Raw genomic sequence first — 229,944 nt, 5'->3', positions numbered from 1 at the left:
GCGGGAGGCGAGGTTGAGGACGTCGGGCGGGATGTCCTCGACCCGTGACCGGTCCCAGGGAAGCTCGAAGCCCGAACCGCCGAGCACCCCGTCGAGCACTCCCGCGGTGAACCCCCACACCAGCAGGCCGCGCACCCGGAACGCCGGTCCCAGGTGACCGCTCGGGTGGCGCAGGATGATCCGGTTGGCCGGGTCGACGAGCTCGCGGATCGGGACCCGCTCCACCGAGTCGACCTCGTCGGGCGAGGCCGCGTGCACCACGCAGGGCGTGTGCCACCAGCCGAGCACCGGGGTCACCCGGTTGTCGCTGTAGCTCAAATACAGCTCGGGCATGGTCCCGAGCACCCGGACGCCCGCCGGGTCGAGACCGGTCTCCTCGCCCGCCTCCCGCAGCGCGGCGCCGATCGGGCCGTCGTCCTCGGGGTCCACCCCGCCGCCGGGGAACGCGGGCTGCCCCGCGTGCGTGCGCCCGCGCGAGCTCCGCTGGATGAGCAGCACGTCAGGGCCGAGCGGCCCCTCGCCGAAGAGCAGGAGCACCGCGGCCCGCCGCCCCCCGGACGCCGGAGGGCGCATCATCGGGGACACCGGTGTCCTCGCGGCCCGCGCCGCCAGCGTTTCCAACCACCCAGGGACCTCTTCCACGGGCACACCTCCGGTTCTCTGCAACACGGTGTCCCGCCCCGCGCTTCCCGGTGTCCGCGGATCCGCGGGACGCGAAACCGCCGGCCGGACGGCCACCTGCGACGATCAGGGGAAAATCACGAGAAGGGGCCCGGCCGCACCAGCTTGGCGGCCTGGACCGGATCGACGGGGCCGATGCCGTACGAGGGGCAGAGCGCGGCGAGCGGGCAGACGCCGCAGGCCGGTTTGCGGGCGTGGCAGACACGGCGGCCGTGCCAGATCAGGCGGTGGGACATCATCGTCCAGTCGCGCTTCGGGATGATCTTGGCGACGACCTGCTCGATCTTCACCGGATCGGTCTCCGAGGTCCAGCGGAAGCGGTGGGTGAGCCGCTGGAAGTGGGTGTCGACGGTGATGCCGGGCACTCCAAAAGCGTTTCCAAGTACGACGTTGGCCGTCTTGCGGCCGACTCCCGGCAGGGCGACCAGGTCCTTGAGCTTCCCGGGCACCTCACCGCCGTGGCGCTCGCACAGGGCCTGGGCCATGCCGATGATGCTGTTGGTCTTGGCGCGGAAGAACCCGGTGGGCCGGATGATCCCCTCCATCTCGGCCCGGTCGGCACCGGCATAGTCTCCCGCTGTGGGATATTTTGCAAAAAGGGTAGGAGTGACCGTATTGACCCTTTTGTCAGTACATTGGGCGGAGAGGATCGTCGCGACCAGCAGTTCGAGAGGATCGCGGAAGTCAAGCTCACAGTGGGCGTCAGGGTAGGTTTCCACCAGAATCCGGTCCATTCGACGAGCTCGACGAACCAGGGCAAGCTGGGATTCACCATCGGGGCTGACGTTGCTGAGCACTCCGACAGCCTACGCTCAAGGCCCCCCGGAGAGCGGCACGGTGGGATGGGTCACAATGGCTGCGTGAGCCGTGAAACAGGAGGCACTGTGAACTCCGACGACGTGCTGGGCAAGGCCCCTCTGTTCGCCGCGCTCGACCGTGAGAGCGCCGCCGCGCTGCGCACGAGCATCTCCGAGGTGGAACTGTCCAAGGGACAGACCCTCTTCAGCGAGAACGAGACCGGAGACCGCCTCTACGTGGTGCTCGAAGGCAAGATCAAACTCTCCCGGACCTCGCCAGACGGCCGGGAGAACCTGCTCAGCGTGCTCGGTCCGAGCGAGATGTTCGGCGAACTGTCCCTGTTCGACCCCCGTCCCCGTACGGCGTCGGCCACCGCGCTGACCGACGTCCTGCTGGCCGGGCTCGGACACGACGACCTGCGGCCCTGGCTGACCGGCCGGCCCGAGGTCGCCCTCCATCTGCTGCGGGCCCTGGCCCAGCGCCTGCGCCGTACGAACGACGTGCTGGCCGACCTGGTCTTCACCGACGTTCCCGGCCGGGTGGCCAAGGCCCTGCTCGACCTGGCCGAGCGCTTCGGCCAGCGGATCGACGACGGCGTACGGGTCCACCACGACCTCACCCAGGAGGAGCTGGCCCAGCTGGTCGGCGCCTCGCGGGAGACCGTGAACAAGGCGCTGGCCGACTTCGCCCAGCGGGGCTGGCTGCGCATCGAGGCCAAGGCCGTGGTCATCATGGACCTGGAGCGGCTGCACAACCGCTCGCGCTGACCCGCCCTCCCGGGAGAACCCGGAAAACCCGGGGCGACGAACCGGCCGGGAAAGGACCGTTCCGACGGCGGTCCCTCCGGCCCGGAGGGGGACCTACCCGTCGAGATAGGCGAGCTGCGCGCGGACCGACATCTCCGCGGCGGGCCAGAGCGACCTGTCCACGTCCGCGTAGACGAGTTCGACGATCTCCCTGGGCGTCGCCGCCCCCTGCCGCCGGGCCTCCCGGATCTGGTCGAGCCTGCGCCGCCGGTGCGCGACGTAGCCGTCGAGGGCGCCGATCGGGTCGGGCAGCACCGGGCCGTGGCCGGGCAGCAGCGCCTCGGCCCCGACCCTCTCGGCCCTCGCCCGGAGCAGGTCGAGGGAGCGTAGATAGTCGGCCAGGTCGCCGTCCGGGGCGATCATGGTGGTACCGCGGCCGAGCACCGTGTCGCCGGTGAGGATCGCCCTGTCCCTCGGCAGCCAGAAGCAGAGCGAGTCGAACGAGTGGCCGGGCGTGCCCACGACGTGCAGTTCCAGGTCCCCCACCGTGAGCACGTCGCCGTCGCCGAGCCCCTCCTCGCCCAGCCGGTGCGCGGGATCCAGGGCCCTGACGGGCGCGCCCACCAGTCCGGCGAACTTCGCGGCGCCGCCGCTGTGGTCGTGGTGGCCGTGGGTGAGCAGGATCGCGACGACCCGGCGTCCCTTCAGGTGCCCGGCGACCCGCGCGAGGTGCTCGTCGTCGTCCGGTCCCGGATCGACGACCAGCACCTCCTCCCCGAGATCACCGAGATCACCGGGCTCCCCGAGTTCCCCGGGCTCCCTGAGGTTTCCAAGCTCACCGGACTCCCTGGGACCGATCACCCACGTGTTGGTGCCCTCCAGGGTCATCTCGGAGGGGTTCGGGGCGAGGAGGTTGAGCGCGTGGTCCGTACCGGCCCCGTCCGGTCCCTCCAGCGGGATCCGCAGCCCGCTCACCGCGCGCCGAACCGGTAGTCGTCGTCGAGCACGATGCGCATCTCCCCGTCCACCTCGGCGATCTTCGGCATGAAGGTCACGACCTCACGCTCGGCCGCGAGCGCCTCGGACACCTTCTCGTAGGCGCTCAGCTCGGTGAGCGTGCGGTGCGTCGGGGGCATCAGGAAGATCTGGCCCGTACCGCCCTGGGCGAGCGCGTCGGCGGGCCGGACCCAGACGACCTGGTCGGCCTCGCCGCCGACGTCGCGGGTGAGCTGGCCGGCCGGGAGCGCCGCGACGAAGAACCGGGTGTCGAAACGCCTGGTCTCGACCTCGGGGGTGATCCAGTGCGCCCAGGGGCGGAGCAGGTCGGAGCGGAGGACCAGGCCGCGCCTGCCGAGGAAGTCGGCGAAGGAGAGGGTCTTGCCGATCAGGGCGAGCCGGTCGGCCTCCCAGTCGTCGCCGGTGGTGTCGGACACGACGGAGTCCGCGGACGGACCGGCGAGCAACACCCCGGACTCCTCGAACGTCTCCCGTACGGCGGCGCACACCAGGCCCCTGGCGGTCTGCTCGTCCGCGCGGAAGACCTCGCCCCAGGCCGCGGGCGGCGGACCCGCCCAGTCGATCAACTGGTCGGTGTCGCGCGGGTCGACCGACCCACCGGGAAAGACGTAGGCCCCCGCGGCGAAGGCCATGCTCGCCTTGCGCCGCAGCAGGTAGACCTCCAGCCCGCCGGCCTCCTCACGGAGGACGACCACGGTGGCGGCGTCCCGGGCCGGGACGGGGGCGACCCGCCCGGCCAGGATGTCGCGTGCGCGCTCGCCCAGTTCACCGGGAAGCGGGATACCGCCCATTGAGACCCTCCGCCAGAACATCACTCGGTTGCAGGTCCATCATGTGGCACGGCACCGTCCCGGACAATCACGGGTCCGCACCGGCGCCCCGGGGCACGACGCGCCCGTACGCCCCCGGCGAACCCCGGGTCCCCGTCACCCCCGGCCCCCACAGCGCCCGTACGACGCCCGTACGGCCCTGTCGAGCCCCCACGACGCCCGTGCGGCCCCGCGGACCTCAGCCACCGCCGGCGGGCCTCACCGGCCGCCAAGGGCTCTCGACCGGCCACGGAGGCCCTCATGCTCCCGGTGGCCCGGGAGCCGTCAGGGCCTCGCGGATCCCGACCCGCCGGGGCACCCCGGACGGCCCCGGACGGCCCCGGAGGGCGTCAACGGACCTCAGCGGACCTCGGCGATCACCTCGACCTCGACCGGCGCGTCCAGCGGGAGGACGGCGACACCGACCGCGCTGCGGGCGTGCCTGCCCGCTTCGCCGAGCACGGCGGCGAGCAGGTCGCTGGCGCCGTTGACGACCTGCGGCTGGCCGGTGAAGCCCGGAGCGCTGGCCACGAAGCCGACCACCTTGACGACGCGGACGATGTTCGACAACCCTCCGGCCGCCGACGCGACGGCGGCGAGGGCGTTGAGCGCGCACACCCTCGCGAGCTCGTAGGCGTCCTCGACGTCCACCTCGGCGCCGACCTTCCCGGTGGCCACCAGCTTGCCGTCCACGATCGGGAGCTGCCCCGAGGTGTAGACGTGATCGCCGGAACGCACCGCCGGGACGTACGCCGCCAGCGGCGGCACCACCTCCGGCAGGGTCAGGCCGAGCTCCGCCAGCCTCTCCTCGGCCGTCACCGCCTCGGCCGTCACTGCCTCGGCCGCTTCAGGTAGGCGACCAGCTGCTCGGGGTTGGGACCCGGCACGACCTGGACGAGCTCCCAGCCGTCCTGGCCCCAGTTGTCAAGAATCTGCTTCGTCGCGTGGACCAGCAGCGGCACCGTCGAGTACTCCCATTTCGTCATGCGGGACACATTAGCGAGACCGTCCCCGGCAGGCGGCCACCTCGAACCGCCGGACACCGGGCTCGGCCCCGGAAGGTCGCCGATCGTCCCGGGAACCTATCCGGAACGGCCGGGAAGCGGCCGGGAAAGCCGGTTCCGGAAAGACCTCGAAGGGACAACCGGCGGGCCCCGGAGGCGAGCCCGCGACCGAACGGGTGATCAAGCAGATGATCGGAGCGGTTCGCTGTGAGAATCTGCATATTTACTTTCCGGTTCCGATCGATTAGTGACACGACCGCGTATGTTCTCCCGATCCGCGCATCGGCTCCCCGGCGAGGCCGGTCCTCGCGCGTGCGGATCACGCGGCCCCGCTGAACAGGGCGACCGGCGGCGACGGCACCCGGGGAGGCCGTCCTGGCCGCCCTCCGGACCGGTGCCCGTGACCGGGCGCGACCGCTCCCGGCCGCCGGGGGCCGTACCGGTGCGCGCTCTCCGGGGGAAGCCGCCGAGGAGTTGTCAAGTAGCCGTTGGGTAGCCTTCGAAGGGTGAGAGCTCGCGACACCGATTGGGACGGCGTACGCCTTCACGTCGTCACAGGCAAGGGCGGCACCGGCAAGACCACGGTGGCCGCCGCACTCGCGCTCGCCCTCGCGGCGGGTGGCGGGAAGGTCCTGCTGGTCGAGGTCGAGGGCCGCCAGGGGATCTCCCGTGTCTTCGACCTGCCACCGCTGCCATACGAGGAGCGCAAGATCGCCGTCGCGCCCGACGGCGGGGACGTCTACGCGCTGGCCGTCGACGCCGAGGAGGCCATGCTCGAGTACCTGGAGATGTTCTACGGCATGCGCAGGGCGGGCCGGGCGCTCACCAAGATCGGCATCATCGACTTCGCCACCACCATCGCCCCCGGCTTCCGTGACGTCCTGGTCACCGGCAAGACGAGCGAGGCCGTCCGGCGCAAGGGCAGGGACGGCAGGAGGACCTACGACGCGGTCGTGCTGGACGCGCCGCCGACCGGCAGGATCGCGCGCTTCCTCAACGTCACCAACGAGGTCGCGGGGCTGGCCAGGGTGGGCCCTATCAAGAACCACGCCGACCTGGTGAACGGCGTCGTCTCCTCGCCCGAGACCGCGGTGCACTTCGTCACGCTTTTGGAGGAGATGCCGGTCCAGGAGACCCTGGACGGCCTGCGCGAGCTCCGCGCGGCCGGGCTCCCCCCCGGCGGGATCTTCGTCAACATGATCCGCGAGTCGCTGCTCCCCGCCTCCGTCCTGGACGCCGCCGCCGAGGACAGGCTCGACCCGACCGAGCTGGTGCTCGGCCTCAAGGCCGCGGGACTCACCGACGGCGGCCCCGGCGGGGTCGCGGTGGCCGAGGCCCTGACCGAGGAGATCGCCGAGCACGCCCGCCGCACCGAGCTGGAACGGCACGAGAGGCGGTCGCTCGACAAGGCCGCCCGCCCCCGCTACGACCTGCCGTTGCTGGCCGACGGGGTGGACCTGTCGGGGCTGTACGAGCTGGCGGAAGCGATCCGCACCCAGGGAGCAGCGTGAAGAAACCCCCGTTCCTCGACCTCGACGCGATCATCGACGACCCGAACACCCGGATCGTCGTCTGCTGCGGTTCCGGCGGCGTCGGGAAGACCACCACCGCCGCGGCGCTGGGGCTGCGCGCGGCCGAACGCGGCCGTTCCGCCGTGGTGCTCACGGTCGACCCCGCGCGGCGGCTCGCGCAGTCGATGGGGCTCACCGAACTCGACAACACCCCCAGACCCGTCGTGGGCGTCGAGGGGGAGGGCCGGCTGCACGCCATGATGCTCGACATGAAGCGGACCTTCGACGAGATCATCGAGGCGCACGCCGACCCCGAGCGGGCCCGCCAGATCCTGACGAACCCCTTCTACCAGTCCCTGTCGTCCAGCTTCTCCGGCACGCAGGAGTACATGGCGATGGAGAAGCTCGGCCAGCTCAGGCGGTCGGACGAATGGGATCTGATCATCGTCGACACCCCGCCGTCCCGCTCCGCGCTCGACTTCCTCGACGCTCCCGAGCGGCTCGGCCGCTTCCTCGACGGCAAGCTCATCCGGGTGCTCATGCTTCCCGCCAAGGCCGGGGGACGCAGCGCGTTCAAGCTGTTCAACGCGGGTTTCGGCATCGTCGCCGGGGCGCTGACCAAGCTGCTGGGCGCGCAGGTGCTCAAGGACCTGCAGACGTTCGTGTCCGCGCTGGACGCCGTCTTCGGCGGCTTCAGGGCGCGGGCGGACCAGACCTACCGGCTCCTGCAGGCCCCGGGGACGGCGTTCGTCGTCGTGGCCTCGCCCGAGCGCGACGCGATGCGCGAGGCGTCCTACTTCGTGGAGAGGCTGGCCGAGGAGCGCATGCCCCTGGCGGGTCTCGTGGTCAACCGGGTGCACCGCTCGCCCGCGTCCATGCTGTCCGGCGCGCGGAGCACCGCCGCCGCGGAGGACCTGGAGTCACGCGGCGAGCACGAGCTCACCTCCGCCGTGCTGAGGTTGCACGCCGGACGGATGCAGCTGGCCGCCCGCGAGCGGCGCGAGGAGGAGCACTTCATCTCCGCGCATCCCACGGTGCCCGTGGCGCGGGTTCCGGCCATGTCGCAGGACGTGCACGACCTGGAGGGGCTGCGCGAGGTGGGCGCCCTCCTGGCCGCCCGCTGAACGGGACCCGCCAGACGACGCCGAGGCCGGAGGTCGACGACCTTCCGGCCACCCGCCGAACGCCGGAGGAGGCCGTGCGGCGGGCTGACCCGGGACCGGACCCGGGTGGCGCCTCCGGGCCCTGCCGCCGGGTGTAGACGCCCTGTCGCCGGACGCAGACGCCCTGCCGCCGGACGCGGACGGAGAACGCGCGCGACGGCACGCGTCCTCCGGTCCGTGACAAACATGTTCCGGCGTGTTCCGGCCCATGACATGCGTGTACGGCTGGCGCTCGGCGCCAGCCGTACGGGATGGGCGCGAACTCAGCCGGCGATCAGCTCATTAGTCCGCTCGTATTCCTCTTTGGCCAACTCCAGCAGGTCCCGCCAGGAGTCGACATCCGGTCGCCGGCGCAGCAGCGCTCGGCGTTCGCGCTCGGTCATCCCGCCCCACACCCCGAACTCGATGCGGTTGTCCAGCGCATCGGCGAGGCACTCGGTCCGGACCGGGCATCCTCGGCAGATCAGCTTCGCTCGGTTCTGGGCAGCACCCTGAACGAACAAAGCGTCAGGATCCGCACCCTTACAGGCCGCACGGGAGGTCCAATCCGTGATCCACATTCGACCCCACTCCCCTTTAGGTGGTCAGTCGTGACTTGGGCCGACGGGCGCGGGCGTCGGGCCTCGGTATTCAATTGCTGCAGAAAGAGAACGTACGCAACCAGACGTTCGGGCCGACAGACCCCGCCGGGACCAAATTCTCACATGGTCATCCACGGCCATCTGGCCGGGAATGACTAGTCACCTGCCTGAGATACCGGGACAAACCCAAGCTAAGATGGCGTTCCGTTACCGTTTGCGTCATCCGTCCGACGTACCCTGGGTTCTGTGCAAGCTCAAGGCAAAGACCAGAGGTCTGTGATCGGCGCTGCCGGTAATGTGCTGAAGTTGCTCGGCGCGGCCGCCATCACGGGTGTGCTCGTCGCCGCCGTGGCGCTCCCGGCGGTGGGCGGGGCGGGGATGACGGTGAACGCCGCGGCCGATGAGCTGCGCCTTCTCCCCGAGGAGCTCAAGGAACCCCCCCTCGCCGAGAAGACCACCCTGCTCGACGCCGACGGCAAGCAGTTCGCCCAGTTCTACTTCGAGAACCGCGAGTCGGTGAAGCTGGACGAGGTCGCCGACGTCATGAAGACGGCGATCGTGGCGATCGAGGACTACCGGTACTACGAGCACGGCGCGATCGACCTTGAGGGCACCTTCCGCGCGGCCGTGAAGAACGTCTCGGGCGGCGGGGTCGTCCAGGGCGGCTCCTCCATCACGCAGCAGTACGTCAAGCTCGTGCTGGTCAACGCCGCGGAGACCAAGGAGGAGCAGGCGGCCGCGATCGCTCCCACGCTCTCCAGGAAGCTCAACGAGCTGCGCTACGCCCTGGCCATCGAGGAGAAGTACACCAAGTCGGAGATCCTCGAGCGCTACCTGAACATCTCCTACTACGGCGCGGGCGCCTACGGCATCCAGGCCGCCTCCCGGCGCTTCTTCAACAAGCCGGCCTCGAAGCTGACCCTGTGGGAGGCGGCCACCCTCGCCGGGGCCGTGCAGAACCCGAGCGTGACCGACCCGAGCGCGGGCAAGGCCTCCCGCGACCGGCTGCTGGTGCGGCGCAACACCGTGCTGAACCGGATGGCCGAGCTCGGCAAGATCACTCCGCAGGAGGCCGAGGAGGCCAAGAAGAAGAAACTCGGCTTCAAGAACATCGAGGCCCCCGGCGGCTGCGAGGAGAGCGCCTACCCGTACTTCTGCCTCTACGTGCGGCAGGAGATCGCGACCAACGAGGACTTCGGCAAGACCCGCAAGCAGCGCGAGAGGCTGCTGCAGCGGGGCGGCCTGGTCATCAAGACGACGCTCGACACGAAGGCCCAGAAGGCCTCGGAGAAGGCGATCAAGGAGTACGTCAAGACCAGCGACAAGCCGGTCGCCTCGCAGGCGATGGTCGTCCCCGGCACCGGCGCCGTGAAGGCGATGGCCGCCAGCCGCAACTTCGGCAGGAACAAGAAGAAGAACGAGATCAGCTACAACCTCGTCGGCGACAAGGCCCACGGCGGCGGGGCGGGCTTCCAGGCGGGCTCCACGTTCAAGCCCTTCACCCTGCTGACCGCCCTGGACCAGGGCATGAAGCTGAACGACGGCTTCGGCACCGGTTCCGGCTACCGGGCCCCCGGCAAGGGCTCGTTCCGCGACTGCAAGGGCAACGGGGTCGGGGAGCCCAGCCACGAGGTGAAGAACTCCAGCGAGGGCGGCGGCGGCTTCAAGACCCTGACCACCGGCACCCTGGGCTCGGTGAACACCTTCTTCATGCGCCTGGAGCAGGAGGTCGGCCTCTGCGAGACGGTCAAGATGGCCAAGAGCCTGGGCATCAAGCGCGCCGACGGCAGGGCGCTGAAGGAGTTCGAGACCTTCACCCTCGGCATCAACGAGATGGACCCGGTGACGGTCTCCGCCGCCTACGCCACGATCGCCGCCCGCGGCACCTACTGCAGCCCGATGGTGATCACCGAGAGCACCGACCGCGACGGCAAGAAGACCTCCTACAAGCCCAAGTGCAAGCAGGTCCTGGACGAGGAGGTCGCCGACGCGGCCAGCCACATCATGTCCGGGGTCTTCACCAAGGGCACGATGACCGAGGTCGGCGGCATCGGCCGTCCGGCGGCGGGCAAGACCGGCACCACCGACGCCTACACCGCCGCCTGGTTCGCCGGGTTCACCCCCGACCTCGCCTCCGCGGTGAGCCTCGGCGACCCGCGCGGCGCCTTCAAGTACGACCTGACCGGCGTGACCATCGGCGGGCGCTACTACAGCTACGTGTACGGCGCCTCGATCTCCGGGCGGATCTGGAAGGACTCCATGCTCGGCGCGCTCAAGGGCGTCGAGGCGACCCCCTTCACCCCGGTGAACATGGAGCGCTTCGGCGGCTGCACCGGCGGCCGGTGCGCGCCCAAGCCCCCGCCGAAGCGCGACAACGGCGACGGCCCCGGTGACGACCGGGGCGACCGCGGTGACGACGGCGACGGCCCGTTCGGCCCGCCGGACGGCGGCGGCAACCGGGAGATCAACGACGGTTTCGTGTTCGGCCCGAACGGCGGCGCCCCGATCACCCCGACCGCCCCGGCCGCCCCGTAGCGGCACCGGAGCCTCGGGGTTCCAGAGACGCCGGAGCCCTCCTCGCCGGACCTTCGCAGGTCCGGCGAGGAGGGCTCTCGCCGTATCGATCTCGCCTTGTCAGGAAGACGCCAGGCGCGCCCGTACGGCCTGCGCGACGCGACCACCCTCGGCGCGTCCGGCGACCTTCGGGTTCACGAGCTTCATGACCTGGCCCATCGCCTGCGGGCCGGTGGCGCCGCTCTCTGCGACGGCCTCCTCCACGAGCCCGGCGAGCTCCTCGTCGGACAGCTGCGCGGGCAGGTACGCCTCCAGCACGGCCTGCTCGTCGACCTCCGCCTGGGCCTGCTCCGCCCGGCCGGCACCGCTGAACGCCTCGGCAGCCTCGCGACGCTTCTTGGCCTCCTTGGCCAGCACCTTGACGACCTCGTCGTCGCTCAGCTCGCGTGCCGTCTTCCCCGAGACCTCCTCGACGTTCACGGCCGCGAGGGCCATGCGAATCGTGCGGGTGCGGATCTCGTCCCTGCTCTTCATGGAGGCCGTGAGATCGGCCTTCAGCTTGTCCTTCAATGCGCTCATGCCGTCCATCTTGCCGCCTCACCAGCCCCGCTGTATCCCGAGTTTCCGTTCGAGGGCCCGATCTCGGGCATGATGAGAGGGTGAGGAAAGCAGCCGCGGTGCCCCTGTCCCTGTTCGGAGCCGGCCTGGCCGGCCTCGCGTACGCCTCGGTCGTCGAGCGCAACGCGTTCCGGCTGCGCCGCTTCGACGTGCCCGTGCTGGAGCCCGGGCAGCGGCCCGTGCGCATCCTCCACCTGTCCGACCTGCACCTCACCCCGGGCAGGCGCAGGCTGATCGACTGGGTGCGCTCGCTGGGAGCCCTCAACCCCGACCTGGTGGTCAACACCGGCGACTCCATCTCGCACCCCGACGCGATCACGCCCCTCATGCACGCCCTGGAGCCCCTGCTCTCCCGACCGGGCCTGTTCGTCTACGGTTCCAACGACATGTACGAACCGCGGCCGAAGAACCCGGCCCGTTACCTCTGGCGCACCTCCAAGGCCGACTACGGCCAGAAGATCCCCTCCCTCCCCTGGGAGGAGCTGGGCACCGCCATGGCCGCCGAGGGCTGGCTGGACATGAACAACACCACCGCCCGCCTCAAGGTCGGCGACCTCGACGTGGCCGTGGGCGGTATCCACGACTCCCACATCAACCTCGACCGCTACGACCTGATCGCCGGTCCCGCCCCGGCGGCGGCCGACCTGCGGCTGGGCGTGATGCACTCGCCGGAGCCCCGCAACCTGACCCGCTTCGCCGCCGACGGCTACCAGCTGCTGCTCGCCGGACACACCCACGGCGGCCAGCTCTGCGTCCCCTTCTACGGCGCCCTGGTGACCAACTGCGGCATCGACCGGGCCCGCGTCAAGGGCATGAGCCGCCACGACTCCGCCTACCTCCATGTCTCCGCCGGCCTCGGCACCAGCCCCTACGCCCCGGTCCGCTTCGCCTGCTATCCCGAGGCCAGCCTCCTGACCCTGATGCCCCGCCGCCGTGGCGACGCAAGCACCCACGAAGTCCGCTAGACTTTTCCAAGCACGAGCAAGACCGGGCGTGTGAACGGGGTGTGGCGCAGCTTGGTAGCGCGCTTCGTTCGGGACGAAGAGGCCGCAGGTTCAAATCCTGTCACCCCGACGTTGATTGTCCCGAGTTCAAAGGCCTGGCCGCTGGAGACAGCGGCCAGGCCTTTGATCATTCAACGGTCATTCGACCGTGCGCCTGAAGCTCTTCGAGGGGCACTGACGGGTTCGAGGAGTCTTCCCCGGCACTCTCCGACCGACTGTCGGTAGTACCCGGCCCAGAGGACAGTTCGTCGTAAACCACAGGTCCCGGCGAGCAGACCTCTCGACCGACAATCAATCACCCGTGACGCCCCCCTGACTCGTGGTCAGACCCGATTCCCAGGCAGGCACCCGTCCCGCGCGAGTCACCGCGCGGTGTCGGAAGAATCCGCGGGGACCGAACCGTGTCACCTTGCGGATACTTTCCAAAGTACATCAAGAGAGTTTCTGTAGATCAAACAACACATAACGGGCATTTAGCGAATAGGCCGAAAAGTTGCCTCGCCCGTTGTGATAAAAATATCCCCTGCTTTCGGGAGGGGACTCCGCGCCCGAACGGCGGTATTTCCTGCATTCGGCGGCGTAGGACAAAATGACACCTCAGCAGTCTCAACGGGAAACTCACGGCTGGCCCACAGGTACACTTCTCGCCCGACTGGCGGAAGAGGACCGACGCGGACTTCTGGGGCTCGGCGTACACAGGTCGTACCCGGCCGGCCACATGCTGATCCGCCAGGGCGATGACGCCGGAGCCGTTCACCTACTGCTCGACGCCCTGGTGACGGTCACCGCGCGGGTGGAGAACGGCAGCGAGACCCTTGTGGCCATCCGGGTGAGTGGTGACGTGGTGGGCGAGATGGCGGTGATCGACGGCAGCACCAGATTCGCCTCGGTCTCCACCTGCCGCCGGTCGTTGATCAGCCAGGTGGCCGGCCCCGTCTTCATGGAACACCTCCACCGGCACCCGACCGTCGCGGTGATGCTCAACCGGATTCTCAGCGAGCGACTGCGCCAGGCCAACCGGCGACGGCTCGACTTCGCCGGATACGACGTGGATGTGCGGCTCGCCCGCGCTTTCCTCGAACTGGCCCACCTGCACGGCCGCGAACAGGCGGAGGGAGTCGACGTCGGCGTGCGGTTGTCCCAGGCGGAGTTCGGGGCTCTGATCGGCGCCAAGGAGGGTTCCGTACAGCGGGCCCTGCGCCGGCTGGCGGCCCTGAAACTCGTCCAGCCGGGGCATCGCCGAATATTGATCTTGAATCGCGAAGCTCTGATGAACTTCGCAGACCTCCACACACATCCGTAAAAACAGACTTTCGTTCACATTTCCCCTAACCCAACTTTTGACGGCTTTCATGGCGCCGACCAGTGGCAGGGTTTCCCGACAACTCCCAACATCAGCTCTGGAGGTACGGATGCGCAGTTCCGCCATGGCGAAAACACAGCCGATGTTCTCAGTCGACGTGGAGAATTACAGCGGGCGCAACGCGGCCGAACAGTACGAGGCGCAGCGCGGGTTCGACCGGGTGCTGGGCGCTGCCGCCCGCAGGACGAGACTCGACCGTGACGAATGGATCACCCAGTGGTCGGGAGACGGCGGGTTCGCCGTCTTGCCGGGAGACACCCCCATCGGCGTGCTGGCCGAGACGTTCGTCCAGGAGATCGACGTGGCCCTCGGTGCCCGTAACGGCCGGCCGCGTCCGGCGCCCTGGACCCGCCTGCGGCTCAGACTCGCACTGCACGAGGGGCCGGTCAGGACGGACGGCGCCACCGGCGTTCCCGGCCCGCACGCCGTACAGGTCAACCGGCTGGTCGACGCGGACGCGGTACGGGTGGCGCTGTCCAGTTGCCCGGGCGCGAACCTCGCCGTGATCGTCTCCGAGCGCGTCTTCAACGACTACCTGACCGATGGTTACGGCCGGCTCAGCCCGGCCGAGTTCCGGCAGGTGCGCGTCAAGGCCAAGAAGGAGACCTACCTTGCTTATCTCTACGTCCCCGGCTGCGACCTCTATGACATCCCCGCGCTCAACGATTTCGACCCAAAACCGCACGAAGAGGCCGTACCTACGCCGAGGAGCCACCCCGTACAACCCGTCGTGCACGGCTCGGCGCACACCATCACCGACTCCGTCGTCAACGAGACCCACAAGGGTGACATCAACATCGGCGACATCAACCTGGGAAGGCGATGGGGCTCCACATGAGCGAGACCGACGCCGGGCCGGACCATGCCTCCGAGGCCGAGGCCGAGGCATCCGCACCCCAGCCGGAACCGCCCGTGGCAGCCGGGCAGCAGCAGCCCCCGGAGCTGTCCGCGCTGGCCAAGGGCCGAGAGGAGAAGGCTCCCGAGGTCTCCCTGGAGGAGGAGGAGCCTGACGACGATCGGCCGCTCGGCGAGCGGCTGGCCGATGAGAACAGAGAGCGCCGGCTGCGCGATGAGAACCTCGACGGCCTGTACGCCACCAGGACGGTGCATGGCTCGGCGCACCGCATCATGGACAGCACCCTCTTCGAGACCCATCACGGCGACATCAACATCGGGCTGCGCGACTCCGGACCGATCGTCAGGACCTACCCGGTCGGTGACGAGGACGCCCGCCGGATCCGAGACACCTTCGTCGACGGCGACGCCCGCAAGCGCCTCGTCGAGCAGCTCCACAGCGAGCGAGTCGTCGTCCTGGCAGGGCACGCGGACAGTGGGAGGGAGTACACCGCGCAGGCCGCACTGCTCTGGTGGGCCTATGGCTCGCCCCAGGAGGAGAGTCGCCGCACCGCCCTGCTGATGGTGAGCGGCGACCCTGCCTACGTGAAGGCCGACAGCCTGCGAAGGCGGACCGGTTACGTGCTGGACGCCACGCGAGCCGCCTGGGCCAGGCAGAACCCTCAGGAGGTCCTCCGGCATCTCGACCATCTCGCGGATGTGCTGTCCGGCTGCTTCGTCGTCCTGACCGGCCCGGACGGGCTGTTCGGGCAGCCTTCCGTTCGCCACGACCCCCCAGAGCCCGTCGAGGTGTTCGAGCGCTGGCTGAAGTACGAGCTGACCAGGCTCGACCATGGCGGTCTGTTTGAGACCGCTTACCAGATGGACGGCCTCGCGGACTTCGCCGCCGAGAAACGACCTCCTGGCGAGAGCGCCAGGCTGGCCAGGGAATCGGCCGCCGTCCTCTGCGGGGGAGGCCGCCTCGACGACGTCATGGCCGGTCAGCCCGGTGAGCTCAAGAAAGCGGCTCGCGAGCGGCTGGGCAGTGATCATCCACTGCACCTGCGTTGTTTCCTGATCAGCGCCGCCGTGCTCAACGAGCTTCCCGTCATCACCGTCTCGCGGGCGGCCTCGCTGCTCGTGGAGCTGGTCGGGGACGAGCCCTCAGCACAGGAACAGCCTGACGCGCCCACGTGGCAGTGGTTGCCCGACTGGCTGGATCACGCCTGGGCCGACTGCGACGAAGCCGACGACACGAGCGGGATCCGCCGGGTCCGCCTGCGAAGACCGCACCTGGCGGCCGCCGTCCTGGAAGTCGTCTGGCAGGAGGGGCAGAGTATTCGCGACCCCGTGCTCGCGTGGCTGAGGGAGCTGTCCAGGCACCCCGGGCGTGACGTGCGGATCAAGGTGGCCCACGCGATCGGCCGACTGGCCACCTACGACTTCGACGTGATCGACACGGAGTTTCTCCGCCCGTGGAGCGGCGGATCCTCTCGGCAGAGCGAGCAGTGGCTGGCCGCCTGGGCATTCGAGGCGGTGGCCCACGCCGAGAAGGCCTCGGGCCGCGTGCTCGATCGCCTGCGCGGTTGGTCCGAGGGCACGGCCAAGCAGCGCACGGTGGTGGCGCGGGCATACGGCTCCCGCATCGGCGTCGACTGGATAGAGGAGGCCCTCGCGGCCTTCCAGCGGATCTCGCTGCGCTCCTCACCGAAACAGAGATACATCCAGGACGCGGTGGCTCGCTCACTCACCGAGGTGTACGGCCGGGAGACCGCGCCGGCGATCCTCGGCGAGCTCTCCAGGTGGATCGAGAAGGAGCACCCCGGGCTCCGCCGTACCGCCGCCCTGACTTTGACCCGGCTCGCCTCCGAGGTAGGAGGTCAGCGCAGCAGGCTCCAGTTGGACGAACTCGACGACGAGCTGTGGCAGGAGACCGAGCGGCAATTGGTGGAGCTGTGGCTGAACGCGCTCAGCTGCGGGCTGACCCCTCGCAACCTGCAGAACATCGTCGGTGGCCCGCCGGTCCACGAGGCGTGGACCGCGCTCGCCGCCTGGGTCGGTGACTGGGAGAAAGCCCCCGAGCGCCGCAGGTCCGTCATCGAGAAGGTCTTCGCCGCCGGTCGGGGCGACCTGCGAGGGCCGCTTCAGCTTCATCTGCACCACTGGTTCCGCAGAAAGACGATCAGCGCCGAGCTCAGCCGGCACCTCTACCACCTGATGAAAGGCGGCGTCGCCCGATGAATTTTTTCCGCAGGATCTGGAATCGGATTCGCCCCCGTCCCGCGACCTCCGCGGCTCCTCACGTGTGCGCCGAAGAGGAGCCGTACAACCCGATCATGCTCACCCGCCGCTTCATGCAACCGCCACCCCGCCCGTGCGATCATCCGGCCGGTGAGGGCCTGCATGTCAGGGACGAGGCGCTGGTCATCGAGACACCGGCCCGGGGCGACGCCCTGACCTTCACGGTCACGGTGTGGTGTTCGTGGTGCGCCCAGCCGAAGGCCGGTCGTCCGGCCGGGGAGCTGTGGGCGGAGATCGACGCCAAGCGGATGGAGGTGCACAGGCGCGTGCACGACGTGGTGCGGGCCACAGCACGCGGGTTCGACGCCCACCTGCCCCAGGAGACCGAGGAGGCGATCGAGGAGGCCTTGGCCGCCGCGTTCCTCACTCCGATCCACAACTGCGACGACGTGGTCATCAAGTGCTCGGCCCGGGCCTGGGTCGCGCTCAGCCCGCAGGTGCTGGAGTTCGAGCGCGGGATCAGCCAGCAGTTGCTGGAGAGTCATGCCAGGCTCGAACTCACCCGCGCGCACGTGGAGCGGCTGGGCAAGGAACGCGACCTCTGGCTCGGCTTCCTGGAGGAGAGCGGGAAGAACTGGCGGAGTCGCTTCGCCGTACAGCTCGCCGAGCACCCCGTGAACGTGGCCAGTGTCATGAACATCATGGAGAACGAGCGCCGTGAGGAAGCCGACCGCTTCCTCACGCTGGTCCAGAGCGTGGTGAGCGCCCAGCAGGCGGTCAACGTCTTCGATCTCGTGGCCGACAGCGAGAGTGCCCTCAGGCTGGCACTGGAGCAGCTCGGCGTGCGTCTTCCTGAGCCCTCGGCCGACCTGCCGTGGGAGCGTGTATGAGGAGCGTGGTCCGGGCATCCGGTCTGGTCTGCGTCCTGCTGGCCTCAGGATGCTCGTTCCTGAACACGGGCGCGACCGCGGGCACGCCGCAGCCGGGTGCCGCCTGCACGGCGCTCAGCAGGCTCGCGCGTGACAGGACGCCGACCGTGCAGGAGTTGGTCGTCGTGATCGACCGCAGCGCGTCCACACAGGACGCGGAGTCGGGTGGCGTCCCCGACTGGTACACCGCGATCTTCGGTGGCCGGGGGGTGGCACAGGCCGACGGCTCCATCAGCTTCGGCGCCGAGGAGAAGGCCCTGATCCCGTCGCTGCCGACCCCCGCCGTTGTCAAGGTCGGCGCCTTCGACGGCGGCAGGCGCGTGGACTGGCAGGGCGCGCCCGTCTACCTCCCCAGGATGAGCGGTGGCGAGTCCAACCGCAGGGAGTTCGCGGGGAACGCCGGCGCCTGCTTCAGGCACCTCGTCGGGGAGGCCGCCCGCTCCCCCGCGGGCAAGAAGGGGAGCAACGTCATGACCGCGTTCCAGGTCGGGCAGCGTGGCTCCGGCACGGCACGGCGGACCCTGGTCGTGGCGACCGACGGGCTGGCCACGACCGGTTGCGCGGACCTGCGCACCACCGCGATGCGCGACTCCGCGCACGCGGATCGCATCATCAGATCGTGCGCGGCGCAGCAGGCCGTACCGGACCTGAAGGGCTGGGAGGTGCGGCTGCCCTGGGTGGGAAGTGTGGGAGCCGGGCACCCCGAACCGCAGGAGCCGCACCTGGAGTGGCTGCGCCGGCTGTGGACGGGCCTCTGCGAGAAGGCGACGGGGACGGCGGACAGGTGCGTCGTCGACTCCGGCATACCGCCCTCCTCCGACGAGGCAGAACCTGCGGAGGAGGGCGCCGAAGACCTCACGATCACGTTCCCCAGCGTCGAACGGCGTCCCAACCCTGTCCAGGTGGAGAGGCTCCCTGGTGACCTGCTGTTCGCAACGGACTCCGACCAGGTCTCGCCCGAGGGTTTGGAAGCGCTGGCGGCCTTCGCCGAGAAGGTGACCCCCAAGGCGCCGGAGTGGCTGGAGGTCATCGGCCACACCGATGACCAGGGGGACGCCGCGTACAACGTGGACCTGTCCACCAGGCGTGCCGAATCGGTGCGCCAGGTGCTCGAGGAGGCGGGCATGACCGGCATCCGCGTCAAGGGGCTGGGCGAGAGCCTGCCGGAACCGGGATGCCGAGGGACGACCGCGAAAGACCGGCAGTGCAACCGCAGGGTGGAGATCAAGTACAAGGTGCGTGGATGAGATGACCATCGGACAGCCCCCCGACGACGAGGTGCTCAACGGCAGGATGGTGCAGGCCACCGAGACAGAGGCCCGTCCTGTCCACCTGTGCCATCACGGCTGCGACTGCTGGCAGCGCAACTTCGACAGGTACGTGGAGACCACGCCGACCCGCACGTCCGATCAATTGGACAACGTCGAATCATACGCGCTGCTTGAGGCCAAGAACCGAGCCGCGCGCCTGGTACGCCAGCACGCCGAGGCGATGGATCTGGGCCGGCGCCGACTGATCGAGACGCATCAGAACGCGCTGGCCGCCCTGGCCGGGTTCAGGGCGGCCGCCGAGGGAGGTGAGGTCGGCTCAGCCGTACAGGACCTGCGGCGGCTACGCGACGAGCGTGCCAGAACCCGAACCCCGCGACGGCCGCTGTGGCTGCGGATCATCGTGTGGCCCACGATCGTCGCGGTCGGCGCCTTCGACACCTGGTACTTCCGCAACATCTTCCAGAAGTTCGTCGGCAACACCGACATCTCAGGGCTGGAGGAACTCCTCACGCTGTTCCCGGGCCTGACCCTGACGATCGGCATCGTGATCGCGGGGACGATGCTCGGCGGTCCGGCGCACCGCGCCGCCCGCCTGCACACCGAGCGCCAAGCCGGCCGCCGGGGAATCAAGCGACTGCTCGCCGGCATCGGCCCCTGGTCGCTCCGACTACTACTGCCCGGCATGCTCCTGCTCGTCGCCGCGAGCTGGGCGGTACACCGAGCGCGGGAGGCGAACCTCACAACCGCACAAGCCGCGGACGACGTGGCCCAGCTTCCGCTACCGGTCGACTTCGTGACAATTCTGATCGTCACGCTCACCTTGTGCGCGCTCGCCATGAAGATCGCGGCATATGACCCGTACGCGAGCGAGGAGTTCGATGCTCGTCGACGCGGCCGCACCACGCGACTGCTCGCGGCCTGGCATCTGCGCAGGACCAGTGCCCGTGTCACGAAACACACTCTGGCCTGGAGCGACCTGTGCGCGCTCCGCGACGATCTCGTGAGCAGGATCTCCGAGCGGTACGGCGACGCCTACCAGTTCATGATGTACGCACGCGGTTTCCATGAGAAGGCGGGCAGCCTCCCACCGGTCTTCTCCGCCGGGGAACGCGGTCCGTCCCTGCGGGAGCGTATCCAACCCGAACTCACCGGAGTCGTGGGACCCGAACCGGAGTTCGGTGCCCTGCGCCAGGTGGAGGAGGCTATCGAGCGCTATCAGCCGTATCCACTGCAGGAGGAGATCACCAGACTGCGTGAGCACCTGATCGCTCAGCGGTCGGCCATCCCACAGCCTCCTGCCACGGACACCGGCGATGAGTGACCGAAACCGCGCGAACGTCTACGCCCAGCGGATCCTCGGCGAGATCAGGGAGGAGGTGAACCGGGCGGACACCAAGGCGTCGATCTTCCTGGGCACCACGGGCATCGCCGTCGGCGCCGTGCTCGGCGGTCTGTTCGCGGGTTCGTGGAAACCGTTCGATCTCGGTTCGGGCGAGTGGCTGTGGTGGTCGGGGACAGCTTCGATCGGTGCTTCCATCTGCCTGTTCCTGGCAGCCGTATATCCGCGCGGGAGAACGGGCCCTCCCGCCAAGATGATCGCCTTCTACGGCGACGTGCTCGCCCAGGAGTCGACGTCCGCCCTTGTCACCGTGCTCGAACGTTCCTCGCGTGCGGAACTGGAGCTCTTGGCTGACCAGATTCACCTGATGAGCAGGGTTGTCCACATGAAGTACCGCCTGATACGAGCAGGCATCTGGCTGCTCGCCGGCTCCGCCGTGGCCTGGCTGGCCGCGGCACTCATCGGCTAGCCACGGTGTCCCCACCGGGGACGCGACGCTCTCGTTCCGGGCACGGCGGGTAGCGCCTCCGTGCCCTTCGGAACCTGTCTTCCTTCCCGCTCGCCCCGGTGTCGACGGTGGTCGGCGAGAGCGACGGCGGGAGCGAACGTACCGGAATGCCTTCTGATCCGCTCGGCCTTGAACTGCCCCGGTTTGTATACATCAGGTTTTGCGGCTATGCGGCGGCACAACCACCTTCGCGAATGTTCTTGAGCGCATGTCGATGCTCGCATCCGGCAGGACTGAGCCGGCCATCGGCTCAGTCCTGCCGACTGGAAACCGCGGATCCGTGCTCGGTGGCCGTCCTGCGCACTGACCGGTGAGCCTCAGGGATCACCGAAGCGTGTCACCCGTGACCACCTCTGGGACCTTCGGGGTCTTCGGGGTCTTCGGGGTCTTCGGGCTCTTCGGGGGCGGCGTGTCGCAGCCAGGCGTAGTCGATCGGCTGGGAGACGTTCCACTCCGCGGCCAGGTGGGCCTCGACCGGCAGGAAACCGGCTCCCCGGTAGCACCGCAGGGCCCGGTCGTTGTCCGGGTGCACACGCATGAAGACGTTCGCGTAGCCCGCGTCCCGGGCCAGCGCGGCCAGCCCTCGTACCAGCTCCCGCCCGATCCCCCTGCCCCGGGCGCCGGGGGCCACGATGATCCGGGCGAGCTCGATCTCCCCCTCCTCGGGATCGACCCACAGCTCCCCGTAGCCGAGCGGGTCACCGTCCGCGAGGAGCATGTGGGAGCGTACGTCCTCTCCTCGCTGCCAGCCGGCGACGACCTCCGGAGGCAGGGGGAACTCGTGCCGTCCGCACCACATCGCGACCTCCCGCGACGAGGCGGGCCAGCTCGCGACCGTGGCCGCGTGTGCCGTGTCGAAGGGCAGCAGGTCCATCTTCGGTCCGTTCATTCCAGCATGATCTACCCGAGACGCCGCCGGGCGCTCCCTCAGCGGTGCCGGGCGCCCTCGTGGTCCGCGTGGCCGGCGGGCTCCAGCTGCAGCGTGGAGTGCTCGACGTCGAAGTGACCGGCCAGGCATTCGTGCAGCCGGTCCAGCACCGGGCCGAAGGAGCCGTCCACCAGGACGCCGTCCGCCATCACGACGTGGGCGGACATGACCGGAAGCCCCGAGGTGATCGTCCAGGCGTGCAGGTCGTGGACGTCGATGACGCCCGGTGTCTCCAGCAGGTGCCTGCGGACCTCCTCCAGGTCGACGCCCCGGGGCACCGCTTCGAGCAGGATGTCCACGGCCTCGCGCAGCAGGCTCCAGCTGCGCGGCACGATCAGCAGGGCGATGACGACGGAGACGATCGGGTCCACCCTGGTCCAGCCGGTGAGCGCGATGACGACCGCGGCGACGATCACCGCGACCGAGGCCAGCAGGTCACCGAGGACCTCCAGGTAGGCGCCTCGCATGTTGAGGCTCTCCGTCTGGCCGGGGCGCAGCAGCCACAGCCCGACCGCGTTGGCGGCCAGGCCGACCGTGGCCGCCACGAGCATCACCGTCCCGCCGACCGGCTCGGGGTCGGCGAAGCGCCGGACGGCCTCGTACAGGATGTAGAGGCTCAGGGCGAGGAGGACGACCGCGTTGATCGCGGCGGCGAGGATCTCCGCCCGCTGGTAGCCGAAGGTCCGCCGGGCGCTGGCCGGTTTGCCGGCCATCCAGACGGCGAACAGCGCCAGCGCGATGCCCGCGGCGTCGGTGGCCATGTGCCCGGCGTCGGCGAGCAGCGCCAGGCTGCCCGACAGCGCCGCGCCGATGACCTCGACGACGAGCACGCCGAGGGTCAGCAGCAGCACGACGACCAGGCGCCCGCGGTGCGCCGCGGTCGCCGTCGGCTTCGCATGCCCGTGACCGTGTCCGTGCCCCATTACGCTCCATCCCCGTGGGTACAACCCTCAGCGTTTATACAGCAGGCACTGTATATACAGCAAGTGATGTATTGTGATAACCATGCTCACCGCCGCGACACGCCTGGACGCGATGGCCCGTCTCGGAAGGGCGCTGGCCGACCCCAACCGCTGCCGGATGCTCATCGCCCTCCTCCAGGGACCCACCTACCCCGCACGACTGGCCGACGAGCTCGGACTGACGCGCCAGAACGTGTCCAACCACCTGTCATGCCTGCGCGGCTGCGGCCTGGTGGTCGCGGTGCCCGAGGGGCGCCAGACCCGGTACGAGCTGTCCGACCAGCGCCTCGCCCACGCCATCGAGGACCTGCTCCACGTCGTGCTCGCCGTCGACCCCGACCACCAGGACGCGCACGAGGCGGATCCGGCGGGATAGCTCCATACCGGTATCACCCGATCCCCCGGCCTCATAACCGCCTGTCCGGCGCTTTTCAACGGCTGCGGACCTCCGCGGTGACGGCGACGCCCGTCGCGGCGCGCTCAGGAACGGACGAGCCTGGCGATGGCCTCGGACGCCTCCCTGACCTTCTCCTCGGCCTCGGCGCCCCCCTTGGCCGTGGCCTCGGCCACGCAGTGCGCCAGGTGCTCCTCCAGGAGGGACAGCGCGAAGGACTGCAGGGCCCGGTTGGCCGCCGACACCTGGGTGAGGATGTCGATGCAGTATTTGTCCTCCTCGACCATCCGCTGCAGCCCTCGCGCCTGCCCTTCGATCCGGCGCAGCCTCCGCAGATGGTCCTGCTTGCTGGCGGCGTATCCGTGCATCTCTCCCCCTCCGCTCGGCCTCCCCCGTTGAAGAATACCCCCCGTCAGTATTCGAGGCGGCCTCGCGGACCGGGCCTCCGCTACACGCCGCCGACCACCTCGGCGGGCGGCGACGCGAGCTCCCAGCCGCGCAGCAGGGCCCGGGTGACGACCGTGACCGCGCAGCGCTGCGCGGCGTACGTGAGGGCCATGGTGTGGTGTTCCCGCGAGAAGTCGGCGACGGCGTCGGCGACGAGGAACGGCTGGAGGTCCTGCATGAAGGCGTCGCAGACGGTCATGAGACAGCCGATGTGCGCGTAGACACCGCAGACGATGAGCTGGTCGCGTCCCATGGCCTCCATCCGGGCGCGCAGGTCGGTCCTGCAGAAGGCGCTGTAGCGCCACTTGGTGAGCAGGATGTCGTGCTCGGCGGGAAGAAGGCTCGTGACGATCTCGCTCTCCCGGAGACCGGGGATCCCCGGGCCCCAGAAGTCCTGGAGGAGGCCGCGCTCGCGCTCGCTCTGACCTCCGGGCTGCGCCGAGTAGACGACGGGGACCCCCAGGGCGGCGCAGGCGTCGCGCAGGAGGCCGATGTTGGCGATGAGCCCGTTCAGCGGCGAGACCCCGGCGGCGAAGGGGGCGAGGAAGTAGTTCTGCATGTCGTGGATCAGCAGGACCGCGCGACGCGGATCGGGGCGCCAGCTCACCCGGTTCTCGGGAAGATCGTCCTCCCCCGGCAGCGGGTAGGAGGCGATCTGGGGGAGGGCCACGGGCACTGTCTCCTTTCCTGTGATGTCCTGTGACGACGGGTCTTTCCCGCGGTGTCAAAGCCTTCCCGCGGCGGGCCGTTCCCCGCAGTGGCGCGGTCCTCGCGGTGGCGCGGTCCTCGCGGTGGCGCTTCGTCCCGCGCGCCGGTGGGTCAGCGGTCCTGGTCCAGGCCGACGGCACGGAGCATGGTCTGGAACTTGGCGGTGGTCTCGGCGAGCTCGGTCTCCGGCACCGATCCCGCGACGATCCCCGCGCCCGCGAACAGCCTCAGGGTCTGGTCGGCGACCTCGGCGCAGCGGATGGTCACGACCCACTCGCCGTCGCCCGTCGCGTCGCCCCACCCGACCAGGCCCGCGTACAGGCCGCGATCGAACGGCTCGATCTCCTGGATGGCCTCGCGCGCGGCGCTCGCGGGCGTACCGCAGACGGCGGGGGTGGGGTGCAGCACCGTGGCCAGTTCCAGTGACGTGACCGCCGGGTCGTCCAGCACGCCGGTGATCCGGGTCGACAGGTGCCACATCGAGGCGGTGGACAGCGGCGAGGGGCCGGCGGGGACCGACAGCCTGCGGCAGTACGGGCGCAGCGCCTCCACGATGCTCTCGATCACCAGGGCGTGCTCGCGAAGGTCCTTGTCGGAGCCGAGCAGGGCGCGGGCCCGTTCGCGGTCGACGACGGGGTCAGGGTGGCGGGGCGCGGACCCGGCGAGCGGGTTCGTCGTGATCCGGCGGCCCGAGCGGGAGACGAGCAGCTCGGGACTGGCCCCCAGGAGGGTGCGGGCGGTGTCGCCGCTCGACGGCAGGTCGACCGCGTAGCCGTAAGCCTGCGGGTCGCGCCGTATGAGGTTGCGCAGGACGCGGCCGACGTCGACGGGGGCGCCCAGGGTGATGTCCATGGTGCGGGCGAGCACGATCTTCTTGAGCTCCCCGGCGGTCAGCTTGGCCAGCGCCTTCTCCACGCCGCGTACGTAGTCGCCGGGATCGGAGACCGGGCCGAAGCCGGTGAACGTCCCGCCGATCCGCTCGGGGGCGGCGGAGGGACCGGTCGGCGGGCTCGTCCAGCAGACGGCGGCGGGCACCAGCAGGCGCGCGGGACGGTCGTCGCGGAAGGGGATCGCGCCCACCACGACGGGGTTGGGGTGGTCGGAGTCCCGCGCGTCGCGCAGGGCGGAGGCGACGCGCCCCTGCAGGCTCGTCGTCCCGGACTCGGGAATCTCCTGGAGCACCCCCCTGGCGAGCAGGGTCCGGGTCGGCGAGGTGAAGAAGAAGGTACCGGGCTCGTAGTCGCCCAGGAGGTCGGGCATTCGAGACATGGTGAGGACGTCGTTCGACGACATGGCGAAGAGGTCTCCTGTCGAGAGGGATCCAGGGACGGTGGGAGGGTGCGAGCACTACGACCGGAGCGTGGCGCCCCCGTCGACGTACAGGTCCTGCATGGTGATGTGCCTGGCACGGTCGGAGGCCAGGAAGAGGACGGCGTCGGCGATGTCGGCCGGGTCGGCCAGCCTGCCGAGGGGGATGCCCACCCGGAACGTGGCCAGGGACCCGTCGACGGCCGTCCGGGCGTCGTGGTCGCCGGTCCACAGGGCACGCTGCATGGGGGTGTCGGTGGAGCCGGGCGACACCACGTTGCAACGGATGCCGTACGGTGCCAGCTCCAGGCCGAGGCACTTGGTGAACTGCGCGGCGGCGGCCTTGGAGGCGGCGTAGGCCGACATGTTCGTCCGGGGAACGCCCGCGGCGTTGGAGCCCACGGTGACGATCGCCCCGGATCTGCGGGGGATCATCCGGCGGGCGACCGCGCGGGACAGGTGGAAGACCCCGCCGGTGTTGACGGCGAAGGTGCGGGCCCAGTCGTCGTCGCTGATGGAGACGGCCGGTCCCGAGCAGAGCACCCCGGCGACGTTGACGAGCAGCCCGATCGGGCCGAGGCCGGCCTCGACCCGTGCGACCACGTCGTCGACGGCGGCGCTGTCGGTGACCTGGCAGGGGTAGGCGACCGCGCCGTCGAGCCCGGCGGCGACGCGCTCGACCCGCTCGGCGTTCACGTCGAGCGCGGCGACGCGCGTGCCCGTCGCGGCCAGGGCTCGCGCCACCGCCTCACCGATGCCCTGTGCCGCACCGGTGACCATGGCCACCGCGCCTTCCGTCACCATGTCCTCGCCCTCGTCGTTCTCGCAGCCTTCAGCCTGTGCCGGTAGGCAGGCTAGCCCCATCACTTTGGGTTGCGCAGCAAAAACTTATAGTTACTTTTCACAGATCAGGAGGACATCACGGGTGTTATCGGGAAGACTCCGGCCCTCAGGACGCGGGGATCGGGGACGGGCCGGGCGGCCGGAAGGGTCCCGGTGCGACGCTTCCGGGGACGGAGCCGCCCCTCGGGCCCCTCCCCGGCTGAATGTGTAAATTTGCACGTTTACGTTCAATCAACATGACGTCAACCGCCATGTCTTAACATCGTCCCTCGTGACAAGTCAGGATATTTCAGAGCAACAGAGGTATGTTCCCCCGGTGGCTCCCGCCGAACCTCTCGTAAGGGAAGAACCTCCCGCGGAGGAGAACACCGGCGTCCTGGCGGTGATCGAGCGCATCGGCTCGATCATCGTCCCGATCGGTGTCGCGCTCTACGCCGTCCTCTACATCGGCGTCGAGCAGATGTACGGGATCTTCAACATCAGCCCGCAGCAGGCGGGCATCGACCAGTCCGTCCTGCTCGGCCGGTTGATGGGCACGCTGGTCCTGCTCCTGCTGATCGTCCTGCCGCTTCTCGGCCTCGTCGTCGGGCTCGGCTGGGTGCTCGACAAGGTGACCCGCGGCACGGTCGGCAGGGCCACGACGGCCGTACGGCAACGTCCCTGGATCGCCGCCCTGGTCGCCGCGCTGTGGTGCGGCGCGACCTACTGGGGCGTGCTGAACCTCTTCGGCGATCTCGACATCGCCATCATGGTCATCGTGGCGGTGGGGCTGGGCGTGCTGACGTTCCTGGTGCCGTTCCGGCTGCTGCGCCGCAAGCCCGTCGGCCGCGCCGGCATGAAGGTGCTCATCGGCGCCCTCACGGGCATCGGCCTGGGATTCCTGCTGATCCTGCAGATGATGCTGGGAGCGGTCAAGGTCCAGGAGACGGGAGAGGCCAACATGCTCCTCCCGTTCGTCGGGTTCCAGGACCAGTGGACCGTCATCAGGAACGCCGAGGACGACAAGCCCCTTTACGAGGGCAGGTGGATGATGCTGCTCGGCGAGAGCGAGGGCACGTACGTCTTCTACGACTGCGACAAGCTGGAGACCTTCCGGCGCCCGATCGAGACCACGAACATCGGCAACATCCAGCTCCAGCCCAACCGGGAGCCGGGCTTCAAGTGCGGCACGCTCGCCGAGCAGGACGCGCAGGCCGAGGCGGGCGAGGGCGGTGCGGGCGAGGGCGGCGAGAGCGAGGGCGGCGAGAGCGAGGGCGGCGAGAGCGGCGCGGGCGAGGGCGGAACCACCCAGTAGGCGTGTCGGAGCGTCCCCTTCGACCCTCCCCTTTCCGATCTTCCTCTTTTCGACCCTCCCTTTTTCGATCCGCCCCCTTCCGACCGTCCCCGTGACACCCGCCGGCGGCGGGACCCGATGTTCCGGGTCCCGCCGCCGGGGACGGCACGGGGGGTCGGTGCGGAGTTCGGCGTCCCCCGCACCGGTGCCGTCGGAACGAGACGCCGGTCCCCACGCCACCGTCGGGGCGGGACACGAATCCGGCACCCCGGCGTCAGGACGGGGGGCGAATCCGGCGTACCGCTGTCAGGACGGGGGGCGAATCCGGCGATCCGGCGTCAGGACGGGGTGCCGTCCGCGCCGCACTTGATGACCGGGCGGATGCAGTCACGCACGCGACGCTCCATCTCGGCCACCGGCCAGGCGTTGAAGAAGTCGCCGTGCATCGTGTATCCGGGACCCGACGCCAGCCGGAAGTTGGCCGGGTTCCCGCTCACCGGGTAGCGCAGCACCTGGCGCAGCTTCGGCACCGGCACCGGGTGCGAGGCCGGGCAGGCCTGGCCGACCGGGTAGGCCATGTGACTCTTGTGGTCGGCGGAGTCCAGGTCCCTGCCGTTCCAGCACTGCGGGAAGTCCAGGTAGGACTCCATCATGGTCCCCGCCGGGCAGTTCACGAAGTCCTTGGACGGCGGAACGTGACCGGCGTGCAGGCACGACCAGCGAGCGTTGCTGGTCGGGTCGTTGGGGGTGGTCGCCTTGGCGTTGCCCGCGACGATCCGCAGGCCCAGCGGGAGCGGCTGGGTCCGGGCGACGATGTCGGCGCGCACGCCCTCGCCCAGGTAGTAGAACGTGGTGATGGTCGGCTCCACCGGGGTGTTGCCGTTGTAGAGGGTCGGCACCCAGTACGACGACAGGTCGGTGCGCGGGTTGCAGTTGGTGGGGGAGCTCTGCAGGGACGCCAGCGTCGTGTTGGCGTTGGTGGTGGTGCTGCCGAAGAAGCTGTGCATGTGCGACGCGCCGGGCATGTTCGGGAAGATGATCGGGTCGTCGGGCAGCCGGTGACTGAACGGGCAGTCCGCGAGGAACTCCGCCACCCGCACGACGGCCGCGGACGAGCCTTCCGCCTGGACCTTCGAGGTCGCGTTTGCCTGGGTGGTGTGGATGACGAGGGATGTGCCCAGGAGCGCCATTATGGCGGTCACCAGGGTCAGCGGGCGTAACCGGCGTCGTAGCCGGGCTGGGGCGAGTGCCGGGTGCATGGATGGACTCCTTTTTGGGGGGACTCCGGCCGTAGGGGCTCCGGTTCTGGGGGGTTCCGGTTCTGGGGGTTCCGGTTCTGAAGGGCTCCGGTTCTGGCGGGTTCTGGTTTTTGGAGGCTCCGGCTTCAAGGGCCCTGGTTTTGGAGGGCCCTGGTTTTGGAGGGCTCCGGTTTCTGGAGGGCTCCGGTTTCTGGAGGGCTCCGGCACGGCTCGGGTGAGCCGTGCCGGAGCGGAGGGGGGTTCTCGCGGGAGGGGTTACTTGTAGACGCGTACGTAGTCGACGAGCATCTGCTTGGGGAAGCCGGTGCTGGCGTCCGGCGGGCCGGGCCAGTCGCCGCCCACCGCGAGGTTGAGGATGATGTAGAACGGGTGGTCGAAGACCCACGGCCCCCGCGTCGCCTCGACCTGCGCCTTGCTGAGGGTCAGGACCGTCCGGCCGTCCAGGGTGTAGACGATGCCCTTGCTGTCCCAGGTGGCGGCCCAGACGTGGAAGTCGTCGGAGAGGTCCGCGCCGTTGGGCAGCGTGTAGGGGGCGCCGATGCCGCCGCCGCCGTTGTAGGCGGGGGCGTGGATGGTCGAGTAGGAGGTCTTGACGTCCTTGCCGAGCACCTCGAGGATGTCGATCTCCCCGTTGTACGGCCAGGGCCTGCCGGTGAGGAAGTCGGCGCCCATCATCCAGAACGCCGGCCACAGGCCGTTGCCCTTCGGGACCTTGACGCGGGCCTCGACCTTGCCGTACGTGAAGGTGAACTTGCCGCCGGTGTTGATGCGGCCGGAGGTGTACTGGCAGGGGCCGCCGGGGCAGGACGATCCGGCGGTGGTCTCCTGCCGCGCCGTGATGACGAGGTTGCCGTTGCCGTCCATCGCGGTGTTCTCGGGCTTGTAGTACTCAAGCTCGTTGTTCGGGCCGGTTCCCGGGTCCTGGGTCCACTTGGCCGAGTCGGGCCTGGTGCCCGCGCCGCCGTTGAACTCGTCGCTCCAGACGAGCGTCGTCGGCGGGTTGGCCGGGTCCGGCGGGAGCGGCGGCGGGGTGATCGGGGCGCCGCCGGTGCCCCAGACCTGGAACTCCCACAGCGAGTAGCCGTACGGGGTGGCGCGCTGGGTGCCGTACATGCGCACGTAGCGGCCGGTGCCGTTGACGGTCAGCGTCTGCTTGAACCCGGTGCCGGTGGTCGTGGAGTAGATCGGCGTCCAGGTGGTGTTGTTGTCCGAGACCTGGATCTGGAACGCCCTGGCGTAGGCCGGGTCCCACTGCAGGACGACCTGCTTGACCTGCGCGGTCGCGCCGAGGTCGACGGAGATCCAGCCCGGGTCGACCCAGCCGGTGGTGGAGCTGGTCGCCCAGCGGGAGGCGGGGTCGCGGTCGAACGCCCGTGCGGGGGTGCACTCCCAGCAGTTGCCGTCGCTCTGGGAGGTGGAGGCCGCGCCCGGCCTGCCGTAGGACAGCAACTTGAGCGTGCCCGGGTCGGGGTCGGGGCCGGGGTCGGTGCCGCCGATGGTCCCGTAGACCTGGAACTCCCACAGCGAGTAGCCATATTGGGTGGCGCGCTGGGTGCCGTAGACGCGCACGTAGCGGCCGGTGCCGTTGACGGCCAGCGTCTGGTTGCCGCCGGTGCCGGTGGTCGTGGAGTGGATCGGCGTCCAGGTGGTGCCGTTGGGCGAGGTCTGGATCTGGAAGGCCCTGCCGTAGGCGGCCTCCCAGTTCAGGGTCACCTGCGTGATGGTCGCGCTGGCGCCGAGGTCGACCTGGATCCACTGCGGGTCGCCGAACGCGCTGGACCAGCGGGTACCCGCGTTGCCGTCGACGGCCGCGGACGCCGGGAAGGCCACGCTGCTCTCCGAGGACGAGGCGGTCGCCGTCTTGCCCTGGGAGAGCAGGGTGTCGGCGGCTTCCGCGGGCATGATCGCGAGACAGGACGTGACGAGGGTGACGGCCGCGGCTATCAGCAGGGCCACACGGCGGCCGGGACTTCGGGACGAGGGCATCGCGTCTCCTCGGGGATGGGGGGTGCGTACCGGTAACGAGTCGGGGAGCGCTCTCTCACCCAGAGATTGCTCTCGCCCGACAGGGGCTGTCAAGTGTCCGTTTAACCAGGATGAAACGGGCTACACATGATCCGGCAATCAACCGGATACCTCGGGGAGCGCTCCCGGATAATGGCTTGCATCGTTACAAAAGGCTGTGAACTGGGACTAAGAAGATCCTTCTCGGGGAGCGCTTTCCCAGATTTCCTCCGTCGACCGCCGGGAGGGGAAATTTGGTCGCGTTCAGGACATTGACAGAAATCCCCCTTCCGGTCACCCTTTGTGAGGGAGCGCTCTCTTCATGATCATCGACTAAGCTTTGGGAAGGGTGGGACCGCACGTTCAGGCACCACCGGTCAGCGGGCGGTACGAACTGCGGGAGAACCACATGAGACGACCCACCCTGGAGGCTGTCGCCACCCGGGCCGGCGTGTCCAAGTCGACGGTCTCCAGGGTGGTGAACGGCGAGCCGACGGTCGCCTCCGACATCCGCGACCTCGTCATGCGGGCGGTGAACGACCTGGGCTACGTCCCCAACCCCGCGGCGCGCAGCCTCGTGACCCGGCGCACCGACTCCATCGCGGTGATCGTCTCCGACCCGTCGTCCGGACTCGTCTCCGACGACCCGATGTTCTCCACCGTCGTGCGCGCGGCCAGCCGTGAGTTCGAGGCCGCCGGCAAGCAGGTCGTGCTCATGCTCGCCGGCTCCGACGACGCCCGCGTGCGGGCCCGGCAGTTCGTGGCCGCCCGTCACGTGGACGGGGTCATGCTCGTGTCGATGCACGGCGCCGACCCCCTGCCCGCGGCACTGGCCGCCACGGGCGTTCCCCTCGTCTCCCACGGCAGGCCCGCATTCCGGCTGGACGTGCCGTGGGTCGACAACGACAACACCGGCGGGGCCGCCCAGGCGGTGCGGCACCTGCTGGAGCGGGGACGGCGCCGGATCGCCACGATCTCCGGCCCCCTGGACATGTCCGCCGCCCAGGACAGGATCGGCGCCTACCGCGAGGTCCTGAGCGAGACCGGACGGCGCTCGATCGTAGCCATCGGCGACTTCACCCGGATCTCCGGGGCCGAGGCCATGGCACAGCTGCTCGGGGACGACCCCGCCCTGGACGCGGTGTTCGCCGCCAACGACCTGATGGCGATCGGCGCCATGCGGGCGCTGCGCCGGGCGGGCCGGCGGGTGCCCGACGACGTGGCGGTGGTGGGATACGACGACATCGAGGCGGCCCTCTACACCGATCCCCCGCTCACCACGGTGCGCAGCCCCATGGGCGAGCAGGCCGCCGCCTCGGCCCGCCTGCTGCTCGGCCTGCTGAGAGGCGAGCCCGCGTCCCCGGTGATCCTCCCGACCCAGCTCGTGGTGCGGGAGTCCAGCTAGCCGGGAGTACAGCCGGAGCGCACGGTGGCCGATCGGCTCGGCTCCGACGGTGCAAGAGCACCGGAAGGCCTCGGATGACGCACCGCGAAAGAGGAGCGAAAACCACACGGCCCACATGTTGGCAGCTATTCGAGCAATCAGGTAAAAGCTCCGACGGACACCAAACAGCCCTTATCGCGAATGCATGAATCCGAAGGGCGGCCATCAACAGCGAACATGTGGCGAGAAAATCAAATAATTTGGACATATTCCCTCTAATTGATGAATCCGTTTAACCCTCGTTAACGAGGATTGCGCTTTGCTGTGTCGATCATCGGGTAACTCCTGCTTGCCGCCACCATCGCGGTTCAAGCAATCCAACTCCCTTGAATCACAAAAGACATGGAATACGATGACTTCTAGCGGCAGAAGACGGACTCAAATTATCAATACCGGCAAACATGCTCGAAACCGGCCCGTCGCCACGACGATCGGCGCCATTCTGGCGTTTTCCTGCCAGACTCCGGCTGACGCCGTCACCGGCATCACGGGAATTCCTTTCCTCAAAACGAGGGCCACCGGCGCCGAGACCGCGCCTGTTCGCGAGGCGACCGGAAGGTGCGACCGTTCACGTATCCATGCCACGGGAGCCGCCGGGCGGAAGAAATGCAAGTGCGGGAGAAAGCGCTGCTGCTGCCGTGAGGTCGGGATGGCCGTGACGGTGAGGACGGGCTACCGGGAATCGGGCTGCGCGGCCCCGCCGGCCCGGCAGGCCCTGCCGGTCCCACGGGAGCCACGGGCCTCGCCGGCGCCGACGGTGCGACAGGACCTATCGGACCAATAGGACCCGCTGGACCAGCAGGCGCAGACGGCGCGACAGGACCAGCAGGACCGGCAGGACCCGCCGGGCCCATCGGCCTGACCGGACCCGCAGGACCCGCAGGCGCGGACGGTGAGATAGGACCCATCGGCCTGACCGGAGCCACCGGACCCGCCGGAGCAGACGGCGCGACAGGACCAGCAGGGCCCGTAGGCCCCGTAGGACCCGCAGGCGCGGACGGCGCGGACGGCGCAACGGGACCCGCCGGACCCGCCGGACCTATCGGCTTGACCGGGGCCACCGGACCCGCGGGACCAAGCACCCTGGTCACCAGGCAAGTCGCCGCGGGGACGCCGACTCCCGTCCCCGCTGACACGACGGTGACCGTTCTCGGCGGCATATGCCCGGCGGGTACGCTCGTCGTCGCCGGAGAATGGAGCGGCAGCGCGCTGGGGGTCGACGTGACGGCCTCCGAGTCGGTGGTCGACAACCGATGGAGTGTCACATTCACCAACGGCGGCGCGCTCGAGCCCACCGTGACGGTCTCCAGCTCGTGTGTCGGACCCGCGTGAGAACGGTGTTCTCGACGTGGTGCTTGGTCCAGCCCTGCGTACGAGAGCTCCCCAAGGCAACGTGAGCGGGTCGGTGGTTCGCGTTGCCGGAGCGGTCGAGGCATGCCCCGGAGGGGTTTCGTACGATCGCACGGTTCGTTCACCCCAGACTCACCGAAAGACCGTTCAGGCGGCCGTCGACCCGGCCGACCACGACAGCGTGAAAAGCAGTGGCGAGCGTCGGATCCATAGCGAAAAGTCGCCGGCGAAAACCGCACATAACTTATCACGGGCCATGGTCGGCGAATCACGCCAAAGTTCTCGCAGTGCCCGAGAAGCCTAAATTGCGACTATTTTCATAGGGCAGCAGATTCCTGTAACGCACAGTTTCGAGTTCAACGGCCCGGACACATCCCCGCCGTTGACGAATCCCTTTAAACCTCGTTAACGGGGGTTGCGCTTTGCCGTGTCGATCATCGGGTAACTCCTGCTTGCCGCCACCGTCGCGGTTCAAGCAATCCGATTCCCTGGAATCACAAAAGACATGGAATGCGATGACTTCTAGCGGTAGAAGACGGGCTCAAATTATTAATTCCGGCAAACGTGCTCAAAACTGGTCCGTAGCAACAACAGCAATCGGTGCCGTCCTGGCGCTTTCCTGCCAGCCGGCGGCCAACGCCGTAACCGACACCACAGGCGTCATTTCCCTCGACGCGCGAGACACCGGCGGTGGAACCGTTCCGGTTCGGAGGGTGACCGGCCCGCTGGACGACGCGCGTATGTCCCTGATGAGACCTCTCAGGCGGGGAGACTGCAAGTGCCAGGGGAAACACTGCGCGTGTGATCGTAACCGTCCCGGCAAGCACAACCGTGCCGGCGGAAAGAGCAGGGAGAGCCGCGAAAGCGGAAGGAAAACGTCGCCTCTCGGACTGTCGCCGGAGTCAGCGGACCCGGCGAACGCGGCCAACCCGGCCAACCCGGTGGACCCGGCCAACGCGGCAAGCGCGGCCAACCCGGCCAACCCGGTGGACCCGGCCAACGCGGCAAGCGCGGCCAACCCGGCCGGGACGAGCCTTCCGGACGGCCCACTCGAGCTGATGGGACCGGCGGGCCCCGAAGGACCGGCAGGCCCGGTGGGCGCCATGGGAGTGGCGGGTCCGGCCGGACCGACGGGAGCGACGGGGGCGAAGGGTGACACCGGTGCCCCCGGCGCACCGGGGGCACCGGGTCCCGCGGGCGCGCCGGGCCCCATGGGCGCCACAGGCGCCACGGGCCCGGCCGGGCCGATCGGACCGGCCGGGCCGATCGGACCGGCGGGAGCCGACGGGCTCACAGGACCGATCGGGCCGGCCGGGCCGGCGGGACCAGCCGGGCCCGAAGGACCGGCAGGCCCGATCGGACCGGAGGGGCCGGCGGGACCAGCCGGTCCCGCGGGAGCCACCGGTGCCCCCGGCCCCGCGGGCGCGGACGGCGCGGCGGGACCGACCGGTCCCGCGGGCGAACCGGGCGCCACCGGACCGGTGGGACCGACCGGCGCCACGGGAGCCGCGGGCGCGCCTGGCGCGCCCGGTCCGGCGGGACCCGTAGGACCCGCGGGCCCTCCGGCGCCGACATCGGCCGTGTCCGTGGCGTACTTGCTTCTCGAACCGATCACCGCGTCGATTCGGGGCGACGGGACGGCACGGATCCGCGACCCGCGAACGAGTCCACGCTGGCACGACCTTTCGACGGTCCCCGGCCATCCCATCGATGCGGTGGACGTTGCGGCGACGGTCCTTCAGGACGGTGCGCTTCCGTATCTTCACCTCACGGTTCAGAACTCGGCCGGTCAGGTCTCCTGGACGAAGTGCCTCCTTGGCCGCCCGGTTCCGGTAACGGGGGGCTTCTACGCTCCGGGAACGCCTCTCGGGCCTCCCGCGTACCCCGCCAACTGCGACAAATTCACCAGCGAGACACCGCCGGTCTAAATTCCCGCGGAGCTTGACGGACAGCAGGAAATGCCGTGCTCGGCGCCAGCCGGGCACGGCAGGAGGACCGGTCCGGAGAACGTCAACGGATCACGCGGATCACACAACCATCGGACCGTGGTGGTGCGCGTCAGTTCCGGACGAGGACCAGCCGCGAGGGGTCTTCTCCGGCCAGCGTGACACGGAGCCTGCGCCTGGCGGTGATCGCCCGGTACGAGGCGGCGCACGCGTTCGCGCCCAGCGCGACGACGACGAGCAGGCCGAGGCGGAGCAGGTCGGGCCTGCCGAAGCTGAGCTCCCCGGCACCGTTGACCAGGAAGCCGGTGCTGAAGAACCACGCCATGACGGCCGTGGCCAGCGCGACCCCGGCGCGGACCTCGCGGGCGGCGTGGGCGCACACGGCGATCGCCATGATCAGCACGCGGCCGGTGGCCTCCGCCGGGGCGAGGAGCAGCGACGCGGCCGCGACCGCGGCGACGACGGTCACGAACCCTCCGGCGAGCGAGAATCCCACCGGTTCGGCGCCGAACACCGCCACCACCTCTTTCACAAAACTGACATATGTTGCGGAGCAGACATTTGCCGGAGGCAGATCTCCGCCCCTCCATGAAACCCCGGGAAACACCCGCGGGCCAATGTCGATATGTTTTCTTCACCCTTTCCCTACGCTCATTTGCGCCCTTCCTCACCCGCCGCCGGACTTCTACAGGCCCATATCCCGGCGCAGCAGGTCCTGTTCCATCTCCCTGCGGACGAGCAGCCTCGCCCGGCCGTCGCGCACGGCGACGACTGGGGGCCGGCCCATGAGGTTGTAGGTCGAGGCCATCGAGTGGTGGTACGCCCCGGTGGCCGCCAGCGCGATGAGGTCGCCCGGACGCAGGTCGGCGGGGAGCGGGACGTCCTCCGCGATCGTGTCGCCCGTCTCGCAGTGGTGCCCGACGACCGTGAACGGGCGCGGCCCCTCGCGGGAGACGCGCCCGGCGAGCCGTACGGTGTAGCGCGCCCCGTACAGGGCGGGGCGGGGGTTGTCGCTCATCCCGCCGTCGACGGCGACGAACGTCCGCGAGCCTCCGCGCTTGATCGCGACGACACGGTAGAGCGTGGTCCCGGCGGCGCCGGCGATCGCCCGGCCCGGTTCCACGATGAGCCGGGGCACCGGCAGGCCGACCCCGGCGGCCCGTTCCGTGATCGCGGTGACGACCGCGTCCGCGAAGCGCTCCGGGCTGAGCCCCTCCACACCCGGCAGGTAGGCGATGCCGTGCCCGCCGCCCAGGTCGAGCTCGGGCAGGGTCACGCCGTGGGTGTCGCGGATCCGGGCCATCTCGCCGACCAGGATCCGGGCCGCCCGCTCGTACGGCTCGACGTCGTCGATCTGCGAGCCCAGGTGGCAGTGCAGCCCGGCCAGTTCCAGCCGGGGCTGGTGCAGGACCCTGGCCACGGCGTCACCCGCGGCGCCGCTCACGATGGACAGGCCGAACTTCTGGTCCTCGCCCGCGGTACGGATCTTGGGGTGGGCGCCCGCCTCGATGTCGGGCGTCACCCGGACCAGCACCTTCTGGCGCCGGTCGATCGGGACGAGCGCGGCGAGCCTGTTGATCTCGCCGATGTTGTCCACCACGATCCTGCCGACGCCCTCGTCCACCGCCCTGCGCAGCTCGGCCGGGGTCTTCGCGTTGCCGTGCATGATGATCCGCCTCGCGGGGAACCCGACGGACCTGGCGACCGCCAGCTCGCCTCCCGAGCAGACGTCGAGGCTCATCCCCTCGGCCCGCATCCAGTCGGCCATCGCGCGGCAGAGGAACGCCTTGGCCGCGTACGCGATCTCGGCGTCCGGGAGCGCGGCCCGGTAGGCGCGGCAGCGCAGCCGCACGTCCGTCTCGTCGATCACGTAGCTGGGGGTGCCGAACCGGTGGGCGATCTCGGTGAGGGACACCCCGCCGATCGTGACCTCTCCCGTGGCCGTGACGCGCGTGGTCGCCGACCACGGGGGACCGGCGACCTCGCCGGGTGCGTTCGTCGCCCGGTCGGGGAGACCGGTGACGGGAGCCGGGACCTCGGGAGCCGGGACCCCGGGAGCCCGGCGGACGGGTAGCGGCAACGGGGTTCCACTCGCGTGCGAGACGCCCATGCTTCCTCCTGCTTTCGCGGCCCGGCCGGACGGCCGGACACAGGGGACGCTAGGTCGGCGAGGGGCGAATCCGACGATTCCGGACAAAACCCTTACGCGCTTCCGCCCTACCCTGACACCTCCTTGACGGCCGGACGCGAAGCGTGACGACGCTTGTGCGGAGCGTCCCCCGGCGCGGAGAACCGGCCGGAGGGACGCCCGGGGCGCCGGGGGTGCCTGTCCGGGCACCGGCTGCCCGGGGGGTGACCCTGCCGGGGGCGCCTATCGGGGTGCCGGCGAGGTGTGCCTAGCGGGCACTCTCCAGAAGCTTCTCGGTGGCGACGAGGCGCACGCAGGTGGCGAGGCCGGAGATGGCCGTCTCCAGTTCTTCGAGCTCGGGGTAGGAGGGGGCGATGCGGATGGTGCTGTCGCGGGGATCCGTCGCGTACGGGTGGGTGGCGCCCGCGGGGGTGAGGGCGATGCCCGCCTCTCCGGCCCGCTTCACCACCTCGCGCGCGCAGCCCTCCAGCACGTCGAGGCTGACGAAGTAGCCACCCGCGGGACTGGACCAGGTCGCCAGGCCGCTGCCGCCCAGCTCCTTCGTGAGGATCGTCTCGACCGCGTCGAACTTCGGCCGCAGCAGCTCCCGGTGGCGGCGCATGTGCTCGGCCAGGCCGTTCTCGTCCCGGAGGAACTCCACGTGGCGGAGATGATTGATCTTGTCGGGGCCGATGGTGCGCTTGGCGGTGTGCCCGAGCAGCCAGGCCACGTTGGCCGGGGACGACCCGAAGAAGGAGACGCCGGAACCGGCGAAGGTGATCTTCGAGGTGGAACCGAAGACGAAGACGCGGTCGGGGTGGCCGTTCTCGGCACTCAGCGCCAGGATGTCGGCGATCTCCTCGGGCGTGTCGGTCAGGTGGTGCACGGCGTAGGCGTTGTCCCAGAAGATCCGGAAGTCGGGGGCGGCGGCCGGCATCGCGGCGAGGCGCCGCACCGTCTCGTCACCGTAGGAGACACCGCCGGGGTTGCTGTACTTCGGCACGCACCAGATGCCCTTGACCTGGGGGTCGTCGAGCACGAGACGCTCCACGACGTCCATGTCCGGTCCCTCGGCGTTCATCGGCACGGGGATCAGCTCGATGCCGAACCGCTCGCACAGGGCGAAGTGGCGGTCGTACCCGGGCACCGGGCACAGGAACGCGATCCGCGGCTCGTCGGCCCAGCGGCGCTCGGCGCCGGGCAGCGTGCCGAGCAGGGCGTGGACGATCGTGTCGTGCATCAGCGAGAGGCTGGAGTTGTCGGCGGCGACGAGCTGCGCGGCGGGCACCTGCAGCGGGCCGCTGAAGATCTCCCTGAGCTCGGCCAGCCCCTGGAGCCCGCCGTAGTTGCGGCAGTCGGTGCCGTCCGCGGCGGTGTGCCCGCCGGGCAGGTCCAGCAGCGCCTCGGAGAGGTCGAGCTGCCGCGCCGACGGCTTGCCCCGCGTCAGGTCGAGGGACAGGCCGCGCCGGACGAGCGCGTCGTAGTCACGCCGGGCGTCGTCCCGGCGGGCGGTCAGCTCGTCGATGGTCAGGGCCGGAGAGGTCACGGGAGTTCCTTCGCCTGCTGGTGATCGGCTCCGGAGGCGGTCGGCGACCGGCTGGGAAGACGGTTGTGGAACGGCTCCGAAGGTGGCCTGGTCAATTTCGAAGAATAGAAGACCGCTCCGCCCGACCGGAAGCCGGACCGCCCGCGCCGCGCCGCCCTCGCCGATTCACCGCCCCGTCACGCACGCCACACCCGCCCGCGCCGCACCACCCGGACGACTCACCGCCCGATCACGCACGTCACACCCGACCCCGCCGCGCCACCCCCGACGACTCACCGCCCGATCACAGACGCCCCACCCGCCCGCGCCACACCACTCCCGACGATTCGCCGCCCGACCGCGCGCGTATCGCGACCGGCTCACCCTACGATCACCGTATGGCGGAGGTCATGGTGCGTGACGGAACCTGGACGTTCGACGGCGAGATCCTGCGGATCGTGCCCGGTCGCGACCGGAGCGTGAAGAAACTGCGGCAGCTGCTGGGCGAGGTGCGGGTGCCGCTGGAGGCGGTGGCGGGCATCTTCTACGAGCCCGCGAAGAAGGGCGGCAGGCTGCGGCTGCGCCTGCGCGAGGGCGCCGACCCGTTCAACCAGGCGGCGCTCGGGCGGATCGCCGACGCCGCCGGCCCCTACCAGCTGGTCGTGGACGCCGACCGCACCGGCGCCGCCGAGTACTTCGTCGACGAGGTGCGCAACGCGCTGGTGATCGAGCAGGTGCCGGACGGCCCCTCGAAGCGCTACCTCATGCCGGGCCCCGCCCTGCCCGTGGTGGTCCCCGCGGGCGACGGCACCGCGACGTTCGACGGCGAGTCGGTCCGCCTCGAATGGAACTGGGCCACCGAGGATGCCAAGAGGTCGGCCGGTCCCCAGCGGCTCGCGCTGAAGGACCTGGCCGGCGTGGAGTGGTTCCCGACGTCGGGCCTGGACAACGGCTATCTCCGCTTCCAGGTGAAAGGCGTGACGTCGCACAATCTCGCCCCCAAGCACGACCCGGCCTGCCTGGTCCTGTGGGGCTTCGACAAGGAGACCCGCACGACGGCGCTGCTCGTCGCCGCGATCCTCGCCAGGCTGCCGCACCCCTCGGACGCCCGCCTGCCCCCCGCCGAACCCCCGGCGATCGAGGCCGTCGCGACCCCTCCGGCACCCGCCGGCGACGACCCGGACTCGCTCCTGCGCCGCCTGCGCGAGCTCGGTGACCTGCACAGGGACGGCATCCTCACCGACGAGGAGTTCACCACCGCCAAGCAGGCCCTGCTCCGCCGCTTCTGAGCGACACCCGGCCCTGAGCGACACCCGGCCCCGCCCCTGAGCGACACCCGGCCCCGCTTCTGAGCGACACCCGCTCCTGAACGATCTCGCGACGGTCCCGGCCCTCGTACAGTCCGCCGGGCGCGCGAGGGTCACCGGCACTGGGCGAGCATGACCCTCTTGTCGGCACGGGTGACCGGCAGGTCGTACTTCAGGGCCACCTGGGCGAAGCGGACGACATAGGCACAGCGGACCTTGCGTACGGGAGGGAGCCAGGACGCCGGTCCCGAGCCGCCCTTGGCCTCGTTGGCGTCGCCGTACACCGGGAGGAGGTTGAGCGGGTCGTTGGCGATGCGCTTCCGCTTGGACAGCGGCCAGCGGGAGGCTCCCATCCGCCACTCGTAGGACAGCGGGACCACGTGGTCGACCTGGACCTCGTCGGAGCGCTTCTTGGTCCAGCGGACGACCCGGCCGGTGTAGGGGTCGCGCAGCCTCATGGACACGACCACGCAGTCGGACCCGCGGCGGTAGCGCACGTCCTCGCCGTCGCGGGCCAGCAGGTCGTCGCGGGTACCGCAGCCGTTGCGCGCGTACGGCACCCCCTTGGCGGTGTCGGCCCAGTTCTCGCCGAACCTGGCCCGGGTGTAGCCGGCCTTGGAGCCCATCGGCCTGACCCGGAGCTTCCCGATCAGCCTGACGGCGGTGCCCCGGTCCCCGGCCGACCTGACGGGCGCCAGGCCGGGGCCCACGCCGTCGGGGTTGTCCAGCGGCGCGACCCGGGCCGGCGCGGCCCTCGCCCGCGTGTCGTCGTGCGTCGACAGTGAGAAGAGCACCGCGGCGCCGAGCATCACGGTGACCACCCCCCGCGTGCTCACCCATGCCTCCAGAAGGTCTACAGGCTCGTGATTGACCGATTCCCGGTAGTCCCGTGGTTGACACGGGGGTGTCCGCTGGTTGAGACCGTACCGGGAGGGGTGAAGGCCGGTCAGGGCTGGAAGCGGTAGCCCATGCCCGGTTCGGTGAGCAGGTGGACCGGGTGGGCGGGGTCGCGCTCCAGTTTCTTGCGCATCTGGGCCATGTACTGGCGGAGGTAGTTGGTCTCCTTGCCGTAGGCGGCGCCCCAGACGTCGTTCAGCAGGCGGCGCTGGGTGATCAGCTTGCCGGGGTTGCGGACCAGGATCTCCAGCAGACGCCACTCGGTGGGGGTCAGCCGCACGCCGCCGGAGACGGTCTTGCCCGCCAGGTCCACCTCGTGCTCGCCGATCACGAACCGGGCCGGTTCCTCCTCGGTGACCGAGGCGCGGCGCGACACCGCGCGGATCCTGGCGAGCAGCTCGTCGACGCCGAACGGCTTGATGACGTAGTCGTCCGCGCCCGCGTCCAGGGCCTCCACCTTGTCGCGGCCCTCGACCCTGCCGGACAGCACGATGATCGGGACGGTGGTCCAGCCGCGCAGCCCGTGGATGACGTCCACCCCGTCCATGTCGGGCAGGCCGAGGTCGAGCACGACCAGGTCGGGATGCCGGTCGGCGGCCTGGCGCAGGGCGGCGGCGCCGTCGGGGGCCACGGCCACCTCGTACCCCCGGGCGGCCAGGTTGATCCGCAGCGCCCGCAGGAGCTGGGGTTCGTCGTCGACGACGAGGATGCGCGTCACGGGTCCTCCACGGGTGCGAGCGCGGCCCGGTGCCGCGGGAAGACGGGCAGGGTCAGGACCATGGTGAGGCCCCCGCCCGGTGTGTCGTCCGGTACGAGGGTGCCGCCCATGGCCTCGGCCAGCCCCCGGGAGAGCGCGAGGCCGAGGCCGACGCCGGTGGCGTTGTCGCGGTCGCCGAGCCGCTGGAAGGGCATGAAGACCCGGTCGCGCGACTCCTCGGGGATACCCGGCCCCCGGTCGACGACCCTGATCTCCACCTGACCGTCGTCGCCGCCTTCCTCGCCGTCCACGCTCGCGCCGACCAGCACGGCGACGCCCGCCGGGCTGTAGCGGACGGCGTTGGAGACGAGGTTGACCAGTACGCGTTCGAGCAGCGCCGGGTCGGCGGCGATCTCGGGGAGGTCCTCGGGCAGGCGGTTCAGCACCCGGTCGTGCGGCGGGCCCAGCTCGTCGACGACCCGGGGGACGATCTCCTCCAGCGCCGTCGGCTGGAGCGTCAGCCCGAGCACCCCCGCCTGCAGACGGCTCATGTCGAGCAGGTTGGCGACCAGCCTGTCCAGCTTGACCAGGGACTCGTCGGCCGTGGCGAGCAGTTCCTCCCTGTCCCGCGGCGACCAGTCGACGTCGGTGGCGCGCAGGCCCTCCACGGCGGCCCTGGCCGAGGCGAGCGGGGTGCGCAGGTCGTGGCTGACCGCGGCGAGCAGCGCGGTGCGCATCCTGTCGGCCTCGGCGAGCGGGCGCAACCGCCCCGCCTGCTCGGCGAGACGCTGGTGGCGCAGCGCCACCGCCGCCTCGGCGGCGAACGCCTCCAGCACCCTGCGGCCGGACGTGCCGGGCAGCCACCCGCGTACGGCCAGTACCAGGTCGTCGTCGACGACCACGTCGGTGTCGGCGACGCCGGGACGGGTGGACGGCTCCCCGCCCCCGGTCGCCACGATCCGCCAGCCGTCGGAGCCCTCGGAGCCGTCAGAACCGTCGGAGCCCTCGGAGCCGCCGGAGCCCTCAGAGCCCTCGGAGCCGCCGGAGCCCTCAGAGCCCTCGAAGCCGTCGGAGCCGTCGGAGCCGCTTGCGGCATCCGGACCGGGGGAACCGGGCCGCCCGTCGGGACGGCGTTCCAGGAGGGTGACGGAGGCCAGCCCGAAGATCTCCCTGAGCCGGGAGAGCAGGGACGGCAGCGCCGCCTCGCCCCGGAGCACGTATCCGGCGAGGGTCGCCAGCACCTCGGCCTCCGTGCCCGCGAGGGCGGCCTCCCTGGCCCGGCGGGCCGCCAGGTCGACGACCGCGCTCACCATGATCGCGACCAGCACGTAGACGACCAGGGCGAGCAGGTTCTCCGGCCGCGTCACGGCCAGCGAGTGGAACGGCGGCGTGAAATACCAGTTGAGGAGGGCGAACCCGGCCACCGCGGCGGTGATCGCGGGCCACATGCCCCCGGCCAGCGCGACGCAGACCACCATCAGCAGGAACAGCAGTATCACGCTCGGCAGCGTCGCGTGGTCGAACCCCAGGAGGGCGGCGGTGAGCAGGGGGAGTCCCAGCAGCGCCGTCCCCCAGCCCGCGAGCCTGCGGGAGCGGGTGAGCGCGGCGCGCGACGGGCCACGGCCGCCGGACTTTCCCATCTCCTCGTGGGTGATCATGTGAACGTCGACGGTCCCCGAGGACGCGGCCGTGGTCACGCCGACCCCGCGGGAGAGGGTCCGCGCGAGCCGTCCGCGCCGGGAGACCCCCAGCACCAGCTGCGTGGCGTTCACCCGCCGGGAGAAGTCGAGCAACGCCCGCGGCACGTCGTCGCCCACCACCTGGTGGTAGCCGCCCCCCAGGCTCTCCACCAGCGCGCGCTGCCGGGCCAGGCGCGCCGGATCGGCGTTCGCCGGCCCGTCGGCCCTCGTCACGTGCACCGCCAGCAGGTCCGCCCGCGGGGACCGGGCCGCGATCCGCGCCGCCCGGCGCACCAGGGTCTCCCCCTCCGGGCCCCCCGCCAGCGCCACCACCACCCGCTCCCGGGTCTCCCACACCCCGGCGGCGCGGCGCTCGGCGCGGTAGTGGCCGAGCCGGTCGCCGACCTCGCCCGCCATCCACAGCAGCGCCAGCTCGCGCAGGGCCGTCAGGTTGCCCGGCCGGAAGTACTTCGACAGCGCCGCGTCCGCCCTCTCCGGCGTGTACACGTCACCGCGCGCCACCCGGTCGCGCAACGCCTCCGGGGCCATGTCGACCAGCTCCACCTGCCCGGCCCGCCGTATCACCTCGTCGGGGACCGTCTCGCGCCGGACCACCCCGGTGATCTCCTCGACCGCGTCGCGGAGCGACTCCAGGTGCTGGACGTCGACGGTGGAGACCACGTCGATCCCGGCCTCCAGGATCTCCTCCACGTCCTGCCAGCGCCTGGCGTTGCGCGAGCCCGGCACGTTGGCGTGGGCGAGCTCGTCGATCAGCACGACCTCCGGCCGCCTGGCGACGACGGCGTCCACGTCCAGCTCGCCGAACACGGCCCCGCGGTGCTCCAGCGCCGTCCGGGGGACGACCTCCATCCCCTCCAGCAGCCTCTCGACGCGCTCCCGCCCGTGCGTCTCCACCAGCCCGACGACCACGTCGGTGCCGCACTCCGCGCGCCGGTGCCCCTCGGCCAGCATCGCGAAGGTCTTGCCCACGCCGGGGGCCGCCCCCAGATAGACGCGCAGCCGTCCGCGTGCCATGCAGCTCGTCCCTCACCGATCGCCGATCCCTGCCGGACGCCGGGCCGGGCCCGGCCGTTCTCCCCTGAGCCCAGGCTACGGCGGGCGGCCTCCCGGCCGGCCGGGTGGTCCGGTGAGCGGCACGGGACGCCTCGGGACCGGCCCCGTAAGCGGTGTGGGGGGTGGGCCGGGTCAGAGCCAGTTGCGCTTGTTGAACGCCCGGTAGAGCAGGACGGTGCCCACGACGATCAGGATCGTGGACGTCCAGAACCCGATCGACTGGTCGAACCCGGGATAGGGCACGTTCTGCCCGTAGAAACCGGTGATCATCGTGGGCACCGCGATGATGGCCGCCCAGCTGGTGATCTTCTTCATGATGTCGTTGAGCCGGAACCCCTGCTGGTTCATGTGGGCCTCGCGGACGTTGCTCACCAGGTCCTGAAGGGACTCGCTCCACTCCGCGGTGCGCATGGTGTGGTCGTGGATGTCCTGGTAGTACGGGACCAGCTTGGGGTCCATGACGTCATCCCTGCGCAGCAGGCTGCCCACGACCTCGCGCGTCGGCACCGCCAGCCGCCGGAAGCGCACCAGCTTCTTGTGCATCTCGAAGGTCCGCCGCTGGATGTGCGGCATGTCCCCGGGGTTGTCCTGGAAGAGGTCGTCCTCCAGCTCCTCGACCCGGTCGTCCACCCCCTGCAGCACGTCGAAGTAGCCGTCCACGATGTAGTCGAGCAGCCCGTGCAGCAGGTACGGCACCCCGAACCTGACCATGGCGGAGTTGGCGTCCCAGCGCCTGATCACCTCGTCGATGTCGAACTCGGGATTCTCCCGCACGGTGACCAGGGCGTTCTTGGTCGCGAAGATCGAGACCTCGATGAAGTCGATCCCCTTGTCCTTGTCCGCCAGGTTCGTCGCGTAGACGGTGATGAACAGGTGGCTGTCGTAGGTGTCGAGCTTGGGGCGCTGGTGGCTGTGCAGCGCGTCCTCGACGGCCAGGGGGTGCAGCCCCAGCTCCTCGCTGATCTTCGCCAGGTCCGCCTGCGTGGGCGAACAGAGGTCGAACCAGACGACGGCGGACTCGTCCCCCACGTACTCGGAGATGTCGTCGATGGGAAAGCCCTCGGCCTCCAGGACGCCGTTGCGATACAGGCGGGTGCGGTCCATGGGCGTCAACCCTAGACCCGCCGCGAAGGGCCCGGAATCTCCGGGAGATCCACGTTTCCGGTCCCGTGACGCTCCCTGCCGACACCACCGCGCCGACCGGGTCCTACGCCGCCGTGGAGGGGACCGGCTCCCCGGAACCGGCGGGTGCGGCGAGGAGACCGAGGATGTGCCGTACGGCGGTGCGGCCCGCGCGGTTGGCGCCGACGGTGCTGGCGGAGGGACCGTAGCCGACCAGGTGGACACGCGGGTCGAGGACGGCCCGGGTGTCCTCGACCCGGATGCCGCCGCCGGGCTCGCGCAGGCGCAGCGGGGCCAGGTGGCCGATGACGGGCCGGAAACCGGTCGCCCAGAGGATCACGTCCGCCCCGGCCAGCCGGGCGGGTCCGTCCGGCCCGGCGTCCCAGGCCACGCCCTCGGGGGTGATCCTGTCGAACATCGGCAGCCGGTCGAGGACACCCGTCGCCATGGCCGCCTCCACCCGGGGGGTCACCGGATAGCCGGTCACCCCGATCACGCTGCCCGGCGCGAGCCCCGCCCGGACGCGCGCGTCGACCCTGGCGACGGCCTCGCGGCCGAGGTTCTCGTCGAACGGCCCCGTTCTGAAGGCGGGAGGTCGCCGGGTGACCCAGGTGGTCGTGGCGACCTCCGCGATCTCCATCAGGAGCTGGATCGCCGAGGCCCCGGCGCCGACCACCACCACGCGCAGGCCCGCGAACTCCTCGCGGCCCACGTAGTCGGCGGTGTGGAGCTGGCGCCCCCGGAACGTCTCCTGGCCCGGGTAGCGCGGCCAGAACGGGCGGTCCCAGGTGCCGGTGGCGTTGACCAGCGCGCGGGCCGACCAGTCGCCGTCCCCGGTCTCCACCAGCAGCCGCCCTCCCACGCCCTCCCGTACGGCCCGCACCTCGACCGGGCGGCGTACCGGCAGATCGAAGGCCCGCTCGTAGGCGGCGAAGTACTCGGAGACGACCTCGGCCGAGGGCCGGGTCGTGTCGGCGACGCCCAGCGGCAGCCCCGGCAGGTCGTGCACGTGGTGGGTGGCGCCGAGGGTGAGGGAGGGCCAGCGGAACTGCCACGCGCCGCCGGGCCGGGGGGAGCGGTCGAGCACGGTGAAGTCCAGCCCGGCCCGGCGCAGGAAGTAGGCGCTGGAGAGCCCCGCCTGCCCCGCGCCGATGACGACGACGTCGATGTTCGTGGGGTCCCGCGACGGCTCGTTCTTCACATTCCCCGGCAACCATGGGAATCCGATGAATAATCCCGCGCGCCCAGGGCAGCAGTGGCAGTCACAGCAGCCAAAGCCTGAGGTGGTAGCCACATGATAGTGCTGGGACTTCTCTTGATCGTACTCGCGGGTGCGACCGTGATCGCGGTTTCCTGGGATGAGACCGCGGCATCGACCACCACCGCTTCGTTCACCGTGTTCGACCGCCTGTTCCAGTTCACCCAGCTGGAACTCTTCTTCGCGGGCGTGGCCACCGGAGCGGTCCTCCTGCTCGGCCTGGGGATGATGTTCTCCGGTATGCGGCGCTCGGCCGCGAAGCGTCGCAGCCTTCGCGCTTCGCGGACGGAGGCGCGTGACCGCGTCACCCGTCTGGAGGAGGAGAAGCGGGAGCTGGAGCGCAAGCTCGAAGCGACTCCCGCCACTCCCGCGCCCGCAACGGCCACGACCCCCGTGGTCGACCGTGACCGCGACGGCGTCGACGACCGCGTCGAGGACACCGCGCCCCACCCCCGGGTCGAGGTGCCCCGTCAGTCCTCCACCGACCAGCTGGTGGCCGGTCGCCACGGCCGCTCTGACCACCGCTAGTCACTCACGTAGTCACGTTCTCTCGCAGCCGGTGCGCCCCTCGGGTCGCACCGGCTGAGACGTGTCCGGGCCTTTCCCCTCCGGATCCGGTACGGCCCTGTCCGCCGAGTCCGCCGGGGATTTCCCGCGGTGGTGCAGGAGGGTCATGAGCCCGCCCGCGACGAGCCCCCAGAAGGCGGCGCCCACGCCCAGGAGCGTCAGTCCCGACGCGGTGACCACGAAGGTGACGGCCGCGGCCTCCCTCGCCCCGGGGTCGGCGACGGCGGAGGCGATGGCCGAGACGAGGGCGCCGAGCAGGGCGAGACCGGCGACGGCCTCGACGAGCAGCGGCGGGGAGAGCAGCACGAGCGCGGTGGCCAGCCCCGAGCCGATCCCCAGGACGATCATCGTGACGCCCGAGGAGACCGAGGCGATCCACCGGCGGGCCGGGTCGGGGTCGGCGTCGGGCCCGGCGGACAGCGCGGCGCTGATCGCCGCCAGGTTCACCGCGTGGCCGCCCAGCGGAGCACCCAGCGTGCTCGCCAGGCCGGTGGAGACGAGGATCCCGCGCAGCGGGGGACGGTAGCCGTATCCGGCCAGGACCGCCATGCCCGGCACGTTCTGCGAGGCCATGGTGACCAGGAACAGCGGGAGCGCGACGCTGACCATCGCCTGCGCGCTCCAGGCCGGGACGGTCACCTCCAGCACCGGCCGCACGTCCACCGCGCCCAGCCCGGGACCGGTCAGCGCGATGGCCGCGACCGCGACGAGGAGGGCCACCGGGATCGCCCACTTGCGGGCGAACCTGCTCAGCAGCGCCCAGGTGAGCACGACGGGACCCGCCGTCAGCGGCATCTCGGCGAGCGCTCTGACCGGCGCGACGCACAGGTCGAGCAGGACCCCGGCGAGCATGGCACCGGCGATCGACGTGGGGATGGCCGCGATCCACCGGCCCAGGGCGGGGAAGAGCCCCGCGGCGGTGAGGAGGAGTCCCGAGACGGCGAACGCCCCGACCGCGACGGGAAACCCGCCCTCCACGGCGCCGGTCGCGACCAGCAGCGCGGCTCCCGGGGTGGACCAGGCGCCGACGATCGGGACGCGCTGCCGCAGGCCCAGCCAGACGGCCACCGCGCCGCTGGCCACGCTGAGGACGAGCAGCCCCGACGCCGCCTGCCGCTGGTCGGCGCCCACCGCCCGCAGCCCCGCCAGGACCACGGCGAAGGAGCTGGCGAAACCGACCACCGCGGCCACCACTCCGGCCAGCACGGGTTGCAGCAGACGTGTCATTTCCGTTCCTCACGCGTTGACGGCGACGTCGGCGCGTCGCGACGAGGACGCCCCGCCCCGGTGACCTCTCCTCGTTCCCTCGCCTCTCGGCCCGATCACCGGCGCGTCCTCGGGGGGGAGCACCGGCCGTTCCGTAAACGGAACGGCTCTCGTGCTGCACGATAGCCCCATGGACTCCGGAGCACAAAGCCCCAGGCCCGCCGGGAAGACCGGCACACCCGGCAGACCGGCCGCGGACGACGGGACGCTCGACGGACCGGCCGCGGACACCGGCACATCCGACAGACCGGCCGCGGACATCAGCGCATCCGACGGGCCGACCGCCAGCACCGGCACACCCGGCAGGCCAGCCACGGACGGCGCGGACGGTGGCGCGCTCGGCATCGGGCGGCGGATTCGCGGGTTGCGCGAGGAGCGCGGCATCTCCCTGTCCGCCCTCGCCCGCGCCGCCGGAGTCGGCAAGGCCACGCTCTCCGGCCTGGAGAACGGCACCCGCAACCCCACCCTGGAGACCCTCTGGGCTATCACCGCCGAACTCGGCGTCCCCCTGGCGATGGCCGTCGGCACCCCGCCGCCGGTGGACGCGGACGGGAGCGGGCGGACCGAGGGGGTGCCCGTCGTCCACGGGACGGCCGTCGAGGGGACCCTGCTCCAGGTCTTCGAGGACGAGAAGGTGACGTACGAGCTCTACCGGCTGGTGATCCGGGCGGGGACGACGCAGGTCTCGCCCGCCCACCACGAGGGGGTCACCGAGCACGTGACCGTCTTCGCCGGAACGCTCAGCGCCGGACCGGCCGGGGCTCCCCTGCGGGCCGGTCCCGGCGAGCACGTCTCCTGGCGGTCGGACGTCCCGCACGCGTACACCGTCCTCGGTGACCAGGACGTCCACGCCAGCCTGCTCATCCGCTACCCGCGTCGCTGATCCCGGCGCCCTCCGCCGACCCGAACGCATTCCTAAAACACGTAAAAAGTAATATTTGCCCCATGACACCACGGTCCATGGCAATTTTCTTCTGGGCCACGGGTGTGGTTGCGTATGTCATCGCCGTCTTCCACCGGCAGTCGCTGGGGGTGGCGGGCATCGAGGCGGCGGCGAGGCTCGACGTCGGCTCGGCGGGGCTCTCGGTCCTGGCCATGTGCCAGCTGCTGGTCTACGCGGGCATGCAGGTACCCGTCGGGATATTGGTCGACCGGCTCGGCTCCAAGCGCATGCTGGTCCTGGGCGCGGTGGTGATGGCCTGCGGCGAGCTCGTCTTCGCCCTGGCCGGGGGACTGCTGCCGGGGATCGCCGGGCGGGCGCTGATCGGGTGCGGGGACGCGATGACGTTCATCAGCGTGATCAGGCTGGTCGGCCTCTCCTTCCCCGCCCGTCGCAACCCGCTGATGGTTCAGCTCACCGGCCTGCTCGGCCAGCTCGGCGCGATCGCCTCCGCGGTGCCCCTCATCTACTCCCTGCACACCTACGGCTGGACGCCGACCTTCCTGGGCGGCGCCGTCCTGGGCCTGGTCTCCGCGTTCCTTCTGGTCACGGTGCTGCGTGACCCCCGCCCCGAGCGTACGGGGGAGCCACCGAGCCTGAAGGCCGCCTGGGCGGAGCCGGGCACCCGGCTGGGCATGTGGACCCACGCGGCCACCCAGTGCTCGGCCGCGGCGTTCCTGCTGCTGTGGGGGTACCCGTTCCTGGTCCAGGGCCAGGGGCTGGCCCCCGCGACGGCGGGAGTGCTGCTGACCACGCTGACCCTGTGCGGCATGGTGTGCGGGCCGCTGCTCGGCTATCTCGCCGGGCGGTTCCCCTTCCACCGCTCCCGGATGGTGCTCATCGTGATCGGCACCACCGCCGGGGCGTGGACCGCCGTGCTGCTCTGGCCGGGACGGGCACCGCTCTGGCTGCTGGTGGCGCTCGTGGTGGTGCTCGCGGCGAACGGCCCCGGGTCGATGATCGGCTTCGACTACGCCAGGACCTTCAACCCGGCCACCCGGATCGGCGCGGCCACCGGCATCGTGAACGGCGGCGGCTTCGTCGCGTCCGTGGCGGTGATCGCCCTGATCGGCGTCACCCTCGACCTCCTGGGCGACACCGGCCTGGACGCCTTCCGGTGGGCGTTCGCCACCCAGTACCCGATCTGGGCGCTGGGCGCCGTCCAGGTCGTCCGCTACCGGGGCAAGGCACGACGGCGCCTGCTCCCGGCCGCCCGGACGAGCTCCTGACGCCCCCTCCTGCGCGAACGCCCCCTCCTGTACGGACGCCTCCGGCTCGGACGCCCCCTGGCAAGACCCCGGCTCGGGCGAGCCCGCCGAAGGGCCCCGGCCCGGACAAGCCCCACGAAGAGCCCCGGTTCAGGGGAATCTTCGTGAAGGGCCCCGGTCCAGCGGGGGCCCGTCACGCACTCCGGCTCAGGCGATCTTCGTGAAGGGCTCCGCGAAGTGGGCGGTGGCGATCATCCCGCCCGCCGCCCTGACCCGGTCGAGCAGGTCCACGCGCGTGGCGGCGGCCAGCTCGGGATCGGCGTCGTAGAGGTAGGGCACCCGCGGATCCTCCAGCTGCACCGGATGCAGCACCACGTCGCCGGTGAGCACCAGGTCGCCGACCTGGACGACCTGGTGACCCGGGGTGTGGCCCGGGGTGAGCAGCACCCGGACGCCGGGCAGCACCTCCGTTCCGCCGTCCACCGCCTGCACCCGCTCGCCCAGCGGCCGGACGACGTGGTCGAGGACCGCCTCGTCCGCCGCGTCGATCTCGGCGCGCTGCAGGACGTGCCGGGCGTTGGCGAAGACCGGCGCCCCCGCGACCACCGCACCGCTCGCGTGGTCGCTGTGCAGGTGCGTGATGACCACCGCGTCCACCTCCTCGGGGGCCGTCCCCACCCTGGCCAGCTCCGCGCCCAGGGCGCCGGGCACCGGGGCCCAGCTCGCCGCGGGCGAGTCGCGGGGGCCGATGCCGGTGTCGACGAGCACCGTGCGCCCCGCCGCGTCGCGCAGCAGGTAGCAGTGGAAGTGCAGGATCCACTCGTCCGACTCGCCGTGGCGGCCGCCGGGGAACATCTGCGGCATCGGGCGCCGGATCGCGTCGCCCATCGGCCCCACCGCGTCACACAGCGGGAACACCTCGACCCCTGCGACCGTTATGGGTTGATGTAGCATCCGCTCTCCTTTTCGGGATGGGGCGACGGTGCTACCGTGATACCGGGCGTGACGCACCGCTGGCTAGGCCGCGTGCGATGGATCCGCCCCCGTTTCTCGCTTTTCTCTCGGCACCGCTCCCGCCTCAGGCGTGCGGTCCTCTTCTCCCGTTTCTCCCGTGAAAGGTCATCCATGACCGCCGAACCCGTTTTCAAGGAACCCACCATCGAGAAAGTCACCGCCAAGAAGGTGCCGCGCCCTCGCGGAGGCGACGCGAGCACCACCCCCGGGAAAGCTCCCCGGCGGACCGGCACGGCCACCGCCGGACGCTCCCCCGCACGCTCCTCCGGGCACTCCTCCGAGCGCGACACCTCCGCCGGACGCTCCCCCGCACGCTCCTCAGAGCGCGATACCCCCGCCGGACGCTCTCCCGGACACGACGCCCCCGCCGAGACCGTGACCGGCCTGCTCGACGTCCGCGACCGGACCGGATACCTCAGGACCGGCGGCTACCTGCCGTCACCGCGCGACGTCCGCGTGCCCCACTCCCAGCTCTCCGAGTACGGCCTGCGCCCCGGTGACCACGTCGTGGCCACCGCGCGTGCCCCGTACGAGCGCCTGGAGGGGGTGGAGAGCGTGAACGGCGCCACCTCCTGGAGGCACCGGCCCGACTTCGCGGACATGACCCCGATCCACCCGCGCGACCGGCTCCGGCTGGAGACCGGGTCGCTGACCGGCAGGGTCGTCGACCTGTTCACGCCGGTCGGCAAGGGGCAGCGCGGGCTGATCGTCGCCCCGCCCAAGGCGGGCAAGACGATGGTCCTGCAGGACCTGGCCGCCGCGGTCACCGCCAACCACCCGGACTGCCACCTCATGGTCGTGCTCGTCGGCGAGCGCCCCGAGGAGGTCACCGAGATGCGCGAGTCCGTCCACGGCGAGGTCGCCGCGTCCACGTTCGACCGTCCCGACCGCGACCACACCGCCGTCGCCGAACTCGCCGTCGAGCGCGCCAAGCGCCTGGCCGAGGCCGGGCACGACGTCGTCCTCCTGCTCGACTCCCTCACCCGGCTCGCCCGCGCGTACAACAACCTCGCCCCCGGCGGCGGGCGCACCCTCGCCGGTGGCATCGACGCCGCGGCCCTGCTCCCCCCGCGCCGCTTCTTCGGCGCCGCCCGCAACCTGCGCGACGGCGGCTCGCTCACCATCCTCGCCACCGCGCTGGTCGAGACCGGCTCGCGGATGGACGACAGCCTCTTCGAGGAGTTCAAGGGCACCGGCAACATGGAGCTGCGCCTCAGCCGCGCCCTCGCCGACAAGCGCCTCTACCCCGCCGTCGACCTCGACGCCTCAAGCACCCGCCGCGAGGAGATCCTCCTCGACCCCCGGGAGCGGCAGCTCACCTGGCGGCTGCGCCGCACGCTGGGCGGCCTGGAGCGGCAGCAGGCCCTGGAACTCCTCACCGGCAGGCTGAGCGAGACCCCCTCCAACGCGGCCTTCCTCCAGCAGATCCAGCAGACCACCTGACTCCCCCGTTGAGCCTGACTTCCCCGTTCAGCCTGACTCCCCCGGCTCAGCGCGACATCCCGGCCCCGGCGGGGCGCGAGATGATGGGGGGATGCTGGACGATGTCGTCGAACACCTCGCCTGCCCGGTCTGCCGGGGCTCCCTCGAACTCGGGGAGCGGGTCCTGCGGTGCGCCCTGGGGCACGGCTTCGACGTGGCCAGGCAGGGATACGTCAGCCTGCTGACCGGCTCCCGGGTGCCGGGAACGGCCGACAGCGCGGCCATGGTGGCGGCCAGGGACGCTTTCCTCGCCGCCGGGCACTACGCCCCGCTGGCCGAGGCGGTCGCCGGCGCCTGCCGTACCGGCGCGAAGGTGGTCGCGGACGCCGGTGCCGGTACGGGCCACTATCTCGCGCGGGCGCTCGACGGGCTGCCGGGGGCCGCCGGGGTGGCGCTGGACGTCTCCAAGCACGCGATCAGGCGCGCCGCGCGGGCCCATCCCCGGCTGGGAGCGGTGGTGGCCGACGTGTGGAGACCGCTCCCGCTGGGGGACGGCACGATCGATGTGCTCCTCAATGTGTTCGCCCCTAGAAATGGGGCAGAGTTCGCACGAGTGCTCAAGGGGGACGGTGAGCTCGTAGTGGTCACACCGACCTCACGGCACCTCGCGCCACTGGTGGAGCGGCTGGGGCTCCTGTCGGTGGACGACTCGAAGGAGCGGCGTGTGGCGGAGAGCCTGAACGAGTACTTCGTCGAGACCGGCCGGAACACCCTCGCGTTCGAGATGTCCCTGGGGCATGATGCGGTCGAGGCGGTCGTGGGAATGGGACCCAGCGCCTGGCATACAGATACGGAAGTTATGCGAAGAAGGATCGCCGAACTCCCAGAAAAGTGCCTCGTGGAGGCTTCTTTCCGTATGTCTATCTTTAAGCACCACCTCTGAGCAAGCTGTGTGCTTGACAGCCCCCTTCGGGGCGCCTGTTACTGATGTGACTTTTAGTCCGAAATTCCCCGACATTACTCAAGCAATTAGCCGGTGAAGACGACATACTGGACCGCAATCCGGCGAGCCCGCGCCTGGACGCGTGAAGCTGACGCCTTGACGGAGGGAAGCGCACTATGAAGGCGGAGGAGCGCTGGCAGGCCAGGTTCCGTGCGCCGCGCGCGACGTTACCCGTGTGGGGGAGCCAGGCCCCCAGCCGGTCCGTCTACCGCAGCAACGCCTCGGGGGCGTGGGAGGTCTACGCCTGGGACCGCGCGGGTGGCTCCACCCGCCAGGTGACCTCGCGTCCCAAGGGCACCTCGCACGGCGCGATCGACCCCACCGGGCAGTGGATCTGGTGGTTCGACGACACCGACGGCGACGAGTGGGGCCGGTGGATGCGCCAGCCCTTCTACGGTGGCCCCGACCAGCCCGTCGACCTCGACCCCGGCTTCCCCGCCGGGCTCGGGCTCTCCGCGACGGGCGACGCGGTCATCGGCATGGCCAGGCCGGGCCAGGGCTTCACCGTCCATCTCGTACGGCCGGGCGAGCCCGCGCGGACGATCTACGAGCACACCGAGGCGGCGGCCGTCTCCGCGGTCTCCCTGGACGGCTCGCTGATCGCGATCAGCCACAGCGAGCGCGGCGACGCCCGCCACCCCGGCCTGCGGGTGCTCCGGCGCAACGGCGACGTCGTCGGCGACCTGCACGACGAGCCCGGCAAGGGGGTCGTCGGCCTGCGCTTCGCGCCGGTGTCGGGGGACCGTCGCCTGCTCACCCTGCACGAGCGCAGGGGCCGCCGCGAGCCCCTCGTCTGGGACCCCGAGACCGGCGACCAGCGGGAGATCTGGCTGCGCGACCCGGGTGAGATCACCGCCGACTGGTACGGCGACGGCCGCTCGCTGCTCGTCGTGCGGGCCAACCGGGGGCGCACCTACCTGAGCCGCTACGACCTTCCCGGCGGCGGCCTCTTCCCCATCGAGACCCAGCACGGCGTGATCGACTCCGCCGCGCCCCGCCCCGACGGCTCCGTCGAGTACTCCTGGTCCAGCGGGGCCCACCCGCCGCTGATCCGGTCGACCAGCGGCCACGTGGTGATGAACCACGGCGGCCCCACCTCGCCCCCGTCGGTCCCGGTCGAGGACGTCGACGTGGAGGGGCCCGGCGGCCGCATCCACGCCCTGGTCTCCCGCCCCGAGCGCGGCTCCGGCCCCTTCCCCACGGTCTTCCTGCTGCACGGCGGGCCCACCGCCCAGGACGACGACTCCTTCGTGCCGCAGGTGGCCGCCTGGGTGGACCTCGGCTTCGCGGTCGTGCGGGTCAACTACCGGGGCTCCACTGGGTACGGCTCGGCCTGGCGCAACGCCCTGCACGGCGACGTCGGGCACATCGAGCTGGCCGACGTGGCCGCCGTCAGGGACACCATGGTCGACCGCGGCGTCAGCGACCCCGACCGGCTGGTGCTGTCCGGCGCCTCCTGGGGCGGCTACCTCACGCTGCTCGGCCTGGGCACCCAGCCCAAGGTGTGGGCGGCGGGCATCGCCACGGTGCCGATCGCCGACCACACCGCCGCCTACGCCGAGGAGACGGAGGCGCTGCGCTCCTATCACCGCGCGCTGCTCGGCGGCTCACCCGAGGAGCAGCCCGAGCGGTACGCGAACAGCTCGCCCATCACCTACGTCGACCAGGTCGAGGCCCCGCTGCTGATCCTCGCCGGGGAGAACGACCCGCGCTGCCCGATCGGGCAGATCGAGACGTACGTGGCCAGGCTCGCCGAGCGCGACCACGATCACCGGGTGTACCGCTACGACGCGGGCCACGGCTCCCTGGTCGTCTCCGAGCGGATCGCGCAGATGTCGGCCCAGCTGGACTTCGCCAGGAAGCACGTGAAGACCGACCTCTGACCCCGTGCCGCGACGGGCGCCCCCGGAAACCCACGCGCGGCCCCGGAAGCCCACGGGCGGCCCCGAGTCCCGGAAGCTCGCGAGCGGCCAAACGGGCGGCCCCGAAAGCCCACGGGCGGACAGACGGGCGGCCCCGAAAGCTCGCGCGCGACCGTGAAAGCCCGCGGGCGGGCAAAAAGGTCAGGCCCGTCAGCGGGCTCGCAGGACCACGATCGCCATGTCGTCGGCGCTCGGCTCGGGCGCGAAGTCCTGGACCGCGCGGCGGATCCGCTCGGCGACCGCCCGCGCCGACAGCCCCGCGCACTCGGCCAGCAGCTTGGCCAGCCCCCCGTCGTCGTCGAGCAGCCGCCCGTCCCTGCGGCGCTCGGTGACCCCGTCGGTCACCGCGAGGAGCACGTCGCCGGGGTCGAGGTGGACGAGCTCCGCCTTGAAGGTCGCCTCGGGGAAGACGCCCAGCAGCGACTGGGAGGTCACCACGGTCTCCACGACGCCGCTGGGCTTCAGCCGCAGCGCCTCGGGGTGCCCCGCGGAGACCATCGCCACGTCCAGGCCGCTCGGCACGGGCTTGATCTCCCCGTGCAGCAGCGTCAGGAACCGGGCGCGCTCGCCCTCGTCGAGGATGGCCTGGTTGAGGCGGTCGAGGACGGCCGCCACCCCGTACCCCTCCCGGGCGAGCAGGCGCAGGGTGTGGCGGGCCAGGCCGGTGACCGCGGCGGCCTCGGGGCCGGTCCCGCAGACGTCGCCCACCGCGAACCGCCAGGAGCCGTCGCCGGCGGCGAAGAGATCGTAGAAGTCGCCGCCGACCTCGTTGGTCTCCCCTGCGGGCTCGTAGACCACCGCGGGGTCCAGGCCGGGGATCTCGCCCGGCTCGTCGGGAGGGAGCAGGCTGCGCTGCAGGGCCCGGTTGGCCGCCGCCTGGGTGGCGTACAGCAGGGCGTTGTCCAGGGCGAGCGCGGCGCGGCGGCCGATGTCCTCGGCGTACTGGAAGACGTCCTCGGCGAACCGGTCGGGCCGCCCCAGGCACATCGCGCCCAGCGTGCGGCCGCGGGCGAGGAGCGGGATGATCAGCACCTGCGAGTCACCGAGCTGCATGGAGCCGCCGGTCTGCGGGATCTGGACCTCGGCGAGCTCCTCCCTGAGCTCGTCGATGCGGCGCTCGTCGGTGTGCCAGAGGTAGGCTGGGCGTTGCGGGCCGCCGCCGTTGCTCCACGTGTAGACGGCGCACCAGGTGGCCAGCCGCGGCACCACGATCTGCGAGACGATCGCGGGCACCATGTCGGGATCGAGGGTGCCCGCCAGCAGATCGCTGGCGTCGGCGAGAAAACCCATCCAAATAGGCCCGCGGCTGGGTTCCTCGGCGGTCCACTCCGAGGACGGCCGCCCGGAGGAGCCGGGCAGCCGGATCCTGGCCCAGTGCGTGCGCTGCTGACCGGCGAAGGTGACACCCCATTCCTCCACTGGTACGGACGGGGCGCCGGGGCTCCCGTCGGGGGCCTGCTTGTGGCGCACCTCGATCTGCAGCCCGTCGCCCAGATGGCTCCAGACGATCTCGAAGGGGGCGTCGGTCACCTGCGACGACAGGTCTGCCGCCAGTCGCTCGGCGACCGCCAGGACGGACGCGGCGGCCCAGGCGGTCATCACCTCGATGGTGAACCGTCTGGCGGCGGGAACGGCCGTCTGTCCTGGGGCGAAGGTCGCCGCCAGGACGGCACGTGGAGCACTGGTCACTGTTCCGTGACTACCACACTTCCCGTTGACATGGGGTGAATCGAAGGTGGGACTACACATTGCGCACCGTGACAGACTGGGGTGACTCACGGCTGCGCCCCCGGGAGTCAAGGAGGTCATATGACCACGGTCAACACCGTGCCCGACGTCGAGGAGCGACGTTACAGCGAATCCGATCTGCGACCGATCCTGCAAACGCTGATCACCTGGCGCGACGGTGACTTCCGCCGCCGGGTGCCGCACGCCCCACCCGGAATCCTCAGCGAGATCCGCCTGCTGCTCAACGAGGTGGCCGACCGCCGCGAGCACCTCGCCAACGAGCTGCACCGCGTGCGCCGCGAGGTGGTGAAGGAGGGCCGCTTCGGCGAGCGCCTCACCCCCGGTCCCGGAGTGGGTTCGTGGGCCGAGAGCGTCGATTCGGTCAACACGCTGATCGACGCGCTGGTGGGCCCGGTGAGCGGGGCCGCGGACGTGATCGACGCGGTGGCCAAGGGCGATCTGTCCCGCCGGATCGACCTCGACCGCGGTGCCAGGGGCGAGGTGCGCCGCCTCGGCAAGGCGATCAACGGCATGGTCGACCAGCTGTCGCTGTTCACGTCCGAGGTGACGCGGGTGGCCAGGGAGGTCGGCACCGAGGGCCGCCTGGGCGGCCGGGCGAACGTGCGCGGCATGTCGGGAAGCTGGCGCGACCTCACCGAGGCCGTCAACACCATGTCCAGCCGCGTCTCCGCGCAGGTCCGCGACATCGCCGCGGTGACCACCGGGGTCGCGCGGGGCGACCTGAGCCGCAAGGTCACCGTCGACGCGGTCGGCGAGATGTTCGAGCTGAAGAACACCGTCAACACCATGGTCGACCAGCTGCTGGCGTTCGCCGAGGAGGTCACCCGCGTCGCCCGCGAGGTCGGCACCGAGGGGCAGCTCGGCGGCCAGGCGCAGGTGCGCGGCGTCTCGGGGGTCTGGAAGGACCTCACCGACAACGTCAACGTGATGGCGGGCAACCTGACCACCCAGGTCCGCGCCATCGCGGCCGTCTCCACGGCGGTGGCGCAGGGCGACCTGTCCAAGAAGATCACCGCGGACGCCCAGGGTGAGATCCTGCAGCTCAAGGACACCCTGAACACCATGGTCGACCAGCTGTCGATGTTCGCCGACGAGGTCACCCGCGTCGCCCGCGAGGTCGGCACCGAGGGCCAGCTCGGCGGCCAGGCCCGCGTACGCGGCGTCTCCGGGGTCTGGAAGGACCTCACCGACAACGTCAACTCCATGGCCAACAACCTGACCTACCAGGTCCGCAACATCGCCGAGGTCACCACCGCCGTCGCCAACGGGGACCTGACCCGCAAGATCGACGTGGACGCGCAGGGGGAGATCCTCGCCCTCAAGACCACGATCAACACCATGGTCGACCAGCTGTCCTCCTTCGCCTCCGAGGTGAGCCGCGTGGCCCGCGAGGTCGGCTCCGAGGGGCAGCTCGGCGGCCAGGCGCAGGTGCCCGGCGTCTCCGGCACCTGGAAGGACCTCACCGACAACGTCAACGTGATGGCGAACAACCTGACCACCCAGGTCCGCCAGATCGCCGCGGTGTCCACCGCCGTCGCCCAGGGCAACCTGTCCAAGAAGATCACCGCGGACGCCCAGGGTGAGATCCTCCAGCTCAAGGACACCCTGAACACCATGGTCGACCAGCTGTCGATGTTCGCCGACGAGGTCACCCGCGTCGCCCGCGAGGTCGGCACCGAGGGCCAGCTCGGCGGCCAGGCCCGCGTACGCGGCGTCTCCGGGGTCTGGAAGGACCTCACCGACAACGTCAACTCCATGGCCAACAACCTGACCTACCAGGTCCGCAACATCGCCGAGGTCACCACCGCCGTCGCCTCCGGCAACCTGACCCGCAAGATCGACGTCAACGCCCAGGGCGAGATCCTCGCCCTCAAGACCACGATCAACACCATGGTCGACCAGCTGTCCTCCTTCGGCGCGGAGGTCACCCGCGTCGCCCGCGAGGTCGGCTCCGAGGGCAAGCTCGGCGGCCAGGCCCGCGTCGAGGGCGCCGAGGGCATCTGGAAGCGCCTCACCGAGAACGTCAACGAGCTCGCCGCCCGCCTCACCACCCAGGTGCGCGCCATCGCCGAGGTCACCACCGCCGTGGCCACCGGCGACCTGACCCGTTCCATCACCGTCGACGCCGAGGGCGAGATCGGCGAGCTGAAGGACAACATCAACATGATGGTGGCGGTGCTGCGCGACACCACCACCGCCAACCAGGAACAGGACTGGCTGAAGTCCAACCTGGCCAGGATCTCCCGCCTCATGCAGGGCCACCGCGACCTGATGGAGGTCGCCAAGCTCATCATGAGCGAGCTGACCCCGCTGGTGTCGGCCCACTACGGCGCCTTCTACCTCGCCGAACCCACCGGCGACCGCGACCTGCACCTCATCGCCGGATACGGCGCCCGCCCCGGCAACGGCCCCCGGCAGCGGTTCGCGACCGGGGAGGGCATCGTCGGCCAGGCCGCGATGGAGGGCAGGGGGATCATCCTCGGCAACGTGCCCGCCCGCTACCTGACCGTCGACACCGGCCTGAGCACCTCCACGCCCGCGCAGATCGTCGTGCTGCCGGTCCTGTTCGAGACGCAGGTGCTCGGCGTGCTGGAGCTGGCCTCGTTCAGCGAGTTCAGCGAGATCCACCACGACTTCCTGAACCAGCTCGTCGAGACCATCGGCGTCACGATGAACACGATCATCGCCAACTCCAGGACCGAGGACCTGCTGACCGAGTCGCAGCGCCTCACCACCGAGCTTCAGGAGCGCTCCGACGAGCTCCAGCGCCAGCAGGAGGAGCTGCGCCGCTCCAACGCCGAGCTGGAGGACAAGGCCGCGCTGCTGGCCAAGCAGAACCGGGCCATCGAGATCCAGAACTTCCAGATCGAGCAGGCCCGCCGCACGCTGGAGGAGCGCGCCGAGCAGCTCGCGGTCTCCTCGCGCTACAAGTCCGAGTTCCTCGCCAACATGTCCCACGAGCTGCGCACCCCGCTCAACAGCCTCCTCGTGCTCGCCAAGCTGCTCACCGAGAACGCCGAGGGCAACCTCACCCCCCAGCAGGTGGAGTTCGCCAGGACCATCCACGGCGCGGGCTCGGCCCTGCTGCAGCTGATCAACGACATCCTCGACCTGTCGAAGGTCGAGGCGGGCCGGATGGACATCCACCCCCAGCAGATCTCGCTGCCCAAGCTCGTCGACTACTTCGAGGCCACCTTCGCGCCGCTGGCCCAGGACAAGGGCCTGTCGTTCACCGTCGAGGTCGATCCCTCGATCCCGCAGGAGCTGCGCACCGACGAGCAGCGCCTCCAGCAGGTGCTGCGCAACCTGCTCTCCAACGCGATCAAGTTCACCCCCAAGGGGGAGGTGCGGCTGCGGGTGATCCACGCCAGGCGCGCCGTCTCCTTCGTGGACGACACCCTGCGCGGCGCCGACGGCATCCTCGCCTTCGAGGTGGTCGACACCGGCATCGGGATCGCCTCCGACAAGCTGGAGGTCATCTTCGAGGCGTTCCGCCAGGCCGACGGGACCACCAGCCGCAAGTACGGCGGGACGGGCCTGGGCCTGTCCATCTGCCGCGAGATCGCCCGCCTGCTCGGCGGCGAGATCCACGTGATCAGCGAGGTCGGCGAGGGCAGCACCTTCACCCTCTACCTGCCCCCGTCGTACGGCGGCCCGCTGGCCGCGCGCGACGGCGGCGCCAGCGCCCCCAGCTCCTCCCCCCGCGAACCGGCGCTCGTCGGCGCGCTGGAGGGGCCGGACGACCTGCCGGAGCTGACGTTCAACGACGACATGCCGCTGCCGCAGTTCCCGCAGGGCGAGGGCAAGCCGTGGAAGGGCGACGACCCGCTGACCGGGGCGAAGATCCTGATCGTCGACGACGACATCCGCAACGTCTTCGCGCTGACCAGCGTGCTGGAGCGGTACGGCTCCACGGTGATCTACGCGGAGAACGGCCGCGAGGGCATCGAGCAGCTCGAACGCAACGAGGACGTCGCCCTCGTCCTGATGGACATCATGATGCCGGAGATGGACGGCTGGGCCACTACCTCCGCGATCCGCCGGATGCCCCAGTTCGCGGACCTGCCGATCATCGCGCTAACCGCTAAGGTCATGCGAGGCGACCGGGAGAAAAGCATCGCATCCGGCGCCTCCGACTACGTGCCCAAGCCCGTGGACGTCGACCGCCTCCTGGAGAGGTTGCGCGGCTGGCTGACGCGGGGCAAGCCGGCCGGCGACTCCAACGAAGGCGTGTGATCGATGCCGGACAGAGCCAAGATCCTCCTGGTCGACGACCGGGAGGAGAACCTGATCGCGCTCGAGGCCATTCTCAGCTCGCTCGACCTGATACCCGTCCGGGCGAAGTCGGGGGAGGAGGCGCTGAAGGCGCTGCTCGGCACGGAGTTCGCGCTGATCCTGCTCGACGTCCGGATGCCGGGCATGGACGGCTTCGAGACGGCGGCCCACATCAAGCGCCGCGAGCGCACCCGCAACATCCCGATCATCTTCCTCACCGTGGTCGACAGCGCCCCCGACTACGCCTTCCGCAGCTACGCCGCGGGGGCCGTCGACTACCTCACCAAGCCCTTCGACCCGTGGGTGCTCCGGGCCAAGGTCGCGGTGTTCGTGGAGCTCTACAACATGAACCGCAGGCTCGCCGAGCAGGCCACCATGCTCCGCGAGCGCCTCGGCGCGGAGCTGCCGCCCGGTGAGGCCGCCGACCAGGCCGCCGTGCTGCCCGAGCTGTCCAGGCGCCTGACCGCCGTCGAGGAGGAGCTGGGCCGGGTCTCCGAGCTGGCCCGCAAGAGCGGCGACCTCAGCCTCGCGGGGCCGATCGCCGACCTGTCCAACCGCCTCGGCCACCTGCGCGCGGGCTTCGACGCCCTCACCTGACGAACGCTCCCACGGCTTCCCGGGCAGCGGCCCTCGCCTGACGGGCCCCACGGCCCGGCGACGATGCCCGTACGGCTTGCCGGACGCTCTCACATGACGGATCCCACGGCCCGGCGACGTGCCCGGACGCCTCTCCCATGGCGGAACCCCACGGGCCGGTCACGGTGCCGTACGGCGGCGTCCCGGACGCTTCTAGCGGCGGGCGCGCTCCAGGGCGTCCCAGAAGCCGCGGCGCAGGGCGTGGCGGACCTCGTCGTGCAGGAGGAAGTCGATCGGCAGGGAGGAGCCCTGGAGCAGGCGCGCCTCCAGGTCCGAGGGCATCCGGGGCTTGCGGGCGAGGACCGCCTCCAGCCACAGGGCGGGCGCGTCCTTGGCCACGGACTCGCCGAAGTCGTGGCCCTCCTTGTGGGCGGCCTGAACCGCGTCGGAGAGGGTCGTCGCGGTGCCGGTGCTCTGCGGGGGGACCGGGGCCGCCTGGGGGCCGGTGTAGGCGCCCGTCTGCGGGGGCTGGTAGGTCGGCATGCTGCCGGTGTTGGCGCCCAGGGAGTACTGGGGCGCGGTCGGCAGCGGGCCGGTCTGGGTGGTGCCGGTGGACGCGTGCGAGGGCGTGGGGGCGGGCGGGGCGGGCGGGGCGGGCGGAGGCGGGGCCGGCGGCGCGGCGGGAGTGACCGGGGTGATCGGCGACTCCTGGGTGTAGCTCGGGTAGGTCGAGAGCGGCGCGGACTGGGCGTGGGCCGCGCGGGAGGTCTGGATCGCGGGGATGGGGCTGGTGGCCGGGGCGCCGTTGCTCCCGCCGGAGCCGCGGGAGGTGACGGGCTGGCCGTTGGCGGAACCGCGCTGGTGGCCGTTGGTCACCAGGGCGGGCACGTCGCCGCTGAGCATGCTGACGTGGGGGCGCAGCTGACCGGCGCCGATCTCGATCAGGTCGTCGCACTCCTGGCGCAGCGTGCGGGAGACGGCCCAGCTGCCGTCGGCGCTGATGTGGACCACGGTGACCCGGATGCCGAGGTCCTGGGCGTCGCAGACGACCTGCGCCAGGTCCTCGTCACCGCTGACCACGACCGCGTCGCAGACCGCGCCGTTGCGGGCCAGCGTCATCAGGTCGCGGTGGACCTGGGCGTCGACGCCCTCGCGGCGGCCGGGGCGGATGCGCGACAGGCGGAGCTTGAGGCCGGGAATGTCGGCCAGCGTGTCGTGCTCGGGGGTGCGGCGGCCCTCCACGGTCGCCTCGTACCAGTAGCAGCGCAGCAGCGGCAGGCCGGTGCGCTCTCTCGACAGCTTGTTCAGCAGCTGGAGCAATCCCGGGTAGTCCCAGGAGACGGACTCGCGGTGGCGGGTACCGTGCACCGCCATCGCGCCGTCGGCCAGCAGGTAGCCGGCGTCCACGAACAGCGCGCAACGATCCACACGACACCGCCCTTCCTACGTAGCCCGATCCTTCGGTTCAGACAAGCCTGAAAGAACCCCTAAGAGACCGGACAGACGGCCCTTCCTCAGGGTAATCAAGCAGCTGACCATCCGAGGGTGAATCCCGACGATTCCACCCGCGCTCGACCATACGCTGGATCGTTCACGCAGACCGTACCAGTTTGTCCCGTTCGTAAACCCCCTCGGCGAACTGTCACTCGCCCGGGTTTCCCGCCGCGCCGCCACAGGCGTCCCCGCACCCCGCATGACGCCTCCACCGCACAACGGCCCCGGGCGAACGGTGCGCCCCTCCACCACCGGGAACGCCCTCGGGAGCGCGCCCGGGACATCCCTTCCGCCTCCGCGACACTCACCGCCACCACGGGGCCCGTACGTGCCGCGCACACCGTCACAGCGTCACGCACGCCGTCACGGAGGCCGCGCACACCGTCACAGCGTCACGCACGCCGTCACGGAGGCCGCGCACACCGTCACAGCGTCACGCACGCCGTCACGGAGGCCGCGCACGCCACCGCACGAGAGCCGAGCGGGCCGAGCGGGCCGGGCACGCCGTCACGGGGCGGTCCGCACGCTCACCGCCGCCGCGCCGAACAGCAGGACGTCCTGGCGCGTGCTGAGCTCCAGCACCGGGTCGCGGCCGAGGGGCGCCCGGAAGCGGTCGACGTCCGTGCCGAAGGTCGTGCCGGTGCCCCGCGCCCCGGCGGCGGACCCGTCGAAGGGATTGCGCGGGTCCCGCTCCCCGCCCGCGGGCCGCAGGGGCCGGCCGTCGAGCCGCACCCGGTCGCCCATGACGCCCGCGTCGCCCTCCCAGGTCACCAGGGCGAGCCTCGCGGACACGTCGGAGGCGGTCAGCCCCCCGAGCGGTATCCGCGCCGAGCCGTGCCCCCCGTCCAGCACCGTCGCGGTGTCGACGACGACGGCCTGGCTGTACGGCCTGCGCGGGTCGGCCACGATGACCACCAGGCCCCACCCGGCATGGCGCGCCACACCGGACCGCACCGAGGCGTCGGCCACCCAGTACGTCCCGCGGACCGTGCCCACCAGGCGCGTCACGTCGGCGAACGCCTGGTAGCCGCGCCCGGCGGGCAGCTCACGCTCCACCACCTGCGAGGCCCTGACCTGCCGGTACCGTTCCTCGCCCGGCACCCTGAGCTTGATACGCCCGCTGGGGGGCGCGCTCGCCGACCAGTAGAGGCCCGCCCAGACCACCTTGCTCGCCGCGGGCAGGGCGAGCCGGGCCGCGCTCGAACTGCTCGTCGAGGGGTCCTCGTCGCGGTCGAGGGGACGCATCTCCCAGCTGTTGTTGTCGCGCCTGCCGCCCCGCCGCGAGTGGGCGGCCTCGCACGCGGGCTCCCAGGGCGCGCAGTTCATCAGGGTGTTGCCGATCGCGGAGACGGCCACCCGGCCGTCGGTGGCGAACCGGGCCGGGGCGCCCGTCACCCGTACCCCGCTGCGCGATCTGGCGGCCACCCGCGTCCCCGCGGTGGAGACCGTGACCGAGGGGACCGCCCCGTAGGGCGCGTCACCCGACACCAGGACCCTCAGGAAGACCGCCGTGGCCCGGCCCGCCGGCAGCGGGCCGCGGACGCACCGGGCACCCCGGCTCCTGGCCCGGCAGGACCAGCCGTCGACCGTGCCGACCGGCGTGACGACGCCTACGGCGTTCCCCCTGCGGGGCCCGGAGGGCAGCGTCACACCTCGCGGCAGGCCGACCTCGGCGACGACGTCGTCGCTCTGCCCCTGGCCCGCGTTGCGCAGGCGCACCGCGACGATCCCGGCCTCGGACCTGACCAGCGCGCCGAGCGCGTCGATCCTGGCCACCAGGCGGGGGGCGGGCCCTGCCCCCGCCGTCCCCGCCGTCCCGGTCGTCCCCGCCGTCCCGGTCGTCCCCGCCGTCCCGGTCGTCCCCGGCACGGCCCCCGCGGGGGTGCCGCTCCCGCCTCCCGTCCCTCCTACGCCGGGCTCGCCACCGGATGCCACGCCGGGGGCCGTCCCGGCGGGGCTGGTCTCTCCGGATCCGGGGGCCCTCCCGGTCTGGGCGGGCTCGCGGCCGGACCCCGGCGGCCGTCCCGAGGGTGACGGTACGGGCGAAACGGAGGTGTCAGGCCCGCCCGAGGACCGTCTCGGGGCGGGGGAGCCGGGCACGGGGGCCACGACGATCGGCTCGGAGGCCGTAGTGGGCCCTGGAACGGGTCCATCGGCCGACACCAGCACCAGGGCCGCGGCCACCGCGACCGCGGTGGCCGTCGCGCCGGTCGCGACGGCGCGCCGCACGGATCGGGGAGCCCGGTGCCAGCGTCCGGACAGCCCGCCCCCCGGTGTGGCACCCATCCTGGCGAGCGCCGTCAGGTAGGCGGGGAACGCGGGACCGGCGACGAGCGGGCCGATCACGGAGCGGACGCCCCGGCCGATGCCGGTCAGCTCCGCGAGCACCGCGCGGCAGCCGGAGCAGCCGTCCAGATGCCCGTCGATGATCCTGCCCTGCTCCTTCGGCAGGCCGCCGCGCGTGTAGGGGCCCAGCCTGGTCAGCACGGGCCGGCACTCGGGGGCGGACGTCTCGGCCAGGTGGATGCGCAGGCATGCCTGGCGCGTCCCCTCCCTGGCCCGGTGGGCGAGCGCGGCCGCGCCGTTGACCGTCAGGCCCAGCAGGAGCCCGACGTCCTCGGCCCTGAGCCCCTCGACCTCGGCGTGCCACAGGACGAACTGCCAGCGCTCGGGCAGGGAGAGGAACGCCCTGGCCACCGGCGAGCGGTCCAGGCCCTCCAGCGACGGGTCGACGAGGAACGCGCGTGAACCCGGAGACGACTCTCCGTCCACCCTCTCGTCGACCTCCCCCACCACCCGCTCGCCGTTCCCCCCGTCCTCCCCGCTCTCCCCGTCTTCCCCGCTCTCCTCGCCCGCGCTCCTGTCGCCGTCCTCGTCCGCGCTCCCGCCGGCCTTCCCCTTCGTCTCTTCCGGCTCCTCCGGCCCCTCCGCCTTCTCGCCGGTTTCCGGTACGGCGGAGGCCGGGCCGCCCCCCGTACCGGAACGGGGGTCGGCGGTGCGGCGGAGGACGGTGAGCAGGTAGGGGCGGAACGCCTGTTCCGGGCCGTTTCCCTGGGCGATCACGTGGTGGACCCTGGCGAACGCCCTTTCCACGACGCCCTCGACCTCGGTCCCGCCCGGCAGGAGCAGGCGGGCGAGGGCATGCGCCGCGGGGGCGTGTCGCTGATGGAGCACCCGGTAGGCGGCCACGTCGCCGTTCCTGGTGGCGGCCAGCAGTTCAGCGTCGCCTTGAGATGTTTTCACACTCATTGTGACCTCGTCATTACCCGGAGTTGCCTGCCGGATAATCCCGCAGTACGCGCCGCGAGTAAACCCGGATCGCACTTTTGCCACCTCCGGCCCGAAAACCGCGTTACGGCGATCCCGTTTCCGGGCGGGCCCGATCGGACGGGTTCCGGTATCGCCCTAACCTTGTGCCATGAGCGATCGCGAGAGCCTGCTGGCGGAGATCAAGGGCAAGGCCGTGGTGCACGGCAGGGTCGTGCTGTCCTCGGGCCTGGAGGCCGACTTCTACGTGGACATGCGCAGGGTGACCCTCGACGGGCAGGCGGCGCCGCTGGTGGGACGGGTCATGCTGGACATCACCGAGGACCTCGACTACGAGGCGGTCGGCGGCCTGACGCTGGGCGCCGACCCGGTGGCGACCGCCATGATGCACGCCTCGGCCGCGCGGGGCGGGAGGCTCGACACGTTCGTGGTCCGCAAGGCGCAGAAGACCCACGGCATGCAGCGCCGGATCGAGGGACCGGACGTGTCGGGGCGGCGGGTGCTGGTGGTCGAGGACACCTCCACCACCGGCGGATCCCCGCTGACCGCGGTGGAGGCGCTGCGCGAGGCGGGCGCCGAGGTCGTGGCGGTCGCCACGATCGTGGATCGGGGGGCCGCCCCGGCGATCACCGGAGCCGGGCTGCCCTACCTGACCGCCTACACCCTGGCCGACCTCGGCCTGGCCTAGAGCCGCGCACACCGGTCCCGGCCCGCTCCGAAGCCGTGTACGCCACCCCCGCCCGCTCGGAGCCGCGTACGCCGGTCCCGGCCCGCTCCAGAGCCGCGTACGCCGCCCCCGCCCGGCCCGGAGCCGCGTACGGGAGCCGGGGGCTTTCCTCGAGGGATCCGGAGCAGGCGGGCGGGGCGGGGTCAGTCGCGGGTGACCGTGAACTCCTGGCGTTCCCCCGCCTTGCCCGGGGAGCGGACGGCCCCGTTCACCTGGACGCGGACGGCGGCGGAGTCGGCCAGGACGACGTCGACCTTGGCGTCGAAGGACTGGAACCGCTCGCCGCGCTCCAGCTCCCGGTCGAGGAGCACGTCGCCCCCGGTGACCTTCAGGAAGACCGTGGGGCAGTGCTCCCGCAGGCACTCGACGAGAACCGTCGGGACGCGCTCGGGGGTGGCGGAGGGGGGCGGGGAGGCGGCGGCGGTCGGCGTGCCGGCCGAGGGGGCGGGCGAGGCGGCCGTCTGCGCGTCCGAGCCCAGGCTGCCGAACAGCGAGAGGGCTCCGAACACGATCAGGGCGACGAGCGCCAGCACCGCCAGTCCGACGAGGACCAGGCGCGCGATACCCATGGGGTCAGACCTGTGGCGTCCCACACTGTGGAGATTAGCGGTTCGTGAGGAGATTTCACGACCGACCCGGCGGATCGGCCGGAAGGATCCGCGATCTGGAAGATCGTCCGCCCCCGCCCAGGTCGTGCGCCCCGGGCTCTCCGTCCGGGGCACGGGCGGGGAACGGCCGGGGGAAGGGCCGGGGAACGGCCGGGGGAAGGGCCGGGGAACGGCCGGAGGAGCCGGGAAACGACCGCGGGCGGGGCGAGGACACGGCTCGGGGACACATCGGCGCGGGCCGGGCGGTACCGGAGCCGTCCGTCCGGGGAACGGCCGGGAAACGGCCGGGGATAGGTTGGAGACACAGCCGGGGACACGTCGAAGACGCATCGGAGACGCTGCCGGGGACACATCGGTGCGGATCGAAGTGGTACCGGAGCTATCCGGCCGGGCATGAACCCGGAATACTGGCCCACGGGCTATGCCTCATAGCCACGCGCCAGCTGTTCACAGCCGTCTCCAGGGAGATGACACGATGCCTATCGCTACTCCAGAGGTCTACGCCGAGATGCTCGACCGGGCCAAGGCAGGAGGTTTCGCCTACCCGGCCATCAACGTGACCTCTTCACAGACCCTCAACGCGGCGCTCAGGGGGTTCGCCGAGGCGGAGAGCGACGGCATCGTCCAGGTGTCGACCGGCGGCGCCGATTTCCTCTCGGGCACCACGGTCAAGAACATGGTGACCGGCTCGGTGGCCCTGGCGGAGTACGCCCGCGTCGTCGCGGCCAACTACCCCGTGACGATCGCCCTGCACACCGACCACTGTCCCAAGGACAAGCTGGACGGTTTCGTGCGCCCGCTGCTCGACATCTCCCTTGAGCGGGTGGCCAGGGGCGAGGACCCCCTCTTCCAGTCGCACATGTGGGACGGCTCCGCCGTGCCGCTGGACGAGAACCTGGAGATCGCCAGGGAGCTCATCGAGAAGACGGCCCGCGCGCGGATCGTCCTCGAGGTGGAGATCGGCGTGGTCGGCGGCGAGGAGGACGGCGTCGTCGGCGAGATCAACGAGAAGCTCTACACCACCACCGAGGACGCCCTCGCGACCGCCGAGGCCCTCGGCCTGGGCGAGCGGGGCCGCTACATGCTCGCCGCGACCTTCGGCAACGTGCACGGCGTCTACAAGCCGGGCCACGTCAAGCTCCGCCCGAGCGTGCTCAAGGAGATCCAGGACGCGGTCAGCGCCAAGTACGGCACGGAGAAGCCGTTCGACCTGGTCTTCCACGGCGGCTCCGGCTCGCTGCTGGAGGAGATCCACGAGGCCATCTCCTACGGCGTGGTGAAGATGAACATCGACACCGACACGCAGTACGCCTTCACCCGCCCGATCGTCGAGCACATGTTCAAGAACTACGACGGCGTGCTCAAGGTCGACGGCGACGTCGGCAACAAGAAGGTGTACGACCCCCGCTCGTACGGCAAGGCCGCCGAGACCTCGATGGCCGCGCGCATCGTCGAGGCCGCCCAGCACCTGAAGTCCGCGGGCACCAAGATCTCCTGAGGCCGCGAAAAGGCCGTTGAACGGTCGTTGAACGACCGCTCGACGACCACTCGACGACCGCGGGAAGGTCGTGAGAAGGCCGCGGGAAAGGCCACGGAAAGCTCCCGGAAAGGGACGCGGCGAAGATCACGAGATCGGCTTCCGGAAAGACTCCGGGGGCCGATCTTGGCCTGACGCGGGTACACCGGGTAGGACTGTCGTTATGGAATCGCACCAGAACCTCCTCGCCGGCCCGCCGCCCACCCTGCTCCCGGACCTGCCAGAGGCCCGCGAGGCGCTGGAATCCGGCGCCCAGGCATCCGACGTAGCCGCGCGTTTCCCCGCCTATCCCGCCGCCTGGGCCGTGCTCGCGGACGAGTACTTCGCGGCGGGACACGCCGTGACGTCGTACGCCTTCGCCCGCACCGGCTACCACCGCGGCCTGGACCAGCTCCGCAGGGCGGGCTGGAAGGGGCACGGCCCGATTCCCTGGGAGCACCTTCCCAACCAGGGGTTCCTGCGCTGCCTGCACGCGCTGGCCCGCGCCGCCCAGAGCATCGGGGAGAAGGAGGAGGCCGAGCGGTGCTTCCAGTTCCTGAAGGACTCCAGCGCCGAGGCGTCCGAGGAGCTGACCAGCCGCTGACCGATCGGGGCCGGCAGGCGACCGGCCGATGATCAGCCGATGACCAGCCGATGACCACGCGTCGTCACGCGGCCGGTCCCGCCCCCGCCCCGTCTCCCGGCCCGTTTCTCGATCCGTCCACCGATCCGTCTCCCCGTCCGTCTCCCCGCCGGACTCCCGATCCGCTCCCCTGATCCGCCTCACCGAGCCGCCGATCAGCTCCCGGATCTGCCTCCGATCCGCCCCCGGGATCTCTCACCGGACCCTCTTTCCCAAGGTGGGAGATCCCCATTTCGGACGCCGTCGGGTATTCTCTCCACGCAAGAGCCCCTGTCGCGATTGCGCCAGGGGTTTTCGTTTTTGTGGTGGGAGACTCACGATGCCGGCTGTCGTTCTCGTTGGTGCCCAGTGGGGCGATGAGGGCAAGGGTAAGGCGACCGACCTGCTTGGAGACCAGGTCGACTACGTCGTCAGATACCAGGGAGGCAACAACGCGGGCCACACGGTCGTCATCGGCGACCAGAAGTACGCGCTGCACCTGCTGCCCACGGGAGTGCTCTCCCCGAACGTCGTCCCCGTGATCGGCAACGGCGTCGTCATCGACCCGGGCGTGCTGCTGAGCGAGATCGACGGGCTGGAGGCGCGCGGGGTCTCCTCCGAGCGCCTGCTGATCTCCGCCAACGCGCACCTGATCATGCCCCACCACAAGGCCCTCGACAAGGTCACCGAGCGCTACCTCGGCAAGGCCAAGATCGGCACGACCGGGCGCGGCATCGGCCCCGCGTACGGCGACAAGATCTACCGGATGGGCGTGCGGGTCCAGGACCTGCTGGACCCGGGCATCCTGCAGAAGAAGATCGAGGTCGCGCTGGGCGAGAAGAACCAGATCCTCACCAAGATCTACAACCGCCGGGCGATCGACGCGGGCAAGGTCCTGGACGAGTATCTCGGCTACGCCGAGCGCCTCACGCCGCACATCGCCGACACCTCGCTCGTCCTCAACAGGGCGCTGGACGAGAACAAGGTCGTGCTGCTCGAAGGCGGGCAGGGCAACCTGCTCGACATCGACCACGGTACCTACCCCTTCGTCACCTCCTCATCCCCGACGAGCGGCGGCGCCTGTTCGGGTTCCGGCATCCCGCCGACCCGGCTCACCGGCGTGATCGGCATCCTGAAGGCGTACACCACCCGCGTCGGCTCCGGCCCGTTCCCGACCGAGCTCGACGACGAGATGGGCGAGTGGCTGCGCACCACCGGCGGCGAGTACGGGGTGACCACCGGGCGCAACCGCCGCTGCGGCTGGTTCGACGCGGTGATCGCCCGCTACGCCAGCCGGATCAACGGCATCACCGACTACTTCCTCACCAAGCTGGACGTGCTGTCCGGCCTGGACACGATCCCCGTCTGCGTCGCCTACGAGGTCGACGGCGTCCGCCACGACGAGATCCCGATGACCCAGACCGACTTCCACCACGCCAGGCCGGTGTACGAGGAGTTCCCGGGCTGGAAGGAGGACATCACCGGCGCCAGGAGCTTCGAGGACCTGCCCGCCAACGCGCAGGCTTACGTGAAGGCCCTGGAGGAGATGAGCGGCGCCAGGATCTCGGCCGTCGGGGTCGGCCCCGGCCGTACCGAGACGCTCCAGATCCACTCGATGCTCTAGTTTTCGGGTTTCTCCCGGTACGGCCGCGCCCGGCGTCGCCGAGGCGCGAGCCGTACCGGACGATCGGCGCGCGAGGTGGATAAGGTCCCTGTGTGCATGCCGAGATTCACGGTCACCGCGGCGCCCGCGGGCTCCGTCCCGAGAACACCCTGCCCGGCTTCGCCCACGCCCTCGAACTGGGCGTCGACGCGCTGGAGCTCGACGTCGCGCTCACGGCCGACCGGCGGCTGGTGCTCACCCACGACCTCACCGTGTCGGCGGTGACCAGCGCCGACGTCCGTCCCGCCTTCCGCGACGACCCCGCCTTCCCGTACGTGGGCCGGCCCGTCGGCGCGCTCACGCTGGCGCAGCTGCGCACGCTGGAGTGCGGGGTACGGGTGCCGCGCCACGCCGAGGACCGCTTCGCCCCGACCCAGGTGCCGGTGCCCCACACCCGGATGCCGACCCTGGGCTCCGTGCTGGGGCTGATGGACGCGTACGGCGCCGACGGGGTGCGGGTGCACGTGGAGCTGAAGTCCGACCCGACCCGGCCCGACCTGAGCGCCGACCCCGCCGAGTTCACCGAGATGGTGGTCGCCGAGCTCGACCGGCACCGCAGGCTGGAGCGGGCGGCGATCCTCAGCTTCGACTGGCGCGTCCTGCGGATCGCCCGCTCGCTCACCCCCGCGACCCCGCGCTACGCCCTGATCGAGCGCGCCACCATGGACGGCGTCTGGCTCGACGGCCTCCGCCTGGAGGACTTCGACGGCGACGTCCCGGCCGCCGCGGCCGAGGCCGGGGGCACCACGCTCTCCCCCGAGCACGTGATGGTCGACCGGGAGTTCGCCCGGCTGGCCGAGAAGGCCGACCTGCCGATGGCGGTGTGGACCGTCAACGACCCGGGACGGGCCGCGGAGCTGCTCGACCTCGGGGCGGCCGCGATCGTCACCGACTATCCCGACCGGATGATCGGCCTGTGGACGGAGCGGGGCATGCGCGTCCCCCGGCCGGTCACCCCCGCGCGCCCCCTCAGTGCGTGAGAGCCCGGCTCACATCCAGCCGTTGCGGCGGAAGCCCCGGTAGAGCAGCGTGCAGGCGACGACCATCACGCCGAGCACCAGGGGATAGCCGAAGACGGAGTCGAGCTCGGGCATGTGCTCGAAGTTCATCCCGTAGATGCCGGCGATCATCGTGGGGACGGCCATGATGGCGACCCACGAGGAGATCTTCCGCATGTCCTCGTTGGCGAGCGCGTTGGAGCGGGCGAGCGCCGCCTGCAGTATGGAGTTGCAGAGCTCGTTGGACGACTCGACCTGCTCGCAGACGCGGGCCAGGTGGTCGACGACGTCGCGGAAGTACTCGCGCATCTCGGAGGGGATCATCCGGCGCTGGGCCAGCGTGGACATCGGCGACTGGAGCGGCATGACGGACCGCTTCATCTCGATCATCTCGCGCTTGAGGTTGTAGATCCGGCCGATGTCACGGGCGCTGACGTCGGCGAAGACCATGGCCTCGACGTCCTCCAGCTCGGCCTGCATGCGGTCGGCCACGCTGAGGTACCTGTCGACGACGTGGTCGGCGATCGCGTGCAGCACGCCGGTGGGGCCCCGGTTGAGGAGCTTGGGCTTGTCCTCCAGGCGGGCGCGCACCTCGGCGAGGGGGCAGTGGCTGCCGTGGCGCACGGTCACCACGAAGTCGGGGCCGACGAACACCATGAGCTCGCCGGTGCCGATGATCTCGCTGGTGGCGGTCAGCACGTCGTGGTCGATGTAGGCGACGGTCTTCAGGACCACGAAGATCGAGTCGCCGTAGCGCTCGACCTTGGGCCGCTGGTGAGCCTTGACGGCGTCCTCGACGGCGAGCGGGTGCAGGGCGAAGACCTCCGCCAGCCACTCGACCTCGGGGGCGTCGGGCTCGTGCAGGCCGACCCAGACGAAGGCGTTGCTCCCGCCGGAACCCTTGCCGGAACCGGCTCCTCCGTCGGAGGCCGCCTCGGCGGCCGCGTTGTGGGCGCGGACGATCTCCAGGGCGTCGGGGATGCCCAGGGCGTCGATCTTCTTGCCGCCGACGTAGGCGGCGTACTCGACGAGCGAGTCGCTCGGCGGGACGCAGACCCCGGTCATCCGCTCACGGAGCGAGACGGCGGGCGTGTGCGCGGCACGGATCGCACGGGTGTGCTTGATGCGGGGAAAAAGAAGCGAGGAGCGCATGGCGAGCCTTTCCCGCCCGGCCTGGCGGGATCCGCACGCGATGCGATGTCACCCCCGGTGAAGGAGGTGATGCGTGCGGCGCCGGTCGGGCACCGAGATGGGGTGGTCGAGGGTGCGCACAGCAGGAGTGCGCGAGCACGTACTGCTGGGATCGCCAGAGGACATCCCGAACCACCTCCAATCAGCAAGAGACACGCAAAGCCACTCAAAAGTTAACACTATTGGGGAACTTCTCTCAGCTTACTCCCAGGGTCAACTGTTGATCATGCAGAACCAGACAAAATTCACACGTCCTTTACGGCGTCCACCCCCTGCCCACACGCGTCCGAGGTTTTCCACAGCCTGTGGACAACCTCCGTGGACCGCCGGAGGGGGAACGAAGGCCAGGTCGAGCATGGCGGACGCGGGCCCGGAAGGCCGTCCGGCACCGCGCCCCGGGGGCGGGGCCGCGGGCGCGGACCCGAGGGGGACGCCGGGAGGACGATAGGCTCTGACGAGTGCGCGTTCTTGTGATTGGATCCGGCGGGCGTGAGCATGCCCTGTGCCGGTCGCTGGCGGCGGACCCCCAGGTCACCGAGGTTCACTGTGCTCCCGGAAACGCGGGGGTCGCGCAGGTCGCGACCCTGCACCCGGTGACGCCGACCGACCCGGCCTCGGTCACCGGGCTGGCCGAGGAGCTCGGGGCGGACCTGGTCGTGATCGGCCCCGAGGCGCCCCTGGTCGCCGGGGTCGCCGACGCCGTCAGGGAGGCCGGGATCCCCTGCTTCGGGCCCTCGCGCGAGGCGGCGCTGATCGAGGGGTCCAAGGCCTTCGCCAAGGAGGTCATGGTCGCGGCGGGCGTCCCCACCGCGCGGTCGCGCACCTGCGTCACGCCCGAGGAGGCCGCCGCCGCGCTCGACGAGTTCGGCACGCCGTACGTGGTCAAGGACGACGGCCTGGCCGCCGGCAAGGGCGTGGTGGTCACCGGCGACCGCGACGAGGCGCTCCGGCACGCCGCCGCCTGCGGGCGGGTCGTGATCGAGGAGTTCCTCGACGGCCCCGAGGTGTCGCTGTTCGCACTCTGCGACGGCTCCACCGCCGTGCCGCTCCAGCCCGCCCAGGACCACAAGCGCGCCTACGACGACGACCAAGGCCCCAACACCGGCGGCATGGGCGCCTACACCCCGCTGCCCTGGGCCCCGGACGACCTCGCCGACCAGGTGATGGCCGAGACCGTGATGCCGACCGTGAACGAGCTGGCCGGGCGCGGCACCCCGTACTCGGGGGTCCTGTACGTCGGGCTCGCCCTCACGTCCAAGGGCCCGAAGGTGATCGAGTTCAACGCCAGGTTCGGCGACCCGGAGACCCAGGTCGTGCTGGACCGGCTGGAGACGCCACTCGCGGGCCTGCTGCTCGCCTGCGCGAACGGGACGCTCGACCGGTTCGGGCCGCTCTCCTACCGCGACGGCGCCGCGGTGACCGTGGTGATCGCCGCGGAGAACTACCCGGCCGAGCCGGTGAAGGGCGACGTGATCGAAGGGCTGGCCGACCCGGTCGAGGACGCCTACGTGCTGCACTCGGGCACCGCCCTCGACGGCGACCGGATCGTCTCCAGCGGGGGCCGGGTGCTCAGCGTGGTCGGCACCGGGCCCGACGTCCCCGCCGCCCGCGCCGCGGCCTACGAGGCCGTGGGGCACATCCGGATGCGCGGCTCGCACCACCGCACCGACATCGCGGGCCGCGGCGCCTGACCCCCGGCTCCCCGGAACCGCCCACGGCCTCGGGAACGCCCAGGGCCGCGGGGCCGCTCACAGCCGCGGGGCCGCTCACGACCAAGGGGACGCTCACGACCTCGGGGACGGCGCGCCGATTTCCCTGAAACGCGCCGATCTCCCTCGAACGCACCGATTTCCGGCAAGCTCCCGAACCCCCGTTTTCCGGGGAGGCGTAGCGCCTGATCGGCATGGAGCGGTAAGCCTGGGGCAGTCGGCAGTGCCAGCCCCAGGCCCCCCGGAGGAACGATGTCGCTCGACCCCGCGATGCCCCCCGAGCGGATCGGCGACACCGGCGTGCTGCGCTGGCCCGGCACCTGGCGGGTGTACGTGGCCACCCGGAGCGAGGAGATCAGGGCCGACGCCGAGCGGGCCCTCACGATGCGCGACGAGGCGGGCCAGCTGGTCTCGGTGGGCGAGGGCATCGGCACGCACCTGGCCCGCGCCGAGACGTACGCCCGCAGCAGGCACGGCGTGCGGCGCTGGCTGACCGGCCAGGCCATCGAGGGCGCCTGGTCCAACGTCAACAGCGCGACCGTGATGCTGTACGGCGTGCTGCCGACGGCCGAGCTGTGCGGGCGGGGCCCCGAGGTGGCCGCGATCGGCCGGGCGTACCTGCCCGGCGACGACCCCCGGCTGGTCCATCTCCAGGCCAGGCTCGCGGCGGGGGACCTGGCGGAGAACGACAGGCCGCTGATGCAGTCGGTGCTGCGGGCCGCGTACACCGCGCAGGCGATGGAGACCGGGCGGGTCCGCAGCTTCCGCAACCTGCTGCTCGGCGGGGTGGTCATGCTGACCCTGATCGTGCTCGGCGTGGTGGTCATCGGCGCGATCTGGCCGAACGTCATCCCGATGTGCGGCAACCAGTCGGTGATCCGCACCCAGGGGTTGATGCCCGCCCAGATCTGTCCGACGGGCGGCCTGCAGCCCGGCCACGGCGACGTCCCGCTCGTGGCCCTGATCGGCATGCTGGGCGCGGCGCTGGCCACCGCGGCCTCGCTGTCGACCCGCTCGGAGCTGTCCACCCGCTACTCGCTGGCGGTCGTCCAGAACCTCCTAAAGGCGCCCGCGGGGGTGGCCACCTCGGTGCTCGGGCTGCTGATCCTCAACTCGGGCTTCGTGCCCGGCTTCGCGGGGCTGGGTTCGCAGCCCGCGATCCTGGTCTGGGCGATGGCGTTCGGGTACGGCCAGCAGATCGTCACCCGCTTCGTGGACCAGCGGGCCGACAACCTCCTGTCGGCCGCCTCACCGCTCACCACCGCGGGCGGCACGAAGGGCAGGTAGCGCCCGTCCTCCCGAGGGCGGCGCCCCCGAGTTCCGCGTCCGGCGGGCCATGAGACGATCTTCTGCGTGACCCGGCCGCGGGCGCCGTGAGGGACATGGCCGAGGGGCGTGGGGACACCGGGGAGCACGGGCGGACGCGTGATCGTCGCCCGGCGCCGCGAGGGCCGATGATTACCGGCCGTTCGCGGGGTAGTTCCCCCCTGAAGTGGCCGTTTCAGGGGCATCAAACGACTACTGTTGGCCGGATAAACCTCGGCTGCCGCCCCGCGCCACATGAATCACCCGAACCACTTCAAGGAGCAAGACGCATGGTCCGTTACCGCGTGCGCGGTGGCAACCCACTTCGTGGAACCGCCTTCATCCAGGGTGCCAAGAACGCCGTGCTTCCCATGATCGGCGCGGCGCTGCTGGCGTCCAGAGGCCGGACGGTCCTGCGCAACGTCCCCATCATCGAGGACGTCCGCCGCGCGGTCGAGCTGGCCGAGACGGTCGGTGCCACGGTCGAGCTCCACGAGGCGGAACGCACCCTGGTGATCGACGCCTCGACGCTCAGCAGCCCGGTCCTGCCCGCCGAGATCGCCCGCCGCTTCCGCGGCTCGGTGCTGTTCGTGCCCGCCCTGCTGCACCGCCTCGGCGAGGCGATCATCGAGGGCGTGGGCGGCTGCAACCTGGGCAGCCGCAACCTCGACTTCCACTACCTGGGCTACAAGCGCCTGGGCGCGCTCGTCGACGAGGGCGACTCGGTCATCCACGTCAAGTCGGCGGGCCTCACCGGCGCCACGCTGTACCTCGACACCCCCTCGCACACCGGCACCGAGAACCTGATCATGGCCGCCGCCCTCGGGCGCGGCACCACCGTGATCGAGAACGCGGCGCTGGAGCCCGAGGTCCTCGACGTGATCGACATGCTGACCCGGATGGGCGCGAAGATCAGCGGCGGCGGCACGGGGTTCATCACCGTCGAGGGCGTGGAGGAGCTCCAGGCCGTCGAGCACACCGTGATGCCCGACCGCCTCGACGCCGGCGTGTTCGCGATGGCCGCCGCCGTCACCGGCGGCGAGGTGAACCTGGTCGGCGCCGACCTGGACCACCTCGGCGTGGTCCGCTACAAGCTGGAGCAGATGGGGGTGGAGTTCGCCGACCACGGCGCGGTGCTCCACGTGCGCCGCGACCGCCCGCTGCGCCCGATCAACGTGATCACCGACACCTATCCCGGTTTCGCCACGGACCTGCAGTCGCCCATCATGACGGTCGCCTGTCTCGCCGACGGCGCCAGTTACATTCATGAACGTATCTTCGACGGGCGTTTCGCTCTGGCCTCAGAGCTGAACAAGATGGGCGCCGATATTGAAGTGAAAGAGAACAGCGCAGTCGTTCGCGGCGCCACTCCCCTCACCGGAACGCGAGTGACCGCACACGATCTGCGTTCGGGAATCGCGCTCGTGCTCGCGGGCCTGGCGGCCGAGGGGGAGACCGTGATCGAATCGGGATATCTCATCGACCGCGGGCACTCTTATCTGGCCGAGCGTATGCAGTCCCTGGGGGCCGATGTGCGGCGAGAGATTTCAGCGTCATAATCAGCAGGTTTGAGACGCTCAAAAACCGCTCTGACCTGTGTAAACGGTGCCAGTCATGGCTTTAACCCGGAAGTGGCTTCCGGAATTGGCCGCAAATCGGGCGTGACATTACGGCCCTCGCGAGCGATCGTTCCAAAAGAGAGCCGAAAACAAACGGACGGCATGATGGGACGAACATTGGTCGAGCGGGCCGAAGAAGCGCCACGAGTGTCACGCCCGGGTGCCATGACACCGGACCTCACTATCGGTGTGGTGGGCCCCCATGACCTCGTCGAACGGGTGATGTTGATGGGGCATGCGGCTGCCCCGTTACCCTGCCGCCTGGTGGCGGCGGCATACCGTGACGAGCAGGAGGCAGCCGACAAGGTCACCCGGCTGGGAGCCGGGGTGGACGCATGTCTGTTCGCCAGCCCGGTCCCCTACGACCTGGCCAGGCGATCGGGGGTGCTGACGATGCCCGCGACGTATGTCCAGCTCGGCGGCGCCGCGCTGATCGCCGCGCTGGCGAGGGCCGCGCTGGACGAGCGGATCGACCCGCGCAGGGTCAGCATCGACGTCCTGGGCAGGGCAGAGGTCGAGGAGGCGTACAACGATCTGAGTCTCCCCTCGGGGGATGTGCAGAGCCGCGACGAGCCGGGCGCCACCGGTACGATCGCGGCCTTCCACGAACGCCTCGCCCGCCAGGGCAGCACGAGCGGGGCGCTCACCTGTCTGCCCGCGGTCGCCGACCGCCTCCAGACCGCGGGGGTGCCCGTGGTGAGGATCCGCCCCACCTCCGCCGCGGTGCGCACGGCGCTGCACACGGCGGCCCTGCTGGGCGCGCACCACAGGCTGGAGGAGTCGCAGCTCACCGTGGTCCTGGTGGAGGTGCCCACGCTGCGCGAGCCGGTCCGCCGGGCCGCGCCGCGCTACTGGCGCGACGAGCTCCGGCTGTCGCTGCACCGGCTGCTGGTGCAGGAGGCCAACCGGATCAACGCGTCGGTCACCGCGGTCGACGACCACAGCTACATGGTCACCGCGACCCGCGGCTCGGTGGCCGCGGCCACCGAGGGCTTCCGGGTGCTGCCGTTCGCCGCGCGGGTGCGCGACGAGCTGGGCCTGGCGGTCGAGGTGGGCGTCGGCATGGGCCGCACCACCCACGACGCCGAGTCGCACGCCAGGGCCGCCCTGGCGCGCACCCAGGCGGGCAAGCAGGCCCAGGGCTTCGCGGTCGACAGGGAGGGCAGGGCGCTGATCCCGGCGCCCAGGATGCCCCCTCAGGGCGCCGGACCGCTCAAGCCGAAGGGCGTGGAGGTCCTGGCCCGCCTGGCGGCCAAGCTGGAGGGTGGAGACACGGTGGTCGACGCGGAGGGCGCGGGCAAGATGCTCGGCGTCACCCCGCGCACGGCACGGCGGTTGCTGCGCACGCTGGTAGACGAGGGACTCGCGTGGCCGCTCCCGCCGAACCGGACGCCGCAGCCGGGACGCCCCCGGCAGCTGTACCGCCTGATCGTGGAGAAGCTCGGCACCCGCTGAGCCCCGCGCCACGGTCCTCACCGACCTGGAGGCTTCCGCCGCACCCGGACGGCGGAACCTCCCAGGTCACGGCGCGCCCGTTCCTGCGGGACGTGGCCGTCGGCTCGCGAGGTGTTCGTCTCGTGCTGCCTGTCGCGCACTGCCTGTCGCGCCCTGTTCATCTCGCGCTGTCTTTCGCGCACCGTTCGTCGTGTGACGTCCCTCTCACTCCGTTCGTCGCGTAGTGTGCGTGTTGCGATTTTTGTCGCATGTTGTCCGTCTCAGGCGGCCCGCTCGGCGCTGTTCACCACGGCCCGCCGGCCCCGGCGTGTTCACCGCGGCTTGTTCATTCCGGCCTGTTTATTTTGGTCTGTTCACAGGTCCTGTTCACCGGGTTTGTTCATTCCGGCCCGGCCATTACGCCCCTCCCGTCCCGGCACGGCGAGGACCCCCGGGCCACGGTTCCCCGGAGCCCGCCCCGCCGGGTCGAGCCGGATCCGATGTCGCGCGAACCCCTCCCCACAGCCCGCCGCGCCGGGTCTCAGGGTCCGAAACCCGCGAGCGGATTGTCGGCTTCAACCGCTATTGTCATGAGCTATGGGTCAAGACAGTACTGACAGCCGCACGTCGCTCCTCGTCTGGGGAGCGCTGGCGATCGTGTACGTGGTGTGGGGTTCCACGTACCTGGCGATCATGATCACGATCGAGACGATCCCGCCGCTGCTCAGCGGAGCTGTCCGCTTCGTCACGGCCGCGCTCGTCCTGGGCGGCGCGGTGTACCTGCTGAAGGGCCGGGACGCCTTCCGGATGACCTGGAAGCAGGCGGGCGGGGCGGCCCTGGTCGGCCTGCTGCTGCTGAACGGCGGCAACGGCATGGTCGCCGTGGCCGAGCAGCACATCTCCAGCGGGCTGGCGGCGCTGCTGGTGGCCTCCACACCGCTCTGGCTGGTCATCTTCAGGGTGATGTTCAGGGACCGGCCGCGGGCGCTGACACTCGTCGGGGTGCTCATCGGGTTCGGCGGCGTGGCGGTGCTGTCGCTGGGCGGCGGGAGCAACGCCGCCGACGGCACCGGAGTGGTGATCATCCTGCTGGCGTCGCTGTCGTGGGCGGCCGGCTCGTTCCTGGCGTCCCGCATCCCGATGCCCGCGAACCCCTTCTCCGCGAGCGCCGTCGAGATGGCGGCGGGCGGCCTCGGGCTCGCCCTGACCGCCGCCGCGATGGGCGAGCGCCTCGACGTCGCCACCGTCTCCGCGCGGTCGTGGACCGCGCTGGCCTACCTGATCCTGATCGGCTCGCTGGTCGCCTTCACCGCGTACGTGTGGCTGCTGGGCAACGCGCCGATCTCGCTGATCTCCACCTACGCCTACGTCAACCCGGTCGTGGCGGTCGTGCTGGGCGCCCTCGTGCTGAGCGAGCCGGTCACCGGCTCGATGATCGCGGCCGGCGTGGTGATCGTCATCGGCGTGGCCCTGGTCGTCTCCACCGAACGGCGCAGGAAGCCGGAGCCCGTACCGGAGACGAAGGCGGAACCCGCGGCCGTGTAGCGCGCGGTCCTGCGGTACGGCTAGCGGCCGTACAGCGCGCGGTCGTGTGAGCCCGCGACCGTATGGGCTCACACGGTCGCGGGCACCCGGTGGCGCGAAGGCGGGTCAGGCGCTCCAGAAGGCCGACGCGGCGGCCAGGAAGGTGTCGTTGGCCTCGGGGTCGCCGATGGAGACGCGGGCCCCCTCCCCGGCGAAGGGCCGCACCGCGACGCCCTCGGCCGCGCACGACGCGGCGAAGTCGAGCGTGCGCTCCCCCAGCCGCAGCCAGACGAAGTTGGCCTCGGTCACCGGCACCTCCCAGCCCTGGGCGATCAGCGCCTCGCGGACCCGGTCGCGCTCCTTGACCACGGCGTCGACCCGCTCCATCAGCTCGTCCTCGGCGGCCAGCGAGGCGATCGCGGCGGCCTGGGCGAGGTGGTTGACCGCGAACGGCACGGTCGTCTTGCGGACGGCGGACGCCACCGGCTCGTCGGCGACCAGGTAGCCCACCCGGAGCCCGGCCAGGCCGTACGCCTTGGAGAAGGTGCGCAGCACGGCCACGTTCGGCCGGTCGCGGTAGACGGTGAGCCCGTCGGTGACCCCGGCGTCCCTGACGTACTCGCGGTAGGCCTCGTCGAGCACGACGAGCACGCTCTCGGGCACCCGGTCGAGGAAGGCCTCCAGCTCGGCCGCGTGGACGACCGTGCCGGTGGGGTTGTTCGGGTTGCAGACGAAGATCATGCGGGTGTGCGGGGTGATCGCGTCGGCCATCGCCTCCAGGTGGTGCGTCTCCCCCAGCAGCGGGACCCGCACCGAGGTCGCCCCGGCCAGGTCGGCCAGGAGGGGGTACGCCTCGAAGGACCGCCAGGCGTAGATCACCTCGGCGCCCGGTTCGCTCACGGTCTCGAAGAGCTGCTGGGCCACCGTCACCGACCCCGCGCCGAGCGCGACGTGCTCGGCCGGGACGCCGTACCTCTCGGCGATCGCCCCGGTCAGCTCGGTGGCCGCCGGGTCGGGATAGCGGTGCATCCGGGTCGCCGCCCTGGCGACCGCCTCGACCACCGAGGGCAGCGGCTCGTAGGGGGATTCGTTCGAGGAGAGCTTGTAGGACCGGCCGTCGGCGGACACCACGGCCTTGCCCGCCCGGTAGGCGGGCACCGTGTCCAGGATCGCGCGGAAACGAGGCATGGCCTTACTTTATGAGCAGCGGGCGGATGGGGCATCCTGTAACACTGGAGGTGAGAGGCATGCCCGACCGGAAGGACGACATGAGCATCGCACCGCTGGCCGACGTTGAGCCCATTCCCGACTGGGCAATTCCTCCCATAGAGGGCTTCACCGCCGATGACCTCGACCGGCTTCCGGGGATCCCCCCTCACACGGAACTCATCGATGGCACTCTCGTGTTCGTGAGCCCCCAGACCCGTTTTCACGCTCTCGTGCTGTTCCTCCTGCACAAAGAGCTTGATCGGACGATACCTGCCCATCTCCGGGTGGAGCAGGAGATGACGGTGAAGCTGGGGCGACGTCAACGACCGGAGCCCGACCTGGTGATCCTCCACGCGCACGCGCCCACCGAGATGACACGGACCTTCTACGAGGCGGCGGACGTGTTGCTCGCCGTCGAGGTCGTCTCCGAGGAGTCCGAAGAGCGCGATCGCAACCGCAAGCCCCAGATGTACGCCGAGGCCGGCATCCCCCACTTCTGGCGGGTCGAGAACATCGAGGGCCGCCCCAGCGTCCACGTCCACGAACTGAACCCGGTGACGAGGGCGTACGCGCTCACCGGCGTCCATCAGAATCGGCTGAAGCTCAGTCTTCCCTACGACATCGACATCGATCTGACGGATATCACCGACCCTCGCGGTCGATAGCCGAGGCGGGTGACCGCGCCGGTGGAAGTCCTGGCCGGCGACCCGCCGGTACTCCTTGAACGCGACGCGACCGGGCCCCCGCTACTCCTTCAGGGAGCGGAGCATCGGGGGGTGCAGCGCCACGGCGGGGCCGCGACGGTAGAGCTTGGCGGGGCGGCCTCCGTCGCGGGTGGTGGTGCCGCCGGTGGGGACCAGGAAGCCCTCGGCCTTGGTGACCTTGCGGTGGAAGTTGCGCGGGTCGAGGGGGCGGCCCCAGACGATCTCGTAGACCCGGCGCAGCTCGGCGACGGTGAACTCCGGCGGGCAGAAGGCCGCGCCCAGCGGGGTGTACTCCAGCTTGGCGCGGGCCCGCTCGATCCCGTCGACCATGATGCGCCGGTGGTCAAAAGCCATCTCGCGCAGCAGCGCGGAGACCGGCTGCCAGCTCATGTGCGCCTCGGTGGAGGTCGGCAGGTGCGGGGCGAGGCCGAGATAGGCCACGCTCAGCACGCGCTGGCGCGGGTCGCGGTCGGGGTAGCCGTAGGTCTGGAGCTGCTCCAGGTGCACCGGGGCGCCCGGCAGGCCCGCCCGTTCGGCGAGCACCCGGGCCGCCGCGGCGGGCAGGTCCTCGTCGAGCTGGATGAAACCGCCTGACAGGGCCCAGCGTCCCTCGTACGGCGGGTTGTCGCGCCGCCAGACGAGCGCGCTCAGCACCTGGCGGCGCACCGTGAGGACGACAAGGTCCACGCTGACGGGAATGCGCGGCACCATGGCAGGCACGTTACACCGGTCAGACCCGCACGCGGACGTGCAGCGGCTCGGTGGCGGCACGCCCGTCGGCCGCCGCGACCGAGACCTGGACCCAGGTGTCGTCCGGCACCTTGGACCAGTCGAACGGGATCCAGGCCGTGCTCATCCGCACCGGCAGGTCGGGGGGCGGCGTGGTCAGGTTCACCCCGGCCACGTCGACGACGTGGGGTTCCTCCTGGCCCTTCCAGGTGAGGGTGACCTTGGAGCCCATCGGGATGTTGTAGCCGCGGATCTCCACGCCGTCCTGGATGTCGCGCTGCATGCGGACCGCGTCGGCCGCGATGGGCCGGTCGTGGTCGCGGGCGATCTCCTCGGCCAGTGACGGGGAGCCGCAGGTGTAGAAGTCGCTCCACATGTAGGAGACGATCTTGGAGACGTAGCGCCCGACCTGCGCCACGGCCGTGTCGAGCCGCTCCTTGTCGGTGCGTCCCCGGTCGGAACCCGCCGCGCACCGCTCCTCGCCGGACGGCTCGAAGGCCTCGACGTTGGCCCAGAGCTGCACGTTGAAGCCCTGCTCGACCATCCTGGTCCTGGCCAGGGACATCTCGCGGTAGTAGTCGCGGGTCGAGCCGTGGTACGCGTCGCCGTTGGTCTTCTCGTCGACGGCCGGGCGCAGCCGCTCGTCGACCTCGTCCTCGCGCTGGTCGGGCCAGAACAGGCCGACCTTGCCCGTACCCCGGCTGTCCTGCGGGGCGATGATGCCGACGCCGGTCCTGGCGAGGGCCTCGAAGCCCCTGGCGACCTGCTTGGGGGTGGCGCTGAACGGCCGCTCCTTGCGGGCGTCGAGGTAGGGGCTGACGAGGACGGGCCTGCCGGGCATCTCCTGCTCGACGATCTCGTGCTGCGAGGCGTAGACCCGGAGCGTCGGGTGGTCGTCGTCGGAGTCGCCGATGTACTTCATCTCGCGCATCTGCAGCTCGAACGGCTGGTAGAAGCCGCCCAGCGACTCGCGGTCCTGGAAGCGCGCCCCGTAGTCCTGCATGATCCGCCGGGTGAGCGTGGTGAGCGTGTCGGTGCCCTGCTTGGCGGCCCGGGTCTTCTGCGCCGGGTCGCGGGGGGCGAGCGGCAGCGCGGGATAGACCTTCACCCCGAACCGGTCGCCGAGGTCGAGCAGCTCGGTGAGGCTGTCCTCGTGCGCGGCCGCGACCAGGATGACGTGGTAGCCGCGCCCCTTGGCCCGGATGTTCGAGCAGCTCGCGTCGTCGGTGCCGTCGTCGGTGGCGACGATCCGGTAGAAGACGGTCTTCTCCGTGACGATCTTCCGCTCGAACTCGGGGCAGCGGAACAGGCCGGGGCCGAACGCCTCGTCGGTGCGGTAGACGAACGTCCAGCTCACCCGGTTGCCGGGGTTGGCGGCCTTCAGGTCGTTCTCCGCCGCCAGCGCGCACGGCACCCCGTCCTCCTCGCACGGCTCGTAGCGGGCGTCGACGTTCCCGTCGCCGTCGAGGATCCGGCCGTCGTCGTCGACGTTGCGCGCCTGCAGGCCCCAGCCGATCCGGATCACCGTGTCGCCGCCCACCTCGTGGATGGCGCCGAACTGCCGGCGCCAGGTGCAGTGGTCGGCGGTCGGGACGAGCCAGTAGCCGGTGACGGCGTACGGCCAGCGCATCGTCGTGTCGAACGTTCCACACGGGTCGGTGAACTCGGCCACCTCCGGCACCGGGACAGAGGGGGAGGCGTCGGAGGGCGAGGGAGAGGGGGAGGCCGGGAGCGACGAGCTGCCCGCCGTCGGGGAGCCGTTCCCGGAGGGCGTGGTCACCACGAACGCCGCCACCCCTGCGAGGATCGCCACGCCCAGGAAAGCGATGAGCCAGCGCACGTTCAGGACACTACCGTTCTTGTGATCAGGCAGACATAAGGAGCCGGGCGAGCACCATGAGCCCCTCCGTACCGGAGATCAGCTCTTGACGCCCGCCCACGCCTCCAGCTGCGAGACGAAACGGCGGGCCGAATTGGGCCAGTGGTGGTTCGCACGAGCCGCCGCATACCCTCGGGCGCCCCGGCCATACCGCTCCCTGGCGTCGTCTCTCAGGAAGAGCACCGCCTGGGCCACGGCCTTGGGATCCTGCCAGGGCACGACGATTCCGCTGTCGTAGCGCTCGACCAGCTCCACCGCGCGGGGCGAGGGCGTGGTGATCACCGGGATGCCGTGCGCCATGTACTCCACGATCTTCGTGGGCATGGAGTGCCGGTAGTTGGGCTCGTCGTGCAGCAGGGAGAGCCCCGCCAGCGCGCCGTCGAGCCGCTTGAGCGCCTCGTCGTTCGGCATGAAGTCGCGCCACTCCAGCACGCCCTCCGCGACCGCCTCGTTCAGCGCCGGCCGCGACTGCGGGTCGGCGTAGCCGATCAGCTCGACCGCCACCCGGTACGGCTGGAGCAGCCGGCCCACCTCGATGGCCTCGCGCACCCCGCGCGCCCCCGACAGCCAGCCGAGGTAGACGACGCGATCGTCACCCGGCGGGGTCACCTCGTCGGGCACCCAGGTCTCGTTGGGCACCACCAGGTGGGCCTGGCGGAACCTTCCGGCGTAGGCGGTCTCGGCGAGCAGCAGGTGCAGGTGCCGCTCGGCCGTGCCTTCGAGCAGGCGGGCCAGGAACCGCACCGGCGGACGCAGGAACGCGGGCAGCCAGGGCTTCAGCGACAGCGTCGCCGGGGTGTCCTCGTGGACGTCCCAGACCACCGGGGGCCGCTTGCGCATGCCCACGACCGCGAGCAGCAGCTCCGGGTCGTGGATGACCACGAGGTCGACCTGCCCGCGCATGCGCTTGAACACCTTGCGCGCGGCGCGCACGGCGGCGAACCGCTTGCGCTCCGCGGCGCGGGGGAGGTCGACGCCGTTCACCCAGGAGCGGGCCATCACGCCCCGCGCCGTGTACGGGGCCGCATACGTGACCTCATGACCGGCGTCCACGAGCGCGCGGATCTGCCGGTGCAGGATCCGGGCGTCCTCGGGGTGATGCACCACCGTCATGACGAGCACGTGCACTGCGCGCAGCCCTCCGTCGCTAGAGCCGCTCGACGCGTTCACCCTCGGCGAGCACGCCTCGGGTGTCGAGCACGAGCTTGCCTTGGTCCTCGACAATCGACAGGTCGAAGGCGGCGTGCTGCTGCAGCAGCAGCGTCACGTCGGCCTCGGCCACCGCCTTGGCGAGGTCTTCCTCACGCGGCACGTCGACGTCGTCGACGCGCCATTCCTTGACGTACGGGTCGGCGAAGACGAGCTCCGCACCCAGTTCCAGCAGCGCCCGCGCGACCGGCAGGGCCGGGGTCTCGCGCTCGTCGGCGATGTCGGGCTTGTACGTGACACCGAGCAGCAGCACCCTGGCGCCGTTGACGGCCTTGCGCTGCCGGTTGAGCAGGCGCTGCACGCGGGCGACCACGTACGACGGCATCCGCTCGTTGATCTCCTGGGCCAGCTCGACGAAGCGGAACGGGTAGCCCAGCTTGCGAACCGTGTAGGAGAGGTAGGACGGGTCGACGGGGATGCAGTGCCCGCCGACGCCCGGCCCGGGAAGGAACTTCTGGAACCCGAACGGCTTGGTGGCCGCGGCCTCGATCGACTCCCAGAGGTCGACACCGAGCTCGTCGCAGAAGATCGCCATCTCGTTGACGAGGGCGATGTTGACGTGGCGGTAGGTGTTCTCCAGGAGCTTGGCCATCTCGGCCTCGCGGGTGCCGCTGACTGGCACGACCTGCTCGATGAACTGCGAGTAGAACCCGACGGCGCGGTCCTTGCAGGCCGGGGTGTAGCCGCCGACGACCTTCGGGGTGTTGCGCAGGCCGTACTTGGGGTTGCCCGGGTCGATGCGCTCGGGCGAGAAGGCGAGGTGGAAGTCGGTGCCCGCGGTGAGGCCCGAGCCCTTCTCCAGGATGGGCCTGGCGACCTCGTCGGTGGTGCCGGGCCAGGTGGTGGACTCCAGGACCACCAGCGAGCCCGCGCGCAGGTTGCGGGCGACGGTGCCGGTGGCACCCTCGACCGCCGACAGGTCGGGGCGGTGGTCGTCGTCCAGCGGGGTCGGCACGCAGATGACGATGGTCCGGCTGTCGGCCAGGACGGACTCGTCCAGCGTGGCGGTGAAGCCCCCCGCCAGCATGTGCTCTAGGTCGGCGTCGGTCAGGTCGTCGATGTAGGACGAGCCCGCGTTGAGGGCCTCGACCTTCGCGGAGTCGACCTCGAAGCCGACAACCCGCAGACCAGCGGCCGTGGCCTCCTTGGCCAGGGGCATGCCGACGTAGCCCAGACCGATGATGGCCAGGTCGTAGGCAGTCACTGGATGACCTTGGAACGCCGGAAACAACACTTCATGGTCGCAAAGGCTATCTCAAGTCCGAACGAGCTACGCCTAATGCGATTGAACGCATCGCAAACGGCTGGGATCTCCGTTACCAACACGAGACCATCAACCAGCAATCGATCGGTAAATATCACGGTAAGTCTCCGCGATGCGGCTCCACGTACGCTTCGCCGCCACCTCGGCCCGTCCCGCCTCACCCATCTCGGCCCTTCGCCCCGGATCGTCACGCAGCCCGGCGATCGCCTTGGCCAGTGCCTCGGGGTCTCCGGCGGGCACCAGGAGCCCGGCTCCCTCGGAGCCCACGAGCTCGGAGAGGGCGGGCAGGTCGCTCAGCACGACCGGCTTGCCCAGAGCCATCGCCTCGACGGGTTTCAATGGTGTAACGAGTCGGCATACGCGCAGGTCCTCGCGGGGGCAGACGAAGATGTCGATCGCCGCCTGCGCCTGCAGCGCCTCGTCGGGACCGACCCGTCCCGGCAGGATCGCGACGTCGCCCAGGCCCAGCTCCTCGACCTGTTCCAGCAGCGCCGCCCGCTCCACGCCGTCGCCGACGAGCAGCACCCTGACCGGGGCGCCCTCGTCCCGCAGCAGCGCGGCTGCGTTGATCATGGTGGCGAAGCCCTCGTAGGCCACGATGCTCGACACCGAGCCCATCACGATCTCGCCGGGCTCGATGCCGTACGCGGCGCGGAAGGCCGCGCCGTCGTACTCGGCGGTGAGCAGCGAGTCGTCCACCGCGTTCGGCGCGAGATAGATCTTCTCCCTCGGCACCCCGCGTTCGACGATCTCGGTGGCCATGGTCTCCGCGAGGGTGACCACGGCGTCGGCGGAGCGCATGATGAACGCCTCGCGGTCGCGCTGGAGCACGTGCCGCTGGCTGCCGATGCGCTTGGGGTCTCGGGAGGCCCAGGTCTCCTCCAGGAAGCCCCGCACCTCGTAGACCATCGGCGTGCCGGTGCGCTCGCGCACCGCGAGCGCCACCGAGCCGTTGCGATGGTCGGTCGCGGCGTGCAGCACCTGCGGGCGCAGCGTCCTGACCAGCTCGGTCACCTCTCCGGCGCCGCGGATCATCCGCCCCTGGCTCTCGAACGGCACCTCGCCGCTCGGGATCAGCCGGTGGTACGGGATGCCGTCGATCTCCTCGTACGGCGTCGCGTCGGCGTGCCCCTGCATCATCGGCCAGCCCCAGCTGGTCACGACGTGCGGGTCGAGCCCGGCGGCCTTCTGCGAGGTGACGATGCGGTGCGTGCGGACGGTGTACCCGGCCTGCGTGTACGGCAGCGCGTTGGTCACGCAGTGCAGCACCCGGCCGGGGAACCGCTCGCCCACGATCACCTTGGCCTTGGGCGGGATCGGGTTCGGCTGGATCGCGGCCAGCTCACCGGCGTAGTAGGCGTGCCGGCGCTTGATGAAGGGATAGCGCGTGTGGCCCTGCAGCACCGCGGCGGCCTCGCTCATCCGGCCGGAGTCGAAGTGCTCCTTCGCCTCGCTCCACGGGCCCTTCACCAGGCGCATGCCGAGCTTGCGTACGACGATCTTGGCGCGGCGCGCGACGGGCCAGGCGAACCGGCCCACGACGGGACGGACGCTCGGCGGGAGCGTCTCGGCCGCCGCCTGCGCCACGCGCACCGGGTCGGACTTCACCTTGGTCACGACGACGCGGGAGACGATGACCGGGTGCTGGACGAAGCCCTTGATGAGCCCGCGCAGTCCGGCTCGGGCCGACTTCGCGGCCACCGGGGTCGTCGCGGGGCCCGGGCTGTCGGGGGACGTGCCGGGGGACGTGCCGGGGGAGGTCGGCGCCGGCAGTGACGCGGGGACCTTCTCCTCGTCCTCGTCCGAGGGCCTCGCCGGGACCGTGGGCATGTCGGAGACCGGGGCCTCGTCCTTGGGCGTGTCCTGGTCGTTGACCGTGTCCGGGTTCTTGGGCGCGTCCGGAGTCGTGTCCGCGTCCGGAGTCGTGTCCGCGTCCGGAGTCGTGTCCGCGACCGGGGGTGTCTCCGCGCTCGGCGGGGGCGGTGGCTCCGTGGGCGTGTCCACGGCGGGATCCGCCACGACCGGGGTCGTCTCCTCCTGGACAGAAGGTGTCTCCGGCGTCGGAGGTGTCTCGGACCGTTCCGGACCCGGGGTCGTCACCGGCTCCGCGACTGCGGGGGCCTCACCGGCCGGAGGCGTCGCCGAAGCGGAGGTCTCGACGGCGGAGGTCTCGACAAGCGGGGGCGTCACCGAAACCGGTGCCGAGGATGTCGCCGGACCCGGGGGCTTCGCCGGAACCTTCGCTGGAACCGAGGGGGAGTCTGGCCTGTTGGCATCGGATACCACGCCGTGACCGTACCATAGGCAACGTTTGCCCCACTGCCGCATGAAAGGCGAGGTCAATGAGGGACTTTGCCCGTCCGGGCGCTGCTCAGGGCCCCGATAATCCCCTCGTCCTGCACGTGCTCGGCGCGCGCCCCAACTTCGTGAAGGCCGCGCCCGTGGTGCGCGCCCTCACCGAACTCGGGGTGCGACAGGGCATCGTCCACACCGGTCAGCACTACGACGCGCTCATGTCGGACGTCTTCTTCGCCGACCTCGGTCTCCCCGAGCCGATCGCCAACCTCGGCGTCGGTTCCGGCTCGCACGCCCGCCAGACGGCGGCCCTGCTCGTCGGCCTGGAGGACGTGGTGCTCGAACACCGTCCCACCCTGGTCGTCGTGTACGGCGACGTGAACTCGACGCTGGCCGCGATCCTGGTCTGCGCCAAGCTCCACGTGCCGACCGCGCACGTGGAGGCGGGCCTGCGTTCCTTCGACCGGGAGATGCCCGAGGAGGTGAACCGGATCGTCACCGACGGCCTGTCCGACATCCTCTTCGCCACCTCGCCGGACGCGCTCTCCCACCTGGCCGCCGAGGGCGTCGACCCGGCCCGGGTGCACCTCGTCGGCAACCCGATGATCGACAGTCTGTTCTCCGCGCTCGACCACCTCGACCCGGCCCCGGTGCGCTCCCGGCTCGGCCTGCCCGAGCGGTACGCGGTGGCCACCCTGCACCGTCCCGGCAACGTCGACGACCCGGCCTCCGCCAAGGAGCTGGTCGACGCCGTGCTGTCGGTGAGCGAGCGCCTCCCGGTCGTGGTGCCGCTGCACCCGCGCGGCCGGACCCGCCTGGCGGAGGCCGGACTGGTGAACGGCGAGAACCTTCTCATCGTCGACCCGCTGGGCTACGTGGAGTTCCTGTCCCTGGTGCGCGGCGCGACGCTGGTCGTCACCGACTCCGGCGGCGTGCAGGAGGAGACGACCATGCTGGGCGTCCCCTGCCTCACGGTGCGGCCCAACACCGAGCGGCCGATCACCATCACGCACGGGACCAACCGGCTCGTCACCCCCGCGCAGCTGGCCGCCGCCGCCGACCGGGCGCTGGCGGACGGCGCGGCGACTCCGTCGGGCGAGCTGCCCCCGCTCTGGGACGGCAAGGCCGGTCCCCGGATCGCCAGGGTGATCGAGAACTGGCTGCACGGCGGCAACCTCTCACCGGCGGGGCAATCGGTATCGCCCAAATCCCTTTAAAACGACTATTTCGGTACGGCTATGGTCGTACGCTGGCACGACCCCTGACAAAGGCGATTCCCCATGAGCGATGAGACCCCAGAAGAGCCGAAGTTCCAGCGTCTCGGGCCGATCAACTGGCTGCCCGAGGAGCGCAAGGTCGTCGAGCGTCTCGAGGAGCGCGTCCAGGATCTGGAGCGGCGGCTCGCCATCGCCGAGGCGCGTGCGGACTACGCGCAGTGGAAGCTGGAGTCGACCAAGGTGCAGCGCCCCTACCGGGTGGCCGAGGCACTGACGTCGGCCAAGGGGCCGGGGGTCACCGCGCTGCCGGGCAAACTGCGCTCGGCGATGCAGGCCCGCAAGGGGCCGAAGCCGCCGCGTCCGGTGGCCGAGGTGGTCGAGGAGCTCAAGCACCAGGGGCCCGTGGTCGACGTGCCGCAGGTCAAGTGGCCGGCCGGTCCGATCGTGCGCCCGGACATGAAGGTCGCGGTCATCCTGGACGACTTCTCCCGGATGGCGTTCAAGTACGAGTGGGACCAGATCGAGTTCGGGCTCCGCGACTGGCCGGAGATCTTCGCCGAGCGCCGTCCCGAGATGCTGTTCGCGGAGTCGGCCTGGCACGGCAACCAGGGGCGCTGGCGCTACCAGATGACCGGCACGAACGCCCCCAAGCCGGAGCTGCGCGCCCTGATCGACTGGTGCCGCGCCGAGGGGATCCCCACGGTCTTCTGGAACAAGGAGGACCCGCCGAACTTCGACTTCTTCATCGACACGGCCAAGCTGTTCGACTACGTCTTCACCTGCGACGGCGACATGGTCCCCCGCTACCGCGAGGTGCTGGGCCACGACCGGGTCGACGTCCTGCAGTTCGCCGCGCAGCCCCGGGTGCACAACCCCATCCAGGAGAAGCGCGGGCGCGTGAACGACGTCGTCTTCGCGGGCATGTACTTCCGGGACAAGCACCCCGAGCGCCGCGAGCAGATGGAAACCGTCATCGCCCCGATCCGCGAGCTCGGGCTGCACATCTTCGCCCGCAACGGCACCGTGGACCCCAAGTACGCCTGGCCGAAGGAGTACGTCCCGCACATCGTGGGCGAGCTCCCGTACGACCAGATGCTGGCCGCGTACAAGATGTACAAGGTCTTCCTCAACGTGAACTCGGTGCTCGACTCGCCGACCATGTGCGCGCGCCGCGTCTTCGAGCTGTCGGCCTGCTCGACGTCGGTGGTCTCCGGCTGGTCCCGTGCCATCGAGGAGACCTTCGGGTCGCTGATCCCGATCGCCCGCGACGAGCTGGAGTCGTACAACCAGGTCCTGCACCTGATCAACAGCCCCGAGCTGCGCGCCCGCCAGGGGCACCTGGCCATGCGCGAGGTCTTCGACAAGCACCTGTTCTCGCACCGCGTGGACCAGATCCTGGGACTCCTCGGCAAGCCGACGCAGCAGCGGACCCGGTCGATCTCGGTGGTCCTGCCCACCAACCGCGCCTCCCAGATCGAGCACGCGATCTCCTCGGTGGCCCGGCAGATCCACCGGCCGGTGCAGCTCGTCATGGTCCTGCACGGCCTCGACATCGACCCCGTCGTCGTCGCCGACAAGGCCCGGATGGCCGGGATCACCGACGTGGTGGTCCTGCCCGCCGACGCGTCGCTGTCGCTGGGCGCCTGTCTCAACATGGGTATCGCCGCCGCCGAGGGCGAGCTGATCGCCAAGATGGACGACGACAACCTGTACGGCGAGCACTACCTGTCGGACCTGGCCCGCGCCTTCGACTACTCCGACGCCGAGCTGGTGGGCAAGGGCGCGCACTACGCCTACTTCGAGGGCAGCAACACCACCATGCTGCGCCTGCCCGGCCTTGAGCACCGGTACGCCTTCCTCGTGCAGGGCGGCACCTTCCTCGGCAAGGCCGACATGTTCCGCCACTACGGCTTCGAGGACATCACGCGCGGCGAGGACACCCACCTGGTCCGGCGCCTCAAGGAAGACCGCGTCAAGATCTACTCCGCCGACCGCTTCAACTTCGTCTACTGGCGCAGCGGCGACAAGTCCATGCACACCTGGCAGGCCGACGACATCAAGCTCACCCGCAACGCCCAGTTCTCCTTCGCGGGGCATCCCGAAGCGCACGTCATGATCTGACGTTGATGGGGCGGTTCCCGAAGGTTTTTGGTGGAGCGGTTCCCGCAGGTTTTCCCGAGGCATGGACACGGCGGCTGCTCTGCCAGGCGCGTGTCGGTTTTCGTCACCTTCCCGGCAGATCAGGCGGGTTCGCGCTCCGGTGGGTGGGTGCTCCGGGCGGCCGTCGTTGGTGACCGTCCTGTGTGTCAGGCCTCCGGCCTGGCGGGCGCGCTGGTTACGGATTTTTATAAGCCGCCCGGAACACCCACCCACCTCCGCGCACGGCTCGTCCCGCCGTACGCCATGCGGACCGTAGCTGCTTTGCGACGGACCGCCCATCGGACTCTGTGACGCTGAAGCAATCCGTACGGCGACGTTCATGGCCTGGCGCCGTAGCTGAAGCGCCCGTGCGGGAAGGAGCGCAGGGACGCTCGCCGTAACTCGCTCGCCGTACGGGGCCATGGGGTTCTCCGAGGAGTGCGCCTGCCGTCCGGGAGCGTCCGCTCTTGCAAATCAGGTCCCCCATACCGCCCGCTGTCGTATCGTAACGGCGAGTGATCGGACGATTACCGATGTCCTGATGCTCGCTCGCCTCCGGCGAGTCCCTTGCCGACGAGTTCACGGCCCGCCCGCCTCCACGACAGGAGATCCGTTCTCTCATGGCGACCACCGGCGCCTCGGTCCGCGGTCCGGTCCGGGCCGGCGAGCGCGCGCTCGCGCCCGATCTCGCCCGCGGCTTCATGCTGTTGCTCATCGCCGTGGCGAACACCCCCTGGTACCTGTGGGGCCGGGAACTCCGGGCCACCACGATCCACCCGCCCGGGGGCTCGGCGCTGGACCGGATCACCCAGGTGGTCGCCATCGTCGGGGTGGACTTCCGGGTCTATCCGATGTTCGCGTTCCTGTTCGGCTACGGGATGGTGCAGCTTCTGTCGCGCCAGCGGGCCGCCGGGCACACGGAGCCTGCCGTACGGGCACTGCTGCGCCGCCGCAGCCTGTGGCTGCTCCTGTTCGGATTCGCGCACGCGGCGTTGCTCTGGCAGGGGGACATCCTCGGCGCGTACGGACTGGCGGGGCTCCTCCTGTCTGGGTTGTTCCTGCGTCGGAAGGAGCGCACGCTGCTCGTCTGGGCCGCGATCGGTATGGGCGTCCTCGCGCTGGCTACCCTGCTCAGCGTCGTGGCGGCCTGCTTCGCCACGAACGCGTCTCCCGGAATCCTCGGTTACCTGCCTTTCGGGGCGGCGAGCAGCGCCGAGAGCGGTCCGTTCGCCGCTGCGCTGGGGCGCCTGGCCTTCTGGCCGATGGTCGTGGTCGGCCAGGGCCTGCTGGGGCTCGTGCTGCCCGTCGCGATCGTCCTCGGTTTCTGGGCGGCCCGGCGGCGGATCCTGGAACAGCCGGGCGAGCACCTGCCGTTGCTGCGCCGCGTCGCCGTCACAGGCATCGCCGTCGGCTGGCTGGGCGGGCTGCCGCACGCGGCGGCGGTCATGGGGGTGCTGAGGATCCCCGAGGAGTCGATGTTCGTCTTCGAGGTGTCCCAGACGGCCACCGGCCTGCCCGCCGGGCTGGGCTACGCGGCGGTGTTCGGACTGGCCGGGCACCGGCTCGGACGCCGGCGACGGCCCGGCCCGGTGGCCACGGCGGTGGCCGCGACGGGCAGGCGATCGCTGTCGGCCTACCTCGCCCAGTCGCTGCTCTGCGCCCCGGTGCTGGCCGCATGGGGTCTCGGGGCCGGAGCCCACCTGCACAGCGCCTCCGTGGCCGGCTACGCGATCGGCGTCTGGCTGATCACCGTGGCCGCGGCCTACGCCCTGGAGCGTCGCGGCAGCCGGGGGCCCGCCGAGGCGCTCCTGCGCCGCCTGACATACCGGACCCATCCCGGAGGAAAACCGGTAGCGGGCTAGGGAACCGATCCCGCCACGTGGAACCAGACGGCGGTGCCCGCCTCGGTGTCGTGGTGGACACCCCATCGGGCCGACATCGCTTCCACCAGGAGCAGGCCGCGCCCGCCGTCGCTGTCGAGCCCGGCCGCGCGGACGAACGGCAGACTGGTCGCCGAACCGTCGTCGATCACCTCGGCGTGCACCATGCCACCGCCCAGGCCCAGGCAGACGGTCACCGATCCCGTGGGGGTGTGTCCGGAGTCAGAGTGGACGACGGAGTTGGTCACGACCTCGCTGAGCAGCAGCACCACGTCGTCGAGGGCGGTGGCGGCGACTCTCCCGTTCAGAAGGTGCCGTGCCCAGATGCGTACGGTCGCGACCGAGCAGGGAGTTGCCGAGAACTCGGCATGGCCCAGCGGGTGCAGCACGGCCCAGCGCTCCGAGGCCGTCCGCTGCCGCTCGTACCGGCAGATGGTTTGGTGGTACGCGTTGACCGGCTCGAACGTTGTTGAACCACCGTCACGCATGGGTTGGACCTCCATCCGATCGAAGACCCGTCCCGGTGTCGTGGACGAGCCCGTCTTGTGAGATGCGCAGGAGGGGTTTGGCGCGCGCCGCCGTACGGCCGCTGATCATGTCGGCTCGTCGGGGTGAACCAGCTCTTCTGGGGGAAATAGTCTTGGGACTATAGTCAGCCCACGTCGATCCTCTGTCAATTATCCCAAGACAATTTCTGATGGAAGGAAGAGTCGTGTGATGGCCGTGCACTCGCGTTACCTTGATCTCGCCGCCCAGATCCGGACACGGATCGAGGACGGCGAGTGGGAGCCCGGAGCCAAGCTCCCGCGTCTGGACGACTTCGCGTCGCAGTACGGCGCGAACCGGGACACGATCGGCCGTGCGATCGGAGTGCTGGAATCGGAGGGCTTCGTCTGGGCGGTGCAGGGGCGAGGGATCATCGTCCGGCACGGCATGATGCGGCTGCGCAGACCTCGCGGGAACCTGGTGAAACGGAACGTCGCCACCGACGGTCCCGGCTACTCCTTCCCGTCGGCCTCCGCCCAGGAAGTCTGGAAGCACCACATCCCGCCGACCGCGTCCGTCGAGCCCCTGACCGACCCGCGAATCGCGAAACTGCTGGGCGTTCTGGCCGGTAGTCCGGTGATGCGCCGGTTCCGGGTCACCGGTCCCGAGTCGGAACCACCGTTCCAGATCAACATCTCGTGGATCCATCCGCGTGGTGTCACCGACGCGCCCGAGGTCGACGCCCAGGCTCCCGGTCCGGGTGACTGGCTGTATCAGCTGGAGAGGGCCGGTCACTGGCCCATCAGCTGGATGGAGATCCACAGGGCACGGATGCCGACCAAGGACGAGGCCGGTCTGCTGGAGATCCCCACCAGCCTGCCCGTACTGGAGATCGTGCGCGTAGGCACCTCGGGAGGCGATGGCCGGCCCATCGAGGTGACCGAGTACGTCGTCGCCAGTGACCGCGTCGAGACCGTGCACGTCCTGCACCGCGACGAATCCGCGAAAGCCCCGTGGTCCGACGACGCCGAGACGGGCGGGTGAAGAAATGTCCTTCACCGTTGAAGCCGCCGCCCGCACTCACATCGGGCTCGTGCGCCGGCGTAACGAGGACGCCGTCTACTCGGGCCGTTACCTGTTCGCCGTCGCCGACGGTCTCGGCGGTCACACCTCCGGCGACGTCGCCAGCGCCACCGTCATCGAAACCTTACGACCTGACGATCGACAGGTCGATCCTGCGGACCTGCCCGCTGTACTGGGGCAGGCGGTCTACGCGGCCAACCATGCCTTGCGTCGCAGGATCGAAACCGAATCCGAACGGGCGGGCATGGGCACCACGCTGGTGGCGATGCTGTGGTCGGGGACGACGGCCGTCCTGGCGAACGTGGGCGACTCCCGCGCCTACCTGCTGCGCGCGTCGGAGATCGTTCAAATCACCGAGGACCACACCTACGGGAACCTGGTGGCCGACGCCGACAGCGTGCCTAACCTGTCCGGGCGCATCTCCCGTTTCCTCGACGGCCGGGCCGACGGCCGCTCCCCCGACCTCACCACCCGGGAACTCCGTCCCGGCGACCGGCTGCTGCTGTGCTCGGACGGGCTGAGCTCGGCCGTTCCCGGTGACCTCATCCGAGACACCCTGCGCTCGTCGGATGATCCGGAGGAAGTGGCCGACCGCCTCATCACACTGGCCATCGACCACGGCGGCCCCGACAACATCACCGCGATCGTCATCGACGTGCGAAACACTCTCTGACCGTTCAGATGCTCTCGCCATACGTACCAAGGATCAAGGAGAGCGAACCGTGAAGCGGTACATCCTCACGGGCACTCCCGGTGCCGGGAAGACGTCGATTCTGCGGGTTCTGGAAACTCATGGGTACGGCGTCGTCGACAAGGCGGCGACCGCGGTCATCGCGCTGGGGCAGGCGCGGGGAGAGGCCGAGCCGTGGTCGCGGCCGTCCTTCATCGAGGACATCGTCGCCCTGCAGCGACAGCGGCAGACACGGGCATCCGGCGTCGCCGCGAACATCCAGGTCTACGACCGCTCGCCGATCTGCACCCACGCACTCAGCACCTATCTGGGACGCCCGATCCCCGCGTCGCTGTCCGCCGAGATCGACCGGATCACGCGCGAGCGGATTTACGAGCGCCAGGTGTTCTTCGTCCGCAACCTCGGGTTCTGCGAGCCCACCGCCGCCCGGCGGATAAGTTTCGAGGATTCGCTGGAGTTCGAGCGCGTGCACGAGGAGAGCTATCGCGCGTTCGGCTACGAGCTCGTCGACGTCCCGGCCGGGAGCCTGGCCGATCGGGTGGCCATGATCAGGGAATCGATCTCGCGACTCACCGCGTGAAATCCGTGCGCGTCCTTCCTGTCAGCTGACGATCGTATGCCGCTCCTTCCCTGTTCACCGGCTTCAGAACGTGTTCTGACTTACGATGGCACGGTGAGCACCAGCAACGCCGACGCCGTCACCTTCTCGGACCTGTCGAGAAACCCCCGGGCCGTCGCCGAACGCGCCGCGCGCCTCGGTCGAGTACGCGTCACCCACCGCGATGCCCCGGACTTCTACCTGACCGCCGCCGACCGTGAGGATCAGCGCGGGGAGACGCTGGCCACGGCATCTCGCCTGTTCCTCGCCCTCATCAAACACGATCCGACCGCCCGCGCGCTGGTCATCGCCATGCCCGAGGTCTTCCCCTGGGTCCGCCACCTCACCTCCTCCGAACTGCGTGCCTTCACCCTCGAACTGGTGGAGGCGCTCTCCGATGCCGCGGAACTGGATGTCGATGTCACCGCCCAGGAGGTCATCGCAGGCTGGCGGGCGACCGCCCGGATCAAGGCCGATCCCGCCCGCTACTCCCAGGCCCGTAAAGCCACACGCGGCGACTTCGGGCCGGTGGAGGTTTCGGCGTGAGTCCGAAGCGTGGTGACCGGGTCACGGTCCCGCCTCCGGATGACGAATGGGATATCCGGTTCGGTACCAGTGACGCGGTCAAGGGGTGGGAGGAGTTGTGCCGTCACGCCCTGGGCAACACACGCCGTTGTTTCGAGGCGCTCCGCGCAGATCCACGCTCACGGACGGATCATGAGCGTCAACATCACTTACGCGGCGACCTCGCGACTCATCGTCACAATGGTCAGGATCTGGAGCAGTGGGAGTTCGAGGTCACCAGCGGCGGACGCGTCCGCTACGTCATCGATGACGCTACTCACACTGTCTGGGTCGTCTATGCCTCACCTCGTCACCCGAAAGACACCGACGCTTGAGCCTGACGGCGACGCTCGTCCAGGATCTACGCCAGGTCGGCCGTCCCGGAGCGGGCCGGCAGCGCTTGCGGGACCGGGAGCTTTTCGGCGAACGATCAGCCGGGCTTCAGGGCAGGAAGTCGTGGGTCAGCCTTCCGACGTGTAGGAGAGCGGTCGTCTATGACGTCGAGGGTGAGGAGGGCGAGGTTGGCGGCGAGGGCGGCGGCGATGATCGCGGTCGCCGCGCCGGAGAGGCCGTCGGCGGCGGAGAATCCCAGCCAGGCTCCGGCGAGTGCAGTGGCCGGTGCGGCGACCAGGGCCCGGCGCCGGTGCCGGGAGGTCCGGTCGCGGCGGGTCCAGGCGCAGTAGGCGCCGTAACCGATGGCGGCACCGATAGGCGGTACGGCGACGAGCGGGTCACCGAGGTAGGTCGCCGGCCACAGGATCGACACGCTCAGCACGCCCAGGGACCAGCCGCCGAGGCCGAGGGGAACCGGGGTCAGGACGCGCAGCCAGACGCCGGTTCCGGGCCCGAAGCCACCGTGGCGGCGTACCCGGCGGGTCATCCCGGCGAGCAGGGCTACGGCGGCCAGCGCGAGGCCGGTCAGGACGCCCGCGAGGATCTTGGCGATGTTCGGCATGCTGAGGGCGCCGACCTCGAAGTCGACCTTGTGGGTGGTGTATCCGGAGGTGTCGACCCGGCCGTGGTCGAAGAAGGCGGTCAGCAGCCGCCGGTTGGCCTCGGGCCGGTAGCGCCAGAAGTCGGTGGTGTGCCCGAGTTCGGCCAGGATCACCTGGTGGCCGTTGGACAGTGCGGGCAGCAGTTTCCCGGTGGCGAGTTCGGCGGGTGTGGTGAAGTCGACGGTGCCGCTGATCAGGAGCGTCTCGACGTCGGTCGGGCGCGCCCGCTGGTACTGGCGGGTGTCGGGGCCGGACGGCCACGCCCTGGTGAGGCCACCGCCGGCCCACAGCAGATCCGCGCCGGCGTTGCCGAGGATCGAGCCCGGGTCGCCCCCTGCGGCGTAGTAGTGGTCGACCGGCGCGGCGTCGATCATGGTGGTCGCGGCGGACTCCCCCCAGACGAAGGACGTCGGGATGGTCAGGTCGGCGAGAAGGGAGATGGCCCAGAGCCCGCTGGGATCGCCGTCGGCGGCGGCCAGCCAGGCGTCGAGCATCGCGGGCGCGTTGAGCGGTGCGGCGAAGCGTGTGGAGTTGACCAGTCCCATCAGCGTCGCGGCGCGGACGTTGCCGCTTTTGACGGCCAGGGGTCCCCACCGGCCGGGCAGGTGGGCCGCGGTCGCCCTCATGGAGGCGGCGAGGTCTTCGGTGCGTGCGGCGCACGCGTGGTCCTGGGCGCACAGCCGGGCGTATCGGGCGAGTTGCTCGTCGGTGACGGCGGGGTCCCAGAGGAAGTGGCCGGGCGGGTTCACGCCGGTCATCACCGACCGGTGGATGGACTTCGGGTGGCGCCAGGCGTAGATCATGGCGGTGCGGGTTCCGACGCTCTGGCTGATCAGGTTGATCCGCCGGTAGCCCAGGGCGTTGCGGACGGCCTCCAGGTCCTCGACGCGCTGGGGCAGCGAGTAGCCGTCGAGGTCGGTGCCGTCCTCGGTCAGGCGTCCGGCACAGTCGGCGTAGGCCCGGGAGGTACGGCGCGTCGTGTCGGGTCCGGCCAGGTCGGCGGAGTACCGCATCGCCGTGGTCACCTCGGGACAGTCGAGGACGACGGAACCGTCGACGCCGCGGTAGCCGACCAGGACGATGTCGTGCCGCGCGGAGAGGCGGCCGGCCTCCTTGAAGGTCATGTTCGTCTGGCCGGGCCCGCCCCCGAGACGGAAGATCGGCTCGGCCGGGTCGGGGCCGGTGGCCCGGACGCGCTTCACGGGCAGCGTGATCGGCCGGGAGCCGGGAACGTCGTGGTTCTCGGGGACGGTCAGGGTGCCGCAGTCCGCCGGGAGGGCGCCGGTCTCGGTCTCGTACGTGCAGGGGGTCAGGGTCAGTGCGCCGACCTTGGCCGCGGGAGGCGCCGCCGGTGCCGTCGTGTCCCGTACGCCCAGGTAGCCGAGAGCGAGAGCGGTGAGGATCATGGCCGCCAGGGCGATGATCCTGGCGGGGGTCAATCCCGAGGTGTCCATGCCGACCTCTCCTGTTGTCAGGAGCGAGTCTGGCGCGAACGGGCCGGCGGTTCGCTGACGCCTGCCGGTGTATCGGAGGTGAGGCCGGCCCTACCCCACATATACGCCGTCTACCGGGCCGGGGCGGCCTCGGCTGTCGTGGCGGCGAGGGTGAGGGCGCCTATGAGGGCGGCGCGGGGGCCGAGGGTGGAGGAGCGGATCTGGACGCGGTCGCTGATCGCGGGCTGGGCGAAGCGGCGCAGGGATTCGCGGACTCCCTCCAGGAGGGGTTCCCCCGCGGTCGCGAGCTCGCCGCCGATGATGATCATCGCGGGGTCCAGGGCGTTGCACAGGTCGGACAGGACCCGTCCCAGCTGGCGTCCCGCGTCGGTGACGATGCGGGCCACGACCGGGTTGTGGACCAGGGCGTCCAGGAACAGGTCGTCGGGCCGTTCGGAGGGCGGCAGGCCCGCCGCGATGAGCTGTCTCCACACCTCGGCGATCGACACCACCGATTCGAGGCAGCCGCGCTGCCCGCAGCGGCACTGCGTCCCGCCCTCCTGGACCAGCGTGTGGCCGATCTCCCCCGACGCCCCGTACGCCCCGGCGTATCGTCTGCCCGCGAGGATCAGGCCGGCCCCGATGCCGTGGGAGGCCTTGACGTAGACCAGATCGGAGACGTTCCGCCCGGCCCCGTGCGTGTGCTCGGCCAGCGCGGCGAGCTCCGCGTCGTTCGCGATCACCACCTCGCCGCCGAGCCGGGCGACCAGCTCCTGCCGGGGGCGGATCCCGGCCCAGCCGGCGAGGATCGTGGCCGACTGGATCTTGCCGGTCGCCTGGTTGATCGGTCCCGGGATCCCCGCCACGGTCCGCCGTACCGAACCGGCCGGGACCCTCGCCCGGTCCAGCAGGTCGATGACCAGGACCGCCGCCCGGTCGAGCGCGTTGCTCGCCGAGGCGTCCACGTCGAGGGTCACCCTCCCCTCGGCGACGATCTCCTGCGCGGTCGAGGCGAGTGCCACCGAGACGTGCCTGTGCCCGAAGTCGATTCCGACGAGGTATCCCGGAAGGCGGCGCGGCGACAGCCGTGACGACGGCCTGCCGCGCCCCGCGTGGTCGGCGGCCTCGTGCTCCTGCACCATTTCGTTGGCCAGCAGATCCCGGACGATCCCCGCCACCGTGCTCGGCGCGAGGCCGGTCCGGCGGCTCAGCTCCTGGCGGGTCGCGGGGAAGGACTGGTTCAGCGCGTCGAGGATCGCGCGCCTGCTGCGCTCGATCCGCTGGTTCGATGTGGTGGGCACCGGCCGAGCGTACCCAATTCGGCTGTTTAACGCACTAATTAAATCGTATTAAGGGTGTTGACCAGAGTCTTTTATGGCCTCTACCGTCACGGAACATGTCACGGAGTCTTTTCCGTCACATCACCACCCCGTTAGAAGAGGCGTGCATGGAACGTAACAAGGCCGCGCGGAGAAGAAGATGGGCAGGACTGCTCTCGATGACGGCGGCCGTCGTGGTCTCCGGAGGGATCACGGCGGTGCCGGCGCTGGCCGAGGAACCCACGCCCGCCTCCAGTGCCCTCGCCGAGGTCGCAGGGGAGGGCGCCCAGGTCGTCGAGTCGCCGGACCGTGACCTGCGGGTCACGGTCGACGTCGTCGACGGGCGTCTCACCTACGGCGTGACGAAGCGCGGCAAGGTGCTCGTCGGCGCGTCCGGGCTCGGCGTGGACCTCGCGGGACGCCCCAGCCTCACGCAGGGCATGACCGTCGAGTCCGTCGAACGGCGCACGATCGACGAGACGTGGAAGCCGGTCTGGGGGACGTCGAGCAAGGTCAGGAACCACGCGAGCGAGCTCACCGTCCACGCGGTCCAGGCGGGTACGGGGTTCAAGCTCGACCTGATCTTCCGGGTCTTCGACGACGGGGTCGGCTTCCGCTACCACTTCCCCGCCCAGCCCGGCCTGGACGCCTACACCGTGACCGCCGAGCAGACGGAGTTCGCCCTCGACCCGGCCGCGCGGAGCTGGTCGATCCCCGCGGGCAGGACCTGGGCCGCCGACGAGCAGCACTACCGCGACCTGCCCCTGTCGGGCGTCGCCACCGCCCAGACCCCCATCACCGCCTCCCCCGCCGCCGACTCCTACGTGGTGGTGCACGAGGCCGACCTGACCGACTACCCCAGCATGACGCTGAAGGCGGTCCCGGGACGGCCCGGCCGGTTCTCCAGTGACCTGATCGCCCTCCCCGACGGCACCAGGGCGAAGCTGAACGGCGCCTTCTCCACGCCCTGGCGCACCCTCACCGTGGGCGAGCGCCCCGGCGACCTGGGCGAGTCGCACCTGATCGAGAACCTCAACGACCCGTGCGCGATCTGCGACGACACGTCCTGGATCAAGCCCGCGACGTACGTGGGCGTCTGGTGGGAGCTGCAGCGCAGGCACACCACCTGGAACTCCGGGCCCAAGCACGGCGCGACCACCGCGCGGGTCAAGCGGTACATCGACCTGGCCAAGGAGGCGGGCGCGAAGTTCGTGCTCGCCGAGGGCTGGAACACCAACTCCGGCGGCAGCTGGGCGAACCAGGACTTCCTCACCCCGCAGGCCGACTTCGACCTCCCCGAGGTCCTCCGCTACGCCGCCGACAACGGCGTCGGGTACATCGCGCACAACGAGACCCGGGGCGACATCGACTACTACGACCAGCACCTGGAGGAGATCTTCTCCAGGTACGAAGAGCTCGGCATCCACGCGATCAAGACCGGCTACGCCACGAAGTTCCTGCTCGGCGGCGTCAACCGCAGCCACTACGACCAGGAGGCCGTCCGCCACTACCAGCGGGTGATCGACGCGGCGGCCCGGCACCGCATCACGGTCAACGCCCACGAGGCGATCAAGCCCACCGGCCTGGCGCGCACCTACCCGAACATGATGTCGGGCGAGGGCATCGCGGGCATGGAGCAGCAGAACTACATGGGCTCCAACGGCAACCCGCCCGCGCAGGCCACGATCCTCCCCTTCACCCGGTTCATGGGAGGGCCCGCCGACTACACGCCCGGCGTCCTGAACGTCACGTGGGACCCGGCCAAGCTCAACACCCGCGTCCAGACCACCTCGGCCGCGCAGCTCGCGCTGTACCCGACGTTCTTCAGCCCGCTGCAGATGCTCGCCGACACCCCCGAGAACTACGCGGCCCACCCCGGCTTCGCCTACCTCAAGGACATGCCCGCCACCTGGGACGAGACCCGCGTCCTGGACAGCGTCATCGGCGACCACACCACGACCGCCCGGCGCAACGGGGACACCTGGTACCTCGGCGCGATCACCGACGAGAACGACCGGACCCTCCAGGTGCCGCTCTCGTTCCTCCCCAACGGCACCTTCGTGGCGGAGACCTACGCCGACGCCCAGGAGACCACCTGGAAGGGCGACCCGCTCCCCGTCGAGATCCGCAAGACGCTGGTGAAATCGTCCACCCGGCTGTCGATGTCGCTGGTCGCCGCCGGTGGCCAGGCGGTCAGGATCAGGCCCGCGACCGCGGACGACCTCCGCGACCTCTCCTGGTACGCCACGCCCCGCGCCGGTCACGGCACCCCCGAGGCCGTGCTGGACCCGGCCACCCAGCGGCTCACCGTGAAGGCCCAGGTCACCAACTCCGGCAGCACCGTGGCGGGGTTCCAGACCCGGGTGTTCCTCGACGGCCGCGCCGTCGGTGACGCCCGGCTCGTCCGCGTCGCGGGCGGCGGGTCCCGGACCGTCGAGTGGACGCTGCCCGCCTCCGAGGTGCCCGACCAGGACTTCCGGGTCGCGGTCGGCGCGCCCACCGGCGAGCGCGGTGAGGCGGTGCGCGTGACGCAGACGCGTTCGCTGATCGACCTCGTCCGGGAGCTGCGGAAGTCCGGTGAGGTGACCTCGTCCGCGATGGCGCTCCTCCAGCCCGCGATCACCAGGTCCGAGGCCCTGCTCCGCCAGGGCGACCCGACCGGCCGCCTCCTGGCCCTCCAGGAAGTACGCCTCGCCCTCTACGGTCTCCCCCTCACCGAGGTGACCGCGCGGGCCCGTACCGCCGTCGACGACCTGCTCACCACGCGGCTCGGCACACCGGAGGCGCTCTTCTCCCTCGCCCTGAAGGTACGGCTGGCGACGGACACGGGCGCCCTCGACCCGGCGCTGTCCGGCAGGCTCGTCCCCGAGGTCAGCGCCGCGATCACCGCGGCGGTCGCCGGCGACCAGGCGGGGATGCGGGAGGCCCTCACCCGGTTCGCCACCCTGGTCGACGCCGGGCCGATCGCCCCGGACCTCGCGGCCGACCTGCTGTCGGTCAGCGGGCATCTCGCCACCGGCCCCCGCAGGCTCGAAGCGGAGTCCGCGCAGCTCGTCAGCGGCGCGTGCCTGCGCACCGAGCACGCCGGCTACACCGGCACCGGCTTCGTGGCCTGCCTGAAGACCAAGGACAGCGGCGTCCGCTTCAACGCCCCGGTCACCGCCGACGGCCTCTACACCGTCCGCCTGCGCTACGCCAACGCCATGGGCGCCGTCCAGACCATGACCCTCTCCAGCGGGACGCAGTCCCTCCAGCTCCGGCTGCCCACCCTGCCGACCTGGGCCACCTGGTCCGAGCAGCAGGTCGACCTCCGCATCACCAAGGCCACCCCGCTCACCTTCGTGTACGGCCCCAACGACAACGGCAACGTCAACCTCGACTCCATCACCCTCGACCCCAACCCCGGCGTCATCCGCCGGTAACCGGGATCACCGTCCCCGCCCGATCGGCCGATCGGGCGGGGACGGGCGTGGGCGGCACCAGGACCGTCACGCGCCTGTGAGGCGACGACCACACGTCGCCCTCCGGCCACCGGAAGGCCCCGGAGGCTCAGCCGGTCGTCCGGTAGGTGCAGACGTTCACGCCCGTGGCGCTGGTGACCGTGGAGACCAGCTCCAGCGTGCGCAGGCCGCCGTCGTCGGGGAAGATCGACTTTCCGCCGCCGAGGATCACCGGCATGACCATGAGCCGGAGCTCGTCGGCCAGGCCCTCGCCCAGGAGGGTGCGCGCGAGGGTGGGGCTCCCCATGACCACCAGGTCGCCGCCCTCGGTCTCGCGCAGTTTCCGGATGTGGGCGACGGCCTCGTCACCGGGGACGCGGGTGGTGTTGTTCCACGTCAGCTCGTCGTCGCCCAGCGTCCGGGACACGACGTACTTCGGGATGGCGTTCATCCGGTCGGCGAACGGGTCACCGGCCCGCCCGGGCCACGCCGAGGCCATGGTCTGCCAGGTGCGGCGCCCGAACAGCAGCGCCTCCGCCCCGGCCAGCGCGTTGTCGAAGGCGCCGCCGACCACCTCCGGGTCGAAGAACGGCGCCGACCAGCCGCCGTGGGCGAAGCCGCCGTCGGTGTCCTCCTGAGGTCCGCCCGGCGCCTGGACGACGCCGTCGAGGCTCATGAACTCGGTGATCAAAACGCGCATGGGAATCGCTCCTCGGTGCTCTGGGGGTGTGGGGTACCGGTCAGGGGCGGGGCAGCCGGTCAGCCGAAGTGCTCGGCCGTCCAGGCCTGCCACGCGGCCTGCTCGTCGCGGCCCGCGAAGTTCTGGTGGCCGAGCACGAGGGCGTCGCCGCGGCCGGTGCCGGAGTGGATGAACCGGTACAGGCCCTCGTCCGTCCGTACGCCCAGGTTGACGGGCAGGTTCGCGTAGTAGACGACCCCGGCGGAGCCGTCGGGGAGCCGGACGCCGTCGCCCTCGACGACGTCCGGGGTGACGCCCAGCGACTCCGTGACGATCTTCCAGACGGCGTCCGGGCCACCCGCTCCCGGCCGGAAGACCGAGGTGACCGACAGGGTGCGCGTACGGCCGGCGAAGTGGGCGAGATACTCCCGGAGGGTCTCCAGGTAGATGGGCCAGCCGGCCCTCATCGCCTCGAACTCGGTCTCCCAGTCGTCGCCGAGCATGCCGTGCTGCACGAGCCGCAGCACGGTCGTGCCGCCGTCGCGCCCCTCGACGAGAAACTCCATCGCCATGAACCGGCCGTCGGGGGCCTCCGCGCTCCGGGTCGCGAGGCGGGTGCCGGGCTCGTAGGCGGTGATCGTGGCCTGCTGGGTGTGGCCCATCATCGTGAGGTGGGCCGGACCTCCGGCGGACGTGCCGAGCTCGGTGCGCCCCATGAACCAGGAGTCGACTCCGGGCCCGGTCGCGATCGCGTCCCAGACCTGCTCGGGAGTGGCGTCGAGCTCGATCTCCTGGTTCAGCTCGAACGGGTGTGTCATCGGACTTCCTTCGTGTTCGGGGGGACGGTCGTACTCGGGGGGACGGTCGCGCTTGGAGAGACGTCCGCGCTCGGGGAGACGGCCGCGCTCGGCGGAACGGCCGCACTCGGGGGGACAGCCGCACTCGGGGAGACGGTCGTGCTCGGGTGGAGGGCGACGACGATCCGGTGGTCGCGGCCGTTCCGGGCCGATTCGTCGTGGTACTTGGACACCAGGGCCGTGACCGCTCCGGCGAGTTCCTGGGCGAACGCGGCCCGGTCGGCGGCCGAGGCGAAGCGCACCTCGCCGTCGATCGCGAAGGTCGCGACGCGCTTGCGCGCCCTGGCCGCGCCGGTGATGATCGCCCCGACGTCACGGACCAGCCGGGCCGCGACGGCCAGCAGCCAGCTCGCCGACAGCTGGTCGGGGGAGCGGGCCGGGTCGGGCTCGACCGACGCCAGCGCGGTCGGGGAGATCACGTAGGAGGCCGCGGTCGCGCGCATGATGCGCTCGTTGACGTTGCCCTTGCGCCGCTCCTCGATCATCTCGACGAGCCCGTGCGCCTCAAGCGTCTTCAGGTGGTAGTTGACCTTCTGCCGGGGCAGGCCGACCTTGGCGGCCAGCATGGTCGCGGAGCCGGGCTCGCTCAGCGCGGCCAGCAGCCGGGCCCGGATGGGGTCCAGCGAGGCCTCGGCGGCGGCCGGATTCTCGATCACGGCGATGTCCTGCATGACCACAGGCTATGACCGACAATTTTTATTGTCAAGGCAGTCTTATTTGCCGGTGGAGAGAGTCGAGCGCTCCGCCCCGCTCCTGCGAGCCGGGCGCCCCCGCCGGACACGGCAACGGCCCCGCCCCGGAAGGATCCGGGGCGGGGCCGTCGCAGGTGCCCGGGGTGGTGGTCTCCGGTTTCTCGGGGATCTCTCCCGTGGAAAACGGCCACCCAGGGTCACGGGCTAGCGGACGCCTCGCCTGCCGTACAGGCTCACCGCCAGGATGACGCCGACTGCGGCCAGGGCGATCTGGATGATCAGCTCGATCCAGTCGATACCGGACGTAGCGGAGACCCCCAGGGCTCCGGCGATCACGGTGCCGATGAGTGCGGCGACGATACCGATCACGATGGTCAGCCAGATCGGGATGCCCTGCTTGCCGGGCACGACGAGCCGACCCAGGGCACCGATGATGGCGCCGATAACGATGGCGGTAATGATGCCGGTGACTGTCATGTTCCACGCTCCCTGTCTGCTCAGCTGCCAGGCGTATGCCCTGGGAAAAAGGAACAACACATAACGGGGTGCCCCGAATTAGTGGCCGCGGGTCACGAGTCCGTCGCGCGGAGGTCTGAAGCCGGTCCTGACCCGCGAGCCCCCGCGGGGGAAACCCGGCCTCACCTGCCCCGGGAGTCCTGCCGTCCCCCACGGCCTCTCGCGGCTCGCGTTCTCCCCTCAAGGGCGAAATCAGATGAGATCTGTGAGTCAGGGGGCGGGGGCGACGGGTTTCCCGGGGGGTGTGGACCCTCTTTCCGGGACTGCGGTCCCACCGGTTCCGTCGCTTCCGCTCGGGGTGGCCTTGGCGGGAGCCGGGGCCGGGGCGTCCGGGGCGGTCGCGGGGGTGACGGTGTTCAGGAGGGAGCGGGCGAGCCCGAGACCGGCGCCGCCGAGGGTGAGGGCCTTGGCGAGCATCTCCTCGACGCCCTGGGCGCCGTTGAGGACGACCATGTGGTCGACGTTGCCGAGGGCCTTCGCGCCCGCCTCGACGATCTGCGGCCACTTCTCGGCGAGCTGCTGGGCGATGACCGCCTCCTGGTTCTCGGAGAGGGCCTCGGCGCGGGCCCGGATCGCGTCGGCCACGGCCAGGCCCTTCGCCCTGGCGGCGTCGGCCTCCGCGAGCCCCTGCGCCTTGGAGGCGTCGGCGGCGGCCAGGCCGCGGGCCCTGGCGGACTCCGCCTCGCCGAAGCCGGTGACCTTCGTCGCCTCGGCGGTGGCGATACCGCGCAGCCGCACGGACTCCGCCTCCGCCGCCGCGGCCTGCTTGACCTGCGACGCCTGCGCGGCGGCGCGCAGCTCGGTCTCGCGCGCCTCGGCCTCGGCCTGGGCGATGCGGGCGTCGCGCTCGGCCCGGGAGACCGTCACGGTCTCGTACGCCCTGGCGTCCGCGGGCTTGCGGATCTGGGCCTGGAGCCGCTGCTCGGCCAGCGCGGCCTCGAGCTCGGCCGCGCGGGTCTCCTGGACGACGACCTCCTGCCGGGCGGACGCCTCGGAGAGCGGTCCCGCCTGGCGGGACCTGGCCTGGGCCTGGTCGATCTCGGCCTGGTAGAGGGCCTGCTTGATCTGCGCGTCACGCCGCGCCGCGGCCTTGTTGGCGGCGGCGATCTGCTCGGCCTGGGTGGCCTCCTGGTCGCGCTGGGCCTCGGCGATGCGGGCCGCGGCGGCGACGCCGGCGGCGTGCGGCTTGCCGAGGTTGGTGATGTAGCCGGTCCCGTCCTCGATCTCCTGGATCTGCAGGGAGTCGACGATCAGGCCGAGCCTGATCATCTCGTCGGCGGCTGAGGCGCGGGTCTCCCCGGTCAGCCGCTCGCGGTTGAGGATGAGGTCCTCGACGGTGAGGTTGCCGATGATGGAGCGCAGGTGACCGGTGAACAGCTCGTGGATGGCGCCGTTCATCGAGTCCTGCTGGTCGAGGAAGCGGCGGGCGGAGTTGGCGATCGAGTGCAGGTCGTCGCCGACCTTGTAGATCACGACGCCTCGTACGACCACCGGGATGCCCTGCTGGGTGACACAGGAGACCTGGAGGTTGGCGGCGCGGCTGTCCAGGCGCAGGCGGCGCGCGGTCTGGAAACCGGGGAGCACGGAGGTGCCCTTGCCGGTGACGATCCTGAACCCGAGGCTGTCGGCGTCCGTGGAGCTGCCCCGGGCGCCGAGACCGGAGATGATCAGCGCCTCGTTGGGCTCCGCCACCCGCCAGACGGTCTTGAACAGCAAGGTCAGGATGAGAAGGGCGACAAGGGTCACGCCCCCTATGACGAGGTACTCCATGGGTGTCTCGGCCTCCGCGGTGTGGGGGAGAGCAGGGGAGAGTAAGGGAGGGTCGGGGTGAAGGGAGGGCGGGAGTCAGGGGAGCGCGCGGGCGACGTAGATCGTGCGCGGGGGGAAGAACTCGACGACCACGACGATCGAGGCCGGGGCGATCTCCTCGTCCGGGACCGTCGGGTAGGCGTAGAACGCCTCGACGCCCCCGCGGACCGCCACCATCACCTCCCCGACCAGGCCGGGGCCGATCCTTCCGGTGACTCTTCCCTGCTTGCCGATCACGCGATACCCCCGCGACATCCACCAAAAGGGATAAAGCGAATTCGGACCCCGCCCCCGGCACGCCGCGCCTCACCGTCCGGCGACATGGAGGCGCCGGATCCATCGCCAATCCCCTGGGTTCACTTTATACGGATAACGAGCCGAGCGACCATAACGTTCCGGATTATCCGCTAATCCGGATGACACACCTTCCCTGCCCGGCGGAATCACCGGACCATGGCGACAGAAGGGCGCGGAGCAGCGGAAACGGGACGAGACCTGCTCATGGGTGTCAGGGTGGCACACCGGGCCGCTCGCGGCGCCGACGGATTTTCCCGGATCGGATAAGCCCAGGTGGCACCGAAGTCGCATCACCACCCCTCCCCCTTTAATTCCCAGCCACCACGACATGCCTCTCATGTAGGAGATGTCACGACAGCACGTTAATGGCCGGGGTAAAAACTTCCCGAAAACGCAGCGCGGCGGCCCCGGCGATCCATTCACATCGTGAGGATCACCCCATGACCGATCCTCACGAGATCAATCCCCGTAAGGCCCTGGAACTCGGCATGGACCGGCCCATCTCCCGCCGGGACTTCTTCGACGGGGCGATCGCGGCCACCGGGATCGCGGCGGCGTGCTCGCTGCTCGGGGCCGGCGGCTGGGACGACACCCCGCCCGCGCCCCCGGAGAGCCTGAGTCTCTCGCCCGACCTGTCCCGTCCGCCGTCCCTCACGGGGTTGCGCGGCGACACGGCGGAGGCGCTGAGCGTGCCCCACGCCCTGCGCGACCAGCGGTTCTGGCCGTACGCGGGCACGCCGGAGCCCACCGGCGAGCACTACGACCTGGTCGTGGTCGGCGCGGGGATCAGCGGCCTCAGCGCGGCCCACCGATGGCTGGAGCACGACCCCTCCGCGCGGATCCTGATCCTCGACAACCACGACGACATCGGCGGGCACGCCGTGCGCAACGAGTTCCGTCCGGCGGCCAGGAAGGGGCCGCTGGTCGCGTACGGCGGCTCGCGGTCGATGGAGTGCCCGTCGGCATGGACCCCGGAGGGCAGGGACCTGCTCGCCAAGCTGGGCGTCCGCCCCGAGAGCCTGGGAGAGCCCGCCGGGCCGGGCCTGTACGCGAGCCTGGGGATGCACGACGGCGTCTTCTGCGACCGGGAGACCTTCGCCGAGGAGCGGCTCGTCGTGCTCGCACCCGGCAAGGGCGCGGCGCGGTGGATCGCCGAACTGCCCGTCGCGGAGCAGGCCAGGAGGGACCTGCTCATGCTGTACGGCGGCCCGCCCGACTGGTTCCCCGGCCTGTCCGCCGAGGAGAAACAGGCGCGGCTGGCCCGGCTGACCTACTCGGGGTTCCTCAGGGACGTCTGCGGGGTCCACCCGGACGTGCTGGCGTTCGTGCGGACCATGCCGAGCGACGAGTGGGCCTACGGCTCCGACGCGTTCGGCGCGATCGACGCCTGGGCCACCGCCGACGAGTACCGGTACGCGGGGTTCCAGGGGCTCGGGCTCGACAGGTCCAGGCCGTCCAGGTACAACTCCCCGACCGTCATCAAGGAGTGGGGCGCGGGCGAGCCGCGCGCCCGCCGCTTTCCCGAGGGCAACCAGGCGATCGTCCGGATGATGACCGCCCGGATGGTCCCCGGCTTCGCCACGGCCACCGGCGTGGAGGACGTCACCACCGCGGGCTTCGACTACGACGCGCTCGACCGGCCGGGCAACCGGGTCCGCGTACGCCTGTCCAGCCCGGTGGTCTCGGCCGCCAACGACGGCCTGCCCGGCGCGGACCCCAGGACGGCCACCGGCGCCACGGTCGGGTACTTCGACGGCGAGCGGGTGAAGACCGTGGCGGCGGGCAGCGTGATCATGGCCTGCTGGAACGCGATGATCCCCTACCTCGTCGGCGACCTCCCGCCCGCGCAGCAGGCGGCCCTGCGGCGGTCGGTCAAGGTGCCCCTGCTGTACGCGACGGTCCAGCTCCGCGACTGGCGGGCCTGGCGGGAGCTGGGCGTCAGGCGCGCCCGGTTCACCGGCGCCCGCTGGTGCGTGGCCGAGCTCGACGACCCGGTCGACCTCGGCGGCTACCGGTGCCCGAGGACGCCCGAGGAGCCGATCGCCGTGCACATGGTCAGCACCCCCGTCACCCCCGGCATGTCACCCGCGCACGGCTCGGTCGCCGGGCGGTACGCCCTGATCGGGACGCCGTACGAGCACCTGGAGTACAGCATCCGCGACCAGCTCACCCGGCTGCTCGGCCCGGGGGGCTTCGACGCGGCCCGCGACATCGAGGCGATCACGGTCAACCGGTGGGGACACGGCCACGCGCCCGAGTACGCCACCCCGTGGGACCTCGACTTCTATCCCGACGGGCTCTTCCCGGCGGCCGTCGCCCGCAGGCCGCACGGCCGGATCGCGATCGCCAACTCCGACTCCGTCCCCGCCGCCCGCGCCGACGCGGCCGTCACCGCCGCCTATCGCGCGGTCGCGGAGCTCCGGGTCCGGCCGCCACGCCCCTCCGGCGCGCCGATCCCGATCTGATCCGACGCCCTGGCGGCGGTCCGGCGGACCGCTCCCGCTCCCCGGGACTCCGGGTTCCCCGGCTTCCGCGCCGCTGACGGGCCGGACGGTCCGGGGCTATCGGCCCGGTTTCCTCAGCTTCGTGAAGGCCCAGTTCATGCGGGGCTCGACCGCCCAGCGGGTGACGCGCCGCACCGGCGGCGTGCACAGCAGGGCGGCGAGGCCGACCCCGAAGAGCGCCACGGCCGCCACCCCCGGCACGGTCTGGGCCCAGTCGCCGTAGAAGCGTTCGGCGACCTTCACCACCAGGCCGTGGAGGAGGTAGGCGTACATGGTCGCCATGCCGAGCCCGGAGTACCAGGTGCGTCTGGAGGGGGTGACCGCCAGGAACGCGGCGACGAGCAGCGCCCCGGCGGCCAGCATGCCCAGGCGGATCAGGCTGCCGGTGAGGTCGTCCACCCCGATCACGTCGTTGGCGTGCCGCCAGCGGATCCACTCGGTCTTCACGGAGGTGTGCACGGCGAGCGCCAGGGCCGCGCCGGCGACCAGGACGACCGCGCCCGCGACCCGGACCCACCGCCTCCTGAGCCACTCGAAGTGCTCGGGCCGCAGCATGAGCCCGAGCACGTAGAACGGGAGCAGGCCGAGGGTGCGGTTCATCGACAGCTCGTCGGGGAGCCTGCTCATCCCCGACAGCAGCGACAGCCCGACCGCGACCACCAGCGGCCACCGCAGCTGCTGCCAGACCGGCGTGGACAGCCTCCACAGGAACAGCGACATCAGGAACCAGGTCAGGTAGTACGGGTCGAGGAGGCTGATGTCGAGCTTGCCGTACAGCAGGAGGCGGGGCAGCGAGTAGATCAGCTCGAAGATCACGTACGGGACGGCGAGGGTGCTGATGAGCTTGCGCGCCTTGCCCGACCCGAAGGTGAAGTTCCGCGACAGGTAGCCGCTGAGCACGATGAACAGCGGCATGTGGAACGTGTACACGAAGAAGTAGGCGGCGTGCGCGACCGGGACGTCCCGCAGGTTCTCGATCAGGTGGCCGGACACGACCAGGGTGATCGCCAGGAACTTGGCGTTGTCGAAGAACGGGTCCCTGCCCGCGACGGGCGGGAGGGCGGCCCGCTGCGGGGTTGTGACGCTCACAGGCCGGGACGGTAACCGGAGCCCCCCAACGCCCGGCGAACGGCCGGTGACACGCGGGGAAATCCCGGCTGCGAACCGCCTTGAAAGCCTCGAACCGCCACGAGCACTCGCGGATCATCGTGAGTCTCCATGAGACTTCGTGCCATCGCGAGTCGCCGTGAACCCCTGCGAATCACCCCGACCGCCGTGAGCCATCACCGGCCATGGCGAAGCGTGACGAAGCGAAGCGTGGTCCCCGGGCACCCACGGACACCTGCGCGTATCCGTGGGCGCACGAGCGCGGACGCCGACCGCTACCGCGCCGCGCGGGCGGTCGCTACCGCGCCGCGTGGACTGTCACGCGACGACGGCCGCTACCGCGTCGCGCGGGCGGTCACGCGACGGCGGCGGCGCTGGCGTCCCAGAGGGCGCGGGCCAGCGCGGGGTCGGACATGCCCTTGGGAACGGCCGCGGGGGCGCTCTTCGCGAAGTAGCGGCCCGGGTGGGCGGCGCCGTCCGGGTGGGTGGCCAGGTGGACCATGGTGCTCGCGCCCTCCTCGACGCTCTGGCCCATGCCGGGGACGTTCTTCACCATCCACATCATGAGCGTCGCCGGGGCGAACTCGGTCTTGATCACACCGGGGTGGAAGCAGGTCGCGGTCACCTCGGTGTCCTTGAGGCGCCGGGCCAGCTCGACCGTGAACAGGGCGCCCGCCTGCTTGGTGTCCCCGTACTGGAGCCAGCCGTTCCAGCGCCGCCGCTCGCGGTCGAGGTCGGACGGGTCGAGGCGCCCGGTCTTGCCCGCGCGGGAGGTGGTGGTGATCACCCGCCCCGTCACCCGTTCGAGCAGCAGGTTCGTCAGCAGGAAGGGGGCCAGGTGGTTGACCTGCATCATCGTCTCGTGGCCGTCGGGCGTGAGCGTGCGCTCGGTCGTCATGACGCCCGCGTTGTTGACGAGGACGTCGATCCGCTCGTAGCGGGACAGCAGTTCCGCCGCCAGCCTTCGCACGTCGTCCAAAAGGGTGTAATCGCAGGTAAACGTATCGGGAAGTGTCCCGGAGACCGCCCGAACCCTTTCCGCCACGCCTGCCGTCTTGTCGGGATTACGGCCGACCAGAACTACCCTCTGCCCGCGTCTCGCGAGCTCCACCGCGGCCGCTTCACCAATTCCGGCACTAGCCCCGGTAATCACACTAATCATCAGATCCTCCACTGCGCAAAAACCTTATTCGGTGCTAGTCTCCTGTGCGATCTTCGGAGGCGTATCCATCCCTTTACCGGCACGAGCCTCCACACGCTCAGGGGTTGGGACGAGTGGACATGAGCTCTAGAAACCGCTCGATTCGGTTCAAGATTTTCTTGCTGTTGCTCCTGCCGCTGCTGTCACTGAGCGCGCTGTGGGGCTTCGTGCTCAACCTGACCGTCGGTGACGGTATCGCGCTGCTGAGGTCGGGCGCCCTCTACCAGACGGTGGGCGTCACCTCCACGGAGCTGGGTCTGCAACTCCAGGCCGAGCGGACGCAGTCGTCCGTGGCGATCAGCTCGCGGGTCCTCACCAGCGGGATGGGCGAGCAGCGGGCCCGTACCGACCGCGCGGTCGAGGGGTTCAGGCAGGCGGCCGTCGGCAACGATTCCGGCAGCCCGGAACTGCGCAACTCGCTGGACGAATTGCTCCGCCGGCTCGACAAGCTCCCGAGCGTCCGCTCGGGCGTCGACAGCGGGCAGCACTCGCGGCTGGACGTGCTGTCGAACTACAACCAGATCCTCGACGCGGTCTTCCTCGTGTACGACCAGATGGTCGTGGTGCCGGACCTGTCGATCTTCCAGCAGGCCGCGGCCATGCAGGGGATGGGCAACGCCCACGAGATGATCGCCAGGGAGAACGCGCTGATCAGCGGGGCGCTGATCGACTACCGGCTCTCCGAGGAGGAGCGCAAGGCCTTCGGCGAGTACGTCGCCACCCGGCGCTTCCTGCACACCCGGGGCGCGGCCTCGCTGGACGCCGAGCTGGGCGCGCAGTACCGCGCGACCTTCGCCTCCGCCGCCTTCGAGAAGTTCACCGACCTGGAGAAGGCCATCGCCGGGTCGAGCCGCGGCCGGCTGAGCCCCGCGGCCAGCACGTGGAAGGCGACCACGGACGGGATCTCGACCTGGCTCGACCAGGTCAACCTCGCCGCCTCCAAGAAGCTGGCCGAGCGGGTGGAGGGGGTCGCCGCCGGCATCATGATCCGGATCCTGATCGCCGGCGGCGTCGGCCTGATCGCGGTGGTCGCTTCGATCATCATCTCGGTCCGCTTCGGCCGCCGCCTCGCCACCGAGCTGGCCGGGCTCCGCTCGGCCGCCCTGGACCTGGCGGACGTGCGGCTGCCCCGCGTCGTGGACCGCCTGCGGCGCGGCGAGGACGTCGACGTGCGGGCCGAGGCCCCGCCGATCGAGGCGGGCGGCTCGACCGAGGTGCACGACGTGGCCCACGCGTTCGGCTCGGTGCAGCGCACCGCAGTGGAGGCCGCCGTCGGCCAGGCCAACCTGCGGCGCGGTGTCAGCCAGGTCTTCGTGAACCTGGCCCGGCGCAAGCAGAGCCTGCTCCACCGCCAGCTCACCCTGCTCGACAGCATGCAGCGCCGGGCGACCGACCCCGACAGCCTTGAGGACCTGTTCCGGCTGGACCACCTGACCACCCGCATGCGGCGGCACGCCGAGGGCCTGATCATCCTGTCCGGCGCGGCGCCCGGCCGGTCGTGGCGCAAGCCGGTGCCGGTGATCGACGTGCTGCGGGCCGCGATCGCCGAGGTCGAGGACTACACCCGGGTCAACGTGGCGCCGGTGCCCGACGTCTCGCTCGACGGGGCCGCGGTCGCCGACATCACCCACCTGGTGGCCGAGCTGATCGAGAACGCCACGATCTTCTCGCCGCCGCAGACCGTGGTGACCGTGCGCGGCGACGTGGTGGCCAACGGGTTCGCCGTCGAGGTCGAGGACCGCGGCCTGGGCCTGAGCGCCGCGGAGTACGAGGCGATCAACGAGCGGCTGGCCAGCCCGCCGGAGTTCGACCTCGCCGACAGCGACCGGCTCGGCCTGTTCGTGGTGGGCCAGCTCGCCTCCCGGCACGGCGTCCAGGTCATCCTGCGCGGGTCGCCGTTCGGCGGCACCACGGCCATCGTCCTCATCCCCCGCTCGGTGATCGCCCAGCAGGACTCGCCGCTCGCCCTCACCGCCGAGCGGACGTCCCTCACCCCGGAACGGACGTTCTTCACCGCCGAGCGCGTCCCCGAGCGCCAGAAGGAACTGTTCGAGGCCGCCCCGCCGGACGTGCCCGCCCCTCCGGCCAACGGCAACGGGCTCCCGCGCAGGACGAGGCAGGCTCCCCCGAACCAGCCGGGCCAGCCGAACCACCTCGGCCAGGCGGTCCAGCAGAACCAGCCGGGCCAGCCCGCCGCCCCGTCGCTCAGCGTGGTGACCGACCTGCCCTCCCGTACGCCGTCCCCGGACCAGGCGGGGCAGGCGGGACGGCCGCCCGCGGGCTGGGAGACGGGCTGGGACGCGCCGGCGCGCGAGGCCCCTCCCGGCACACACTCACCGGCATCGCCTCGGGAACCGTCCCAGGCGCCCCGTGAGACCCACGAGACGCCTCGCGACCCCCACCCCCTGGACAAGGGCGGCAACGGCGGTCCGACGCGTCAGGCGGCCGTACAGCCCCCCGCGGGGCCGGGCGGCCTGCCCCGCAGGGTCCGGCAGGCGAACCTGGCGCCTCAGCTCCGCCAGGAGTCCGAGCCGGCCGAGCCGGAGCCGAGGACGGAACCTGGCGAGGAGCGTTCGCCGGACGAGGTCCGCGCGCTGTTCTCCGCCTTCCAGGCGGGGGCGCGACGCGGGCGCGAGGAGCAGGAAAATGACTTCGCGCACCATACGACAGGCGACAAGGGGGAGAAATGACCGGGAAATTGACCAACACCGGCGAGCTGAACTGGCTCCTCGACGACCTGATCACTCGGGTGAGCGCGGTGCGCCAAGCGGTGATCCTTTCCACCGACGGGCTGGCCGTCGGGTTCTCGAAGGGGCTGCTGCGCGAGGACGCCGAACATCTGTCCGCGGTCGCCGCCGGGTTCCAGAGCCTGGCGCGCGGCGCGGGACGCCACTTCGGCGGGGGCGAGGTGCGCCAGACCATCGTGGAGATGGAGTCGGCGTTCCTGTTCGTCACCGCCGCGGGGCAGGGAACCTGCCTGGCGGTGCTGAGCAGTTCCGACGCCGACGTCGGCCACATCGCGTACGAGATGGCGATGCTGGTCAAGCGGGTCGGCCAGCACATCTCCACCAATCCACGCCAGGGTCTCTCGTGAGCGAGGGAACGGGGGGCCGCGTCGTCGACGGACCGTTGAATCCCCGAACCCGGTGCTGGAGGTCGTCCGGATGACACACTGGATGGACGAGGAGGCCGGGCCGGTCGTCCGCCCGTACGCGCTCATCGGGGGGCGCACCCGCTCCTCCGGTGACAAGCTGGACCTGGTCGCGATGGTCACCTCGACTCGCGGCGCTCCTTCCGGGGGATTCGTCCCAGGCCCCGAGCAGGAACGCATCCTCGCCATGGTCACCACTCCGACCTCGGTCGCCGACGTCGCCTCGGACCTGAACCTGCCGCTCGGCGTGGTCAGGGTCCTTCTCGGCGACCTGCAGGACCACAAGCTCATCTCGATCGGGCGCGCCTCCGCGAGCGAGCGCATTCTCAAGGAAGTGATCAATGGACTTCGGGCCCTCTGACGAACCCGTCGCCCTCAAGATTCTCATCGCGGGTGGCTTCGGGGTGGGCAAGACCACGCTGGTGGGCGCCATCAGCGAGATCCGGCCGCTCCGTACCGAGGAGGTCCTCTCCGACCGCGGTATCGGCATCGACGACGTCGACGGCGTCGAGGGCAAGACCACCACCACGGTCGCGATGGACTTCGGCCGCATCACGATCAGGGAGGGTCTGGTCGTCTACCTGTTCGGCACGCCGGGCCAGGAGCGCTTCTGGTTCATGTGGGACGAGCTGTCCTACGGCGCGCTGGGTGCCGTGGTGCTCGCCGACACCCGGCGGCTGACCGACTGCTTCCCCTCGATCGACTACTTCGAGCAGCGCGGCACGCCGTTCATCGTGGCCGTGAACTGCTTCGACGGTGCCGACCGGCACGAGGCGGAGGAGGTACGCGTCGCCCTGGACCTCGACATGGACGTGCCGGTGCTCCTCTGCGACGTGCGACGCCGCGTCTCCGCGAAGACGGTGCTCGTGACGCTCGTGGAGCACTCCCTGAGGGTGCTGACGGCCAGCCAGAGCTGAGGGGCGGGCCGGGGTGCTCCCCCGGCCCCCGCCGGAGGTCGTACGACGGCCGGTGCGCTACGGCCGGGGTGCGGCGTGCGGGCCGGGCCGGAGGGCCTACCCCGCCACCGGGGTCACCGGGGGCGTCACAGCGCCCGCAGGCCGCTGATCAGCTCCTTCAGGAGGCTCTCCGGGGGCATGGACGCGGCGGGAAGCGGCGACCGCACCAGGATCAGGCCCTGGTCCAGCAGGTCGCCCAGGAGAACTTTGATCACGCCGATCGGCAGGCCCGCGTCCGAGGCGATCTCCACGATCGGGCGGGCCCGCCTGACCAGGTTGAGCAGCCGCCGGTGCTCGGAGCCCAGGTTCACCCCGGGACCGCTCGGCGCGCCGGTCGCCACCACCATCGCGAGCAGGTCGAACGAGGACGACGACGCCCGGGTGCGTCCGCCGGTCATCGCGTAGGGACGGACGACGGGCCCGGCCTCCTCGTCGACCCACTCGACGTCGTCATTCATTGGCCGGCCACCCTGGGGCTGGTCGCCAGGTGCTGGCCGACGCGGGTGACCAGGCGGGCCATCTCGTAGGCGATCAGGCCCACGTCGGCGGCGCCGGTGGTCATGACCGACAGGCAGCTTCCCTGGCCCGCGGAGGTGACGAAGAGGAACGCGGAGTCCATCTCCACCATCGTCTGGCGTACGGCACCGCCGCCGAACTGCAGGCTGGTGCCCTTGGCGAGACTCTGGAAGCCGGAGGCGACCGCGGACAGGTGCTCGGCGTCCTCCTTGGTCAGCCCTCGGGACGAGGCCATCATCAGCCCGTCGTTGGACAGGATCAGCGCGTGCGAGACGTCCGCCACACTCGTGACGAAGTCGTCCAGAAGCCAATACAGCTCACCCGGCACGTGGTTAAACCCCTTCCCCTCTGATGATCTCGCTGACCGCCGGCCCCCGCCGGCGCGATGGACTCGTTCCCGCGGACCCGCTCCCACGGTCGTCCCCGGGCCGCGAACCCGGTCCCGGGACCGGGGATCCGCTCCGGCGCGCACGGTGGCCGCTCATCGCTTGGCACCGCCGTCCTCGTCGTCGGCGCGGCCGCGCTGCCACCCGGACTGCAGGGCGCTCATCAGCGCCCTCGCCTCCTCGGGAGAGCGGCCCTCGACCTCGGGCGAGCGGGACTCCCGGGCCGGGCGCGGCGACATGTCCGCCTGGTGCGACGGCGGCGTGCCCGCCTGTCGCGACGGCGGTACGTTCCCCTGGCGCGACGGCGGTATGTTCGCCTGTCGCACCCGGCGGGGCAGGCCGTCCCCGCCGCGCCTCTGTGGCTTCCAGAGGTCCGCGGGGACGGGGACCTCACCGGAGGAGTCACCGGGCCGGTCCATCCGCTCCACGACGGTCTCGGCGCGCTGTGCCGTCGACTCCGGGCGCACGCTGATGACGGTGAGCACCGGCGGCTCCAGCGGCCCGTCGACGGGCTCCGGGTCACCGAGCAGCTGCTCGGGGATGAGGACGACCACCCCGGTGCCGCCGTACGGCGAGGCGCGCAGCACCACCTCGACCCCGTACCTGGCGGCCAGCAGCCCGACCACGGCGAAGCCGAGCCGGTCGGTCTCGGCCGGGTCGAGCTCCGGCGGGCTGGCCAGGCGCTCGTTGATCGCGGCCCGCTTGTCGTCGGTCAGCCCGAGTCCCCTGTCCTCGATCTCGACCGCGAAGCCCCGCCCGACGAGCTCGCCCCGGACCGAGACCTGGCTGCCCGGCGGGGAGAAGACGGTGGCGTTCTCCAGGATCTCGGCGAACAGGTGCATCATGTCGGCGACGGCGTTGCCGACCAGGGTGGTGCCGCCCGTCGGGTAGATCCGCACCCGGGCGTAGTCCTCGACCTGGGCGGCGGCCCCGCGCAGCACGTCCTCCATCGGCACCGACGAGCGCCACTTGCGGCCCGCCGCCCCGCCGGACAGGATCACCAGGCCCTCGGCGTGGCGGCGCATGCGGGTGGTGAGGTGGTCGAGCTTGAAGAGGTTCTCCAGCGTCTCGGGATCCTCCGCCTGCTTCTGCATGGCGTCGAGCATCTTGAGCTGGCGCTGCAGCAGCGACTGGCTCCGGCGGGCGAGGTTGCGGAAGGACTGGGAGACGCCCTCGCGCAGCCTGGCCTGTTCCACGGCGGCGTCCACGGCGCTGCGCTGGACGCTGTTGAAGGCGTCGGCGACGTCGTGGATCTCGGCCGTGCTGCCCGTCGGCGTGAGCGCGGGCGCCTCGGCCGCCACGTCGACCCTGTCGCCGCGGCGCAGCTTCTCCATGACCTTCGGGAGCCGCGCCTGCGCGAGGTCGGCGGCGGCCCGCCGCACGGCGGCGAGCTCCTTGGTGATCCCGCTGCCGACCCGGAACGAGACCAGAAGCGACGCGACGACCGCGACGAGGCCGAGCACGCCGATGACTCCGGCGCGGACGAAGACGCTGACGGCCGCGGGCGTGGCCTGCTCGACGAGCGCGGGGGTGACCGCCGTCAGGGACCGCTGGTAGGCGGCGTCCAGCGCGTCGCCTGAGGCGCGCCAGTCGGTGGACCGCACCTCGGCGCCGGTCAGCAGGTGGTTCTCAAGGGTGATGAAGCGGGCGTACGTCGAGGAGGCGATCAAGTCGGAGAAGGGGGCCCGCAGCTCGGGCTCCAGCTCCGGGAGCGCCTGTTCCATGAGGAAGATCCGGTTGGCGGAGAGCTGGGTGAACAGCCGCATCTCGCTCGGCGTCATCGGGCTCCTGAGCGCCAGCGAGCCCGCGGCGAGTGCCCGCTGGCGGCTGAGCAGGTCCATCGCCTGATTGATCATCGTGACGCCGCGCGACTGGCGGTAGAGCGGGAGGTCGTTGTTGAGGCTCAGCGTGTTGAAGAGCCGCCGCAGCGCGTCCGGCAGCCGGGCGAACTCCACGGAGAGCCCCACCGGGCCGATCCGCCCGGAGTCGACCCTGGCGCGGATCGCGTCGAGCGCGCCCACCTGCCGCATCAGCTCGTCGTGGCGCGTCCTCATCTCCTCGGACATCGCCGCCTGCGCCGAGCCCTCGGTCGTCTGCTGGCGCAGCCGGACACGGGCCTGGTCGGTGACCGAGCGCTGCCCCGCGAGGGTGTCGCGGTCCGCGGCCGAGCGGGTGGCCAGGAACTCCGCCGACAGGATGTGCTCACGCTGGACCGCGGTGCCCAGCTCTCCGGCGGGCTTGCCGATGGTGTCGTACAGCGTGCCGACGGAGAGCAGACTCACCGAGTCGCCGACCGTCACGACCGTCGCGAAGCCCCACAGTGCCACCAGCGAGGCGAGCGGGATGACCAGCAGCACCGAGACCTTGAACCGGATGGACCTGCTCGATGCCATGTCACCTCAACGGTTCGCTCACAGATCGCCGGGGGAGGCCCGGAGGATCTTTAGATCGCCGACGAGAATAGCACTGGCGGCTCCTGCTATTTGTAGCCCATTCGTGACATGTCGTGAAAGAGTTTTCAGAAGTGAGTACGTCAGCCCAGAGCGGCGCGTGATGCGGGAGCGGCGCTCCGGGTCCAGGTCAGTCGCGCGAGCCGGACGGCCAGCACGCCAACCAGGGCGACCTCGGTGCCGAGCAGGGTCCACTCGGCGAGACCGACGAGCACCCCGTCCCCGGGGAGCGTCACGTAGGTGAGCGCCAGCAGGCCGAACCCCCCGGCCAGCGTCAGCCACTCCAGCGGCCTGGCCACCGGCCGCCACCGCTCGTCCTCGCCGAACCGCGCCGCCGCCAGGCCGCCCGCCGCCGGCACCGCGGCCAGCACGGCGATCGACACGTAGCGGTACGCCTGGGAGATCAGGTCCGTCCCCGTGCCGGGAAGGGCCGCCGGCACCACCGCGAGCACGATGAGCCCGGCGCCCCAGGCCAGCAGCAGCCGCTCGGCCAGGACGCCCACCGGCGCCCCCACGGCCCGCAGCCCCGCGGTCACCGCGAAGGCCGTGACCCCCAGCGCCGCCATCGCGAACCCGGTGGCCCCGGTGCGGTCCAGCGCGGCGTACTCGCTGACCGTCAGGTCGAGCGGGTTCGCGTAGGGAACCGGGTCGGCCTGTCCGGCGGCCACCGCCACGGCGGCCGCGACGAGCCCGGCGCATGCGATCAGGGGGTAGAGCCTCTTCGACGCGAGCATGCGCTAAGACTGTCCGCCGGAGGACGTTTCAGACATCCGGCGGCACCCCTGATCCAACCCTGAGCGATCCCTGAGACACCCCGCCCGGCGGCGGCCCCTTCGCCCGGAACGAGGGCGGGGACCACGCGCGGGGCACACGCCGGGTGAGGCCGCGCGCCGGACGGGCGCGCGGCCGTGTACCTGCGGCTCAGCGGAGGCCGCGGACCTCTGCGTAGCGGGCCCTGACCTCCGGTGCGGGCTCGGCCTCGTAGTGCTCGGCCCTGCCCGCCTCCCACTCCGGGGGCTCGTCGCCGCCGAGCAGCCAGGCGGCCTGCCTGGCCGCCCCGTCGGCGACGTACTCCCCGGGCTCGGGGACGACCACGGGCCGTCCGAAGACCGCGGGGGCGATCCGCCGTACGGCCTCCGACCTGGCGCCTCCGCCGATGAGCAGCACCCTGGCCGGGTCGAGCCCGAGGGCGTCGAAGGCGTCGGCGAGATGGCAGAGCATGCCCTCCACCGCCGCCCTGGCGAGGTGCGCCGGGGTGGAGGTGGCCAGCGTCAGCCCGTGCAGCGAGCCCGTGGCGGTGGGCAGGTTCGGGGTGCGCTCGCCCTCCAGGTAGGGGACGTGGACGAGCCCCCCGGCCCCCGAGGGCGCCTCCAGGGCCAGCCTGCCGAGCTCGTCGAGCCCGACCCCCAGCATCCGCGCGGCGGCGTCGAGCACCCTGGCCGCGTTGAGCGTGGCCACCAGCGGGAGGAACCGTCCCGTGGCGTCCGCGAACCCGGCCACGGAACCGGACGGGTCCGCGCTCGGGCCCGCGGCGACCGCGAAGGCCGTCCCCGACGTGCCGATCGAGACCACCACGTCCCCGGGCAGGGCGCCGACCCCGAGGGCCGCCGCCATGTTGTCGCCCGTCCCCGGCGCGAGCCGCACGCCCGCGCCGGAGACGCCGGCTGCGGACCGCACCTCGCCCGCGGGGTCGCGGGGACCCAGCACCTCGGGGAGGCCGGGTACGGCGCCGAAGGCCCTCTGGAGGAGGTCGGTCCGGTAGGCCCCGGCTGCGGGCGACCAGTAGCCGGTGCCCGACGCGTCACCCCTGTCGGTGACGAACTCCCCGCCCAGCCGCCAGGTGAGCCAGTCGTGCGGCAGGCAGACCCTCTCCGTGCGACGGGCGGACTCGGGCTCGTGCTCGGCGAGCCAGCGGAGCTTGGTCACCGTGAACGACGCGACCGGCACGCTGCCGACCGCCTCGGCCCAGACCTCGGGACCGCCCAGCTCCCCCACCAGGTCGGCGGCGGCTCCGGCGGAACGGGTGTCGTTCCACAGCAGCGCCTTCCTGACGACGTCGCCGGATTCGTCCAGGCAGACCATGCCGTGCTGCTGCGCGCCGACGCTCATCGCCTCGACGCCGTCCAGCCCGCCCGCCTGCGCGATCGCCTCCTGGAGCGCGTCCCACCAGGCCCCGGGGTCGACCTCGGTGCCCTCGGGGTGGCTCGCGCGCCCCTGGCGGACCAGGGCGCCCGTGCGGGCGTCCCTGATCACCACCTTGCAGCTCTGGGTCGACGAGTCGACCCCGGCCACCAGCGTCATCCGCGGACTCCGAGGAGGTAGTCCATGGCGAGCTGGTTGAGGCGCGTGAAGTGGAAGCCGCGCGCGGCCACCGCGTCGAGGTCGAACTCGTCGCGGTTCAGGTCGGCGATCGTCTCGCCGGGGGCGAGCGTGGGCTCGGAGAGCTCGGCGACCTTGCTCGCGGCGAGCGCCTCGGCGACCTCGGGGTCCGCGCGGAACGCCGCGACCTTCTCCTTCAGGATCAGGTACGTGCGCATGTTGGCCGCGGCCGAGACCCAGACGTCCTCGGAGTCCTCGGTGCGCAGCGGCTTGTAGTCGAAGTGCCTGGGGCCGTCGTAGCCGCCGTTCTCCAGCAGGTCGACCAGGAAGAAGGCGTTCTTCACGTCGCCGTGACCGAAGATCAGGTCCTGGTCGTAGCGGGGGCCGTGCTGGCCGTTCAGGTCGATGTGGAAGAGCTTGCCGTGCCAGAGCGCCTGCGCGATGCCGTGCGCGAAGTTGAGCCCGGCCATCTCCTCGTGGCCCACCTCGGGGTTGAGGCCGACGCGCTCGGAGTGCTCCAGCTCGTTGATGAACGCGAGCGCGTGGCCGATGGTCGGCAGGAGGATGTCGCCCCGCGGCTCGTTCGGCTTGGGCTCGATGGCGAACCTGATGTCGTAGCCCTGCTCGATCACGTACGAGGTGAGCAGGTTCATGCTCTCCTTGTAGCGGCTGAGCGCGGCCCTGATGTCCTTGGCGGCCCCGGACTCCGCCCCCTCGCGCCCGCCCCAGCAGACGTAGGTGGTCGCGCCGAGCTCGGCGGCGAGGTCCACGTTCTGGATGACCTTGCGCAGCGCGTAGCGGCGTACGTCGCGGTCGTTGCTGGTGAAGCCGCCGTCCTTGAAGACGGGGTGGGTGAACAGGTTCGTGGTGGCCATCGGGACCTTGAGCCCGGTCTCGGCCAGCGCCTTCTTGAAGTTCGCGATGGCCTTGTCACGGTCGGGCTCGACGGCGAGCAGGTCGTCGTCGTGGAAGGTGACGCCGTACGCGCCGAGCTCGGCGAGCCTGTGCACGCTCTCCGCCGGGTCCAGCGGGGCCCGGGAGGCGTCCCCGAAGGGGTCACGGGCCTGCCAGCCGACGGTCCACAGCCCGAAAGTGAAGCGGTCTTCGGGCTTGGGGGTGTAGGCGCTCATCTGCGTTCCTCCGATTTAATCCACTTTATGGACTTAATATGGATCGAGGTGGTGGGATCGTCAAGAGGTGGATGCTCCATGACACAGGCTGTACGCCACAATTCGATGCGCGCCCGCAACCTCGGCGTGGTCCTCGGCGAGGTCCGCAGGAGCGGCCCGGTCACCCGGGCGGCGCTGGCCGAGATCACCGGACTGACCAAGACGACGGTGTCGAAGATGGTCGGCGACCTGATCGAGGCGGGCATGGTCACCGAGTCGGGCGCGCTCAGGGACGGCGAGCGGGGGCGGCCCGGCACGGCCGTCTCGCTCAGCGGGCGGCGGGTCGCCGCGCTCGGCCTGGAGATCAACGTCGACTACCTGTCCGCCTGCGTGGTCGACCTCACTCTCGCGGTGCGGCTCAGATATGCACAGGCTGTGGACAACCGTACGTCCTCACCTGTGGAAACCCTGTCCCACCTGGAACAACTCGCCCACAGGGCTGTGGACGAAGCGCGCGCGGAGGGCCTGTCCATCGCCGGATCGACCCTCGCGGTGCCCGGCCCCGTGGACGGCGGGCTGGTCCACGCGGCCCCCAACCTCGGCTGGCACGACGTCCGCGTCTCCGACCTGCTGGACTTCCCCGTCGAGGTGGACAACGAGGCCAACCTCGCGGCCCTGGGCGAGCTGTGGTTCGGCTCGGTGCCCGGCGACTTCCTGCACGTGTCGGGGGAGATCGGCATCGGCGCGGGCCTGGTGGTCGGCGGCACCCTGTTCCGCGGCGCCCGCGGCCTCGCCGGGGAACTCGGGCACGTGGTCGTCTCCCCCGACGGCCCGGCCTGCCGCTGCGGCGGCCGGGGCTGCCTGGAGCAGTACGCCGGGCAGGACGCGCTGCTGAGGGCCGCCGGGCTGGCCGGGGTCCCCGACGGGGTGGCCGCGCTGCTGGCGCGCCTGCACGCGGGCGAGCGGGACTCCCTGGAGGCCTGCGAGCGCGCCGGCCAGGCGCTCGGCGTCGCCCTCACCTCGGCGGTGCACCTGATGGACCCGGGGACCATCGTGCTGGGCGGGGTGTTCGCCCCGCTGTTCCCGTGGATCCGGGGCCCGGCGCACGAGACGATGACCTCCCGGCTGGGCGTGATGCGCCGCGCCGTCCCCGAGCTCACCGTCTCGCGGCTCGGCGGCGACGCCGCGACCCTGGGCGCCGCCGGGCAGGTCATCCACCGGGTCATCGCCGACCCCTGGAGCCACCTGTCCACGGCACGGACCTGACCGCGATGGCCGAACGGCCGAGGGGCGTCGCGCCGATATCGCCATTATGGACGATCTTCTCCGCGGCCCGCGTTCCTACGCTTCCAACTGACCTGGAGGACGACGTACGGAGCAGAGATGACCGCAGTACTCGCCGGTGTGATGATCGCCGTGGTGATCGGTTCGGGGGGCGCGCAGCCGGTGGTGGCCGATGGTCCCGGAACCTCGTTGCGGGCCGGGGTGGACGCCGTTCACCGGGCCGGCGCGGTCGGGGTGCTCGCCGAGACACGGGACGGGCGCGGCCGGGCGGCGGCCCGGAACGGGGTCGCCGAGCTGGGGAGCCGGACGCCCGTGCCGTGGGGCGGCTACTTCCGCATCGGCAGCACCACCAAGACCTTCACCGCGGTGGTCCTGCTGCAACTGGTCGGCGAGGGCAGGCTCAAGCTGACCGACACGGTGGAACGATGGCTGCCCGGCGTGGTCGGCGGCAACGGGAACGACGGCCGCGCGATCACCGTCAAGAACCTGCTGCGCCACACGAGCGGCCTGAACGACTGGAACGGCGAGGTGCCCATCGCCAAGGACCCCACGCCGCAGAGGTATCTCGCGGAACGCTTCCGTCTCTACCGGCCGGAGCAGCAGGTGGAGCTCGCGATGCGCAAGCCACCCATGTGGACGCCTGACCCCGGCGCCCCCGCCGGGGAGAGGCGCTGGGCCTACTCCAACACCAACTACACGCTGGCGGGCATGATCGTCGAGAAGGTGACGGGCAACCCCCTGGAGCACGAGGTGCACGAGCGGATCGTCGCGCCCCTGGGACTGCGGCACACCACGACCGGCGCCACGGCCTATGTGCCGCGTCCCCACGCCCGCGCCTACCTGCAGTTCCCCGGCCGCACCGACCTGACCGACACCACGGTCATGGCCGACGGCGGCTCCGGGGACGGGGGCATGATCAGCACGACGGGTGACGTGACGACGTTCTTCCGCGCCCTGCTCTCCGGGCGGCTGCTGCGTCCGTCGGAGCTGGCCGAGATGAAGGACACCGTCCCGGCCGAGGACTACGACGGGACACCCGGCACGCGGTACGGGCTCGGGCTGGCCTGGCGCCCGGTCCCGGGCTGCGCGGACGGCGTCTGGAGCCACCACGGCAACTCTCCCGGCATGGGCTCGCGCAACGGCGTGACCGGCGACGGCCGTAAGGCGATCGCGATGTTCGTCTCCACGCAGCGGGCCGACGAACGACAGCTCCGGCAGGACACGGCCGCTCGCGAGCTGATCGACGGCACGCTGTGCGGCGCGGGCTCCTGACCCGCGGCTCGCCGTGACACCTTATGAACGACGGAACGCCGTCGCGGTACCGGCCCGCGATGTCACGAGGGGTTCGGGCCGGGGAGGATGGCGGCGCAGATCTCGGCCAGCTGGCGGAGCTGGTCGGGGGTCAGGCGGTCGAACAGCGTCTGGCGTACGGCCTCGACATGTCCCGGGGCGGCGGCGGCGAGGACCGCGAAGCCCCGGTCGGTGAGGATCGCCCAGCTCACCCGCCTGTCCTCGGCACACGGCTCGCGCCGCACCCAGCCGCGCTCCTCCAGCCGCTTCACCGCGTGCGAAAGGCGGCTCTGCGAGGAGTTGACCTCCGCCGCCAGCTCGCTCATCCGCATCGTGCGCCCGGGGGCCTCGGAGAGCTTCACCAGCACGGCGTAATAGGCGTGCGGCATGCCGGAGTCCCGTTGCAGCTGCCGGTCCAGCTCCTCCTGGACGCGCTGCGAGGCGGCCAGGAACGCGCGCCAGGTGCGCTGCTCGTCGTCGTCCAGCCATCGCGTCACGCACCCACCCTACTTGAACTCTCAACAAAGCGGGGGTAATCTACTTGAGAGTTCAAGCTTTTGGGAGGAACCATGCCGGTCCAGCGGCTCAACCACGCGGTTCTCTTCGTACGCGACGTGAAGCGCAGCGTCGCCTTCTACGAGGAGGCACTCGGCTTCAGGGTGGTCATGGGCATGCCGGGCGCCGTGTTCCTCCAGGCCTCGGGGTCCAGCAACGACCACGACCTGGGCCTCTTCGAGGTCGGCGCGCAGGTGGGCCCGTCGGGGGCCGGGCGCTCGACCGTCGGCCTCTACCACCTGGCCTGGGAGGTCGACACCCTCCAGGAACTGGAGCGGCTCGCCCTCAAGCTCGGTGATCTCAACGCCCTCGTCGGCGCCTCCGACCACTCCACCACCAAGGCCCTGTACGCCAAGGACCCCGACGGGCTGGAGTTCGAGGTCTCCTGGCTGGTCCCCGCCGACCTCCTCACCGAGGAGGTGCTGAGCGGGCGCTCCAGCATCAAGCCCCTCGACATCGCCAAGGAGAAGGCGCGGTACGGCGCCGAGACCCGCGGCGGCCTGGGGGTCTCGATCCCTGTCTGACCCTTCCGGGCGTCCGGTCCGTCCGGTTGCCTCGCGGCCCGGTACTCCGTGGCGGGCGGTGGGCCGCCGGGACCGGAGCGGGGAGGAGGGAGTGAGGAATTGCTCGGCTTTTCATCAGCGTTCGTCAGTCCTTGATGTCCTTCTTCTGTCTGGCAGGGTGAACGGCGCGTCAGACATCGAGTCGACCAGCGGGCCACAGCAGGGCGGGGCAGACCTTGAAGGGCTGCGGGGACCTTCCACATTGTTTGGACAGGGTGTCCACGGTGCGCCGTGCGATACGGAGGCGGGCGTATGCCTTTTGCTGGTCGACTAGTCATTGATCATGATTGTCGCGGTACGTTAACGCTCAACGACGTATCGTGAGGGGGGAGGGCTGATGCGGGTCCACCAGGCCTACCGTTACGCCTTGGACCCCACCCCCGAGCAGGCGCGCATGCTCGCCTCACACTGCGGCGCGGCGCGGTTCGCCTTCAACTGGGCCCTCGCCCGCGTCAAAGCTGCGATGGACCAGCGTGCGGCCGAACAGTCCTACGGCATCGCCGACGAGGTGCTGACCGAGGTGCCGTGGTCGCTGTACTCCCTGCGACGCACCTGGAACGCCGCCAAGGACACCATCGCCCCGTGGTGGGCGGACAACTCCAAGGAGGCCTACAACACCGGCCTGGACGGGGTGGCGCGGGCGTTGAAGAACTGGGTCGCCTCCCGCAACGGCACCCGGGCGGGAAAGAAGATCGGGTTCCCCCGGTTTACGTCCAAGCACCGCGCCGCCCCCTCGTGCCGGTTCACCACCGGCACGATCCGGGTGGAGGCCGATCGCCGTCATGTGACGCTGCCCCGGCTGGGCACCCTCCGCACCCACGAATCCACCCGCAAACTCGCCCGCCACCTTCAGCGCCGGACCGGGCGCATCCTGGCGGCCACCGTCCGCTGTGAGAGGGGTCGCTGGTTCGTGGCGTTCACCTGCGAGATCGACCGCACCGACCGTACCCCGACGAAGCCGGACGCCGTCGTCGGCGTCGATCTCGGCGTGAAGAACCTCGCGGTGCTGTCCACCGGTGAGGTGATCGCCAACCCCAGACATCACCGCTCGGCGCTCAAGCGGCTACGCAGGTTGAACAGGCAGCTCGCCCGCCGCGTCGGCCCGCGCACCCCAGGCGGCGCCAGAGGTGAGGCTTCCGCCCGGTGGGCCAAGGCCAAAGCGGGGCTCGGCAAGGCACATGCGCGGGTCGCCAACCAGCGGCGTGATGGCCTGCACCGGCTGACCACCCGGTTGGCGGCCACCTATGGCACGGTGGTGATCGAGGACCTGAACGTCTCCGGGATGCTCGCCAACCGCACGCTTGCCCGCGCGGTCGCCGACGCCGGGATGGCCGAGGTGCGACGGCAGCTGTCCTACAAGACCGAGTGGGGCGGCGGGCGGCTCGTGGTCGCCGACCGCTGGTATCCCTCCAGCAAGACGTGTTCGGGATGTGGCGCGGTGAAAGCCAAACTCGCCCTGTCCGAGCGTGAATACGCCTGCGCCGGGTGTGGTCTGGTCCTGGATCGGGATCTCAACGCCGCACGCAATCTGGCCGCGCTCGCGGCCGGCGTCGCCCAGAGTCGCGGGGAGACGGTAAACGCCCGTGGAGGAGCGGTTAGTCCTGTCGTTCGCGCCAGGCTCGCCCCGGTGAAACGGGAACTCCCGTCAGGGAGAACGCTGCCCCGGCAACGCGGCAGCTCGCTGGTGCGCACAGAGAAACACTGAAAACCAGCGAACGGTGATCCGGCGAAGGGCTCCCCAGCCCTTCGCCGGATCACGATTCCCCCGATGTGCCCGCGCAGCTCGGCGATACTCCCCTTTTCGCGGTTTTTTACCTATCCGTAAATCGCCTCGCGTCGCGCCGGGACCTGCCGAACCTGTATCAGCACCTGCCGGACCGGCGTCAGAGCCTGCCGAACCAGTCGCGTACCGCGTCGATCCCGCCGGCCCCGAGGGCGACCATCAGCGCGCACCGCGCCTTCGAGGGCGCCAGGCCGCGCGCCCCGATCGCCCCGACGCGCGCGGCGAGCCCCGCGCCGAAGCGCACCTCCTCGGGCGGGACCGTGTGCGTACGGCACCTGGACGCGACGACCACCGGGATCCCCCACTCCGTCAGCTCGGCGATCGTGGTGAAGAGCTCGACCGGCACGTTGCCCAGGCCGGTCCCCTCCAGCACGATGCCCTGGGCCCCGGCGTCCACGGCGGCGGTGAGCAGCGCGGGGACGATCCCCGGATAGGTCTTGATCAGGGCGACGTCCGACGCCGGGTCCCCCACGAACGCGGGCGGCCGGGGCGGCGGGGCGAACAGCGTCGTGACCCGGGCACCGGTCACCCGGCCCAGCACGGGGAAGGGGGCCGACGAGAACGCCGCGACGCTCGTGGCGTCGACCTTGGCGACCCAGCGGGCCGCGTGGATCTCGTCGTTGACGCACACGACGGCCCCGGCACCGCGCAGCGCGCCGTCGGCGGCGGCCGTGATGGAGGAGACGAGGTTGCGCGGGCCGTCCGGGGACGGCTCGTCCAGCGGGCGGACGGCGCCGGTCAGCACGATGGCGCCACGCTCCGCCGCCCGGCCCGCGAGCAGGTCCACGAGGTAGGCGGTCTCCTCCAGCGTGTCGGTGCCGTGGGTGATCACGACGCCGTCGAACCCGCGGTCCAGGACGGCCGAGCGCGCCCTGCGGGCCAGTTCGAGCATGGTCGAGGGCGACATGTCCCAGCCGGGCTCCGCCATCACGTCCTCGGCCACCACGTCCGCGGTGACCGCGCCGGGCGGGAGTGCCCGCAGGAGCTCGGCGCCGGACAGGACACCGGGACGGCCGGGGGCGTACAGGTGGGCGATGGTGTCACCGGTCGCCAGCAGCAGCACACGCTTCAAGGAGACGATCCCTCCGATGGGCCGCGTTCAGGTCGCCTCCATTTATAACCCATGACTACCCCCATTGGGGTTATCTCTAAAGGATCGCGCGGGAGGTGGGGTTTGCCCTACCTTTTTCCGGGATACCTCGCCCCTGTGTCCGGACCGCCGTGATCCCTACGGTGGATTCCATGACCGGCACCGAGATGACCACCCCCTGGGAGAGGATCAGCGCCCACTGGTCCGCGAGGGCCTGGCTCCGCACCGCGCACCTGGTGACGGGCGTGCCGATCGCCCTGCTGGGCACGGCGGTGATCGGGGCACTGGTGACGGCGTCGGTGCTGCTGGTGTGGACCGTGGTGGTCCCCGTGGTCGCGCTGCTGTTGTTCTTCTGGGTCGTCCGGCTGCTCACCCTGGTGCAGCGGTCCCGGTTCGCGGCCTTCCTCGACGTCGACATCCCCCCGGTCCCGCGCCGCCCGCTGAGCATGAACCCGTTCAGGCGGCTGCTCCAGGAGGCCAGGACGCGGAGCACCTGGCGCCGGATCGGCTACCACCTGCTGGCCCCGCTGATCAGCGGCTTCGGTGCCGCCTCCGCGGTCGGGGCGTGGGCGGGCGGGCTGGTCACCGCCGGGCTCGCCGTGCGCCACTGGGCGGCGGAGGAGACCTGGCCGAGCCTGGCGTTCGTCCTCGTCTCGGGGGCCCTGCTCGTCGCGGGGCCGTGGGTGGCCCGCGGGTTCGCGGTGCTGGACGTGATCGCCGCCGAGGCCCTGCTCGGCCCCAGCCTGAGCGACCAGCTGGCCCAGCGGGTGGAGACGCTGCGGGAGAGCCGTACCGGGGTGGTCGACGCCGCGGACGCCGAGCGCCGCCGCATCGAGCGGGATCTGCACGACGGCACCCAGCAGCGGCTGGTGTCGCTGGCGATGAACCTGGGCATGGCCCGCGCCACCCTCACCGACCTGCCGGAACCCGCCCGCGAGGTGATCGTGCAGGCGCACGAGGAGGCCAAGCAGGCCCTGAAGGAGCTGCGCGACCTCGTCCGGGGGCTGCACCCGGCCGTGCTCAACGACCAGGGCCTGGACGCGGCGCTGTCCGGGCTGGCCGCGCGGGCCCCGTTCCCCGTACGGCTGAACGTCGACATCCCCGAGCGGGTGTCCCCCACGGTCGAGGCGGTGGCGTTCTTCGTCGTCTCCGAGGCGCTGACCAACATCACCAAGCACGCGGGGGCGTCCGGCGCCGAGGTCACCGTCGACCGCCTCGGCGACCGTCTCCACCTGGCCGTCAGCGACGACGGCCACGGCGGCGCGGACCCGGAGCGGGGGACCGGCCTGCGCGGCCTGTCCCGCCGGGTCGGCTCCGTGGACGGCATCCTGTACGTCGACAGCCCGCTCGGCGGGCCGACGACGATCAGAGTGGAGCTACCGTGCGCGTAGTGCTCGCAGAGGACTCCGTACTGCTGAGGGAAGGGCTCGTCCGCCTGCTCGGCTCGGCGGGCATCGAGGTGGTGGCCGCCGTGTCCGACGCGGAGGGGCTGCTGCGCGCCGTGGACGAGCACGTCCCCGACCTCGTCGTCACCGACGTGCGGATGCCCCCCTCGCACACCGACGAGGGCCTGCGCGCGGCGCTCGTCCTGCGCCGCCAGCGGCCGACGCTCGCGATCCTGGTGCTCTCCCAGTACGTCGAGGAGCGCTACGCCACCCAGCTGCTGTCCACCGCCACCAGCGGGATCGGCTACCTGCTCAAGGACCGGGTGGCCGACGTCGAGGAGTTCCTCGACGCGCTGCGCAGGATCGCCGCCGGGGGCACCGCGCTGGATCCCGAGGTGGTCGCCCAGCTGCTGCTGCGCAGGCACAGCGACCCGCTGGACCGGCTGACCCGCAGGGAGCACGAGGTGCTGTCACTGATCGCGGAGGGCCGGTCCAACACCGGGATCGCCGAGGCCCTGGTGGTGTCCGAGAGCGCGGTCGGCAAGCACATCAACAACATCTTCACCAAGCTCGACCTCTCCGGCGCCGACAAGGACCACCGCCGGGTGCTCGCCGTCCTGCGATTCCTGAAGGTTTGAGAGAACATGCCGACACGAAACAACGCCCGGACCGTCTGGCTGATCGCCGGCGGGACCCTCACCGCGCTCACCGTGGCCTTCACCGCCCTGGGGGCGTGGGCCGAGATCACGAGGGTCCGCCCGAGCGCCGAGACCACGCTGCAGTCCCGGGCGCTCACCTCCTCGAAGATCGTCGTGGAGACCGCGAGCAACGTCAACGTCTCGGTCGTGCCGGGCGTGGCGAAGCGGCTGGACCTGGAGCGGACGCTCCTGTGGTTCCAGGACCGGCCCGTGGTCACCGAGGAGTGGGACGGGCGGACGCTCAGGCTCGGCGTCAGCTGTCCCGACGGCCCCGTCTGCCAGGCCGACTACGTCCTGAGCGTGCCCGCGGCCACCGACGTCGAGGCGACGTCCCACCGCTTCGGAACCGTTTCGGTGAGCGGGATCCAGGGCGACCTGCGCCTCTCCACCGCCGTGGGCGACGTGATCGTGGACGGCACGGGGGGCGCGCTGCGGGTCCGGGCGCAGACGGGCAACGTGATCGGCGCCGGCCTCAGGTCCGCCGAGGCCGACGTCGAGACCGGCACGGGAGACGTCGACCTGGGGTTCGCGGTCCCGCCGGACGACGTCAGCGCCGTGGTAAGGGCGGCCGGGAACGTGGAGGTCAGGGTGCCGGACGGGCCGGAGTACGAGGAGGGCTACAACGTGCGGACCAGCACCGGGAACGCGACCGTCGAGGTGCGGCGCGACCCGTCCGCCCCGCGGCGGATCACCACCCTGACCGGTACGGGCCGGCTGAGCGTCCTCCCCTCCTGACCCGCGCCCTCCCCTCCCGCGAGCCCATCGCACACACAGGTTTGACCAGTTCAAGACCAATGCCGGGGCCTCCGTACCCGCCCGGGGGACTTGAATCGAATCATGACTCCCGCCGACGACCCGCAGAGCCGGGCGGTCATCGACATCGCGGCGCGGCTCTTCGCGGCGTTCGGTCACGACGGCACGTCACTGCAGGGGATAGCGGAGGCTGCCGGGCAGGACCTGGCATGGGTGCAACGGCGGTTCGGCGACAAGCACGATCTCTACCTCATCGTCATCGACCACGCGGGGCGGGCGGAACGGGCCGTCGTGGAGGACGCGCTCAGCGCGCTCCCCGCCGCCGGCCCCGAGGAGTTCGCCGCGGTCATGTACGAGCTCTCCGAGCGCTACCTGGATTTCTGCCTCGACAACCCGCAGATCCCCGCCCTGTGGATGCACCGCTGGCTCGGCGACGCCGCCGACTTCCCCGACCTGGAGCAGGCCTACTCGGTCTCCCTCATCAACGACATCCGTGACGCGATGCGCACCGCCGCCAGGGCCGGGCTGATCGACGACCAGGTGGACCTGGGCCTGATGCTGCGCACGCTGATCTGGAGCGTGTACGGGTTCCTGCACGGCCAGACGATCGCCGAGGCGCACTCCGTCTCCACCGACCCCCGGGCGCGGCAGCGCCTCCTGGCCCACCACCGCCAGCTGCTCGACCGCATGCTGAGACTCCCCGGGGCCTGAGAGGGGCCTTCATCCGGCTCATGGACCCGTGTGCCCGCTCAGGCGTCCCCCGGCACCAGCCCCGCCTCGTAGGCGATGATCGCGGCCTGGACGCGGTTGTTCAGGCCGAGCCGGAGCAGGATGGCGCTGACGTGAGCCTTGACGGTGCCCTGCGAGAGGAACAGCTCGCGGCCGATGTCCTGGTTGGACATTCCCCGGCCGACGAGGGCCAGCACCTCGCGCTCCCGCGCGGTCAGCGACCTCACGTGCTCGCGTGCCACCCCCGCCCGGGACAGCCTGCCGCCGCTCAGCCGCTCGATGACCTTCCGCGCGATCCTCGGCGACAGGTACGCCGCGCCGTCGGCGACCGCGCGCACCCCGGTGATCAGCTCGCGGGGGTCCGAGGCTTTCAGCAGGAAGCTGCGGACCCCCTCGTCAAGGGCCCTGGAGACGTACTCGTCCTCGTCGAACGTGGTCAGCATGACGACCGCGACCTCCGGCGTGGCGGCACGCAGCTCGGCCGCGGCGGACAGGCCGTCGAGGCGGGGCATCCGGATGTCCAGCAGCGCGATGTCCGGCCGGTGCGCGCGCACCAGCTCGACCGCCTCGCGCCCGTCGGCGGCCTCGGCGACCACCTCGACCTCCTCGTCGGTGGCGAGGATCGCCCGCACCCCCGCTCGGATCATGGCCTCGTCGTCGGCCAGCACTATCCGGATCATCGGTCTCCCTCGTCTCCTCTCCCGCCGGTCGGGGCCCCTTCCCCCTCGAAGGCCGGGCCGGACGGGAACCGCGCCGTCACGACGGACCCGCCGTCCCGGGGACCGGCCCGCAGGGTGCCCCCGAGCAACCGCACCCGCTCGCGCAGGCCCGCGATCCCGCTCCCCCCGCTCGCCCCGCTCACCGGCACCGGCCCGGCGGGGGCGGAAGCGGGGGCGGGGGCGGGGGCGGCGGAGTTCGACACGGTGACGGTGACCGCGTCGCGGGCCCGTTCGACGCGTACGCGCACGTCAGCGCCCGGGGCGTGGCGGGCGGCGTTGGTCAGCGACTCGCGCACCACCCGGTGCGCGGCCCTGTCCACCAGCGGCGGCAGGGGCGCCCCCTCGCCGGCGTGGTCGAGGACGACCGTCATCCCGGCGCCACGCGCGCGGTCCACCAGCGCCTCGACGGACTCGTCCGGCGGCTCGGTGGAAACGGCGCCGGTCTCGCGCAGCACCCCGAGGGTGTGCCGGAGGCGGTCGGTCGCGGTGACCGCGGAGGCCCGCAGTCGCGCCGCCGCCTCCCGGTTCCGCGGGGTCATGTCGGCGGCCAGCTCCAGGGCTCCGGCGCGCAGCGCGATCAGTGCCAGCTCGTGGCCGAGCGAGTCGTGCATGTCCTCGGCGATACGGGCGCGCTCGCGAAGGGTGACGCGCTCGGCGACGAACTCCCGCTCCCGCCCGAGCCGGGCGACCCGCTCCCGGCCCGCCTCCAGCAGGTCGGCCTGCTGCCGCTGGAAACAGCCCGCCAGCCACGGCAGCACCACGAAGAGGCCGAGGACCGCCAACGCGCCGACAGCGGTCGCGACGTCCGGCACGGCGTAGAGGGACCCGGCCGTCGCGAGAACGACCAGGAGCAGCCGGCCGCGCCGTACGGGCAGGTGGCGGCCGTGCAGGTAGGCCACGACGGCCAGTATCACGAAGAGAAGCTGCCGCCACATCGGGATGCTGTCGAGGTGCAACCCGCTGATCAGGGCGGATCCCGCGATCACCGCCAGCGCCACGCCGTTTCTCATCGGGCCGATTCTCATCGGGTCGACACTACCGACCGCAGCCTCACCAGCCGCATCGCGGCGGTGACGGCCCCCGCCGCGGCCACGACCGCGAAGGTGATCGTCATCGGTGCGGCGAAGTAGGTGAGCTGCTCCCAGGTGACCGTCCGGCCGTTCATCAGAAAGGAGATCAGCCACGGGTACGCGGCGAACAGCGCGGCCGGCAGCAGCAACGGCGCCGTCCGTAACCCCGTCCGCAGCACCGTCCGCAGACCGGTCCGCCAGGCCGGGCTCCCCGCTCTCCGGCTCCCCCAGCGGCGGGACTCCGGCACGCCGGGCACCCGCTGGGACCGAACCCGTGCGCGATGAGCCACCCGGCTCGCCCAACGGCGGGACTCCGGCACGCCGGGCACCCGCTGGGACCGAACCCGTGCGCGATGAGCCACCCGGCTCGCCCAGCGGCGGGACCGCAGCACGCCGAGCGCGCCCAGGCCCGCCGCCGCCAGCGCGATCACCCCCAGGGCCAGCTCGAACTCCTGCCGACCGCCGCCCGGCACGTCGGGCGTGCCACCCCGGCTCATCGCGAGGAGGCCGAGGAGCACGTCGTAGGTGTCGTCGTGGAGAGCGGCGCTGTTGGTCATGACCGCGAAGCCGTACCCCGTGTCCGGGGCGATCGCCTCCACCGCGGTGTAGGTGAACAGGTTGCCCGAGTGCACGAGCAGCCTGGTGCCGTCCACGCTCTCCTCGCCCCAGCCCATGCCGTAGCCGCGCGCCGCGGACGGCGTGTGCATGGTCCTCAGGCTCTCCGGCGTCACCAGTTGCTTCCCGTGGCCGGTCTGGCCGATCAGCCATCTGCCCATGTCGGCCGCGTTCGTGACGACGCCGCCGCCACCGCCGTCGCGGAAGCCGGGCAGCTCGGGGCGCGCCACCCAGGCGCCGTACAGCGAGTTGAATCCCTCGGACGGCCTGACGACGCGGTCTCCGACGGCGCTGCCCGTCATGCCGAGCGGGCCGAAGACACGCCGCCGCATGTAGTCGCCGAAGCTCCGTCCGCTGACGACCTCGACCAGCCTGGCGGCCACGTCGTAGTTGACGTTGCAGTACTCCCAGCGCGTACCGGGATCGGCGGCCAGCGTGCCGGTGCCCAGCGCGGACACGTAGCCGGCGAGCGACGTGGCCTCCTGCGTCGCGCCGATGTCCACGGTGGTGTCGGACAGGCCGGAGGTCTGGTTGAGCAGGTGCCGCACGGTGATCCCGGCCGCGCGCCGATCGGCCATGCGGAACTCCGGCAGCCGCCCGGCTACCGGCTCGTCCAGCGAGATCCCGCCGTCGTCGACCAGCGTCATGACGGCCATGGCGGTGAACGACTTGCTGACCGAGGCGACACGCATCGGGGTCCTCTCGGTGACCGGTTCGCCGTCCGGCCCGTGCCCGTACCCACCGGCGTGCACGATCTCGCCCCTTTGGGTGACGACGACGGACATCCCCGGCAGTCCGGTGGACTCCATGGTCCGTTCGAGGTAGGCCCCGACGGCGGCCGGGGTGAGCCCGGTGGCGGGTGGCGCGGCCCGCGCGGCGGGAGCCGTGACGAGGACCGGGACGAGGACCAGGACGAGGACCGAGACCAGGCCGGCCGCCACCGCCGTCAGGCGGATGAGCTCGTGTTTCATGGGAAGAACCTAGGAACCCCGCGTCCGGGAAAGATCCGACGACCGGCCACCGCCACCCCCGACCAAAGTCTGATCTCCGGCCGGCGGCAGGCGCCGGACGTCCCGCCGGCGACCCGCGTGGTCGCCTCTCCCGCCCCGGCCGGCCCCGTCCACGGTGGCGGCGCGGGCGACCGGCCCCCGGCCCTCGGCCTCGCTGTCGGTGGCGTCCGTTACCGTGTCGCCGATCGCGTACGCGAGTGAGATGGGAGCGCGCCCACACCGGTCGGGAAATCCCTCGACGGCGGGCCGCTACCGTCTCATGATGTCGGTGGAGGACACTTCCACCGGCCGGGACGACGGCGACCCCGCCATCGTCCGCGCTTTCGGACAGTGGCGAGAACCAACGGGGGTTTTCGATGATGACCGCAACGACCGTCTCGGCCCGGGGCGAGACCCTGGCCTTTCCCGAGGGCTTCGTCTGGGGGGCCGCCACCGCCGCCTACCAGATCGAGGGCGCCGCGCGGGCCGGGGGGCGAGGCACGTCGATCTGGGACACGTTCTCCCACACGCCGGGCAGGACCATCGACGGTCACACCGGCGACGTGGCCTGCGACCACTACCACCGCTACGCCGACGACGTCCGCATGATGGCGGACCTGGGCCTCGGGGCCTACCGGTTCTCGGTGGCGTGGCCCAGGATCCAGCCGTCGGGCTCGGGGCCCGCCGTCGCCGCCGGGCTCGACTTCTACGACCGGCTGGTGGACGAGCTGCTGGCGGCCGACATCGCGCCCTACGTGACGCTCTACCACTGGGACCTCCCCCAGGCGCTGGAGGACCTGGGCGGGTGGACCAACCGCGACACCGCCCACCGCTTCGCCGACTTCGCGCGCATCATGTACGACCGTCTCGGCGACCGCGTCGGGACGTGGATGACCATCAACGAGCCGTGGGTGGCCGCGGTGCTGGGGTACGGCATCGGCGTCCACGCGCCGGGCCGCGCCTCGGCGGCGGAGGCCTTCCGCGCCTCCCACCACCTCCTGCTCGCCCACGGCCTGGGCGCCCGGGTGCTGCGCGACGCGGGGGCCCGCGAGATCGCCCTCAACCTGAACCTCACGCCGGTGATGACGCCCGGCCAGGTGAGCGACCCCGACCTCGTCCCGTCCGCCGAGGACGCCGAGGCGGTGAACCTGATCGACAGCCTCATCAACCGGCAGTTCCTCGACCCCGTCCTTCGCGGCGAGCACCCCGAGGCGGTGCTCGCCATCATGGAGCGCATGGGCGGGGTCGGCCACATCCACGACGGCGACCTGGAGACGATCAACCAGCCCATCGACCTGCTCGGGATCAACTACTACACCCCCTGCGTCGTACGGTCCGAGCCCGGCGAGCCGGCCAACGCCGCCTACCCCGGCAGCGAGAACATCCGGTTCAGCGGCACCCACGCCCCGACGACGGCGATGGGCTGGGCGATCGTGCCGACCGGGCTCTCCCAGCTGCTCACGCGGCTCTCGTGCGACTACCCCGAGGTCGGCCTGCTCGTCACCGAGAACGGCGCCGCGTTCGACGACGTGGTGACGGGCGACCGCGTGCACGACACCGACAGGACCGCCTTCTTCGAGGGCCACCTGAGGGCCGCGCACGCCGCGATCGAGGCCGGTGCCGACCTGCGCGGCTTCCTGGTCTGGTCGTTGCTGGACAACTTCGAGTGGGCCGAGGGCTACCACAAGCGCTTCGGGATCGTGCACGTCGACTTCGAGACGCAGCGGCGGCTGCCCAAGGACAGCGCGCTGTGGTACCGCGAGGTGATCCGGCACAACGGGCTGCACCGCGAGCGCGTCAAGCGCCCCACCCTGGAGGCGGTCGCCGCCCGCGCGGGCGTGTCGAGGTCGACCGTCTCCCGCGTGATCAACGGTGAGGGCACGGTCAGCGACGAGTTCCGCGCGATCGTCATGCACGCCGTCAACGAGCTGGGCTACGTCCCCAACTCGGCGGCCCGCAGCCTGGTGACCCGGCGCACCGACTCGATCGCGCTGGTCGTCTCCGGCTCCCCCGCCGGGACCCGCTCCGACGACCCGCTGTTCGCGGCGACCGTCCGCTCGGCCACCCGGGAGCTGGAGGAGTCGGGCAAGCGCGTCACCCTCATGATCGCCGACTCGTCGGCCGGACGGCTCCGGGTGGAGCAGTACGCCGCCTCCGGGCACGTCGACGGGGTGGTGCTCGTGTCGGCGCAGGGCACCGACCCGCTGCCCGCCGCGCTGGCCCGTACGGGCATCCCCGTCGTGTCGCTGGGCAGGCCCTCGGTGGCGACGCACGCGGCGTACGCCGACGTCGACAACGTGGGCGGCGCCGCCTCGGCGGTCGGGCACCTGCTCGCCAGGGGACGGCGGCGGATCGCCGCGATCGCCGGGCCCCCGGACGCGGTCGCCGCGCAGGAACGGCTGAGGGGCTACCGCGAGGCCCTGCGCGACACCGGGCACCGGTCGATCATCGCCGTCGGCGACCTCACCCTCGCCTCGGGCGCCGAGGCGATGCGCCAGCTCCTGCGCGACGACCCGGCCCTCGACGCGGTCTTCGCGACCGGTGACCTGATGGCGATCGGCGCCCTGCGGGTGCTGGGCGAGGCGGGGCTGCGGGTGCCGAAGGACGTCGCGATCGTGGGATTCGACGACATCGAGGCCTCCTCGTACGCCGTGCCCGCGCTCACCACCGTGCGCACGCCCCGGGAGGACCAGGCGCGGGTCGCGGTCCGCCTGCTCCTCCGCCAGATCGACGGCGGGCCCGTGTCGTCGACGATCCTGCCCACCGAGCTGGTCATCCGGGAGTCCACCTGACGGGTGGCGGGGTGGCGGGGTGCCGAGGCGACCGGTCGCCCGGGTGACGGGGCGCCCGGGTGACCAGGTGACCAGGTGACCAGGTGACCAGGTGACCAGGTGACCAGGTGACCAGGTGACCAGGTGACCAGGTGACAGGGTGTCGGTGAGACCCGCCGGGCGCGCGGTGACCCGCGGGCCGGAGCGACTGCTCCGGCCCGAACTCCAGGCCCCGGTTCACGCGCCCGTCAGCCGCGCCCATCAGCCGCGCGCCCGTCAGTCACGCGCCCGTCAGCCGCGCGCCCATCAGTCGCGCGTCCGTCAGTCGCGCGCCTTCTTTCCTTCCGCGGTGACCGCGTACCACTCCCCGTCGAAGGCGTCGACGTCATGCCCCTGGATGTCTCCGGCCGCGGTGTCCTTGGCGAAGTAGTAGAGGGGATGGTCGTTGTAGGTGACCTGCGTCGTGCCGTCGTCCCGCTCGATGGTGTCGAGCAGGTCCGCCTTGACCCCCTGGCCCGCCTCGGGCCTCCCGTCCGTGACGTACGGCGGCCATGCCCGCGCGCAGGCGCCGGAACACGACGACCTCCCGTTCCTGTCCTCGTCGAAGAGGTAGAGCGTGCGGCCTCCCTCTCCGACCAGAACCCTTCCGATCCTCGTCTCGCCCAGCTCGACCACGGCCCTGGTCGCCGGCGAGGACGAGTCGGTGGTTTCCGGTGAGGTGGGGGTTGCCGGCGAGGTGGGTGACGCCTTGACCTGGTCCGCGACCATCGGCTCGGTCGTGCTCCCGTCGTCGGCGCCGCCGCATCCGGCTGCGAGCACGCCGAGCGCGAGCACACCGGCATGAAGCAACTTCCTCATCTCCGACCCTCCAGGTAAGCAGTGCCATTACTGCTGGACAGCAGACACGCTGCGGCACCGGCCGGGGGGCACGACACGGATCGCTTGGACATGCCTTTGCCCGTCCTTGCGAGACCCGTCTCACCCCCGGACCACCGGGGCGGGGGACCCCGGTCAGGGACAGGGGACAGGAGGGGGGAGCGGGGCGGTCAGCCGGAGGCCCGGAGGGTGGCGCGGGAGCGGTGGCGGTGCGCCTTCTGGCGGCACGCCGTGCCGCAGAACCGCGCGGGACGGCCGGTGCGCGCGACGCGGATCGGGCCGCCGCACACCTCGCACCGCGAGGACTCCGCGCCGGAACGGTCCTCCTCACGCGCCGACGTCGGCGCCGCGCCCCGGGTTCCGTCACGTGGCGGCACCGGAGCCCGAGTTTCGTTACGCGGTGGCGCTGCGGGCCCGGTTTCGTTACGCGGGGACGCGGTGCGCGCGGTTTCGTTACGCGGAGGCGTGGTGGGCGGGGTTTCGTTACGCAGGGGCGCGGTGGGCCCGGTTTCGTCGCGCGGGGGCGTCACGGACGGCGCTTCGTGGCCGGTCCGCGACGAGGGGACGGCCCCTGTCGCGGTGACCGGCGGAGCGACCGAGGCGGCCACCGGCGGAGCGGCAGAAGCGGCGACCGATACGGCCACCGGCGCGCTGACCGGCGGGGCGGCCGATACGGCCACCGGCGCGGCAGCAGAAGCGGTGACCGGCGGGGCGGCCGAGGCGGCCACCGGCGCGGCAGCAGAAGCGGTGACCGGCGGGGCGGCCGAGGCGGCGACCGTACGGGCGTCGTAGTCGGCGCGGGCGGCGGCGATCTCGTTCTGGTGCCGTTCCGTCCAGCTGACGAGCGACTGGATGGTGTCGTGCAGGGTCACGCCGAGGGGCGTGAGCTCGTAGTCGACCCTGGGCGGCACGACGGGGTGCACAGTGCGGCGCACCAGGCCGTCCCGTTCCAGGTGGCGCAGGGTGACGGTCAGCATGCGCTGGCTGACGCCGTCGATCTCGCGGCTCAGCTCGGTGAAACGGAGGGTGCGGCTGTCGAGGAGCGCGATGACGAGCAGGGACCACTTGTCCGCGACCCGGTCGAGGATCTGGCGGACCTCGCAGTCTTCCCGGGTGTCCCACTGGTGGGCGTCCACGTAGGCGTCGCCGGTATCCCAGCAGCGACTCGGTGACTTCGAAGTGCCTTCTTCCATGGTCATCGATGGTGTCCCATGATGCGACTACTTACAAGAGGGAACCCTCCACGTTCCCGCCCCTCCCCGAGGAGTCGTCTCGTGTCCACACCACTGTCCCCGCCCCTGGACCGCATGGGCGGGCGCGCCTGGGGCATGCTGCTCGTGCTGTGCGGCGCGATCTTCCTGGAGGGGATCGACGTGGCGATGCTGAACGTGGCCCTGCCGTCGATCCGCGCCGACCTGGGCCTGACCACCGGTTCGCTGAGCTGGGTGATGAGCTCGTACGTGCTCGGCTACGGCGGTTTCATGCTGCTGGGCGGGCGGGCCGCCGACCTGCTCGGGCGGCGGCGGATGTTCCTGGCGTGGCTCGGCGTGTTCATCGTCTTCTCGGGCCTGGGCGGGTTCGCGACCGAGGGGTGGGTCCTCATCGTCGCCCGTTTCGTGACGGGGGTGGCCTCCGCGTTCATGGCGCCCGCCGGGCTGTCCATCATCACGACGAACTTCGCCGAGGGCCCGCGGCGCAACCGGGCGCTCCTGGTCTACGCGGGTACGGCGGCGGCCGGTTTCTCGCTCGGCCTCGTCGTCGGCGGCCTGCTCGCCGAGATCAGCTGGCGGTGGGTGTTCTTCGCCCCGGTGATCATGGCCTCCGTGGTCCTCGTCGCCGCGCTCCTCCTCATCCCGGCCGGCGATCGCCCGGACCGGCACACGCGGGGCTTCGACCTGGCCGGGGCGGTCACCGTGACCGGGGCGATGATGGTGCTGGTGTTCGCGGTCGTCAGGCTGGAGGACCCCGCCGGGGGCTGGGTCTGGACGGCCGGAGCGCTCGCCGCCGGGATCGCGCTGCTCGCCGCCTTCGTGGCGATCGAGCGGCGGTCGGCGTCGCCGCTGGTGCGCCTGGGCGTCCTCCGCTCCGGCCCGCTGGTGCGCGCCAACCTGGGCGCGCTGCTGTTCGGGGGCTCCTTCTTCGGGTTCCAGTTCCTCGTCGTGCTCTACCTGCAGGAGCTGCGCGGCTGGTCGTCGTTGCAGGCGGCCCTGGCTCTGCTGGTGGTCAGCATCGACGCCATCCTGGCGCCGACCCTCACCCCGCGCCTGGTGAACCGCTTCGGCAACGTCCGGGTGATCTTCGGCGGGCTCTGCCTGGCCGCCGTGGCCTACGCCCTGTTCCTGCCGGTCGGCCTCGACTGGACGTACGCGGCGATGTTCCCGACCATGGTCGTTCTCGGTCTCGGCTTCGCCCTGGCGTACGGGCCGCTCACCATCGCCGCGACCGACGGCGTGGCCGAGGAGGAGCAGGGGCTCGCCGGTGGGCTGCTGTACACCTCGTTCCAGTTCGGCTCGGCGCTCGGCCTGTCGGCGGTGACCGCCGTGAACGTCGCCGCCACCGGGTCCGGCGGATCGCTCCTCACCCAGCTCGACGGCTTCCGCGCGGCCCTGGTCATCCCGCTCGCGATGGCCGTCGCCGCGGCGGCCGTCGTCGCGTCCGGCCTGCGCGGGCGCGGCGGGGCCGGTACGGAGTCCCGCCACGAGGCCCCGGTGCCCGCCGAGTCCCGTTAGCGGCCGCTTCCGGCTTGGTCATGCCCTCGGAGCCGGGGACGGTCGGACCCGTGCCCCTCCCGGACATCGCTGTCCGGGAGGTCGGGCGGGTCGGTGTTCCTTGAAAAACGGGACTAGAAGGCGTCGCCCCAGCGGCCGCAGTCGTCGAACTTGTCCGTGCCCTCGCAGACGCGGATCTTGAAGTCGTCGAAGCCGTTGCTCTTCTTGAAGCCGCCGAAGTGGTCGATGTCGCCGTGGCCGCGGGTCTTGAAGACCTTGGTGTGGAAGCCGAAGCGGTCGTGCCACTTGAACCACACGTAGCTGGGGGAGCGGTCACGGTCACGGTCGAACAGGTCGCCGTAGAACCAGTAGCGGCCGTTGTCCTTGGTCCAGTAGCCCTTGAAGTAGGAGCGGTGGCCGAAGTCCTCGCCGCGGCCGAAGCCGGAGTAGTAGGGGCCGAAGAAGTGCTTGCCGGAGGTCTGGGCCTGCTGCGTGGCGGCCGTGGCTGCGGTGCCCGCGGTGGTGGAGGCGGAGGCGGCGGGGGCCGCGGCCACACCGGCCAGCAGGGAGGCGGCCAGGGCGGCTCCGGCGAGAAGGGCGCGAGTGGTGCTCATCGTCATGCTCCTGTGCGGTGATGGAGGGTCTTGCCGTTCGGACATCACGAACACTAGAAACCGACAAGACTTCCTTCTGCGCAGGAATGCACACTCACCCCCCAACGTGCACTATTACCGATTTGCACCCATGGGCGGGACGGCTCGCCGTACGGCCGCGAGAGGCGCCCGAGCAGGCCGTCTCACGTCCCCGCTGCGAGGTCCACGCGCCAGTCGTTGCACCGTATGGCGTTTCCCGGCGGGTACTCGAAGTCGCACTCGGCGACGAACTCGAACCCGGCCTTCCGGCAGACCGCGTTCGACGCGGGATGGTCGACGGAGGGGTACGCGTGGACGTACCGGTGCCTGCCCTCTGCCCTGGCCTCGGCGAGGACGGCCAGGGCCGCCGCGACCGCCACACCCCGGCCCTGGAACTCCGGCAGGACGCTCCAGCCGGTCTCGTACACGGTCTCGTCCCCCCAGGCGCGCTCCCAGTATCCGATGCTGCCGGCCCGCTGGAGCCCCGGGAGCAGGACGACGCCGAACATTCGACCGGTCTCCTTCCCGGCGAGGTCGACGTATCTCCTGTGCCGGTCGAGAAGTTTCTCCTCGGTCTCCGGGCCTCCCAGGTGCTCGGTCATCTCCGGGGCGTTGATGCGACGCAGCAGGTCGAAATCGGTCTCCGCCCACGGGTCGAGCCGCACCAGCGGCGCGTTCGCCTGATCCGGCATCTCTCTCACTCCGCCTCACTCCACCTTCGTCCGCTCGCGTTCGGAAGCACGCGGATTCTGCCAGGAGGCACCGACAAACCGGTCCCGGCGGGCGGTGGGCTCCCGGTTCCGGACCGTTCATCAAGTTCCCCCTGGAACCAATGAACGGCTCATTCCAGGGCAAAGGGCTGTGACGCCGTGCCCGGCCTGGCCGATCGTTGACAACGACCGGGTGGTTGGCCACGGTGAACTACCGCGATCGGGCCGTGGACGGGAGGGACGAGGGCTTGGGCGACGTCGAGCGAGAAGACCCGGCATCCACCCCCAGGCAGGTCAGGACCCTCTTCCTGAGGACCGGCCGCCTCCTGTCCCACGCGCGTACGCTGCTCGCCGACGACGAGCGGGCGCGCGCCGAGGTCCGGCGGGCGCTGTCCTCGATACGCACGCGCCTGGCCCGCGAGGAGCTGGGGTCGATCCCTCTGACGCGCCTGAAGGACGTCACCGTGGGACGGCTGCGGCTCAAGGCCCTCGAACAGGCCGGCCACCAGACGGTCCTCGACATCCTGGACACCACCCCGTACGCCCTCCAGCTGCTCCCCGGCGTCGGGGTGTGGAACGCGAAGCAGGCGCACGCCGCCGCCGGGCAGATCGCCAGGGCGGTGGAGGAGACGGTGGCGCTGCGGATCGACGTCGACCGGCAGGACGACGAGACCACGGCCCTGCTGGTCGCGCTGCACCGGCTGGTGAACGCCGGTCCCGACCTGCCGCGCGCGAGCGGCGCCGCGCGGAGGATCGAAAAAAGGCTGGCCTCGCTCCTGCCCGCCGCGCAACCGGCGCGCGGGTGGCTGCGGATGCTGCTCGCGGGCCAGAGAGGCCGCCGCCGCGCGCAGGAGGCCGTCGCGCGGATCGAGGACGTGATCGCGGAGGCGAACGCGTCCGACACGGCGCTGCTCTTCAGCCAGGCCTCCGTGGACCTGCTGCGCCCGCCGGTGTCCGGCATCGAGGCATGGGTCGACTTCGAGCTCCGCGCGTCCGAGTACTACAACCTGCTCGCCGAGATCGCGGCCACCGAACCCGACCGCGTCGCCTCCGAGGGCTTCCTGCCCGACGACATCTCCGCGCGGGTCAAGGCCCAGGACCTCGACGACACCCACCGCAGGGTCTCCCTGCGCGGCTACCAGTCGTTCGGCGCCCGCTTCGCCCTCGCCCAGCGCCGGGTGATCCTGGGGGACGAGATGGGCCTGGGCAAGACCATCGAGGCCGTCGCCGCCCTCGCGCACCTCTGGGCGCGGGGCGAGCGGTACTTCCTGGTGGCCTGCCCGGCCAGCGTCCTGATCAACTGGGTACGCGAGATCGAGTCCCGCAGCACGCTGCCGGCCTACTCCCTGCGCGGCGGCGACCGGGACGCGGCCCTGGCGGAGTGGTTCCGCACCGGAGGCGTCGCCGTGACCACCATCGACACCCTGCACCGGCTGGAGATCCCCGGCGACGTCACGCTCGGGATGTTCGTGGTCGACGAGGCGCACTACGTCAAGAACCCGGCCGCCCGGCGTTCCCGGGCCGTCGCCCGCTGGTGCGCCCGTACCGACCGGGTGCTCTTCATGACCGGGACCCCGATGGAGAACCGCGTCGAGGAGTTCCGCAACCTGATCGGCTACCTCAGGCCCGACCTGCTCCCCGGCATCCGGAACGGTGACATGGCGGCGCTGGCGACGGGGGACGCGAAGGGGCGGTCCTTCCGCAGGGCCGTCGCGCCGGTCTACCTGCGCCGCAACCAGGAGGACGTGCTCACCGAGCTGCCCGACCTCGTCCAGGTGGACGAGTGGGAGGAGTTCAGCCCGGCGGACCTCACCGCCTACCGGAAGGCCGTGGCCGACGGGAACTTCATGGCGATGCGCCGCGCCGCCTACGCCGTGCCGGAGACGTCGGCCAAGCTCCAGAGGCTGCTGGAACTCGTCGACGAGGCGGCGGACAACGGCCTCAAGGTCGTGGTCTTCTCCTACTTCCGCGACGTCATGGCCGCCGTCCACGAGGCTCTCGGCGGCTCCGGGTCACTGGGGTCCCCCGGCCCCCTCGGTGACCCCGGCGGCCGGGTCCACGGGCCGATCTCGGGCGACCTCGGCACCGCCCAGCGCCAGCGGGTCATCGACGAGTTCACGGCCGCCCCCGGCCACGCGGTGCTGCTCAGCCAGATCCAGGCCGGCGGCGTCGGCGTCAACCTGCAGGCCGCCTCCGTGGTGATCATCTGCGAGCCCCAGGTCAAGCCGACCATGGAGAGCCAGGCCGTGGCCCGCGCCCACCGCATGGGACAGGTCCGCAAGGTCCAGGTGCACCGCATCCTGACGGCCGACAGCGTCGACCAGCGCATGCTGGACATCCTCCGCGGCAAGTCCGGGCTCTTCGACACCTACGCCCGCCGCAGCGACCTCGCCGAGTCCACCCCCGACGCGATCGACATCTCCGACCAGACCCTGGCCCGCCAGGTCGTCGAGGAGGAACAGCGACGCCTCGCGACGTCACGGTAGACACAGGCGTAGTCGTCGCGTGCGTCCGAGGAGGGTTACGGCCCTGCTGGATACAGGAATGCGAACGAACGTTCCTCCCGTACGGAATACGAATCGTGCGGAGCGAAATGAGAATCGTGCGCTCCCGAACGATTCGCTGCCCCGAACGTTCGCGATCGCGGCGCGGCGAATCCCGCTCCCCGACCCCGTTCAGGACGTCGCCCCCACCCGGGACGCCGAACCGTCTCGGACGCCGAACCGTCTCGGACGCCGAACCGTCTCGGACGCCGACGACGGCCGGCGGACCGGCACCGAACCGTCTCAGGAGCTGATGAAGGCGAGCAGGTCGGCGTCGAACTCGTCCCGGTAGGCGCCGACCAGGCCGTGCGGCCTGCCCGGATAGACCTTCAGGGTGGCGTCCTCCACCAGTTCGGCCGACTTCGGGCCCGCGGCGACGATGGGCACGATCTGGTCGGCGTCGCCGTGCGCGATGAGGGTCGGGACGTCGAAGCGCCGGAGGTCCTCGGTGAAGTCGGTCTCGGAGAATGCCTTGACGCAGTCGTACGCCCCCTTGAGGCCCACCTGCATGCTCCACAGCCAGAAGGCGTTCCTCGCCCCCTCCGACACCTCCGCGCCTGGCCGGTTGAAACCGTAGAAGGGCATGCTGAGGTCCTTGTAGAACTGCGAGCGGTCACCCTTGACCCCCGCGCGGATCTCGTCGAACACCCCGATCGGCAGGCCCTCGGGATTGGCGTCGGTCCTCAGCATGAGCGGCGGGACCGCGCCCAGCAGGACGGCCTTGGCGACGCGGGAGGTGCCGTGCCGGCCGATGTAGCGGGTCACCTCGCCACCGCCGGTGGAGTGGCCGACCAGGATCACCTCGCGCAGGTCGAGGGCTTCGATCAATTGGGCCAGGTCGTCGGCGTAGGTGTCCATGTCGTTGCCGTTCCAGGGCTGGCCGGAACGCCCGTGCCCCCGGCGGTCATGCGCGACGGCCCGGAAACCGTTGTCCGCGACCAGTTTCATCTGGTCGTCCCAGACGTCGGCGTTGAGCGGCCAGCCGTGGCTGAAGACGACCGGCTGCCCGCCGCCCCAGTCCTTGTAGAAGATCTCGGTACTGTCAGCGGTGGTGACGAAGGCCATGGTCGGTTCCTCAAGGTGGGTGCTGGCTGGACACACCTCGAAGTTAGGTCAGCGAGTGGTGTCCGCCACCGATCGGACGACCACGCCACGCGAACTTCGTACCGCATTGACGAAACCATGAATCCACGAGGGAGTTCGGCGAGGCCCGGGGCCCGAGGGCCGGGAAGGTCGTCGGGGTCGGTCGAGCGGGCCGGCCACAGGGCCGCCTACGTCGAGCGGTACGCCGCCCCCTGACCCGGGCGGCCGGGCGAGTCCTAATGCCCGTGCGGCGCGGACTCCCCCACCGAAGACGCCGGAGACGCCGGAGACGCCGGAGACGCTGCCAGCCGCCTGCCGAGACGTTGCGCGGGGGCCTCGATCAGGCGGTGGGTCAGATAGCAGAGCGGCACCAGGGCGAGGAAGAACATCGGGAGGTTCGGGCTGATCCGCAGCAGGAGCGGGTGCAGCAGATAGAGGGAGAAGCTGATCACTCCCAGGTGGGCGAGCCAGCGGGGGAACGACCTGCGCCGCAGCGCGAACCCGGCGGCGAAGAAACCCGCGGCCAGCAGGATCGCGGGCGCCCAGCCGGGATCGTCCTTGGCGAGGGCCCCGCAGGCCAGGACCGTCAGCACGGTGGCGACGGCGGTACGCCACCGGATGGTCCCCTGCTCGGCGCGGTACACGGCCGTACCGGCGAACATCACGGCCAGGATGATCAACCCCTGCCACGCGCCGATCCGGCTGCCCAGGATCACCAGGGTCAGCCCGAGGAGACCGCCCGCCACGGCGGCGGCCGTACGCGACCGGCCTCCCGCCCACGCCGACACCACGACGACCGCGACCACCGCGACCCCGAGAAGCACCGCGACCAGGTCGGCGCGGCCACCGATGACCGGCTTCGTCAGCAGCAAACCCAGGAGCACGGCCGACAGCGCCAGGACGATCGCGGTCGCGGCCGACCGGTGCGCCCGTCCCGTGGCGAACAGCCCGACCGCCAGCAGGTAGAACGCCATCTCGTACGAGAGCGTCCACATCACGTCGATGACGGCGGGAACGCCGAGCAGCTCCTGCAGCATCGTCACGTTCCCGAGGACGACCAGGGGCAGGGGCCGCGTGCTCAGGCCCGGGTGGAGGGCGTACGCCCCCGCGTACGCGAGCAGGAGTGCCAGGCCGATCGCGGCGAGCAGCAGAGGGAGGAGGCGGAAGACGCGGCCGATCCAGAAGGCCCGCAGGTCACCGCGCCGTTCCAGGGAGGCGGGGATGATGTAGCCGCTGACCAGGAAGAACACGAAGACGCCCCAGGTGCCGACGTCGATCCGGCGATCCACCTCGGCCCAGACGTCCGGGACGAAGGTCCAGCCGGAGTGGTGCAGCGCGACGGCCAGCGCGGCGGGCCCCCGCAGGGCGTCCAACCAGGCCAGCCGTGAGGGGGTCGGGGCCATTCGCCCGACTCTAGGCGATGGTCATCTTTTCCCGGACATCACCCGGTCCGCGATGTCACCGGAAGACCCACCGGGTCGGCGAGGGACTCAGCGAACCGGATCGGAAGGGTTGGCCCGCGCGACGAAGAGCGGGTCGGCCGGTGTGAAGGGGAATCGGGGGAGGTCGCGTTCGGACATGCCGAAGCTCGCGGCGAGAACCTCGCGGGAGAACGCCGACGCGCTGACCCGGTAGCCGATGTCGGCGGGCATGGGCTGGTCGAAGAAGATGAGGAAGTGGATGGCGTCCTCGCCGAGGACCTCGATGTGGTGCGGGAAGGCGCGCGGCACGAAGTAGACGTCGCCGGGGCCGAGCAGATACTCGTCGAGGGCGCCGTCGGGGTCCAGGACACGCATGCGGGCGTGCCCCTTCGAGACTGTCGCGCAGCGAGAAGTGCTGGGGCCGTTCGTCGCGAAGCGCGAGAACGAACTCGGCGCGGTCGTCACCGATGTTCTCGATGTGGTAGATCGCCCCTGACTCGACGTGGTACATCTGCCCCGCGGTGACGACGAACGAGGAGAAGGCGTCGGCGTTCCCCAGGATCGACACCAGCACCGTGCCGGAGAGGCAGTAGCCGAGCTGGTTGGCGTTGACGTTCCACTGCGGCTCGCGGATCGCGCCGGGTTCGAGGACCACGTGCTTGATCGAGAGCCCGCTGAGGATCGGCAGCGCGCCCGCGTCGACCAGGGTGACCGACCCGAGCTCGCTCTCGAACGCCGGTGACGCGTTCGCCAGGGATGTGACGTGAGGTGAGCTGCCGGTCATGACGTCCCCTTCGTTGCCCCGCGTCGCCCTTCGCTACCCTCCGCCGCCGCGACCCGCGTGGTCGCGACCGAACTCCGGCGTGGGCCGCACGGATCGCGTCCACCCCGATGGTGTACGCCTGTTTCCGCAGGTTAAGCAGCAGGTGCCCACTGTGTCGGGTCCTGTCGCGGCGTGTCGCCGTATGACTTTCGGCCGTGTGGCACCGACGACCGCCACACCACCGTGGATCGCTAGTGCGGTGACCGCCCAGGGTCACCGGGCTCGATGCCGGGCACGCCATGCGGCGACGTACCGCGAGACGTCTCCGCCGGGACCGCCCGCCGGTAGCGGTCGGCGAGCACCCGGAGCGCCGCGACGAGTTCGGGCGGCTCGGTGACCTCGAAGTCGGCGTCGAGCATGCCGAGATACCCGGCCAGCATCTGCGGCGTGTCCGAGCCGACCTCGGCCACGCAGGCGTCGTCGCCCAGGGGTTCCACCGGAACGCCGGGCAGCCGGTCGCGCACGTGCTCGGCCGGTGCGTACACCGTCACCCGCGCCCGGCACCGCCAGGGCGCGGTGGCCAGGCCGGCGGTGACGTGGCCGACGAGGTCACCTCCGGGGTCCTCGCGCGGGGTGAAGCGCGGGCCGTTCGGTGTCCGCAACCGCATCCGGTCCACCCGGAACGTGCGCCAGTCGGACCTCGCGACGTCCCACCCGACCAGGTACCAGCGGCCCCGGCTGTGCGCGAGCCGGTGCGGCTCGACCTCGCGGCGGCCGGCCGTCCCGTCGTGGCCGGTGTAGTCGAACCGGAGCCGCTCGTGGTCGCGGGAGGCCGCCGCGATCGCGGTGAGCGTGGCGGCGTCCACGCTGGGACCGGCGTGCGGGAGCGGGACGAGGTACGCGCGCAGGCCGTTGACACGACGGCGAAGCCGCGACGGCAGCACCTGTTCGAGCTTGGTCAGGGCGCGCAGCGCCGCCTCCTCGATGCCGGTGACCGCGCCCTGTGTGGCGCCCACCCGCAGCCCGACGGCGACGGCGACCGCCTCCTCGTCGTCGAGCAGCAGCGGCGGCAACGTCGCACCGGCCCCGAGCCGGTAACCGCCGGTGACACCCCTGATCCCGTGCACCGGATAGCCGAGGTCGCGCAGGCGTTCCACGTCGTTGCGCACGGTGCGCGTGGTGACGTCGAGGCGCTCGGCCAGCTCCGGCCCGGTCCAGTCGCGCGGCGTCTGCAACAGGGAGAGCAATCGCAGTAGTCGTTGTGCCGTGTCCAACATGTTCCAAGTCTGCCTTGGATACAGGAACGGCACTTTCCTGTATCGCTCCTACCTTTCTCTTCATGGACAACAACACCGGCATCCGCCCGTTCCGCGTCGACATCCCGCAGGCCGAGCTGGACGACCTGCGCGATCGCCTCACCCGCGCCCGCTGGCCCCGGCAGGTCCCTGGAACCGGCTGGGAGCGCGGCGTTCCCGTCGGCTACCTCAGGGACCTGGCCGACCACTGGGCGAACGGCTTCGACTGGCGCGCGCAGGAGAAGACGCTGAACGAGCACCCGCAGTTCGTGACGACGATCGACGGCCAGGACATCCACTTCCTGCACGTCCGCTCGCCCGAGCCGGACGCGCTGCCGCTGATCCTGTGCCACGGCTGGCCGGGCTCGTTCGTGGACTTCCTGGACGTGATCGGACCGCTGACCGATCCCCGCGCGCACGGCGGTGACCCGGCGGACGCCTTCCACGTCGTGATCCCGTCGCTGCCCGGCTTCGGGTTCTCCAACCCGGTGCGGGAGCCGGGCTGGGGCAACCTGTTCCGGGTGGCCGCCGCGTTCGGGGAGCTGATGAGCCGGCTCGGTTACCAGCGGTTCGCCGCGCAGGGCGGGGACATGGGCGGCGGCGTGACCACGCTGCTGCCCATGGCCGCCCCCGGCCGGGTGGTCGCCACCCACCTCAACGGTCCGTCGCCGTACCCGTTCGGCCCGCCCGTCGAGCTCGACGGTCTGTCCGGCGCGGACCGGGCGCGCGCCGAGCGGTTCAACGCCGCCCGCCAGGACGGCTTCGGCTATCTGCACCTGCAGTCCACCCGGCCGCGGACCCTCGCCTACTCGCTGACCGACTCGCCGATCGGACAGCTGGCGTGGATCGCGGAGAAGTTCAAGGAGTGGACCGACCCGGCCGCCGACCTGCCCGAGCACGCGGTGGACCGCGACCGGCTGCTCACCAACGTGAGCCTGTACTGGTTCACCGGCTCCGGCGCGTCCTCGGCCGACATCCTCTACGAGGGGATGCAGGCCTACCGCGAGATCGCCGCCGCCCAGTCCGGCGGCGACCAGACCGATGACGGCCAGACCGGTGACGACCAGACCGGTGACGACCAGACCGGCGGCGAGCAGGCCGGGTGGCCGTCCGCGCCGATGCCACCGCAGGGGGTCGCGGTGTTCGCGGCGGACATGACGATCCGCGCACTCGCCGACCCGGCGAACACCGTCGACCACTGGTCGGAGTTCGACCGGGGTGGCCACTTCCCGGCGATGGAGGTACCCGACCTGTTCGTCGGCGACCTGCGCGAGTTCTTCCGCGTCGCGCGCTGACCCCGGCGGCGGGTCCACCGTTCAGCGGGCAGAATCGAACGATGACCTTCACGGCACCGCCGACGACCGCCTGGCGGCACCTCGACGCGCGGGACGGCTTCGAGGTGACCTACTTCCGGTACTCGGGCGACGGCCTTCTCAGCGAGGGGTGCACGACGGCGGTCGAGGAGGGCGAAACCTGGATCGTCGGCTACTCCATCGAGCTGGACGCCTCCTGGACCACGCGAAGCGCGCGGATCACGGGGCGTTCGGCCTCGGGGACCCGGCACACCGTGCTGGAGACCGACGGCGCCGGCCACTGGCGGGTCGACGGCACCCCGGCCCCTCACCTGGACGGCTGCCTGGACGTCGACCTGGAGTCCTCGGCGATGACCAACGCCCTCCCCGCGCACCGGATGGGCCTCCGCGTCGGCGAGAGGTCGGCCGCCCCCGCCGCCTACGTACGCGCCACCGACCTCACCGTCGAACGCCTTGACCAGGACTACGTCCGTGTCGCCGACGAGGGCACCCGGCAGCGCTACGACTACAGCGCCCCGGTCTTCGACTTCGCATGCCGCCTGGTCTACGACGAGTCCGGTCTCGTACTCGACTACCCCGGGATCGCCGTACGCACGGCGTGACCCACCCGAGCGTGGCGGCCCGGGAGGAGGTCACTTCCGGACCGCCTGCCCGGCCGGAAAACGGATCTCCCGGATCCCGGTGGCCGAGGTCGCGGGGCGCCGGGCCGGTCGCGGGGTTAGCCTGATCCACATGGACGAGCGCGACGGAGTGGAGATCATCGCCTTCGTGGACGCCGAGGCGTTCGAGAGCTGGCTCGCCGAGAATCACACGCGCCACGAGGGTCTGTGGATCAAGCTGGCCAAGAAGAAGACCGGCATTCCGACGGTCACCTCCGACGAGCTGGTCGACGTCGGGCTGTGCTACGGCTGGGTCTCCGGGCAGCGGCTTCCCCTCGACGAGCGGTACTACCTGCAGAAGTACGTGCCGCGCCGGCCCAGGAGCCTGTGGTCGCAGGTGAACGTCGACAAGGTCGCGATGCTGACGGCCGCCGGGCGGATGCGCGAACCCGGGCTGGCCGAGGTGCGCAAGGCGCAGGAGGACGGGCGCTGGGCGGTGGCCTACGAGTCGCAGAGGACGGCGACGGTGCCCCCCGACCTCGCGGCGGCGCTCGACACGAACCCGGAGGCCGGGAAGGCGTTCGAGGCGCTCGACAAGACCGGGCGTTACCTGGTGATCCTGCCGCTGCTCCAGGCGCTCACACCGGAGAACAGGAAGGTCCGGCTCGACAAGGTCCTGGAAATGCTGGCTAATAGCGAAAAAAAGCGATAGATCATCCCGCGCGAGCCTGGTCACCGTCCGAACCTGTCCGAGCCCATCCGGCCCTCGCCGTACCCCCTCGTTATCCTCGAAGTGGTGCTGTCGCGGCATGAGGGGTGAGATCCATGACGGAACGCAAGCCACTTGGGGTCAGCTTCGAGACGTGGATCGACCGCCAGATCCGGGAGGCCACCGAACGCGGGGAGTTCGACAACCTGCCGGGCACGGGCAAGCCCCTCCCCGGCGAGGGGAAGCCGCACGACGAGATGTGGTGGATCAAGCAGAAGATGCTTGAGGAGAACCTGTCGTTCCCGCTGCCGGGGACGCTCGCGTTGCGCAAGGAGGTCGAGGAGTCCGTGGCGGAGGCGATGGGCGCGCGTACGGAGGCACAGGCCCGCGCGATCGTCGGCGGCATGAACGACAGGATCCGCGAGAGCCACGGGAAGACCCTGTCCGGCCCGCCGCTCTTCCAGCCCCTCATCGACGTGGAGAAGGTCGTCGCCGACTGGCGGGCCCGCCATCCGGCCGAGGAGAAGCCCGCCCCCGCCCCCGAAGCGCCTCGCGAGAGGCACTCCCTCCTCCGGTTCTTCCAGCGGAAAAGGCACGGCTGACCGGAACCGCCCCGGCCCTATCCAGAGGACTCCCGGCGGGTGTGGGTCACGTCGCTGTGGTAGTCGGTGTAGGTGTACGGGTTGTCGAGAAGGGTGGTCTGGGGGATGTCGGGGTTCATGCCCTTGCGCCACTCCGCCTCTCCCATCGTGCTCCGCAGGTGCTCGACGGTCCGCTCGACCGCGCGGCGGGCGGCGGCCAGGTCGACGCCGAGCAGGCGGTGCTCGTGCTTGACGACGCGGCCGTTGACCAGGACGGTGTGCACATCGCCCCGCTGCGCCTGGAACGCGACGTGGCCGTAGGGGTTGAGCAGGGGGAACGACACCGGTGAGTGCTCGTTCTTGATGAGGACGACGTCGGCCTTGCGGCCGGCCTCCAGGGCGCCGAGGTCGCCGTCGCGGCCGAGGGCCCGCGCGCCGCCACGGGTGGCCCAGTCGACGACCTGTTCGGCGCGCAGGCCGCTGTGCGTGACGGTGTCGCCCTTGGCGTGGGCCTCCAGGTGCTCGCGGGAACGGTCGGCGCCGAGCGTGGAGCGCATGGCGGAGAAGAGGTCGCCGCTCCACCAGACGCTGGTGTCCATCGACAGCGACACCGGGATGCCGTGTGCCCGGATGCCCCAGGTGGGCGGGTAGCCCTGGCCCGCGCTCTGCTCGCTCTCGGTGGAGATCGAGACGGAGCCGCCGGTGGCCGCGATGCGGTGGTAGGAGTCCGCGGACAGCGAGGCGGCGTGGACGTACACCGTGTCGGCGTTCATGAAGCCGTGGTCGTACATGAGCCGGATGCCGTCGTCGGAGGTGGCGCCCCACACGCCGGCGTGGGTGGTGACCGCGACGCCGAGGTCGCGGGCGACCTCGAAGGCGGGCCTCTCGGGGAACTCCGGGTCGCCGGTGACGTCGAAGGCGAGCTGGAAGCCCAGCATGTCGTCCCCGGTGATCCGCCGCCGGACGAAGTCGCGGAACTCCGGCGCGGCGGTCCAGTCGGCGGGCGCCCGCTGGATGTTGCCGTAGGCGAGCACGAACCGGCCGGGCACCGACCGCAGCGCGTCGACCGCGGCGTCGGCGTGGTCGGCCGTCTGGAGGCCGTGTGACCAGTCGACGACGGTCGTGACGCCGGCGTCGAGGGCCTCGGCGGCGGCCAGCACGTTGCCGGCGTGGATGTCCTCGGGCCGGAAGAGCCTGCCGTGCTCCAGGTAGTACCAGATGAAGTACTGCGTCAGGGTCCAGTCGGCGCCGTAGCCGCGCATGGCGGTCTGCCACATGTGCCGGTGGGTGTCGATCATCCCGGGCATCACGATGCCGTCGGTCGCGTCGATCTCGGCGGTGCCCTCCGGTACGGGCAGTCCGGGCCCGACGGCCGCGATCCGGTCACCGACGACCAGGACGTCGGTGCCGGTGAGCACCCGGCGCCCGTCGTCCATCGGCAGCACCGTGCCTCCGCGCAGCACCACCGGCCGGTCGGCCTCGAAACGAATCCGTTCGCTCATGACCAGAACTCCTTACCGCGCATACGGATCAGGTGAACGGACGTGTGTCCGCTTTGCGGTCAACACGTTTCTCCGTACTGTCACGCTTCGTACTTCGGCTGTCAATAGATCTTTTTTACCTAGGCTTGCCTTGACGGAGACCCATGTTTGCCAGAAGCTGGCTAGCGGACATGTGTCCATTGAGCGGACCAACGAGGGAGTTGGATGTCAGTGAGCGTTGCTTCGCCGGACGGGACGACCGGCGGGCCGCTGTCGGGGGTGCTGGTCGCGGACTTCTCGCGGGTGCTGGCCGGGCCGTACGCCACCATGCTGCTCGCGGACCTGGGCGCCCAGGTGGTGAAGGTCGAGGGCCCGGGAGGCGACGAGACCCGGTCGTGGACGCCGCCGGTCCGCGGCGACGTGTCGACGTACTACCTGGGCGTCAACCGCGGCAAGCGCTCGATCGCGCTGAACCTGCGCGACGAGACCGACGCCGCGCTCGCCCGCGAGCTGGCCCGCAGGGCGGACGTGGTGGTGGAGAACTTCAGGCCCGGCGGCCTGGCCAAGTACGGCCTCGACTACGACAGCGTCCGCGCGGCCAACCCGGGCGTGGTCTACGGCTCGATCAGCGGCTTCGGTTCGGGCAAGGGGCGCGACGTGCCCGGGTACGACCTGATGGTGCAGGCCATCTCCGGCCTGATGAGCCTGACCGGGGATCCGGACGGGCCGCCCTACCGCGCGGGGATGTCGGCGTTCGACGTGATGGCCGGCAACCACGTCGTGATCGGCGTCCTCGCGGCGCTGCGCCACCGGGACGCGACCGGCCAGGGGCAGCACGTCGAGGTGAACCTGCTGTCGTCGGCGCTGACCGGGCTGGTCAACCACGGTTCCGCCTACGTGGCCGGCGGGGTCGTGCCCTACCGGATGGGCAACGCGCACCCCAGCGTGTTCCCGTACGAGCCGCTGCCGACCGCCGACAACGACCTGATCGTCACCGCCGCCAACGACGGCCAGTTCCGCAGGCTGTGCGAGGTCCTGGACATCCCGGAGATCGCCGACGACCCGCGGTTCGCCCGCAACGCCGACCGCACCGCGCACCGCGACGAGCTGCGCCCGATCCTCGTCGAGCGGCTGGCCGGGCGGGGCGCGGTCGAGTGGTTCGAGCTGCTGGTGAAGGCCGGGGTGCCCAGCGGCCCGATCAACACCGTCGACGGCGGGTTCGCGATGGCCGAGCGCTTCGAGCTGGATCCGGTCGTGGAGGTGGGTGAGGGCGATCGGGCGGTGCCGACGACGCGGCATCCGATCAGGTTCTCGCGGACCCCGGCCGGCTACCGGCTGCCGCCGCCCGAGCTGGACGAGCACGGCGCGGAGCTGCGCGCGTGGCTCGCGGGGGAGGACGACCGTGGCTGAACCGGGCATGCACGGGCACCGCGCGGAGCCGCGCGAACGGCTCGCGGTTGATCAGGGCACGCACGGCGCGGAGCCGCGCGAACGGCGCGCGGTTGATCAGGGCACGCACGGCACCGAGCCGCGCGAACGGCTCGCGACTGATCAGGGCACGCACGGCACCGAGCCGCGCGAACGGCTCGCGGGAAGGGACGACCGTGGCTGAGCGGATCGACAGGCCCGAGTACCCGACCGCGCTCGGCGCGTCCAGCCTGAGGACGATCACCCTGCTCGGCCACGACCTGGCGGCGGACGTCATGGGCGAGGTCGGGTTCGGCGAGCTGGCGTTCTGGCTGGCGACCCAGCGGCGGCCGGGGCGCGGCGAGGTGCGGGTGTTCGAGGCCGTGCTGGCCGCGCTCGCCGACCACGGCTTCACCCCGACCGCGATCGTCACCCGCCTCACCTACCTGTCGGCGCCCGACTCGGTGCAGGGCGCGCTCGCGGCGGGCCTGCTGGGCGGCGGTTCGAGGTTCCTGGGCGTCACCGAGGACACCGGCCGCTTCCTGCACGACGTGCTGACCTCGGTGGACGGCGACCTGCCGGACGGCGACGACGGCTGGGACGCCCTCGCCCTGAGGACCGTCCAGGACCGGCGCGCGGCCAGAAGGTTCGTCCCCGGCCTCGGCCACCACGTCCACAAGGAGGGCGACCCGCGCACCCCCCGGTTGATGGAGATCGCCACCGAGGAGGGGCTGTTCGGGCCGCACCTGTCGCTGTTCGCCGCGATCGGCCGGGTGCACCCCCGGGTGCTGGGCCGGACGCTGCCGCTGAACGGGGCCGGGGTGTGCGGCGCCGCGCTGGCCGACCTGGGCCTGCCGCTGGAGCTGCTGCGCGGGTTCGCCCTGCTCGCCAGGACCGCCGGGCTGATCGGGCAGCTCGCCGAGGAGATACGCGACCCGGTCGGCAACGACATCTTCCTCTCGGTGGACCTCAACAACCGGTCCGTCGAGCCCGTGCCGTACACCCCGGGCGCCCCGGAAGAGCGCCCCTAACCTCACAGACCCTCTGACAAGGAGATCCGATGGCCGAACTGGTCGCGGTGGTCGCGTCCACGCACCACCCGTTCTACTACCGGGCCAGCACCGCGACGGGCGCGGACCGCCCGCCGTTCGCCGACGAGTGGGTACGCAAGGTCGAGGCCTTCCGCGAGACCCTGACCAGGGCGCGCCCCGACGTGCTGGTGATGGTGGGCTCGGACCACTTCCACCAGCTGTGGCTGGACAACATGCCGCAGTTCCTCATCGGCAAGGCGCCGTTCTACGACGCCAACTTCTACAACGAGGAACGCGAGTTCGGGCTGCCGCGCATGCTGCTCAAAGGTCAGGAGGACCTCTCGTCCTACCTGCTGCGCGAGGGCATGGACGCGGGGTTCGACCTGGCGTTCTCCAACGAGCTGCGGATCGACCACTCGATCACCTGCCCGATCATCACGCTGCGCCCGCAGAACGACCTGCCGATCGTGCCGATCTACACCAACATCTTCGCCCCGCCGCTGCCGCAGCCCAAACGCTTCGTACAGCTCGGGAGGACGATCCGCGAGCTGGTGGAGTCCTGGCCGCAGGACGTGCGGGTCGCCGTCATCGGCACCGGGCACCTGTCGCTGGAGCTGGGCGGGCCCCGGCAGTTCGGGCCGCACGGCCCCGACCCGGAGTTCGACCGGCGGGCCGTGGAGTGGATCTCCACCGGCGACCTCGAAGGCTGCCTGTCGGAGGTGACGCTGGACAGCCTGCACGCGCCGGGCAACGCCACCCACGGATTCATGGACTTCATGCTGATGATGGGCGTCGCGGGCGAGGGGATGAAGGCCGACTACGTCGACACCTACGACCTCTTCCACACCATGGAGGCCTACTTCACCTGGTACCCGAACGGAGCCGGCCGATGAGCAAGTACCTGCTGAACAAGTTCCTCTACACCGTCGACCGCGACCCCGAGCTCGTCGAGCGCTACCGCGAGGACCCCCGGGGCACCGTGGAGTGGTGGGAGAGGGAGCGGGCCAACCTCATCCTCAACTGCGTCGACGGCGAGTCGAGCACCTGGCTGCGCTTCGACGACACCGAACGCGCCGCGCTCGCCGAGCACGACTACCCCACGCTGTTCGAGCTCGGGGCGCACCCGTTCCTCACCCTCACCCTCTTCATCGCGATGTTCGAACGCGACCACGAGGAGCCGCTCGGTTTCCAGCTCCAGTACGCCGAACGGCTCGCGCGCTTCGCGCTCCCCTATCCCGACATCGCCACCTGAGCCCGTGCGCGCCGTGGAGATCCGGGAACCCGGCCGCCCGCCCGTGCCGGTCGAGCGGGACGCGCCCCCGGCCGTACCCGGCGAGACACTGGTCACGGTCACGGCCGCTCCCGTCACCCCGCTGGACCTGCTGTGCGCGAGCGGCACGTCCTACTTCGGGAGACCCCGGACCCCGTACGTGCCGGGCGTGCAGGGGGTCGGGACCGTCGGGGGCGAGCCCGTGTGGTTCGCGACCTCGGCGGGGATGGCACCGGGCGACGGGAGCATGGCCGAGGTCGCCCGCGTGCCGGCGCGCGACGTGGTGCGGCTCCCCGCCGGAGTCGATCCGGTGGCGATCGCCGCGCTGGGGCTGTCGGCCGTCGCCGCGCACCAGGCGCTGACCTGGCGCGGCGAGCTGGCCGCCGGGGAACAGGTGCTGGTGCTCGGGGCCGGGGGCGTGGTCGGCCAGGCGGCCGTCCAGCTCGCCCGCGCCGCCGGTGCCCGCAGGGTGATCGCGGCCGCGCGGTCCGCCGCCGCCCGGGACCGGGCCGGGCGGGCCGGTGCCGACGCCGTCGTCGCGCTCGACACCCAGGACGTCGCCGAGCTGGCGGCGCGCTTCACCGCCGTCGCCGACGGGCCGGTCGACCTGGTGCTCGACCCGCTGTTCGGCGTACCGGCCGCCGCCGCCGCGCGCACCCTGCGTCCCGGCGGCAGGCTGGTCAACCTGGGCGGCTCGGCGGGCGAGACCTGCCCGATCGACTCGGCCACCCTGCGCGGCGGGTCGCTGCGCCTGCTCGGCTACACCAACAACGAGCTGGGCCCGGAGCGGCGCGCCGCCTCGCTCACGTTCGTCGCCGAGCAGGCCCTGCTCGGCACCCTGTCCGTCACCCACGAGATCATGCCGCTGCGGGAGGCGGGGGAGGCGTGGCGGCGCCAGCACGAGGGCACCGCGACCGGCCGGATCGTCCTCATCCCCTGAACGACCCGGCTGACCGGTTACGACGCGGTCGGCCGGGTCACGTGGGGGACCGTCTCCAGCCGGGCGAAGTCCGCGCTGATCTCCCCCGCGGTCTGGAGCAGCGGCGGAAGGTGCTCCTCCAGCAGCCGTTCCAGGGAGGTCTCCGCGGCGTGGCTGTTGACGTTGATCCCGGCGATCACCCGCCCCGACCCGTCGCGCAGCGGCGCGGCGACCGAACGGATGCCGGGAGCGAGCTGCTCGTCGGTGAACGCCCAGCCGCGCGCGCGGACCTCGCGCAGCTCGGCGTGCAGCTCCTCGCGGCCGATCTCCCGGAGTTCGATGCCGGACCTGGACGGCTCGGCCAGCACGCGGTCCACCTCCTCGGGAGACAGCGCGGCCAGGCAGATCTTGCCCAGCGAGGTCGCCCGCGCCGGGAACCGGGTGCCGATCTGCACGGCCAGCCCCACGATCTTGGGCACCGCGACCCTGGCGACGTAGACGATGTCGGAGCCGTCGAGCTGGGCGATCGAGCACGACTCACCCGTACGGGCGACGAGTTTCTCCAGGTGCGGGCGGGCGACGTCCCACAGTCCCATCGAGCGCACGTAGGCCACTCCCAGCTCCAGCACCCGGGGGGTCAGCGCGAACCCGCCCTCGCACGAGCGCACGTAACCCAGCTCCTGGAGGGTGAGCAGGATGCGCCGGGTGGTGGGCCTGGCCAGGCCGGTCGCGGTGGCCACCTGGGTCAGCGACATCACCGGGCGGCGTGGCTGGAAGGCGGTGACGACCTCCAGCCCCCGGGCCAGTGCCTCGATGAAATCCGGTCCGACGCCTTCGCGCGGCATTCACCGACTCCTCACGACGGGCTGTCACGGGGCGGCCCCCTCCGCAGGGGACCGGCATCCGGACAGATCAATCAAGCATGTGGCATTTCGCCGTCCAGCCTATATGCCCATGTGACACGGGACGATGGAGATGTCGCCATGCCCTGCCGTGGCTCCGCTCCGGCCGACGGCCGGGGTGTCTGCCCGTCCCCGGTCGCTGGGCGGACAAGTAGCCATTCTCCGGCGCGACCGACGGCCGCGAGACCGGCCACGGCCCGGCCACGGCCCTGTGCGCGGCCCTGTCACGGCCTGTCCACAGCCCTGTCACGGCCTGCGCGGCCTCATGCGCCGCGACCCGGTGCGCGGCGAGAACGGCACGGTCATCTCGGACGCGGACGCGGACGGGGACCGCCGGCACCCGCGTCCAGGAAGATCCATCTTGTCGGTTCCGCCTGGTACCGATAGCCCTGCAGTGTTTCCACCGATCCAGGGAGGCTCAGGATGGCGACGGTCACCTTTCGCGACGAGACGGCAACGGGCAGACCGCTGAACGAGTTCGCCCTTCCCGATCTTCCCGAGAGCATCTCGGCACGTGAGCTCGTACGGCTGCGCGTCCGCGAGGAGGTCGCCCGGTTCAACGCCGCCCCCTCCGCCAGGTTCAACGGCCTGGTCCGCCCCCTGGACGCCGAGGCGGAGCTGAACGGCTACCGGACGAACGACGGTGCCGGGCGGCGCGTCGACTGGGAGAGGCAGGCGGACGTCGCCGAGCGGGCGTTCCGGCGCAACGGGTTCGTGCTGCTGGTCGGGGAGCGGCAGATCGACGACCTGTCCGAGACGATCGACCTGACCGCCGACCCGGTGGTGTCGTTCATCAAGCTCGTCCCGCTGGTCGGTGGCTGACATGGGCGGCGGCTACGGGATCTTGTTCAGGTCGATCAGGTGGATGTCGTCCCCGAGCCGGTAGGTCATGAGCCGGCCGGACCGGTCCGTGACCTGTCGATCGCCCGCGACGCCTGGCTCCGCACGGTTCCGCGCGAGATCCCCAGGACCGCCGCGATCTCCGCGTCGCTGAGCTCCTCGTAGTACCGCAGGACCAGCACCACCCGCTGCTTGCGCGGCAGCCCGGTCAGCGCCTCCCACATCGCCCGCTCGTCACCGCTGGGCAGCGCGTCGTGGTGACCCTGTTCGGGCAACTCCCAGCTGAGCGACTCGCGACGCCGCAACCGCCAGGTGACCGTGTGCAGCCTGGCCATGATGGTTCGCACGTAGCCCTCGGGATTCTCCTTGGCCACGAGCCCCGGCCAGGCGGCGCGAAGCCTCAGCAGCGCCTCCTGCACCAGGTCCGCCGCGTCGTGCGGGTTTCCGGCGAGCACATAGCCGTAGCGCAACAGCGCATCACCACGTTCGGCGACGAACTCCGCGAACCGCGGATCTGCTTCCAACGCCTTCGCCTTTCGTCGGCTCCGTCACATCCCAGATGGAATCGGGCCGCGAAGTGTTGCATCCACGACGAAAGACCTGAACGCGGGTCCGCCGGCGTGAAAGTTTCAACGCCGGTTGACGAACGGGAGACGACCGCTGACGATCACGTTGCCTCCGGGTCAGGGCCGGGGCGTCGAGTGAACGTCACTTATCCGTCGCGAGGTGCATCGATGCCAAGAACTCCGTTACGGGCCGCGTCAGCGATCCTGCTGGCGCTGGCCGCCCTGACCGTCCCCACCGCCCACGCCGACGAGGCCGCCCCGGCCGTCCTCGCGGCGCACGCCGACGAGGCCGCCCCGGTCGCGGTGACCGTCAACGCCCGCGCCGCGCTCGCCACCGTCCCCGAGACCGGCCTCGGCACCAACCACGCCATCTGGGACAGCCGTCTGGGCACCGACGAGACCGCCGACCTGCTCAAGGGCGCGGGCATGAAGGTGCTGCGCTACCCCGGCGGCTCGTACTCCGACATCTACCACTGGGCCGACCACACCGCTCCCGGCGGCTACGTGGCTCCCGACACCGACTTCGACACCTTCATGCGCGGCGTGCGGCGCACCGGGGCGCAGCCGATGGTGACCGCCAACTACGGCACCGGTACGGCGGCGGAGGCCGCGGCCTGGGTGCGGCACGCCAACGTCGTGAAGGGCTACGGCGTCAAGTACTGGGAGATCGGCAACGAGAACTACGGCAACGGCCACTACGGTGCCGTCTGGGAGGCCGACGACCACCCCGACAAGAGCCCGGCCGAGTACGCGCGCCACGTCGTGGCCTACTCCGACGCGATGAAGGCCGTCGACCCGACCATCAAGATCGGCGCGGTGCTCACCACCCCGGCCAACTGGCCCGACGGGATCGTCGCCGACGGCGACGCCGGGACCTGGAACGACGTCGTCCTGGCCGCCGCCGGATCGAAGATCGACTTCGTGATCCTGCACTGGTACCCCGGTGCCTTCGACAGGGCCGCGCACGTCCCCGACATGATCCACCTCACCCGTCAGCAGATCGCGAAGCACGTGGGGGCCGGCTCCGAGCGGATCGGCATCGCGATGACCGAGTTCAACACCGGCTCGAACAGCGGCGGCACGACGACCCAGCCGGGCGCGCTGGCCGCCGCCGACGCCTACGCGACGCTGCTGGCCAACGGGGTGTTCACGGTCGACTGGTGGAACGTCCACAACGGCATCGGCAACGTCACGCAGGTCGAGGGACACACCGACTACGGCGACTTCGGCCTGCTGTCGAGCGGGACGTGCACCTCCGACGGCGGCGTCTGCGAACCGGCGGCGAACACGCCCTTCGCGCCGTACTACGCGCTCCAGATGGTGAGCAGGTTCGCCCGCCCCGGTGACCGGTTCGTCCGGGCCGCGACCGACCAGGCGAAGGTCGTCGCGCACGCCGTACGCCGCCCCGGCGGCGAGCTGGCCGTCCTGCTGGTCAACACCTCGTCCGACACGTCCTACCCCGTCACGATCGGCTACTCCGGGTTCAGCCCGGCGCCCGGGGCTCCCACCGTGCTGACCCACACCAACGGCGCCACGAGCATCACCACCTCGACGGCGGGCAGCGCGACCGGCCAGACGCTGCCGCCGCTCTCGCTGACCACGGTCGTCCTGCGTCCCGCCTCCGCCCAGACCGGCCTGCCGGGCCTGCCCGGACAGCCCACGGTCTCCGCGGTGACGGACAGGACCGCCACCATCTCCTGGCCCGCCGCCTCCGCCGGTACGCGCCCGATCGCGAAGTACGAGATCCACCGCCAGAACGGGGCCGTCACCGAGCAGATCGGCGAGACCGGCGGCACCTCCCTCACCGTGCGCAACCTGAGGCCGGGCACCCGCCACACGGTCAACGTGATCGCCCGCGACAGCGGCGGCGGCGTCTCGGCGCCCTCCTCGCCTCTGACGTTCACGACCGGCACGCCCGCCTCCAGCTCGTGCTCGGTACGCCTGACCAAGCAGTCCGACTGGGCCAGCGGCTACGTCGGCGCCATCGACATCACCAACGACGGCGCGCCGGTCAGCGGCTGGACCCTGAACTTCAGCTGGCCCAACACCTGGCAGAGCCTGGGCAGCGGCTGGGGCGCCGTCTGGACGCAGGACGGGCGGGACGTCAAGGTCGTCAACGACCCCGGCAACGGCTCGCTGCCCACGGGCGCGTCGGCCACGGTCGGCTTCGTCGGCAACTACAGCGGCCCGAACACGCTGCCCGCCGTCTTCACCCTCAACGGGACCGTCTGCACGACCCGGTGACGGCCGCCGGGGGCCGTCTCCCGCACGGACGGCCCCCGCACGCACGACCCCGCATGCACGGCCCCGCACGCACGACCCCGGCACGCACAACCCCGCATGCACGGCCCCGCACGCACGACCCCGGCACGCACAACCCCGCATGCACGGCCCCCGCACACACGGCCCCAACGGCAACCGGCGCTCTCCGGCGCCCGCGTCCCCCGGCGAGGAACGCTCTGTCCTTATTGTGATTTTGGGGCATAATCGCGATAAGTCCGTATTCGGGCGGAGGTGGTGGCGAAGAGGGCGGGCTGTCAGGTGAGCGCTGAACCATCCGGGCTTCACTTCTCCGTCCTGGGTCCGCTGACGGTGACCCGCGACGGGGAACGGCTCGACCTCGGAGGCCCCCGCGTCAAGGCCCTCGTCGCGACCCTGCTCATCGCGCAGGGCAAGATGGTGACGAGCGACCGCCTCGTCGACGCGGTGTGGGGGGAGAATGCCCCGGCCAGCGGCGTCGCCACCCTGTACTCGTACATCACCAAGCTGAGAAGGGTCCTGGAACCGGACCGGCCTCCCCGTACCGCCACCGGCCTCCTCGACCGGCAGGGGCCGGGGTACGTCCTGCGCGTCAGGCCGGAATCGGTGGACTCGGAGCGCTTCGCCGCCCTGGCGGAGCGCGGCGCGAGACTGCTGAGCGACGACCCGTCGGCGGCGGCGGAGAGCCTCGCGGCCGCGCTCGCGCTCTGGCACGGTCCCGCGTACGCCGACCTCGGCGACACCGACGTGGCGGGTGCCGAGATCGCCCGCCTGGAGAACGCCCGGCTGACCGCGCGCCAGGATCACGCGGCGGCCCGCCTCGCGACGGGCGCGGACGTCCAGGCCGTCGGCGAGCTGGAGTCGCTGGTCCGCGAGCACCCCCTGGCGGAGCGGTCCTGGGAACTGCTCGCGCTCGCCCTGTACCGGAACGGGCGGCAGGCGGACGCGCTGGCCACCCTCCGCACGGCACGCGAGCGGCTGATCGAGGAGCTCGGCGTGGACCCCGGCCCCTCGCTGCGCGCCGTGGAGGCGGCGATCCTCCGGCAGGACCCCGCCCTGGCCCCGCACCCCCCGGAGAAGGCCGCGACGGCCGCCGAGCGTCCCGAGCCGAGAGAGCCCGTCCGCCCCCGGCTTCCGGTGCCGCTCACCCGGCTCATCGGGCGTGACGACGCCGTGGACGCGGTGAGGGACCTGCTCGCCGCGCACCGGCTGGTGACGATCGCCGGCCCCGGCGGCACCGGCAAGAGCCGCGTGGCCCTGGAGGCCGCCCGGGGGTACCGGATCGGGGACGGGGACGGGGACGAGGACGAGGACGGCCCGTGGCTCGCCCTCCTCGCGGACGTGACGGACGCGGAACTGCTGCCGGTCGCGATCGGCGCGGCGATGGGCGCGGCCACCACGAGCGGCACCGACCATCTCGCCGCGTCGATCGGCGACCGGGAGACGCTGCTGGTCCTCGACAACTGCGAGCACCTGGTCGACGCGGTCGCGCCGCTGGCCGAGACGTTGCTGTCCCGCTGCCCCGGCCTGCGGCTGCTCGCCACGAGCCGGGAACCGCTGGCCGTCACGGGGGAGGCGACCTGGGACCTGCCGCCGCTGGATCCCGACGGGGCGGCCGTCGAGCTCTTCCTGGAACGTTCTCTCCCGGCACGTCCCGGCCGCCGGCCGCGCCACGACGAGCGTGAGCTGATCTCCCGGATCTGCCGGGAGCTGGACGGCCTCCCCCTGGCGGTCGAGCTCGCGGCGGCCCAGACCCGGGTGCTGTCCCTCGAACAGATCGCGGACGGGCTCGACGACCGGTTCGCGCTGCTGGCCACCGGCTCCCGTACCGCCCCCGAGCGCCATCGGAGCCTGGAGGCGGTGATCGCGTCGAGCGTGCGCCTGCTCACCCCGCCGGAGAGGGAACTGCTCGGCTGCCTGAGCCTCTTCGAGGGCGGGTTCGACCTGGAGGCGGCCGAGCGGATGGCGGGGTCCCCGGAGGTGCTGCACAGGCTGGGCGGCCTCGTCGCCAAGTCGCTGGTCACCGTGGACGGCTCCGCCGCGCCCCGGCGCTACCGGATGCTGGAGACCATCCGGCAGTACGCCCTGCGCGCCCTGTCCGGCGACGAGCGGGCCCGCTGGGCGGGCCGCCATCTCGCGTGGACGGTGGAGCTGGCCGAGACGGCCGGCCGGCGCCTGCGCACCTTCGACGGGGAACTGTGGCTGCGCAGGCTCCGGTACGAGCAGGCGAACACCCGGGCCGCGCTCGGCCACGCCCTGGCCACGGGCGACGGGGACTCCGCGCTGCGCCTCGCCGGCGCGCTGTCGTGGTTCTGGTACCGCAACGGCAACGTGCACGAGGGCATCGCGCGGCTGTCCGAGGCCCTCGACCGCGCGGGCGCCGGCCACCCCGGGCGGGGGCAGGCGCTGATCGGGCGGGCGCTGCTCCGCTACCTGGCGGGCGATCCGTTCGCCGGGAACGACGACGTCGAGCTGGCGCTGCGGGAGGCCGAGGCCACCGGCGACATCGAGGTGATGGCCCGGGGCCTGCCCTACCGGGCGTACTTCCTCCAGCTCAGCGGCGACCCGGACAAGGCGCAGCTCACCCTCGCAGAGGGCTGGGCGCGGGTGCGGGCGACGGGGCTGTCCTGGATCGAGGCCGAGCTGATGATGGTGCGCGGGCAGATCACCAGGGTGGCGGGCGATCCGCTGCTCGCCGCCGGGCAGCTCGTGCAGGCCGCCGACATCGCCGAGGCCTGCGGCCACGACTGGGCGTACTGCTCCTCGGGCTGGATCGGGGCGAAGGTCGCCATGGACACGGGCGACGCCGGCCGGGCCGTGCAGCAGGCGGCCCGCCTGGTCGTGCACCTCGACCGCGTACAGGACGTGACCTCCTGGCTGGCCTGCGCCCACGTGCTCGCCGGAGCGCTCGGCATGGCCGGCCGGGGGGTGGACGGCGCGGTGCTGCTCGGCGCTGTCTCGGCCATCGGCTCCCGGGTGGGCTACTCCCCCGAGCTCATGGACCCGCTGGACGGCCCCCGCAACGTGGCCGTCGTGCGCGCCGCCCTCTCGCCGGAGACGTACGACGAGGCCACGACCATGGGGGCGAGCCTCACGAAGGAGGACGTCACCGCGATGGCGAGCCGTCTCATCGTGACCACCCCGGGCGACGGCCGGCGGACGGTCCTGCGCCACGACCGCTCCTGAGCCGTCGGGGGTCCGCCCGGTTCAGGCGTTGTAGCCGCCGTGGGCGTCCAGCACCGCCCCCGTGACGTACGACGCGGCGGGGCTCGCCAGGAAGGCGATCGCCACGGCGATCTCGTCGGGGTGGCCCATGCGCTGCAGGGACAGCGAGCTGACCAGGGCCTTGAGGGTCTCCGCGTCCGGCGGCTCCATCCCGCTCTCCATCAGCCCGGCCTCCACGACGTTGGCCGTGATGCCCCGGGGCCCGAGGTCCCGCGCGACGCCCATGGTGTATCTCTCGACCCCCGACTTGGTCGCCGAGTAGTCGGCGAGGCCCGGGAGCCCGACCCGGGAGCCCAGCCCGGAACTCACCGTGATGATCCGGCCCCCCTCGCGCAGCACCCGGGAGGCGGCCCGGATGACGGCGATCACGCCGAGGTAGTTGGTGGCGTGCATTCGGTCCAGCGCGGCGGTGTCGGCGTCCGGGTCGTCCACCCTGTGGCTCACCGAGATCGCCGCGTTGTTGACGAGGATGTCCAGGCCGCCGAAGTGCGCGACCACGTCGTCGATCAGCGCCTGCGCCCCGCTCGTGTCCGCCTGGTCGGACCTGAGGGCGACGACCTTGACTCCCTTGCCGCGCACCTCCTCGACGACGGCCCGCGCCCGTTCCTCGGAGCTGACATAGGTGAACGCGACGTCAGCGCCCTGCTCGGCCAGCAGCCGTACGGTCGCGGCTCCCAGTCCGCGCGAACCCCCGGTGACCAGGGCGACCTTGCCCTTGAGCGGCTTGTCCATTCTTCCCACCTCACTGATCGATCCACCCGATGGTCGTAACGCTAATGGTTACGACAGCATGGTCGCAACATTTGCTGTTACGACTGGGCCGCCGTACCATGCAACGGCGCGGCCAGGAGAAGAGGATTGATGAGCGCCAACAGCAGGTTGACCATCGCCGCCCACGCGCTGGCCTGGATCAGCCTCTACCAGCGCCAGGGTCACGAGGTCGCGACCTCGGAGCAGATCGCGAGCAGCGCGAACACCAACCCCGTGGTGATCAGGCGGCTGCTCGGCGAGCTGCGCGAGGCGGGGCTCGTGGAGTCCCGGCGGGGCGCGGGCGCGGGCTGGTCGCTGGCGCGCGACCTGGAGTCGATGACCCTGCTCGACGTGTACGAGGCGGTGGAGCCCGGCCCGCTCTTCGCGATGCACCGCGCCGCCCCGAACCAGGAGTGCGTGGTGGGGTACGGCATCCAGCCCGCGATGCGCGGCATCTACGAGGGCATCGAGGAGACCCTGCGACGCGAGCTGGCCCGCGTCACCCTGGAGGACGTGCTCCGCGACGTCCTCGCGGCCCCCCGCTGACCCCGTCCGGCACCACGCCGGCCTCACCCGGCACCCCCTCCCGGCGATCGGCGCGTTGCCTGATGGGCGAATAAATACTAAGTTTCCCTACTGGTAATACAGGTAATTACAGGGGGCGTCGCATGGCCGGTCACCCGGTGGGACCATCCGGGCGCGCGGCCGGGCCGAGCGGGTGGAGGGCCGCCGGCGGCACCGCCGCCCGGACCGGCCCGTGACCAGCGGCTTCGACGCCGCCGGGCGCCGCGTGCTCGTGGTCTGCGCACTCGGCGGGTTCACCACGCTGCTCGACAACTCCGTCCTGAACGTCGCCATCCCGGCGCTGCGCGGCTCGTTGGGCGCGGACGCCACCCAGGTGCAGTGGATGGTGGCCGGATACTCCCTGGCCTTCGGCCTCGCCCTCATCCCCGGCGGCCGGCTCGGCGACGTCCGGGGCCGCAGGCCGTTCTTCCTCGCGGGGATGGCGGTCTTCACCGCGGGTGCCGCGCTGGCCGGGGCGTCCCACCACCCCTGGGCGCTCGTCGCGGCGCGCCTGCTCCAGGGGCTCGGCGGCGGCCTGGTCAACTCCCAGATGATCGGCACGATGCAGGACACGTTCACCGGGCACGCCAGGACGCGGGCCCTCGGCCTGTACGCGGTGACGGGCGGCGTGGCGAGCGGGCTCGGGCCGCCGCTGGGCGGCGCCGTCATCGCGGCCTTCGGCCCTGACATCGGATGGCGGCTCGTCCTCCTCCTCGCCGTACCGTTCGGCGTGGTCACGCTGGCGCTCGCGGCGCGCCACCTGCCTCCCGCGCGGCCCCGGGCGGGCTCCGCCGACCTCGACGCGGTGGGGCTGCTGCTGGTGGGCGGCCTGACCCTGTCGCTGATGCTGCCGTTCGTCCAGCCCTCACCCGGCGCGACCGGACTCCTCTGGCTTCCCGTCGTGGGCGTCCTGGCCGTGTCGTTCTTGCTGTGGCAGCACCACTACGCGCGGTCGGGACGCCGCCCACTGGTGCATCCGGCGCTGGCGCGGTCGGCCCCGTTCGCGGCGGGCACCGTGGTGGCGATGGGGTCCTTCGGCTCCGGGCTGGCGTTCTCGCTGGTCCTGGTGATGTTCCTGCAGGAGGGCCTCGGGCTGTCGGCCCTCGTGGCCGCCGCCGTCACGCTGCCCTCGGCGCTGTCGATGGTGGTCAGTTCCGCGCTGGCCTGGCGCGCGGCCCGGCGGTTCGGCCGGTACACCGTCTCGGTGGGGGTCGCGCTGTCGGCGGGCCTCATGCTGGTGAGCGGCCTGGTCGGCCTGCTGGCCCCAAGACCCCACCTGCCCGTCCTGCTGGCGCTGTGCGGCTTGTGCGCGGGCGCCGCCTCGGGGCTCGTCATCTCCCCCCTCCAGGCGTCGGTCCTCCAGCACGCGCCCGCGGAGGCGGCCGGGGTGGCGGGGAGCATCCTGCAGATGTCCCAGCGCATCGCGGCCGCGGTCTGCATCTCGGCGGTGTCGGGCATCTACCTGCACGGCTCCTCCGCGGGCGCGTCCGGGCACCGCCTGGCCTACTGGTACGCGGTCCTCACCTGCGCGGGCGTCGCCGCCTTCGCGCTGCTCGTCTCGCTCCCGGGACCGCGCGGGCGGCCGGGCGGCCCGCCTCCCGACGCCCGGATCGCGACGGAGGCCCCCGCGGGCCGGGATTCCGGCGCTTGAGGCGAGAACGGACTGGCTTTTTAGAGTATCCCTACCAATAATAGAGGTAATTACTCCGAGATCCCTCCGAGGCCGTGCCTCCGAGAACCCCGCGAGAGAGGAGAGCCGACCGATGAGCGACGACCACCGCACCCTGTTGCTCGCCGTCGACCTGGACGGGGACGGCGCCCACCCGGCCGCCTGGCGCCACAGCGGCCGCCCGCCCGGGGACGTCCTGACCGCCGCCGCGTTGCGCGGTGCCGTCGGCGCGGCGGAGGACGCGGGCTTCGCGCTGGCGACCTTCGCCGACGCGCCGGTGCCGCCGAGCCGCGGGCTGGACTCCGCCGGACGGCTGGAGGCGGGCACCCGTGCCGCGTTCGCCGCGCCGCTGACCGGCCGGATCGGGCTGGCACCCACCCTGCACGTGACCACGACCGAGCCGTTCCACCTCGCCACCCAGCTGGCGAGCCTCGACCACGCCAGCCGGGGCCGCGCGGGCTGGGTGGTCGGCGCGGCGCACGACGCCGACGATCTCGCGACGATCGGGGCGGACACGCCGGCCGGTGACGCCGTACGGCGTGAGACCGCCGACGTCGTCGACGTCGCGCGCCTGCTGTGGGACTCCTGGCAGGACGACGCGGTGATCAAGGACGTCGCCACCGGCCGCTACCTCGACCCCGACCGCGTTCACCACGTGAACTTCGCCGGAGCCACCTTCTCGGTGACCGGGCCGCTCATCACCCCGCGCCCGCCGCAGGGGCAGGTCGTCGTGCTCGCCCCGGCCGAGCTGGAGATCGACGCCCACGCCGACGTCGTGCTCGTCGGCGGGCCCGACGCCGGCGCGCTCGCCCGGCGGGCCGAGCGGGCCAGGGACTCCGGCGCGGCGCTCGCCTTCGCCGAGGTGGAGGTGGTCCTCGACGCCGGCGAGCCCGGGGAGCGGCGGCTCGCCGCCCTGGACGCGGCCACGCCGTGGCCGGACTCGGGACGGCTGCGGTACGCCGGGCCCGCGCGCGGGCTCGTGGATCTGCTCCGGTCCCTGGCGCCGGGCGTCGACGGGGTGCGGCTGCATCCCGCGGTGCTCGCCGCCGACCTGCCGGTGCTCGCCGGGCAGGTGCTTCCGGCGCTCGCGGCGACCGGGCTGCACCGGGCGCCCGAGCCCGGCGCCACCCTGCGCTCCACACTGGGCCTGTCCCGCCCCGCCAACCGCTTCGCCGACCGCTTCGCCAACCGCCTCGCCGCCCCGGCGAGCACGACCGCCTGAGGTGACGCGACCATGACCACCACCACATCGGCCGGCCCGGCCGGGGCCCCGTACGACCCGGCCGCCCAGGTGCACCTCGGCGTGTTCTACACCGGGGTCGGCCCGCAACTCATCTGGACCGGCCCGTCCGCCGCCCCGCACGTCGCCTTCGAGACCTTCTCGGGGCTGGCGCGGCTGCTGGAGCGGGGGCTCTTCGACGCCTTCTTCCTCGGCGAGGGCCTGCGCGTGCGCGAGAACCGGGGCCGCGTCTACGACCTCGACGTCGCCGGACGTCCCGACGCGATCACGCAGCTGGCCGCGCTCGCCGCCGTCACCGAGCGCATCGGGCTCGTCGCCACCCAGAACACCACGTACAACTTCCCCGCCGACCTCGCGCGCCGCCTGGCCAGCCTCGACCTGCTCTCCGGCGGGCGGGCCGGCTGGAACATCGTCACCACCGACAACGCCTGGACCGGCGCCAACTTCCGCCACGGCGGCTGGCTCCCGCACGAGCGGCGCTACGAGCGGGCCACGGAGTTCGTCGAGGCCGCGAAGGAGCTGTGGGCGTCCTGGGAGCCGGACGCCGTCGCCGGGTCGGGCGAGGCCAAGTCCTGGGCGCGGCCCGGGGCGATCCGCGACGTCGAGCGGGACACCGGCCTGGTCCGGCTGCGCGCACGCGCCACCGTTCCGGCCGGCGGGCAGGGCCGCCCGGTGCTGTTTCAGGCCGGGGACTCGGACGGCGGGCGCGAGCTCGCGGCGCGGCACGCCGACGTCGTGTTCTCCGCCAACACCGAGTACGACAAGGCGGTCGCCTACGCCGCGGACCTGCGCGCCAGGCTGGCGCGCCACGGCCGCTCGCCCGACTCGCTGCGGATCCTGCCCGGCACCTCGGTGATCCTCGGCGACACGCCCGAGGAGGCCAGGGAGCGCGCCGAGTGGGTGCGCGGCGAGCAGATCTCCCCTGCGCGGGCGATCGCTTTCCTGGAGCAGTACTGGGGCACCGACCTGTCCGCCTACGACCCGCACGGCCCGCTGCCCGGCATCGAGCCCGGCGAGGCGGAGCTCGACCCGTCGCGCGGCACGATCCCGATCGAGCGGCGCACCGGCAAGCTCGCGCTCATCGCCCGGTGGCGCGAGCAGGCCGCGGCGGAGAACCTGTCGATCGTGGAGCTCGTACGCCGCGTCACACCCGAGCACCGCTCGTTCGTGGGCACGCCGTCGCAGGTCGCCGACGAGTGGACGCACTACGTCCGCACCCGCGCGGTCGACGGTTTCAACATCATCCCGCACCTGGTCCCGTCGTCGCTGGAGGACATCGTCGACAAGCTGGTGCCGGAACTGCAGGAGCGCGGCGCCTACCGCACCGCGTACGAGGGGACGACGCTCCGCGAGCACCTCGCCCTGCCCGCGCTCGCGCCCTCGTCGTGACGGAGCCGCCCGCTCCTGGACGGCGGGCGCGCTTTCCCCGCCCCGGAGCGGGCACCGGCCCGCGGCAAGGCTGAGCACCCGAAAACATCCCGCGACACCGGAAGGCAGACAGAAGGTCAAGCTTTCGGGGGTTTATAGATGTTTTGGTAACTTCTGGGCGTTTTGCGAATGGGTCGGCATACGGGGGAACTGGAGCCTCAGTCGAAGATTCGCAACTTCTGGAGGCATCGATGAGTGAGTATCCGAACGGAACGGAAGAGCGCTCAGGTCACGATCAGGAGTCCCGGAACACCCCTCAGCAGACCGGATCCGCCGTCGGGGAGATGGTCGGCACCGCCAAGGGGCAGGCCCAGGCGATGGCCGGTGAGGCCAGACAGCAGACTCACCATGTGGTCGATCAGCTGCGGGACCGGGTCGGTGACCAGACCCGGCAGCAGAGCCGGCGCGCGGCCCAGGGGATCCGCCGGTGGGCCGACGACCTGGCCTCGATGGGCGAGGGAGCCGAGCCCGACTCGCAGGTCTCCGGAGTGGTGCGGCAGGTCGCCGACCAGGGGCGGCGGGCGGCCGACTATCTGGACCAGAACGGTCTGAACGGGGTCGCCCAGGAGATCCAGAACTTCGCGCGCCGCCGCCCCGGGGCCTTCCTGGCCGGCGTCGCGGCCGCCGGTTTCCTCATCGGCCGGATCGCCAAGGCCTCGGGGGGCACCACCTCCAGGGGCTCTCCCGGCACCGGAGGCGACGGCTCGTACGCGCCGGACGTCCCGGCTCCCGGCCCGGCGGCCACGATGCCGCCGATACCGGAGCAGCCCATGCCGCCGCCGCCGTCGTCGGCCGAGCCGTACCGCACGCGACCGGTCACGGCGCAGGGACCGCCGGAGGAGTACGACGGTTTCGGCACCCCGGCCACGCCGGGAAACCCGGGCGGTGAGATCCGATGACCCAGCTCAGCCCCGGGGCGCGGGAGCCGTCGCTGGGGCAGCTGGTCGGGGAGATCGGCGAGGACCTGTCCACCCTGGTCCGCCAGGAGCTGCGGCTGGCCAAGGCCGAGGTCCGCCAGGAGACGGGCAAGGCCGGCAAGGCCGCCGGGCTGCTCGGCGGCGCGGGGTTCGCCGGATACATGGTCGCCGTCCTGGTGACGCTGGCCGTCGTGTTCGGCCTGGGCAACGTCATGGACCTGGGCTGGGCCGCGCTCGTCGTCGCCGCCGTCTGGGCGGTGGCCGGCGCGATCCTGTACACGACCGGGCGCACCCGGATGCGCCGGGTGGACCCCACACCGGAACGTACCGTCGAAACACTCAAGGAGGACGCGCGATGGGCACGGGACCTGACGAGATAAGAGCCGAGATCGACACCACCAGGGCCGAACTGGCCATGGACGTGGAGCGGCTGGCCGACCGCACCAGCCCGGCGCGGATCGCACGGCGCCGTACCGCCACCGTGCGCCGGCGCCTGCGGTCGGTGCGCGAGCGGGTGATGGGGACCCCGTCCCACGCCGCCCACGCGGTCGGCCGGCAGGCCGCACACGCCGCGGGCAGCGTGCGTGACACGGCCTCCGGCACCGCGGACACCGTCCGTGGGGTCGCCTCCGACACCGCCGGCACCGTCAGGCACGGTGCCCACCAGGCCGCCGAGGCGGTGCACAACGCGCCGCGGCGGGCGATGCACGGCGCGCAGGGCAACCCGCTGGCCGCCGGGATGATCGCTCTGGGGGCCGGGTTGCTGGCGTCCGCCCTCGTTCCCCGGACCGAGACCGAGGAGCGCGCCGCGGAGCAGCTCGTGCGGCAGGCCGACGGGGTGATCCAGCCGGTCAAGCAGGCGGTGCGGGAGTCGGCCCAGACCCTCGGCCAGGAGGCCAAGGAGGCGGCCCAGCAGGCCGCCCAGCAGGTGAAGGAGACCGCCACGGAGGCCGCCCACCAGACGGGCGACCAGGCTCACGACCAGGCTCGCGAGCAGGCGGAACAGGTGGGCGGCCACACCCGTCCCACCGGTTACCGGTGAATCCACCGGACCCGCCCGAAGCGTGTCCGGCGGTCCGGCGTGGCGAGGTCGGCTCGTCGAGGACCTCTAGTCCTCCTCGGTGAACACGACCTCGCGACGCCTGCGGACCGCCGGCAGGACCGTGACGACGAGCGCCGCCACCGCCACGGCCAGGAGCACCGCGGAGATCGGCCTGGTCAGGAAGACCGTCGCGTCGCCGCGGGAGATGATGAGCGCCCGCCGCAGGTTCTCCTCCAGCAGGGGTCCGAGGACGAACCCGAGCAGCAGCGGCGCCGGCTCGCACCCGCACTTGATCAGGACGTAGCCCAGGATCCCGAAGAAAACGATCGCGTAGACGTCGTAGGCGTTGAACTCCAGGGAGTACGTGCCGATCGCGGCGAACAGGATGATCATCGGGAACAGCACCTGGTACGGGATGCGCAGCATGCGCACCCACAGCCCGATCAGCGGCAGGTTCAGCAGCACGAGCAGCACGTTGCCGATCCACATCGACGCGATCAGGCCCCAGAACAGCGCCGGTTCGTCGACGATGACGTTCGGGCCGGGGGTGATCCCGTGGACGATGAACGCGCCGACCATCAGCGCCATCACCGGGTGGGCGGGCAGTCCCAGGGTGAGCAGCGGGATGAACGACGTCTGCGCGGCGGCGTTGTTCGCCGACTCGGGACCGGCGACGCCCTCGATCGCGCCGCGCCCGAACTCCTGCCGCCGCTTCGAGATCCGCTTCTCGACGGCGTAGGAGGTGAACGAGGCGAGCACGTGGCCACCGCCGGGCAGGATGCCGAGCGCGGCGCCGAGGCCGGTACCGCGCAGGATCGGGCCGACGATCCGGCGCCGGTCCTCGCGGGTCGGCCAGAGGTTCTTCACCTTGTCGACGATCGCCGTGCGGGTCTGCTCGTTCTCCAGGTTGCGCAGGATCTCGGCCACCCCGAACATGCCGACGGCGACCGACACGAAGTCGATGCCGCCGTACAGCTCGCGCTGGTCGAACACGAACCGGGGGGTGCCGGTGTAGAGGTCCTGGCCGACCGTGCCGAACAGCACGCCGAGCGCGATCATCGCCAGTGCCTTGAGCGTCGCGCCGCGCGCCAGCGCGATCGACACGATCAGGCCGAGCAGCACCAGCGAGAAGTACTCGGGCGCGCCGAAGTTCAGCGCGACGCGGGCCAGCGGCGGGGCGGCGACGGCCAGCACGACCGTGGCCACCGTGCCCGCGAAGAAGGACCCGATCGCGGCGGCGGCCAGCGCCGCCCCGGCCCGGCCCTGCCTGGCCATCTCGTGCCCGTCCAGCGCGGTGACCGCCGCCGACGACTCACCGGGCAGGTTGATCAGGATGGCGGTCGTCGAGCCGCCGTACTGCGCGCCGTAGTAGATGCCGGCCAGCATGATCAGCGCCGTCACCGGCTCGAAGCTGAAGGTGATCGGCAGCAGCATCGCCACCGTCGCCGTCGGCCCGATGCCGGGCAGCACGCCGACCGCCGTCCCGAGCAGCACCCCCACGAAGCAGTAGAGGACGTTCTGGAGCAGGAGGGCGGTCGAGAGGCCCAGTACGAGGTTGTCGAGAAGTTCCATGCCTCAATCCGGATGCCGCGTCAGAATCCCAGCCACGGGCCCAGGAGCGGGATGCGCAGCTGAAGTCCGACGACGAAGATGAGCGTGGCGGCCGCGGTGAGCCCGGCGGCCACGGCGACGGCCGTGAGCGGCCGTACGCGCGAGCTGGCCAGCGCGGTGAGCAGGGCGGTCACCACCGACGTCGGGACGAACCCGAGGCCCCGGACGGTGAGCCCGAAGAACAGGACCGCGAGCACGATGGCGCCGACCGCGCGCCAGGGGATCGGCCCGAACTCGATCACCTCGCCGGCGACGAGCCCCTTGACGACGATCGCCAGGCCCAGGGCGGCCACGATCGCGCCGACCAGCAGCGGGAAGGCTCCGGGGCCCATCCGCAGCGGGGTGCCCAGCTCGTAGCCGAGCGCCCCCACCGCGAACGCGCCGCCGATCAGGACGAAGACTCCCCCGGCGAGGACGTCGGGGAGGGACCGGCGACGCTCCACCTCAGGAGGCCCTGACGCCCGCGTCGGCGATGACCTTCGCCCAGGTGCCGAGCTGCTCCTCCAGCTTGGCCCGGTGCGCCTGCGAGGTCGCGTCCTCGGCCGCGACCGGCGCGGTGCCGAGCTTGGCCATCTGGTCGACGACCCCCTTGTCGGCCAGCGCCACCTTCAGCGCGTCGGACAGCTTCTGCACGACGTCCGGCGGCGTGCCCTTCGGGACGTAGAGGCCGTGCCACACGCTGACCTGGAGCTGGGGCAGCCCGGCCTCGGTCGTGGTGGGCAGGTCGGGCAGGCTCTTCACGCGCTCGGGCGTGGTGACCGCGTACGCCTTCACCTCGCCCGCGGAGATCTGGCCGCTGGTGTTGGTCGTCTGGTCGCACATGAAGTCGACCTGGCCGCCGACGAGGTCGGTCAGCGCGGGGCCGGTGCCCTCGTACGGGACCTCCTGGAGCTTGACCCCCGTGGCGGACTGGAACAGCAGGCCGCACAGGTGGGACGCGGCGCCGATGCCGGCGTTGGCCAGCGTGACCTTGCCCGCGTTCGCCTTCACGTGGGTCACGAGGTCCTGGAGGGTCGCGGGCGCGAAGTCCTTGCGGGCGACGATCGTCATCGGCACCTCGGTGACGAGCCCGACCGTCTCGAAGCTCTCCAGCGGCTTGTAGCTCAGGTTCTGGTAGAGGGCGGGCGCCGTCGACATGCCGATGTGGTGCATGAGCACGGTGTAGCCGTCGGGGTCGGCCCGCGCGACCTCGCCCGCGCCGATCGTGCCGCCCGCGCCCTCGGCGTTCTGGACGACGACCTTGGCGCCGAGCTTGGCGGCCATCGGCTCGGCGATCATGCGGGTGACGGTGTCCGTCGGGCCGCCCGCGCTGAACGGCACGACGAACGTGATGTTCTTGTCGGGGTAGCCCCCGGCGCCGCTCGCGCCGGTGGCGCCCGCGCCGGGGGCGCCCCCGTTACCCGAGCAGGCGGCGACAAGCGAGACGACACCGATCGCGGCGACCATCCGTCCGACGGCCCGGTAGCTGCTGGTCGTTCTCATGTCGCTGCCTCCTCTTTCTGCGCACGCGCGCTGGTTCGGTGAGTGCGCGGCATCAGTTTCGGCTGGCGAGGACGCGGATGGTGTCAGAGAAATCCCAAGAATGTGATGAATGTCAGAGAGATCTTAAGAATGCGATGAATGCCGGAGAAATTGCAGGAAGCAGAGGGCTGACCAAGCGCCGGTGGTGGCCGTACAATCCGCCGGTATGCGGATCACCATCATCGAGGATGACGACCGCGTGGCGCGGGGACTGGTGACCGTCCTCGCCCAGGCGGGCTTCGAGGTCCACCGCATCGCCACCGCCGCGGAGGCGGTGCGGGCCGCCCCCTCCGACGTCGTCCTCGTCGACCTGGGCCTGCCCGACGGCGACGGGCTCGACGTGATCCGCAGGCTGCGCGACCGCCCGGAGACCGCCGTCATCGCCGTGACGGCGCGCTCCGAGGAGCACGAGCGCGTCCGCGGCCTGCGCGCCGGCGCGGACGACTACATCGTGAAGCCGTTCGGCATCCCGGAACTGCTCGCCCGGATCGACGCCGTCCTGCGGCGCACCCGGGTCGCCCGCTCCCTGAACCATCCGGACGAGTCGCTCGTCCTCGGCCCGATGCGGATCGTCGTCGGCACCCGCGAGGTCACCGTCGACGGCACGCCCGTGACGCTGACCCGCAAGGAGTTCGAGCTGCTCCTGCTGCTGGCCCGGCGGGCGCCGAACGTGGTGAGCCGCGACGTCATCCTCGACCAGATCTGGGGCGCGACCTGGGAGTCGTCGAGCCGCACCCTCGACACCCACATCGCGGCGTTACGGAACAAGATCGGACCGGCCGTGCTCATCCGCACGGTCCACGGGGTCGGCTATCGGCTCCTGGCCGACCAGCCGGAGCTGATCGGCTGACACGCCGTGCACCGTCGCCTGCTCGCCGTCCTGGTGCCCCTCGCGGTGCTGCTCGTCGCGGCGCTCGGGGTGCCGCTCAGCGTCACCGTGGCCGAACGGGAGATGCAGGAGACCTACGTCGACCGGCTCAACGACGTCGGCCGGTTCGCGTCGCTGGCCGAGACCGCGCTGTCGACCGGCCGGACCGAGGCGCTCCACCGCGAGCTGGCGCATTACCACGAGCTGTACGGCATCCCGGCCGCGGTGATCGACACCTCGGGCACGGTGCTGCTCGGACCGGCCGGCGCCTACCAGCGGGCGGCGGGGGCCGAGCCCGCGCTGCCCCGGATCGTGACCGCGGCGCTGGCCGGGGCGAGGTCGGAGCCGTCCGGGGAATGGGCGCCGTGGGACGACTCCGCGCTCGTGGTCGCGGAGCCGGTGGGCCGGGACAGCGAGGTCGTCGGCACCGTCGTGACGATCTCCGACCTGTCGAAGACGCGCTACCGCATCCTCGTGCGATGGGCCCAGCTCGCCGCGCTCGGGCTGCTGCCGCTGGTCGCGCTGGTGGCCGTCGCCTGGCCGGTGTCGGCGTGGGTGCTGCGGCCGGTGCGCGAGCTGGACGCGGCGAGCTCGCGGATCTCCCGGGGCGACCTCACCATCCGGGCGGACGCCGAGGCCGGCCCGGTCGAGCTGCGGCGGCTGGCGGAGTCGTTCAACACCATGATGGACGCGGTCGAGAACGCCGTGCAGCGGCAGCGGGCGTTCGTGTCCGACGCCTCGCACCAGCTGCGCAACCCGCTGACCAGCCTCCGGCTCGCCGTGGAGAGTCTGGAACCGCACCTGCGCGCGAGCGGCGACGGGCGGCAGGTGTACGACATGGCCGTCGACGAGCTGAAGGCGATGCAGCGGCTGCTGAACTCGCTGCAGGCCAGCGCGCGGATGGAGAGCATACGGACGGCGTCGCCGGTTGATCTCGACGCGGTGCTGGCAACCCGGGTGAACCGCTGGCGGGCGTTGACGGCGACGGCGGGACAGACACTGACGGTCGACGTCCCGCCGGGGCTACGCCTGCTGGAGCCTCCTGGCGGGCTGGGCAGCGTCCTGGACGAGCTGATCAGCAACGCGTTACGGCTGTCGGACGCGCGGGCGGTGGAGGTGACCGCCCGGGTCGCCTCGGGAGGTGTGAACGCCGCCCGGGTCGCCTCGGGAGGCACGAACACCGCCGCCTGGCTCGTCTCCGGCGGCACGAACGCCGGTCCCGTCACGGCGAGCGCCGGTCCCCGAAACGTCACGGCGGGCACCGGCCCCGGCGGTGCCGCCACGGGCACCGGCCCCGGCGACACGTCCGCGGCCGGAGACGTGGTCGTCATCGCCGTCCGCGACGACGGCCAGGGGATCGACGAGTCCGAGCGGGCCCAGGCGCTACGACGGTTCTGGCGGTCGCCACGGCACCAGAACGTGTCCGGGACCGGCCTGGGGCTGGCGATCTGCGCCGACCTGGTCGGGGCGGCCGGGGGCGAGCTGCGGCTGGAGGACGGCCTGCCACGCCCGGACGGGTCCGGGCACGGATTCGCCGCGGTGGTCAGGCTGCCGGTCGTTCCGCGAGCGGCGTCATCGTCCGGCACCGTGGAACCTTCGCAGGTCTGAGACATTCGAACCCCGCCACAGACGTGAGGCTTTCGACTCCCTCCCAGCCCCTGAGACTCCCGGCCCCGTCACAGACCCAAGGCTTTTCGGCTCCGTCACAGAACCCCGAGACTCCCGGCCCCGTCACAGGCGTGAGGCTTCCCCGGGTCAGCGCTTGCGGTCGCGGAACCAGGCGGCCGCGCCCGGGTGGAGCGGGACCGACGCGGTGGAGATCCCGGTACGCACGTTGATCTGCCACGCCTCGGGAACGGCTTCCGTGTCGTCGCGACCGGCGGAGGTGATCGTGCCGGTGTGCGTGAAGATCGTGTCGGTGATGGCGCGGACCAGGTCACCGGGCAGGTCGTCGCGTACGAGGAGCAGGTTCGGGACGGCGACGCTGGGGGTGGCCGGGACACCGGCGTAGGCGGTCGCGGGGATCGTGGCCGGGGCGTAGGAACCCGGGAACGCGGTGAAGAGCACGTCCGCCTGCGCGTCCAGCGGGATCAGCCGGATCGGGTGCCGCCGTGCCAGCTCCGTGATGGCGGGTGTCGGGACGCCGGTCAGGGAGAACATCGCGTCGATCTCGCCGTCGCGCAGCGCCGCCGCCGACTCGGCCTGGCTGAGGTATTGACCGTCGGCCTTCACCCCACCGTGCTCCAGAGCCCGCAGCGACGTGAACTCGGTGCCCGAGTCGTGGGCGCCGAGGGACACGCGCTTACCCTTGAGGTCCCGGAACTCCTCGATCGCCGAACCGGCCATGACCACGAGATGCAGGTGGCTGTCGTAGAGCCTGCATATCGCCGAGAGCCCTCCGGGCGCGCTGCCGTCGGTCGTGATCAGCGCATCCAGGCTGGTCAGCCCGAGGTGCACCTCACCGGCCCGCAGCATCCGGATGTTGTCGGTGGACGCCCCGCTCGGCACGGTGGTCACCGTCGCCCCCGGCACCTGCTCGGAGATGTGCTCGGCCAGCGCGCCGCCGATGCGGCGGTACACCGCGCCGGCCGGACCGGTGGCCAGGCGCAGGTGGACCCTGTCGGCCTCGGGCCGCCGGGAGCAACCGACGAGCAGCCCTCCGGCGGCCAGGAGCACCGCCCGCCGGCCGAGCCGTGGCTCCGGGTTCAGCACCATGCCGAGATGATACGGACGCGGCCGCCGGGGTCGGTCAAGAACATGGTTCCGAACCGGCTGGACGGGATGCGGGCGGTGAAATCTGTTTGCGCTAACACATCATCGGCACCGTAAAGCCGGTCGGGGCACCGCCTGGCCTCAACCTGGGCCCGATGCTTGCCAAGCGGTGACTTCTGTGAAATTTTCACATGCGCGGGCCCCGAAATGTTAGCTCCCGGCGCACGAAAACACAGACAGGGAAGCGTTTCGGCGGCACGCCCGGGTCAACGGGGTTCGCGACTCGTTGACGCCCGGCCGGACAGTCGGATGTACTCCGCGACAGCGCGCCCGCAGGAACAGACCGGGGAGATCTGCGATGAAAAATGTTAGCGATAACAGATTTCGGCGGCCCCTTCTTCCTCGTTCTGACCGAGGGGCGCCGGACGCCTTTCCCCTCCCGGAACCCCTCCTGAGATTTCTCCCGCAACCCCTCCCGAGACTTCTCCCGGAACTCCTCCCGAACGCCTCCCCCTCACCGGCGTCTCGCGCGACCGTGGCCGCCGGGCGCCAGGACACGACGTCCCGGATCACCTCACGAGGAGAAGCCGGCGCTTTCCGCCGAGCTCGGCGTCTCCGCGCCGGAAGCCGTGGCCGGCCGCTCCGACGGCCCGGCCACGCGAGAAAGGGCGGCCGGCCGTAGTGGCTTCGGCCCGGTCACCACACCCCCCACCCCAAGGAGCCCCCCATGACCCTGAGTCGTCGCCAGCTCTTCCGGGCCGCGGGCGCGACCGCCGCGCTCTCGGCCGTCGGCCAGGTGGTGGGCACGCCCCACGCCCTGGCCGCGCTCCCGTGGGCCAGATCCGAGATCGGTGTCTCGGCCTACGAGTTCGACCTCGGCCAGGTCCGGCTGACCTCCGGCCGCTGGCTGGACAACCAGAACCGCGCCCTCAACTACCTGCGCTTCGTCGACGTCGACCGGCTGCTCTACGTCTTCCGCGCCAACCACCGCCTGTCCACCAACGGCGCGGCGGCCAACGGCGGCTGGGACGCGCCCACCTTCCCGTTCCGGTCCCACATGCAGGGCCACTTCCTGACGGCCTGGGCGCAGGCCTACGCCGTACTCGGGGACACCACCTGCCGGGACAAGGCCAACCAGATGGTCGCCGAGCTGGCCAGGTGCCAGGCCAACAACGGCGCGGCCGGGTTCACCGCCGGCTACCTGTCGGGCTTCCCGGAGTCGGACATCACCGCGGTCGAGAACCGTACGCTGAGCAACGGCAACGTCCCGTACTACTGCGTCCACAAGACCCTCGCCGGGCTGCTGGACGTGTGGCGGCACATCGGCAACACCCAGGCCAGGACCGTGCTCCTCGCCCTCGCCGGCTGGGTGGACACCCGGACCGGCCGCCTGTCCTCCGGCCAGATGCAGGCCATGCTGGGCACCGAGTTCGGAGGCATGAACGCCGTGCTCACCGACCTGTACCAGATGACCGGCGACTCCCGCTGGCTGGCGGTCGCCCAGCGCTTCGACCACGCCTCCGTGTTCGACCCGCTCGCCTCCAACCAGGACCGGCTCAACGGCCTGCACGCCAACACGCAGGTGCCCAAGTGGATCGGCGCCGCGCGGGAGTACAAGGCGACCGGGACCACCCGCTACCGCGACATCGCCGCCAACGCCTGGGCCATCACGATCAACGCCCACACCTACGCCAACGGCTCCAACAGCCAGGCCGAGCACTTCCGCGCCCCCAACGCCATCGCCGCCTACCTGAGCAGGGACACCGGCGAGGCCTGCAACACCTACAACATGCTCAAGCTCACCCGGGAGCTGTGGACGCTGTCGCCGAACCGGGCCGACTACTTCGACTACTACGAGAACGCCCTGGTCAACCACCTGCTCGGCCAGCAGAACCCGGCCGACGGCCGTGGCCACGTCACCTACTTCACCCCGCTCAACCCCGGCGGCAGGAGGGGCGTCGGCCCGGCCTGGGGCGGCGGCACGTGGAGCACCGACTACAACTCGATGTGGTGCTGCCAGGGAACCGGCATCGAGACCAACACCAAGCTGATGGACTCGATCTACTTCCACAACGACACCACGCTGTTCGTGAACCTGTTCGCGCCCTCCACGCTCAACTGGTCGCAGCGTGGCATCACGGTCACCCAGACGACGTCGTACCCGGTGAGCGACACCACGTCGTTGCAGGTCACCGGCAACGTGAGCGGGTCGTGGACGATGCGGGTCCGTATCCCGGGCTGGACCCAGGGCGCGACGATCAGCGTCAACGGCGTCCAGCAGGCCATCGCCACCACCCCGGGCACCTACGCCTCGATCACCCGGTCGTGGACGTCGGGCGACACGGTGACCGTACGGCTCCCGATGCGGGTGGTCCTCAAGGCCGCCAACGACAACCCGAACCTGCAGGCCGTCACCTACGGCCCGGTCGTGCTGTCGGGCAACTACGGGAACACCTCCCTGTCGGCGGCGCCGACGCTGACCCCCTCGACGATCGCCCGGACCGGCACCTCGGCACTGGCGTTCACGGCCACGGCCAACGGGGCGCCGGTGAACCTGGGTCCGTTCTACGACGCCGCCAACCACAACTACGTCGTCTACTGGAACACCTCGGGGCAGGGCGGGGGCGGCGAGGCGAGCTTCCGGCTGATCAACGCGGCCAGCGGGCTGGCACTCGGCATCCAGAACATGTCGACCGCGGACGGCGGCCTGGCGTTGCAGTGGACCGACAACGGCACCGCCGACCACGACTGGGTGCCGATCGTGGACGGCAACGGGCTGCGGTTCCGCAACGTCAACAGCGGCAAGGTGCTGGGCGTGGAGAACATGTCGACGGCCGACAACGCCCGGGTCATGCAGTGGGCCGACAACGGCACCGCCGACCACCGCTGGACGCTCACCGACGTCGGTGACGGCTCGGTCAGGATTCGCAACGCCAACAGCGGCAAGCTGCTGGGCATCCTGAACGGCTCCACCGCCAACGGCGCCCAGGCGGTCCAGGACCCCGACAACGGCTCGGCCGACAACCATTGGCGGTTCGTGCCCAACGGCGCGCGCCGCGTCCAGAACGTGGCGACCGGCATGGTGCTCGGAGTCACCGACATGTCCACCGCCGACGGCGCGCTCGTCGTCCAGTGGGGCGACACCGGCACCGCCGACCACTTCTGGACGGCCGTCGTCGACACCGGCGGCTACCTGCGCCTGCGCAACTCCAACAGCCAGAAGGTGCTGGGGGTGGAGAACGCCGCCACCGCCGCGGGTTCCCGGATCGTGCAGTGGGCCGACAACGGCACCGCCGACCACCGCTGGCGGCTGCGCCACGGGAGCAACGCCGCCTTCCGCATCCAGTGCGCCAACGGCGGCCGGGTCCTCGGCCTGGCCGGCACCGCCCAGGGCGCGCAGATCGTGCTCGCCGACGACAACGGCTCGAACAACAATCTCTGGAGGTTCCTGTAAGACGGAGGTTCCTGTGAGACGTGTGCCCACGGTTCTCCCATCCCCACTCCCCGTGGGCATGTCTCTCACGACCGGTCCGCGAACACGGCGACCGCCGACGCCGTCACCGCGACGGCGAACCCGCTCGAAGTCGACCGGCCCGCTCACATCGGCCTGAGCACATCGGCCTGAACTCGCCGACGCCGACGCCGACATCCGGATCCGAACCGGGCCCTCCTGACAGGGGCCCGGTTCACTCCGCGTACGGGCGCGTACGGGCGCGTGCCGGCACGTGCCGGCGGCGGCCCGGCGTCTCAGCCCGCTTTCGCGGCCTGGTCGCGCGCGGTGGCGGCGATCGCCCCGAGGTCGTCCCCGGCCGTGGGGCCGTTGACGACGACCAGGTGGTCGTCCGTGAACACGGCGACCTCCGTCGTGTCGCCGCGCAGCACCACGTTGGCCGGGCCGGGCCGCCCCTCCACCTTCCCCGCGGAGGAGCACTCGGCGTAGAAGCGCTTGAAGGTCTGGGTGGTGTCCGTACCGGAGACCACGATCTCCGAGATCGACACCCCGTCAGCCGACGCGAACACCCGGAACCGCACCCGGGCCGTCTCCGGGGCGATGAGCCGTTTCCCGCACGGCACCAGCGCCTCGTCGAGGTCGGCCCAGCGCACGTCGCCGGTTCTCTCGGCCGTCCACGGGCCACCGGGCAGTTGCGACGCGTCGAGCAGCACCTGCGCCGTCGGCGCGGCGGTGGCGGACGCGGTGGCGGTCTCCCCACCCGTGGCCTCCCTGCCCGTAACCCCCCCGCCCGTGGCGCAGGCGGACAACCCACTCACGGCGACGGCGACGACGGCGGCGATCAACGTCCATCGGTTCATCTGATCCTCCTCGGAGGGGAGACGGACGACACCGACGCCGCGACGACCGCCAGCAGGGCCACGAACCCGGCGACGGCCAGGTGCAGGAGGCGGACGAGCACGGCCGGACGAGAACGCCGTCATCTGTCCCCGCCAGACCGACGAGGTGAGCAGATCCGCCGAGTTGAGGCTTCAAACCGAGCCGGACAGCGAGCCGGCAGGCTCGCATCGGCGTCACCCCGACCCGATCGTTCTTGGCAGTGGCGATCCCTAGGCTTTCCTCCCATGGGAGACGACGAGCCCCGCACCGTACGCCTGCAGATCGAAGTGGAGGACTGCGGCATCGTTTATCTGGCCGACAAGGAGCTCCGCGGATACGCCGGGACACCGGCCCAGTCCACCGGGATCATCAAGACCGTGGAGGGCCACGCCACCCTCCGCATCGCCCCCCAGTGGGGACCGGCCGACTTCACCGTGACGATCGCCGACCGGGATCCGGGGGCGGATCTCGCCGGTTACGAGGACATCGTGGAGGTCAGCTTCGGGTCCTTCTCCGGCCTGCTGGAGATGACCGGGTTCACCTTCGACGAGCACGTGATGTCCCCCCTTCCCCCTCTCCCGGCCGGGCCGGGGGTCTACCGCGTCCGGTACCACGTCAAGGGCATGGACGGGGAGGGCACCCAGGACGCCGTCGATGACCACTACCTTCAGATCTGGCCCATGCCCCTCGAGGAGCCCGTCGTCCTCAAGACCGCGACCGACATCACCCCGGAGAAGGACGAGTGGGGCGGCACATGACAGGAAGCCCCGGCGGGTCCGGAGCACACCGGTCCCCCTGACCGGCCGCCCGTCGCACGACCCCGGCACCTCTCCTTCGACCGCCGCTCGCGAGGCGTGATCATCGCGGACGTTCGGACAGTCACGCCCGGACGAGGCGAGGCCCCGAGCGGAGGGCCGGTGGGCGGTGGCCTCGTCGACCGGGCTCGAACCGGCGTCCACCCGGTCTGGAGCCGGGAGCTCTACCACTGAGCTACAACGAGGCCACGCTCACAACACACGGCACCTCCGGCCGGGCTCGAACCGGCGCCCACCTGGATGAAGAGCCAGGCGTTCTACCACTGAACTACAGCGGGCCGCGAGTCCATTCTCCTCGACGCCGTCCGATGAGCGCCACGGAATTAACGATCGTGGTCCCGGACGGGCAGATCGCTGACGACCACCCCGGAGGCCAGCCCGTGACGGACATCGTCGATCATCTCGGGCTTGACGTGCTTGCCGCTGAACGCCCCCGCCCGCCGGAGCAGGGCGGCCCAGACCGGGTCGGCGACGCTCACCCCGTGCACCAGCTCGGGCGTCGGCCGGAACACCGCCACCCCGCGTCCGGGCGCGGGCACGGTCCAGCCCGACCGCTCCGGGTCCAGCTTCGCCGTACGGCACGCCGCCTCGACGTCGGCGCGGGCACAGGCCGCGCTCCCGTCCAGGACCTCCCACGGCAGCGGCAACGCCGCCCACACCGCCGTGTTCGGGTCGACGCCACCGCCGCTTTCGCCGTGCCAGCTGACCAGGTCGGCGGCCATCAGCCGCATCGCCTTGCCCGGACACGCCACGTCCAGCAGATCCAGCGCGTTCAGCGAGGCCAGGCAGGCCAGCCAGCCCGCGCGGGCCGCGTTGTAGGCGACCGCCAGGTTGTTCCAGGTGGTGGAGTCGTCACCGCGCCTGACGACCATCGTCGCGCGTTCGGTGTGCGGGTTCCAGCGGTCGCGCAGCAGTTCCGCGCTGTGCCGCATGACCGCCGACCACTGGCCCAGCAGCCGTCCCCGTTCCCGCTCGGTCAGCCGCTCCAGGACGTCGGGAGTGGTCCGCACCTGGGCGATCATCCACCAGTCGCCACCGGCCCCGCACCGGTCGAGCAGCATGGAGGCGATCTCGTCGAACGGGTTCTCCCGTCCCGACAGGCTGAACTCCCGGCGCAACTTGCGCCTCGCGGTGTAGTACGCCACGAAGCACGCCGCGTCGACGTCGGCGGCGAACCTCTCCAGCTCGATGTCCGCCCCGAAGCCGGTGACGCCCACCATGAGCAGGCGCCGCTTGTCATGCTCGGCGACGATCGTGCTCGCCTTGGCCGCGAGCCTGCGCAGCACCCGGAAACGGCGGTTGTACTCCCGCTTGGTCACGTCCAGGCCCGCCGCCTCCCGGGCGTCCCGGTTCAGCCGGTCGGCCAGGAAGTCGGTGCGCTCGGGCGTCCACTTCATCTCGCGCCCCATGGCCGCCGCGAACTCCAGCAGCGACTCCGGATCGTCGGGATCGACCTCCACCGACCGCCCGAACAGCCGGGTGGCCGCCGCGACCTGCCGCGCCCCGCCGACCGGGCGGGCGTAGTCGGTGGACATCGAGGAGAACCCGCCCCGCCGCCGCAACGCGTGCTTGGCCGCGCGCTCCAGCACCACGCGCTCCCGCCGCGTCAGCCGCCCGTCCAGCGCCTGAAGCACCAGATCTGCGACGTCCTCGGGCCGGTAACGGCGGTCGAGCGAGGCGTGCAGCTCGACCAGGATCTCCCTGCGGGACGGGTGAGCACTGTCATGGCGGAACTTCATGAGGTCATCATCCCGGTCGGCCACGCTCCACTTCGACTGGATTATCCGGCCTCCGGCCGCGGAGCGGGAGTCTCCCGCGAGGTCGCGACCACCCCAGGTGGTTCTCGCGCGACTCGACGTCTCCGGCCGGTGCCCGTCACCCCCGCCGACGTCGAGAGGCGGGCTCACCTCGTTGACCCCATATCTCCGGGCTCATATGATCACGCCCTGCGGAGCCTCGGCAGCCTGTTCCCCATCGTCACGATCTGAGGTTCGCTGTGCGTCACGACCGGATGCGTACCACTCCCCTCAGCCTTCCCGCGGTGCTCGCCGGGGTCCTGCTCCTCACCGCGTGCGGATGGGAGAGGGCCGCCGCGCCAGGCGGCGGCCCGCAGCGGACCCAGGGGCCCGGCGGCACCTCCTCGTGCGCCCCGTCCACCGGTACGCCACCCACGTCCGGCACTTCGGTACCTCCCGGCGGCTCCACGGATCCGGAGAGGGACAGCGTCAAGATCATCGGCCTGGGTGAATGGTCCCGAACCTGCGACCTCTTCTCCGCCGAGTTCCAGGTCACCGGTCACGAGACCGAACCTTTCACGTACACCGTCACCTTCGAGTTCCTGTCCGGTCTCGGAGGGGTGCTGGCGACTGCGAAACAGACGGTTCCATCGGTCGGGCCCGGCCGGACCGTGAAGCGCACGATCGACACGGCCGGGCTTCTCCCGCAGGCGTCCGCCGGGGTGCACGTGCGAATCGCCAAGGTCAGAAGCGTCCCGGCGGACGAGGCTCCCGCCCCGGCAGGCCCCTGCCCGCCCTCCGGCATCCGCGTCACCTCCGGCGACGTCAACGCCGCCATGGGACTCCGCGTGGTGGGACTCCGTCTGGAGAACTGCTCGACCCGCGCATACCACGTCGACGGCTACCCGCTGCTCCAGCTCCTCGACAAAGACAGAAAGCCCGTCACCGGCGTCAGGGTCCTGCACGGCAGCGGCGGCATCTCCACGGTGACCGGCTTCGACGACCCGCCTCAGGCGGTGACCCTGAAACCGGGCGAGAGCGCGTCCGCCGGCCTGATGTGGCGCAACACCGTCACCGACGACACCCCCATACACCTGCCGTACGTCAGGGTGAACGCGAAGGCCGGTGCTCGTCCTGTGACGGTGACACCGGAACTCGATCTCGGCACCACCGGGAAACTCGGCGTCAGCCCGTGGAGGAAGGACGAGGCTCCATAACCTCTGTCGAAGTACCGGCTTGAGGGGAGGGTCTTCTCGAAGCGGCCGATGAGATGCTCGCGACTACCGATCGGCGTACGGATGATCCCGATGCTCAGACCGGGATCCAGTTGCCGTGGAAGCCCGTGGGGATGCGCACCGGGACATGTACCTCGGCGAGCGGGGGCGCGGCCACGTCGGTGGCGTCCAGGATGGCCAGGTAGCTCGTGCCGGCGCCGCGATCGTGGGCGAACGTCATCAGGTAGCCCTCGTTCTCACCGGTCCCGGCCCGGGGTACGAAGACGGCCTCGCCGCAGGTGTGGCCTGGAGGCAGGCGGTGCACCGCCCGTTCGCCGCCGCCGGTGAGGTCGTAGGCGTAGATCTCCGACCGCTCGGGCTCGGCGTCGAGGGAGAAGCTCGTCGTGTAGCCGTAACGGTGGGGGAGGCCGAGCATCGAGTCGGCCACCCGGGGGTATTCGCTGGGCGCGTCGTCGAGCGGTTCCTCGGCGACCGCGCCCGACCTCAGGTCCAGCGTCCAGCGGTACGCGACCGGGAGCCCGCCCTCCAGGTCGTCGGTGCCACCGCGCCACAGTGTGGGAACTCGGGTGCCGGTGACGGTGATCGTGTCGCCTTCGGGATCCTCGAAAGCGTTCATGGTGTGCCACACGTAGCAGGGGGCGACGTCGAACCAGCGTACGGGCGCGTCGTCGCCGGCCGTACGCGCCAGCACGCCGAACCGGGCGCGGTGCGCGTCGTCCCAGCGCCACGGCGGCCCGCCCGCCGCGGCCTGGGCGGCGTCGAAGACGACCGGCAGGTCCATGAAGATCATGTGGTTCCGGGTGATGGCGAAGTCGTGCGTCATCGTCGCGCGCGGCACGTCCACGACCCGCGTCTGCACCACCTCCCCGGCGGCCGAGGCGCGGTAACAGGTCAGGTACGGCGGGCGCACCTGATAGCCGAAGAACAGCAGCTCACCCGTGATCGGGCAGGTCTTGGGGTGCGCGGTCATCGGGGTCTGGAGGGCCCCGTCGAAGGTGTGTGCCCCGATCGTGGCGAGGTCCGGCGTCACCTCGTACGGGAAGCCGCCCTCTTCCAGGGCGAACAACCTGCCCGCGTGCGCGATCAGGTGGGTGTTGGCCGTGGTGACCCGATAGTCGATCCGGCCCGTCTCCCGGTCGAAGGCGAGGGCGAAACGGGACTCGCCGAGGTGCTCGTACAGCGGCGTGCGCACGTACCGGTTGCGGTACCAGCGCGCCCCGCCGCCGTCGAGCGCGATGGTGTGGACCATACCGTCACCCGCGAAGGAGTGCGGTGACCAGCCGGTACGCGGGTTGGGCCCGTTGCGGAAGAACTGCCCGCTCAGTTCGGCCGGGATCTCACCGACGACCTTCGACGGCTTCAGGGTCACCTCCTCGGCGACCGGCGCGTTGTTGCCCGCGAGGTGCAGCGGCACGGTTTCGGACATGCTGGAACTCCTGTCGGCATGTGATGGAGACGCCGACAACCGTGCACGAGAAAACCCGCGGACAACAGTCTTGTTCTTCCCGCCCGCCTCAGCCGCCCGAAAAGAGCCCAGGTGAGAGCACCACAAAAACCCCGGACGGGGCCGCTACGAGAAGGGAGGCCCTTGGACGGACAACGGGAAGCTTGCAGACGGGGGCGAGGATCGACGGCGGTCGGCTCCACCTCAACCCGGCGGGCGGCGTCGCCGTCGAAACCTCCCACACTTCAAGATCATTTACGTCACCGCGTCGCCACCGTTGACGTCGACCACTCACGTTCCAAAACCGAGACCGGGCGAGCACCCCTCCCGGACATCAGCACAGATTGCCCCCGCTGGGCCCGGAACTGGCCTGCAGGAAGTATTCACCGCCGTCTTTCTCTTCCGGCCTGCCGGAGTACCGCACCGACAGGTAGACATTCCGGCTGTTGATCACCTTGGTGAGGCAAATCTGCGTCACCCCCTCCTCCTGTTCCGGCACAGGCGCCTGCTTCCAGCCGTCCCTGATCGCAGCCTCACGGTAGAAGGACGGCACGTCGACACGCGACGCCGAAATCCGATAGGACTGCTCGGCATACGCGAGCCGGTCATCGTCGTCGCACCCCCCGAGACGTTTCCCGTCCGGCGTCGCCTCGGCCGGACGAGCGTCAAGGATGCCGAGCACCGTGAGAGCCGAGGCAAGCCGCTTGTCATCGTCGGTACAACGGGGAAACGGCGAGCGGGGCATCAACAACAAGGCCAGGTGGTTGCCGGCCTTGCGCGCCTCGCCGAAGGCGGGGTTCGGCACGATGTAGGCGGCCGAGTAGATCCGCTCACCACGCCCCATCGCCGCGCCGAGGATCCGCTCGTACGTCGCGAAGTCGTAGCCGTCCCACGTCGGCCGGCCGCCGAGCTCACGCGTCAGCAGCTCCCACGTCTCGATCTTGTTGAAGATCTTGAACAGCAGGACCCGGAACACCAGCTCCTCGGCGTCCTGCGACCCGTTGTAGATGACGTCCCGGATCAGGTACTGCGACACCCGGTCGGCCGCTCGGTAGACGTTGGTGAATTTGTGCCGGCCGATGATCGGGTCGGTGGTCCAGGGCGGCGGCGCCCCGGCGGCGCGAAGGTGGAAGACCTGCTGCCGGGCGACCGCGAAGCGCCAGTAGGTGTCGATGACCGCGCCGCGCAGTTGCAGCGTGCGCGAGCCCACGCGGACGGCGCGAATCGCCCCGGCGTCCTGGGCGGTCGGTTCGCCCAGATCGAGCAGCAATTGATCCTGGTCATCGCGCACGCACGGAACGTAGCGCACCGCGCTGGCGGCAGGTTCGGTGTTTCCAACGATTTGGCAGGGATCCGCCATGAGTTTCTCCTGCGATCAGACCGCACCGTAAGAGGTTGGGCCTTCCTGTTCTGCGCGGGGCCAGCCGCCTACGTCGCGTGTCGGCGCGTGGCCGACCGAATGAGCGTGCAGATGAGCGTCGAGGAGTCCACCGCGCGGCGCGCGATCGACGCCGCGGTGCGGGAGGTCACCGCGGCCCTGCGCGCACAGGGCTTGACGGTGCAGATCGCGCGTTGCGGGCCGAGGGACGGCACTGGAGCCGCGCAACGTCAACCGTTCCTGGGACACGTTATGTAAGCGCACACAGATCGGGCGGCTGGTGCGTATTCATGATCTGCGGCACGCCTGCGGGTCGTTCCTGTTCGCCGAGGGCACCGATATCAAGACAATCCAGGGCGTGCTCCGGCACACTCGGCAGGCGATTACATCCGACAGCTATGTGCATCTGCTGGAGGAGGTGAAGCGAGGTGCGGCCGAAAGCATGGCCGGACCCCTGTCCGACCTGACGACACGACGGACAAAGCAGGGGAAAGAGGCGTCGTGAGCGCGTTGCTACACCCGCTTGCTACAAAATGACCAAGGCGTTCCCTGGTGATCAAGGAACGCCTTGGTCAGACGTGTGCGGCCGGAGGTACTCGAAACCCCAACCTTCTGATCCGTAGTCAGATGCTCTATCCATTGAGCTACGGCCGCTCGCTGCGTAAGCAAGCATAGCGGGTTTTGGGCGATGCCTCGAACCGGTTAAACGATCGCCCTCCGATCCGCCGGTCGGTGCCGGGTTCGCCTATGGGGACGGGGTTCCGGAGGGGGCATGGGTCAGGCGGCCTGGAGGATCAAGGTGGAGCACGCGGGAGGTCGGATTTCCATCTCGGCGCGGCGGAGCCCGTGGCGGCGGAAACCGCCCCGCGTAGGGGGCCGGTGGAAGGGGTCACGCGCTGAGATCTCCGATTGTCCCGGCCTTGGCATCAGTGGCTCTCCCTGGGAGACGCTCTTCACAGGACACCCTCTCAGGGCGGTCTCCCCTGGACGCTCTCCTCGAACGGCCCTCGGAACGCCCTCAGACGGCTCTCCCGGGCCGCTCTCCTCGGGGAGGGACATCGTCGGCGCTGATGAGATGCCGATGAGCCGGATACATCCTTGTGTGTACGGGTGACCCGTCCCGCGCCGGACCCGTCGGCCGCGACGGGGTGGTGAGATGGGGGGCATGAGACGAGACGACGCGCTGTGGGCCGCGGCGTGCTTCGTCGGTGGTCTCCTCCTGCTCGCCGCGGGCGCCTACCAGCACCGGTGGGCGCCCGCCCCGCTGTTCGTCGCCCCGCTGGCGATCTCGTGCGCGGGGGTGGCGGTACGGCGGAGCAGGCCGCTGCTCTCTCTGGGACTGGGGGTCGTGGCCTTCCTCGGCGACTTCGCGATGGGCCCGTCCCTGGGCACGATCCTGATCGTCACGGACAACCTCTACGCGGGGGTCAGGTACGGTCCGCGGGCGCTGGGCAGGTGGATGCTCGGCATCACCTCGGTGATCGCCGTCGTGGCGGGTGTAATCGCGGGTGCCCTCTTCAGGCACTGGTCGGCCGCCGCCATCTTCCTCGTCCAGGGCGGCCTGGTCGGGGTGACTCCCGTCTTCACCGCCATGCTCACGAGGCAGCTGCAGGACCAGGCGCTGTCGGAGCGCGCGAGGGCCGAGCAGGTGGCGCGGCTGGCGGAGCTGGATCGGGCGGCGGCGGTGCAGGCCGAGCGGACCCGGATGGCGCGGGAGCTGCACGACATGATCGCCAACCACTTCAGCGCGATCGCCATCCAGTCCACCGCCGTCCTCTCCCGCAGGGACCTGGACGCGCGGGCCGTACGGGAGGTGCTGGCGTCCATCAGGGAGAACAGCGTCGAGGGCATGGCGGAGATGCGCGCCATGATCGGGCTGCTCCGGCAGGACGGCGAGGAGCCGGAGGCGACCAGGCGGCGGGTGGCCGAGGCCGGGGAGCTGGCCGAGCGGGCCCGGGAGGCGGGCCTCGACGTCCGGATGCGCGTGGACGGCGAGGCCAGGGAGCTGCCCGCCTCGGTCGACCTGGCCGGTTACCGGATCGTCCAGGAATCGCTGACCAACGCGCTCAAGCACGGCGGCGGGGCCGCCGACGTGGTGATCGGCTACCGGACGGGGGCGATCACTCTGACCGTGGACAACCCGATCGACGGCGTGGGGCGGGGGCTTCCCGGCGCGGGTGCGGGGATCATCGGCATGCGGGAGCGTACGACCCTCGTGGGCGGGGCCTTCGAGGCCGGGCCGCACGACGACGGCTGGCGCGTCCACGCCGAGCTGCCCACGCGGGAGGTCACATGATCACTCGAGTGGGGAAGTGCACGCCCGGCCGCCCGGGGAAACCCACGACCGCCCGCCGGCCGACCCGGGCGATCACATGGCCGCCCGGTCCGAGAAAGCACGGCCGCGAGGAAGATCACATGACCGTCCGACCGTCCAGCCCGGAGATCACATGACCATCCGAGTCCTCGTCGCCGACGACCACGCGGCGGTCCGGGCCGGGATCGTCCTCATCCTCGACGGCCACGAGGACGTCGAGGTCGTCGGCCAGGCGGCCAACGGGGAACAGGCCGTCGCGATGGCCCTCGACCTCCGTCCCGACGTGGTCCTGATGGACATCCGGATGCCGAAGCTCGACGGGATCTCCGCGACGCGCGAGCTGAGCGGGATCGCCGACGTGCTGATCCTGACCACGTTCGACCTCGACGAGTACGTCTTCGGGGCGCTGCGGGCCGGGGCCGCCGGGTTCCTGCTCAAGAACACCGACGCCGACGCCCTGGTGGACGCGGTGCGGGTGGTGGCCAGGGGCGAGGGGCTCATCGCGCCCGCGGTCACCCGGCGGCTGATCTCCGCCTTCGGCGCGTCGGTGCCCGAGCGCAGGTCGTACGAGATCGGCGGTCTCACCCCGCGCGAGCGCGAGGTGCTGGCCTGCATCGGGCGGGGGTTGTCGAACGCGGAGATCTCCGCGGAGCTGGACATGGCGGAGGCGACGACGAAGACCCATGTCAGCCGGTTGCTGAACAAGCTGGGTCTTCGCAGTCGCGTTCAGGCCGCGATCCTGGCCCGGGAGCTCTCCACCGAGAAGTGATCCGGCGTGTTCTGAAATTTCCTGTTAAAGAGTGACCCGTTCCGGCCCGGGGATCCAGGGCAGGGTCAGGAAGTCTCCGCGGGGACGTACAGGGAGAGGGTCTCCGCGACGCAGGCCGGTTTCTTCCCGCCCTCGATCTCCACGGTCATGCGCACGTTCGACAGGTAGCCCGAGGGGGTGCCCTTGAGGTCGACGATCTCGGCCCCGGCGCGGATCCGGGCGCCGACCGGGACCGGTGAGGGGAAGCGGACCTTGTTGAGCCCGTAGTTGATGCCCATGGCCAGGCCGCCGATCTGGAACAGCTCCGACATCAGGACGGGCAGCAACGACAGGCTCAGGTACCCGTGGGCGATGGTGGCGCCGAACGGCCCCCGCTTCGCCCGTTCCACGTCCACGTGTATCCACTGGTGGTCGCCGGTCGCGTCGGCGAACAGGTTGACCTGCTCCTGGGTGATCTCGCGCCACTCGGTGTGGCCCAGGTGCTCCCCGACGGCGGTCTTGAACTCGGTGATGCTGGCGAAGGTTCTCATGTCCGGAACTTTATTTCGTTGAGGGTACGGCGAGAAGGTTCACCACCGTGAACTCCTCGCCGCCGCCCACTTCCCTCGTCGTGCACGCCGTGGCCTCGCCGGTGGGGACGGGCGCGCCCGACGGGCGGGGGAGGCGACGGGCGTCGACCGTCTCGCACTCCTCGACGGTCCTCTCTCCGGCGTCCCAGTAGAGGATCGAGCTGGGCGAGGAGGAGATTCCCCTCCCGTAGCCCCCGCCGCCCTCCCGCATCCGCGATATCCCGGCGGCGAGGCCGGTGACCGCGTCGTACACCGTCGCCACGGGAACGTACGCGTCCGGCTCCTCGCCGGCGAAGGTCCCCATCACCCCGAACCTGTCGAAGACTCCTCCCGAGCTGAACTCCGGCAGGAGCCTGCGGTCCGAACCGTCCGGCCGCTGGACCACCGCCGCGCCCCCCTGCTGCCCGAAACACCAGAGGGGGCCGCACCGGAAACCCCTTCCCCCTTCGGGGAGGCTCAGCTCGGTGGTCTGCCCCGTCTCCAGGTTGACCGTCCTGGTCTGGTTCCCCGTCCCGCCCTCGCCCTCCCTCTCCCCGACGTCGGCGGCCAGCGGCCAGGCCAGCAGGTGGAGCCCGTCGGTGTTCCCGAGCCTCTCCGGGGCTCCGCCGCCCACCGGCATCCGGTAGATCCCCCCTCCGCTCACCGACCACAGGAGGAAGTCCGAGGTGACGGCGATCCGCGTCACCTTCGAGAGGTCACCGGTGACCTCGCCGACCCGCTTCGCGACGCCGCCGGAGCGGGGGACGACCCAGAAGTCGGCCCATTCGTCGGGGTCGTTGGGCGTCTCCCCCCACCAGGCGATGTAGTCGGATCCCACCTCGAAGCTCTGCACGAAATAGCCCTTCACCCCCGTGACGGGCATGGTCGTGAGCACGGTGCTGCTCCGGTCGGCCGTGTCGTACACCTCCAGGCGGCCCGATCTCTCGAACGACGACTCGGCCGAGAGCAGCAGCCGGGTGGCGCTCAGCCCGGTGACCGGGCGGTACCTGTGGCCGTCCGCGGTCCGGACGGGGATCGTGGAGACCGCCGCGGGCCAGACCTCCGCGGCAGGCCGGACGTCGACCGGCGCGGGCTCCCGCGGGTTCCCCGGCCCGCCCGCTCCGTTCAGGAACGGCTGCCCGGTGTCCTCGCCGGCGTCGCCCGGCGGCGCCGCCTGGGTCATGTCCGCACCCTCTCCGCCCCTGTTGGGGAGGGTGTCCCTGACCACCGCCATGCCGCCGACCACCGCGATCATCGCGGCGACCGCGAGCACCGACTGCGCCCGCACGCGCCTGCGCCGCCCGCGCCGCCTGCCGATCGTCACCACCAGGTCCTCGACCGGCTCGGGCGCGGACCGCGCCGCCTTCGCCAGCGTACGGACCAGTGCCTCCTCGTCCCTGTGGCTCATCACACTCGCTCCCCCTCAAGAGCGGCCGCCCTGATCCTCAGCTTGTCCAGCGCGCGGGCCGCCTGGCTGCGCACCGTGCCTCGCGAGACCCCGAGGAGATCGGCGATCTCCTGGTCGGAGAGGTCCTCGTAGTAGCGCAGGACCAGCACCGCCCGCTGTTTGGGGGGCAGGCGCTCGAGCTCGTTCCACAGGCCGACGTCGTCCCCGAGATGGTCGTCGGTGTAGGCCGCCTCGGGCACCGTCGCGACCAGCCGTTCCCGGTGCAGCCGCCGCCAGACGCTGATGTGCAGGCGGGCCATGGTCGTGCGGACGTACCCTTCCGGATCCTCCCTCCTGCGCACTCTCGGCCACGCGTCCCCCAGACGCATGAGGGCCTCCTGTGTCAGGTCGGCGGCGTCCTCGGCGTTCCCGGTGAGTACGTAGCCGTACCGGTACAGCGCTCTGCCCCGTGCGGCGACGAAATCGGTGAACTCCACGCATCCAGGGACGCTTCAGGGACGCGTTCTGTTGCATCCCTTTTCAGCTGTCTCTGGCGTACCGCTTTCCGGCTGCCCTCTGCCAGCTTTTCGTACGGTCCGCATCTTGTTTTCGCTGTACGGCCCGCAGTGCAACACCGGCCGTTCACGCGGGCTCCCTAGCGTGCCGCCATGAGACGACGCATGACGATCACCATCGGCGCGGCCGTACTGGCACTGGCGGTGTCCGCACCGGCGGTGGCCGACCCCGGGCAGCCCACCCCCGACGGCGCCGGGACCCAGCAGGCCGGAACCCAGCAGGCTGACTCACCGCAGGCGGGCTCACAGCAGGCCGATTCACAGCGGCCGGGCTCCGGTCACCCCGGCTCCGGTCACCCCGGATTCGGGCGGGCCACGCTCACCGGGTTCGCCTCCCTGCCCGCGCTGACCTTCGTCCCCGGCAGCGAGCCGTCGGGGTCCCAGCTCGGCACGGCTCCCGTCAACGGGGTGACCCCGCCGTTCGCCGGGCAGCCGGTGCAGGGCTTCAGCGGCATCGTGCGGCGGCACGACGGCACCTTCGACGTGCTGTCCGACAACGGCTTCGGCGCCAAGGACAACAGCGCCGACTTCCTGCTGCGGGTGCACCGGGTGAAGCCCGACTTCCGCCGCGAGAAGGTGTCGGTGCTGGGCGGGTTCAACCTGAGCGACCCCGACAGGCGCGTCGGCTGGCCGCTGACCCGGCCGGACCGGAAGCTGACCGGCGCCGACTTCGACGTGGAGTCGATCGTGCGGACCGTCGACGGCACCTACTGGATCGGGGACGAGTTCGGCCCGTTCCTGCTGCACTTCTCCTCCTCGGGCAGGCTGCTGGAGGCTCCGATCCCGCTGCCCGGCGTGAAGGCCCCGGAGAACCCCGCCCTCAACGGCGAGCAGCCGAACCTGGGGCGGAGCAAGGGCTTCGAGGGCATGGCGCGCTCGGTCGACGGCCGCACGCTGTACCCGCTGCTCGAGGGCACCGTGACCGGCGACGAGGCCGGGACGCTGCGGATGAACGAGTTCGATCTGCGCAGGCGGACCTACACCGGCAAGCGCTGGACCTACCGGCTGGAGAGCCCCGACAACGCGATCGGCGACATGATCGCGGTTGACCGGCACCGGTTCCTCGTCATCGAGCGCGACAACCTCCAGGGGGACGCGGCCAGGACGAAGCGCGTCTACATGGTGGACACCCGCCACGCGGACCTGCGCAAGACCCTCGTCGCCGACCTGCTCGACCTGGCCAACCCGCGCGGCCTGGGCGGGTTCGGGGAGACCTTCCGCTTCCCGTTCCAGACCATCGAGGACGTCGTGATCCTCGACGACCGGACCCTGGGCGTGCTGGACGACAACAACTTCCCGTCCTCGGCCGGCCGCACCCCGGGCAAGCCCGACAACAACGAGTTCATCACCGTGCGCCTCACGCGCCCGCTCCAGGCGGACATCCGCGTCTACCTGTGACACCCACGATTACCTGTGGCGTCCGCGAGCCCTCCCTCCCTTTCCGGGAGGGAGGGCTCTCCCTTCTCTCGCCGTACGAACAATTACGACAAAACAGCAAATAGCAATAGATAAGATCCCATCAGCCTTCACAGCGTCATTTATTTGCTCTGGCCCAACCGTTTCAATGCGCTATCTCATGGTCCGAGGGGTATCTCCTACCTGTTGCCACTTATGGGGCAACGAGGGATATCAGATGTTTTCGGAACCAGAAATGAGATGGGGAAATAACGTGCTTCCTCGAAAGAGCGGACGGACACCGGGGGCGAACTCCGGCGGGCAGGTGGGCGTCCTCGCCATCGCGGCAGTCGCCGGCATCCTCATGACGTCGAATCAGGTACCGGCCAATGCCGATATGGGGCAGACCCCGGCACCGGGATCGATCTCACAGCTGAATGCCGACAGCACCACCGGCGACCGGTTCTCCGGCCGCCCGGACCCCTCCCGCCGCCAGCACCGCGGATACGAGACAAGGCCCTCCGACAGGTGGCGGGGCAGGTCGCAGCGCCACCAGGGACGTCCCTACGACCGCTACCGCGGCCGCAAGGGCGACAACGCGGCCCACGGGCGCGAGCGCCTCACCCGCTCCGAGCGGATGATGAGGGAACTCCAGGAGGACCCGTCGTTCCCGGAGATCATCATCCGCGAGAAATGAGCACGGCACCGGATCGGGTGCCGTCGAGCCGGGGAGAAAACGCGGGTGCCGTACCGGTGGACACCGGTACGGCACCCATCGGCTTACATCGGCCCACCTTCTTCCGACGGCCCTTCCCCTGCCGTCGCCCCCTTTCGGCGGCCATCTGAAATCATCCCTTGAACACCATGGATGAATAATCATTACAAATACTACCAAATCATAGATGAGATGCAGGTTTTCCTTCACAACACTGTTTATTTGCCCTTCCCGAACTATGGCGGCGCGTTATCTACATAAGCCTCGGGTATCTCCTGTCCGTCGTCACTTCTGTGACCTCATGACAGATTCGAATAATTTCGGAATCAATAACGATATGGGGAAATAACGTGCTTCCTCGTAGTAGCAAATGGGCGCCACCCCTTTCCGGCAAGCGCGCCGGCGCTCTGGCCGTCGCGGCGATGGCCGGCATCCTGATGATCTCGTCGAATCAGGTGCCGGCGAACGCCACCGGGGGGACGAACCTTCTCGACCTCGTCCCCTACAGCGACACCGGGGGGGCCGGCAGCAAAGCCCGTCTTCAACAGTCCGCGCATCCTGGCGAGAAGCCACTGCTCCGGCCGTGCCGGCCCTGCCGGTGCCCTCGGGGGGCCCGTGACTGCGACTGCCCCGGCGGTCGCGGCGGGAACGGGAACGGGAACGGGTGCGGCAGGAACGGCGATCGTGACCGGGATCGCGACCGCGACCGCGACCGCGACTGGGACGACGATGACGACGACGCAGTGATCGCCCTCCCCATCCGCCCGCCCATCCTGCCCACCAGGACTCCCACCGGAAATCCCACCGTGGCCACTCCCGGTCCCGCGGGACCGGCAGGGCCTCCGGGACCGGCAGGGCCTCCGGGACCGGCGGGACCGGCGGGACCGGCAGGGCCTCCGGGACCGGCAGGACCCGCAGGACCCGCGGGACCGGCCGGAGCGGATGGAGCGGATGGAGCGGACGGCCTTCCGGGCCCCGCGGGACCGGCGGGCCTACCTGGAGCGAACGGCCTTGCCGGGCCGGCGGGTCCGGTGGGACCCGTGGGACCGGCAGGACCGGTAGGACCTCCTGGACCGGGGCCGTTGGTGGCTCCGCCCAGCCCACCGGACTGCACCACGGGGAGCCCTCTGCTCGTTTCCGTGTGCGCCGTCGCCCCGGTCAGCCTTCCGATCCTTCCCGTCAGCTTCCCTGTCGCTCCGGTCGGCCTTCCCATCGCTCCGGTCCTCCCCGGACCTCTCTGTCTCCCGGGTCCGGTCGGCCCCGTCAGTGTCATCCACACGACAGGAGGCGTCGGATGCGTGTAGCCCGTGGCGAGGCGGCGTGCTCTCGTGACCCGTACGGGACAGGACGCGGGCCGCTTCGATACGGGAACGACCTCGCGGAAGCAGGAGCGGAAGCGAGAACGGGAGCGCAGTCCGTACGGCATCGGAGCGTGTCGCCCCGAGGCCCGGTGACGGCGCGGCCGTAACCGACCGGCACGGCCATCGATGTGATCTCCGGGGTGAGGACCGGAGATCACCCGGTGGCCGTGCCGGTGCGGTGTCACGCCCCGGCGGCCGAGCGTCGCGTCTCCAGGAGAGCGCGACCACATCCACGAAGGCGCGACCGCCGCCCCGAGGACGTCGCCACCTCCCTGAGAGCGTCGCCCCCCGAGAACGCGACCGCCTCGCCGGGAACATCCCGATGAGAGCACGGTCGTCTCCAAGAGCATGACAAGTCACCCTCAAGACGGTTATCGCAGACTTTGTCCGCCGACCCTGGCGAAAAGGACGAGAGATACCTGCGATGAATGCCACAGACCGCCCGTACACCCACGAGATGGTGGTAGTCCACCGCGTCTTCCGGCGAGAGTCCGGTCTGATGCCACGGTTCGTCCGGGCGGTGCCCGAAGGCGACACGGCTCGCGCGGCCCTGATCGCCGAACACTACCTCGACTACGCCGAGGGTCTGCACCATCACCACAGCGCCGAGGACGAGCTGGTGTGGCCGCTGCTGTTGAAGCGTGTCCGCCTGGAGAAGGACATGGTCGTGCGGATGGAGGACCAGCACGACCGGATCTCCGAGACCCTGACCCGGATCGGCGAGGTGCTGCCCGAGTGGCGGCGTACGGCCTCGAAGGGGGCCGGTGAGAAACTCGCGATCGCGATGGAGGAGCACGGCGCCGCCCTGGTCGAGCACCTGGACGACGAGGAGCGCTACGTGCTGGCGCTCGTCGCCGAGCACATGTCGGTCGCGGAGTGGGAGGCCGTCGGCGCACGCGCGGTGGAGCAGATCCCCAAGCAGAAGCTGCTGATCTCGATGGGCGCGATCCTGGAGGAGGCCTCGCCGGAGGAGCGCAGGTTCTTCCTCGGCAAGCTGCCGGCCGTCGCCCGGTTGCTCTGGAGAACCGTCGGCCGCCGCCAGTACGCCAAGCAGGTGCGGACCCTCCGGGGACCGCTGGCGGCGTGAGCAGACCAGGCAGGGCCGGGGTGAGCCCGCGGTCACGGGACGCGTGGCTCACTCCCCGGATCGGGGCAGGACGGCCGTCATGACCAGGCCGCCGCCCCCGCGCGGGCGGGCCGTGACGTCGCCGCCGTGGGCCCGGGCCACGGAGCGCACGATGGACAGGCCCAGGCCCGCGCTCTTCGCCGTGACCAGGCGGTCGGCGCCCAGACGGCGGAAGGGCTCGAACAGTTTCTGGACGTCGTAGGGCGGTACGGCGGGCCCGGTGTTGCTCACCTCCACCTCGACGCGCCCGCCGGGCGCGGTACGGCTGACGACCCGCACCCAGCCGGTGCCGTCGCCGGTGTTGTGCCGGATCCCGTTCTCGACCAGGTTGTGCACCAGGCGTTCGAGCAGGAGCGCGTCCCCGCTGGTGGGCGCGGGGCCCGCCACCTCGTGCACGGTGACCCTCGCGTCCTCCGCCTGCCCGGCGGTCTGCGCGATCACGTGGGACACCACGTCGGCCATGTCCACCGGTGACCGGTCGCCGATCTCGTGTTCGGCGCGGGCCAGCAGCAGCAGTCCCGAGATGAGCTGCTCGTGCCGGGCGTTGATCTCCAGCAGGCTCTCGCCGAGCTGCCTGACGTCGGGCGACGCCGCCCTGCGGTGCATGGCCAGCTCGACCAGCGCCCGGTTGAGCGTCAGCGGTGTGCGCAGCTCGTGCGAGGCGTTGGCGACGAACCGGCGCTGGCCGTCGAAGGAGTGGTCGAGCCGCTCGACCATGGTGTCGAAGGCGTCGGCGAGCTCCTTCACCTCGTCCTCCGGCCCGCGCAGGGCGATCCGCGCGTGCAGGCCGTGGTCGGCGACCGTGGCGACCGCGATCCGCCGTGCCGTGTCGGTCACCCGGCGCAGCGGGGCGAGCACCCGCCCCGCTACCACCCACCCGAGACCCCCGGCGGCGGCACCGACCGCGGACAGCGCGACCGCCCCCTGGGTGAGCAGCGAGGTGGCCGCGGCGGTGCGCAGTTCCTCCTCCTGCCTCTGCAACCACCGGACCGCCTCGGGCCCCGTGAGCACGTCGCCGTTCGTGCTGATGAAGAACGTTTTCCGCTGCCCGTCCCCGGGGTTCCCGTGCCTGTCGGCGAAGGACCGGGCCAGCTGCTGGTTGAACAGCAGGTAGGTGACGCCGAGCAGGGTCAGGCCCGCGACGAGGAACAGGGCGCCGTACACGAGGGTGAGCCGGATCCTCAGCGTGAGGCGCGGCAACCTGTCGACGATCATGCGATCCGGTACCCCTCTCCCGGCATCGTCTCGACGACCGGCGGCTCCCCGAGCTTGCGCCGGAGCTTGAGTATGGTGAGGCGCACCACGCCGGTGAACGGGTCGGCGTGCTCGTCCCACGCCTTCTCCAGCAGCCGCTCGGCGGGGACGAGCGCCCCGTCGGCGCGCAGCAGTTCGGTCAGCACGGCGAACTCCTTCTTCGACAGCGGCACGTACCGCCCGTTCCTGAACACCTCCCGGCGCGCGGGGTCGAGGGTGATCCCGGCCCGCCGCAGCACCGGCGGCGCGGCCGGGCGCGAGCGCCGTCCCAGCGCCTGGACGCGGGCGGCGAGTTCGGCGAAGGCGAACGGCTTGGCCAGGTAGTCGTCGGCCCCCAAGGACAGCCCGGCCACCCGGTCGCCGATCTCCGCGGCGGCGGTGAGCATCAGCACCCGCGCGGTCGACTCCGACTCGACCAGTTCCCGGCAGACGTCGTCGCCGTGCACGAGGGGCAGGTCGCGGTCGAGGACGACCACGTCGTAGTCGTTGACCGCGATGCGCTCCAGCGCCGCCTCGCCGTCGTGCGCGGTGTCGACCGCGTGCGTCTCGCCGCGCAGCCACTCGGCTATCGCACCGGCCAGCACGCGCTCGTCCTCCACCACCAGCACTCGCATCGCGTTCTCGCGCCCCCTCGTCGTGTACGGCGTCGTGTTCGGCTTCGTGTACGGCCTCACGTGCGGCTTCGTACACAGACGAGGTGATGGTGACGTACGCCGTGTTTGCTCGCCGTTAGCACCGGCGGAAACGCGACCGAAACGCGCTCCCCTGTTGCATCGCCTCTCGAACGGCCGGCGGAGAACCGGCCGGCGGAAGAGGGAGAAGAGCATGAGAGTTCTCGGCGCGCTGGCGCTCGCCCTGGTCCTGGCAGGGTGCGGTACGACCGGCGGCGGCGGGGAGGTGGCGTCCGCGGGTGACGGCAGCGGCGGCGGAAAGCCCGCCGTGAGCAGCGCCGCGCCGAGCCTGAGCCAGCACGAGAAGGGGCTCAAGTTCGCCCAGTGCATGCGGGAGAACGGCGTCGACATGGCGGATCCCGAACCCGGCAAGGGCGTCACCATCCGGATCGACAAGAGCGTCGGCAAGGAGACGGTGGACAGGGCCACGGCGGCCTGCAAGGAGTTCTCCCCGATGGGCGGTTCCGGTCCGGAAGGGCTGGACCCGCGAAGGACGGAGTCGATGCGCAAGTTCGCGCAGTGCATGCGGGACGGCGGCGTGGAGGACTTCCCCGACCCCGATGGCGGCGCGCTGCGCGTGACCGGAGCCGTCGGCGAGGACCCGGACTTCCAGGCGGCGCAGGAGAAGTGCGCGAAGAAGTTCCTGCCCGAAGCGAGCCTGGGAGGCTCCTGATGGTCACGACCACGTTCTCCTCCGGACGCGCTCACCCTCCGGGAAGGCTCATGGACACGGCGACGCTCCCCCTGGGACGCGCTCACCCTCCGGGAAGGCTCATGGACACGGCGGCGCTCCCCCTGGGACGCGCTCACCCTCCGCGGAGACTCCTGATGAACACGACCACGCTCTCCTCGAGGCGCGTTCACCTGGGCAGGCTCCTGCCGAGGGGCGCCCGCCCTCGGCCGGACCGTCAGGAGGGCTTCTGATGGGAACGGCCACCCTCGACGACGGGACGGACATGGACGCGTCCCCTCCCCGCGCGCGGCGACGCCGCGGCCCCGGCCGTGCCGGGAGGATCGCCGGACTGGTCGTCGCCGTCGTCGTCCTCGGAACGGCCGCCGCGGCCATGAGCGGCATGGTCGGCATGGCCGGTCCGAGCGGCGCCGGAACGGACAGGACGGCGGGTGCCCTGCCCCCGGCCACCACCACGGTGAAGCGGCAGACGCTCACCGACACGCGGGACGCCGACGGCGAGCTCGGCTACGGCCCGGCCACCACCGCGGTGAGCCGTCGGCCCGGCACGATCACCTGGCTCCCGGACAGCGGCGCCCGGATCACCCGCGGCAAGCCGCTCTACCGGGTGGACGACAGGCCGGTGGTGCTGATGTACGGCTCGACACCGGCCTACCGCGACCTGCGGATCGGCACCGAGGGGCCGGACGTCGCACGCCTGGAGCGCAACCTCCGCAAGCTGGGATACACCGGCTTCACCGTGGACGACGAGTACACCGGTGCCACCGCCTCGGCGGTCGCGCGGTGGCAGGACGACCGGGGCCTGGAGGAGACCGGCGTCGTCGAGCTCGGCCGGGTCGTCTTCGCCCCCGGCAAGGTCCGCGTGGACAGCCTGGAGGCCGAGGCGGGCCAGCCCGTCGCCCCCGGCCAGAAGGTGCTGACCTACACCGGGACCACCAAGGTGATCACCGTACAGCTGGGGGCGGAGGACCGGCGGATGGCGAGGAAGGGGGCCGAGGTGTCGGTCACCATGCCGGACGGCAAGAGCGTGGCCGGCGAGGTCACCGAGGTCGCCACGGTCATCGAGCCCGGGGAGGGCCCGGACGCGGACCCGGAGACGAGGCTTGAGGCGCTCGTCTCGCTCCGCCGCCAGAAGGCGGCGTCCGGTCTCGACCAGGCCGCGGTGGACGTGACCTTCACGGCGTCCAGGCGCGAGGACGTGCTGACCGTGCCGGTCTCCGCGCTCGTGGCGCTGAGGGAGGGCGGGTTCGGCGTCGAGGTCGTCGAGGGCACCGGGTCCCGCTATCTCGCGGTGCGGACGGGCCTGTTCTCCGGCGGACGGGTCGAGATCTCCGGGGACGGCCTCGCCGAGGGCATGACGGTGGGGATGCCGAAATGATCTCGTTGTCGGACGTGACCAGGGTCTATCCCGGCGGGGTCACCGCGCTGGCCGCGGTCTCCCTGGAGATCGGGCGCGGCGAGCTCGTCGCCGTCGCGGGTCCCTCCGGCTCGGGCAAGTCGACGATGCTCAACGTCGTGGGCACGCTCGACCGCCCCTCCTCGGGAACCGTGCGCATCGACGGGTACGACGTCTCGAAGTTGTCGGACGGCGGGCTCTCCGCGTTGCGGGCGACGCGGATCGGCTTCGTCTTCCAGCACTTCCACCTCGCCGCCGGGGTCCCGGCGCTGGACAACGTGGCCGACGGTCTCCTCTACACCGGCCTCGGCCTGTCCGACCGGCGGCGCCGGGCCTCGGCCTCGCTGGAACGGGTCGGGCTCGGTCACCGCCTCGACCACGAGCCGCACGAGCTGTCCGGTGGCGAGCGGCAGCGCGTCGCCATCGCCCGGGCCGTGGCCGGGAATCCCCCGCTGCTCCTCGCCGACGAGCCGACCGGCGCCCTGGACTCCGTCTCCGGGGCCGGGGTGATGGAGCTGCTGCGCGACCTGAACGCCTCGGGCACCACCGTCATGATCATCACGCACGACCGGGAGATCGCCGCGAGCCTGCCCCGTCAGGTGCGGATGCGCGACGGCCGGATCGTCTCCGACTCCGCGAATCCCTCGACCTCTGCGACCTCGGCGACCTCGGCGGCCGGAGCGTCACCGCGCGCCGGATCCGGGGTGGCGTGATGGCCGTGATCGATCGGGCGGACCCGCCGAGACTGGTCCCGGCCAGGATGCGGCCCCGCGACGTGATGCGGGTCGGCGCGGTCGGCCTGCGTACCCGCCCGCTGCGGGCGTTCCTGTCCGCGCTCGGCGTGGCCATCGGCATCGCCGCGATGGTCGGCGTGGTCGGCATCTCCTCCTCGTCGGGCGCCGAACTCGACCGTACGCTCTCGGCGCTGGGCACGAACCTGCTCACCGTCTCGTCCGGCCGGACGCTGCTGGGCGAGACGGCCAGGATGCCGGTGGACGCGGAGGCGATGATCGAGCGGATCGGCCCCGTGGAGTCCGTGTCCGCGGCCGGGCGCGTCGGTGACGCGAAGGTCTACCGGTCCGAGGAGATCCCCGAGGCGCAGACCGGGGGGATCGCCACCCACGCGGCCCGCCTCGACCTCCTGTCCACGGTGGGCGCGACGGTGCGCGACGGCACCTGGCTCAACGGGGCCACCGAACGCTACCCGGCCGTGGTGCTCGGGTCGCGGGCGGCGGAGCGGCTCGGGGTGGGCGCGGCGGCACCCGACGCCCAGGTGGTCGTCGGCGGCACGCGGTTCACCGTCGTCGGCATCCTCGCCCCGGTGCCGCTCGCCACCGAGCTGGACGACGCGGCGCTGGTCGGCTGGCCGATCGCGGAGACGGCGCTCGGCTTCGACGGGCACCCCACGACCCTCTACACCCGCTCGGACGAGTCGCGGCTGGAGTCCGTCCGCTCGGTCCTGGCCGGTACGGCGAACCCGCGGGCGCCCAACGAGGTCGAGGTCTCGCGCCCGTCCGACGCCCTCGCCGCCAAGCAGGCCACCAGCCAGGCGTTCACCGGGCTCCTCCTCGGGGTCGGCGCGGTCGCGCTGCTCGTCGGCGGCGTCGGGGTGGCCAACACCATGGTCATCTCGGTGCTGGAACGGCGCCCGGAGATCGGCCTGCGCCGCTCGCTCGGTGCGACGCGCGGGCAGGTCCGCACGCAGTTCCTCGCGGAGTCGCTGCTGCTCTCGGCGCTGGGCGGGGCGGGCGGGGTCCTCCTCGGTACCGGTGTCACCGCCGGATACGCGCTCTACCAGGGCTGGCCGGTGGTGCTTCCCGCGTGGGCGACGGTCGGCGGCGTCGTGACGACCCTGGTCGTCGGCGCCCTCGCCGGCCTCTACCCCGCCGTCCGCGCCTCCCGGCTCGCCCCGACGGAGGCACTCGCCACACCGTAGGACGCCCGAGAAAGCGGTGTACGCGTGACATCGGCCACGCGTACACCGCAGAGACACATCACCGGGACATCACCGGGACACCGGCCGAAAAGCGGAGACCCCGCCGCACCCGGGAGGCGCGGCGGGGTCTCCCTGACTCACTTGATCCCGTACGCCCTGGTCACGGTCTCGGTGAAGGTGTTGCCGCCGGTGTCGGCGACCTTGACACGCAGGGAGGCGAACTTCCCGCGCGTGCTGACCGGGTGCCAGGTCTCGGCGGACCAGGTGCCCTTGCCGGTCGGGATCACCAGCGTGGGCCACCAGGTGCGGCCGTCGTCGTAGGAGATCTCCGCGGAGATCTTGTTCACCCTCAGGTCGGGTGAACCCTCCTGGCGCTGGACCCGCAGCGGGATGCGCATATGGCCGGTGCCCGCGCGGTTGCGGTCGTCCAGCTCAGGGCTCATCCTGACGACCATCAGCGGAAGCGCGGGCATCTTGCCCTGCTCGGGGGTCTTCGACCTGAACCGCCACTCGGCGCCGACCCGCGTGGAGAACCTGGTCATGGCCGGGTCGCGGTCGGCGGAGACGACGAGCCGGTACTCGCTCTCCTTCTTGTCGGCGGGCACGTCGACGACGCCGGGCAGAATGGTGTCGCTGTAGATCTCCTTGCCGTCGCGGTAGAGCTTGGCCTGCGGGTTGACGTACTCGCCGAAGGAGCGGCGTTCGGTCACGCTGTCCTCGAACAGCCCGGTGGCGAACTGGAGCATGTTGTCCTCGCGCCTGGAGTAGTCCCCGCCGGGCATGAGCCCGGCCGCGAAGACGCCGCCGTTCCAGCGGTCGGAGGTCTTCTGACCGGCACGGTAGACCGTGGTCTCGCCGAAGAAGAACTGGTCGATGTTCTCCACGACGTCCAGTGCCTTGTACTGGATGAAGGACGGGTACCAGCCGGTGTCGCCGGGCGTGTAGTACTCGGTCCGCTGGAACGGGAGCGGGAAGTGGGACACGTCGCCGTACGGCATCCAGGCCAGCTCCGTCCCGTACAGCACGGGCAGGGCGAAGTGCTCGCCGAACTTGGCGTCCTGCTGGGTGGCGTACGTGGAGGTGACCTTGGCCAGGTCACGGCCGCGCGGGCGGTAGCCGGGGTCGGCGGGGATGCGCGGCTCGGCCTTCATCAGGTGGTAGAAGTACGGGCTGTTGTCATAGGTGCCGTCACCGTTCGGCTTGGCCCACTGCGTCCAGCGGTAGTAGGCGAACTTCTTGCTCGCCGTGCGGGTCGTGGGGATGGCCTTGATGCCCTCGATGCGGTCCGCGCCCCACCTGTCCGCCAGCTCGACGTCCACGCCCATGGTCTGGACGCCGTCGGCGAGCTGGAGCATGCCGAGCATGCCGATGGCGAGTCTCGCGGTCGGCTCCTCGGTGCGTACGTCCACCGGCTTGGCCTTGCGGGCGTCGGCGGTGACGGTACGGTCGGCGTCGAGGGTGAACTCCGGCTCCGCGGACATCACCAGGGTGCCGTCGTGGTCGAGCATGAGGGCGACGACCGTGTAGCGGTGTCCCTTCTGCAGCCTGAGGTCCAGCGTGCCGCCGGAGATGTCGTAGTTGACCTGCTTCTTGGTTTCGAGGTCGATCACCCCGGCGAAGGCGTTCTGGGCGGGCTTCCCGTCCGAGCCGTCGAAGGCCAGCTTGAGCCCGCGCTTCTCCGGCTCGACCCGCATGCCGATGCCGGTACGCACGGAGACCTCGGCGTTGGCGGCGATGACCGTGCCGCTGTACATGCCGACCGCGCCCGGCTCGGCGGTCACCTCGACCTGCGCGGTGCCGTTGGCGGGGACCTCCACCGTGGTGGCGCCGAGCTTGAACGGCGTCACCGTCTCACCCTGGCCGTCCCTGGCCTTCACGCTCAGGTCCAGCCGTACGGCGGCGTCGCCGTCGTTGCGGTAGGTGAGCGTGCTCTTCTCGGGCCCGGAGGCGGGCAGCTCGACCTCGCCCAGGCTCAGCGAGGCGGGCTCGGCCGTGACCTGCTGGCCGACGGCGCGGGCGACGTCCACGCGGCCGGAGCCCTGGACGTAGGCGCCGAGCTCCTCGCCGGGCGCGGTGGAGGCCATCAGCGCCGCCTTGATCCGGTCGGCCTTCCAGTCGGGGTGCAGACCCGCGACGATCGCCGCCGCTCCCGCCACGTGCGGGGTGGCCATGGACGTGCCGCTCATCTCCGTGTACGAGTCGTCCGCCGAGGTGCCCCCGGCCCTGGCCGCGACGATGCCCACGCCGGGCGCGATCAGGTCGGGCTTGACCGCGGCGTCGCCGGGGCGCGGGCCGGTGCTGCTGAACTGGACGACCGTGTCGGCGTCGCGGTAGGAGGCGCCGACCGACAGCGCGCGGTCCGCGCTGCTCGGCGAGCCGAGCGCCTGGGGGCCCTCGTTGCCGGACGCGATGACGAACAGCGTGCCGTACCGCTCCGAGAGCGTGTTGACGGCCTGCTCCAGCGGGTCGATCCCGGGGGCGTCGGGGCTGCCGAGGCTGAGGTTGGCGATGCGGGCGCCGCTCTCCGCGGCCCAGGTCATGGCCTCGATGATGCCCGAGTCCGGGCAGTACCCGCTCTGCTCGCAGACCTTGCCGATCAGCAGCTTCGCGCCGGGGGCGACACCCTTGTACTTGCCGCCGGAGGCCGCGCCGGACCCGGCGATCGTGGAGGCGACGTGGGTGCCGTGGCCGTTGAGGTCGCGGACGTCGGGTTCGACGGTGAAGTTCTGGGTCTTGGTGACCAGCCCCTTCAGGTCGGGGTGGTCGGGGTCGTAGCCGCTGTCGAGCACCGCGACGGTGACGTCCTTGCCGGTGTGGCCGGCCTCCCAGGCCTTGGGCGCGCCGATGTGCGGGACGCTGACGTCGAGGGAGATCTCGGCCTTGCCGTCCAGCCAGATCTTCTCGGGCCCGGTCGCCGTCCTGGCCTGCCCGGACGCCTTCAGGGACTTCCAGAGCGTTCCGGCGGCGGCGCGGGGCTCGCTCTGGGCGATGCCGTTGACCGCGGGCAGCGGGCGCCCGCCCGCGACGCGCAGCGTGGCGACGTCGGTCTGGCCGGGGTACGTCACGATCAGCGGGAGCGCCGGGCTGGCGGCGTCGTCGTAGCCGAGCTCGGCGAGCCGGGTGACCTCGAACAGCCGGGGGTCCAGCCTGCCCGCGGCCAGCAGGGGCATCGCGTCCACGGGGACGATGCTGAGCCCTTCCCCGGCCCGGCGGTGGATGAAGTTGATCTTCTCCCTGCCCGGGCCCGGCTTGACGTCGAGCTGGGTCTGCTTGTCGGGGAGCGAGCGGAGGGTGACCTTGTCCCCGGTGATGAGAGTGATCGTCTTGGGCGGTCCGGCCTTCGCGGCGGCCTGCCCGGCCTGTGGGGTGGAGGCCGAGGCCTGGGGGGTGGGAGCGGGGGTGGGGGTCGCCTGGGCCGGCGTGGCGGCCGCTACCAGGGCCGTTACCACACTGCCGATAAGGACGGTTCTCTGAAGCACATCCCGATTTCTAACGGTATGCGAATTTTGGTGACAAGGTGGTTCGTGTGGCCTATTGCGGCAACTGCCGGAATTGGCCAAGCTCGTAGGCATGCTTGATGACGGTCCGGCACTGGCGGTCGTGGGGATCAGCGCGTTCGACGAGCGGATCTACCGTGAGGTGCTGGCCTGCCCCGGCATCACGGTGCAGGAGCTCGTCATGAGAAGCGGGGAGAGCTCCGGGCGCATCCAGGCGTCGCTGACCAGGCTCCGCGCCAAGGGCCTGATCAGCCGCCTGTGGGGACGGTCTCCCCGCTGGACGGCGACGAACCCGGGAACCGCCATCCGCTCGCTGGTACGCGGCATGCAGAGCAACCTGGACCGGCTCACCGACACGGCCGACCAGCTGGAGGAGACCTTCCGCACCGTCGGCCAGGACCTGGAGGAGGGCGGCCAGTTCGAGGTCCTGGCGGGACCCGAGGACCAGGCCAGGTCGTACGTCCGGCTGCAGCAGGAGGCCAAGGAGGAGGTGCTGACCTTCGACCGGCCCCCGTACGTGCTGGACTACCACAACCCGGTGCAGCCCGGCCTGCTCCGCAAGGGCGTCCGCTACCGGACCATCTACGTGCCCGAGGCGTTCGACCACGCGGGGGCGCTCGACGAGGTGGGCAACCTGGTCAAGGCGGGCGAGGAGGCGCGGGTCCTGCCCGAGCTGCCGTTCAAGATGGCGATCGTCGACCGGCGGCAGGCGGTCGTGCCGCTGCACATGGACCTGCCGCTGACGCGCGGCGTGCTGATCAGGGGGACCACCATGGTGGTGGCCCTGGTGGAGCTGTTCGAGCGCATGTGGCAGGAGGCGCTTCCGATGTACCCGCAGCCCGCGCCCCGCGACGGCGAGCCGAAGCCGGCCCGCGAACCCTGCCGGGACGAGGAGCAGGGAGGATCGGAACTCGACGAGGAGGACCGCCGGCTCCTGACGCTGCTCTCGGCCGGGCTCAAGGACGACGCCATCGCCCGCCAGCTCGGCACCAGCCCGCGCAGCCTCCGCCGCCGCCTGCGCCACCTGCTGGACGAGCTGAACGCGGAGACCCGATTCCAGGCGGGCGCCCAGGCCAGCCGCCGCGGCCTCGTGTGACCTTCTCGCGGTACGGACGACGCCCGGTGGTGCTCCCGAACAGGCGAGACCGGAAGCGGGCAGGACCGCTTGAGCAGACGAGACCGGAAACGAGCAGGACCGCTTGAGCAGACGAGACCGGAAACGAGCAGGACCGGCCGCGGGTCAGCGTCCGGCGACCGTGGGGCGGAACAGCTCCGCGATGTCGTCCAGGCGCACGATGAGCACCACGCAGACCAGCGCCGCCACTCCGGTGATCACGGCGCCCGGGATCTCGACGGCTTGCGGCACGCCACCGGCCGTCGCCCCCAGCGCCGTCGCCGCCGCGACGATCAGCACCAGGTTGCGGATCACGTGACGCCTGCCCACGGGCGTCGCCGACGGACCGAAGCAGCGGCAGGGGGCGGCCCTCTCCTGCCGCAGGGCACGGACGAGCGCGTAACCGAAACCGCCGAGCGTGACGGCCGACAGGGCGAACCCGGCGGGCACGGTGGCCGGCACACCGATCAGCACCACGATCGCCGCCTCCGCCGCCACCGCGAGCGCGGCGAACCGGCGCGCCGGGCCGGGGGCGACGGCCAGCAGGGTCGCGGTCGCCGTGACGAACTCCCGGAACGCCTGGCGACTGCGCACCTTGCCGACCAGCGACGTGAGGAATATCCCCAGCAACACCAGTCGACAGCCCAAGATCACATAGCTCATCACGGTTCACCCGCCCTACCGGTAAACGGTCAGCCGACTCAGCTCATGATCGTCTGTCCGGGTGGTTTCCGGAAGGTTCACTCGAAGGACCCGGCCGGTCGGCCACCGCCCCTCGTCCGCCCGATCCGGACGGCTCTCTCTCGCCGCGAGCAAATAACCGCCGGTGGAACGGATAGCTCCGCGACCGCGGGGCAGGGGGGCGGGCATGGTGAATCCCCTGGACATCGTGCTGGTCTTTTTGCTCGTCGCCGCCGCGGGCCTTTTCGTACGTTCCTGCACGCGGCAACGCCGTTGAAGCGGGAGGACGGCGACATGGTGCTCGGGACCGGCGCCTCCGCGATCACTCCACCGCGGTGGGAGCGAAGGCGGTCAGCCCGACGCGCTGGATCAGAGCCGAGTCCCCCTTGGTCGTGGAGTTCGCCGTGACGACGATCCGGCGCCTCAGGTCACGGGTGGCGAACATGCCGGTGCTGTAGCCGTAACGGCTGCCGGTCTTGCCGTACAGGGTCACCCCGCCGGGAAGTTTCATGGCCGACATGCCCATGGTGTAGGCGGCGGGCTGGTCGTTGGCGGGATTGTCGTCTCCATCGAAGAGATTCACCCCGTCCGGGACGGTGAACATCTTCTCCAGCTGGGCGGGCTTGAGGAGCCTGCCGCGGAAGAGGGCGACCGTGAAGCGGTCCAGGTCGTCCGCGGTGGAGATGATCTCACCGGCGGCCCAGCTCATGGTCTGGCTCATCTCCGTGACGTCCACCAGCCGGGTCTTCCCGTCGTCGCCGGTGACGGCCAGGTAGCCCCTGGCGTGCGGGCCGCGGATCCGGACGTCGTCGCCCGGCAGGGTGGTGTGCCTGAGGCCGAGCGGGCGGATGACGCGCTCGCGCACGACGTTCCCGTACGACGTGCCGGTGACCTTCTCGATGAGCATCCCCAGGACGATGTAGTTGGTGTTGAGATAGTGCTGCCTGGTGCCGGGCGTGAACTCCATCGGGTTCGCGGCGACGCCGTCCATCCACCGTTGCGGGGTCCACCTGTCGTAGCGGTGGTCGAGGATCCACCGGTCGTCGTCCGGGAGGGTCGGGCTGGGCAGGCCGCTGGTGTGGTTGAGCAGCTCGCCGACCGTGACCGCGTCGTAGGTGGCGGGCAGCAGGCCGGGAAGATAGTGCTGGACGGTGCCCTCCAGGTCGATCTTCCCCTCGGCGACGAGCTGGAGGATCACGGTGGCGGTGAACACCTTGGTGATGCTGCCGATCCGGATCCTGGCGTTGCCGGGCACCGGGCGTCCGGTCCGCAGGTCGCCCACGCCCGACCTGCCCGTCCAGGTGCCCGCCGCGCCCCGCACCTGGACCAGGGAGCCGGTCGCCTGGGCGTTCGGGAGGCCGGAGATGGACCGGCAGAGCGCCCCGGCGTCCAGCGCGGGAAGCGACGACGCGCTCGCCGGGCGGGTGGCCGCGGAACACGTCGGGGCGGGGGTCCCCGTCGCCGCCGCGGAAGCCGCCGACACGGGGGAGGCGGTGCCCGTGAGCGCGGTGCCCGTGAGCGCGGTGCCCGTGAGGGAGGCGGTGCCCGTGAGCGCGGTGCTCATGAGGGAGGCGGTGCCCGTGAGCGCGGTGCTCGTGAGGGCGGTGGTCAGGGCGAGCGTGGCGACCGGTCTGAACATGGCGTGCTCCTTCGCGAGGACTGGCGGGGACTGCGGGGACTGCGGGGACTGGCGAGGACTGGGGACTCTCCGCAGGTGATCCCATCGTTTCGGAGCGAACCCGCCGGAAAGATCGCCTGCGTGAGCGGTCTTCCGCCTCCCTCCCGCGAGGGAGCTACTCGCCGGGGAGGATGAGACCGGACTCGTAGGAACGGATCACGGCCTGGACGCGGTCGCGCAGGCCGAGCTTGGACAGCACGTTGCTCACGTGGGTCTTCACGGTGTGCTCGCTGACGACGAGACGCGCGGCGATCTCCGCGTTGGAGAGCCCGCGGCCGAGCAGTTCCAGGGTCTCCCTCTCTCGGGCGGTGAGCACGTCCAGGCCGGTGGGCACGGGTCGCCGCCGTGGCCCCTTGCGCACCATGTCGCCGATCAGGCGCCGGGTGACCGAAGGCGCGAGCAGCGATTCCCCCGCGGCGACCACCTGTACGGCGCGCACGAGGTCGGCGCGGCGCACGTCCTTCAGCAGGAAGCCGCTCGCCCCCGCGTGCAGGGCGTCGTAGACGTAGTCGTCCTGGTCGAACGTGGTGAGCATGAGCACCCGGCACGACGTCTCCGCGCACACCACGGCCGCCGCCTCGATGCCGTTCATGCGCGGCATGCGGATGTCGAGGAGGAGGACGTCGGGCCGGTGCTCCCGTACGGCCGCGACGGCGGCGTGCCCGTCATCCGCCTCGGCGACCACCTGGATGTCCGGCTGGGCGTCGAGGATCATCGCGAAGCCGCCACGGACCAGCTCCTGGTCGTCGGCGACCACCACCCGGATCGATCCCTCCCCTTGGACCGGCCCGTCCCCTACCGGCCTGTCCACCTGGGCCGCCCCGCCCACCTGGACCGGCCCGCTCACCCGCGTCGGCCCGCCACCGGTCGCACCGCCCTGCCCGCCCATCGAGCACTCCTCACTCGTCCGGTCACTCATCGAGGTGTTCGTCGGGTCGTTCATCCGGCTCTCACGGCCTCGGCCAGCGGGAGCCGTACCGACACCCGGAAACCCCTGCCGCCCACCCCCCGCCCGAAGGAGGCCGAACCCCCGTAGGCGGCGGCGCGCTCCCGGATGCCGATCAGCCCGTTGCCCTCGCCCTGTCCGGTCGCCCCGTGTCGCCGGCCGGATCCGAGCCCGTCGTCGGTCACGGTGATCGCGAGTGTGTCGTTCTCCCAGTCGATCGCCACCATGGCCGAGGTGGCACGGGCGTGTTTGACGATATTGGTCAGCGACTCCTGGACGATGCGGTAGGCCGCCACGTCGAGATCGGGGTGGACGGGCAGGGGGCTCCCGCTGACCGTGAGGGTCGTCGGCGGTCCGGTGGAGCTCACCACGGCGACCAGTTCGGGGACACGCGCCAGGGTCGGCTGGGGATCCGGGGAGGCCTCCGAGTCCTTGAGGATCCCGAGCATCCGCCTGAGCTGTGACATCGCGTCCCGGCCCGCGGAGGCGATCGCGTCGAACGCCTTCTCCGCGCGATCGGGGTCACCGCGTACGACCACCGGCCCCGCCTCGGCCTGGACGACCATCAGGCTGACCGCGTGCGCCAGGATGTCATGCATGTCGCGGGCGATCCGGGCTCGTTCCCGCTCCTCCGCGCGCTCGGCCTCAAGGACCCGCTGGCGTTCGAGCTGTTCCGCCCGTATCTCCAGCGAGACGGCGTAGGCCTGACGCATCGCGGCGGCCCGGCCCACGGCGTACGCCCCCGCCCACATCACGATGCCGCGCGACGCGGCGACGGGCCCCGTCTGGATCAGGAACCCCAGGAAGAGGAAGGCGACCGCGCCGAAGCGCCGCCGGGGTGGGCTCTTCTCGGCGACCGTGTACATGGCGATCAGGGAGCCGTACCAGATGGGCTGCGACGGCTGAACCGGGTCGAAGAGGGAGTACACCCCCATCGACAGGGCGACGACGACCAGGCACGTCACGGGGGCACGCCGGCGCCAGAACAGTGGAAGCGACGCCCCGAGCACCGGCAGATACTGCGCCACCGTCCAGGGCGGCGCCCCCGGCGCCGGCTGCGAGAACAGGAACGGCGCGGACTGCCCCGCGAGAGCGACGACCGTCAGGGCGATGTCGACGGCTGACGGAGGGAGTCCTCGCAACCGAGGACGGAGCGACGGGAACGAAGGGAGTCCTCGCAGTCGGTGGTGGAACGGCGGGAAGGGCATGATGCCCAAGTATCGCCAGCCCTCTCGACGGAGTCCTCACCCGTACGAGCGATCTGCCACGCGGCCCGGCCTCCTGTCCGCAGCAGGTAACGGCTCCTGCCCACAGCTGGTGACGCCCGCTGTCCACGGCGGGTGACCGGGCGCGACGGCCCGAAGTACGTCCCGAACCGGGAACGACGCACCGCCGTACAGCCGGGAACGACGCACCGCCGTGCGAGGTGCCCCGCATCGGGGTGGCCCCGCGCCGCCGGATCGCGGAACAGGCCCGCATCCGGTTCCGGATGTCCGAAAAATCGGATAACGGTACTACCTCGTTCCCGCGAACCTTGACGATCACCCACTACTCTTGGCCTTCGCATTCACCAAACATGAGGACATTTCAGGATTTCGGCGACAGGAGTGACGAGTAGCCGGGCCTTCCACGGTCCACCCCCTCCGCCCGCCGACAGCTTCCCATCCCTCAGCCCGTCCAGCTCAGGACGGCTCGCTCCCCCGGAGGATCAGTGAGACTACGGTCTCTGCTGGCGAGCGCCTCGGTGCTCGCCATCGTCACGACGGCCACGCTGGCCGTCGGGTCACCAGCCCAGGCAACCGCCGACGACCCCGCTGTGGCCAGGAGCCTCACGGCCGAGGTGCAGAAGGGCGAGAAGGTACGCGCGATCATCGAGATCGAGCGCGGCCAGAACCTCGCGAACGTGGCCAGGACCGTCGAGGCGGCCTCGAGCAGGACCAGGGTCATCAGCAAGATCGGTTCCGACGGTTTCATCGTCGCCACCGTCGACAAGCCGACCCTCGCCGAGCTCAGGACCGACAGCCGGGTGAAGGCCGTCTACGAGGACGAGGTGAGCAAGCCGACGCTCGACGTCAGCACCAAGCTGATCGGTTCGGACAGGGCCAACCAGGCGGGCTGGACCGGCAAGGGCTCCACCATCGCGATCCTCGACACCGGCATCGACCGGGACCACCCGTTCTTCGCCGGGCGGATCGTGGGCGAGGCCTGCTTCTCCAGCTCCGATCCCGACCCGTACTACCAGGCCACCGTGGTGTGCCCCAACGGCCAGCCGTCCCAGACCGGCACGGGCGCGGCCGACGCCGAGACCGCGCAGTGCGTCGTGAACGGCGTGGTCAAGTGCTACCACGGCACGCACGTCGCGGGTATCGCGGCCGGCAAGAAGGCCGGGACCGCGCCCTCCAGCGGCGTCGCGCCGGGAGCGGGCATCCTGCCGATCCAGGTGTCCAGCCGGTTCAACGGCACCATCTGCGCGGATCAGGACACCCCCGCCCCCTGCATCCTCAGCTTCACCTCCGACCAGAAGCGCGCGCTGCAGTACGTCGACGAGGTGCACGCGCCGCTGAACGTCGTCGCGGTCAACATGAGCATCGGCGGCGGTCCGGGATACCAGGTCCACTGCGCCGGCGCCCCCCTCGAATCGGAGATCCTCTGGCTCAAGGACTTCGGCGTGACCACCGTCATCTCCTCGGGCAACAACGGGTTCGAGAACGCCGTCGTCCGGCCCGGCTGCATCGCCGCGGCGGTCACCGTCGGCGCGACCGACGACCACGACACTCCCGCGCCCTTCAGCAACCGCGGCCCCCTGATCGACCTCTTCGCACCCGGCGTGGCCATCGACTCCGCCATGCCCGGCGGCACCTTCGGCGTCCTGAGCGGCACCTCCATGGCCGTCCCCCACGTCGCGGGGGCCCTGGCGCTGCTCCGGCAGGCCTACCCGGACCTGCCCGGCGAGAAGCTCGTCGAGAAGCTGCAGACCACCGGCAAGAGCATCACCTACCGCAGCGGCGACGCCACGGTGACCACCAAGCGAATCGACCTCGTCGCCGCCCTGCCGCCCCTGCCGACCGCGACCCCCACGCCGGCCGTCACCCCGACCGCGACCTCGACCCCGACCCCCACGGCCACGCCGACGCCGACGCCGACACCGAGCCGGACAACCGCCCCCAGCGACCTCGGCACGGTCGCCGACCCCCTGCCGATCCCGGACACGTGCAGGCGGGGCAAGGGCACCAAGCCGCTGAACGCCAAGCGGTGGGCGACCGAGATGCTCCGCGGGAAGGGGACGCTGTCCGACAGGACCCTCGTCTGCTACCTGTCGCTCGCGCAGAACGGCAGCAAGGTCTTCCCCGAGGTGACCGACGCCGGCTCCCTCGGCAGGGCGTACAAGGTCCTCGTCCCCAGGAGCAGGACCGCCAAGGCCCTGCTCGACCGCGAGCTGCTGGCCGCCTGGCTCAATTACGCCCACGGCGTCCACAACGGCTCCACCAAGGTCCACGGCGCCACCACGCTGACCAAGGCCATCGGCGTCGCCGAACGGTACCGCACCGCCGGCGGCACGTCCGCCCAGCTCAAGAAGACGGCCGTCTACCTGTACAAGCACGTCAACAAGTAGAGGGCGCCTGAGAAGTCACGAGGCGCCGCGGGCACAACACGCGGGTCACGGGCACGAGCGCTCACGACATGACCCCCTGACAGCACGACACGAAGGACCCCGGGCATTCGCCCGGGGTCCTTCGTCACGTCGGCTCCAAAGTTCCCGGAGTCCCCGGAGTCCCCGGAGTCCCCGGAATCCCCGGAATCCCCGGAATCCCCGGAATCCCCGGAATCCCGGAGTGGCGGAACCGATCGCGCGGTGACGCCGCGGGCGCCCTTGACCCGACGATTTCGTACGGCTCCACCTGCGGGAGGAGGACAACACATGAATCCCACCGATCCACGTCCGCCCCCGGACGGCGCCGGGTCACGACCAGGACCGCGACCGGAATCGTGACCGGGAAGCAGTCACCACGGGCGGCGTGGTCCCGGTGACGCGTGCCGTTCCGGCGGACGGTCGCGTCTCGCACATCGTGTGATCGCGTCACCCGGCCTGAGGTGCCTCCGGCGTCCGGAGGTCGTGGAGACGGCGAAGCCGGTCCTCGGTGTACGCGACCAGGCGCACGGCGTCGTCGGGGTCGAGCGTCCTCAGGGACCTGTCGACCGTCCTGCCCCGGTCGATCGCGGAGAGCGGGTCCGTCGGCGGGTGATCGATCCACCCGACGATCGGCCGGACCGCGTCGGCCACCGGCCGCGCGAAGAGGGCCGCGAGCAGCTTGATCGTCCCGCGTACCAGCGGATTCCGGTGGTTGCCGGCCCCGCTGCGGGTGAAGCCGGGGTGATAGAGGACGTAGCGGGCCCTGTTCCCGGCCTGGCCGGCGAAGGCGACGCCGAGCAGGTCGTTCGCCCGTCCGGCCTGGAGCTGGGCACGCACCTGGCCGTACCCGCGGGTCAGCTGGGGGTCCTCCCAGAAGATCCGGCCCGCGGTGGTGCCGACCCCGGCGACGTTGACGACGACCGGAGCGGGGGCGGCGTTCAGCAGCGCCCGCAGACGGGAACCGAGCAGATAGCGGCTCAGGTAGTACAGGGCGAACGTGTGCTCCAGCCCGTCCACGGTCTCCCTGCGCCTCGGGCTCACCCGGTTGGCGAACAGGGCCAGCGCGTCGACGGCGTCGTGGCGCCCGGCGATGTCGGCGACGACCCGCTCGACCTCGGCGACCGAGGACAGGTCCGCGCGCAGGAACCGCAGGTTCGGGTTCGCGGCATGGTCGAGCAGCGCGCGCCCCTTGGCCTCGCTGCTGCCGATCACGGTGACGTGGTCGCCCCTCGCCAGCCGTTCCAGGGCGGTCGCGCGCCCCATGCCGTCGGTCCCCCCACTTATGACCACGGTTTTCCGTCGTTGGCCCGGCATCGTGTCCTCCATAGGCTTGCGATCGGCTGCTCCAATCGTCGGGCCGCCGCGTCGGAGACGGAAAGAAGGCAGTTTCATGTCCGGTACGCACACGGGTGTTCCCTCGGTACTGGCCCACGGGTTACCTCGTCCGGTGCCGATCGACGAGCTCGAAGCGTGCCCGGTCGGGGACCTGTTCCGGCGCCTGGGCGACAAGTGGAGCATGCTGCTGCTGGTCCTGCTCGGCCGCCGTCCCCACCGGTACAACGAGCTGCACCGCGCGATCGAGGGCATCAGCCAGCGCATGCTGACCCGCACCCTGCGCGCCCTGGAAACCGACGGCCTGGTGCTGCGCGAGGTGCACCCGACCGTGCCCCCCAGCGTCGAGTACAGCCTCACCCCCCTCGGCCGGACCCTGCTGGAACCCCTGTCGACCCTGGCCGACTGGGCGGTACGCCACGAGGCCGAGATCAACGAGGCCCGCTCCCACCACACCGCGTCGCCGAGCTTCCCAACCGAATCCGTACGCCCGGTTGCGCCGCTGTCGAACGTCCATCGGAATTCAGTAGTCGAACGTCCGTAACCACCACGGAAGGTACGAAGGGGCGAAAGGGTTGTTCAGCCGTAACGCCCGCAACCTCTCGTCGGCCGGAGTGACCAGTCGACGCAGCTCCCGGCGAGCCTTCCTGGAAACCCGGCCGAGAGCGATCTCGATGACGAGGCGCGGATCATCCGAGTTGGCTCGCCAGTCGTGGTCACCGTGCCACGGGACCTGGGTGCGGGAGGAACCGTAGTCGCGGTGCTTACGCGGCGGCCGGCACCAGGTCACGACGGCGGAGGCGGTCCAGTTGTCCGGCCACCCGTGGAGGCGATCGAGCGCGCGTAGCTGCCGCATCGTCGAGGCGGACAGGCCACACACATCGAGCACCCGAACCCTGACGCCGCGCGCGTGCCAGGGAGCCTGCGGCCGTCGCCGGTGATGACGTCGAAGGGTGGCCCGAACGGCGGCAGGAGGCCGACGCGGCATGCGCACTTCCCGAATCGCGGTCGCCGCTCATCATGTCGGCCCGACCACACCGTGTCCAGGCCGTCCTGGCACTCCGGAGCGGTGACACGAAGTGTGGCCTGATAACGGACGGCGAGCCTGTCATGTCGAGTGACGCTTGAGCCGGCTGACACCGCACTCGACGACGTGAAGCTGCTCGCGGGTCACGGCGACGCCGGCTGTCGTACGCGTACGCTCCCCGCCCGCCGAAATCTTTGCGGACCACCTGGCTCTTCATAGGGCTTCCGAGGGCGCGGCAGGGCGCCGAGCGTAGTTCGCCAAGCTCTTGCTGGAGAGCGTCTCATCGCACAACCCTGCCGTCCTCGGCGGGTCGAGGCCCTGAGACAATTCAGTGAGGTGATCTCAGCAAGATCGGCTCGGGCATTTGGTTCTTGATGCCGCCAGAACGGTGCCGACGAACATGAACCGGGATGGATCGCGATGCCCC

The 229,944-nt window shown here is 71.2% G+C and carries 190 protein-coding genes, 4 tRNA genes and 2 pseudogenes (2 of these 196 cut by a window edge); 101 read left to right on the top strand and 95 right to left on the bottom strand.

What is annotated here, in order from left to right; genetic code table 11:
* Window positions 1–48: the 3' end of a HEAT repeat domain-containing protein gene (locus ACFYWM_RS20545; protein ID WP_389916910.1), read on the top strand. 663 nt of this gene lie to the left of the window's left edge; 48 of the gene's 711 nt are visible here — the last part of the coding sequence; its start codon lies beyond the left edge, outside the window; the stop codon is at window positions 46–48.
* Here the strand turns inward: ACFYWM_RS20545 and ACFYWM_RS20540 are convergent.
* Together ACFYWM_RS20540 and nth are read right to left on the bottom strand one after the other, a co-directional pair.
* Window positions 1–642: the 5' portion of an NUDIX hydrolase gene (locus ACFYWM_RS20540; RefSeq protein WP_389916908.1), read on the bottom strand. The gene continues 3 nt to the left of window position 1, outside the view; 642 of the gene's 645 nt are visible here — the first part of the coding sequence; the start codon lies at window positions 640–642; its stop codon lies beyond the left edge, outside the window. The genes ACFYWM_RS20545 and ACFYWM_RS20540 overlap by 51 nt on opposite strands.
* A 116-nt stretch (window positions 643–758) precedes the next feature.
* The gene (nth, locus tag ACFYWM_RS20535; RefSeq protein ID WP_389916906.1) at window positions 759–1,478 is read right to left on the bottom strand and encodes an endonuclease III; all 720 of its coding nucleotides are present in this window, start codon (window positions 1,476–1,478) and stop codon (window positions 759–761) included.
* A gap of 87 nt (window positions 1,479–1,565) precedes the next feature.
* Here nth and ACFYWM_RS20530 point away from each other — a divergent pair, with 87 nt between their 5' ends.
* On the top strand, window positions 1,566–2,246 hold the full coding sequence (locus tag ACFYWM_RS20530; protein WP_329088899.1) for a Crp/Fnr family transcriptional regulator: 681 nt from the start codon (window positions 1,566–1,568) through the stop codon (window positions 2,244–2,246).
* Between the two features lie 93 nt (window positions 2,247–2,339).
* Here ACFYWM_RS20530 and ACFYWM_RS20525 read toward each other — a convergent pair whose 3' ends face one another.
* The 4 genes from ACFYWM_RS20525 to ACFYWM_RS20510 all read right to left on the bottom strand — a co-directional run bounded on the left by ACFYWM_RS20525 (window position 2,340) and on the right by ACFYWM_RS20510 (window position 5,037).
* Window positions 2,340–3,200 carry an MBL fold metallo-hydrolase gene (locus ACFYWM_RS20525; RefSeq protein ID WP_389916903.1) on the bottom strand — a complete coding sequence of 287 codons (861 nt, stop codon included), beginning with the start codon at window positions 3,198–3,200 and terminating at the stop codon, window positions 2,340–2,342.
* Complete coding sequence (locus ACFYWM_RS20520) at window positions 3,197–4,033, bottom strand: NUDIX hydrolase (protein WP_389916901.1); 837 nt, start codon at window positions 4,031–4,033, stop codon at window positions 3,197–3,199. Before ACFYWM_RS20520 ends, ACFYWM_RS20525 begins: the two co-directional genes overlap by 4 nt.
* Before the next feature lie 378 nt (window positions 4,034–4,411).
* Entirely contained in the window at window positions 4,412–4,870 is a 459-nt protein-coding gene (locus ACFYWM_RS20515; RefSeq protein ID WP_389917011.1) for a RidA family protein, read from the bottom strand.
* 11 nt (window positions 4,871–4,881) lie between these two features.
* Complete coding sequence (locus tag ACFYWM_RS20510) at window positions 4,882–5,037, bottom strand: DUF4177 domain-containing protein (RefSeq protein WP_344742745.1); 156 nt, start codon at window positions 5,035–5,037, stop codon at window positions 4,882–4,884.
* A 524-nt stretch (window positions 5,038–5,561) separates the two neighbouring features.
* On the opposite strand from ACFYWM_RS20510, the gene ACFYWM_RS20505 reads away from it, so the two are divergent.
* A complete protein-coding gene (locus tag ACFYWM_RS20505) occupies window positions 5,562–6,566 on the top strand; it encodes an ArsA-related P-loop ATPase (protein ID WP_389916899.1) in 1,005 nt (334 codons plus the stop codon).
* A complete protein-coding gene (locus tag ACFYWM_RS20500) occupies window positions 6,563–7,690 on the top strand; it encodes an ArsA family ATPase (RefSeq protein WP_389916897.1) in 1,128 nt (375 codons plus the stop codon). The genes ACFYWM_RS20505 and ACFYWM_RS20500 overlap by 4 nt, the downstream gene beginning before the upstream one ends.
* A gap of 302 nt (window positions 7,691–7,992) precedes the next feature.
* Here ACFYWM_RS20500 and ACFYWM_RS20495 read toward each other — a convergent pair whose 3' ends face one another.
* Window positions 7,993–8,289, bottom strand: coding sequence for a WhiB family transcriptional regulator (locus tag ACFYWM_RS20495; RefSeq protein WP_012887233.1), 297 nt, complete (start codon window positions 8,287–8,289; stop codon window positions 7,993–7,995).
* Between the two features lie 318 nt (window positions 8,290–8,607).
* Between ACFYWM_RS20495 and ACFYWM_RS20490 the strand changes: the two genes are divergently transcribed.
* Complete coding sequence (locus ACFYWM_RS20490) at window positions 8,608–10,845, top strand: transglycosylase domain-containing protein (protein ID WP_389916895.1); 2,238 nt, start codon at window positions 8,608–8,610, stop codon at window positions 10,843–10,845.
* Window positions 10,846–10,944: 99 nt separating this feature from the next.
* Here ACFYWM_RS20490 and ACFYWM_RS20485 read toward each other — a convergent pair whose 3' ends face one another.
* Entirely contained in the window at window positions 10,945–11,403 is a 459-nt protein-coding gene (locus ACFYWM_RS20485; protein WP_389916893.1) for a GatB/YqeY domain-containing protein, read from the bottom strand.
* Between the two features lie 80 nt (window positions 11,404–11,483).
* On the opposite strand from ACFYWM_RS20485, the gene ACFYWM_RS20480 reads away from it, so the two are divergent.
* The 9 genes from ACFYWM_RS20480 (at window position 11,484) to ACFYWM_RS20440 (ending at window position 20,892) form a co-directional block, all read left to right on the top strand.
* Window positions 11,484–12,407, top strand: coding sequence for a metallophosphoesterase (locus tag ACFYWM_RS20480; RefSeq protein WP_389916891.1), 924 nt, complete (start codon window positions 11,484–11,486; stop codon window positions 12,405–12,407).
* 35 nt (window positions 12,408–12,442) lie between these two features.
* Window positions 12,443–12,516 (top strand) — tRNA-Pro (locus ACFYWM_RS20475).
* 519 nt (window positions 12,517–13,035) lie between these two features.
* On the top strand, window positions 13,036–13,749 hold the full coding sequence (locus ACFYWM_RS20470; protein ID WP_389916889.1) for a Crp/Fnr family transcriptional regulator: 714 nt from the start codon (window positions 13,036–13,038) through the stop codon (window positions 13,747–13,749).
* Window positions 13,750–13,891: 142 nt separating this feature from the next.
* On the top strand, window positions 13,892–14,647 hold the full coding sequence (locus ACFYWM_RS20465; RefSeq protein ID WP_389916887.1) for a hypothetical protein: 756 nt from the start codon (window positions 13,892–13,894) through the stop codon (window positions 14,645–14,647).
* A complete protein-coding gene (locus ACFYWM_RS20460) occupies window positions 14,644–16,884 on the top strand; it encodes a hypothetical protein (RefSeq protein ID WP_389916885.1) in 2,241 nt (746 codons plus the stop codon). The genes ACFYWM_RS20465 and ACFYWM_RS20460 overlap by 4 nt, the downstream gene beginning before the upstream one ends.
* Window positions 16,885–16,946: 62 nt before the next feature.
* Entirely contained in the window at window positions 16,947–17,774 is an 828-nt protein-coding gene (locus tag ACFYWM_RS20455; RefSeq protein ID WP_389916883.1) for a hypothetical protein, read from the top strand.
* Complete coding sequence (locus ACFYWM_RS20450; RefSeq protein WP_389916881.1) at window positions 17,771–19,060, top strand: OmpA family protein; 1,290 nt, start codon at window positions 17,771–17,773, stop codon at window positions 19,058–19,060. The genes ACFYWM_RS20455 and ACFYWM_RS20450 overlap by 4 nt, the downstream gene beginning before the upstream one ends.
* A 1-nt stretch (window position 19,061) precedes the next feature.
* A complete protein-coding gene (locus ACFYWM_RS20445) occupies window positions 19,062–20,405 on the top strand; it encodes a hypothetical protein (protein WP_389916879.1) in 1,344 nt (447 codons plus the stop codon).
* Window positions 20,398–20,892: a Pycsar system effector family protein gene (locus ACFYWM_RS20440; protein WP_389916877.1), complete on the top strand. Its 495-nt coding sequence runs from the start codon at window positions 20,398–20,400 to the stop codon at window positions 20,890–20,892. The genes ACFYWM_RS20445 and ACFYWM_RS20440 overlap by 8 nt, the downstream gene beginning before the upstream one ends.
* Before the next feature lie 376 nt (window positions 20,893–21,268).
* On the opposite strand, the gene ACFYWM_RS20435 is transcribed toward ACFYWM_RS20440, so the two are convergent.
* Together ACFYWM_RS20435 and ACFYWM_RS20430 are read right to left on the bottom strand one after the other, a co-directional pair.
* Window positions 21,269–21,820, bottom strand: coding sequence for a GNAT family N-acetyltransferase (locus tag ACFYWM_RS20435; protein WP_389916875.1), 552 nt, complete (start codon window positions 21,818–21,820; stop codon window positions 21,269–21,271).
* 38 nt (window positions 21,821–21,858) lie between these two features.
* Window positions 21,859–22,782, bottom strand: a complete 924-nt coding sequence (locus ACFYWM_RS20430) for a cation diffusion facilitator family transporter (protein ID WP_389916873.1) — start codon at window positions 22,780–22,782, stop codon at window positions 21,859–21,861.
* A gap of 82 nt (window positions 22,783–22,864) precedes the next feature.
* Here ACFYWM_RS20430 and ACFYWM_RS20425 point away from each other — a divergent pair, with 82 nt between their 5' ends.
* Window positions 22,865–23,197, top strand: coding sequence for an ArsR/SmtB family transcription factor (locus ACFYWM_RS20425; protein WP_389916871.1), 333 nt, complete (start codon window positions 22,865–22,867; stop codon window positions 23,195–23,197).
* Between the two features lie 104 nt (window positions 23,198–23,301).
* Here ACFYWM_RS20425 and ACFYWM_RS20420 read toward each other — a convergent pair whose 3' ends face one another.
* From ACFYWM_RS20420 to ACFYWM_RS20405, 4 genes are all read right to left on the bottom strand, one after another.
* Window positions 23,302–23,583 carry a metal-sensitive transcriptional regulator gene (locus tag ACFYWM_RS20420; RefSeq protein ID WP_389916869.1) on the bottom strand — a complete coding sequence of 94 codons (282 nt, stop codon included), beginning with the start codon at window positions 23,581–23,583 and terminating at the stop codon, window positions 23,302–23,304.
* A gap of 80 nt (window positions 23,584–23,663) precedes the next feature.
* Window positions 23,664–24,332: an isochorismatase family protein gene (locus tag ACFYWM_RS20415; RefSeq protein ID WP_389916867.1), complete on the bottom strand. Its 669-nt coding sequence runs from the start codon at window positions 24,330–24,332 to the stop codon at window positions 23,664–23,666.
* Window positions 24,333–24,481: 149 nt separating this feature from the next.
* The gene (gene dhbC / locus ACFYWM_RS20410; protein ID WP_389916865.1) at window positions 24,482–25,663 is read right to left on the bottom strand and encodes an isochorismate synthase DhbC; all 1,182 of its coding nucleotides are present in this window, start codon (window positions 25,661–25,663) and stop codon (window positions 24,482–24,484) included.
* Between the two features lie 54 nt (window positions 25,664–25,717).
* The gene (locus ACFYWM_RS20405; RefSeq protein ID WP_389916863.1) at window positions 25,718–26,482 is read right to left on the bottom strand and encodes a 2,3-dihydro-2,3-dihydroxybenzoate dehydrogenase; all 765 of its coding nucleotides are present in this window, start codon (window positions 26,480–26,482) and stop codon (window positions 25,718–25,720) included.
* 355 nt (window positions 26,483–26,837) lie between these two features.
* Here ACFYWM_RS20405 and ACFYWM_RS20400 point away from each other — a divergent pair, with 355 nt between their 5' ends.
* On the top strand, window positions 26,838–27,815 hold the full coding sequence (locus ACFYWM_RS20400; RefSeq protein WP_389916861.1) for a hypothetical protein: 978 nt from the start codon (window positions 26,838–26,840) through the stop codon (window positions 27,813–27,815).
* 317 nt (window positions 27,816–28,132) lie between these two features.
* Here the strand turns inward: ACFYWM_RS20400 and ACFYWM_RS20395 are convergent, their stop codons facing one another.
* Window positions 28,133–29,053, bottom strand: coding sequence for a DUF1996 domain-containing protein (locus ACFYWM_RS20395; protein WP_389916859.1), 921 nt, complete (start codon window positions 29,051–29,053; stop codon window positions 28,133–28,135).
* A 255-nt stretch (window positions 29,054–29,308) separates the two neighbouring features.
* Window positions 29,309–31,039, bottom strand: coding sequence for a discoidin domain-containing protein (locus ACFYWM_RS20390; RefSeq protein ID WP_389916857.1), 1,731 nt, complete (start codon window positions 31,037–31,039; stop codon window positions 29,309–29,311).
* Between the two features lie 427 nt (window positions 31,040–31,466).
* On the opposite strand from ACFYWM_RS20390, the gene ACFYWM_RS20385 reads away from it, so the two are divergent.
* A complete protein-coding gene (locus tag ACFYWM_RS20385) occupies window positions 31,467–32,462 on the top strand; it encodes a LacI family DNA-binding transcriptional regulator (RefSeq protein WP_389916855.1) in 996 nt (331 codons plus the stop codon).
* Between the two features lie 1,179 nt (window positions 32,463–33,641).
* Window positions 33,642–33,833, top strand: a complete 192-nt coding sequence (locus tag ACFYWM_RS20380) for a hypothetical protein (protein WP_389916853.1) — start codon at window positions 33,642–33,644, stop codon at window positions 33,831–33,833.
* Between the two features lie 2,076 nt (window positions 33,834–35,909).
* Here ACFYWM_RS20380 and ACFYWM_RS20375 read toward each other — a convergent pair.
* From ACFYWM_RS20375 to ACFYWM_RS20365, 3 genes are all read right to left on the bottom strand, one after another.
* Window positions 35,910–36,329, bottom strand: a complete 420-nt coding sequence (locus tag ACFYWM_RS20375) for a hypothetical protein (RefSeq protein WP_389916851.1) — start codon at window positions 36,327–36,329, stop codon at window positions 35,910–35,912.
* A gap of 153 nt (window positions 36,330–36,482) precedes the next feature.
* Entirely contained in the window at window positions 36,483–37,907 is a 1,425-nt protein-coding gene (lysA, locus tag ACFYWM_RS20370; protein ID WP_389916849.1) for a diaminopimelate decarboxylase, read from the bottom strand.
* Between the two features lie 286 nt (window positions 37,908–38,193).
* Complete coding sequence (locus tag ACFYWM_RS20365) at window positions 38,194–39,471, bottom strand: aminotransferase class I/II-fold pyridoxal phosphate-dependent enzyme (protein ID WP_389916847.1); 1,278 nt, start codon at window positions 39,469–39,471, stop codon at window positions 38,194–38,196.
* 377 nt (window positions 39,472–39,848) lie between these two features.
* On the opposite strand from ACFYWM_RS20365, the gene ACFYWM_RS20360 reads away from it, so the two are divergent.
* Complete coding sequence (locus tag ACFYWM_RS20360) at window positions 39,849–40,739, top strand: DUF4429 domain-containing protein (protein WP_389916845.1); 891 nt, start codon at window positions 39,849–39,851, stop codon at window positions 40,737–40,739.
* Between the two features lie 131 nt (window positions 40,740–40,870).
* Here the strand turns inward: ACFYWM_RS20360 and ACFYWM_RS20355 are convergent, their stop codons facing one another.
* The 5 genes from ACFYWM_RS20355 to ACFYWM_RS20335 form a co-directional block, all read right to left on the bottom strand.
* On the bottom strand, window positions 40,871–41,593 hold the full coding sequence (locus ACFYWM_RS20355) for an HNH endonuclease family protein (protein WP_389916843.1): 723 nt from the start codon (window positions 41,591–41,593) through the stop codon (window positions 40,871–40,873).
* Window positions 41,594–41,703: 110 nt separating this feature from the next.
* Window positions 41,704–42,372, bottom strand: a complete 669-nt coding sequence (locus tag ACFYWM_RS20350) for a response regulator (RefSeq protein ID WP_389916841.1) — start codon at window positions 42,370–42,372, stop codon at window positions 41,704–41,706.
* Window positions 42,369–45,065, bottom strand: a complete 2,697-nt coding sequence (locus tag ACFYWM_RS20345; RefSeq protein ID WP_389916839.1) for a DUF4118 domain-containing protein — start codon at window positions 45,063–45,065, stop codon at window positions 42,369–42,371. Before ACFYWM_RS20345 ends, ACFYWM_RS20350 begins: the two co-directional genes overlap by 4 nt.
* Window positions 45,066–45,236: 171 nt before the next feature.
* Entirely contained in the window at window positions 45,237–46,208 is a 972-nt protein-coding gene (locus tag ACFYWM_RS20340) for a magnesium transporter CorA family protein (protein ID WP_389916837.1), read from the bottom strand.
* 103 nt (window positions 46,209–46,311) lie between these two features.
* The gene (locus ACFYWM_RS20335; RefSeq protein WP_389916835.1) at window positions 46,312–47,427 is read right to left on the bottom strand and encodes an FAD-dependent oxidoreductase; all 1,116 of its coding nucleotides are present in this window, start codon (window positions 47,425–47,427) and stop codon (window positions 46,312–46,314) included.
* A gap of 138 nt (window positions 47,428–47,565) precedes the next feature.
* Here ACFYWM_RS20335 and ACFYWM_RS20330 point away from each other — a divergent pair, with 138 nt between their 5' ends.
* The gene (locus ACFYWM_RS20330; protein WP_389916833.1) at window positions 47,566–48,012 is read left to right on the top strand and encodes a hypothetical protein; all 447 of its coding nucleotides are present in this window, start codon (window positions 47,566–47,568) and stop codon (window positions 48,010–48,012) included.
* A 12-nt stretch (window positions 48,013–48,024) separates the two neighbouring features.
* On the opposite strand, the gene ACFYWM_RS20325 is transcribed toward ACFYWM_RS20330, so the two are convergent.
* On the bottom strand, window positions 48,025–49,278 hold the full coding sequence (locus tag ACFYWM_RS20325; RefSeq protein ID WP_389916831.1) for a benzoate/H(+) symporter BenE family transporter: 1,254 nt from the start codon (window positions 49,276–49,278) through the stop codon (window positions 48,025–48,027).
* 169 nt (window positions 49,279–49,447) lie between these two features.
* On the opposite strand from ACFYWM_RS20325, the gene ACFYWM_RS20320 reads away from it, so the two are divergent.
* Window positions 49,448–50,200 carry a helix-turn-helix domain-containing protein gene (locus ACFYWM_RS20320; RefSeq protein WP_389916829.1) on the top strand — a complete coding sequence of 251 codons (753 nt, stop codon included), beginning with the start codon at window positions 49,448–49,450 and terminating at the stop codon, window positions 50,198–50,200.
* Window positions 50,201–50,262: 62 nt separating this feature from the next.
* Window positions 50,263–51,486, top strand: coding sequence for a nitrate/nitrite transporter (locus tag ACFYWM_RS20315; RefSeq protein ID WP_389916827.1), 1,224 nt, complete (start codon window positions 50,263–50,265; stop codon window positions 51,484–51,486).
* A gap of 186 nt (window positions 51,487–51,672) precedes the next feature.
* Here the strand turns inward: ACFYWM_RS20315 and ACFYWM_RS20310 are convergent, their stop codons facing one another.
* Window positions 51,673–52,419 (bottom strand): MBL fold metallo-hydrolase, encoded by a 747-nt coding sequence (locus tag ACFYWM_RS20310; RefSeq protein ID WP_389916825.1) that lies wholly within the window; start codon window positions 52,417–52,419, stop codon window positions 51,673–51,675.
* Between the two features lie 171 nt (window positions 52,420–52,590).
* Here ACFYWM_RS20310 and rho point away from each other — a divergent pair, with 171 nt between their 5' ends.
* The 3 genes from rho (at window position 52,591) to ACFYWM_RS20295 (ending at window position 56,787) form a co-directional block, all read left to right on the top strand.
* On the top strand, window positions 52,591–53,922 hold the full coding sequence (rho, locus tag ACFYWM_RS20305; RefSeq protein ID WP_389916823.1) for a transcription termination factor Rho: 1,332 nt from the start codon (window positions 52,591–52,593) through the stop codon (window positions 53,920–53,922).
* A 91-nt stretch (window positions 53,923–54,013) separates the two neighbouring features.
* Complete coding sequence (locus ACFYWM_RS20300; protein WP_389916821.1) at window positions 54,014–54,844, top strand: putative RNA methyltransferase; 831 nt, start codon at window positions 54,014–54,016, stop codon at window positions 54,842–54,844.
* A gap of 176 nt (window positions 54,845–55,020) precedes the next feature.
* Window positions 55,021–56,787, top strand: coding sequence for a S9 family peptidase (locus ACFYWM_RS20295; RefSeq protein ID WP_389916819.1), 1,767 nt, complete (start codon window positions 55,021–55,023; stop codon window positions 56,785–56,787).
* Window positions 56,788–56,976: 189 nt separating this feature from the next.
* Here ACFYWM_RS20295 and ACFYWM_RS20290 read toward each other — a convergent pair whose 3' ends face one another.
* Complete coding sequence (locus ACFYWM_RS20290; protein ID WP_389916817.1) at window positions 56,977–58,515, bottom strand: PP2C family protein-serine/threonine phosphatase; 1,539 nt, start codon at window positions 58,513–58,515, stop codon at window positions 56,977–56,979.
* Between the two features lie 120 nt (window positions 58,516–58,635).
* Here ACFYWM_RS20290 and ACFYWM_RS20285 point away from each other — a divergent pair, with 120 nt between their 5' ends.
* A complete protein-coding gene (locus ACFYWM_RS20285; protein WP_389916815.1) occupies window positions 58,636–62,811 on the top strand; it encodes a HAMP domain-containing protein in 4,176 nt (1,391 codons plus the stop codon).
* A 3-nt stretch (window positions 62,812–62,814) separates the two neighbouring features.
* Window positions 62,815–63,447, top strand: a complete 633-nt coding sequence (locus tag ACFYWM_RS20280) for a two-component system response regulator (protein ID WP_389916813.1) — start codon at window positions 62,815–62,817, stop codon at window positions 63,445–63,447.
* Window positions 63,448–63,639: 192 nt separating this feature from the next.
* Here the strand turns inward: ACFYWM_RS20280 and ACFYWM_RS20275 are convergent, their stop codons facing one another.
* Window positions 63,640–64,854: an NYN domain-containing protein gene (locus tag ACFYWM_RS20275; RefSeq protein WP_389916811.1), complete on the bottom strand. Its 1,215-nt coding sequence runs from the start codon at window positions 64,852–64,854 to the stop codon at window positions 63,640–63,642.
* Between the two features lie 573 nt (window positions 64,855–65,427).
* Window positions 65,428–68,169, bottom strand: coding sequence for a zf-HC2 domain-containing protein (locus ACFYWM_RS20270; protein WP_389916809.1), 2,742 nt, complete (start codon window positions 68,167–68,169; stop codon window positions 65,428–65,430).
* 169 nt (window positions 68,170–68,338) lie between these two features.
* Between ACFYWM_RS20270 and pyrE the strand changes: the two genes are divergently transcribed.
* Window positions 68,339–68,875, top strand: coding sequence for an orotate phosphoribosyltransferase (gene pyrE, locus ACFYWM_RS20265; RefSeq protein ID WP_389916807.1), 537 nt, complete (start codon window positions 68,339–68,341; stop codon window positions 68,873–68,875).
* A gap of 182 nt (window positions 68,876–69,057) precedes the next feature.
* Here the strand turns inward: pyrE and ACFYWM_RS20260 are convergent, their stop codons facing one another.
* The gene (locus ACFYWM_RS20260) at window positions 69,058–69,483 is read right to left on the bottom strand and encodes a hypothetical protein (RefSeq protein WP_389916805.1); all 426 of its coding nucleotides are present in this window, start codon (window positions 69,481–69,483) and stop codon (window positions 69,058–69,060) included.
* Window positions 69,484–69,997: 514 nt separating this feature from the next.
* Between ACFYWM_RS20260 and fbaA the strand changes: the two genes are divergently transcribed.
* From fbaA to ACFYWM_RS20240, 4 genes are all read left to right on the top strand, one after another.
* Window positions 69,998–71,020, top strand: a complete 1,023-nt coding sequence (fbaA, locus tag ACFYWM_RS20255) for a class II fructose-bisphosphate aldolase (protein ID WP_362689794.1) — start codon at window positions 69,998–70,000, stop codon at window positions 71,018–71,020.
* A 202-nt stretch (window positions 71,021–71,222) separates the two neighbouring features.
* Complete coding sequence (locus ACFYWM_RS20250; RefSeq protein WP_362862803.1) at window positions 71,223–71,642, top strand: DUF3151 domain-containing protein; 420 nt, start codon at window positions 71,223–71,225, stop codon at window positions 71,640–71,642.
* Window positions 71,643–72,000: 358 nt separating this feature from the next.
* Complete coding sequence (locus ACFYWM_RS20245) at window positions 72,001–73,284, top strand: adenylosuccinate synthase (RefSeq protein ID WP_389916802.1); 1,284 nt, start codon at window positions 72,001–72,003, stop codon at window positions 73,282–73,284.
* A gap of 92 nt (window positions 73,285–73,376) precedes the next feature.
* A complete protein-coding gene (locus ACFYWM_RS20240; protein ID WP_389916800.1) occupies window positions 73,377–74,303 on the top strand; it encodes a glycerophosphodiester phosphodiesterase family protein in 927 nt (308 codons plus the stop codon).
* Window positions 74,304–74,312: 9 nt separating this feature from the next.
* On the opposite strand, the gene corA is transcribed toward ACFYWM_RS20240, so the two are convergent.
* Entirely contained in the window at window positions 74,313–75,473 is a 1,161-nt protein-coding gene (corA, locus tag ACFYWM_RS20235; protein WP_389916798.1) for a magnesium/cobalt transporter CorA, read from the bottom strand.
* 497 nt (window positions 75,474–75,970) lie between these two features.
* On the opposite strand from corA, the gene purD reads away from it, so the two are divergent.
* The 5 genes from purD (at window position 75,971) to ACFYWM_RS20210 (ending at window position 83,124) form a co-directional block, all read left to right on the top strand.
* Window positions 75,971–77,203, top strand: coding sequence for a phosphoribosylamine--glycine ligase (gene purD, locus ACFYWM_RS20230; protein ID WP_389916796.1), 1,233 nt, complete (start codon window positions 75,971–75,973; stop codon window positions 77,201–77,203).
* Between the two features lie 270 nt (window positions 77,204–77,473).
* Window positions 77,474–78,508 (top strand): hypothetical protein, encoded by a 1,035-nt coding sequence (locus tag ACFYWM_RS20225; RefSeq protein WP_389916794.1) that lies wholly within the window; start codon window positions 77,474–77,476, stop codon window positions 78,506–78,508.
* A 308-nt stretch (window positions 78,509–78,816) separates the two neighbouring features.
* Window positions 78,817–80,085: a UDP-N-acetylglucosamine 1-carboxyvinyltransferase gene (murA, locus tag ACFYWM_RS20220; protein WP_350975573.1), complete on the top strand. Its 1,269-nt coding sequence runs from the start codon at window positions 78,817–78,819 to the stop codon at window positions 80,083–80,085.
* A gap of 225 nt (window positions 80,086–80,310) precedes the next feature.
* Complete coding sequence (locus tag ACFYWM_RS20215; protein WP_344746819.1) at window positions 80,311–81,600, top strand: GTP cyclohydrolase IIa; 1,290 nt, start codon at window positions 80,311–80,313, stop codon at window positions 81,598–81,600.
* Window positions 81,601–82,176: 576 nt separating this feature from the next.
* Window positions 82,177–83,124, top strand: coding sequence for an EamA family transporter (locus ACFYWM_RS20210; RefSeq protein ID WP_389916791.1), 948 nt, complete (start codon window positions 82,177–82,179; stop codon window positions 83,122–83,124).
* Window positions 83,125–83,229: 105 nt separating this feature from the next.
* Here ACFYWM_RS20210 and hisC read toward each other — a convergent pair whose 3' ends face one another.
* The gene (gene hisC, locus ACFYWM_RS20205) at window positions 83,230–84,291 is read right to left on the bottom strand and encodes a histidinol-phosphate transaminase (RefSeq protein ID WP_389916789.1); all 1,062 of its coding nucleotides are present in this window, start codon (window positions 84,289–84,291) and stop codon (window positions 83,230–83,232) included.
* A 59-nt stretch (window positions 84,292–84,350) separates the two neighbouring features.
* Between hisC and ACFYWM_RS20200 the strand changes: the two genes are divergently transcribed.
* Entirely contained in the window at window positions 84,351–84,977 is a 627-nt protein-coding gene (locus ACFYWM_RS20200; protein ID WP_389916787.1) for a Uma2 family endonuclease, read from the top strand.
* Between the two features lie 81 nt (window positions 84,978–85,058).
* Here ACFYWM_RS20200 and ACFYWM_RS20195 read toward each other — a convergent pair whose 3' ends face one another.
* The 5 genes from ACFYWM_RS20195 to ACFYWM_RS20175 all read right to left on the bottom strand — a co-directional run bounded on the left by ACFYWM_RS20195 (window position 85,059) and on the right by ACFYWM_RS20175 (window position 92,101).
* A complete protein-coding gene (locus ACFYWM_RS20195; protein ID WP_362834754.1) occupies window positions 85,059–85,727 on the bottom strand; it encodes an NUDIX domain-containing protein in 669 nt (222 codons plus the stop codon).
* Window positions 85,728–85,746: 19 nt separating this feature from the next.
* Window positions 85,747–87,585: a DUF4434 domain-containing protein gene (locus tag ACFYWM_RS20190; protein ID WP_389916784.1), complete on the bottom strand. Its 1,839-nt coding sequence runs from the start codon at window positions 87,583–87,585 to the stop codon at window positions 85,747–85,749.
* Window positions 87,586–87,663: 78 nt separating this feature from the next.
* Complete coding sequence (locus ACFYWM_RS20185) at window positions 87,664–88,752, bottom strand: glycosyltransferase (protein ID WP_389916782.1); 1,089 nt, start codon at window positions 88,750–88,752, stop codon at window positions 87,664–87,666.
* A gap of 19 nt (window positions 88,753–88,771) precedes the next feature.
* Complete coding sequence (locus ACFYWM_RS20180) at window positions 88,772–90,037, bottom strand: nucleotide sugar dehydrogenase (protein WP_389916781.1); 1,266 nt, start codon at window positions 90,035–90,037, stop codon at window positions 88,772–88,774.
* 129 nt (window positions 90,038–90,166) lie between these two features.
* Window positions 90,167–92,101 carry a glycosyltransferase gene (locus tag ACFYWM_RS20175; protein ID WP_389916779.1) on the bottom strand — a complete coding sequence of 645 codons (1,935 nt, stop codon included), beginning with the start codon at window positions 92,099–92,101 and terminating at the stop codon, window positions 90,167–90,169.
* Between the two features lie 338 nt (window positions 92,102–92,439).
* On the opposite strand from ACFYWM_RS20175, the gene wecB reads away from it, so the two are divergent.
* From wecB to ACFYWM_RS20160, 3 genes are all read left to right on the top strand, one after another.
* Window positions 92,440–93,609, top strand: a complete 1,170-nt coding sequence (wecB, locus tag ACFYWM_RS20170) for a non-hydrolyzing UDP-N-acetylglucosamine 2-epimerase (RefSeq protein ID WP_389916777.1) — start codon at window positions 92,440–92,442, stop codon at window positions 93,607–93,609.
* Between the two features lie 63 nt (window positions 93,610–93,672).
* Window positions 93,673–95,730, top strand: coding sequence for a glycosyltransferase (locus ACFYWM_RS20165; protein WP_389916775.1), 2,058 nt, complete (start codon window positions 93,673–93,675; stop codon window positions 95,728–95,730).
* A 638-nt stretch (window positions 95,731–96,368) separates the two neighbouring features.
* Window positions 96,369–97,610 carry a DUF418 domain-containing protein gene (locus ACFYWM_RS20160; RefSeq protein WP_389916773.1) on the top strand — a complete coding sequence of 414 codons (1,242 nt, stop codon included), beginning with the start codon at window positions 96,369–96,371 and terminating at the stop codon, window positions 97,608–97,610.
* Here ACFYWM_RS20160 and ACFYWM_RS20155 read toward each other — a convergent pair.
* Entirely contained in the window at window positions 97,607–98,116 is a 510-nt protein-coding gene (locus ACFYWM_RS20155; protein WP_389916771.1) for an ATP-binding protein, read from the bottom strand. The two genes, ACFYWM_RS20160 and ACFYWM_RS20155, sit on opposite strands and share 4 nt — an antisense overlap.
* Window positions 98,117–98,345: 229 nt before the next feature.
* Between ACFYWM_RS20155 and ACFYWM_RS20150 the strand changes: the two genes are divergently transcribed.
* The 4 genes from ACFYWM_RS20150 to ACFYWM_RS20135 all read left to right on the top strand — a co-directional run bounded on the left by ACFYWM_RS20150 (window position 98,346) and on the right by ACFYWM_RS20135 (window position 101,032).
* Entirely contained in the window at window positions 98,346–99,158 is an 813-nt protein-coding gene (locus tag ACFYWM_RS20150; protein ID WP_389916769.1) for a GntR family transcriptional regulator, read from the top strand.
* A 49-nt stretch (window positions 99,159–99,207) separates the two neighbouring features.
* Window positions 99,208–99,870: a PP2C family protein-serine/threonine phosphatase gene (locus tag ACFYWM_RS20145; RefSeq protein WP_389916767.1), complete on the top strand. Its 663-nt coding sequence runs from the start codon at window positions 99,208–99,210 to the stop codon at window positions 99,868–99,870.
* Between the two features lie 49 nt (window positions 99,871–99,919).
* Window positions 99,920–100,468 (top strand): ATP-binding protein, encoded by a 549-nt coding sequence (locus ACFYWM_RS20140; RefSeq protein ID WP_389916765.1) that lies wholly within the window; start codon window positions 99,920–99,922, stop codon window positions 100,466–100,468.
* 93 nt (window positions 100,469–100,561) lie between these two features.
* Window positions 100,562–101,032: a hypothetical protein gene (locus ACFYWM_RS20135; protein WP_389916763.1), complete on the top strand. Its 471-nt coding sequence runs from the start codon at window positions 100,562–100,564 to the stop codon at window positions 101,030–101,032.
* A 448-nt stretch (window positions 101,033–101,480) separates the two neighbouring features.
* Here the strand turns inward: ACFYWM_RS20135 and ACFYWM_RS20130 are convergent, their stop codons facing one another.
* Together ACFYWM_RS20130 and ACFYWM_RS20125 are read right to left on the bottom strand one after the other, a co-directional pair.
* On the bottom strand, window positions 101,481–103,499 hold the full coding sequence (locus ACFYWM_RS20130) for an alpha/beta fold hydrolase (protein ID WP_389916761.1): 2,019 nt from the start codon (window positions 103,497–103,499) through the stop codon (window positions 101,481–101,483).
* A 110-nt stretch (window positions 103,500–103,609) separates the two neighbouring features.
* A complete protein-coding gene (locus ACFYWM_RS20125) occupies window positions 103,610–104,779 on the bottom strand; it encodes an ROK family protein (protein WP_389916759.1) in 1,170 nt (389 codons plus the stop codon).
* A gap of 146 nt (window positions 104,780–104,925) precedes the next feature.
* Between ACFYWM_RS20125 and ACFYWM_RS20120 the strand changes: the two genes are divergently transcribed.
* Window positions 104,926–108,219 (top strand): glycoside hydrolase family 97 catalytic domain-containing protein, encoded by a 3,294-nt coding sequence (locus tag ACFYWM_RS20120; protein ID WP_389916757.1) that lies wholly within the window; start codon window positions 104,926–104,928, stop codon window positions 108,217–108,219.
* A gap of 127 nt (window positions 108,220–108,346) precedes the next feature.
* Here ACFYWM_RS20120 and ACFYWM_RS20115 read toward each other — a convergent pair whose 3' ends face one another.
* The 6 genes from ACFYWM_RS20115 to ACFYWM_RS20090 form a co-directional block, all read right to left on the bottom strand.
* The gene (locus ACFYWM_RS20115; RefSeq protein ID WP_389916755.1) at window positions 108,347–108,937 is read right to left on the bottom strand and encodes a dihydrofolate reductase family protein; all 591 of its coding nucleotides are present in this window, start codon (window positions 108,935–108,937) and stop codon (window positions 108,347–108,349) included.
* Window positions 108,938–108,996: 59 nt separating this feature from the next.
* On the bottom strand, window positions 108,997–109,734 hold the full coding sequence (locus tag ACFYWM_RS20110; RefSeq protein WP_389916753.1) for an SRPBCC domain-containing protein: 738 nt from the start codon (window positions 109,732–109,734) through the stop codon (window positions 108,997–108,999).
* Window positions 109,731–110,444 carry a helix-turn-helix domain-containing protein gene (locus tag ACFYWM_RS20105; RefSeq protein ID WP_389916751.1) on the bottom strand — a complete coding sequence of 238 codons (714 nt, stop codon included), beginning with the start codon at window positions 110,442–110,444 and terminating at the stop codon, window positions 109,731–109,733. The genes ACFYWM_RS20110 and ACFYWM_RS20105 overlap by 4 nt, the downstream gene beginning before the upstream one ends.
* Window positions 110,445–110,669: 225 nt before the next feature.
* Window positions 110,670–110,942 carry a GlsB/YeaQ/YmgE family stress response membrane protein gene (locus ACFYWM_RS20100; RefSeq protein WP_389916749.1) on the bottom strand — a complete coding sequence of 91 codons (273 nt, stop codon included), beginning with the start codon at window positions 110,940–110,942 and terminating at the stop codon, window positions 110,670–110,672.
* A 249-nt stretch (window positions 110,943–111,191) separates the two neighbouring features.
* Window positions 111,192–112,727, bottom strand: a complete 1,536-nt coding sequence (locus ACFYWM_RS20095) for an SPFH domain-containing protein (protein WP_389916746.1) — start codon at window positions 112,725–112,727, stop codon at window positions 111,192–111,194.
* A 99-nt stretch (window positions 112,728–112,826) separates the two neighbouring features.
* Window positions 112,827–113,045, bottom strand: a complete 219-nt coding sequence (locus ACFYWM_RS20090) for a hypothetical protein (RefSeq protein WP_389916743.1) — start codon at window positions 113,043–113,045, stop codon at window positions 112,827–112,829.
* A 482-nt stretch (window positions 113,046–113,527) separates the two neighbouring features.
* Between ACFYWM_RS20090 and ACFYWM_RS20085 the strand changes: the two genes are divergently transcribed.
* Window positions 113,528–115,552 carry an NAD(P)-binding protein gene (locus ACFYWM_RS20085; protein WP_389916741.1) on the top strand — a complete coding sequence of 675 codons (2,025 nt, stop codon included), beginning with the start codon at window positions 113,528–113,530 and terminating at the stop codon, window positions 115,550–115,552.
* A gap of 96 nt (window positions 115,553–115,648) precedes the next feature.
* Here ACFYWM_RS20085 and ACFYWM_RS20080 read toward each other — a convergent pair whose 3' ends face one another.
* Together ACFYWM_RS20080 and ACFYWM_RS20075 are read right to left on the bottom strand one after the other, a co-directional pair.
* The gene (locus ACFYWM_RS20080) at window positions 115,649–116,680 is read right to left on the bottom strand and encodes an acyltransferase family protein (RefSeq protein WP_389916739.1); all 1,032 of its coding nucleotides are present in this window, start codon (window positions 116,678–116,680) and stop codon (window positions 115,649–115,651) included.
* A gap of 373 nt (window positions 116,681–117,053) precedes the next feature.
* Window positions 117,054–117,860: an SDR family NAD(P)-dependent oxidoreductase gene (locus ACFYWM_RS20075; protein ID WP_389916737.1), complete on the bottom strand. Its 807-nt coding sequence runs from the start codon at window positions 117,858–117,860 to the stop codon at window positions 117,054–117,056.
* A 158-nt stretch (window positions 117,861–118,018) separates the two neighbouring features.
* Here ACFYWM_RS20075 and ACFYWM_RS20070 point away from each other — a divergent pair, with 158 nt between their 5' ends.
* The 4 genes from ACFYWM_RS20070 (at window position 118,019) to ACFYWM_RS20055 (ending at window position 121,967) form a co-directional block, all read left to right on the top strand.
* On the top strand, window positions 118,019–120,589 hold the full coding sequence (locus tag ACFYWM_RS20070; protein WP_389916735.1) for a nitrate- and nitrite sensing domain-containing protein: 2,571 nt from the start codon (window positions 118,019–118,021) through the stop codon (window positions 120,587–120,589).
* Window positions 120,586–120,993, top strand: a complete 408-nt coding sequence (locus tag ACFYWM_RS20065; RefSeq protein WP_389916733.1) for a roadblock/LC7 domain-containing protein — start codon at window positions 120,586–120,588, stop codon at window positions 120,991–120,993. The genes ACFYWM_RS20070 and ACFYWM_RS20065 overlap by 4 nt, the downstream gene beginning before the upstream one ends.
* Before the next feature lie 70 nt (window positions 120,994–121,063).
* On the top strand, window positions 121,064–121,411 hold the full coding sequence (locus tag ACFYWM_RS20060; RefSeq protein WP_389916731.1) for a DUF742 domain-containing protein: 348 nt from the start codon (window positions 121,064–121,066) through the stop codon (window positions 121,409–121,411).
* The gene (locus tag ACFYWM_RS20055; protein WP_389916729.1) at window positions 121,392–121,967 is read left to right on the top strand and encodes an ATP/GTP-binding protein; all 576 of its coding nucleotides are present in this window, start codon (window positions 121,392–121,394) and stop codon (window positions 121,965–121,967) included. The genes ACFYWM_RS20060 and ACFYWM_RS20055 overlap by 20 nt, the downstream gene beginning before the upstream one ends.
* Before the next feature lie 125 nt (window positions 121,968–122,092).
* On the opposite strand, the gene ACFYWM_RS20050 is transcribed toward ACFYWM_RS20055, so the two are convergent.
* From ACFYWM_RS20050 to xylA, 6 genes are all read right to left on the bottom strand, one after another.
* Window positions 122,093–122,464: a DUF742 domain-containing protein gene (locus tag ACFYWM_RS20050; protein ID WP_389916727.1), complete on the bottom strand. Its 372-nt coding sequence runs from the start codon at window positions 122,462–122,464 to the stop codon at window positions 122,093–122,095.
* Window positions 122,461–122,850 (bottom strand): roadblock/LC7 domain-containing protein, encoded by a 390-nt coding sequence (locus ACFYWM_RS20045; RefSeq protein ID WP_389916725.1) that lies wholly within the window; start codon window positions 122,848–122,850, stop codon window positions 122,461–122,463. Before ACFYWM_RS20045 ends, ACFYWM_RS20050 begins: the two co-directional genes overlap by 4 nt.
* Window positions 122,851–123,003: 153 nt before the next feature.
* On the bottom strand, window positions 123,004–125,301 hold the full coding sequence (locus tag ACFYWM_RS20040) for a nitrate- and nitrite sensing domain-containing protein (RefSeq protein WP_389916723.1): 2,298 nt from the start codon (window positions 125,299–125,301) through the stop codon (window positions 123,004–123,006).
* Window positions 125,302–125,441: 140 nt separating this feature from the next.
* Entirely contained in the window at window positions 125,442–126,092 is a 651-nt protein-coding gene (locus ACFYWM_RS20035; protein ID WP_389916721.1) for a DUF998 domain-containing protein, read from the bottom strand.
* 187 nt (window positions 126,093–126,279) lie between these two features.
* Window positions 126,280–127,659, bottom strand: coding sequence for a xylulokinase (gene xylB, locus ACFYWM_RS20030; protein ID WP_389916719.1), 1,380 nt, complete (start codon window positions 127,657–127,659; stop codon window positions 126,280–126,282).
* Entirely contained in the window at window positions 127,656–128,807 is a 1,152-nt protein-coding gene (gene xylA, locus ACFYWM_RS20025) for a xylose isomerase (protein ID WP_389916717.1), read from the bottom strand. Before xylA ends, xylB begins: the two co-directional genes overlap by 4 nt.
* 78 nt (window positions 128,808–128,885) lie before the next feature.
* Between xylA and ACFYWM_RS20020 the strand changes: the two genes are divergently transcribed.
* Together ACFYWM_RS20020 and ACFYWM_RS20015 are read left to right on the top strand one after the other, a co-directional pair.
* Window positions 128,886–130,052: an ROK family protein gene (locus ACFYWM_RS20020; RefSeq protein WP_389916715.1), complete on the top strand. Its 1,167-nt coding sequence runs from the start codon at window positions 128,886–128,888 to the stop codon at window positions 130,050–130,052.
* 117 nt (window positions 130,053–130,169) lie between these two features.
* Window positions 130,170–131,342 carry a serine hydrolase domain-containing protein gene (locus tag ACFYWM_RS20015; protein WP_389916713.1) on the top strand — a complete coding sequence of 391 codons (1,173 nt, stop codon included), beginning with the start codon at window positions 130,170–130,172 and terminating at the stop codon, window positions 131,340–131,342.
* Between the two features lie 62 nt (window positions 131,343–131,404).
* On the opposite strand, the gene ACFYWM_RS20010 is transcribed toward ACFYWM_RS20015, so the two are convergent.
* Entirely contained in the window at window positions 131,405–131,857 is a 453-nt protein-coding gene (locus tag ACFYWM_RS20010; protein WP_389916710.1) for a MarR family winged helix-turn-helix transcriptional regulator, read from the bottom strand.
* 72 nt (window positions 131,858–131,929) lie between these two features.
* Here ACFYWM_RS20010 and ACFYWM_RS20005 point away from each other — a divergent pair, with 72 nt between their 5' ends.
* Window positions 131,930–132,439 (top strand): VOC family protein, encoded by a 510-nt coding sequence (locus ACFYWM_RS20005; protein WP_389916708.1) that lies wholly within the window; start codon window positions 131,930–131,932, stop codon window positions 132,437–132,439.
* A gap of 376 nt (window positions 132,440–132,815) precedes the next feature.
* On the top strand, window positions 132,816–134,183 hold the full coding sequence (tnpB, locus tag ACFYWM_RS20000; protein WP_389916706.1) for an IS607 family element RNA-guided endonuclease TnpB: 1,368 nt from the start codon (window positions 132,816–132,818) through the stop codon (window positions 134,181–134,183).
* Window positions 134,184–134,361: 178 nt separating this feature from the next.
* Here the strand turns inward: tnpB and ACFYWM_RS19995 are convergent, their stop codons facing one another.
* Window positions 134,362–135,324, bottom strand: a complete 963-nt coding sequence (locus tag ACFYWM_RS19995; protein WP_389917009.1) for an asparaginase — start codon at window positions 135,322–135,324, stop codon at window positions 134,362–134,364.
* 179 nt (window positions 135,325–135,503) lie between these two features.
* Between ACFYWM_RS19995 and ACFYWM_RS19990 the strand changes: the two genes are divergently transcribed.
* The 4 genes from ACFYWM_RS19990 to ACFYWM_RS19975 all read left to right on the top strand — a co-directional run bounded on the left by ACFYWM_RS19990 (window position 135,504) and on the right by ACFYWM_RS19975 (window position 138,898).
* On the top strand, window positions 135,504–136,742 hold the full coding sequence (locus ACFYWM_RS19990; RefSeq protein ID WP_389916704.1) for a histidine kinase: 1,239 nt from the start codon (window positions 135,504–135,506) through the stop codon (window positions 136,740–136,742).
* Window positions 136,733–137,374: a response regulator gene (locus tag ACFYWM_RS19985; protein ID WP_389916702.1), complete on the top strand. Its 642-nt coding sequence runs from the start codon at window positions 136,733–136,735 to the stop codon at window positions 137,372–137,374. Before ACFYWM_RS19990 ends, ACFYWM_RS19985 begins: the two co-directional genes overlap by 10 nt.
* A 6-nt stretch (window positions 137,375–137,380) precedes the next feature.
* On the top strand, window positions 137,381–138,169 hold the full coding sequence (locus ACFYWM_RS19980; RefSeq protein ID WP_389916700.1) for a hypothetical protein: 789 nt from the start codon (window positions 137,381–137,383) through the stop codon (window positions 138,167–138,169).
* A gap of 102 nt (window positions 138,170–138,271) precedes the next feature.
* Complete coding sequence (locus ACFYWM_RS19975; RefSeq protein ID WP_389916698.1) at window positions 138,272–138,898, top strand: TetR/AcrR family transcriptional regulator; 627 nt, start codon at window positions 138,272–138,274, stop codon at window positions 138,896–138,898.
* Between the two features lie 38 nt (window positions 138,899–138,936).
* On the opposite strand, the gene ACFYWM_RS19970 is transcribed toward ACFYWM_RS19975, so the two are convergent.
* The 3 genes from ACFYWM_RS19970 to ACFYWM_RS19960 are packed head-to-tail and all read right to left on the bottom strand — an operon-like array spanning window position 138,937 to window position 142,291.
* The gene (locus ACFYWM_RS19970) at window positions 138,937–139,596 is read right to left on the bottom strand and encodes a response regulator (RefSeq protein ID WP_389916696.1); all 660 of its coding nucleotides are present in this window, start codon (window positions 139,594–139,596) and stop codon (window positions 138,937–138,939) included.
* The gene (locus tag ACFYWM_RS19965; RefSeq protein WP_389916694.1) at window positions 139,593–140,645 is read right to left on the bottom strand and encodes a sensor histidine kinase; all 1,053 of its coding nucleotides are present in this window, start codon (window positions 140,643–140,645) and stop codon (window positions 139,593–139,595) included. Before ACFYWM_RS19965 ends, ACFYWM_RS19970 begins: the two co-directional genes overlap by 4 nt.
* Before the next feature lie 11 nt (window positions 140,646–140,656).
* Window positions 140,657–142,291 (bottom strand): serine hydrolase domain-containing protein, encoded by a 1,635-nt coding sequence (locus ACFYWM_RS19960; RefSeq protein ID WP_389916692.1) that lies wholly within the window; start codon window positions 142,289–142,291, stop codon window positions 140,657–140,659.
* 398 nt (window positions 142,292–142,689) lie between these two features.
* Between ACFYWM_RS19960 and ACFYWM_RS19955 the strand changes: the two genes are divergently transcribed.
* A complete protein-coding gene (locus ACFYWM_RS19955) occupies window positions 142,690–145,101 on the top strand; it encodes a GH1 family beta-glucosidase (protein WP_389916690.1) in 2,412 nt (803 codons plus the stop codon).
* A gap of 300 nt (window positions 145,102–145,401) precedes the next feature.
* Here the strand turns inward: ACFYWM_RS19955 and ACFYWM_RS19950 are convergent, their stop codons facing one another.
* Window positions 145,402–145,938, bottom strand: coding sequence for a hypothetical protein (locus ACFYWM_RS19950; RefSeq protein WP_389916688.1), 537 nt, complete (start codon window positions 145,936–145,938; stop codon window positions 145,402–145,404).
* A gap of 188 nt (window positions 145,939–146,126) precedes the next feature.
* Window positions 146,127–147,149 (bottom strand): winged helix-turn-helix transcriptional regulator, encoded by a 1,023-nt coding sequence (locus tag ACFYWM_RS19945; protein ID WP_389916686.1) that lies wholly within the window; start codon window positions 147,147–147,149, stop codon window positions 146,127–146,129.
* Between the two features lie 81 nt (window positions 147,150–147,230).
* On the opposite strand from ACFYWM_RS19945, the gene ACFYWM_RS19940 reads away from it, so the two are divergent.
* On the top strand, window positions 147,231–148,685 hold the full coding sequence (locus ACFYWM_RS19940; RefSeq protein ID WP_389916684.1) for an MFS transporter: 1,455 nt from the start codon (window positions 147,231–147,233) through the stop codon (window positions 148,683–148,685).
* A 113-nt stretch (window positions 148,686–148,798) separates the two neighbouring features.
* On the opposite strand, the gene ACFYWM_RS19935 is transcribed toward ACFYWM_RS19940, so the two are convergent.
* Both ACFYWM_RS19935 and ACFYWM_RS19930 read right to left on the bottom strand, forming a co-directional pair.
* Window positions 148,799–149,278: a hypothetical protein gene (locus tag ACFYWM_RS19935; protein ID WP_389916681.1), complete on the bottom strand. Its 480-nt coding sequence runs from the start codon at window positions 149,276–149,278 to the stop codon at window positions 148,799–148,801.
* A gap of 182 nt (window positions 149,279–149,460) precedes the next feature.
* Window positions 149,461–149,988, bottom strand: a complete 528-nt coding sequence (locus ACFYWM_RS19930) for a GNAT family N-acetyltransferase (RefSeq protein WP_389916679.1) — start codon at window positions 149,986–149,988, stop codon at window positions 149,461–149,463.
* A gap of 224 nt (window positions 149,989–150,212) precedes the next feature.
* Here ACFYWM_RS19930 and ACFYWM_RS19925 point away from each other — a divergent pair, with 224 nt between their 5' ends.
* Complete coding sequence (locus tag ACFYWM_RS19925; RefSeq protein WP_389916677.1) at window positions 150,213–152,492, top strand: DEAD/DEAH box helicase; 2,280 nt, start codon at window positions 150,213–150,215, stop codon at window positions 152,490–152,492.
* A 300-nt stretch (window positions 152,493–152,792) separates the two neighbouring features.
* On the opposite strand, the gene ACFYWM_RS19920 is transcribed toward ACFYWM_RS19925, so the two are convergent.
* From ACFYWM_RS19920 to ACFYWM_RS19900, 5 genes and pseudogenes are all read right to left on the bottom strand, one after another.
* Complete coding sequence (locus ACFYWM_RS19920) at window positions 152,793–153,614, bottom strand: alpha/beta fold hydrolase (protein WP_389916675.1); 822 nt, start codon at window positions 153,612–153,614, stop codon at window positions 152,793–152,795.
* Window positions 153,615–153,868: 254 nt separating this feature from the next.
* Window positions 153,869–155,035, bottom strand: coding sequence for an acyltransferase family protein (locus tag ACFYWM_RS19915; protein ID WP_389916673.1), 1,167 nt, complete (start codon window positions 155,033–155,035; stop codon window positions 153,869–153,871).
* 87 nt (window positions 155,036–155,122) lie between these two features.
* Window positions 155,123–155,524 (bottom strand): annotated as a pseudogene (locus tag ACFYWM_RS19910) (cupin domain-containing protein); the annotation flags it as partial.
* A pseudogene (locus ACFYWM_RS19905) lies at window positions 155,508–155,759 on the bottom strand (cupin domain-containing protein); the annotation flags it as partial. The pseudogenes ACFYWM_RS19905 and ACFYWM_RS19910, both read right to left, overlap by 17 nt.
* 308 nt (window positions 155,760–156,067) lie before the next feature.
* Window positions 156,068–157,093: a helix-turn-helix transcriptional regulator gene (locus ACFYWM_RS19900; protein ID WP_389916671.1), complete on the bottom strand. Its 1,026-nt coding sequence runs from the start codon at window positions 157,091–157,093 to the stop codon at window positions 156,068–156,070.
* A gap of 62 nt (window positions 157,094–157,155) precedes the next feature.
* On the opposite strand from ACFYWM_RS19900, the gene ACFYWM_RS19895 reads away from it, so the two are divergent.
* From ACFYWM_RS19895 to ACFYWM_RS19880, 4 genes are all read left to right on the top strand, one after another.
* Entirely contained in the window at window positions 157,156–158,406 is a 1,251-nt protein-coding gene (locus ACFYWM_RS19895) for an epoxide hydrolase family protein (RefSeq protein WP_389916669.1), read from the top strand.
* A 41-nt stretch (window positions 158,407–158,447) separates the two neighbouring features.
* Window positions 158,448–159,026, top strand: coding sequence for a putative glycolipid-binding domain-containing protein (locus ACFYWM_RS19890; protein WP_389916667.1), 579 nt, complete (start codon window positions 158,448–158,450; stop codon window positions 159,024–159,026).
* A gap of 130 nt (window positions 159,027–159,156) precedes the next feature.
* Window positions 159,157–159,735, top strand: a complete 579-nt coding sequence (locus ACFYWM_RS19885) for a YdeI family protein (protein WP_389916665.1) — start codon at window positions 159,157–159,159, stop codon at window positions 159,733–159,735.
* Window positions 159,736–159,848: 113 nt separating this feature from the next.
* Window positions 159,849–160,334: a DUF1992 domain-containing protein gene (locus tag ACFYWM_RS19880; RefSeq protein WP_389916663.1), complete on the top strand. Its 486-nt coding sequence runs from the start codon at window positions 159,849–159,851 to the stop codon at window positions 160,332–160,334.
* A gap of 17 nt (window positions 160,335–160,351) precedes the next feature.
* On the opposite strand, the gene ACFYWM_RS19875 is transcribed toward ACFYWM_RS19880, so the two are convergent.
* On the bottom strand, window positions 160,352–161,815 hold the full coding sequence (locus tag ACFYWM_RS19875) for an amidohydrolase family protein (RefSeq protein WP_389916661.1): 1,464 nt from the start codon (window positions 161,813–161,815) through the stop codon (window positions 160,352–160,354).
* Between the two features lie 210 nt (window positions 161,816–162,025).
* Between ACFYWM_RS19875 and ACFYWM_RS19870 the strand changes: the two genes are divergently transcribed.
* Genes ACFYWM_RS19870 through ACFYWM_RS19845 form a run of 6 tightly spaced genes read left to right on the top strand, consistent with a single transcriptional unit; the run spans window position 162,026 to window position 166,442 of the window.
* Window positions 162,026–163,204 (top strand): CaiB/BaiF CoA transferase family protein, encoded by a 1,179-nt coding sequence (locus ACFYWM_RS19870; RefSeq protein ID WP_389916659.1) that lies wholly within the window; start codon window positions 162,026–162,028, stop codon window positions 163,202–163,204.
* On the top strand, window positions 163,197–163,406 hold the full coding sequence (locus tag ACFYWM_RS19865; protein ID WP_389916657.1) for a hypothetical protein: 210 nt from the start codon (window positions 163,197–163,199) through the stop codon (window positions 163,404–163,406). Before ACFYWM_RS19870 ends, ACFYWM_RS19865 begins: the two co-directional genes overlap by 8 nt.
* Window positions 163,399–164,232: a citryl-CoA lyase gene (locus ACFYWM_RS19860; protein ID WP_389916655.1), complete on the top strand. Its 834-nt coding sequence runs from the start codon at window positions 163,399–163,401 to the stop codon at window positions 164,230–164,232. Before ACFYWM_RS19865 ends, ACFYWM_RS19860 begins: the two co-directional genes overlap by 8 nt.
* 29 nt (window positions 164,233–164,261) lie before the next feature.
* Window positions 164,262–165,125 carry an extradiol ring-cleavage dioxygenase gene (locus ACFYWM_RS19855; RefSeq protein WP_389916653.1) on the top strand — a complete coding sequence of 288 codons (864 nt, stop codon included), beginning with the start codon at window positions 164,262–164,264 and terminating at the stop codon, window positions 165,123–165,125.
* Window positions 165,122–165,484, top strand: a complete 363-nt coding sequence (locus ACFYWM_RS19850; RefSeq protein ID WP_389916651.1) for a hypothetical protein — start codon at window positions 165,122–165,124, stop codon at window positions 165,482–165,484. Before ACFYWM_RS19855 ends, ACFYWM_RS19850 begins: the two co-directional genes overlap by 4 nt.
* 4 nt (window positions 165,485–165,488) lie before the next feature.
* Complete coding sequence (locus ACFYWM_RS19845; protein ID WP_389916649.1) at window positions 165,489–166,442, top strand: zinc-binding alcohol dehydrogenase family protein; 954 nt, start codon at window positions 165,489–165,491, stop codon at window positions 166,440–166,442.
* 17 nt (window positions 166,443–166,459) lie between these two features.
* Here ACFYWM_RS19845 and ACFYWM_RS19840 read toward each other — a convergent pair whose 3' ends face one another.
* A complete protein-coding gene (locus ACFYWM_RS19840) occupies window positions 166,460–167,266 on the bottom strand; it encodes an IclR family transcriptional regulator C-terminal domain-containing protein (protein ID WP_389916647.1) in 807 nt (268 codons plus the stop codon).
* A 480-nt stretch (window positions 167,267–167,746) separates the two neighbouring features.
* Between ACFYWM_RS19840 and ACFYWM_RS19835 the strand changes: the two genes are divergently transcribed.
* The gene (locus tag ACFYWM_RS19835; RefSeq protein WP_389916645.1) at window positions 167,747–168,145 is read left to right on the top strand and encodes a hypothetical protein; all 399 of its coding nucleotides are present in this window, start codon (window positions 167,747–167,749) and stop codon (window positions 168,143–168,145) included.
* A 65-nt stretch (window positions 168,146–168,210) separates the two neighbouring features.
* Here ACFYWM_RS19835 and ACFYWM_RS19830 read toward each other — a convergent pair whose 3' ends face one another.
* Window positions 168,211–168,687, bottom strand: a complete 477-nt coding sequence (locus tag ACFYWM_RS19830; RefSeq protein WP_389916643.1) for a SigE family RNA polymerase sigma factor — start codon at window positions 168,685–168,687, stop codon at window positions 168,211–168,213.
* A 210-nt stretch (window positions 168,688–168,897) separates the two neighbouring features.
* Here ACFYWM_RS19830 and ACFYWM_RS19825 point away from each other — a divergent pair, with 210 nt between their 5' ends.
* Both ACFYWM_RS19825 and ACFYWM_RS19820 read left to right on the top strand, forming a co-directional pair.
* A complete protein-coding gene (locus ACFYWM_RS19825) occupies window positions 168,898–170,973 on the top strand; it encodes a cellulose binding domain-containing protein (protein WP_389916640.1) in 2,076 nt (691 codons plus the stop codon).
* 297 nt (window positions 170,974–171,270) lie between these two features.
* Window positions 171,271–174,174 carry a BTAD domain-containing putative transcriptional regulator gene (locus ACFYWM_RS19820; protein ID WP_389916638.1) on the top strand — a complete coding sequence of 968 codons (2,904 nt, stop codon included), beginning with the start codon at window positions 171,271–171,273 and terminating at the stop codon, window positions 174,172–174,174.
* Between the two features lie 21 nt (window positions 174,175–174,195).
* Here ACFYWM_RS19820 and ACFYWM_RS19815 read toward each other — a convergent pair whose 3' ends face one another.
* Window positions 174,196–174,945 (bottom strand): SDR family NAD(P)-dependent oxidoreductase, encoded by a 750-nt coding sequence (locus tag ACFYWM_RS19815; protein ID WP_389916636.1) that lies wholly within the window; start codon window positions 174,943–174,945, stop codon window positions 174,196–174,198.
* Window positions 174,946–175,074: 129 nt separating this feature from the next.
* On the opposite strand from ACFYWM_RS19815, the gene ACFYWM_RS19810 reads away from it, so the two are divergent.
* The 7 genes from ACFYWM_RS19810 to ACFYWM_RS19780 all read left to right on the top strand — a co-directional run bounded on the left by ACFYWM_RS19810 (window position 175,075) and on the right by ACFYWM_RS19780 (window position 181,823).
* Window positions 175,075–175,509, top strand: a complete 435-nt coding sequence (locus ACFYWM_RS19810; RefSeq protein ID WP_389916634.1) for an Rrf2 family transcriptional regulator — start codon at window positions 175,075–175,077, stop codon at window positions 175,507–175,509.
* Between the two features lie 211 nt (window positions 175,510–175,720).
* Entirely contained in the window at window positions 175,721–177,178 is a 1,458-nt protein-coding gene (locus tag ACFYWM_RS19805; RefSeq protein ID WP_389916632.1) for an MFS transporter, read from the top strand.
* A 112-nt stretch (window positions 177,179–177,290) separates the two neighbouring features.
* Window positions 177,291–178,418 (top strand): LLM class flavin-dependent oxidoreductase, encoded by a 1,128-nt coding sequence (locus ACFYWM_RS19800; RefSeq protein WP_389916630.1) that lies wholly within the window; start codon window positions 177,291–177,293, stop codon window positions 178,416–178,418.
* A 12-nt stretch (window positions 178,419–178,430) separates the two neighbouring features.
* The gene (locus ACFYWM_RS19795) at window positions 178,431–179,825 is read left to right on the top strand and encodes an NtaA/DmoA family FMN-dependent monooxygenase (RefSeq protein WP_389916628.1); all 1,395 of its coding nucleotides are present in this window, start codon (window positions 178,431–178,433) and stop codon (window positions 179,823–179,825) included.
* Between the two features lie 230 nt (window positions 179,826–180,055).
* Window positions 180,056–180,763, top strand: coding sequence for a hypothetical protein (locus ACFYWM_RS19790; protein WP_389916626.1), 708 nt, complete (start codon window positions 180,056–180,058; stop codon window positions 180,761–180,763).
* A complete protein-coding gene (locus ACFYWM_RS19785; protein ID WP_389916624.1) occupies window positions 180,760–181,161 on the top strand; it encodes a phage holin family protein in 402 nt (133 codons plus the stop codon). The genes ACFYWM_RS19790 and ACFYWM_RS19785 overlap by 4 nt, the downstream gene beginning before the upstream one ends.
* Window positions 181,137–181,823, top strand: a complete 687-nt coding sequence (locus ACFYWM_RS19780; protein WP_389916622.1) for a DUF3618 domain-containing protein — start codon at window positions 181,137–181,139, stop codon at window positions 181,821–181,823. The genes ACFYWM_RS19785 and ACFYWM_RS19780 overlap by 25 nt, the downstream gene beginning before the upstream one ends.
* A 66-nt stretch (window positions 181,824–181,889) precedes the next feature.
* On the opposite strand, the gene ACFYWM_RS19775 is transcribed toward ACFYWM_RS19780, so the two are convergent.
* From ACFYWM_RS19775 to ACFYWM_RS19765, 3 genes are read right to left on the bottom strand one after another with little or no spacing between them, the layout of a single operon-like run.
* The gene (locus ACFYWM_RS19775; RefSeq protein ID WP_389916620.1) at window positions 181,890–183,395 is read right to left on the bottom strand and encodes a tripartite tricarboxylate transporter permease; all 1,506 of its coding nucleotides are present in this window, start codon (window positions 183,393–183,395) and stop codon (window positions 181,890–181,892) included.
* 20 nt (window positions 183,396–183,415) lie between these two features.
* Entirely contained in the window at window positions 183,416–183,877 is a 462-nt protein-coding gene (locus tag ACFYWM_RS19770; RefSeq protein WP_389916618.1) for a tripartite tricarboxylate transporter TctB family protein, read from the bottom strand.
* Between the two features lies 1 nt (window position 183,878).
* Window positions 183,879–184,916: a tripartite tricarboxylate transporter substrate-binding protein gene (locus ACFYWM_RS19765; protein WP_389916616.1), complete on the bottom strand. Its 1,038-nt coding sequence runs from the start codon at window positions 184,914–184,916 to the stop codon at window positions 183,879–183,881.
* A gap of 205 nt (window positions 184,917–185,121) precedes the next feature.
* On the opposite strand from ACFYWM_RS19765, the gene ACFYWM_RS19760 reads away from it, so the two are divergent.
* Window positions 185,122–185,805 carry a response regulator transcription factor gene (locus ACFYWM_RS19760; RefSeq protein WP_389916614.1) on the top strand — a complete coding sequence of 228 codons (684 nt, stop codon included), beginning with the start codon at window positions 185,122–185,124 and terminating at the stop codon, window positions 185,803–185,805.
* Between the two features lie 6 nt (window positions 185,806–185,811).
* Window positions 185,812–187,431, top strand: a complete 1,620-nt coding sequence (locus tag ACFYWM_RS19755) for an ATP-binding protein (RefSeq protein ID WP_389916612.1) — start codon at window positions 185,812–185,814, stop codon at window positions 187,429–187,431.
* A gap of 147 nt (window positions 187,432–187,578) precedes the next feature.
* Here the strand turns inward: ACFYWM_RS19755 and ACFYWM_RS19750 are convergent, their stop codons facing one another.
* Window positions 187,579–188,538 (bottom strand): TAXI family TRAP transporter solute-binding subunit, encoded by a 960-nt coding sequence (locus ACFYWM_RS19750; RefSeq protein WP_389916610.1) that lies wholly within the window; start codon window positions 188,536–188,538, stop codon window positions 187,579–187,581.
* A 724-nt stretch (window positions 188,539–189,262) separates the two neighbouring features.
* On the opposite strand from ACFYWM_RS19750, the gene ACFYWM_RS19745 reads away from it, so the two are divergent.
* The gene (locus ACFYWM_RS19745; RefSeq protein WP_389916608.1) at window positions 189,263–191,989 is read left to right on the top strand and encodes a beta-L-arabinofuranosidase domain-containing protein; all 2,727 of its coding nucleotides are present in this window, start codon (window positions 189,263–189,265) and stop codon (window positions 191,987–191,989) included.
* A gap of 293 nt (window positions 191,990–192,282) precedes the next feature.
* On the opposite strand, the gene ACFYWM_RS19740 is transcribed toward ACFYWM_RS19745, so the two are convergent.
* On the bottom strand, window positions 192,283–192,846 hold the full coding sequence (locus tag ACFYWM_RS19740; RefSeq protein WP_389916606.1) for a hypothetical protein: 564 nt from the start codon (window positions 192,844–192,846) through the stop codon (window positions 192,283–192,285).
* A 264-nt stretch (window positions 192,847–193,110) separates the two neighbouring features.
* On the opposite strand from ACFYWM_RS19740, the gene ACFYWM_RS19735 reads away from it, so the two are divergent.
* Window positions 193,111–193,623 (top strand): hypothetical protein, encoded by a 513-nt coding sequence (locus tag ACFYWM_RS19735; protein ID WP_389916604.1) that lies wholly within the window; start codon window positions 193,111–193,113, stop codon window positions 193,621–193,623.
* Window positions 193,624–193,790: 167 nt separating this feature from the next.
* On the opposite strand, the gene ACFYWM_RS19730 is transcribed toward ACFYWM_RS19735, so the two are convergent.
* The 3 genes from ACFYWM_RS19730 to ACFYWM_RS19720 form a co-directional block, all read right to left on the bottom strand.
* Window positions 193,791–193,865 (bottom strand) — tRNA-Trp (locus ACFYWM_RS19730).
* A gap of 20 nt (window positions 193,866–193,885) precedes the next feature.
* Window positions 193,886–193,958: transfer RNA gene (locus ACFYWM_RS19725), tRNA-Lys, on the bottom strand.
* 45 nt (window positions 193,959–194,003) lie between these two features.
* Entirely contained in the window at window positions 194,004–195,419 is a 1,416-nt protein-coding gene (locus ACFYWM_RS19720; protein ID WP_389916602.1) for a hypothetical protein, read from the bottom strand.
* Window positions 195,420–195,691: 272 nt separating this feature from the next.
* Between ACFYWM_RS19720 and ACFYWM_RS19715 the strand changes: the two genes are divergently transcribed.
* The gene (locus tag ACFYWM_RS19715; RefSeq protein WP_389916600.1) at window positions 195,692–196,633 is read left to right on the top strand and encodes a DUF4232 domain-containing protein; all 942 of its coding nucleotides are present in this window, start codon (window positions 195,692–195,694) and stop codon (window positions 196,631–196,633) included.
* A 94-nt stretch (window positions 196,634–196,727) separates the two neighbouring features.
* On the opposite strand, the gene ACFYWM_RS19710 is transcribed toward ACFYWM_RS19715, so the two are convergent.
* Window positions 196,728–198,077, bottom strand: a complete 1,350-nt coding sequence (locus ACFYWM_RS19710; RefSeq protein ID WP_389916598.1) for a carotenoid oxygenase family protein — start codon at window positions 198,075–198,077, stop codon at window positions 196,728–196,730.
* 352 nt (window positions 198,078–198,429) lie between these two features.
* Complete coding sequence (locus ACFYWM_RS19705) at window positions 198,430–199,386, bottom strand: nucleotide kinase domain-containing protein (protein WP_389916596.1); 957 nt, start codon at window positions 199,384–199,386, stop codon at window positions 198,430–198,432.
* 180 nt (window positions 199,387–199,566) lie between these two features.
* Here ACFYWM_RS19705 and ACFYWM_RS19700 point away from each other — a divergent pair, with 180 nt between their 5' ends.
* Together ACFYWM_RS19700 and ACFYWM_RS19695 are read left to right on the top strand one after the other, a co-directional pair.
* The gene (locus ACFYWM_RS19700; protein WP_389916594.1) at window positions 199,567–199,731 is read left to right on the top strand and encodes a hypothetical protein; all 165 of its coding nucleotides are present in this window, start codon (window positions 199,567–199,569) and stop codon (window positions 199,729–199,731) included.
* Entirely contained in the window at window positions 199,688–199,978 is a 291-nt protein-coding gene (locus tag ACFYWM_RS19695; protein ID WP_389917007.1) for a tyrosine-type recombinase/integrase, read from the top strand. Before ACFYWM_RS19700 ends, ACFYWM_RS19695 begins: the two co-directional genes overlap by 44 nt.
* A 76-nt stretch (window positions 199,979–200,054) precedes the next feature.
* Here ACFYWM_RS19695 and ACFYWM_RS19690 read toward each other — a convergent pair.
* A tRNA-Arg gene (locus ACFYWM_RS19690) sits at window positions 200,055–200,127 on the bottom strand.
* A 511-nt stretch (window positions 200,128–200,638) separates the two neighbouring features.
* On the opposite strand from ACFYWM_RS19690, the gene ACFYWM_RS19685 reads away from it, so the two are divergent.
* Window positions 200,639–201,769 (top strand): sensor histidine kinase, encoded by a 1,131-nt coding sequence (locus tag ACFYWM_RS19685; RefSeq protein ID WP_389916592.1) that lies wholly within the window; start codon window positions 200,639–200,641, stop codon window positions 201,767–201,769.
* A 151-nt stretch (window positions 201,770–201,920) separates the two neighbouring features.
* Window positions 201,921–202,556, top strand: coding sequence for a response regulator (locus tag ACFYWM_RS19680; protein WP_389916590.1), 636 nt, complete (start codon window positions 201,921–201,923; stop codon window positions 202,554–202,556).
* Window positions 202,557–202,621: 65 nt separating this feature from the next.
* Here ACFYWM_RS19680 and ACFYWM_RS19675 read toward each other — a convergent pair whose 3' ends face one another.
* From ACFYWM_RS19675 to ACFYWM_RS19665, 3 genes are read right to left on the bottom strand one after another with little or no spacing between them, the layout of a single operon-like run.
* On the bottom strand, window positions 202,622–203,086 hold the full coding sequence (locus ACFYWM_RS19675; RefSeq protein WP_389916588.1) for a MaoC family dehydratase: 465 nt from the start codon (window positions 203,084–203,086) through the stop codon (window positions 202,622–202,624).
* 10 nt (window positions 203,087–203,096) lie between these two features.
* Complete coding sequence (locus tag ACFYWM_RS19670; RefSeq protein WP_389916586.1) at window positions 203,097–204,512, bottom strand: hypothetical protein; 1,416 nt, start codon at window positions 204,510–204,512, stop codon at window positions 203,097–203,099.
* Entirely contained in the window at window positions 204,512–204,988 is a 477-nt protein-coding gene (locus tag ACFYWM_RS19665; RefSeq protein WP_389916584.1) for a SigE family RNA polymerase sigma factor, read from the bottom strand. The genes ACFYWM_RS19670 and ACFYWM_RS19665 overlap by 1 nt, the downstream gene beginning before the upstream one ends.
* Window positions 204,989–205,159: 171 nt before the next feature.
* Here ACFYWM_RS19665 and ACFYWM_RS19660 point away from each other — a divergent pair, with 171 nt between their 5' ends.
* The 3 genes from ACFYWM_RS19660 to ACFYWM_RS19650 all read left to right on the top strand — a co-directional run bounded on the left by ACFYWM_RS19660 (window position 205,160) and on the right by ACFYWM_RS19650 (window position 209,624).
* Window positions 205,160–206,464 (top strand): esterase-like activity of phytase family protein, encoded by a 1,305-nt coding sequence (locus tag ACFYWM_RS19660; protein WP_389916582.1) that lies wholly within the window; start codon window positions 205,160–205,162, stop codon window positions 206,462–206,464.
* A gap of 271 nt (window positions 206,465–206,735) precedes the next feature.
* Window positions 206,736–207,158 carry a hypothetical protein gene (locus ACFYWM_RS19655; protein WP_389916580.1) on the top strand — a complete coding sequence of 141 codons (423 nt, stop codon included), beginning with the start codon at window positions 206,736–206,738 and terminating at the stop codon, window positions 207,156–207,158.
* 1,803 nt (window positions 207,159–208,961) lie between these two features.
* Window positions 208,962–209,624, top strand: coding sequence for a hemerythrin domain-containing protein (locus ACFYWM_RS19650; protein ID WP_389916578.1), 663 nt, complete (start codon window positions 208,962–208,964; stop codon window positions 209,622–209,624).
* A 48-nt stretch (window positions 209,625–209,672) separates the two neighbouring features.
* Here ACFYWM_RS19650 and ACFYWM_RS19645 read toward each other — a convergent pair whose 3' ends face one another.
* The gene (locus tag ACFYWM_RS19645; protein WP_389916576.1) at window positions 209,673–210,878 is read right to left on the bottom strand and encodes a sensor histidine kinase; all 1,206 of its coding nucleotides are present in this window, start codon (window positions 210,876–210,878) and stop codon (window positions 209,673–209,675) included.
* Window positions 210,875–211,531, bottom strand: coding sequence for a response regulator transcription factor (locus ACFYWM_RS19640; RefSeq protein WP_389917005.1), 657 nt, complete (start codon window positions 211,529–211,531; stop codon window positions 210,875–210,877). Before ACFYWM_RS19640 ends, ACFYWM_RS19645 begins: the two co-directional genes overlap by 4 nt.
* A gap of 211 nt (window positions 211,532–211,742) precedes the next feature.
* Between ACFYWM_RS19640 and ACFYWM_RS19635 the strand changes: the two genes are divergently transcribed.
* The 4 genes from ACFYWM_RS19635 to ACFYWM_RS19620 all read left to right on the top strand — a co-directional run bounded on the left by ACFYWM_RS19635 (window position 211,743) and on the right by ACFYWM_RS19620 (window position 215,611).
* Complete coding sequence (locus ACFYWM_RS19635) at window positions 211,743–212,261, top strand: hypothetical protein (RefSeq protein ID WP_389916574.1); 519 nt, start codon at window positions 211,743–211,745, stop codon at window positions 212,259–212,261.
* Window positions 212,262–212,511: 250 nt separating this feature from the next.
* The gene (locus ACFYWM_RS19630) at window positions 212,512–213,657 is read left to right on the top strand and encodes an efflux RND transporter periplasmic adaptor subunit (RefSeq protein WP_389916572.1); all 1,146 of its coding nucleotides are present in this window, start codon (window positions 212,512–212,514) and stop codon (window positions 213,655–213,657) included.
* Entirely contained in the window at window positions 213,654–214,388 is a 735-nt protein-coding gene (locus ACFYWM_RS19625) for an ABC transporter ATP-binding protein (RefSeq protein ID WP_389916570.1), read from the top strand. The genes ACFYWM_RS19630 and ACFYWM_RS19625 overlap by 4 nt, the downstream gene beginning before the upstream one ends.
* Entirely contained in the window at window positions 214,388–215,611 is a 1,224-nt protein-coding gene (locus ACFYWM_RS19620; RefSeq protein WP_389916568.1) for an ABC transporter permease, read from the top strand. The genes ACFYWM_RS19625 and ACFYWM_RS19620 overlap by 1 nt, the downstream gene beginning before the upstream one ends.
* 137 nt (window positions 215,612–215,748) lie before the next feature.
* Here ACFYWM_RS19620 and ACFYWM_RS19615 read toward each other — a convergent pair whose 3' ends face one another.
* Window positions 215,749–219,060 (bottom strand): S8 family serine peptidase, encoded by a 3,312-nt coding sequence (locus ACFYWM_RS19615; protein WP_389916566.1) that lies wholly within the window; start codon window positions 219,058–219,060, stop codon window positions 215,749–215,751.
* A 121-nt stretch (window positions 219,061–219,181) separates the two neighbouring features.
* On the opposite strand from ACFYWM_RS19615, the gene ACFYWM_RS19610 reads away from it, so the two are divergent.
* Window positions 219,182–220,204, top strand: a complete 1,023-nt coding sequence (locus ACFYWM_RS19610) for a TrmB family transcriptional regulator (RefSeq protein WP_389916564.1) — start codon at window positions 219,182–219,184, stop codon at window positions 220,202–220,204.
* Window positions 220,205–220,348: 144 nt separating this feature from the next.
* Here ACFYWM_RS19610 and ACFYWM_RS19605 read toward each other — a convergent pair whose 3' ends face one another.
* From ACFYWM_RS19605 to ACFYWM_RS19590, 4 genes are all read right to left on the bottom strand, one after another.
* Window positions 220,349–220,885, bottom strand: coding sequence for a MauE/DoxX family redox-associated membrane protein (locus ACFYWM_RS19605; protein WP_389916562.1), 537 nt, complete (start codon window positions 220,883–220,885; stop codon window positions 220,349–220,351).
* A 340-nt stretch (window positions 220,886–221,225) separates the two neighbouring features.
* Window positions 221,226–222,542, bottom strand: coding sequence for a serine hydrolase domain-containing protein (locus tag ACFYWM_RS19600; protein ID WP_389916560.1), 1,317 nt, complete (start codon window positions 222,540–222,542; stop codon window positions 221,226–221,228).
* A 154-nt stretch (window positions 222,543–222,696) separates the two neighbouring features.
* Window positions 222,697–223,524 carry a response regulator gene (locus tag ACFYWM_RS19595; protein WP_389916558.1) on the bottom strand — a complete coding sequence of 276 codons (828 nt, stop codon included), beginning with the start codon at window positions 223,522–223,524 and terminating at the stop codon, window positions 222,697–222,699.
* Window positions 223,521–224,669, bottom strand: coding sequence for a sensor histidine kinase (locus ACFYWM_RS19590; RefSeq protein WP_389916556.1), 1,149 nt, complete (start codon window positions 224,667–224,669; stop codon window positions 223,521–223,523). The genes ACFYWM_RS19595 and ACFYWM_RS19590 overlap by 4 nt, the downstream gene beginning before the upstream one ends.
* Window positions 224,670–225,238: 569 nt before the next feature.
* On the opposite strand from ACFYWM_RS19590, the gene ACFYWM_RS19585 reads away from it, so the two are divergent.
* Complete coding sequence (locus tag ACFYWM_RS19585) at window positions 225,239–227,140, top strand: S8 family serine peptidase (RefSeq protein WP_389916554.1); 1,902 nt, start codon at window positions 225,239–225,241, stop codon at window positions 227,138–227,140.
* A gap of 465 nt (window positions 227,141–227,605) precedes the next feature.
* On the opposite strand, the gene ACFYWM_RS19580 is transcribed toward ACFYWM_RS19585, so the two are convergent.
* Window positions 227,606–228,472, bottom strand: a complete 867-nt coding sequence (locus ACFYWM_RS19580; RefSeq protein ID WP_389916552.1) for an SDR family NAD(P)-dependent oxidoreductase — start codon at window positions 228,470–228,472, stop codon at window positions 227,606–227,608.
* A gap of 133 nt (window positions 228,473–228,605) precedes the next feature.
* Between ACFYWM_RS19580 and ACFYWM_RS19575 the strand changes: the two genes are divergently transcribed.
* A complete protein-coding gene (locus ACFYWM_RS19575) occupies window positions 228,606–229,034 on the top strand; it encodes a winged helix-turn-helix transcriptional regulator (protein WP_389916550.1) in 429 nt (142 codons plus the stop codon).
* On the opposite strand, the gene ACFYWM_RS19570 is transcribed toward ACFYWM_RS19575, so the two are convergent.
* Window positions 229,014–229,379 (bottom strand): hypothetical protein, encoded by a 366-nt coding sequence (locus tag ACFYWM_RS19570; RefSeq protein WP_389916548.1) that lies wholly within the window; start codon window positions 229,377–229,379, stop codon window positions 229,014–229,016. The genes ACFYWM_RS19575 and ACFYWM_RS19570 overlap by 21 nt on opposite strands.
* Between the last annotated feature and the right edge of the window lie 565 nt (window positions 229,380–229,944).

Origin of the sequence: Streptosporangium sp. NPDC002721 (genome assembly GCF_042888905.1) — a bacterium.
In the GTDB taxonomy this organism is placed as follows: Bacteria; Actinomycetota; Actinomycetes; order Streptosporangiales; family Streptosporangiaceae; genus Streptosporangium.
This window is presented reverse-complemented; position numbering and strand designations above follow the sequence as displayed.

Excerpts from the sequence above, each read along its gene's own strand:
- ACFYWM_RS19780 (WP_389916622.1), top strand. The coding sequence starts at position 181,137 with ATGGGCACGGGACCTGACGAGATAAGAGCCGAGATCGACACCACCAGG.
- ACFYWM_RS20210 (WP_389916791.1), top strand. The coding sequence starts at position 82,177 with ATGGGTCAAGACAGTACTGACAGCCGCACGTCGCTCCTCGTCTGGGGA.
- ACFYWM_RS20470 (WP_389916889.1), top strand. The coding sequence starts at position 13,036 with ATGACACCTCAGCAGTCTCAACGGGAAACTCACGGCTGGCCCACAGGT.
- ACFYWM_RS20285 (WP_389916815.1), top strand. The coding sequence starts at position 58,636 with ATGACCACGGTCAACACCGTGCCCGACGTCGAGGAGCGACGTTACAGC.
- ACFYWM_RS19675 (WP_389916588.1), bottom strand. The coding sequence starts at position 203,086 with ATGAGAACCTTCGCCAGCATCACCGAGTTCAAGACCGCCGTCGGGGAG.
- ACFYWM_RS19765 (WP_389916616.1), bottom strand. The coding sequence starts at position 184,916 with ATGAGAACGACCAGCAGCTACCGGGCCGTCGGACGGATGGTCGCCGCG.
- ACFYWM_RS19620 (WP_389916568.1), top strand. The coding sequence starts at position 214,388 with ATGGCCGTGATCGATCGGGCGGACCCGCCGAGACTGGTCCCGGCCAGG.
- ACFYWM_RS19810 (WP_389916634.1), top strand. The coding sequence starts at position 175,075 with ATGAGCGCCAACAGCAGGTTGACCATCGCCGCCCACGCGCTGGCCTGG.
- ACFYWM_RS20315 (WP_389916827.1), top strand. The coding sequence starts at position 50,263 with ATGACACCACGGTCCATGGCAATTTTCTTCTGGGCCACGGGTGTGGTT.
- ACFYWM_RS19640 (WP_389917005.1), bottom strand. The coding sequence starts at position 211,531 with ATGCGAGTGCTGGTGGTGGAGGACGAGCGCGTGCTGGCCGGTGCGATA.
- ACFYWM_RS19815 (WP_389916636.1), bottom strand. The coding sequence starts at position 174,945 with ATGGACAAGCCGCTCAAGGGCAAGGTCGCCCTGGTCACCGGGGGTTCG.
- hisC (WP_389916789.1), bottom strand. The coding sequence starts at position 84,291 with ATGCCTCGTTTCCGCGCGATCCTGGACACGGTGCCCGCCTACCGGGCG.
- ACFYWM_RS20035 (WP_389916721.1), bottom strand. The coding sequence starts at position 126,092 with ATGCTCGCGTCGAAGAGGCTCTACCCCCTGATCGCATGCGCCGGGCTC.
- ACFYWM_RS19885 (WP_389916665.1), top strand. The coding sequence starts at position 159,157 with ATGGACGAGCGCGACGGAGTGGAGATCATCGCCTTCGTGGACGCCGAG.
- ACFYWM_RS19960 (WP_389916692.1), bottom strand. The coding sequence starts at position 142,291 with ATGAAACACGAGCTCATCCGCCTGACGGCGGTGGCGGCCGGCCTGGTC.
- ACFYWM_RS20320 (WP_389916829.1), top strand. The coding sequence starts at position 49,448 with ATGGACTCCGGAGCACAAAGCCCCAGGCCCGCCGGGAAGACCGGCACA.
- ACFYWM_RS20130 (WP_389916761.1), bottom strand. The coding sequence starts at position 103,499 with ATGGACACCTCGGGATTGACCCCCGCCAGGATCATCGCCCTGGCGGCC.
- ACFYWM_RS20060 (WP_389916731.1), top strand. The coding sequence starts at position 121,064 with ATGACACACTGGATGGACGAGGAGGCCGGGCCGGTCGTCCGCCCGTAC.
- ACFYWM_RS20160 (WP_389916773.1), top strand. The coding sequence starts at position 96,369 with ATGGCGACCACCGGCGCCTCGGTCCGCGGTCCGGTCCGGGCCGGCGAG.
- ACFYWM_RS19630 (WP_389916572.1), top strand. The coding sequence starts at position 212,512 with ATGGGAACGGCCACCCTCGACGACGGGACGGACATGGACGCGTCCCCT.
- ACFYWM_RS19795 (WP_389916628.1), top strand. The coding sequence starts at position 178,431 with ATGACCACCACCACATCGGCCGGCCCGGCCGGGGCCCCGTACGACCCG.
- ACFYWM_RS19750 (WP_389916610.1), bottom strand. The coding sequence starts at position 188,538 with ATGGTGCTGAACCCGGAGCCACGGCTCGGCCGGCGGGCGGTGCTCCTG.
- ACFYWM_RS19950 (WP_389916688.1), bottom strand. The coding sequence starts at position 145,938 with ATGAGGAAGTTGCTTCATGCCGGTGTGCTCGCGCTCGGCGTGCTCGCA.
- ACFYWM_RS20245 (WP_389916802.1), top strand. The coding sequence starts at position 72,001 with ATGCCGGCTGTCGTTCTCGTTGGTGCCCAGTGGGGCGATGAGGGCAAG.
- ACFYWM_RS19635 (WP_389916574.1), top strand. The coding sequence starts at position 211,743 with ATGAGAGTTCTCGGCGCGCTGGCGCTCGCCCTGGTCCTGGCAGGGTGC.
- ACFYWM_RS19920 (WP_389916675.1), bottom strand. The coding sequence starts at position 153,614 with ATGGCCTTCGTCACCACCGCTGACAGTACCGAGATCTTCTACAAGGAC.
- ACFYWM_RS20055 (WP_389916729.1), top strand. The coding sequence starts at position 121,392 with ATGGACTTCGGGCCCTCTGACGAACCCGTCGCCCTCAAGATTCTCATC.
- ACFYWM_RS20340 (WP_389916837.1), bottom strand. The coding sequence starts at position 46,208 with ATGGACCGCACCCGCCTGTATCGCAACGGCGTCCTGGAGGCCGAGGGC.
- ACFYWM_RS19610 (WP_389916564.1), top strand. The coding sequence starts at position 219,182 with ATGCTTGATGACGGTCCGGCACTGGCGGTCGTGGGGATCAGCGCGTTC.
- ACFYWM_RS19700 (WP_389916594.1), top strand. The coding sequence starts at position 199,567 with ATGAGCGTCGAGGAGTCCACCGCGCGGCGCGCGATCGACGCCGCGGTG.
- ACFYWM_RS19735 (WP_389916604.1), top strand. The coding sequence starts at position 193,111 with ATGGGAGACGACGAGCCCCGCACCGTACGCCTGCAGATCGAAGTGGAG.
- ACFYWM_RS20450 (WP_389916881.1), top strand. The coding sequence starts at position 17,771 with ATGAGGAGCGTGGTCCGGGCATCCGGTCTGGTCTGCGTCCTGCTGGCC.
- ACFYWM_RS20075 (WP_389916737.1), bottom strand. The coding sequence starts at position 117,860 with ATGATTAGTGTGATTACCGGGGCTAGTGCCGGAATTGGTGAAGCGGCC.
- ACFYWM_RS19840 (WP_389916647.1), bottom strand. The coding sequence starts at position 167,266 with ATGCCGCGCGAAGGCGTCGGACCGGATTTCATCGAGGCACTGGCCCGG.
- ACFYWM_RS19935 (WP_389916681.1), bottom strand. The coding sequence starts at position 149,278 with ATGAGCACCACTCGCGCCCTTCTCGCCGGAGCCGCCCTGGCCGCCTCC.
- ACFYWM_RS19660 (WP_389916582.1), top strand. The coding sequence starts at position 205,160 with ATGAGACGACGCATGACGATCACCATCGGCGCGGCCGTACTGGCACTG.
- ACFYWM_RS20325 (WP_389916831.1), bottom strand. The coding sequence starts at position 49,278 with ATGACACGTCTGCTGCAACCCGTGCTGGCCGGAGTGGTGGCCGCGGTG.
- ACFYWM_RS20435 (WP_389916875.1), bottom strand. The coding sequence starts at position 21,820 with ATGAACGGACCGAAGATGGACCTGCTGCCCTTCGACACGGCACACGCG.
- ACFYWM_RS19930 (WP_389916679.1), bottom strand. The coding sequence starts at position 149,988 with ATGCCGGATCAGGCGAACGCGCCGCTGGTGCGGCTCGACCCGTGGGCG.
- ACFYWM_RS20300 (WP_389916821.1), top strand. The coding sequence starts at position 54,014 with ATGCTGGACGATGTCGTCGAACACCTCGCCTGCCCGGTCTGCCGGGGC.
- ACFYWM_RS19740 (WP_389916606.1), bottom strand. The coding sequence starts at position 192,846 with ATGAACCGATGGACGTTGATCGCCGCCGTCGTCGCCGTCGCCGTGAGT.
- ACFYWM_RS19745 (WP_389916608.1), top strand. The coding sequence starts at position 189,263 with ATGACCCTGAGTCGTCGCCAGCTCTTCCGGGCCGCGGGCGCGACCGCC.
- ACFYWM_RS20250 (WP_362862803.1), top strand. The coding sequence starts at position 71,223 with ATGGAATCGCACCAGAACCTCCTCGCCGGCCCGCCGCCCACCCTGCTC.
- ACFYWM_RS20495 (WP_012887233.1), bottom strand. The coding sequence starts at position 8,289 with ATGTGGATCACGGATTGGACCTCCCGTGCGGCCTGTAAGGGTGCGGAT.
- ACFYWM_RS19670 (WP_389916586.1), bottom strand. The coding sequence starts at position 204,512 with ATGAGCCACAGGGACGAGGAGGCACTGGTCCGTACGCTGGCGAAGGCG.
- ACFYWM_RS19760 (WP_389916614.1), top strand. The coding sequence starts at position 185,122 with ATGCGGATCACCATCATCGAGGATGACGACCGCGTGGCGCGGGGACTG.
- ACFYWM_RS19955 (WP_389916690.1), top strand. The coding sequence starts at position 142,690 with ATGACCGCAACGACCGTCTCGGCCCGGGGCGAGACCCTGGCCTTTCCC.
- ACFYWM_RS19580 (WP_389916552.1), bottom strand. The coding sequence starts at position 228,472 with ATGCCGGGCCAACGACGGAAAACCGTGGTCATAAGTGGGGGGACCGAC.
- ACFYWM_RS20015 (WP_389916713.1), top strand. The coding sequence starts at position 130,170 with ATGACCGCAGTACTCGCCGGTGTGATGATCGCCGTGGTGATCGGTTCG.
- ACFYWM_RS20165 (WP_389916775.1), top strand. The coding sequence starts at position 93,673 with ATGAGCGATGAGACCCCAGAAGAGCCGAAGTTCCAGCGTCTCGGGCCG.
- ACFYWM_RS20420 (WP_389916869.1), bottom strand. The coding sequence starts at position 23,583 with ATGCACGGATACGCCGCCAGCAAGCAGGACCATCTGCGGAGGCTGCGC.
- ACFYWM_RS20200 (WP_389916787.1), top strand. The coding sequence starts at position 84,351 with ATGCCCGACCGGAAGGACGACATGAGCATCGCACCGCTGGCCGACGTT.
- ACFYWM_RS19685 (WP_389916592.1), top strand. The coding sequence starts at position 200,639 with ATGAGACGAGACGACGCGCTGTGGGCCGCGGCGTGCTTCGTCGGTGGT.
- ACFYWM_RS20155 (WP_389916771.1), bottom strand. The coding sequence starts at position 98,116 with ATGCGTGACGGTGGTTCAACAACGTTCGAGCCGGTCAACGCGTACCAC.
- ACFYWM_RS20510 (WP_344742745.1), bottom strand. The coding sequence starts at position 5,037 with ATGACGAAATGGGAGTACTCGACGGTGCCGCTGCTGGTCCACGCGACG.
- ACFYWM_RS19915 (WP_389916673.1), bottom strand. The coding sequence starts at position 155,035 with ATGGCCCCGACCCCCTCACGGCTGGCCTGGTTGGACGCCCTGCGGGGG.
- ACFYWM_RS19650 (WP_389916578.1), top strand. The coding sequence starts at position 208,962 with ATGAATGCCACAGACCGCCCGTACACCCACGAGATGGTGGTAGTCCAC.
- ACFYWM_RS20460 (WP_389916885.1), top strand. The coding sequence starts at position 14,644 with ATGAGCGAGACCGACGCCGGGCCGGACCATGCCTCCGAGGCCGAGGCC.
- ACFYWM_RS20050 (WP_389916727.1), bottom strand. The coding sequence starts at position 122,464 with ATGAATGACGACGTCGAGTGGGTCGACGAGGAGGCCGGGCCCGTCGTC.
- murA (WP_350975573.1), top strand. The coding sequence starts at position 78,817 with ATGGTCCGTTACCGCGTGCGCGGTGGCAACCCACTTCGTGGAACCGCC.
- ACFYWM_RS20110 (WP_389916753.1), bottom strand. The coding sequence starts at position 109,734 with ATGACACACCCGTTCGAGCTGAACCAGGAGATCGAGCTCGACGCCACT.
- xylA (WP_389916717.1), bottom strand. The coding sequence starts at position 128,807 with ATGAGCGCCTACACCCCCAAGCCCGAAGACCGCTTCACTTTCGGGCTG.
- ACFYWM_RS20065 (WP_389916733.1), top strand. The coding sequence starts at position 120,586 with ATGACCGGGAAATTGACCAACACCGGCGAGCTGAACTGGCTCCTCGAC.
- ACFYWM_RS20120 (WP_389916757.1), top strand. The coding sequence starts at position 104,926 with ATGGAACGTAACAAGGCCGCGCGGAGAAGAAGATGGGCAGGACTGCTC.
- ACFYWM_RS20405 (WP_389916863.1), bottom strand. The coding sequence starts at position 26,482 with ATGGTGACGGAAGGCGCGGTGGCCATGGTCACCGGTGCGGCACAGGGC.
- corA (WP_389916798.1), bottom strand. The coding sequence starts at position 75,473 with ATGCGCTCCTCGCTTCTTTTTCCCCGCATCAAGCACACCCGTGCGATC.
- ACFYWM_RS19645 (WP_389916576.1), bottom strand. The coding sequence starts at position 210,878 with ATGATCGTCGACAGGTTGCCGCGCCTCACGCTGAGGATCCGGCTCACC.
- ACFYWM_RS19605 (WP_389916562.1), bottom strand. The coding sequence starts at position 220,885 with ATGAGCTATGTGATCTTGGGCTGTCGACTGGTGTTGCTGGGGATATTC.
- ACFYWM_RS19835 (WP_389916645.1), top strand. The coding sequence starts at position 167,747 with ATGGCGACGGTCACCTTTCGCGACGAGACGGCAACGGGCAGACCGCTG.
- ACFYWM_RS19595 (WP_389916558.1), bottom strand. The coding sequence starts at position 223,524 with ATGAACGACCCGACGAACACCTCGATGAGTGACCGGACGAGTGAGGAG.
- ACFYWM_RS20440 (WP_389916877.1), top strand. The coding sequence starts at position 20,398 with ATGAGTGACCGAAACCGCGCGAACGTCTACGCCCAGCGGATCCTCGGC.
- ACFYWM_RS19900 (WP_389916671.1), bottom strand. The coding sequence starts at position 157,093 with ATGTTGGACACGGCACAACGACTACTGCGATTGCTCTCCCTGTTGCAG.
- ACFYWM_RS19825 (WP_389916640.1), top strand. The coding sequence starts at position 168,898 with ATGCCAAGAACTCCGTTACGGGCCGCGTCAGCGATCCTGCTGGCGCTG.
- ACFYWM_RS20310 (WP_389916825.1), bottom strand. The coding sequence starts at position 52,419 with ATGCTACATCAACCCATAACGGTCGCAGGGGTCGAGGTGTTCCCGCTG.
- ACFYWM_RS20090 (WP_389916743.1), bottom strand. The coding sequence starts at position 113,045 with ATGTCGCGGGGGTATCGCGTGATCGGCAAGCAGGGAAGAGTCACCGGA.
- fbaA (WP_362689794.1), top strand. The coding sequence starts at position 69,998 with ATGCCTATCGCTACTCCAGAGGTCTACGCCGAGATGCTCGACCGGGCC.
- ACFYWM_RS19720 (WP_389916602.1), bottom strand. The coding sequence starts at position 195,419 with ATGAAGTTCCGCCATGACAGTGCTCACCCGTCCCGCAGGGAGATCCTG.
- ACFYWM_RS20465 (WP_389916887.1), top strand. The coding sequence starts at position 13,892 with ATGTTCTCAGTCGACGTGGAGAATTACAGCGGGCGCAACGCGGCCGAA.
- ACFYWM_RS20195 (WP_362834754.1), bottom strand. The coding sequence starts at position 85,727 with ATGGTGCCGCGCATTCCCGTCAGCGTGGACCTTGTCGTCCTCACGGTG.
- xylB (WP_389916719.1), bottom strand. The coding sequence starts at position 127,659 with ATGACGCTGGTGGCCGGGGTCGACTCGTCGACCCAGAGCTGCAAGGTG.
- ACFYWM_RS19945 (WP_389916686.1), bottom strand. The coding sequence starts at position 147,149 with ATGGAAGAAGGCACTTCGAAGTCACCGAGTCGCTGCTGGGATACCGGC.
- ACFYWM_RS19965 (WP_389916694.1), bottom strand. The coding sequence starts at position 140,645 with ATGAGAAACGGCGTGGCGCTGGCGGTGATCGCGGGATCCGCCCTGATC.
- ACFYWM_RS19975 (WP_389916698.1), top strand. The coding sequence starts at position 138,272 with ATGACTCCCGCCGACGACCCGCAGAGCCGGGCGGTCATCGACATCGCG.
- ACFYWM_RS20105 (WP_389916751.1), bottom strand. The coding sequence starts at position 110,444 with ATGCAGGACATCGCCGTGATCGAGAATCCGGCCGCCGCCGAGGCCTCG.
- ACFYWM_RS20150 (WP_389916769.1), top strand. The coding sequence starts at position 98,346 with ATGGCCGTGCACTCGCGTTACCTTGATCTCGCCGCCCAGATCCGGACA.
- ACFYWM_RS20225 (WP_389916794.1), top strand. The coding sequence starts at position 77,474 with ATGTCGCTCGACCCCGCGATGCCCCCCGAGCGGATCGGCGACACCGGC.
- ACFYWM_RS19790 (WP_389916626.1), top strand. The coding sequence starts at position 180,056 with ATGAGTGAGTATCCGAACGGAACGGAAGAGCGCTCAGGTCACGATCAG.
- ACFYWM_RS19600 (WP_389916560.1), bottom strand. The coding sequence starts at position 222,542 with ATGTTCAGACCGGTCGCCACGCTCGCCCTGACCACCGCCCTCACGAGC.
- rho (WP_389916823.1), top strand. The coding sequence starts at position 52,591 with ATGACCGCCGAACCCGTTTTCAAGGAACCCACCATCGAGAAAGTCACC.
- ACFYWM_RS20390 (WP_389916857.1), bottom strand. The coding sequence starts at position 31,039 with ATGCCCTCGTCCCGAAGTCCCGGCCGCCGTGTGGCCCTGCTGATAGCC.
- ACFYWM_RS20020 (WP_389916715.1), top strand. The coding sequence starts at position 128,886 with ATGACACAGGCTGTACGCCACAATTCGATGCGCGCCCGCAACCTCGGC.
- ACFYWM_RS20270 (WP_389916809.1), bottom strand. The coding sequence starts at position 68,169 with ATGAGTGTGAAAACATCTCAAGGCGACGCTGAACTGCTGGCCGCCACC.
- ACFYWM_RS20100 (WP_389916749.1), bottom strand. The coding sequence starts at position 110,942 with ATGACAGTCACCGGCATCATTACCGCCATCGTTATCGGCGCCATCATC.
- ACFYWM_RS19715 (WP_389916600.1), top strand. The coding sequence starts at position 195,692 with ATGCGTACCACTCCCCTCAGCCTTCCCGCGGTGCTCGCCGGGGTCCTG.
- ACFYWM_RS20425 (WP_389916871.1), top strand. The coding sequence starts at position 22,865 with ATGCTCACCGCCGCGACACGCCTGGACGCGATGGCCCGTCTCGGAAGG.
- ACFYWM_RS20485 (WP_389916893.1), bottom strand. The coding sequence starts at position 11,403 with ATGAGCGCATTGAAGGACAAGCTGAAGGCCGATCTCACGGCCTCCATG.
- ACFYWM_RS19875 (WP_389916661.1), bottom strand. The coding sequence starts at position 161,815 with ATGAGCGAACGGATTCGTTTCGAGGCCGACCGGCCGGTGGTGCTGCGC.
- ACFYWM_RS19785 (WP_389916624.1), top strand. The coding sequence starts at position 180,760 with ATGACCCAGCTCAGCCCCGGGGCGCGGGAGCCGTCGCTGGGGCAGCTG.
- ACFYWM_RS19970 (WP_389916696.1), bottom strand. The coding sequence starts at position 139,596 with ATGATCCGGATAGTGCTGGCCGACGACGAGGCCATGATCCGAGCGGGG.
- ACFYWM_RS20385 (WP_389916855.1), top strand. The coding sequence starts at position 31,467 with ATGAGACGACCCACCCTGGAGGCTGTCGCCACCCGGGCCGGCGTGTCC.
- ACFYWM_RS20445 (WP_389916879.1), top strand. The coding sequence starts at position 19,062 with ATGACCATCGGACAGCCCCCCGACGACGAGGTGCTCAACGGCAGGATG.
- ACFYWM_RS20085 (WP_389916741.1), top strand. The coding sequence starts at position 113,528 with ATGACCGATCCTCACGAGATCAATCCCCGTAAGGCCCTGGAACTCGGC.
- ACFYWM_RS19680 (WP_389916590.1), top strand. The coding sequence starts at position 201,921 with ATGACCATCCGAGTCCTCGTCGCCGACGACCACGCGGCGGTCCGGGCC.
- ACFYWM_RS19855 (WP_389916653.1), top strand. The coding sequence starts at position 164,262 with ATGGCCGAACTGGTCGCGGTGGTCGCGTCCACGCACCACCCGTTCTAC.
- ACFYWM_RS20115 (WP_389916755.1), bottom strand. The coding sequence starts at position 108,937 with ATGCGCGTTTTGATCACCGAGTTCATGAGCCTCGACGGCGTCGTCCAG.
- dhbC (WP_389916865.1), bottom strand. The coding sequence starts at position 25,663 with ATGTCGTCGAACGACGTCCTCACCATGTCTCGAATGCCCGACCTCCTG.
- ACFYWM_RS20040 (WP_389916723.1), bottom strand. The coding sequence starts at position 125,301 with ATGGCATCGAGCAGGTCCATCCGGTTCAAGGTCTCGGTGCTGCTGGTC.
- lysA (WP_389916849.1), bottom strand. The coding sequence starts at position 37,907 with ATGGGCGTCTCGCACGCGAGTGGAACCCCGTTGCCGCTACCCGTCCGC.
- ACFYWM_RS19800 (WP_389916630.1), top strand. The coding sequence starts at position 177,291 with ATGAGCGACGACCACCGCACCCTGTTGCTCGCCGTCGACCTGGACGGG.
- ACFYWM_RS19625 (WP_389916570.1), top strand. The coding sequence starts at position 213,654 with ATGATCTCGTTGTCGGACGTGACCAGGGTCTATCCCGGCGGGGTCACC.
- ACFYWM_RS20430 (WP_389916873.1), bottom strand. The coding sequence starts at position 22,782 with ATGGGGCACGGACACGGTCACGGGCATGCGAAGCCGACGGCGACCGCG.
- pyrE (WP_389916807.1), top strand. The coding sequence starts at position 68,339 with ATGAGCGATCGCGAGAGCCTGCTGGCGGAGATCAAGGGCAAGGCCGTG.
- ACFYWM_RS19850 (WP_389916651.1), top strand. The coding sequence starts at position 165,122 with ATGAGCAAGTACCTGCTGAACAAGTTCCTCTACACCGTCGACCGCGAC.
- ACFYWM_RS20215 (WP_344746819.1), top strand. The coding sequence starts at position 80,311 with ATGACACCGGACCTCACTATCGGTGTGGTGGGCCCCCATGACCTCGTC.
- ACFYWM_RS19880 (WP_389916663.1), top strand. The coding sequence starts at position 159,849 with ATGACGGAACGCAAGCCACTTGGGGTCAGCTTCGAGACGTGGATCGAC.
- ACFYWM_RS19895 (WP_389916669.1), top strand. The coding sequence starts at position 157,156 with ATGGACAACAACACCGGCATCCGCCCGTTCCGCGTCGACATCCCGCAG.
- ACFYWM_RS19990 (WP_389916704.1), top strand. The coding sequence starts at position 135,504 with ATGACCGGCACCGAGATGACCACCCCCTGGGAGAGGATCAGCGCCCAC.
- ACFYWM_RS20005 (WP_389916708.1), top strand. The coding sequence starts at position 131,930 with ATGCCGGTCCAGCGGCTCAACCACGCGGTTCTCTTCGTACGCGACGTG.
- ACFYWM_RS20520 (WP_389916901.1), bottom strand. The coding sequence starts at position 4,033 with ATGGGCGGTATCCCGCTTCCCGGTGAACTGGGCGAGCGCGCACGCGAC.
- ACFYWM_RS19890 (WP_389916667.1), top strand. The coding sequence starts at position 158,448 with ATGACCTTCACGGCACCGCCGACGACCGCCTGGCGGCACCTCGACGCG.
- ACFYWM_RS20260 (WP_389916805.1), bottom strand. The coding sequence starts at position 69,483 with ATGGGTATCGCGCGCCTGGTCCTCGTCGGACTGGCGGTGCTGGCGCTC.
- ACFYWM_RS19775 (WP_389916620.1), bottom strand. The coding sequence starts at position 183,395 with ATGGAACTTCTCGACAACCTCGTACTGGGCCTCTCGACCGCCCTCCTG.
- wecB (WP_389916777.1), top strand. The coding sequence starts at position 92,440 with ATGAGGGACTTTGCCCGTCCGGGCGCTGCTCAGGGCCCCGATAATCCC.
- tnpB (WP_389916706.1), top strand. The coding sequence starts at position 132,816 with ATGCGGGTCCACCAGGCCTACCGTTACGCCTTGGACCCCACCCCCGAG.
- ACFYWM_RS20295 (WP_389916819.1), top strand. The coding sequence starts at position 55,021 with ATGAAGGCGGAGGAGCGCTGGCAGGCCAGGTTCCGTGCGCCGCGCGCG.
- ACFYWM_RS20360 (WP_389916845.1), top strand. The coding sequence starts at position 39,849 with ATGGCGGAGGTCATGGTGCGTGACGGAACCTGGACGTTCGACGGCGAG.
- ACFYWM_RS20345 (WP_389916839.1), bottom strand. The coding sequence starts at position 45,065 with ATGGCACGCGGACGGCTGCGCGTCTATCTGGGGGCGGCCCCCGGCGTG.
- ACFYWM_RS19710 (WP_389916598.1), bottom strand. The coding sequence starts at position 198,077 with ATGTCCGAAACCGTGCCGCTGCACCTCGCGGGCAACAACGCGCCGGTC.
- ACFYWM_RS20280 (WP_389916813.1), top strand. The coding sequence starts at position 62,815 with ATGCCGGACAGAGCCAAGATCCTCCTGGTCGACGACCGGGAGGAGAAC.
- ACFYWM_RS19980 (WP_389916700.1), top strand. The coding sequence starts at position 137,381 with ATGCCGACACGAAACAACGCCCGGACCGTCTGGCTGATCGCCGGCGGG.
- ACFYWM_RS20395 (WP_389916859.1), bottom strand. The coding sequence starts at position 29,053 with ATGCACCCGGCACTCGCCCCAGCCCGGCTACGACGCCGGTTACGCCCG.